Source organism: Pseudoalteromonas sp. SCSIO 43095 (genome assembly GCF_023650455.1).
GTDB classification, from domain to species: Bacteria; Pseudomonadota; Gammaproteobacteria; order Enterobacterales; family Alteromonadaceae; genus Pseudoalteromonas; species Pseudoalteromonas tetraodonis.
Map to the genome: position 1 here is coordinate 1 of NZ_CP087996.1, position 230,686 is coordinate 230,686.

Genomic DNA, 230,686 nt, shown 5'->3' on the forward strand with positions numbered 1-230,686 from the left:
GCACCAAACCAGTGCGGTAAAATAAATAACGCACTGTAATAATGCGTAAATAAAGTTTTGATTAACTTTAAAGCTGTTTTTATGTGAATGAATGGATTCCACACCGCCTTTTAAGCTGTTTGGCCTGTGGCAAAGATGAATAACCCTTATGGTTTAGTTGGAGCCTATTATGTTGAATAAACGCTTTTTTAAAACAAAAAATGAAGCAGAAGTAACCTTTGAATTTTCTCACCCAGATGCAAATGATGTCTGTTTACTTGGAGAATTTAATGATTGGCAGCCGGTGCCAATGAAGCACAACAAAAAGCGTGGCGTATTTAAATGCAAGCAACGTCTTCCCGTTGATAAAGAGTTTCATTTTCGCTATTTAATAAATGGTAAACAGTGGGATAACGATCATCAGGCTGATGGGTATATTGCTAATAATTTTGGTACAGAAAATAGTATAGTAAATACACAACGCATTAATTAAGGTCGCTGAATGGACGCACTATCGCAATTGTTTTATTTGCATGGTATTGGTTACGAATACACTAAGTATACGGGTGAACACGTTATATTTAGCGAAGACACCCGTAAATCTGCTTTGCACTGCTGTGGCGTTGACACACGTGATACGGCGCAAATAACCCAGTTAAATTATCAATTGGATGCGGCTACATGGTTAACACTCGTACCTGCTGTTAGCATAATAGATCAGGCTAGTAATGTGCTAAAGGTGCGTGTTAATGAAGCTGATACGCATCATAAAATTACATTAACTGTGGCAGCATTAAATATAAAGCTGCAATTTGAACACATTGCTCAGTATGCAGCATTAGGTGAGTACTTTGTAAATGGGTGTCGTTATATAGAAATAGCGCTACCACTGACGCATTTACCAACCGGCTATTATGATGCGTTATTAACGATGGGTGAGCAATCTGCTAAAACACAAATTTGGTCGACCCCTGAACAAGCCTACCAAATAGCGGATAAAAAACGCTTTGGCTTATCAATTCAGTTATATACATTAAAAAATAAAGCCGGACTCGGGATTGGCGATTTTAGTGATTTACTTGAGTTGGCAACCTTATGTGCAAAGCAAAATATGGACTATATTTTACTTAACCCATTGCACTTATTGTTTGCAGATAACCCTGAGTGCGCCAGCCCCTACAACCCAAACAATCGTGCCTTACTCAATCCGCTATATATCGCAATTAATTTATCGCCTGACAGCTTTAACAATCCGGATTTAACTGAGTTGTTATCTGCTAATACCTCAAGCAAATACAGCGACCAAAATGTAGCGTTTATTGATTATAGAACGGTTACTGAGAGCAAATATGCTGCTTTTAAGCTGCTTTTTAAGCATTTTCAACAACAGGGCAGTCAAACACGGCAAAACGAATTTAGTGCGTTTTGTAAACAGTACAGTGATGTACTTGCTATGTTAGAAACCACAGAGCCCACATTTGAATATTACCTCCAATGGCAAGCACACAGCCAACTCGCGCTATGCCAACAGCATTGTATTGAGCAAGGGATGGCGATTGGTTTAATTAATGATTTAGCGGTGGGCTGTGCTAGTGAGGGCACTGAATTTAAATACCAGCAGGGATTATTTAGTCAAGATGCAACCCTTGGCGCACCACCAGATCCTTGGGCACCTAATGGCCAAAATTGGGGGCTGCCAGCAATAAACCCGCAGCGCCTTGCTGACAATAACTATCAGTTTTATCGCTCACTCATACGCGCCAATATGGATGCAGCAGGCGGGTTACGAATCGACCATGTAATGGCGATTAGGCGTTTGTGGTGGTGTTTCATAAACAATAATACCCAAGATGGCTGTTATGTGTATTACCCATTTGAGCATTTATTAGCAATTTTAAAAATTGAATCTCATCTTAATCAGGCCATAGTAATAGGCGAAGATTTAGGGGTTGTTCCACCGGAGGTAAAAGAGGCACTGGTTGATAGTGGCATTTTCTCAAACAGCTTATTTTATTTTGAAAAACAACAAAATGATGAATTTGTAAATAGCGATGACCTTAGCGAGCAATGCCTGCTGATGATAGCCAATCATGATGTACCGCCATTTGTGGGCTGGTGGCAGCATAGCGATTTAAAAATTAAACAGCAGTATGGGCTGATTGATACTGATGAGTATCAGCAGTTAGTTCAGCAGCGAGAGCAAGAGCAGCACCGGCTATTACGCTTTTTAAATCCGCAAAACACTTCCTTGTCACTTAACACGGATGCTTTTGACGTTTATAGCGCTTTGGCTGTATGTTTAGCTAAATCGCCGTCTCGTTTACTTGCATTACAGCTTGATGATTTAGACAAGCAACACTACCCAGTCAATATTCCTGGCACCGACAAAGAGTATCCTAATTGGCGACGGGTACTGACACATACGTGCGACGATATTTTTAAAGATAATGCTGCTCTTTTGGCTGCAATACATTCAATAAGGAATGCGTAAATGGGCAGTACTAAAAATAAGGTATCAACGCAATTAGTTGATTATGACGCACAGGTAAACGCTTTAACTGCAGGGCGATTTAAAGACCCGTTTAGTTTTTTAGGCGCGCACAACATCCAAAGTGGCACTGAAATACGCGTGTATTTGCCAGCGGCATTACGCGTCGAACTGTTAATTGATGGTCAAGTTATTAGCGCGTTACGCTATAAACACAGTGATTTATTTATCGCTGAGTTATCAAGCATGCCTAGCAGTGTTTACCAATGCCAGGTTAGTTATGAAAATAGCGATGTTACATTTTACGATGAATACAGCTTCAGCAGTACATTGGATGAACAAGCTATGTACTTGTTTAACGAAGGTAGCCTTGAGCATGCTTATACTCACTTAGGTGCGCAATTTACTACACAACAAGGGGTAGATGGTGTTCGTTTTTGTGTGTGGGCGCCTAATGCCGCCAGTGTATCGGTTATTGGTGAGTTTAATTTTTGGCAAGCGAATCGCCATTTTATGCGATTTCATCCGGCCAGTGGGGTATGGGAATTATTTATCCCGGGTTTAAGTGCAGACATGTGCTACAAATTTGCTATTACTACGCTCAGTGGCGAGGTCTTAGATAAAGCCGATCCTTTTGCGTTTAAAATGCAGCAAGCACCGGGCGCTGCCAGTATATTACAGTACAAACCAGCGCCTATTTTGCTAAGTGAACAAGCGATTATAAATCGCCAAAAGCGTAATCATATTGATGCGGCTATCAGTATTTATGAAGTGCACTTAGGCTCTTGGCAACGCGCTGAGCATAACCGTTACTTAAGCTACACCGAGCTTGCAGATAAGCTTGTAGGCTACGTGATTGAAATGGGGTTCACGCATTTACAACTTATGCCGATAAGTGAATACCCGTTTGATGGCTCTTGGGGTTATCAGCCAGTAGGGCTGTTTGCACCTACGAGCCGCTTTGGTGATTACAACAGCTTTAAATACTTAGTTGAACAATGCCATAAAGCTAATATAGGCATATTACTTGATTGGGTCCCTGGGCACTTTCCAAGCGATCCGCATGGCTTACATTGCTTTGATGGCACCCATTTATACGAACACGCTGATATGCGCCAAGGGTTTCATCCTGATTGGAACACCTATATTTATAATTATGACCGCCCTGAAGTAAAAAGCTTTTTAATTTCTAATGCGATGTATTGGCTTAGCCAATTTGGCATAGACGGACTACGTGTGGATGCGGTGGCGTCGATGCTTTATCTTGATTACAGTCGTAAAGAAGGACAGTGGGTAGCTAATTGTTATGGCGGTCGAGAAAACTTAGGGGCTATAGAGTGCCTAAAACAAGTGAACTTACGCAGTTATAAAAATAACCCCGGCATTATGATGGTTGCCGAGGAGTCAACGGCTTGGCCTGGGGTCACGCAAAGTGTTGAACACAATGGCTTAGGTTTTGGTTATAAATGGAATATGGGCTGGATGAATGACAGCTTAGATTATATGCAGCAAGATCCGTTATTTAGAAAATATCACCATCATAAAATGACATTTTCTATGGTGTATGCATTTAGTGAAAATTATATTTTACCGCTCAGTCATGATGAAGTGGTGCATGGCAAGGGATCACTACTAAACAAAATGCCCGGTGACGATTGGCAGCAGTTTGCAAACTTACGTGCTTATTATGCGTTTATGTGGGCACATCCAGGCAAAAAATTACTGTTTATGGGCGCCGAAATAGCACAGCGTAAAGAGTGGGATCATGACCATTCACTAGACTGGCACTTGCTTGAGCATCAAAGTCATCAAGGTATTCAGCATACGGTTAAACGTCTTAATCAAGTGTATCAAGCGCATCCATCTTTATATGAGCTTGATAGCTGTGCAACGGGCTTTTCATGGATAGATAATAATAACAGCCAGCAGAGTATGTTTAGCTTTATTCGTTATGCTAAAAATGCTGACCACTTTATGGTTATTGTCGCTAACTTTACACCAACGGCTTATCAACACTACACCTTAGGTGTGCCAGCGAAGGGCATATATAAAGTGGTATTAAATACCGATGAGGTTTGCTTTTTTGGCTCAGGTTATCGTGTCACAGAGGATAAAAACCAGCTTATCCACTCAGTCGTTCAGCCAAGTCATGGGTTTGATCACAGTATTACAGTTAACATTGGTGGCTTAACCACACTTTACTTAGAAAAGGTGAATGATGAGTAATTGCTTTGAGGTTACTCAGGGTGCGCCTTTGCCACTGGGTTCGAGTGTACAAAACCAAGGCGTTAACTTTGCCTTGTATGCCCCTAATGCAAGCCAAGCTTTTGTGTGCTTATTTGATAAAAGCGGCCATACAGAAATATTAAAAATAGCCATGAATATTAATGAAGGCGGCGTATGGAGCATTCACATAGCCCCATTAAGCACCGGCGCATTGTATGGCTTTAGGGTTGATGGCGAATACAGCCCAGAAAAAGGCATGTTGTTTAATGAACATAAATTACTGATTGATCCGTATGCAAAAGACTTGTTTAACGAATTTACTTGGAGCGAACGACATTACGGGCAAATGCCCATTGGCACTAAAAGTGTGGTTAATAATGCGATAGATATGCCTAAATCAAAAGTGACTGCGTCGGTAGCTTATACACAAACAAAGCCACAGCATAGTTGGGCCAATACCGTTATTTATGAGTGCCATGTTAAAGGTGCCACCTGTCGCCATCCTGATATCCCTAAAGTACTACAAGGGACATTTTTAGGTTTGAGTCATCCCAGTTTTATTGATCATTTAAAAAGTTTAGGGGTAACAGCTATTGAACTTTTGCCTGTGCATGCTTTTATAAGTGAACAGTTTTTAACCGCTAAAGGACTGCAAAATTACTGGGGCTATAATAGTCTTAACTTTTTCACTCCTCATAAAGACTATTTGGTTAATGACGATATAAACGAATTTAAACAAATGGTGAGCGAGTTACACCGCGCCAATATTGAAGTTATTTTGGATGTGGTATACAACCACACCGCAGAGGGAGGAAATGATGGCCCTATTTTATCTCTGCGAGGGCTCGACAACCTAACATATTATCGCACCATTGAGGGGCAACCCAATGTTTATATTAATGATACAGGGTGTGGCAATACGTTAAATATCGATCACCCTAAAACCTTACAATTGGTACTCGACAGCTTACGTTACTGGGTTGAAGTTATGGGCGTTGATGGCTTTCGATTTGATTTAGCCACCATTTTAGCGCGTTCAAATACGGGCTTTAGTGCGTCTCACACCTTTTTACAAGCAATTGCCCAAGATCCTGTGTTAAATAAAGTTAAACTGATCAGTGAGCCGTGGGATATAGGCCCTGGTGGTTATCAGCTTGGTGCATTTCCTTCACCTTGGCGAGAGTGGAACGATCAATATCGTGATGTGATTAAACGCTTTTGGCAAAGTGAAAAAGGCATTATTAGTGATGTGGCAAAGCGTTTACATGGCTCGTTTGATATTTTTGAACACAGTAACCGAGGCCCGCTAAATAGCATTAACTTTATTACCAGCCATGATGGGTTTACGTTAGCCGACTTAGTCAGTTATGAGCAAAAACATAACCAGGCCAACGGTGAAAACAACCAAGATGGTCATAGCGCTAATTATTCGTTTAACTGCGGGGTTGAGGGATTTACCAGCGACTCAGAAGTAATGAGTTTGCGCTTACAACAGCAAAAAAACTTTCTACTCACCTTATTACTCTCCAAAGGCGTGCCAATGATAGCCGCTGGCAGTGAGATGGCGCACTCGCAAGGCGGTAATAATAACGCTTATTGTCAAAATAATCGCACCAGCTGGCTTGCTTGGAAAGACTCACAACTGAATCATTCATTGATTCAGTTTATTGATGATGCGCTAAAAATCAGGCGTGGTCACAGTGCATTTAAACACAGTGTGTTTTTGGATGATATTGATGAGCGCTTCACCGTTAAATGGTTTACCGAGCAAGGTAAAAAAATGGATGAAACACATTGGCATGAAGATACACGTCAATTTTTAATGTATAGCTTACTTGATAAGCAAAATAAGCATGCGTTATTAATTATTCTTAATGCTAGTAAACAGCCTGTGGTCTGCCAATTACCACAATCGCCCATTATCGCGCCATGGACGTTAGTGTTATCAAGTGTAAATAACGCATCATCTGTTATTCAAGAAGATGCAACCGTGAATATTTCAGCACAAAGTAGTTGGGTTTTTAGTGCCAATTTAGAAGGCGATGATTATGACTAAGCAAGACGAGCAAGTGTGTGTAGTAAAAGGCTGGCAAGCAGGCCCCAGTGATAGACGAAAGTACTTTAAGTGATGATTTAACACGGCACTTTTATTACACCTTAGGACGTGATGTGGTGGGCGAGTCACAGTTGTATTTGTATCATGCATTAGCACTGACGATCAGAGACCGATTAGTGGCACGCTGCAGGGAAACCAATCAACAAATAAAACAACAAAAACGTCGTAAAACAGCCTATTTATCGTTAGAGTTTTTAATGGGCAGAGCGCTGGGTAATGCGGTATTAAATCTAGATTTAGAATCACTAGTTACAAAGGCACTGCAAGCTTACTGTACTGAGCTTGAAAGTGTGGAACAAGCTGAGCATGATGCCGGTTTAGGCAATGGCGGCTTAGGGCGACTAGCGGCTTGCTTTTTAGATAGCTGTGCCAGTTTAGCGCTGCCAGTGGTCGGTTATGGTATTCGTTATGAATATGGCATGTTTAATCAGTCAATAAAAGAGGGTAATCAGGTTGAGCAACCAGATAACTGGTTACGAGAAGGTCATCCTTGGGAATTAAGCGCACCGGAGCAAGCTAAACGGGTTAAGTTTTTTGGTTATGTACAAAGCTACACCGATAAATTTGGCCGTGAGCATCGTCAATGGATCAGTTCTCAAGATGTATTAGCAGTGCCTTATGATGTACCTATTCCGGGCTATAAAAATAATATTGTTAATACCCTTAGACTTTGGAAGTCTGAAGCAACGGACGAATTTAACTTAACAGAATTTAATGCCGGAAGTTATTCTGAAGCGGTAGCACAAAAAAATCTCGCTGAGCAAATAACCATGGTGTTGTACCCTAACGACAGCAGTGAAAATGGTAAAGAGCTGAGATTACGTCAACAATACTTTTTATCATCGGCAAGTATTCAAGATGTACTTACACAATGGATTGAACAATACGGTAATGATTTTACTGAATTTGCTCAGCATCATGTGTTTCAGCTTAACGATACCCACCCAAGTATTGCGGTTGCCGAGCTGATGCGAATTTTAGTTGATGACCATGAACTGGATTGGGATCAGGCATGGAATATCACCACCAAAACCATGGCTTACACAAATCATACCTTACTACCAGAGGCTTTAGAGAAGTGGTCGGTATCGTTATTTGCTAAATTATTACCGCGTATTTTAGAGATTATTTATGAAATTAATGCCCGCTTTTTAGCCGAGGTGGCCATGCATTGGCCAGGTGATGTGCAAAAACAACGGGATTTATCATTAATTGAAGAAGGGGGCGAGCCGCAAATACGTATGGCTTTTTTAGCCATTGTCGGCAGCTATTCTGTTAATGGTGTGGCAGCACTACACACGCAGTTATTAACCGCGGGTTTGTTTAAAGATTTTTATGCGCTATGGCCTGATAAATTTAACAACAAAACCAATGGTGTTACTCCACGGCGCTGGCTTGCATACTGCAATCCGAGTTTAAGCCAGATCATTAGCGAAAAAATAGGTAAAGACTGGATAGGTGATTTTGCACAAATTAGCCAATTACGTCGTTACTACGATGACCCCCAGTTTCATATATATTGGCAACAAGCAAAACAACAAAACAAACAACGCTTAGTTGATTTAGTAAAACAAAGATGTGGCGTAGAGTTTGATATTAACATGCTGTTTGATGTGCAGGTAAAACGTATTCACGAATATAAACGTCAGTTACTTAACATTTTACACGTTATTCATTTATATGACCGCATACGCCGTGGCGACACACAAGGCATGGTGCCTCGCTGCGTTTTATTAGGTGGTAAAGCAGCACCGGGTTACATGATGGCTAAAAAAATCATTAAGCTGATTAATAATGTTGCTGAGGTGATCAATAAAGACCCACAGGTATCTGCTTTTCTAAGAGTCGCGTTTTTACCTAATTATAATGTAACCGCCATGGAAACCATTTGCCCTGCAACGGACTTATCGGAGCAAGTATCAACCGCGGGCAAAGAGGCCTCAGGTACCGGCAACATGAAGTTTATGATGAATGGCGCGCTAACAATAGGCACCCTAGATGGCGCTAATATTGAAATACGTGACGCTGTTGGGGCTGAGAACTTCTTCTTATTTGGCGCACAAGCTGAGCACATTGACGACATAAAAGCGCATTATAACCCCAGTGAAATAATTGCGAATAACCCTGATTTGAATAGTGTGATGCACTTACTCGAAAGTGGCCATTTCAATCTATTTGAACCTGGCTTATTTGACGATGTGATTAATGGCATTAAAAGTAACAACGATCCTTGGTTAACCGCCCATGACTTTGCCAGCTATATAGCTGCGCAACGTGATGTTGATAAAGCCTATGCAGATCAAACATACTGGACTCAAATGAGTATTTTAAATACTGCCGCCAGTGGCTCATTTTCTAGTGACAGAACAATTAGTCAATATTGTGATGATATATGGCATTTAACTCCACTTGATACCACACACCAAACAGTAAAAACAAATACTGACACTAACAGCTGACACTAAACGGAGAGAGTAATATGCCCAGTTATGCAAATCGTTATATAAGTAATTTAACCAGAGAAACCTACGCTTTAATTCTTGCCGGAGGTCGCGGTTCTCGCTTGCATGAGCTAACCGACTGGCGTGCTAAACCCGCCGTTTATTTTGGTGGTAAACATCGTATTATTGATTTTCCACTATCAAATTGCATTAACTCAGGTGTAAGACGTGTCGGAATTGCAACGCAGTATAAATCTCATTCGCTAATACGCCATGTAAATCGTGCATGGGGGCATTTTAAAAAGGAATTAGGTGAGTCAGTTGAAATATTACCTGCGTCACAGCGCCATGGTGAAGAATGGTATTGCGGTACTGCCGATGCGGTATTTCAAAATATGGATATTATTCGCCATGAATTACCTAAATATGTAATGATTTTGTCAGGCGATCATGTATATCGTATGGATTACGGCGGTTTGTTAGCAAAGCATGTCGAAAATGGTGCTGATATGACCGTATGCTGTTTAGAAGTCGCGGTTGAAGAAGCAGCGGGTACCTTTGGCGTAATGACCGTTGATCAACAAAACCGAGTGCGACGATTCGATGAAAAACCAGCTGAACCAAGCTCTGTACCTGGTAAACCTGGTACGTGTTTAGCGTCAATGGGTAATTACGTTTTCAATACTGAGTTTTTATTTGAGCAATTACAAAAAGATTCACAAACAGAAGGCTCAGGGCGTGATTTTGGTCATGACATTATTCCAGCCATTATTGAAGAACATAATGTGTTTGCTTATCCGTTTAGAGATCCCGCACAAGTAGGGCAACCTTATTGGCGCGATGTAGGGACCTTAGATTCATTTTGGGAAGCTAATATGGAACTGGTTATGCCTGAGCCTCAATTGGATTTGTACGACCCTACTTGGCCAATTTGGACATACCAAGAGCAGCTTCCTCCAGCTAAGTTTATTTTTGATGATGACGATCGCCGGGGTATGGCTGTTGATTCAACCGTATCCGGTGGCTGTATTATTTCAGGCTCATTAGTAAGAAAGTCATTACTGTTTTCGAATGTACATATTCGCTCATATTGTACTATTGAAGAGTCGGTGGTTTTACCCGGTGTTATAGTTAACCGTGGGTGTAAAATAAAACGTGCCATTATTGATAGAAGCTGTGAGATACCACCTGGACTAGAAATTGGTTATGATCGCCAATCTGACGAAGCCAATGGCTTTAGAGTATCTAAAAAGGGAATTGTTTTGGTAACCCGTGAGATGCTGACAAAGTTAAATCAATAATTAAAAGAGCAAGGCGAAAGCCTTGCAGCAAACTATAAGAGTAAATTAATGCATATATTAATGGTTGCTGCAGAGAATGATGCGTTACCTAATGCCAAAGTTGGTGGTGTTGCTGATGTTATTCGTGATTTACCAAAGGCGTTAGTGGCGCAGGGGCTGACGGTAGATGTGGTTATTCCTGATTATGGTTTTGAACTAGGTGAGCGCTGTTTTATTGGTGAAGTGAGTGTGGCATTTAAGTCACAGACCCACGTTTTATCTTTGTTTGAAATTCCACAGAATCAAAAAGGGGTGAGGCAAATAGTGATAAGTCATCCTCTTTTTAGTCAATCATTGAGTGTGTATTGTAACGACAACGATAATAGACCATTTGCTACCGATGCAACCAAGTTTGCACTGTTTAATGCCGCTATTTGTGAAGCGCTTTTACAAGGGGTATTAACACAACCCAACACGTTACATTTGCATGATTGGCATAGTGCCTGTGTGGCCGTGTTACTTAAATTTAATCCTCGTTATGGCAAGCTTGCTAAGCTGCGCTTGGTATATACGGTGCACAATTTAGCTTTGCAGGGAATTCGTCCTTTTAAAGGGGATGATTCAAGCTTAGAAGCATGGTTTCCCTCGTTAAGTTACGACGGGCAACGATTATGCGACCCTCGTTATCCGCATTGCTTTAACCCTATGCGCAGTGCCATTAATTTAGCCGACAAAGTACATGTGGTTTCACCGAGTTATAGCCAAGAAGTGCAAATAGCAAGTAATGACGCCCACGGATTCTTTGGTGGCGAAGGGCTTGAACGAGATTTACAGCAAGCGGCTGAGCAAGGCAAATTAATTGGCATACTCAACGGCTGTGATTACGCAATTCAAGACGAACATGAAGCAACTTATAGTAAGCTATTAGAGCAAATAGAATCGACTTTGTTTAGTTGGATGGCAAAAAGCGCGCAATTACACAGCAGCCACTACATCGCTCATCAGCGTGTTTTACAATTTATGGCGTGTGATAAGCAAGGGCCACTTGTAACAAGTGTAGGGCGGCTCACTGATCAAAAAGTATTGTTACTTTGCCAGCAACAAAGCAAAGACCTGACTATTGATTCAGTGTGTCAGATCATTAATCAATTTAAGGGGCGTTTACTTGTGCTTGGCTCTGGCGATAGTAAACTTGAACACCTTTTTACCTGCGCCATGGCACGTAATAACAACTTTTTGTTTTTAAAAGGCTATGGGCAAGGTGTTGGCGATTTAATGTATCAATTAGGTGATTTATTTTTAATGCCGAGTTCTTTTGAGCCCTGTGGAATTAGCCAGATGCTCGCAATGCGAGCCGGCCAACCTTGCTTAGTGCACAGTGTCGGAGGTTTAAAAGATACCGTAGAGCATAATGTCAGTGGATTTTGTTTTAACGGCGATACGCTAAGTACACAAGCTAATGCACTCTTGCAGAGTTTAACTGAGGCACTTAGCTTATATCAAACAAACCCTAAGCAATGGCAAGCAATAAAAAGGCGAGCTGCTGATGCACGATTTAGTTGGGATAGTGTGGTAACTGATTATATAACATACTTATATTAAAAAATTTTATAAAGTTCAGTGACATCCCCTCTTGTTTACGCTTTAATTACTTAGTCTGGTGGAAATAATATAAAGTAGGTAATGTGTCTGTATTTGTGGCAAGGCAAGCAATACTAAATCGGAATCAAAATGTAGTTGCTTATGAACTGCTATTTCGCGATAGTCCTGAAAATTGCTTTCCTGGTGTGTCTGATGGCCAAGCAACGGCGAGGCTTATCATGGAAAACCAGCTTAACCTAGGTACTCGTCACATTACCTCGGGTAAAAAAGCATTGATCAATATTGGCCCTGAGTCGTTAAAACTTGATTTGTGTGATTTTTTACCTTGTAAAGATGTGGTTATTGAATTACTTGAGACCATAGAGCCCACCGACGATACCTACGAGCTATGTCGTAAACTATTCCACAGTAACTACAAATTAGCCCTTGATGATTTTGTTTATAAGCCGCAGTGGGAGCGCTTTTTAAAGCTGGTCAACTTAATTAAATTTGATATTCGCCTTACTCCACTTGCTGAAATTCCGCTGGTGGTGAATAAGCTTAAAAAATACAAAAATATTAAACTACTAGCCGAAAAAATAGAAACCGTTGAAGAATATAAATTGGCCCGTAAAATGGGCTTTGATTATTTTCAAGGTTATTATTTTGCGCGCCCAGTGATGATAGAACAAAAAGATATGCACTATAATTACGGCCTAGTGATCGCCATTTACTCAGAAGTAATGAAGCCAGATCCTGATGTTAAAGTGATCACCGGTTTATTTGAGCTTGATGCGGCATTGGCCTACAAGTTACTGCGTTTATTAAATAGCGGTGTGTTTCCGCTACAAAGCCAAATTTCGTCGTTAAAACAAGCGTTAGTTTACCTCGGCCAAGCACGTTTAAAAAAGTTTGTTAACTTAATTGTCACTGCCCATACAGCTCGCTCTAAGCCTATAGAGCTCATGCAGATGTGCGTTATTCGCGCACGGTTTTGTGAATTAATAGCCGCAAAAGTTGCTAAGCAGGTTCAAGGTGAAGCATTTTTAACGGGGCTTTTTTCACTGCTCGATGCTATTTTAGACAAGCCAATGGACTTGTTGGTTGATAAACTGCCATTCCCAGATGAAATTAAAGCAGCACTAACCGGTGAAAAAAATAACTTATATTATATTCTTGAAACGGTCAAAGCCTACGAAACAGGAAGCTGGTGGGCGCTTGAGAAAGCGGTATTACTGATTAATTTAGACAGTGCTTTTTTACCAAAATTATACAAACAAGCGGTACAATGGGCCGATAGCTATAAAGATAATATTTAGGGAATTCATGCTTTGCGCAATTATAATATGGACTTTATAAGGGGCGTAGCCGTACTTGGTCTGGTATTTATTAACTGTTTTTCCTTTGCTATTTTCGAGCTTAATTATACGCCACTCACAACATCACCACCTAGCGATCAGTTTCTAAACATACTAAGCCTTATATTTGTTGAAGGGCGGTTTCGCACTTTATTCACTTTATTGTTTGGTGCGGGTCTTTGTATTCAGTATCAGCGACAGCAATGTATTGAGCCATTAAAAAAACGCCTATATTGGCTTATTGTGTTTGGCTTAATACATGGTTTTTTATTGTGGGCGGGCGACATTTTGTTTTTATATGGGGTGTCAGGTTTATTTATATTGCGCTATTTAGATTACACGGACGAAGAGCTTAAAAGCAAAGCGGCCTTTTTTACTTTTATTGCTTTACTTGCCACAGCAATGATTATGTTAGGGCTTAATGAGGAACCACTCTATAGGGATTCTCCCGAGTTTGACCAGATATATAATAGTTATTACCAAAGTATTGGTGCGCATTTTAGCCAAAATATAACAATGAGCATTTATATGTTGCTAACAGTGCCTATTTTATTACTGTGGGCAAGTGCTGGCTTTATGCTAATTGGTATTGTTGCCTACAAATGTAATGTGTTTAGTGATGGATTTAGCAGGTCGGGGCTAATTAAACTAGCTGTGTTAAGTGTGTTGCTGACTAGCTTACGATTAGTGTTAGAGTCATATGAACAAGGTATTGGTTATGCGTTACAAGAGCCTGTTAATGAACTTGCTGCCTTATGTGTTGCACTGCTTTATATTCATTTAATTGTTAAACTTTGCGACAACAGCGCCTACATAGGGGGGCTTATCCAACAAGTTGGACGTTTAGCGTTTACTTTATACATAAGCCAAACCATTATGCAGTTATTATTGTTTAAAGTGTTTTTTCCGCAGTGGGCGCTTAGTTTTAATCGACTCGATTATTGGCTGCTCGCCATTAGCTTAGTGATTGTACAGCTTATATTTACAGCTATTTATTACCGTTATTTTAAGCAAGGCCCGCTTGAATACCTATGGCGTAAATTAGCAAAAATTAACCGCGAAAAAATAGCTTGAGTAGTTTAAACTATGCGCCTTTATATTTAAGAAGATTTGCCAGATGACAGACTTGAAGCGTTTAAATAAATTTATTAGTGAAACCGGGTTTTGCTCTCGCCGCGAAGCCGATAAATATATTGAGCAAGGTCGTGTTACCGTTAATGGCGAATTACCAGAAATGGGTGTTAAAGTTGCCCAATCAGATGCAGTTTTGGTTGATGGTAAACCATTAAAAGCACCACCTAAACGTGTGTATATTGCTTATAATAAGCCTGTGGGCATTACCTGTACCACAGAGCGTAAAATTCAAAGTAATATTGTTAAAGCTGTTAATTATCCTGAACGTATATTTCCGATTGGTCGTTTAGACAGACCCTCAGAAGGGCTGATTTTTTTAACCAATGAAGGCGATATCGTTAATAAAATCTTACGAGCTGGCAATAACCACGAAAAAGAATATGTGGTTACTGTAGACAAACCACTTAATCGTCAGTTTGTAAATAAAATGGCGAACGGTATTCCTATTTTAGATACCGTGACTAAAAAGTGTAAAGTTACTCAGACCGGTGCGCAGCAATTTAGCATTATTTTAACCCAAGGTTTAAACCGTCAAATTCGCCGTATGTGTGAATACTTAGGTTACGAAGTGGTTACACTAAAACGTGTGCGTATTATGAACGTAACCCTCAAAGGATTGAAAGTAGGGCAGTGGCGACATTTAAGCGACGCTGAAATGGCGGTCATTAACGACTCAATTGCTGATTCAGGTAAAACGCAAGAACACTCACTTTATGATGATACTGAACAGCGCAATTACACTGAACAAGCTAAAAATAGTGGCGCTAAATCTGCTCATAAGCGTGACTTTCAGGGCGGGAAACTACGTCGTGAAAATAATGACGAGCAACAAAAGCACGCTAAAAAAAGTAGTCGAAATACGCCTTATCAAAAACGCTCTACTACCTATGTAGGTAAATCAAAGACTCACAAAGCAAATACTGCCACAGGAAATAAAACCCGCAGCAGTAGCACGTTAAGCTTAAAAAAGTAATTAAGCTTGTTTAACAAAGCAAATAAAAACGCAGCCTTAGCTGCGTTTTTTGTTAGCCTACTATTTTTTAGGGTAATCAATCCTAAATACCACAGTGTATAAAACCGGCACTACAATTAGCGTCAGTATGGTAGCAAACCCTAAGCCAAACATAATGGTGACCGCCATCGACTGAAAAAATACGTCGAATAATAACGGGATCATGCCAAGTATTGTTGTGATAGCGGCCATGGCTACAGGGCGCACACGGCTTACGCCTGAGTCAAACACTGCTTGATAGGGTGATTTACCTTCACTCAGTTCTAAGTTTATTTGATCAACCAGTACAATGCCGTTTTTAATTAGCATGCCGCTTAAGCTTAGTAAGCCTAGTAGCGCCATAAAGCTAAACGGCGCATTCATCACTAATAAGCCTGCACTAACACCAATAATAGCCAGCGGTACAGTTGCCCAAATAACCAAAGGTTTTTTCACTGAGTTAAACAGTAATACTGTTACTGCAAACATTGCTAAATAGCCCAGTGGTAACGAGCCAAAAATAGCCTTTTTCGCTTTGCTTGATGATTCGAACTCGCCGCCCCATTGCATTTCATAGCCACGGGGTAAATCAATTGCTTCAACCTCAGCGCGAACCCGAGCAAATAATTTTGCAGGCGTTTCATCACCCAATACATCATGATCTGCCATCACAGTAATGGTGCGTTTACGATCGCGACGCATAATTAAGCTGTCTTCCCACTCAACAATAAATTCATCAACCACTTGGGTAACCGGCACAAACACGCGTAAAACAGGGCTATAAATTTGTAAATCGTGAACACTGTCTACATTTAAGCGCTCGCTTGCCGGTGAACGGGCAATAATAGGCAATAATTGCGTACCATCACGATACACACCCACTTGCTTACCCGACAGGCTAGTTAACAGAACTTGGTCAAGGTCAAACTTGGTGATCCCCAAACGGCGCGCTTTTTGTTCATTAAATTGCGGACGAATCATTTTAGTGCGTGCACGCCAATCATCGCGAATGTTAAAGGCACCGTCGTCTTTGGCGATAATCTCTTTAGCCTGTGATGAAAGCTGTCTTAAAACAACCGGATCGGGGCCTGAGAACCGCGCCTCTATTTTAGCATCGGTTGACGGACCAATTTCCATTGGTTTTACTTTTAACTTTGCAGACAGTGGATGTTGCTGTGCGTAATCACGCACTTTTTGCATGACTTTTGCGACGGCTTCACGATTGGTGACACGAATAATTAACTGCCCATAAGCAGGGTAGGATTTTTCAGGCGCGTAGGTCAGCATAAAACGCGGCGCACCTTGGCCAACTGTACTGGTGATTTCTGTGACCAGTTCATTCTTTTGTAAATAAGCTTCTAGCTGCTTAATGCCCTCAAGGGTTGCGCGAATATCAGCGCCTTGATCTTGCCAGTAATCGACATAAAACATCGGGGTATTCGAGGCTGGAAAAAAAGATTGTTTTACCGAGCCAAACCCCACTACAGCGCTACATAAAAGGGCAACCATAAGGACTAAGGTTGTTTTTCTAAAGCGCATAGCTAAATTTAATGTCGCTTTATAACCATTGAATATGATGCCTTGATAAGGGTCTTCATGCTCTTGATTATGTTCGTGTTTAAATTCGGTTTCTTTAAACATTAAATGGGCAAAAAACGGGGTGAGGGTAATTGCGGTGATCCAGCTTAATAGCAATGAGATAAACAGCACCCAAAATAAGCTACCAGCAAATTCACCACTGGCATCTGAGCTTAAACCAATCGGTGCGAAAGCGGTTATGGCAATAACTGTTGCGCCAAGTAGTGGCCACTTAGTTTGATCGACAATATTAATTGCCGCTTTAAGCTTTGTTTGTCCGCGCTTGAGGTTGATGAGAATACCTTCGGTCACAACAATGGCATTATCGACCAGCATACCTAGTGCAATAATTAGCGCACCTAATGATATGCGTTGTAAGTCAATCGCAAACAGCTTCATAAATATAAAGGTGCCTAATACGGTCAGTAATAATATACCGCCGATTAAAACCCCACTTTTAAAGCCCATAAAAATAAGTAGTACTACAATAACTATTGCAATGGCCTCTATTAAACTAACAATAAAGCCATCTACCGACTGCTCTACTTCTTTAGGTTGGTTATACACTGAGCTAATATCAATACCATGCGGGCGTTGATACTCAAGAGATGCTAAGTGCTCATCTATGTGTTTACCCACATCAACAACATTAACCCCAGACATAAACGACACACCAATAAGCAGAGCATGTTGTTGATTGTAATGAATCACATTAGTCGGTACTTCAGCATATTCACGGTAAACCTTTGCAACATCGCCTAGATAAATGAGTTCGCTGGCACCAGGCTTTGAAATTAATAAGGTTTCAAGTTCTTTTACATCTTTAAATTCACCAGTAGGGTGCAAGCGAATAGACTCATCACCCACGCGAATACGTCCAGCGTTAGATACGGTGTTTTGTGATTGCAGTAAATCATAAATATGACTAGGCGCAATACCGAGTTGGGCAAGCTTTTGCGTCGATACCTCAACCATTACTTGTGGCTGCTGTTGGCCCGCAATTGTAACTTTGCTCACTCCTTTGACTAAAACAAGTTCACGTTTTAAATAATCAACATAGTCTTTTAATTCATCATACGAGTAGCCATCGCCCGTGACGGCAAACATAACGCCGTAAACATCGGCAAAATCATCAATCACATTACTGGGGTAAACACCACTTGGCAGCGACGGGCTAAGGTCGTTTATTTTACGACGCATTTCATCCCATATTTGTCTTAGCTCCTGTTTACGATAGGTGCTTTTCATTTCTACGGTAATTTGTGATTTACCATTGGATGAAATAGAGGTGACATAATCAACATAGGGGAGCTGTTGAATGGCATTTTCAATCGGAAATGTCACTTCTTCTTCGACTTGCTGTGGAGAGGCACCTGGATATAAAGTGATCACCATGGCTTTTTTTAAAGTGAATTCAGGATCTTCCAGCTGGCCTAAATCAAAATAAGATACACTGCCGCCAATTAACAGCAACAGCGTAAACATCCAGCTAATGACTTTTTTCTCAATAGATAGTTGCGCAAAGCCCATAATTATAAGCCTCGCTCTTTATTCCAAGGACGAACAGACATGCCTTCTTTTAAAGAGTGAACACCGGCAGAGACAATTTGTTGGCCTTCTTTTACGCCGCTAAGCACTTCGATAGTGTCGTGATGCAATTGGCCCACTTGTACTGCTTGTTTATGCACAGTGCCAGTTTGCTGATTAAAAACCCACACATAGGCATTATCGCTTAGGCTTTTATTAGGATCTGAAAATACCGACTCAATAGGTAAAATAGTGTAAGGGGTTTGTGAGCGTGTAACTTTGCTCAAATCTATCATCACTTGCCCAGACATACCCGCAAGCAAATTAAAATCTTCTGGCACCGGTAATGAAAACACCACTTTATAGGTGAGTGTTGCCGGATCGGCTTGGGTGTCCCATTCTTTTAGTGTGAGTTTGTATTGCTTGTCGTGATAGCCATCAAATTCAACCATAGGTTGGTATTGGGTATCTTTTTGAATGCGCGCCACGATTTTTTCAGGAACCTGTATTTCTACATCCATAAAATCGCGAGTTTCTAGGCGCAGAACATTTTGTTTTGCTTGAATACTCTCAAAGTTTTTTACAAACACTTTGGCTACTATGCCAGCAAAAGGAGCACGAAGTTCACTGTACTCTAAATTGGTTTCTGCAATTTTAAACGCTGACTCAGCGACTTGTTTATTGGCAACGGCTTGATCAAGCTCAGATTGACTGGTGATATTTTTATCAAATAGTTGTTTAATGCGTTTTAGCTGTGATTTTGCCAGTTCGTATCGTGCTTTACGTTCGTTATATTGTAATTGAAAATCCTCAGGATCTAACTTAGCCAATAGTTGTCCTTTTTCAACTTGTTCACCAGCTAATACAGGAAATTCAACCAACTCACCGTTGACCCTAAAAGCAAGATATGAGCCTTGGTTTGCAACCACTTCAGCGGGGAAGCTGCGAATGTTAGTTTGTGAATCATGACCAATGCTAAATAATTTAACCGGACGAATAGGCTCTTCTTTAGCTATTTTCTCGGGCTCTGAGCAGCCTATTAAACTTAGTAATGTCGCAGATAGTAAACATAAGCGAAACAGTGGCATGATATCTCCATGATAAAAAAAGGCTAAATAAGTGTGTGCAGCATACGCTGCAAACATATAAAATAAAATTCATTAAATTTTAGAAACTCAATAAGTTTTACTTATAATGTGCCGGGCTGACTATGAAACTTAATCAATTACAAATTTTAGATGCTATTGTGCAAAGTGCGAGCTTAAGTGGCGCTGCATTAAAGCTACATAAAACGCAGCCTGCATTGACACTAGCGATTAAAAACTTAGAGGCGAAATTAGGTTTTGATCTACTCGACCGTTCAAAATACCGATTACAACTCACCGAAAAAGGACGTATTTTTCATCGCGAGGCTAAACAGTTATTAGCCGCTAATGAGCAACTTACTCAGCTCGCAACAGAGCTGGCATTAGGCAATGAAGCGCAATATAGAGTCTGCTACGAGCAAATTTGTCATATGCAAAGTTATAACGAGATCATAAGTAATACTTTTAAGCATTTTTCTAGTACAGAATTTCGTTTAACCAGTGGTAAACGGTTTGTATCTTTAGAGCAAGTTAATACCGGCCAAGCCGAGCTTGGGATTGGCCCATGGTTTGATTTATTTCATGCCACCGGCGATTTAGAAAGCTTACCGATAGGCAAGCTTGATATAGGCATTGTTGGCGCAAAAGGGATTTTACCTAAGCAGCTTACCTACGATGAGTTACAACTTTACCCGTGTTTAGCGATGTTTGAAAGTGGCTTGAGCATAGACAGCGACAGGTTGTCTTATTCTAAAGGGGCTGCGGTGATGAAAATTGATGATATATCTACCCTAAAGTCGTTTTTATTGTCAGGTGCAGGATGGGCAATGATGAGCTTAGGCCACTGTAAAAAAGAAATTGCCGCGGGCTCATTACAGCAAATAATAGTAACAGACAGAGAGCATCAGTTTAGCGCGCAAATTCGTGTTTTTCGTCAACATGCTATGCACCATGGTCCTGTTGCCCGTAAAATTTGGCAGCAATTTGAATTACTCAGTCAGGAGTACTTAAACAATAATGGGCGTTAATAAAGAAACGGTAATTTATACTATTATTGCGAGTATACCCTCAGGGTGTGTTGCCAGTTATGGGCAAGTAGCGGCGCTTGCAGGGTATCCTAATAATGCAAGGCTAGTTGGCCGATTATTAAAAGAGATGCCTAAAGATTCGGCGATCCCTTGGCATCGAGTGGTTAATAGCCAAGGTAAAATATCGTTTCCCGAAGGAAGCGATAAATACCAAGAACAACGACAAAAACTGTTATTAGAAGGTGTTAATTTTAACAATAATAAAGTGAATATGCGCGAGTGTAGATGGGAGTGATATAACCACTCTCAGCATATAAGTGTACGCGTAGGTCGGATAAGCGAAGCGCCATCCGACAAAGTAAAATACCTTGCCAATAATTCTCAATATTTAATGTTGTCGAGTAGCCAGAGAGTGCCATGAGCGGATTTTAAAGGCGTGTATCTGAAAATCTGTTGGGTGGCGCCTTCGGCTTAACCAACCTACCTTTTAATGTAGGTTGGACAAGTGGCGGAGCCACGCCATCCGACAAAAATAATGAATTTACCAGAAACAGCCCAATTTACCCGTTAGCGATATAAATAACTGATTTGTACTGTAAGTTAAACCATCTATATTGACTGTCGGCTGAGTGCCATAAGCCGACTATCAGCCGTAACTCGTTTCTGCCCCAAAATGAGTTAACGTAAATCCTCTAATGGCAGCTTTGAGCGAAGCAGGCATTCAACGTGTTAATGAATAAATAATCAATTCTCGTTATGTAATATAATTAGCTTCTCGTTAAAATTTTCATAAACATTTAAGTTGCTAATTTTAAAGCTATTTTTTATGCGTATTCTCGTAATGTAATTTTACCCGTTCTCGAATAAGTAAATTCACGGTTATAGGAGAGTCTAAACAATTGTAATTCCTTTAGGCTATGTGTAAGTTATTAATATTTAAATTAATAAAAATCGTATTTTGATAATTCTAGAAATTGACACATTGAGTGTTAACGGGAATTCTCGGTAATACGCTGTTAGCTGAATGGTGAATTTATGGAGAATAATATGGACTTTTTTAGTAAAAGTGAGATAGAGAGTTCGCTAGAGCGTATTGATGAACTTCTATCATGCGGGATTTTTCATCCCAACAATTCCAGTCATGTGTTGATGCGAGCAGCATTTATTGAGATGTTAATTTCTTTACGAGATCTAATGTATAAAACGGAAAAGTTTTCTGATCGTATCGACTTTAAAGACGACGTGCTTATTGAGGGTAAAATTAAAGATGTTAGCGACTTAATCAAATATGTTCGTGATGCACTGTGCCACCCAGACTCAGATAACCACTATATAGAGAAAAACAACATAAAGTCCTCATTTAATGTTGCATTTGGTAAGTGTACCTTAATGAAAATGGATGATTTCGAGCAATCCTCAAAGTACGATGACGATGTATGTTTTTTCTTTGGCTCAAAAAGCATCTATTTAAAACGTCATATTATACGTGCACATCAAGAGGCTAAAGAAAAATTAACTCCATTACTGAAGTAGTTAGAATTCAGCTAACAAACAATTTAAGAGTGATTCAGCACGCTTGGCATTTTTGGTTTGGGTTTAGTGATTACGGTGGTCAAATCAAGTGTTGTAGTCGCGTGCTTCACACCTTAATTGGGCGTTAGCCCATAGAAATTAACTTAATACAGCCGACGTCTAAAACGTTTTTGTCCAGTGATGAATTATAAATATAACTCGCCTTAGCCCCTTTCTCATTTAGAGCGGAAGCTCATATACAGGTCATTAGTACTGCTTTACATTTTCTAATGTCGATTTCTGAGCAGAACAATCCAGAATGTATGCCAGTGGCAGACATTTGCATAGAATGGAGGTTATGCTAAGTACACTGCAAGCTGTGCAAGGTACGGCATGAGCGGCGCCATGATCGTTACATGATTTGATAAAAACGATGAAAACTCTTTATATGCTTCAGTAAAATTTCCCGAACCAAAATCAACTTTCATTCTAGTGACAATGCTGGATAACTCGTGCTTTTGCTGGCTTTCTATTTCAAGGCGTTCAATATCAAGATTTAATTTATGAAAAATAGCCGCGGCTTCTTCGGTTAGCATTTCGTTATTAATGACGGTATTGTTTTTTGTATCCTTTAACACAACAGCTTTTTTAAACCCTACCATTTTGTTCTCTCCGATGTAGTTGTCACTACCACCTTCAACATAAACAGCAACACTATCGTTAGTATTTTCATTCATAGGTATCACCTTCCTGTTTTGTTCAATCCAATAGAACGGGTTAGAGCACAAATCATACAACTCATGTATATTGCTTAACGAGCCAGCGTGGTTTTTATTTTGAGACGCTGAAAACAGATATAAAATCACAAAGAAGCGTATTCTACTGTACTTAAACATATCTTCTCCCGCCAAAATGCAACTGATTGCATTATGGCATTTTATCAAAGTAAGCTCAATAAACTCTGTTCTGCACTCCATTTGTTTAGTGTGTTAGTTAATTATTATAAATCAATAATTTATATCAAAAATGCATTTTTCAATATAATAACCCCATTGGAATGTTTTTAGCCACTTAAGGACTCTACTTTAGCCTTAAATTGAGTTGTAATTTTATGGCAGAGCCAGAGGAGTCATCTAGAGTAAGAAAGCCTTACTTATTTCAAGAAAACAATCTTACCGAACGCAGTCGTTCTATACATGGAGTTATCTGACGACACTGGATTAGAGTATAAAATCTAACTTGGTTCTGTCCAAAAACGAGTTTGAGCGACCGTCTGTTTATCGCTCAAACCAGACTAATCTAAATGGCTTAACCAGCCTAATAAACATAGTTACTGATCGAAATATAATGGCTAACACATCCAGCAATAACAAAAAGGTGCCAAATAGCATGGCTATATTGAGTGCTTTTAGCACTATAAAAAATAGTACCTACACTATAAAATAAGCCGCCAGCTAATAGCCAATAAAGTGCATTGATAGGCACGTTTAAATAAAGCGGATACACAATGGCTAATGCAAACCATCCCATTAATAAATAAGTAGCCAGTGATACTTTTTTATTGCCATTTTTAACCAATAGCTTATAAGCGATGCCTGCAAACGCTACTGTCCAAATAAAGGCTAAGGTAGCCCAAGACCAGAGCCCAGATAACGACAGCAACAAAAAGGGCGTGTAGGTGCCTGCAATCAGTAAATAGATGGCGCAATGATCACATTTTTTGTAAAACGCTCTCAATCTTGGGCGCACACTGGCGTGATAAAGTGTAGAGGACAAAAATAAAATTAGTAAGCTACTGCCGTATATCAGAGTACTGGCATAGCTTTTCACACTATTAGTTTGTTTAACTAAATCCCAAAAAACAAAAGCAGCAAATACAATGCCTAAGGCATGACTAATAACATTTAACAGCTCTTCTTTTTTAGAATAGGGAGCTTCAACAGACATAACAGATCCTACCACTTTCCGAATGATTTTTAGTGTACAGGTGTACGCTGAAACTTTCAAATACGAAATAAAGTCATTAATTTACTGAACATTAACAAACACACTATTATTTGGTTTTATTTTTAAATTCATTGGTCAAAATTACTAATCTAGATTTTGTGGATTTCTTTTAAATTTATTTATTTAATTTTAAAACAATGATTTATAAAGTTTTTCCATTATGGCATAGCCCTTGATTGTAACTAAGCGTACTTACCAATAAACAAACAAGGAATACTATTATGAAAACTTCAATCAACATGACAATCGCAAGCTTACTTGTATTAGGCTCAACTCAGGTTAACGCGACAGAAGTCGATTTAAATATTACAGATATGCTAACTAAAACAGTGTCTACTTATGTATCACAAGCAACCTATGAACTTGAACAGTCAGTAAAAGAAGCTGTTTCTTTTGATGCCCACGCTATTTTAGATGGTTTATTACAAACCAGCCCAGTTGTTGATAATAGTGGCATTGATGAAAAGCAACTTGTAGTAAAAACACAACAAAAGCAATAAAAATAGGGAATAAGTGATGAACAGCGAGTTCGAATTGTTAGCTCTGATGTTGGCGCCAGTGGCAAGTGTACTGAGTGTATATTACATCGCTTACATGATAAAAAATGTGGGAACGAGGTTTAATTAGCGAATGCACTTACACGGTAAAACAATCGATGTAACTAAAGCTGATCGACTTCAATAGAGCGCACGTAAATAAAGGCAGAGTGTTTGAAAGAAGTAGACTTTATGAAACGTGCGATTTTCCCATTACCTATTTTTATATTACCTGAAGGCTATACGCGATTACGTATATTTGAGCCTCGTTATTTGACGATGGTTAAAAACGCATTAAAAACAAACAGCGGTTTTGTACTTTGCACCTTCGAACACGACACACCATTTAATATAAGCGCCCAAGGGTGTTTAATGGATATTATTGATTTCGACCAAGACGAAAGCGGTATGCTGTTGATTGATGTTTTTGCATCAAAAAGTGTGCAACTAGATAACGTGTACCAAGACGAACAGGAGTTACGCTATGGTGAGGTCTCTGCGTGCAATACACCTTATTGGTACAATAGCAGTAATCATGACATTGGCGAACATCAACTACTTCAAGTGGCATTAGAAGAAGTATTCTCTAATAATCCACAGCTACAGTCTCTTTATAAACATACCCAGTTTAATCAACTTACTTGGGTTGTTGCCAGATGGCTTGAGCTTCTCCCTATTTCTATTGAGAAAAAACAACAACTTGCATTTGAAACTAATTTTGATAACTTGCTGAATTTCCTCCATACTGTGATTAATAATGAATTTGCCTAAAATAATTATGATCCGCTTATATTCTTAGCTCGTAGTGGTACTTACAAAAGCTATAACGGGACATTTTACTATGGTAAGTCAACAACAAATATTACGTTGTGAACCTAACACAGGTAAGTATACTGCCATGCCAGAAACGCCAAGTACGGAGCTCAGGGAAGCATTAGTTAATGTAGCCCAATCTCGCGATAAAAAATCTTTCGCGTACTTGTTTGAATATTTTGCACCAAAGATCAAGCGCTTTGGCATTAAGCAGTTTGGTGTAGAAGCCCAAGCAATGGAGTTGGTGCAAGAAACGCTCACTTCAGTGTGGCGAAAAGCGCATTTGTACAACAGCGACAAAGGCGCAGCCACTACGTGGGTTTATACGGTAATGCGTAATGCGTCCTTTGATATGCTTCGAAAGATGAAAAGCAACAAAGAAGAAAATATTAGCGAAGACATCTGGCCGTTATTGAATGAATCAGAAGATACACATCACGAATACAGTGACCACCTTGAAGATAAACAAATTAAGCGCTACCTAGATAAACTGCCACAAGCACAAAGAGAAGTGGTACGCGGTGTTTACTTTCAAGATATGTCGCAAGAGCAGCTTGCTCAACAATTAAACATTCCAGTAGGCACGGTAAAATCACGATTACGTTTAGCCTTGCAGAAATTACGTAATGAAATGGGAGATCAGCATGATTAAACATCACCCGAGTGAAACACTACTTACACAATACTGTGCAGCAACACTTCCCGCATCACTAAGCTTAGCCGTATCTATTCATGTAGACATGTGCCCAATATGCCAAGCTGAGGTTGAAAAACTCGAGGCAAGTAATGCAAAAGCAGTGTTTAGTGACAACATGAATGTTAATAACGATGAGCAAAGCGACGATATAGCGGACTCAGGGTTGCTTGAATTAATCACGTCAGACGATTCGATTGATGAAGTTTATGCTGTTGAACCTGTTACTATTGATGTGAATGACCATAATTACAGCTTACCAAGAGCATTAACACGTATTTCTTATAGCAAATTTACACAAGTAGGTAAGCTTGCTCGTTCACGTATAGCGCTTGACGATGGGCATTTGCGCTCGAGTTTATTGCACATAGACGCAGGCGGCGAAATTCCTGAGCATACACATACAGGTTTTGAAGTTACGTTACTTCTTGATGGCGAATTTACAGATGAAGAAGGCAGTTATGTACCAGGTGATTTTATTTGGCAAGATGGCCGTCATCAACATACTCCTTTAACAAAAGAGGGATGTTTGTGCTTTACTGTTGTTAGTAGTGCGCTACATTTTAATAAAGGACTTAGCAAGTTACTTAACCCAATTGGTGGCTTGATTTATTAAGAGAATCTATGCAAACAGATACAATAAAAATAGGTATTAGCGCCTGCTTAGCAGGCGAAAAGGTAAGATTTGACAGCGGCCACAAAAAATCTAACTTTTGTATGGAAGAGCTGGCAAAACATGTTGAATATAAAATGTATTGTCCTGAGGTTGCGGTTGGCTTACCAATACCCCGTCCAACAATTCGTCAAGTAAAAACAGGCGATACTATTAAAGTGTGTCGTCCGGATGGTACGGGAGATGTTGGCCCGCAGCTCACAGAGTACGGTAAAAAAATAGCTACAGAACAAGCGGGGCATCTAAGTGGATTCGTTTTTTGTGCTAAGAGCCCAAGCTGTGGCATGGAGCGGGTAAAAATCTACAATGAAGCAGGAACGGGTAACACCTCTGAGGGCGTTGGCTTCTTTGCTGAACAAATCATGAAACACAATCCTTTACTACCTTGCGAAGAAAATGGACGTTTAAATGACGTTCATTTACGCGAGAATTTTGTAATGCGTGTTTATACATTACATAACTGGCAACAGTTAGTGAAAGAGCCGGTTACTGTACATCGTTTGACCCAGTTCCATGCTCAATACAAATACTTGTTAATGGCTCATAATTATCAAGCGTATCGTGATTTAGGCAATCTACTTGGAACGTTTGTAGGTGACGATGTTAATGCTCTAGCCGACGAGTACATTTTAGGTTTAATGACCGCGCTTAAACGACCTGCTTCAAGAAAAAATAATTCTAACACGTTGATGCATTTGCAAGGTTACTTCAAAAAAGATTTATCAAAAATCGAAAAAGAAGAAATGCGAGATGCAATTGACGAGTATCGCCAAGGGTTGGTGCCGCTTTATGTACCACTAACCTTGCTTAAACATCATTTAAAGGTTCACCCGAATGAGTATTTAAGCAAGCAAATATACTTTAACCCTTATCCTAATGAACTTAAGCTACGTTACGGTTTGTAATGAATACACTATTTTGGTTTAGGCGCGATTTGCGCCTTTTTTCTAACGAAGCGCTTATTGAAGCGCTAAATAATGGTGCTAAACACGCCATTTTTTTTGTGTGCGAAAAACAATGGGCACAGCATAATACTGCCCCAATTCAAATTGACTTACTAAAACGCAGAGTCAGTTATATCCGTGAAAAATTAGCTGAGTATGGCATTAATTTACACGTGATAGAGGCTCCTTATTTCACAGACTGCCAAACTAAGCTTCTCGATTTTTGTCAGCAGTATGAGATTAAACACATAATAGCCAATAAAGAATATGAACTTAATGAGTTTAATAGAGATAAAGCGATTCAAGCGCAATGCGATCAACAGCAAATAACATTTACTTTATACGAGGGTGATATCATTGCACCTGTTGGCAGTGTACGCACACAAAACAACGAAATGTATAAAGTGTTTACGCCCTTTAAGCGGGCGTGGCTAAAACAGTATCAAGATACTCACTTTAGCTTGGTGCCGTGGCCATTATCTTCAAATCCTATTGAGATTGAATCGTGTGAATTACTCAGCAGTGATGACAGCTCAAAAAAATGGCCGGTTGATGACGACACTTTAGCTAATGTGGTCGATAATTTTATCCATGATAAATTAGCAAGTTATGATGATGTACGCGATATACCTAGTGTAAAAGGAACATCGGGTTTAAGCCCCTATTTAGCATTAGGGGTTGTTAGTAGTAAACAATTAATGGTTAATATACAACAACATTACCCCGATATACTGACCACCTCAAAAAGTAAAACGTTTACCTGGGTTAACGAGCTGATCTGGCGTGAATTTTATAAACATTTAATTGCTGAATTTCCAAAACTTTCACGCGGTGCCAATTTTAACGAAAAGTACGATAGTGTGAGTTGGCGTGACAGTGACGCTGAGTTTAAGCAATGGTGCGAAGGCCGTACAGGCTATCCACTTGTTGATGCCGCCATGCAACAGCTATTGCAAACAGGCTGGATGCATAATCGTTTAAGAATGGTGGTTGCGAGTTTTTTAACTAAGCACCTACTGATTGATTGGCGCAAAGGCGAGCAGTTTTTTATGCAGCATCTTATTGATGGCGATTTAGCCTCAAACAATGGTGGTTGGCAATGGGCTGCAAGTACCGGCTGTGACGCACAACCTTACTTTAGGGTATTCAACCCCATTACCCAAAGCGAACGCTTTGATCCAAATGGTGATTTTATCCGTAAATATCTGCCTGAATTACAAAAAGTGCCAGATAAACACATTCATTTCCCACATACTTACTTAGCAGCAACGGGACAAAGTGAACACTGTTACTGGCCAGCAATAGTTGATCATAAAGCGGCACGAGCGAGGGCTTTAGCTGCATTTAAGGTGTGATATGGATAACCAATTATCAGTCGATAAATTTGTAGAAATATATCAAAAGCTTGATAAAGATAACCTAGAGTTATTAACTGAAATTTACGCTCAAAACATTCACTTTATAGATCCGCTGCACGAGATTAATGGCCTTGAAGATTTAAGGCGTTATTTTTGTGGTTTATATAGTAATGTTAAGCATTGTCGATTTGACATAACCGACTCATTTACCAACGATAATAATGCATTTGTATACTGGACAATGCATTATTCTCACCCAAAACTTAACGCGGGCAATACAATTTCAGTGCAAGGGCACAGTAAACTAGTATTTGAAGGTGCGAAAATTATTAATCACCGCGATTACTTTAACGCTGGAGAGCTTTTGTATAAGCATATTCCATTACTGGGCAACATTATTAATTTTATTGATAAAAGGGCTGGTTAACTATGATTACCCTTATTACAGGTGCAACGTCGGGTATTGGTGAGCAACTTGCTATTAAGTATGCCGATCAGGGTGATACAGTGATCGCCTGCGGGCGTAATACGCAAAAGCTCGCTGAACTTGCCAAACATAACAACATAGAAACCTGCCAGTTTGATGCAACCAATTTGCAAGATATAAAAGCGGCAACGTTAGGGTACACTCAATTTGACCGCGTAATTCTTAACGCTGGCAACTGCGAGTATGTTGACGATGCACGTAATTTTGATAGCGCCTTATTTGAGCGTGTTATTAACGTTAATTTGTTATCAATGGGTTACTGCTTAGAGGCGCTTTTGCCAAAAATAGTCTCTGGCGGGCAATTAGTAATGGTTAGTTCAAGTGTTACTTATTTACCATTACCACGTTCAGAAGCCTACGGTGCATCAAAGGCTGGCGTTAGCTATTTAGCTAAAACCCTTGCGGTTGATTTAAACGATGTTGATGTAACACTAGTACACCCTGGTTTTGTAAAAACACCGCTTACAGACAAAAATGATTTTCCTATGCCGATGGCTGTTACAGCCGAAAAAGCGGCTGACTATATAATAAAAGGCGTTAACAAACGCCGCAAAGAAGTTCATTTCCCCTATCGTTTTACATTTATACTTAAAGCATTGCGAATATTGCCACTTTCGCTTTGGCTTAAAATTGCAAAAGGATTAACCCGTTGAAAAAAATAGCAATAATTGGGACTGGCGTATCAGGTTTAACCTGCGGACATTTACTGCACAAGCATTACGATGTCACATTATTTGAAAAAAATGATTATATTGGTGGTCACACCGCAACTGTAGATGTAGAGCACAGCGGTATTAATTACGCGATAGATACGGGGTTTATTGTATTTAATGATAGAACGTATCCTTATTTTGAAAAGTTGCTTAAACGCATTGGTGTGAAACGTAAACCGACCCAAATGAGTTTTAGTGTGCATAACGAGGCAACCGGCTTTGAATACAATGGGCATACATTTAGTAGTTTATTTGCTCAACGCAGAAATATAGTTAGACCTAAATTTTGGCGTTTATTGTATGACATCGTGCGTTTTAATAAGTTATGTAAGGCTTTGCACGCAAAAGGTCACTACACAGAGCAATCACTAGGTCAATTATTACAACAACATCGTTTTAATGATTTCTTTAAATATCACTACATTTTACCTATGGGTGCTGCCATTTGGTCTACTAGCATTAAAGAAATGGAAAATGTAGGGGTTGAGTTTTTTGTAAAGTTTTTCTTTAACCATGGTTTGCTAGACATTACCAATAGACCTCAATGGTACGTTATTCCCGGTGGCTCTCGTGAATACATTAAACCGTTGATAGCTGGTTTTGCTGATAAAATACAGTTAAACACTGACATTAAATCGGTAACCAGAGACGAGCAGGGAGCCACCATTACATTTGCTGATGGCCAGCAAGCCCTGTTTGATAAGGTTATTTTTGCGTGTCATTCAGATCAAGCGTTAGCGTTACTTGGTGATGCCTGCGAGCAAGAAAATAAGGTGTTGGGTGCTATTCCATACACTGAGAACTCGGTGGTATTGCATACCGATGTTTCACTATTACCAGATAGAAAAGCCGCATGGGCAAGTTGGAATTATTTGCTCAATAACAATACCGATAAAGCGGCGGTGGTTACTTATCAAATGAATATACTGCAAGGGATCAAATCAGATACACAGTTCTGCGTTACCTTGAACCACTTAGAAGGTATTAATCAGAGTAAAATTTTACGTGAATTTACCTATCATCATCCGGTATTTAATCAATTATCTATTGCCGCTCAACAGCAAAAGCATACCGTTGATGGACAAAATAACACGTACTTTTGCGGAGCGTATTGGTACAACGGTTTTCATGAGGATGGTGTGCGCAGTGCCGTCGATGTTGCAAAACAACTTGGAGTAGAGTTTGACTAATGCAGTGTATTTAGGCGATGTTAAACATCGCCGTTTTGCTGTTAAACATCACGCGTTTAACTACCCGCTTTATATGATGTGGGTTGATTTAAATAATACTCATGCGCTTAATGGCGTCCATAAGCAGCTTGGAACTTCAGGGTTTAAAGCATTGAAGTTTGAGCAATCTGATTATTTAAAAGGGTTACCCGATAGTCATCATCAGCCCATCATAGAGCGAGCTCATGCGCAGTTAGCCCAGTTAGGGGTAGATGAGAAATTTAGCCATGTGTACCTGCTAGGGCAATTACGCTGCTTGGGTATTTACTTTAGCCCCGTTAATTTTTATTTTTTTGGCCATGACGATAATCAATTTAGCTACATGGTGGCCGAGGTAAGTAATACCCCATGGAATGAGCGACATTACTACTTGGTTCCACTACAAAAAAAAGTGAACTTTAAGAAAGTTTTTTCCGTATCACCCTTTATGAATTTGGATATGAACTATCATTGGACTGTTCGACAAAAGAAAGACAATATACTGATACGTATAGAAAATAAGCGAGATGAAGAACTACTTTTTGATGCTTCGTTAAGGTTACAGCGCCAACCCTTGTGCAATAAACAAATGAGCAAGTTGTTGAAGCGCTTTCCTGCAATGACATGGTCTATTTTCAGAGGTATTTACTATCAGGCATTTAAATTGTTTGTTAAAAAAGTCCCTTTTTTAGGTCATTCAGGCAAACTTTAAATTTAATTTATGTTGTTTTATAAGTAATAACAATAATATAGGTAAGTATATGGAAAAGGTATCGAGCTTACGCGTTCAGGAACGCACCAGTTGGTTTACTAATTTTTATAAAAAGTTAGTGTTTAAAGCGTTCTCGTCAATTGATACAGGTCAAATAGTGCTTGTAGACAATAATCAGCAGTCTGTATTTGGCGATACGTCATCAGAGCTTAAAGTAACGGTAACCGTTAATGATACTGCTATGTATAAAGCATTTGCGCTGTCGGGAAGTATTGGCGCGGGAGAATCTTACATATTAGGGCAGTGGCAGTGTGATAACTTAACTCGCTTAATCGAAATTTTTGCAATTAACCAAGACCAACTAGACGCGTTTGAAAAGAAATTCGCTTTTTTTAGTAACCTTGCTCATCGTATAAACCACATTAAAAATAAAAATTCTCACTCGGGCTCTAAAAAGAATATTGTTGCACATTACGACTTAGGCAATGACTTATACGAGTCTTTTTTAAGCAAAGAAATGCTTTATTCAAGTGCCGTATACCCAAGTAAAAACGCCACCCTCGAGCAAGCACAGCAATACAAACTACAGCGTATTTGTGAACAAGTCGAGTTACAACAAGGCGACACCGTCATTGAAATTGGTACAGGTTGGGGAGCATTTGCAATTTACGCGGCTACTCACTACGAATGCCATGTAACAACCACTACCATCTCTGATGAGCAGCACGATTATGTAGCAAATAAAATTAAAGAGCTTGGGCTTGAAAACAAAATAACCTTGCTCAAACAAGATTACCGTTTACTAACCGGTAAATACGATAAGCTAGTATCAATTGAGATGATAGAAGCGGTTGGTCATGAGTACTTGCCTAGTTTTTTCACTCAGTGCGGTCAGCTATTAAAAGACGATGGTGCTATGCTTATTCAAGCAATTACAATTAGCGATCAGCGTTACCAACATTATTTAAAAAATTCTGACTTTATTCAGCAGTATATTTTCCCTGGTGGGTGTTTGCCTTCGCTCAACGAAATGAGTGAGCAAATAAAAAATCATACCGATATGAATATCCACACAGTTAACGATATTGGTGTTCACTACGCAAGAACCCTTGCTGATTGGCGAGATCGTTTCATTGCAAGTTGGCCAAACCTCGATAGTAATAAATTTGATGAGCGATTTTATCGTTTATGGCTATTTTATTTTGCTTATTGCGAGGGCGCATTTAGAACTCGCGCAACAAGCACAGTACATTTAATGGCACGCAAACCCCGTTTTACGAGTAGTAATGATGAGATTGCACTCGCTTATTAATTTTGTTCTGTTTCAAGTAGTGTGGTTTTTATGCCTACTGCTTGAACAGCACTCACTTATCTATTCAACTGTTATCATTGCATTAATGTTTTATTTGTCAGCGCAAAAAAAACAGGATGCTTTTTTGCTTCTAAAGTGCTTACCACTAGCCTTACTAAGTGAATTTATCGCGGTTAAGTTCGGTCTGATTGAATTTAAAGTAGCGCCATTTCCGCTTTGGTTAGTGTTTTTATGGGCTGCTTTATTGCTATGTATTAACACCTCAATGTCGTTTTTAACAACCCTTAAACCTTGGCAAGCGTTTATTGTATGTTTAGCGTTTGCACCAGGAAGTTACTGGGCGGGGGCGCGATTCGACGTGTTAGAACTCGGCTTGCCGCTATGGCAATTTTGGCCGTTATACGGTGCTTTATGGGCTGCAACGTTTAGCGTTATTTTATTTATTAACGGTAAAATTGGCGCGTTTATTAAGCAATAAAACAATTGTATTTACTGCTTGGAGCTGATTATGAAAACGCTTTTAAATTTAGTACTAATTTATGCCCTGTTTAACCATGCTGCTTATGCTGATACCCAGTTTAACAAAGTGGGCGAGGCACGTATGGAATACCTTTTTTGGGATGTTTATGATGCAACGCTTTTTACTCCCTCTGGATCTTATAGTCCCAAGCAAACGCCAGTTAAATTTACTTTAACTTACCTGCGAGACTTTGATGCTAAAGACATTGTAAAAGCCACTAAAGAGCAATGGCAACATTTAGGTAAATCACAATTATCAGCTCGCTATGCAGATAAATTATTAGCGATATGGCCAGACATTAAAAAGGGTGAATCGTTAACCTTACTGACCGATCAGCAAGGACACAGTATTTTCTTTCACAATGACAATGAAATAGGCCGCATAGAAGACACCACTTTTGCAGATGACTTTTTAGCTATTTGGCTAAGTGAGAACACCTCAGAACCATCGATTAGAAATCAACTTTTAGGGATTTAATATGATTAATCTAAAACGTATCAAAGTAACTTTGCTGCTGGTAGTAAGCTTCTTTATTGCAAGTTGTTCAGCGCCGAGTGTAGAGCACTACAAAGGCTCAGAGCCTAATTTCGATTTTAAGACTTTTTTTAGCGGCGACTTAAAAGCCTACGGTGTTGTACAAGACTTTAAAGGCGAATTAACCCGTAAGCTTGTTGTAGACTTGAGCGCTACGTGGGATGGCAACCAAGGCGTTATTGAGGAAGACTTCGTTTATGATGACGGCGAAACCCAAAAACGTATTTGGAAAATAACCTTAAACGACGACAACACGTTAACCGGTACTGCTTCTGATGTTTTAGGTACGGCCACAGGCAAAAGTGAAGGCAGTGTTTTTCATTGGAACTACAATGTGGAAATTCCTTATGATGGCAGCACTTTTGAGGTTAACTTTGACGATTGGATGTATTTAGTCACCAACACGCGCTTGATAAACCGCACATCTATTGTTAAGTTTGGCGTTGAGGTCGGGGAAGTGACCTTAGTAATTGAAAAAATATAGCGACTCATCACAGTGCATAGCTGCACTATATTTGTGCTTAAATTAAGTTTTTGTTAAACCAACTCGCTGTATTTTACAGTGAATTACTATAATTTTACTAATTTTTTAGTATTTAAGTTAAAAAACGTAATTTGCTGTTGCTAACTCTTCGAAAATGCATAAAGATAGGATTTGCGAAGGCAAAATAATAACGAATAGGAATCTAATAATGAACAAAGCTCAACTAGTTGAAAAAATCTCTACTGACGCAGAAATCTCTAAAGCAGCCGCTACACGTGCACTTGATGCATTCACAGGCGCTGTAACTTCTTCACTAAAAGAAGGCAACTCTGTTGCATTAGTTGGTTTTGGTACTTTTTCAGTTAAAGAACGTGCTGCTCGCACAGGTCGTAACCCACAAACAGGTGCAGAAATCCAAATTTCAGCAGCGACTATTCCAAGCTTTAAACCAGGTAAAGGTCTTAAAGACCAAGTAAACCTATAAGGTTTAGGTTTATAAAAATAATAAAAGGGCTATTAAGCCCTTTTTTTTGCCGTAAATTTAACGCTTATTTAGCTTTAAGCGCCTTATCTCCGCGACCAATGCCGACCGCGCCAGAGCGAACCACTTCTATAATGTCTGTTTCATGACGTAAGGTATCTAAAAACGACTCTATTTTATCGGTACTGCTTACCAATTGTAGGCTGTAACTTTGACGCCCCATATCTAAAATAGCGCCCTGAAATACATCTACAACCCGCGTTACAGCAGCTCGCGTAGCTTCATCTTGAGCAAATACTTTTACTAATAACAGTTCGCGCTCTATGTGGCTCATTTCGGTTAAATCAATCACCTTAAGTACATCGACCAGTTTATTTACCTGTTTGGTGATTTGCTCAACAATTCTATCATCGCCTTTAGTGGTGACAGTAATACGCGAGAGTGATTCATCATCAGTGGTTCCAACAGTTAAACTATCAATGTTGTAAGCTCGTTGAGAAAAAAGCCCCACTATACGTGATAACGCACCGGGTTCATTTTCTAATAATATAGATAATATACGACGCATTATGCCTTTACTCCTTTTCTTAACCACATTTCATCGATGCCACCGTGCTTAATTTGCATCGGATAAACATGTTCTTTTTCGTCTACTAAAATATCTAAAAACACTAATCTATCGGTTATCGACATGGCTTTGTCTATTGCTGGCTGTAATTCATCCAGTGTATTGACTCGTATTCCTACATGGCCGTAGCTTTGTACAAGTTTTACAAAGTCAGGAAGTGATTCCATATAGGAAGAGGAGTGTCTGCCGCCATAAATCATATCTTGCCATTGTCTAACCATACCTAGTGAACGGTTATTTAACGAGATCACTTTTACCGCTAAGTTGTATTGTAAACAGGTAGAAAGCTCTTGAATGTTCATTTGAATAGAGCCGTCGCCAGTCACACATAAAGACTCTTTATCAGGAAAGGCGAGCTTAACCCCCATTGCAGCCGGTAAACCAAAGCCCATGGTGCCTAAGCCGCCTGAGTTGATCCACTGACGAGGGTGCTTAAATGGATAATACTGCGCCGCAAACATTTGGTGTTGGCCCACATCTGAACTGACATAAGCATCACCATTAGTCGCTTTATAAATAGCCTCTATAACTGCTTGAGGTTTAATTTTATCGCCATCGGTATTGTAGTTTAAGCATTTTTGTTCGCGCCAACTGATCACCTGTCGCCACCAATCTTCTTGTGCACTGCGGTCTATTTTTATTGGGCTTTTATCTATAGCAGTTTGTAACTGTTCAAGTACCGTGGCTAAACAGCCAACAACCGGAATATGTGCTTTTATGGTTTTGGAAATTGAAGTCGGATCGACATCTACATGCACGATAGTGGCATTAGGGCAAAACTTTTGTACGTTATTGGTAACCCGATCATCGAATCGTGCGCCAAGGGCTAAAATAACATCAGCATTGGCCATGGCTTTATTTGCTTCTAATGTACCGTGCATACCCAACATACCAATAAAGTTAGGATGAATGCCTGATATACCGCCTAGTCCCATTAGGGTATTGGTAATAGGGGCATTAAGCGATTCGACTAAGTGGGTTAGTTGCTCTGATGTATTTGAAAGCACAATTCCGCCACCAGAATAAATAACCAGCTTTTTCGCTTCTAAAATAGCAGCAACGGCCTTACGAATTTGTTTAGAGTGACCCTTGGTATTAGGGTTGTAGGTTCTGAGTTCTGTTGCCGCTGGAAAGTTATAAGCAAAGGTTAGCTCAGGATTAAGCATGTCTTTAGGAAGTTCAACGACAACTGGGCCTGGGCGACCTGAGCTGGCAATATAAAAGGCTTTAGCAAGAATATTGGGAATTTCACTAGCGCTTCTACAATTAAAGCTATGCTTTACGATAGGGCGAGAGCAGCCAACAATATCCGTTTCTTGAAACGCGTCATCACCAATTAAGTTGGTTGGCACTTGACCTGATAACACCACCATCGGAATAGAATCCATATACGCAGTTGCTATGCCTGTTACACAGTTTGTTGCCCCTGGTCCAGAAGTGGCAAGTACAACACCGACTTCACCGGTTGCTCTTGCGTAACCATCGGCCATGTGTGTGGCGGCCTGTTCGTGACGGACTAAAATATGTTCAATATCATCTTGCTGAAATAGCGCATCATATAAGTCTAATACTGAGCCACCGGGGTAACCGAATATATACTTAACGTTTAACTCTTTTAATGACTTAACAACCAATTCAGAGCCATTATATTCTTGTTTACTCATCCTCATTCCTCTGTTGACTGATTTATGCAAAAAAAAAACCCCCGCGTAGTGCGAGGGTTTAAAAAAGCATGTTTCACCTTTTAATACATCCCCGCTGGGCTTATCACTAAGACCAGTACGAGTAAGACTAAAAGACGAAATTGTGTGTTCATAATGTGTTGCTCTTTAAAATAAAATGCTGTTTAAATTACAATTTTTGTATGTGGTTATTTTTAAGGCTTTTGCGCGCTCATGTCAACCCAAAACTAAAGTTTTTGGATTAAAAATTCATTTTTATATCTTTTTTAATCTTAAATTCTAATTGCTATGAAGTATTCTCACGTTAAAAGCAGAAATTATGCATTTTTAATTTTAAGGAGTAGGGAGCTTAAATACACATTAATTACATTAAAGTGATACAGGCGGTTTTGAGCAGGCATAAAAAAAGCCAACAGATGTTGGCTTTATAATTCAATTATACTTGTTACAGACGGTCGATTACTGACTGAGTGAAGTCAGTTGTACCATGGCTGCCGCCTAAATCGCGAGTAGTACGGTCGCCTGATTTAATTACATCAGCCACTGCGCTACGAATGCGCTCTGCCGTATCGCCCATATTTAAATGCTCTAGCATTTGAATAGACGCTAAAATAACTGACGTTGGATTTGCTAGGTTTTTACCTGCAATATCAGGTGCGCTACCGTGAACAGCTTCAAAGATAGCCGCATTTTCACCAATGTTAGCACCAGGCGCCATGCCTAAACCACCAACTAAACCAGCACATAAATCAGATAAAATATCGCCGAATAGGTTAGTCGTTACAATTACGTCAAACTCTTCCGGTGTCATTACTAGTTTCATACAGGTTGCATCAACAATCATTTCAGTTGATTCAATCTCAGGGTAACGTTCAGCCACTTCACGAGCAACTTTTAAGAACAAACCCGATGTTGATTTTAAAATATTTGCTTTATGAACAGCGGTTACTTTTTTACGGCCTTCGCGTACAGCTAACTCGTATGCAAAAGTAACGATTTTTTCAGCGCCTTCACGCGTGATAACAGACATTGCCTCAGCTTCGTTGCCATCAGCACTCACTACTTGACCTGCACCTGAGTACATACCTTGGGTATTTTCACGAACAGTAATAATATCAATGTCATCGTAACGTGCTTTAGTACCTGCGAACGACTTCACAGGACGAACATTAGCGTATAAACCAAACTGTTTACGAAGTGTTACATTGATTGATGTAAAGCCTTCGCCTACAGGGGTCGTTAATGGACCTTTTAAAGTGATTTTATTTTTAGCAATCGTGTCAATTGTCTCTTGTGGAAGCAATTCGCCCGTTTTTTCAAGCGCAGCGAGGCCAGCGTCAACAAATTCATAATCAAAATCGCATCCTGCGGCTTTTAGTATTTCAAGTGCTGAGTCGATAATGCTTGGGCCGATGCCGTCGCCTTTGATCACTGTTATGGTTTGTTTGGCCATGAACTTTTCCTTTAAAGATTTGGATACACACATAAATAAAAAATACTCACAGAGTTTAGACTACTTATATGACAGGGGTGCTAAATTTAAGCCGGCATTTATACCAATTTATTGAACATTTTGCCAGTTTATACTGCAAATACAGGGTATAAATTAAATTTATAGCGATAATAAGTCAGCTAAATACTATTGTGCAGACCTAATTGCTGCAGGGATTGATAAAAAATGGCCTCACTTTTCCAGCCATGGCGGGTGAGTTGTTGATTTAATATCTGCTGTTGCCATGCTGTTAATGGCTGGTTAGGTTTAAGTACGCGCTGGGCTACAACTTTTAAAGCTGCCCACAACTTAGCGCTATCATCGAGCTGCTTTTTAGGCAATGTTTCAGCTTTTAATAACGCTATTGCCCAGGGGTCGCTACTAAGTAATTCATTAAGCTCATTAGTTAAATGCGGGGTATCAACATTGTTTATGCCAAAAAAAGTGCATATTGGCGTATCTAAGGATTTATTCGGTGTTTGGTCTAGGGTGATTTTTCTAGAAACTTCTGGGCTGTAATTAATTAATAGATAATATAAATAGGCATATAGGCTCAAACTAATGCGTTCACTTTGCAAATTTTTATCGTGTTTTACTAACAGCTCTACAATGTTGACTAAACAACCCATGCGGGTACACAAAAATGTATGTAAAGGATGGGCAATACTATTTACCAACTGCTCGAAAACCATGCCTTGAATAATCGCAGGGGCCTTATCGTAACCCACCATAGACAAGCTATGCCTTAAATCTTTTGCCGGTTGCAGCTCTTTATTATACTGTTTTACTGCATGGCACACTGATTTTATAACATTAGGATAAGGGGTAAGTAATGTATTTAATGCTTTGTAATTGTACTCTTGTTGGTTTTTTATTCGTTTAACTAATTCGTACAAAGAGGACTGTGTATTGTCACTCTTATGAACAATATGCAGGTATTCACTGTCCCAAACTTTTAAAAACAAGCGATCGTCATTACACGGCCATGCCTTTGAGCCATCCTCTAATGATGCTTTTATTCGATACCAGGCCATTTTTGTATTGGCATTATTAACGATAATGTGACGGCCTGCCGAATCTGTAGCCAAATAAATCATTGTTTGGTCCGCATAAACCACTTGGCTACCTGGTACATATTGTCCAACGTGTGCCACTAAGTCTTTTAACAGTCTCTGTGCAAATGAGTTGGGGGTTCTTATGTACAAATCAGCTACTGCTTTGTAAAAACTAATATGCTGCTGTTTTGCGTTGCAGGTTACGTTAAGCGCCAAAATATTTGCCAAAGCAACCAATACACTGGCTCCGTCATAAAGCATGATTTTAGGCGTGTTTAATAATGCGTGTTTGTATTTGGCTAGTTTAGCTAAAATATGGGCAATTTGATGTGCTGGTTGTTGTGATGTCAATATCACTTTGGCTGCGAGTTTATGGCGTAACTGCCACATTTTAGTGTCGGTATTAGTAAATGTTTGCTGTTGGGCTAGTTTATTCAACTGATCAGCAACACAAAGGTGTTCCACCAATGAGGCACTGATATAAAGCTCTGTTAAGTGTTTATCGTAATTTTGGCTAGCACTTAATGCACAAGTTAAAACACATTGATTAACCACTACATTGGTTGCAAAGCTATAGTGTGTTTTATACAAATTGAGCTGAGCTTGTAACGCTGCTGGGTTTTGTTTATATAACGCTGCGTATTGCTCTGCAAGTTTACAAACAATCGGATAAAAAGTATGCCACTGGTTTTTATTATTATGTGAACTTAAAAGCAACTGTGTGCTTTCGAGTAGCTTGTTTAGGTTACCCGACAGTGGTGCTTCCATTAAATTGTTCCATCATTTTGTTCAAGGTATTTTTCATAAGCACTTGGGCCCCACATTATTAGTTGGCCGTTTTTAAATAATAACCCGGTACATTCATCCATGGTGGTAATGCCATCCGAGGTTTTATGTTGTGTACGATAAAATAAAACTTGCCACACCTGTTCACCATCACGCTTGGCGTAGGTTAAATCTGGGCTGCCTAAATATTCAAGCACAGCATTTAGCGTAAAAGTATCTTCTAAGCGCAGTTTTTCAATATAGCGTTTATTGAATGCTTCGCGGTCTTGCCAAATCATTGCTTGTGGATCGTCTTTATAAAACATAATAACCGACGTGGCTATTAATGCATATAAACCTAATCCCAATATCAAATACCTAAAAAACTTCTTAAACATTGCCTACCCAGACCAAGATAACTATTACTAGTATACGTATTGCGATCGTTCAGTGCCATTAACTTGCGACTAATTAAGCCTTAACTGCTTTAAACTAAAGCCTAAGTGGATATCAGTACGCAAACTCACCAGTTGTTTAGAAATCACAAACATATCCATATCATCAGCAAGCTTTTTTTGTAAGCGCGCACTTAATGATTCATCGCTTAATGCCTCTTCGAGAGTGTTGTACTGATTCACCAATTGTTGCGCCGATTTAACACCAATGCCTTTAACACCTGGAATGTCATTGGTTTTGTCTCCTGCCAGAGCCCAAAAGTCTATTAGTTTGTGTTGTGCTACGCCAAAACGTTCTTGGATATGCTGCTGTGTGAGCTGTTGCTTTTTAAAGTAATCATACACTTCAATTTGCTCATTTAAATGCGGTAAAAACCCTTTATCGGTAGAGACAATAGTGTTGTTTATCTGATTGTTGGCGGCTTTATGGGCTAATGTTGCAATAATATCATCGGCTTCATCGTTAGTCGGCTCAAATACCACAATGCCGGTTTCTTCAATGGCCGCTTTAAAATGTGGCAAGGCTTCTTTTAACGTTTGTGGCATCGGGGCGCGCGAATGTTTGTAATCTTTGTAAAAGTGATAGCGCCAACTTTTATCGCCATCAAATACAGCAATAGCATGGGTTGCATTAGTGGTTGTTATGAGTTTTTTGCAGGCATGTGCTACTCGAGCGCAGCATGCTTTTAACATATGTTCGTCGCTGTGATGCGTTTGGTTAGCATCAACAGCATAGATGCGTCTAATTAAATTAAGCGCATCAATAAGAAGTAAATGGGGATTCAATTATAAACTCACGCTTTTATTGTATAACAAGGAATATACTTACTGCCAGGGAGCTTCATTCTACCTTGTTCTACAAACGCTTGTAAAAGTGTGTCCATTGCTTTCATTAAATCAGGCTCGCCACTGAGGACATACGGGCCGTATTTTTTAATCGCATGTAAACCTTCTTCTTTTACATTTCCCGCCACTATTCCCGAAAACGCACGGCGTAAATTAGCTGCTAATTGTTGTTTGGGTTGATCAAGGTGCAAATCAAGCGACGCCATAGCCTCATGAGAGGGGTAAAAAGGTTGCTGAAAATCACTGTCTATTTTCAAGGTCCAGTTAAAGTAATATGCATCCCCTTGGCTTTTACGGTATTCGCGTACACCATTCATTGCCGACTTTAACTTTTGACTTACTAATTGAGGGTCATCAATAATTACTTCAAATTTATCTAGGGCTGCATCGCCTAAAGTCATTTGAATGAATTGACACAGCTCCTCAAAGTAAGCTTCACTTTGTTTTGGACCGGTAAGAATAACAGGTAAACATTGCTTTTCGTTTTCAGGGTGCAACAAAATGCCTAATAAATACAAAAGTTCTTCAGCTGTGCCTGCACCACCAGGAAAAATAATAATGGCATGAGCGGTGCGAACAAAGGCCTCAAGCCGCTTTTCAATATCGGGTAAAATAACCAGTTCATTCACAATCGGGTTAGGTGGCTCAGCTGCAATAATACTGGGCTCAGTTAAACCTAAATAACGGTTGTTAGTTATACGTTGTTTGGCATGACCAATAGTGGCGCCTTTCATCGGGCCTTTCATTGCACCAGGCCCACAGCCAGTACAAATATTTAACCCGCGCAAGCCTAATTCGTAACCTACTTGTTTAGTGTATTTATATTCTATTTCGTTAATAGAGTGGCCGCCCCAACATACAATCATGTTAGGTTCACTATTTACTCTAAGAGCGTCGGCATTTCTAAGCATGTCAAAAACCATGTGGGTAATGGCTTTAGTTTCTTTGAGATTTTTTTCATACTTTTGGCAAATAAATAAGATATCGCGAATAACCGAAAATATGTGCTCATGTATGCCGGTGACTATGTGCCCGTCAACGAAGGCCGTTTGCGGCGGGTTCTCTAATTCAATTTTAATACCGCGTTCACGGCTTACCAAACGAATATCAAAGTCTTTATGTTTTTCGTATATATCATTACTTACATCGGTATGGCTGCCTACATTAAGCACAGCTAAAACACAATTTCTGAATAACCTGTAGCGTTCGCTTGTTGATGACTGTTCTAGTAGGTCTACTTCTAGCTGCGATAATAAATCTAATACCCCTGTTGGGTTTAACTGTATTAGCATCGGCATTCTCCTTGAAACTTCTTGGGTAAATTTACTGCGTAATTATGCCTTGTACTCAAAAGTAGAAATGCATAACACTATTTACTAATGCATAGACGATCCCGGCCTGAATTTTTAGCATCGTATAAAGCTTGATCGGCTCTATCAAATGCTTTTAGAGGGGTATCTCCCTCTTTAAATTGGGTTGCGCCTATCGAAACAGTAATTTCAATTTGTTTGTCTTTAAATTTAAACGGTATCTTTTTAATAGACTGTTTTAATTTATTGAGGTGCGCTGTCGCGTTTTCAAGTGAAGTGCGTGGCATTAATAGCACAAACTCTTCGCCGCCATAGCGTGCAATAAAGTCTGATTGCCTAATCGACTTTTGCAACGCTTTGGCAATAACTTGTAAAGTAATATCGCCCGCAGTATGGCCAAATCGATCGTTGATTGATTTAAAATGGTCGACGTCTATAACAACTAGCGTTATGTCTGAGGGTTGTTCGTTAAATAAATTAATTTCGTAGTTGTAACGCTCATCAAATGCCGCCCGATTAGGCAGTTTTGTCAGGCTGTCGAGTAAGCTTTTAAATCGTTGCTCATTTAAACGTTTTTTATAGTTACTGACTTTGTTTTCTAAGCTATTAATTCTTTCATTTATTTGTGTAAAGCTGGCAACTAAAATTCTGCGATCTTTTTGTTCGAGTTGCTCTTTTTCTAAAATATCTGCACTGAGTGAGCGTAACTCGTTTTCAACTAGCTGCTTTAACGCTGTGATTGAGGTCGCATTTTTTGTTTGTGTATTTAGACTTTCTAGCTTTTCACCAATGCGTTTATTTATTAAGTCAAATTCAACATTCATCGATTGAGAGTGTTCACTGGTTGATACCAATGAGCGATGCAGCTCTTCAAGTGTTTGGTTTAATGAAGCTAAAAAGCTTTGCGCTGATTCACGCTCAACGTGAAAACTTTTAACAATTAAAGTAATCACATCTATTGCGGCATCAAGTAGCTGGTCAACGGCTTTATTTTTAGCAATGCGTTTTTTTATTAAATACAGTGATTCATTGGCTTCTTCTTCTAGTTCGAGCTCACTAACTAATTTAAACAGCTTTTCAGTGAGCACACTTAAATTGGGTGGTTTAAAGGTATTATTGCTTTTAGCAATTAAAGCTTGAAGATAAAAGGTGATCAATTGGTTTAATATTGGGATAAACCCATGCACCGATTGTATATCGTCAAGTTGGTTATCTAATAAATGACGCAGCGTTCTGCGGGTTTCGTCAGGCAGGCCTTTCGTTTGTTGTAACTGTTTTCCTGCATTCTGTACGCTGGTTAACAGGTCGCGTTGATGCGCTAGTTGAATCGCTTCCTGATTTTTTAGCAAGGCCAAAATATCATCTATCAAAGGAGAGAAGTCTTCAAAATCCATTCCTTTGTTTAATGCGCTACGGAACTTTGCTAGGCGGTTATCAAGCTCAATATCAAGTCCTTTACAGCTTAAAGATAACTTAGCTGCAAAGTTAGAAAGGGTGTCAACTTGATGTTTACGTGCGCTTTCTATTACTTTTCTACTGTCGATTGCTTGCTTTAGTTTTTGTTCCACCGTATTGGAGCTCCTAGACACCGACACACCATTATTTTAATACCTTTATTGTTTTAGTTTACAACAAAAACATATTAATAGTAGGTATGAGATCAAAAACTTAATGTTTTTAGGGTCTGTTTATCTTTCGAGGTTGATTTTGCAGCAGTGCGTTTGGTTTTTAGGCAAGGCAGAGCCTACGTAGTGTGGTTATTCCCCATAAATAGGCGATAACGCAGCATAAATGCCAAACGCGCGCTGCCCTTTGGGTTCTTCCTAGGTGCGATTAACTCTTTGTTGCTCGATTTTTACTTAGCCCACTAGGTTACAAATCTCGCGCCGCGATTAAATCGCACCTAGGTTGAACAAATTTTAATCCTGAAAGGTCAACAGACCCTAGCAACAAAATACGAACGATCTTAAATATAAGTGTATTTATCGCTTTTAATTCACTTTTAAAATGGGTCTTGTTAACCTTGGGCAACAATACGTTATATAAAAAGAGCCTTTATGAAAAAGCTACTTGCCTTATCAATTTTAGCTGCCTGTTCAGCACCGGTATTTGCCGACGTTAATTACGCTTTAAACATTTCTCAGCCAGAGCATCATTTAGGTGATGTGAACGTAGAATTTCCTAAAACGGCGCAGTCTTTCTTAGATGTGAAACTTCCAGCATGGCGCACTGGTCGTTATGAAATTTTAAATCTTGCCAATGGCGTTCGCTACTTTAAAGCCAGTGATGATGAAGGTAATGAATTAAAGTGGGAAAAGATTGATCACAGCACATGGCGTGTTCATTTAAATGAACCCACTGAAGTAAATATAGATTACCAAGTCTATGCCAATGAGCTAGGTAAACGTGCCCGCCATATAGACGACAGCCATGCCTTTATTGATGCATCAGGCTTTTTTATGTTTAGCGAATCATTTCGCCAAGAGCCAGTAACGGTTGAATTAAACGTCCCCAAAGCATGGCGCTCTGTGTCAGGCATGGAAAATTATAAAAATAAGCACAGCTTCAAAGCCAGTGATTACGATGTATTAGTTGATTCGCCAATCGAAACCGGTATTAACGAGCTACGCACATTTAAAGTTAATGGTCGTGAGTACGAACTGGTGGTATGGGGTGAGGGTAATTACGATATTGAACTGATGCTAACTGATTTGAAAAAGCTAGTGGCTACCGGCAATGTGATTTGGGACAGCTACCCGTATGAACGTTATGTATTTATGGTACACGCTACATCAGGCGCAGGCGGGGCAACTGAGCACTTAAACTCAACGATTATTCAGCGGCCACGCGACCGCTTTGCTAAACGTGAAGACTATTTAGGTTTTATAAGTACTGCAGCTCATGAGTTTATACATACTTGGAATGTAAAAGCGTACCGTCCAAAAGGGCTTGCACCCTATGACTACACTAATATTAATTACTCAAAATTGCTTTGGATAGCAGAGGGCTCTACCAGCTATTTTGAAGATCATTTACTAGTGCGTTCGGGTATTCAAACCACCGATGAATTTTTTAAAGTATTAAGCAAAACCATTAACCGCCACCTCACAACACCGGGGCGTGAAGTGCAAAGTGCCAGCGAAACCAGTTTTGATAAATGGATAAACCAAGGCGGCGATCACGCACGTAACTACAGCACTAATATTTACCTTGAAGGTTCATTATTGTCGATGGCGTTAGATATCGACCTACTTGAAAATAGCCAAGGTAAAATTAGCTATAAAGACGTACACAACGAACTTTATAAGCAGCATAAATTACCGGCAGGGTTTACTGAGCAAGACGTACTGGCTATTTTAAAACAACTATCAGGGCGTGATTATAGCGCGTGGTGGCAGGCAAATGTTGACTCACCAGCCAACCTTGATTTTGATGCACTGCTAGCAAAAGTAGGTTTAAGCTTTGAATTACCAGAAAAAGCCAAGGCCACACCAAGCTTAGATGCATTTACTAAAAATACTGGCGAGTTACTTACGCTTACCCATGTACGTCGCGATGGTGCAGCATGGCAAGGCGGCTTAACCACCGACGATAAACTCGTCGCTATTAATAAAAAGCATGTAGGTAAAGACTTAACAGCCAGCTTAGAAACCTTTAAAGTAGGCGATAAAGTCACTGTTGATTTTATTCGTCGTGATGCCTTAATGGCGACTGAGCTTGTGTTGTCTGAAGATTTCGACAAACCTAAAAAAGTGGTTGCGAATAAAAATGCCACTGATGAGCAAAAAGCATTATTTAAAGCATGGATGGGTGTTGCGCATCCAAACGATGCGAAAAAAGATTAATAAAACAACGCATCATCAACAGTTAAAAAGGAGCTTAGCTCCTTTTTTGTTTATTGGGCGCTATATTGTAACAATTTATCTCAGCGCAGTTGACCTTACTCATACTTAATGAGTAATCTGCAGGTTCAATAATAAAAGGGATTCTATAATGCGTTTAAAACCTCTTGTTGCCACTTTGGTAGCAACCTGTTCACTGGCACTCTCTTCTGCGGCCAATGCCGATGAAGGTATGTGGCAACCTCATCAGCTACCAGAGCTGGAATCAATCTTAAAAGCCAAAGGCCTTGAAATCAGTGTTGATTCAATTTCAAAATTAACCGAATTTCCAATGAATGCGGTTATTAGCTTAGGCGGTTGTACAGCCTCGTTTGTTTCGCCAAAGGGGTTAGTTGTTACTAACCATCACTGTATTTATGGCTCAGTGCAATATAATTCAACACCTGAAAACAACATACTTGAAAACGGCTTTTTAGCAAAAACACCGGCTGAAGATTTACCTGCTGCGCCAGGTTCGCGTGTGTACGTTACAGAAACAGTGACCAACGTGACTGATAAAGTAATTAGCGGCACTAACGAGCTAAGTGCAAAAGCACGCTACGATGCGTTAGAAAAAAATCAAAAAGCCCTCGTTGCACAGTGTGAAGCCGATGAAAGCTACCGTTGTAATGTATATTCGTTTCATGGTGGTTTAGAGTTTTACCTTATTAAATCGCTGGAAATTAAAGATGTACGGTTAGCGTATGCACCTGCTATGGGCGTAGGTAAATACGGTGGCGATATCGATAACTGGATGTGGCCGCGTCACACAGGCGATTTTGGTTTTTACCGCGCCTATGTAGGTAAAGACGGCAAACCAGCAGAGTACAGCGAAGACAACGTACCGTACGTGCCTGAGTCTTACTTAAGTGTAAGTGCTAAAGGCGTGCAAGAGGGTGATTTTGTCATGGTGACTGGCTATCCAGGACGAACCAATCGTTACCGTATTGCGGCAGAGGTCGATTATGTATTTAACGACAGTTACCCTAAAGCGCGTATGCACAATACTAAATACGTATCACTGATTGAAGAAAACTCAGAAGATGGCAGCAAAGCACGTATTGCTTACGAAAGCACCATAGCTGGTTATAACAACTACATTAAAAACTATGGTTCGATGATCGAAAGCTTTAAAAAAGGCACCATGTTTGAGCGTAAAAAGCAGTTTGAACAAGAACTTACAAACTGGATAAACAGCGATAGCGAGCGTAAACAGCGCTACGGTAATGTACTTAATGAGTTATCAGCACTTGTTGCACAATCGCAAGAGCACAGTGAGCGCGACCGTATGGTAGGCTATGTTCACCGTTCACAAATGATCAGCGCGGCACGTCGTTTATACCGTTTAGCTTATGAAAAACAAAAGCCAAATAGCGAGCGTGAATCGGGTTATCAAGAACGTGATTTACCGCGTATTAAATCGGGTTTAGAGCGTATGTCACGTCGCTTTGATGCAAACGTAGATAAAGCTATATTACTGCACTTTTTAGAGCAATATGCAGCATTACCTAAAGCAGAGCGTTTTAGTGAAATTGATAAAGCTTTTGCTTTAGAAAACGGTTTTGATAAAGCAAAACAAAGTGCATTACTTGATGAAATGTACGCTAAATCAACGCTTGATAACGAAATTGTACGTAATTCATTATTTGAGCAAACGCTTAGCCAATTAAACCAAAGCCAAGACCCATTCATGCAATATGCAAAAGCCATATTCACGGTAATGAAAGCTGAGGAAGATAAGTCAAAAGCCCTTGCAGGTAAGTTACAAGCCGCTCGCCCAGAGTTAATGAGTGCGATTATTGCCTTTAACAAAGCGCAAAACAAACCGGTTTACGCCGATGCAAATAGCACATTACGTGTAACTTACGGCACGGTAGGCGGGTATTCTCCGCAAGATGGTTTAGTGGCCACGCCGTTTACCTCACTTGAAGGGTTACTGGCTAAAAACACCGATGTTGACCCATTTAATGCGCCTAAAAAGCTGCAAGAGCAAATTAAAGCCAAGCTTTATGGTGATTACACAGGTGGCATGAATACCGTACCGGTTAACTTTTTATCAAACGTTGACACGACTGGCGGTAACTCAGGTTCACCAACACTTAATGGTAAAGCTGAGCTGGTAGGGTTACTGTTTGACGGTGTGTATGAAAGCATTATTGGTGATTGGGATTACAACCCAGAGCTAAATCGCTCAATCCATGTAGATTCACGCTACATGCTGTGGGTAATGGATAAAGTAGATAACGCACAAAACTTATTAGACGAAATGAAAATCGTAAAATAAGAAGCAGTTAAAATAACAAACAGGCGCTTACCTTAATCGGAAGCGCCTTTTTTGGTTTAAACATTTTCTGATTAATTTAACTTAGGATACGGGCTTCGGGCTAAGAGCTACGAGGTTCGGGTTGCGGGGGGGAGTTAATTTGTTTTTAGCAGTAAGTATCTTTAGTAGCAGCGATTTTATATCGCGTCAGAGTTAAGCCTAAATAAGTATTTACCATCGAGAACACAGAGTTAACAGAGAAATACTTAAAAGATATGAATCCATCTCTGTGCAGCGCAAAGCGCCTCGAGATTCTCTGTGGTGCAAAAATTGTTTTTATCAGTAAATGTCTTTCGTAGCAGCGGCTTTATATCGCGTCAGAGTTAAGCCTAAATAAGCATTTACCATCGAGAACACAGAGTTAACAGAGAAATACTTAAAAGATATCAATCCATCTCTGTGCAGCGCAAAGCGCCTAGGGATTCTCTATGGTGAAAAAACTGTTTTTAGCAGTAAATGTCTTTCGTAGCAGCGATTTTATATCGCGTCAGAGTTAAGCTTAAATAAGTATTTACCACCGAGGACACAGAGTTCACAGAGAAATACTTAAAAGATATGAATCCATCTCTGTGTAGCGCAAAGCGCCTCGGGATTCTCTGTGGTGAAAAAACTGTTTTTAGCGGTAAATGTCTTTCGTAGCAGCGATGTATTATTCTCATTACCAACCAGCACTATTTTATGTCTTATTTCTTTTACAATGCTATTAGTGATGTCAGTATTCCATTTTTGGGGAAATGCATTCCCTTTACGCGTAAATCTGGTAACTACTAGATAATCATCGATATCAGCAGTATGCCTAACTTGAATTAATTGCCGGTGCTTACTTTCATTTGTATATGCTGCAATATATTTAAAACCTTCGCTTTCTAATAATTTACTTATCATTTTTGCCAACTCGGAAAAGTCGCCATTTTTAGATAACTTTTCAGAGGTAGTATAAAGGTAGTGATTTTTCTTATCGCCTATAAGAATTAAATTAATTAAATGAGCAAGCATTTCACAGCAACAGTGTAAGCTTTGAATTATAAAATCTAAATTAATAAGACCTTTGAATCTAGCATGTGATATTCAATATTTACTTTTTCTTCAGCAACACCGAGTACTTGAACAATTAGAACATATTCATCTAGCTCCATGCTTTCGATAACACTTCTAACATTAGAATCAACTTGAGTAGCCGCAATATCAATTAATTTCAGTCTTTCTGGAATTGCAAAAATGCATTGCTCAATATTAAACAGCTTTTCCTCACAAGAAATTTTCGATTTACATAAACTCAATAACTCTTTATTTGACCATGATGCCATGAAAACTCCTAGCCAGTTAACGCCGCCTTAAGGTGCGACAAACATAGCGTGTCATACTGTGAGCGAAGCGAAACCGGCACGCGTTAGGAGTCACTCTTAAACGCTTTGTTAGCTGCGTTTCAAAACTGGTAATACTTCTGCCGTTTCAGTATCTAGCATTTCTAAAACACTTTCAAAGCCATGTATAGGCGACCAACCTAATTTCTCACGTGCGAACGATGAATCATATACGCGATCTAAGCTTTGAGGTAATTGCCAGCCTCTTTGTTTAAATGCTAGAGCGATTTCTGGGCACTTACGTTTGATAACCTCTCCAGCTTCAGTATATAGAGCTTCGCAATCAGAAAAATGAAAAGGTGTTGCACCTGAGATGATAAAGCGATTAAAACCGTTTAAACGTTTTTCCACTGCACATAAATGAGCATTTGCTACATCGCGAGCATCAATGCCACGAGTCAGACGAAATACTGCCATTAAATCCGCTGGCTCAGGAAAGCATCTCGACATTTGCAGCACAGTCACGGGAAGCTGAAACAGATTTGAAATTTCTTTTAGCTTAGTTTCAGCAGCAATTTTACTTTTATGATAAATCGACTTGGGTTGTGGAGTAACGTCCTCATCAACCCAACCTGTAATATTTTTAGGTGTCGAAGCATAACCGTACAACGCAGTTGTACTGGTAAAAATAAAGTGTTTAACACCTGCTTTTACACCAGCCAAAGCCAGTTTTTCAGTCGCGTCTACGTTGATAGATTGAAACTCTAAATCAGGTACTAAACCAACATGAGGAGCATGAAGAGCAGCTGTATGAACGATGACATCAATATTTTCAAGAACCCCACCAATCAGGGCACTGTCACGGATATCACCAATGTAATCGGCTGTTGAGCAAGGTGTTTTATCAATGCCAACTACGTCATGTGTACGCATTAATTTAATATAGATCGCACGCCCGACCCTACCCGCAGAGCCTGTTACCAAAATTCTCATTCCGACACCTTACTAATGATTAACCTCAAAGCAGCTAACGCCGCGTTAAGCAGTGAGCAACGCCGCCACAGAACTTAACCATACCACCGTAAACACAAAACCCAACGATGGAATGAAAAATGCCATGCGTTGGGAATCTGTCTTAAACGCTTTGTTATGCTGCTGTTACGAGAACCTCGATGCTAACTTTTTATACACCGCATCTTTATCTCGTTTTCCAATAGCCTACACATACACCACGATTTCGTCGTCAATGACTTCATAGGCTAAGCGATAACCTGCTGTACGTAATTTGATCTTATAAACTGAGTCATAACCACGAAGTTTAGACGAAGGAACGTGCGGGTTTTCTAGACGTTCTTTAAGTTTCTTTTTGAACTGACTTTGAATTGGTGGAGCTAATTTGCTCCACTCTTTTTGGGCAGCAGGTAGAAATTTAAGCTTATAAGTCATCGATATCTACTTCCACCGCTTCAGATAGTTCACCGCGACGGCTTTCGACTAGTTTAGCAAGCTCATAATCATCGAGCATATCCATTAAAAACTCATAAGTTTCTGCAGGTACTAGATAAGCTGCTGGCTTATTGTGGTTTAGGATAGCAATAGCAGAGCCATCTGCTTCGTTTAACAAAGCTGTTGGATTTTTCTTTAACTCAGAAATACTTGCTGAACAATCAGCTAAAACCTGTCTCATAACAACACCAATTAAGCATTTAAATAAGTGCTAATTTTAGATCTTATTTTCAGTCTTGGCTAGAAGTTTATGATCGCAGCATAACATTTAATAGTGCGCTCATCGCGCATATTTCTGCCAACGATACGCTCATTTTTATATATTTTTAACAAATTATCTAACATATTACTATCACTAAGTTTTTATTGTTATTAAGTGATAAAGAACAGATTAATATGCGCGCTTGGCCCATTTTCTTGAATATATGAGCAAACGGTAGTTTGAACGCTTTGTTAGATACAGTATTCAATCTATTTCCCTCAACATTCTTTAGTATATTTCATGTGCACTTTGTAACCATTAAATGCTACGTTAGGTGTAACTATATTGAAGGGATAAATTATGAAACTTGAGTCTTTAGCGTTGCACCATGGTTATGAATCTGAAGCCACCACTAAATCGGCGGCGGTGCCGATTTATAACACCTCTTCGTACACCTTTGATAATACCCAGCATGGCGCTGATTTATTTGATTTAAAAGTGCCGGGTAATATTTATACCCGCATTATGAACCCGACCAATGCGGTACTTGAACAACGTATTGCTGCGATGGAAGGCGGCATTGGTGCGCTGGCGGTGGCCTCGGGTATGGCGGCCATTACCTATGCGATTCAATGTTTATGTGAAGTGGGCACTAATATTGTAAGCACTAGCCAAGTATATGGCGGTACATATAACTTATTTGCTCATACGTTACCGCGCCAAGGTATTGAAGCTCGCATGATTAAAGCTGATGATTTTAGCGCCTTTGAAAACGCGATTGATGATAATACTCGCGCAGTATTTTGTGAGTCCATTGGTAACCCTGCAGGTAATATTGTCGATATTGAGCGTTTAGCTAACATTGCTCATAGTAAAGGGGTGCCGCTTATTGTTGATAATACCGTGGCTACCCCGTACTTATGTCGCCCATTTGAGCTAGGTGCTGATATAGTGGTTCATTCACTGACAAAGTATATAAACGGGCATGGTACTGCTATTGGCGGCATGATTGTCGACTCAGGAAAATTTGATTGGAAAACCAATGCCACACGCTTTGCAATGATGAACGAGCCCGATCCGTCGTATCATAATGTGGTTTATACCGAAGCTTTTGCTGAAGCGGCGTTTATTGGTCGTTGCCGCGTTGTACCACTTAGAAATACCGGTGCAGCACTTGCGCCTAAAAACGCATCTGACATTTTAATCGGCCTAGAAACCTTAGGCTTACGAATGGATCGCCACTGCGAAAACGCGCAAAAAATTGCTGAATACCTAGAGAGCCACCCTAAGGTGCTGTGGGTTAATTACGCGGGATTAAAATCAAGCCCCTATAACGAAATGAGCCAAAAAATTACCAATGGTAAGGCGTCAGGTATTTTAAGTTTTGGCATTGCCGGTGGCCTTGAAGCCGGTACGCGCTTTATTGATGCTCTAAACATGATTTTACGTTTGGTGAATATCGGCGATGCTAAATCGCTGGCGTGTCATCCAGCATCTACTACGCACCGCCAATTAAATGATGAAGAACTGGCCAATGCGGGCGTTAGCCGCGATTTAATTCGTTTATCGGTGGGTATTGAAAACATTGACGATATTATTGCCGATGTAAGCCAAGCGCTCGATAAAGCCTAAATCGTACGTTAAATACCTCAGATTTTTTTGAGGTATTTATTTTTGTAATCAAAAAGGAGTGCCGTTACATGAAGTTATTAATTTTTCTCGGTTCGGTTAGAAAAAGTACCCCACCTAAGCCTGCGCGTTTAGGGAAAAGAGTAGCAAAAGCATGTGAGCGTTGTTTGCTTGAGCTCTACTCTGAGCATGAAGTAGAGCTTATTGATCCGCTTGATTATGATTTAGACCCTATCTTTAAGCCGCATTTTGCTTACGCACAGGGCGATGCGCCAGAGTCGCTTAATGCCTTAGCGGCAAAAATTAAAACCAGCGATGGCTTTGTTATGGTGAGCCCTGAATATAATCATTCGATGAGTCCAGCACTCGCTAATTTGTTAAACCACTTTGGAAGTTCTTTATTTGGCTATAAACCCAGCGCGATTGTTACGTATTCTGCAGGGCAGTGGGGCGGCGTACGCGCTGCTGTTGGCATGCGCAGCTTTTTGAGTGAACTTGGCTGTTTGCCGGTATCAGCAATGATTCATGTACCAAAAGCACAGGATGTATTTATTGAAAGTGGTGAAGCAAACAATGCGGCAGAGCAAACATCGTGGGATAGCTATTTTTCGCGCACATTCAATCAATTAATTTGGTGGGCTGAAGGCGCAAGTAAACAACGTGAAGCGTTAGATCCAAAGCAATTAATTAAAGATTTTAAACGCGACCCATCACAACGTAATGCGCCTTAATAGTTATAAATTTAAGCTAGTCTTTTTTGGCGTCTTCACGAGGGGAAGCCAAAATAGCTTGCTTTTGCTCATCGGTTAAAATAATCCAGTCGAATATTTCGTCACTTGTGCGCCCGCACCCAGTACAGTAGCCATTCAGTCTATAACATACACCGATACAGTCTGTTTTTAAATAAGTGGATTGTTTACTGGGTGTTTGGCGCATACATTCTCTCGTTATTATTTAGTAGCGACGGGCTTTCCTACTTCTAACGAGGTAGACCAGGTTTTAATTTTTGATAAAGTTTTGCTGGTATAAACAGAAATAACCGGTGACTTTTCATCAAGTACAAAGGTGGTGCGCAGAGAGGTTTCCGACTCTTTTTGTGTTTCTAACCAGTTGCTATTTTTTGTTAAACATTGGCGCGTGAGCTCAACGGCTTGTTTATGCATGGCAACGGCTTGTTGCTGGTCTTTGTAGTTTTCTTGACAGCGATAGGTCACGGTTTGATTGTTAAAGCTGGTTACTTGGCAGTTATTGCCAAATACGTTGTACTTTGCGCTCCACACATCTAAATAAGGTGTTTTTACTTTGGTGTCTTTTAATGCTTCAAAGTGATTGTCATAGGCGGCAATTAGCCCATCCATTTTTTCGCAGGGGGTTAGGTTATCTAGTTTAGCTTTTTGCTCAGTGGTTAAACTGCTACAGCCAGATAAAATTAGGCCAGTTAATACCAGCGATATATAGGTTTTCATAATGCGCTATCCTTTTGTAATAGTTATTAAGAATACCTAAGGGAGGGAGTAAATGCTATTCGCAAGGTGTAATTTAAAGTGAATTTATGGTTTTAACATACTGAGTGCGCCACAAAATGGCGCACACAGTAACAGGCGGTTTTACTTATGACGCCCTTGTAGGCAAGCAACTGCATCGGTGAGCTCTAAGCCTTGGCGCTGTAATAACACAATTAAGTGATACAACAAGTCGGCCGATTCGTTAGTAAGCTCATTGTTGTCATGTTTCATTGCCGCAAGCGCCACTTCAACACCTTCTTCACCTACTTTTTGACAGCTACGGCTTAAGTCTTCAGCAAATAAAGACGCGGTGTAGCTTTTAGCTGGATCGTCATTTTTACGTGCAACAATTACATCTTCAAGTTGTGCTAGAAAGCTTAAACTTGGTTTTGCAGCATCGCCAAAACAGCTTTGCGTGCCTAAATGGCACGTTGGCCCTTCTGGGTTTGCCAATACTAAAATTGAATCGTAGTCGCAATCTGTATGCACAGATACCACGTTTAAGTAGTTTTCTGATGACTCGCCTTTGGTCCATAAACGCGATTTAGAACGCGAATAAAAAGTCACCTTATTACTTTCAAGCGTAACAGCAAGCGCTTCGCTATTCATAAAACCTTGCATTAAAATAACGCCAGAGCGTGCATCTTGAACAATGGCAGGGATCATCTCGCTTTTAGCGAAATCAACTTGAGTTAGGTTTTCTTGCGTTACTAGCATAATCTGGCTGCCACTTGGTTATCTATTAAAAATTGTTTTAGTTCGCCAATATTAATCACGTTTTTATGAAAAACGCTGGCTGCGAGTGCACCATCTACTTTGCTTTGTTTAAATACATCAACAAAATCTTGCATTGTGCCTGCGCCCCCTGAGGCGATTAAAGGAATGTCGCATAGCTCGCGTATTTTGCTTAGTTGCTCGTTGTCGTAACCATTACGAACGCCATCTTGGTTCATACAGTTTAAAACAATTTCGCCAGCGCCTAAGTCTTGTACCCGCTGAACCCACTCTTGAGTTTTATAACGAGTACGGCTTGAGGCATTAGGATCGCCTGTAAGCTGATACACTAAGTATTCACCGGTTGTTTCATCGTAAAAGCTATCAATACCGACAACCACACACTGCTTGCCAAACTCATCGTGTAACTCTTTTATAAGCTCAGGACGGGCAATGGCAGGGCTATTAATACTGATTTTGTCAGCGCCGCGTTCAAGTACGCGCGCTGCATCGGCTACCGATTTAATGCCACCCGCTACACAAAAGGGAATATCGATATGGCGGGCAATATTTTCTACCCAATTTACATCGAGTAATCGTTTTTCAACGCTTGCACTGATCTCGTAAAATACCAGTTCGTCGGCACCGGCTTCACTGTAGGCTTTAGCAAGTGTTAAAACATCGCCGACTATTTCATGACCCTTAAATCTAACGCCTTTAACGACTTGGCCGTCTTTTACGTCTAAACAAGGAATTATGCGTTTTGATAACATGAGAATGCCTCGTTTTTAAAATTTTTATTTGAAATAAAGCTGTTTTTACATTTATTGTTTGTATGACTAAATAGAAGACACATAGACTGCACTTGATATGTTATTTATTTGATAAATTTGAATAGTTAATTTAATGAATGAATCTTAATGCATTACTATGCAATGAATTCTTAACCCCACTATATAATAAAACTCCAACTATGTTAATCGCTAAAGCTAGAACTTAAAGCGATAATTAATGCCTTAAAAAAGTATTCGCTTCAAAGCTTATTTTAAATTTATAAAATACTAAATTTAAAATGTTTATTTGGAAAAACGATAACAGTTTCTGCCTGATTTTTTAGCTTCATAAAGGGCTTGGTCTGCCTGGGTTTTAAGCTTAATACTGGTTTGAGTTTCTGAAGTGCTGGTTGCAATACCAATGCTTATACCTAAGCTGCATTGCTGATCAAAAATAGTAAAGGGGGTGTTAATACTTTTGATAATTCGCTCTGCAATATCCGCTATTGCTTTTTTATCGTTTAACTGAGGAAGAATTGCTGCAAATTCATCTCCCCCAATGCGCGCAATAATATCTTGTTGTCGCAAACAACTTTTGATACGAATCGCCACCTCTTTAAGTACTTCATCACCTGCACCATGGCCTAATTCATCATTGATGGGTTTAAAGTAATCTAAATCAAGGTACATAAGTACTAAAGGGCAGGAAAGCTGCGTTGCTTTTATGATTTCTAAATCAAGCTGCTCCAAAAATATACGGCGGTTATAAAGCCCTGTTAAACTGTCCAAATAAGCATAGTTTTCTACTTTGGCTTGATATTTTCTTCTTTTAATTGTGTTGATGGCAAAAGTATAAATAACAAATATCATTAACGTCATAATACCAAGATAAAGAGCGATAATAAGTTTCTTTAAGCTACTAAACTCACTCTCTATTTTAGCCAGCGGGACTTTATTTATTAATGTCCATTCGGGTCTGTTTATTAGGCTATTAGCGATAGCATTTGGGAGCAACATGTCGTTTAATAAAGTTAAGTGCTCATAAATATAAACATTGTTTTCATTTTTAATAATTCCATTCGCTTGGGTTTGCATGCTTTGCCATATGTGTGGCTGTTGATCTTTAAAACGATGTTGCGGTTTGTTAGCAAACATAAATGACCATTGCTTATTGGTATCTCCAAATAACCAATAGCTGTCTTTATTAAGCAGCATAATATTGCCTGATGAATTTTTTGAGATATTGTCTAATTGGCCAAGTAAATGAGCCCCTTCAAGGTTGACGATAAGTAGCCCTATTTTAGTTCCTTTGGGTCCCATTAACACAGAAGCTAAACGTATCATTGGTTTAAAAGGGTGTTCTATCTCACCGTTTTCAAAGTTTAAATCTAATGGGGAAATAAAAATAGCTGACGGGTTCATTTTTATAGCCTGTTTAAAATAGTAACGATGGCTTTTTTCTTGTAGCTGCTCTGCTGAGACTATAGCAACATTGTGCTTGTCTCTATGCACCCTTAATAGTTCCTTACCTGTTAGATCAAGAATTCGAATTTGTGTATAAAAGTTTTTAATAGAAATAAAGTTAGCATAGTCTTGCTCTAGCTGAGCTCTATTGACCGAACTCAAAATGTCATGATCTTTAAAATGATGATTGTTTCTTAAAATCAGCAAGTCACGAGAGGCATGATTAAGTTGTTGTAAAAAAGCTTTTTTTGCTTGTTTTAATTCATTTTTTTCATGTTGTATAACATTATTAATACGCGTTTGTAATTGGCTTTGGTAAAACATATATAAGGCGATATATAACAACGCCGCAGAGCAAAAGTAGGCCAATGAACTAGTCAGTTTTGTCGTGTTTTTTTGTGTGTTATGTGATTGGTTTAATGAAAAAGCATATTTAATTACAAATAAATAAATAAGCGAGACACTTAAGCTACTTAAAATTAAGCCGTCAATGAGTATGATTTGCCATTGTTTTAACATCAGAGCATCAAAATTAAAGGCAAACATTATGATTGCTTCAACAGTGAACACAATCATAGCTATTTTTATAATAAGGAACTCAGTTCTGAGCTTTTGGTGAGTTACAAAGTCATTATCGCGAAATAAGTAAAGGGTAGTGACAATCGCTACTAACGCAATAAGGCTGGAATCTAATATTACTGAAAGCCAAACACCGGTAAACTGGGTAACAAATGAGGCTAAAAAAAGCATAATAACAGCTTCACTAAACGCTAAAGATAAAAAGAGGATCAGTAAGCGTTTTATTGGCATGAAAGTATCCGTGGAATAAGTGTTATTATTGAATTTCAAAACGAAAACATTTTGTAACTATATAATAATTATAAAGAATGAGAATTACTATAAAGTTTATTAAATTAACTGTAGTTTTGACTAAAGTATAATAAGGATCCGGTCAAAGGCGAGCATTGTTTAACCGAATCCTACAATTTAGAGCTTAATTACTCGTTTACTGATTTTGTTTAACATTCATAAAAATAGCATATAGCACGGGTATCACGATTAAAGTCAGCAGGGTAGCAAACAGTAATCCAAATACTAAAACCACAGACATTGATTGGAAAAATGCATCAAAATACAAGGGAATAACCCCTAATACAGTGGTCAGTGTGCCCATCATTACCGGTCTTACCCGACTATTTGCCGAGTCGATAATGGCATTATATGCAGCTTTACCTTGTCGAATTTCCATGTCCATTTGATCTACTAATACAATAGCATTTTTAATTAACAAACCAGAGAGCGATAGCAATCCTAATATGCCCATAAACTCTAGTGGGATTTGTGTGGTTACCAGTCCAAAAACAACACCAATTAAGGCTAATGGCACGACAAGCCAAATAATAATTGGTTGTTTTAAAGCATTAAATAACACAATAACAATCAGCACCATGGCTAAAAAGCCCATTGGAATAGTTGAGGCCAGCATTTCGTTAGACTCTTTCGATTGTCCGTATTCGCCATCCCATTCAAGTCGATACCCTTGAGGTAGGTCAATGGCTTCTATTTTAGGCCTTACCCGATTAAATAACTCTGAGGCCAGTTCACCCGGCAGTGGATCCGCTTGAGCTTTTATGGTCCATTCGCGGTCTTCGCGTTTTAAAATAGCATCGCGCCAGACGGTTTTAAAACCATTGGTTACTTGCGCAAGGGGCAGTGTTTCACCGGTTATATTGCTTTGCACTTGAATATTGCCAATATCGTTTATATCGACACGTTCAGGTTGTGGCGCTCTAACAATAATAGGAATAAGCTCTTCACCTTCACGATACTGCCCAACAATTTGCCCCGAAAAATTTTGCTGTAAGGCTTCAGCAACTGCTTTACGCGTTACACCGGCGCGTTGTGCATTAATCGCAGAGTACTGTGGTTCAATAACACTAATGCGTTGTCGCCATGTATCTTTAATTGATAGAGCGCCGCCATCATCAATTAATATTCCTTTTGCTTGTGCAGCTAGCTCTCTTAATACATGTGGGTCTGGGCCTTTAAATGTGGCTTCTATTTTAGAGCCCCCACCAGGGCCCATCACAAAGCGCCATGCTTTGCCTTGAGCATCGACAAAGTTATCGTCAATGTAATTTTGTACGGTAGGTAAAAGTTGATCTAGCTTTTTGTAGTCATCGACTTTAGCTAAAATTTGCCCGTAAGAACTGTTTGGTGACTCACTACCATAAATAAGCATGTAGCGAAGCCCGCCGCCGCCAATAAGCGTTTGTATACCTTCAACGCCATTTTGTTGCTTAACAAATTCCTCTAACTTGAGCATATCTTTTTTGGTTTTTTCAATATCGGTACCTTGCGGTAGCCAAAAATCAACCACCATTTGCGGTGTGGTAGAAGCTGGGAAAAAACCTGATTTTACAAATTGAAATCCCCACATAGACACACTAAAAGTGGCAACCACAATGGCAATACTAAGCCAGCGGTGATGCAGTGCTGACACCACTACCGATTGATAAAGTGCCATGAGTTTATTTGGTTTTGCTGAGCCTGAGGTGTCGTTATCTTGCTCTTTAAACAAGCAATAGCAAAATAAGGGAGTTAGGGTAATGGCAAATAACCAGCTGTATAATAAGGAGATTAAAATAACCCAAAATAAATGACCGGTAAATTCAGCGGTATCACCTGGAGCAAGACCAATAGGCGCAAACGCAACAATGCCTACCAAAGTACCCCCCAGTAGTGGCCATTTAGTTTGCTTGACGACTTCGCTAGCAATTTCTAACTTTTTACGGCCTTTTTGTGTACCAACTAAAATCCCTTCGGTCACAACTATGGCGTTATCAACCATCATTCCTAACGCGATAATCAGCGCACCAAGAGAAATTCGATGCATGGGTATGCCGCTCAAATCCATGGTAGCAAGGGTCGCAAAAATAGTTAGCAGTAATACGGCGCCAATAATAATTCCTGAGCGCAAACCCATAAATAGCAGCAGGGTAACCATTACGATCACCAGTGCGACTAAAACATTCACTACAAAGTTGTCGACTGAATCTTGTACTACTTTACCTTGGTGGTAAAACTCATGAACTGTGATACCCAGCGGTCTGAGGTTCTCAGTTTGTTTTACTTTGTCATCAACGCGGTCAAATACTTTAACCACATTAGCACCCAATACACTAGCAACCCCAAGTGAAATTGCAGGTTTAGAGTTATAGCGGACTAATTTTGTTGCAGGGCTTTGAAAGCCACGGTATACATTGGCAATATCTTTAAGATAAATTGTTTTACCTTCACCGCTGGCACTAACCAATAGATTTTTAATGGTATCAACGGAGTTTATTTCTCCGGTAGGGTCGATAAAAATACGTTGATCGCCAATTTGAGTGTTACCAGCGCTCAATACAGCGTTTTGCTCATCTAAAATGCCGTAAATATTATTAATAGACACGCCTAAAGAGGCTAACTCTTCACGAGCTATTTCTACAAATATGCCTTCTTGCTGCACGCCTGTCATAGCAACTTTGGCTACACCCTCTACTTGTAAAATGTCACTTTGCAAATCTTTAGCGTAGGCATGTAACTCGTCGGGTGAGTATCCTTCGGCGGTTATTAAATAGCTCAAGCCATACACATCACCAAAATCGTCATAAACTTGAGGCGTGCCAGTACCTGGCGGTAATGTTGGACGTGTGTCATTTATTTTGTTTCTGAGCTTAGTCCAAATAACTTGCAACTCAGATTTAGTCGGAGAAAATTCTGATTTAATCTCTACTTTAATTTCAGATAAACCTGTAGATGAGGTGGACGATATAGTATCAACTTCTTGTAGTTCTTGAATTGCACGTTCAAGCGGCTCAGTTACCTCTTTTGCTACTTCTAGCGGGCTTGCACCTGAGTACGAGACAAACACTTGCGCGGTGCGAATTATAAATTCGGGGTCTTCAAACCGCGCCATATTTTTATAGGATGAAAAACCAAACCCTAGAGTTAAAATTATGAGTATGGTGCTAATTAATTTATTATTGATTGTCCATTTTGCTAAATCCATTACCGCGCTCCTATGCTTTAGTCCAAGGACGTACTTTCATACCCTCAGTTACATAGTTTGCACCTGCACCAACAATTACATCGCCAGCACTTAAACCGTCAGTGACGATGAGTTGTTCTCCAATGCCATTTTCAATAGTAACGGGAGTTTTAGAAGCTTGCATAGTTTGAGCGTCAACTGTCCATACAAAGTGTTCACCATATTGTTCAAAAATAGCAAAGGTTGGCACTAATAAACGAGTTGTATTTGAGCTGCTTTCACGGGTTATTTTTAGACTGGCATTCATGCCAGGCAATACATTAAGGTTATTTGGTACAGCAAATGCAAATCGGACTTCATAAGTTTGACTCGCAGAGTCAGCTTCTAAATTGGCACGTCTAAATGTTGCTGGAATGGGGGGAGTCGATACATCTTGTAAAATAACTGACGCTACATTGTTTTGCTTAGAGTCAACCGTGGCCACAATTGAAGCGGGAATATTCACCACCGCTTCCATTTCGCCTTTACCAAATAAAGTAACAACATGTTGACCCGCGCTTATGTTCTCAAGCTGCTTTACTGGCACCTCAGCAACAATGGCATCGTAAGGCGCTATAATTTTACTGTCGGATAGTGCTTTTTGCGCTGAGTCATACTGTGATTCGGCTACTTCTTTTTTAGATTTTAGTTGCTCTATATCTCGTTGCGAAATAACCCCATCTTTAGCGAGCTTTAAACCACGTTGATAATCATTGTCGGCGGTTTCAAACTGAATTTTGCTCGACTTAACCTCATTAATAAAGTTTCGTTGTTCCAATACGGCTATTACATCGCCTTTTTTTACATTTTGTGCGGCAATAACATTAAGCGTTTCTAGCTTTCCGCTAACTTGAAAAGCAAGCTTTGAGCTATTTATAGTGTCGATAGTGGCGGGGTAGGTGAGCGTTTTTGATTGCGACTCATCACCTATGGTTATTAGTTTAACCGCACGTGGTTCGTTTTGTTTTTGTGTAGTGACTTCGCTTTCTGAGCAACCGGCTAATAAAAGCAAAAACGTAATACTAATTAAATTAAATTTAGTAAAACATGGTGTTTTGATCATTTGGCTTACCTTAAATAAAAAGTGCGTTGTTAATTGTTGGCATTTTTAAGCAATTAAAAATTACAAAATAGCCAATTGAGTTTGTTTTCAAATTTACCTGAAATGCAATTTATAAAGTAGTAACTACTGACTACTTGAATAGAAGCAGCCGTTAGTTAATGAGTAAAAAATAACATTTTAATTTCAAGAGTTTATTATTACTTGTACAGTTTTGTATTAATTTGTTTGATTGTGTAGAAAGCACCAAAATTACAATTTAGTACTTGCTCATATAGGCCTAAGTATAATTAACAATCAGTTTTTTAAAAGTGAGGAATCTTCGCAAGTTTTAACGCTCCGGCCATACCTTGTCTTTTGCGTACTTTTTGAATCTTTGAAAATTCCTTTTTAATGTTTAGGTGCGGAGCTGGAATAGGGTATGGCACATTATGAAAAGCACAGTCTTGTTCAAATTGGTGTTTATCATACTCTCCCCAGCTACAAAACAGGTAGTTATCCTAATTGCCTAGCCACTTTTGGAAAGCGCCAATTGCTTCAGGGTAATAAGGTGCATGATCAACATCGTGTTGAGTGATACTTGTTAAGTTCGTACATAAGTCGGTTAGTTTAGGGTGTCGTTGCGGTTGAATAAACGTGTTGAACTCATCTAGCTTCAACTCTGATTTAAATAGCTAAGCTGATTCCAGCTCATAACACTGCTGTTTAAGCCAACGACCTAATTTCATAATATCAGGTTGCCTAGCTCGTGTTTCCTTATAGACAAAATAGAATTTATCTCCGGTAATAAGCTCGTGCATAGGTATGCGCACAAGACTTTGCTGGCGATCCTGATCATCCATCATGTAATTACTAATGAGGGTAATTCCCAAATTATATCGAGCCGCTTCAGCGGCAAGTAAGACATGACTAAATTGATTAATTTTGACGTCTTTAGGTAATTCAAATTTACCACTCATACACCAACGTAACCAGTCGTCACCAAGACTTTCATTTGTATCTGAGTATTGTACTGATAATAACGGGTGTTGCCATAATGAATCAGGTAGAGGCTTATTTCTTAACTGCTGCCAAAGCTTTTTTCCACACACTGGATAAAGTTTTTCAGTAAACATGAATTGATTGACAAAGTTACGTTCCGGTGGATTCATTGTAATAAAACAATCCGTAAATTGGTCATTATAATCCGGTTGATCCCCGACCATATTTAAAGTTATTTCTATTTCTGGGTGCTGATTTCTAAAATCTTCTAACTTCGGTATCAACCAGTTCACCGCAACAGAGCTATATAAAGCCAAACGAAGATTGCCTGATTCCCCGTGACGTATCATTTGACTGGCATTTGATAGATTTCCTAATGAGTTAGTCACTTCTTCAAAGTAACGTTCCCCGACCTTAGTCAAGGAAAAAGAACGCCCTTGTCGGTTAAACAGAGTTTCACCCAAATAGTCTTCGAGTAATCGAACTTGGTGACTAACCGCACTTTGAGTCACATTGAGGTGCTCAGCAGCTTTGGAAAAGCTATTAAGTCGCGCAACAGCTTCAAAGCATTGCAGGGCACGTAAAGGAGGCAACTTCATTATAAATTTAGCTCATACTAAAAAAATTTTAAACATTATACATCATATAAGGTATGGAATACGCTAATCATATAACCGTTTTACAAACGTAACTCTATTAATTCAGTTCCATTGACATTTTCTAGAATGTAGCAGGAGTAATGAAATGCCCAAAATAACTGTCGGACTCGCGATGACATTACTTATCATCGGAAATATAATTGGTGTTTTTTCTGATGCTTTGATAAAAACTCTGCCAGCAGATACTGCCATATACCAATTTGTATTATTTCGTCAATTGACCGCAGTGCTGATTTTACTTCCATTTTGTCTATTCAGTAATAAACAAAGCCTCTTCGCTGGCCTCAAATGGCACTTTATACGTGGCCACATTTGGTTATTAGGGGCAATATTTATGGTATTCGCTCTCGGCGCTCTGCCGTTAGCTACCGTAAATGCTATTTTCTATACAGCGCCTTTGCTTATGCTGCCGTTAGCCATGATATTGTTTCAGGAAAAGCTGACTAGCCACTCAATTGCTGCTGCTGTTTTGGGCTTTATCGGCGTACTTATCGTGGTTAAACCAACACAAATTAATTGGGCAGCGATTGCCGCCCTTGTCGTCGCATTGACTATGGCTGTAAATAATTTATTGGTTCGTAAATTACCTCAGCATCATAATGTGTTCCAAACTTTAATGCTCACCAACCTAGTAGGTATCCCAGCCGCACTTGGGTTGGCGTTATGGGAAGGCAAACCTTGGGACTGGACTCCAATGTTAACGGCAACAGGCTCCAACACTTTTATCCTAATTTATGCTGGTATATGTGTATTGGTATATAGAGCAATCGAAGCCAGTAAAATTTCCAGTGCCGAATACACTGGCTTATTAGGTGCTGTAGTTGTAGGGGTGCTGTGGTTCAATGAAATACCGGACCTGAGCTTGGCTATAGGATCTTCTTTAATTATTATTCCGCTGATTTGGTTAGCCAAGGTAGAAGCAAAGATAAAGCAAACAAGTAAAATACTATAAATGATAAAGTTAATCTAACTTTCCAACGTGACCGCGTTTGGGAGCGAGCGTTTAACTGTCATAGGATACATATAGGCGACACTTGTTATTTATAATAGTCAATTGGAGATGTATAGGCTACATTTTTTATATTATTAATCTAATGGGGTGGATAGGGCTTACTACTTGACTATAGCTATAAGCCCTTAAAATGATTGGGTTTTTATGATTTTTTAGTTTTTATTATTTCTTATAAATATCTGGTATCATACAAGCAAGGAATTATGCGTTTTGATAACATGCTAACGCCTCCTCAACATTAAAGGCACCATCGAGTAATGATTTACCTAAAATAACACCACCAACGCCCAGCTTTTTCAGCTTTGCAATATCATCCAGTGAGCTTACACCGCCTGACGCTTGAACTTTAATTTCGCTGTTGTGGTTTGTTAAGTCTTCATAAAGTGCAAACGAAGGGCCGGTCATGGTGCCGTCTTTACTGATGTCAGTACACAGAAAATCAACCACGCCAAGTGCCACGTAAAAATCAACCAGTTCGAACAAGCCAAACTCAGATTCACTTAACCAACCATGTGTTGCTGGTGCCCAGCTGTTGTCAGTTTTATTAACATCTAGTGCGATAACAAAGTGTTCACTGCCAAATTTTTCAATCCAAGCTTGTACTTGCTCACGTTTTTCAACGGCCATTGAGCCAATCACGACTTGGTTAGCACCGGCTTTTAGCCAATCGCTCACATCTTGCTCAGAGCGAATACCGCCACCGACTTGATAAGGTACATTTAGCGCTTTGGTTGCAGCTTGAATATGCTGCCACTGTTTTTTATTTGGATCGCGCGCGCCTTCTAAATCAACCAGGTGCAGCTTACCTGCGCCGCTATTTGCGTACTCTTGTAGGCGGGCGCCAAGCTCAAAAGGGTAAAATTGTGCTGTATCATACTTACCTTGGTATAAGCGCACAATTTGGTTTTGTAATACATCGAGTGCTGGAATAATCACGTTTATTTCTCTTATGTTTTGCTGCGCTTACAGCTGCCAATCTAAAAAGTTTTGTAAAAGTCGGGTGCCTATTTTGGCGCTTCGCTCTGGGTGGAACTGCATGCCTGCGTAGTTATCTTTAGCAACTATCGCTGAAAAAGCTTGTCCGTATTCACCGCTAACTAGGGTGGCATCGTTCACTGTGTGAGCAAAACTATGCACAAAGTACACTTGATCTTGCGCCGATAACCCTTTGGTAAGGGCATGTTCTTTTAGCACGCTTAGGTCATTCCACCCCATATGTGGTGAGGTTAATGTGCCCACTTCTAAGTGCTTAACAACACCCGGAATTTTGCCAAGGCAATCAACATCGCCTTCTTCTGTGCTGTCACAAAGTAATTGCATGCCTAAACAAATGCCCATCAGCGGGCGCTGATATTCATCAATTGCTTGCTGCCAACCAGCGTCTTTTAAGCGTTTCATCGCAACAGAAGCATGGCCTACACCGGGTAAAATAGCACGTTCGAAGCCTTTTAGTTGCTCAGGTGAGGTGATCACCTCAGGCGTTTTGCCTAAGCGCTCAAAGGCAAAACGAACTGAGTTAATGTTGGCACAACCGGTATTAATTATGGCAATCATAAACACCCCTTAGAGCTGGCTGTTTGTTGACTGATATCTTGTGCAATTGCCATACGCAGAGCACGAGAAAATGCTTTAAATAAGCCCTCTACTTGGTGATGACAATTACCGTCACTTACCGACAAAATAAGACTAATTGCAGCGTTATCACTTAAGCTTTTGAAAAAATGCTCAACCATTTGTACGTCTAAATCACCCACTTTTTCACGGCTAAAGTTGGCGTTTAATACAAATGATGCTCGACCCGATAAATCAATTTGTGCCTCAGCTTTACATTCATCCATAGGGAGTGCAAAACCATAACGAGCTATTTGTGATTTTGTGCCCAGCGCTTGTTTAAGAGCAACCCCTAAGGCAATACCAATGTCTTCAACTAGGTGATGCTCGTCTATGTGTAAATCGCCTTTGGCTTTAATATTTAAGCCAATATTGGCGTGAGTGCGAATTTGGTCCAGCATGTGGTCGAAAAAGCCAAGGCCAGTGCTAATTTCGCCATTTTTTGTTTGGTCTAAATTAACTTGCACATCGATTTGTGTTTCTTTGGTGTTGCGAGTGACACGGCCTTCACGGTTTGCCGTGGTCAGCTTAGTAACAATGGCATCCCAACTGCCGTCATACAAAATGCCTTCACAACATAAGTTTTGCGCAAGGCCAATATCTGTTTGGCGATCGCCAATCACAAAAGAGCGTGCTAAATCGACTTTACCCGAGCGCATAAGCTCAGTAAGTAAGCCAGTTTTTGGCTTACGGCAATCGCAGTTTTGTTCATCAAAGTGAGGGCAGATCAGAACTTCATCAAATTTAATCCCTTGGCTGTTGAGTATGTCCATCATTTTGTCTTGGGCTATGTTAAAATCCGCAGTTGGGAAACTGTCAGTGCCTAAACCATCTTGATTAGATACCATAACTAGGCGATAACCAGCGGCTTGTAGTTGTAATAATGCCGGAATAACACCAGGTAAAAAAGCCAACTTTTCAAGGCTATCTACCTGTTTGTCGGTGATTGGCTCTTCAATAATGGTGCCGTCACGGTCTATAAATAAATAGGGATTACTCATGATACTTCCTGTTGTGATAGGGCTGTTGGGGTGGTTAAACCATCGAGCCAAATTTTTACTTGTTCTAATTCTTGATCGCTACCAATTGAAATGCGTAGCCAGTCGTCTTCACCGTATAAGGTAAATGCCCGCATGACTAAGCCTTGTTCAAGGGCAACTTTAAAGCTGTTTTTATCGGCCAATTTTAAGGTAACAAAGTTGCCTTCACCAGTGAGAATTTTTAATACAGCAGGGGAGGCGTTTAACCACTCTATTAGCTTTAATTTTAAGCTGCTTAAAATGCTCACCTGGCGACGCATAGAGGTAATGGCATCAGGGGCAATGGCTTGCGCTGCAATACTCGCTACCACGCTCGATACCGGATACGGTGCAATGACTTTACGAATGGGCGCAAGTATACTGGCTTGAGCGAGGGTAAACCCGGTTCGCAGGCCTGCCAACGCAAACGCTTTTGACAGTGTACGTAGCACTACAATATTACTAAACTCGTTTATAAGTTGTGTTGCACTTTGCTCTGGGCAAAACTCTATATAGGCTTCATCAACAATCACCAATGCTTTACCTGCAAGCGCAGTGGCAATGGCTTTTACTTTATCTAGCGGCGTTAAACTACCTGTTGGGTTATTTGGATTACAAATAAACACCAGTTTTGAGCTACCGACCGCAGTGACAATATCATCAACATTGGCTGTTAATAATAACTCTTGAGTAATCGCGTTAATAGCCACATTGTGCGTATCAGCAGTGACTTTATACATACCGTAGGTAGGCAAAAACAGCGCAATACTATCTTTAGCTGGCTGGCAATACGTGCGTACTAAAAGTTCAATGCCTTCATCTGCACCTCGCGTCATAAGGACATTGTCGCTTTTAAGCTCGGTGTAAGCTGCATAGCGATCAATAACCAATTGTGGCTGTGGATCGGGATAGCGATTTAAATCTTCAATACTCAGCTCAAGGTTTTTAGCATACGGACTTTCGTTGGCATTGAGCCACGTTGTGCCTGTTAACTTTTCACTTTTAGCCGAGCTGTAAGCAGCAAGCGCTGCAATATTATCAGGTAATAAGCCAGGTGCTTGGGCGCTCTCATTGCTCATTTTTTATTGCCTCTAAACGAATTGAAACCGCATTAGCGTGGGCATCAAGGCCTTCGGCATCTGCCAGTGGTAAAATAGCTTTTGAAAGCTCAGTTAAGCCACTTTTACTAATAGTTTGTACTGTGTATGTGCGGAAAAAATCAAGCAAGTTTAAGCTTGAGTATGTCGCGCTATAACCGTAAGTAGGTAATACGTGGTTAGTACCCGATGCATAATCGCCAGCCGATTCTGGTGTGTAGTCGCCAACAAATACTGAACCTGCATTTTTAACCGAATCAAGGTACGGGCTTGCATCTGCCAGTTGTAAAATTAAGTGCTCTGGCCCATATTGCGCTGATACATCAAATGCTTGCGCTATTGAATCCACTAAAATAAGTGACGAATTGGCCAGCGCTTGTTCAGCGGTGTCTTTTCGGCTTAAGTTAGCTAATTGACGAGTAAGCGCGTCTTGTGTTTGTTTAATAATAGTTTCGCTGTTACACAATAAAATAACTTGCGAGTCGGCGCCATGCTCTGCTTGTGAGAGTAAATCGGCCGCAATAAACTCTGGATTTGCTCGTTCATCTGCTATCACTAATACTTCAGATGGCCCTGCTGGCATATCAATCGCCATTCCTGGAATTGTTTGTGCAACTAACTGCTTTGCCATAGTCACAAAGCTATTACCTGGGCCAAAAATTTTATTCACTTTAGGTACTGATTCAGTGCCGTAGGCCATTGCAGCAATCGCGCCTGCACCACCGCTTTCAATAATAGTGGTGATACCACATAATTTAGCGGCATATAAAATAGCCGGGTTAATTGCTTTATCACCTTGTACTGGGGTGGTTAAGACCACGGTTTTTGCACCGCTTAACTGCGCCAATACACCTTGCATAATAACCGATGACGGAAGAGGGGCACTCCCTCCTGGTACATAAATACCGACTGCTTCGATGGCTTGATATTTTAGTTCACAGTCAACACCGGGTTGAGTCGATAACTTAATATCTTTTGGCAGTTGCGCTTGATGAAAACATTTCACATTAGCATAAGCGGTATCAATTGCATATTTAAGCTCTGGGCTTAGCATTTTCTCAGCGGCATTAATTTCATCAAGTGGTACACGTAAACGCGGCTTGGCTCTATTATCGAACTCTTTTGCTAATGCAAGTAGAGCGGCATCGCCTTGCGCATTAACTTTTGCCAAAATAGTCTGGCAAATGCTTTCTACTTTTTCACTTGCTGATACAGCAGGGCGCATAAGCGCCGCTGCTTGAACTTGTGATGATTCCTCATTCCAACGAAGCATTGTTGTTACTCCATCATTTTTTCAATTGGCATAACTAAAATAGAATTGGCACCAAGGGCCTTAAGTTGTTCCATGGTTTCCCAAAATAGGGTTTCACTGCTCACCATGTGTAGGGCAACATATTCATCATTACCCGCAAGAGCCAATAATGTAGGTTGGCCAGCGCCAGGTAAAATCTCACAAATTTCATCAAGCTTGTCTTTTGGTGCGTGTAACATAATGTATTTGCTTTCTTTAGCTTGCTTTACACCACGTAAACGCGGCATTAGTTTATTGATGAGCGCTAATTTTTCAGGATCTTGTAGTTGAGTGTTTTGGATTAAACAAGCATTTGACTCTAAAATGGTATCACCCTGCATTAAGCCATTTGCTTCAAGTGTTGCGCCAGTAGAGACTAAATCACAAATCGCATCGGCAAGTCCTGCTCGTGGTGCTACTTCCACTGAACCGGTTAACATTACTGTACTGGCGTTGATGCCTTCGCGTTTTAGGTATTGACTTAAAATTTCTGGGTAAGTGGTTGCTATGCGTTTGCCTTCAAACCAGCTTTTGTCTTGTTTACCAAGTTCTTGTGGCCATGCAAGTGCTAAACGACAGTAGCCAAAGTCAAGTTTAGCAAGCTTTGTTACTTCACTCGGTACACCTTGGCGTTCTCTTTCTGCTTGTACTTCAACTAGTACGTTTTCGCCAACAATACCTAAATCACATACACCATCCATAACTAAGCCTGGAATATCGTCATCGCGCACACGCAAAACGTCGATAGGCATGTTGGTTGAGTGTGCTATTAGGCGCTGCTCACGAAGATTGAGTTTTACACCCAGTTGTTTAAGCAGATCTTGACAATCTTTAGATAGGCGGCCGCCTTTTTGAATGGCGATACGAAGACGATTACTATTATTCATTACTCATTTTCCTTTAATTTAAAAACTAAAAACCCCGAGGGAAACCTCAGGGCGAAAATGAATCTTGGTATGTTGATTCGCCAGAGGTTTCCTTTTAGGAACAACCTCTCAGCGAAAGACCTGACAGGTTATTCCGATGAATGATGGTGGTGATGTACAACTGTCAGTGAATTAAGCATTTTTATATCCTGTTTAGCTATTCGTTACTATGTTAACGCTTAGCTGCTGTTTGTTTAATAAATTTCGCATTTATAAAAACACATTCACTAACATCATGGCAAGAAAAATATTCTTTAATTAAAGAATATCTTATAACTGCCGATAATAATTAGAGTATTGCTTTATTTATCAACAGTTTTATAGTGATTAAATTACGTTCAATTCAATGGAGGCAAGCATGGATATAATGATCCCTTATTTAGGGCCTATTACGCGTTTAACGCTTGAATCTAAAGGGGCTTTTCATGTTGCTGGGGTTCAACAAAGTGCCAGTGCCAAAAAAGTCGAGTTAGAAGAGCGTAAAAAAAGAGAAGTAGAAAAGCAACATAAGCTGGCGTTTGACGAAAATAAATCGCGCAATAAAACCGCTGAAGAAGATGACGACAAACCCCATTTAGATACATGGGTTTAGTACAAGTGATTAGCGATGCCGTTATTGCCTCAAGTTTAAATCGCCCTCAATAAAAGCAAATTTGTTTAAACATAGCAAATAGTGGTGCATGGCTATGAACTGCGTGTTTTTAAAGCTACTCCCTACCCATTTAAAATAGATTACCCCTCTTTTAAAGCTCAACAGGTAAAGTATTTTCCTTTGTAACTACATACTCATTGAGCAGTCGATTAGTGATTAACAATAAAGCGTGTGATTTTAAAATCTAATGCTTTTTGCTGGCTGTCTTATGTAAATATATGTATACGAAATGTTATCTCTGGCCTTCACTAGTTAAAGCAGTGTTCTTTAAGTTATTGTAAATTAAATTTTATTTTCGTTGTTTAAGTTTGCGGCCTACTGCGACCCTTAAGCGGGTACAAAATGTGGCGATTAATACAAATATATTAAAAACTTAAACTTTAACGGAGCGTAAACGTGAATTTATCTAAAATCACAATAGCAACTTTTGCTGCTTTAACTTTGTTCAAGCAACAAATGCAGTAGCTGCGAATAAGAAATACCTAAATCAACAACCGACAATTAATAATAGGGTGCAATCAAACTCTGCTTCCTTGTTATCAGTAAGTCCAAATCAGTTGATTGGGTTGAGTGTAGGGAACGAATTAGTTGTATTAAAAGAATTTACTAGCAATAACGGAGAAGTAACCCACCGCTATCAACAAACGTATCAGGGCATTCCTGTCATTGGTGATACGGTCAGCTTAATATTTAATATTGGGATGCTTAAAAAAGACCACGGTGCAGCTGTATATAACATTGAGGAAGATTTATCTGATGTATCGGCTAAATTGACAAAAAAAGATGCGATTTTAAAAGGGTCTAAAACGGGTATAGCTGCAAAATCAGTAGGCTTAAAAAAACATAATGAGCAATCCAGACTTGCTATCTGGGTTGACGATCAAAATAAGGCGCATTTAGTTTATGAAGTGTCTTATGTTACTTATGGCAAGTCACCATCAAGGCCATACCTGATCATTGATGCTAATACCGGTGAGGTCTTGCTTAGTTACGATAACCTGCAACATGCCCTGGGGGTAATCTAAAAACAGGCAAGTATTTATATGGAACTGATTTTGACAGCCTAGATGTTAGTCAATCAGGTAATACTTGTAGCATGAATAACGCAAATGTTCGCACTATTAATTTAAATGGCGGAACAAGTGGCTCTTCTGCGTATCCATTTACATGTCCTATTGGCTAGTCGCAAAGGATATTTTTAAAGGTAATGGTGCCCTGCGTTACATGAATAACCCTACCCAAGATGGTCGTTCCATAGATAACCAAAGTAACTATTATTCAGGTATGGACGTGCATTATAGTTCAGGTGTTTATAACAAGGCATTTTATAATTTAGCAACCACGCCGGGTTGGGATACACAAAAAGCCTTTATCGTAATGGCACGTGCTAACCAACTATATTGGAGTGCGGGTGTAGGCTGGGATTTAGCCGGTAACGGTGTGATGGATGCAGCCTGTGATTTAAATTATGACCCTAATGATGTTAAAGCCGCTTTGGCTGCGGTAGGCGTTAATTCAAATCTTAGCTCAGGTAGTGAATGTGCTACACCACCAATGCTCAAAACCAATTTTTAGCTCAGCTGATAGACACCTATTTACCACAAATTAGTTATGGCTTTGAACAATGTGGTTATGGTTGCTCCGATCATGCTTCTTGGTATCAACAAGGGTTTGCGACCTCAATGCCATTTGAATCAAAAATGAATGACATTAACCCACTGATACATACACAAAACGACAGTAATTTTGACGCTGATCATGCAATTAAATTTGCTAACTTAGCCGTTAGCTTTGTTGCTGAATTGGCAAAAAATGCCGGTGATGTCACTCCGCCAAATAATAATGAGTTAGTCAATGGTGAACCAATTTCTGGTATCAATGCCACTGCTAAAGAGCAGCTTATCTATACATTGAATGTACCAAAAGGAGCGCAAAACTTAAGCTTTGAAACCTCAGGTGATAATGGCGATGCCGATTTATACATTAAATATAATTAGGTGCCCACGTTAACTGATTACGACTGTAAAAGTACCTCTGCCACAAGTAATGAGCGTTTAATGAGCGTTGCGACATTTCAACCAGCAATGAAGGCACTTACTATGTCATGGTTGAGGCATACAGCGCAATTAATAATGTTTATCTGACGGGCAGTTTTGAGCCCGCAGGCGCTTTAGAGCCTATCAATCGCGTAGAAGATAACATTAGCGTAAATACAGGTGATTGGCAGCGTTTTGAACAACGTTTAGCCGCGGGTTATGCCTCCCTAAACGTTGCTATTTCAGGCGGAAGCGGCGATGCTGATTTGTATTTAAATTTCGGTGCGCATCTTCAAATACACAATTTGTGTGTAGGCCATATAAACGGCAACACAGAAAGTTGCACTGTTTCTGCAACCCAGGCAGGTATATGGCATATAGATGTTAAAGGCTATCATAATGCAAGTGGCATTAGGTTAACTATAAATGCACAATAATTAACAGGGACATAAGCCCCTTTAAAGGCCAAATTCTCACGCTATTTGGCTTGCCCTTCATCAATAGCTTACGTAGAATCCCGCTATTATTTTTTATAAAGTGATTGGTATTATCAAACAGCTGTTTAGTGCAACCGGGCCTTTGGCTTTATCAATAGATGGATACTCACCACGCCAACCTCAAATTGATATGGCTGTGGCTGTTGAGGATGCATTAAAAACAAGTTCCCAGCTTGTTGTTGAGGCCGGTACTGGCACAGGTAAAACCTTTGCTTATTTAGCGCCAGCCCTCAAATCTAAAGGCAAAACAATAATTTCAACCGGTTCTAAAGCACTGCAAGAACAGCTGTTTCATCGTGATTTACCGGTGTTAGTAAAAGCCTTAGGCGCGGCTAAAAAAACGGCATTGTTAAAAGGGCGTGCCAATTATTTATGCACTTATCGGCTTACCCAACATGTTGCACACGTCCCCACAGACGACCCTGATGTAATGCACCAACTTGCTATGGTTGCTAAATTTGCCAGTGAAACGCATACCGGCGATTTAGCCGACTGTATTGGTATTGAAGAAGATGCCAAAGTGTTGCCGTATGTCAGCTCTACTGCAGATAACTGTTTAGGTAAAGAGTGCCCTGACTTTCAAGAGTGCTATATTCGTAAAGCGCGTTTAAAAGCAGGGGATGCCGACGTTGTCGTAATTAATCATCATCTATTTTTTGCCGACATGGCGGTTAAAGAGTCTGGCTTTGCAGAGCTAATGCCCAACGCAGATGCCTATATATTTGATGAAGCCCACCAGTTAAGTGAAATTGCCAGCGACTATTTTGGCGAAACCATGAGTACTAAAAAGCTGGTGGATTTAATTAATGATTTACGCGCTATTTACCGCGCTGAAATTCCAGACATGCTGCAATTAGGAAAAAGTTTGAATAAACTGGAAACCAGTGTCGCCGATTTAAGATTGCAGTTTGGTGTAGACGGTAGCCGCGGGGATTGGCGTGAAAAGCTCAGTAATAAGCTTATTTGCTCTGCATTACACCGCGTTATTAGTGATTTAGAATTTGTGTACCAGGTTTTAAAACATTGCTTAGAACGAAGTGATAAAATTGAACACCCATTTGAGCGGGTGTTGGCATTTAAAGGCCAGTTAGAGCGCGTATTTGATACCGCCCAAACAGGCTTTAGTTATTGGTACGAAACCACGCGGCGCTATTTAACCATTAATATAACGCCACTGAATGTATCGGCTAAATTTGCTTTGATGATGAAAGAGTCTGGCGCAGGGTTTGTGTTTACCTCGGCCACGTTATCGGTCGACAACGAACTCACTCATTTTAATGCCAGCCTTGGGTTAAAACCAAAGCAAAGTATGATGGTAGACAGTCCGTTTGATTATGAAAATCAGGCGCTTTTGTGCTTGCCGCGCTATTTACCTGAAACGCACGCCGATAATATGCCGCATGCGATTGTAAAGTTAACTCTCGAACTCATAAAATCAGCAAAAGGGCGTTGTTTTGTGCTATTTACTAGTTACCGAATGATGCATTTGGTGGCTGAGGGCTTAACCACACAAATGGACTATCCGGTTTACATGCAAGGGCAAATGTCTAAACGCATTATATTAGAAAAATTTACCCGTCATGGTAATGCCGTGTTACTCGGCACAGCGTCCTTTTGGGAAGGGGTTGATGTAAGAGGCAGTACTTTAAGCTGTGTTATTATCGACAAACTGCCGTTTGCAGCGCCCGATGATCCGCTTTTGCAAGCTAGAATGCAGGATTGCCAAATGCAAGGAAAAGATCCCTTTGCGCATATTCAGTTACCACAAGCGGTTATTGCCTTAAAGCAGGGCGTAGGTCGCTTAATTCGTGATAACAAAGATAAAGGTGTGTTAGTAATTTGCGATAATCGTTTAGTTACACGCCAATATGGACAAGTATTTTTAAAGAGTTTACCGCCAATGCGCCGTACACGTAGCTTAGAAGATGCAAATACATTTTTAAAACATATTAATTGAGTACAAAAATGATCAAAAGTAACATTCTCGCCCTAGACGCTTCTACAGAGGCTTTATCGCTTGTTTTGCATTATCAAGGTAAAACGTTTCATCATTTTGAAGAGTGTCCGCAGCAGCATAGTCAAAAAATTCTGCCACTTATTGATGAGCTGCTTAATAAAGCCAATTGTAAATTAAAAGATTTAGATGTTATTGGCTTTGGCCAAGGTCCAGGTAGCTTTACGGGTGTGCGTATTAGCGTAGCCATAGCACAAGGGCTTGGGTATTCAACGAATTTACCGCTAGTGGGGGTTTCTACCTTAGCGGTTATGGCGCAACAAGCGTTTGAACAATTTGGCGATAAAGTGGTTTATTCAAGCATTGATGCGCGTATGGGGGAAATATACTTTGCTCAATACCAAGTTAATAATAATTTGATGACACTTCAAGGTGAAGAACGTGTTTTTAAGCCTGAACTGCTTGATGCTTCATTGATAGACACAAACAAAACAGCAACCGGCGTGGGGACTGGATTTAAAAGTTATCCCGATGCATTAACTACATTTACAAATGTGAGTGTACACCCTGAAATTACGCTACCCGATGCACAATACATGTTAGCGTTAGTGGATGCACAGTACCTTGCAGGTAATGGCGTAAAAGCCAGCGATGCTCAGCCTAAGTATGTGCGTGACACAGTGACCTGGAAAAAATTACCAGGCCGCGAATAACGCTAAGTTGTATTGTTTGCATATTGAACTATTTTAAATCATAATTTAAGCATGTTGTTGGTTGGAGAAGCGTAATGTCGCTGCCTATAAGCTCTGGTTTTTTTACTGGTGATATCCCTGCTAAGGTGCGTTCTACTGCTGTTGTTACGGCAAAGCCCGAACGACTATCAGAGCAGCCAATACCACAGAAAACCAATACAGACTATGTTAAGAGTAGCCCCGAAGGGCTTGAACTCGCAAAAGAGTTTGTAAAAGCGAACACCAAAGAGGCCCAATATAGCCAAACTATTTACGATCAACCGAGTGCGCAAGTTAGTAAGGCAATTTCTACTTACACTGAGTTTGCTAATTTAGAGCGAAGAGCTGAAGTTCAAAGCTTAATTGGTGTTGATATATATGCTTAATTATAAAATTAATAGCCAAATAAAAAGCCCGAATAGATTATTCGGGCTTTTTATTTTTATACCAGTGATTACTGTTTTATGTAACTAATCAGTTTTTTAGCTATGTCAGTATTGTTTTGTGAACCAATAAAGTCATCGCTATTTTTACCATAGGCAAATACTTGCACATCAGAAGCGGTATGTCCGCCCGTTGTCCAACCAGTGAAACTTAAATCATTGATAATGCTTTTAACCGCTAAATTAAGGGTTTTTTCACCCATGGCTTTAGCTTGCTTAAGTTTAATTTCGTTTTCAGTTGTAAACTCAATACGGGTATTGGCTTGCCATACCGTTTTAAGGTTATCTGATCCCATTAATAATTTGGTTAATGTACCCGCAGTGGCTTTAACACCTTTGATGATGTCGGTTCCCCATTTGTATTGGCCATGCGCGCCAATGGTTAAACCGCCTGTAGAGTGATCAGCCGTGATCACTAAAATAGTGTCTGGGTTGTTATCTACATAGGCTTTTGCCGTTTCGATTGATTTTGCAAAGTCGTCCATTTCAGCCATTGCGCAAGCAATATCATTTGCGTGACCACACCAGTCAATTTGGCTGCCTTCAATCATCACAAAAAAGCCTTTATCGTTTTGCCCATCAAGCAAATCAAACGCTTTAGAGGTTAACTGTTTTAATCTCGTAGGGTTTTCATCTAGCGCAAAAGGTAATCCCTTAGGTGCGTATAAACCAATAGCAGGGATTTGTGTAATTTGACCTAAGTTTTTAATATCGTCACCGTATTGATAACCTGCTTTTTTAAATTCGTCGACTAAGTTTCTGTCATCACGAATAAAATATTGAGTTCCACCGCCTAACATTAAATCAACCGGTAATTTACCAGCAATTTTATTGTCAATGTAGTCGTTTGCGATGTCATCATAATTTCTTCTTGATTCATTATGCGCGGCAAAGCTTGCAGGTGTTGCATGGTTAATTTGTGAAGTAGCCACTAACGCTGTTGTCATTCCTTGCTCTTTTGCAATTTCTAGCATGGTCTTAACCGGTTTTTTAGCCGTATCGACAGCGATTGCGCCATTATAACTTTTATGACCGCTGCTAAGTGCAGTTGCACCTGCTGCGCTGTCTGTTACATAAGTATGGTCATCAGGATAAGTGTGCGCCATGCCTTTTAACATAGTGTCGAAAACGGTTGTTTCTATTTCTTTTGTTGTAGGGTCATCTTTGTAATAACGATAAGCGGTAGTGAAAGCGGGACCCATGCCATCACCAATCATATAAATAACATTTTTAGGCGCTGTTTGAGCGAATGCTCCTGTTGTACATAAAAGCGCTAATAAGCCGAACTGTTTTTTCATTGTACGTACCCTTTAAGTGTACTTATTTTAATAGCGACTATTATTGTATACCGATAGCAAGATAAATAAATGAATATGTTATGAAATCTCGAAATTTAAGTGTGTGTTCTATTAGTTCAGTTCTATTATTTGTGTATTAACTCTTGTATGTTATGGCCATAACCAAATAAAAAAGTTGAGGTTTGCGTTGCAACCATTTTCGGTAAAAGCTAATGACTTAGATATACACGGTATTAAATTTGGAGACGGTGAAGACGTCGTTATCGCTCTGCATGGCTGGCTAGATAATTGTGCTAGCTTCGTGCCTATGCTGAGTCGTGCTGCACCTTCGCAAACATGGTATTGCATTGACTTTCCAGGGCATGGACTGTCATCTTGGCGAAGCCCTCAAGCACATTACTACTTTATTGATTATGTGGATGATGTGTATGCATTAATCACAGCGCTTAAGTTAAAGAAGGTACACTTGGTTGGTCATTCTATGGGGGCTATGGTAGCAGGGCTGTTTGCTAGTTGTTTTAGTGAGTACGTAAAATCGGTTTCTTTTATTGAAGGTATAGGCTGTGTTACCACCGATAGCGATGAAGTGTGTTCTCAACTAAGAAATGCCATACTAAACCGAGCAAGGTTTAGTACAAAAAAATCACGGGTATACACTTCAAAACAACAAATTTATCAAGCGCGTGCAAAAACAACTGATTTAAATGATGAACTAATCGCGTTGTTGATGGACAGAAACATAAAACAAATGCACAGTGGGTTTGAGTTAACGACTGATCCTAAGCTTAAAAATCACTCAGGTTTTCGATTTGATGAATCGCAATGTATTGGTGCAATAAAAGAATTAATTGCACCATGTCAATTAATATTAGGTGATAAAGGTTATCCATTTGTAAAACAAAATCTAGACAAGTATAGTAAATATTACAATAACTTGAGTGTAATAGATGTGCCTGGTGGGCATCATTGCCATATGCAAAGTAGTGGACTATGTTTTGAACACATTCACGCATTTATGGTGCAAAGTAGTGCATGTTAATTGTATATTACCGATAAATGTGGGATTATCTCTAGATTAGAGTATTTGCTCAATTGTGAAAGTGCCTTACTTAGATTAAGGTTAATAAAAATATAATTATAAACAGGGGCTAAGAGTGGAAAAAATCTGGCTTAAGCGCTACCCAGAAGGTATGCCTGAAACAATCGATCCTGAGCACTACAACTCGTTACTCGAAGTGTTTGAAAAAAGTTTTAATGATTACAAAGATTTACCTGCATTTACTAATATGGGTAAAACATTGTCATATAACGAAATTGACGCGGCAACAAAACGTGTTGCGGCTTATATTCAAAACGATTTAGGGTTAAAAAAGGGCGATAAAGTCGCTGTTATGATGCCTAACTTGTTGCAAACCCCAATTGCTATATTAGGTATTTTACGCGCAGGGTGTGTGGTGGTTAACGTTAATCCGCTATATACCGTTCGTGAGCTAGAGCACCAATTAAAAGATTCTGAAACATCAGCAATATTTATTCTTGCTAACTTTGCTGTCACGCTTGAAAAAGCACTGCCTAATACTGACGTTAAACACATTGTGGTTACGCAGGTTGGTGACATGATGGGCGGACTCAAAAAGCATTTAGTCAATTTTGTTGTTAAGCATTTCAAAAAAATGGTACCAAGCTATACGTTGCCTAACACGATTAACTTTTGTGATTTATTAAAAGCTGATCTGAATGGCTATAAGCGCCCAGAGGTTAACTTAAGCGATTTAGCATTTTTACAATACACCGGTGGTACAACCGGCGTATCTAAAGGGGCAATGTTGAGCCACGGTAATATGGTGGGTAACCTTGAGCAAGTATCTGGTTGTTTAGATAACGTGCTTGAGCGTGGTAGAGAAGTGGTTATTACCGCGCTACCGCTCTATCATATATTTGCATTAACAGCGAACTGTTTAACATTTATGAAATACGGCGGCTTAAACGTTTTAATTACTAATCCACGTGATATGCCTGGATTTGTAAAAGAGCTTAGTCAGCATAAATTTACTGCTATCACAGGGGTGAACACTTTATTTAATGGCTTATTAAATACCCCTGGTTTCTCTGAGCTTGATTTTAGTCACCTTAAAATGTCATTAGGCGGCGGCATGGCAGTACAACGCCCTGTTGCAGAAAAATGGCAAAAGGTCACTAACAGCAAACTAATGGAAGGCTATGGCCTGACAGAATGTTCTCCTTTAGTCACAATTAGCCCGTATGATTTAGAAGCTTATAATGGCTCTATCGGTCTACCTGCGCCAAGTACTGACATTAAATTAATGCTCGATAACGGTGAAGAAGCTGCTAAAGGTGAGCCGGGTGAACTGTGGGTAAAAGGTCCGCAAGTGATGCTTGGTTATTATAATCGCCCTGATGCAACGGCTGAATGTTTAAAAGATGGCTGGTTTGCAACTGGTGATATTGCCACTTACGATGACGAAGGTTTTTTCTACATTGTTGATCGTAAAAAAGACATGATTATTGTTTCAGGCTTTAATGTTTTCCCAAATGAAATAGAAGAAGTGGTTGCCATGCACGAAGGCGTCCTTGAAGTGGCTGCGGTTGGTATCCCTCATGACATTAGTGGTGAACAAGTTAAAGTTTTTGTTGTGAAAAAAGACCCTTCTTTAACTGAAAAAGATATAATAAAACATTGTCGTGATAATTTAACTAATTACAAGGTTCCTAAACTCGTTGAGTTTAAGGATGAGTTACCCAAAACTAACGTGGGTAAAATTCTCAGAAGAGCCTTAAAAGATTAGCAACTATAAAAAAGCCGACATCAGTCGGCTTTTTTATTGTAGGAGACTCAGTGCACTACCAATTGATCCAAACCCAAAATGAGCTTAATACGTTTGTAGAACAAATTAAAAACAAACCCATTCTTGCTATTGATACCGAGTTTATGCGCCGCCGTACTTTGTATCCAGAAGTTGCACTTATTCAAGTTTATGATGGCGAACATTTAGCGCTTATTGACCCGCTTGCCGAGCTTTCCTTGTTTGATTTTTGGCAAATACTTAAAGATCCTAAAGTGCTAAAAGTACTCCATTCACCCTCAGAAGATATTGAAGTTTTTCAAAAGTACGCAGGGTTTGTTCCTTATCCTTTATTCGATACCCAGTTTGCACTTCAGCTATTAGGTGAGGGAAACTGTATGGGCTTTGCCTTAATGGTGAAAACATTATTGAATATTGAGATTGATAAAAGCGAATCGCGCACTAATTGGTTACAACGCCCCCTTACTCAAAAGCAACTTGAATACGCTGCTGCTGATACGTATCACCTGCTGCCATGTTTTGAGTTAATTATAGATAGCATTAAAGCCGCTGATTTATTTGATATTGTGATCAATGAAAGTGAATTAGTTGCCAATAAACGTGCTTTTCAAATTCCGGATGAGCTACTTTACAAAGAAATTAAAAATGCATGGCAACTTAAGCCGCATGAACTAGCGGTACTTAAAGAGTTAGCAGTATGGCGTCGAAATAAAGCCATTCGTAAAAATCTAGCGCTTAATTTTGTACTTAAAGAGCACAATATGACCGAAATTGCCAAACGAGGCCCTTCAAGTTTAAATGCTCTGAGACAAATTCCTGGGGTAGAACCCATTGAAGTGAATCGTTCTGGGGTTGAAATTTTAAAGTGTATTGAGCAGGCCAAAGCCATTCCAGCTGAGCAACACCCACAAGTATTAAAGCGGTTAATTGATTTTCCTACCTATAAAAAAGTAGCGAAGGAGATCAAACAAAAAATTACTAAAGTTGCTAAAGAGCATAACATTCCAGAAGACGTTATGGCCTCTAAAAAGCAAATAAATCAGCTAATTAGTTGGAATTGGAAGTTAACTGCTCAGCAAAAAGAAAAACACATAAAGCCAGATTTACTCAGTTCATGGCGCTATGACTTTGTTAAAGACGCTCTTAAAGAGTGGGATAATTAAAGTCATAAAGGCGAGTTACAAACAAATAAAAAGGGCGCTTAGCGCCCTTGTTTGTTATTTCTTTTCTTCGTCAGGTAATGTGACATTGAGCTCGAGTACCGCTAAATCGTCTTCATTTTGATCAAACTGAACTTGAACCGCATCGGCGCCTACATTAACGTACTTACGAATCACATCAAGAATATCTTGCTTTAATTGTGGCAAGTAATCTGGTGTTCCACGCTGAGAACGCTCGTGCGCGACAATGATCTGCAATCGCTCTTTTGCTAATGACGCACTGTTTTTCTTTTCTGAGCGGAAGTAGTCAAGTAAAGACACATTAACCTCCAAATATCCGTTTGAATAAACCCTTTTTCTCTACATCTAAAAATCTAAATTCAACCGTTTCGCCTAATAAACGACTGATCGCATCAGCATAAGCTTGACCTGCGTCTGATTCGCTATCAAGAATTACCGGCTGTCCAGAGTTTGATGCACTAAGTACTGCTTGAGATTCAGGAATGACACCTAGTAAGTCTATGGCTAGGATGTCCTGGATATCTTCAACAGATAGCATTTCACCTTTTGATACACGATCTGGATTATAGCGTGTTATTAGCAAATGCTCTTTAATGTTTTCTAATCCTTCTTCGGCACGTTTCGATTTACTGTGTAAAATGCCTAGAATACGATCCGAATCTCGTACTGACGAGACTTCAGGGTTGGTTGTAACTATCGCTTCATCAGCGAAGTACATCGCCATCATAGCTCCGGCTTCAATACCTGCAGGAGAATCACAAACAATATAGTCAAAGTCTTCTTTTAACTCGTTCAATACGCGTTCAACACCATCACGGGTGAGTGCGTCTTTATCGCGAGTTTGTGAAGCAGGAAGTAAAAATAACTTTTCTACACGTTTGTCTTTTATGAGTGCTTGATTAAGGTTAGCTTCGCCATTGATCACATTAACAAAGTCATACACTACGCGACGTTCACAACCCATGATGAGGTCTAAATTACGTAAGCCGATATCAAAATCGATGATAACAGTTTTGTAGCCTTTTAATGCTAAGCCTGTACCAATTGCTGCGCTTGATGTTGTTTTACCAACACCCCCTTTACCCGAGGTAACGACAATTATTTTTGCCATGAGATTTATCCTTTAACCAAAGCTGAAATTTCTAAAGATTCATTTTTTTGTTGTATTTGAACTGCGTTACCCCAGTGTTCACCTTGCAGTGAGTCACTGATCCAGTAATTACCATTGATTGAAACGAGTTCTGCTTCTAATTTATTACAAAATATGTATGCGTTTTCGAGCCCTTTTGCACCGGCAATTGCACGCCCTCGTAGGGTTCCGTAAATATGTACATTGCCATCGGCAATAACTTCTGCGCCATGGCTTACCGCGCCTAACACCACCAAGTCGCGGTCTTTGGCGTAAACTTGTTGGCCTGAGCGCACCGCACCATTAATAATTTGCGCTGGTAAATACACGGTTTTTTCTACAACCGAAGTATTTGGCTCTACTCTTGCGGGTTCGCTCCTAACGTCTTGAGAATAGTTTAAAACAGACAACCCTGCGGCTTTTGCCTGTTTATGCTGTTCATCCGAACCATTACATACACCCACGGCATTAAAGCTCATGCGTTCAATAAGCGATTTTAAGTGAACAAAGTCGATTGCGCTGTTTTTTACTTCAATTAAATTGACGACGATAGGGGCACCCTCAAAGAATTTTGGGGCTTGGGCAATTTTTACATACAGTTGTTCTGCTAAAAGGTTAATATCAGTACTATAAAGATGCAAAACTGATAACGTAAAGAGGTTGCCTTTTAGCTCAAAAATTTGGTCCGACATAGATGCTCAACTGGATTGTCTAGTTAGCATGTAACTTTATATAAACCTAGGCTGAACAAGGCTTTTATTACAGTTTCCACACTAATTTTTATAACTTATTATTATTGCCATGTTATAGTGTGTAGCACTGTTAAGCAAGATTTTATAGGGCCATAATGCTAACTGCGGTATATAAAAGTAAGAAAAAAGCAGATACTTTCTTATTTATTGAAAAAAGAGACGATTTTAGTAAAGTTCCGGAACCTTTAATGACCATGTTTGGTCAACCTCAGTACGTGATGATCATTAACTTAGCGAAGCGAACTCAATTAGGCGTAGCGGATTTAGACACTTTAAAACAGTCGCTTAGCGACCAAGGCTATTATTTACAAATTCCGCCACCTGAGGAAAACTTGCTAAGTCAATTAAGAAAACAAAATGGAGTAGATAGTGATTAAAAAATTAGCGGTTGTATTGTGTGGTGTGTGTTTAAGCTCATCGGTAATGGCAAAAACACAAGCTGAGTTTCAACAATATCTTACTAATTTAAAGCAAGAGGCAATTGCAAAAGGCTACGATACTCAGTTAATTGAGCAAGCATTTGCCACTGCATCTTATAAAGAAAAAGTCATTTCAGCAGACAAAAACCAGCCAGAAGTAAAAGAAACGCTGGAAACGTATTTACCAAAACGAGTACCGCAATGGAAAATAGATCGTGCGCGTAAATTGTATAAAGAAAACCAAGAAGTCTTAGAAAAAGTAGCAAAAGACTTTGGTGTTCAAGCGCGTTTTATTGTGGCTATTTGGGGTTTAGAAAGCAATTTTGGCGCTATTCAAGGCGGCCACAATGTTATTTCATCCTTAGTAACTTTAGCATTTGATGGACGTCGTGAAGCGTTATACAAACGCCAATTGTGGGCAGCACTGGATATATTAAAGTCGGGTCATATCACGCTTGATAAATTTAAAGGCTCTTGGGCGGGTGCTATGGGTCAAACCCAATTTATGCCAACCTCATTTAATGCCTACGCCGTTGATTACAACAACGATGGCCGCAAAGATATTTGGACAACCAAAGAAGACGCGTTTGCTTCAATTGCTAATTACTTAAAGCAAGAGGGTTGGAATGATAATTTAACCTGGGGTCGCCAGGTACAATTGCCCGCTGACTTTGATAAGCAGTATATATTAAAGCGCGGTACTAAAACCCGAAAGCAATGGCTAGAGTATTGGGATAAATCAGAGCGCTCTTTAGCAGATTGGCAAGCATTAGGTGTTCGTCGTGTTGATGGCAGTGATTTACCTACGGTTGCTGTAGATGCAGCATTAGTCATGCCGGATGATATAAATGGACGCATGTATTTAGCATACGATAACTACAAAGTATTTATGCACTGGAATCGTTCATACTACTTTGCTACCAGCGTAGGTTATTTGTCAGATAGAATTGCTTACCCAAAAATTTAAGCTCAACCGAATAACTAAAAAGCCGCTCATTGCGGCTTTTTTTAATGGTTATTGCTCTTTTTTGAATATTTTATCTTTGAGGTCAATGACTTTGCCAATGCCTGAACCTAGCTTCATTAGTTTGTTGAGCTGCTCTGGGGTTAAGCGTTGTAACTCTGACGACCATTTAGTCACTGTTTCAAGTAAGTTATGAATTTCGCCCATTTGTTTTTGTGCATAAATTTCATCGTCGTTACTTGCTTCATCTAATAAGTTATCTCTAAGTAAGCTAAGCGTAGGTTCTACTTCACGCTTTTTACGTTCTTCAAACACGCGATTAGCCATATCCCAAATATCGCCTGCAGGTGCATAGTATTCTTTTCTATCTCCTGGGATATGCATTACCTTGATCAGCTGCCAAGATTGTAATTCTTTAATTCCCATACTTACGTTACCGCGTGAAATACTCAGTGCATCTGCGATTTGGTTTGCCGTCATTGGATCTTTGGTAATAATAAGTAATCCGCACATTTGGCCGATTGTACGATTAAATCCCCAGCGGCTGCCCATCTCGCCACAATGCATTACAAAGGCAAAGTTTTTTTCTGATAATGTCATTGTTACAAGTTTCAAAAATAAATGAAAGCTATGCTAGCACGCTGGTTAAGTATGGCAAGCGTTTAGCTTGGATAAAAAACCACGTTTTACGACTAATGATTGATATAGATTAATATTAAAGCATCTATAGTAGGTTATGTTGCGGGTATGTAACATGACATTGTTGTTTAACGTCTTTGTTAAATAGCATAAATTTTTTATAAACGATGGAATGACTATGAAAGCAGCAATAAATACAGAATATAAAGGCAAGTTGGCGATCACCGATTTACCAATCCCAGAGGTAGGTCCTAACGATGTGCTGGTTAAAATAGCCGCTTGTGGTGTATGTCACACCGATTTACATGCGTGTCATGGTGATTGGCCGGTAAAACCAAAAATGCCATTGGTACCAGGTCACGAAGGCGTGGGTGTAATAGAAAAACTAGGCAGTAATATTAAACATTTAGAAGTGGGCGACCGAGTGGGTGTACCTTGGTTGTATAGCGCCTGTGGCCATTGTGAATTTTGTTTAGATGGACGTGAAACCCTGTGTTTATCGCAACATAATACCGGTTACTCAATTGATGGTGGTTATGCAGAATATTGTTTAGCACATGGTGATTACATCATCAAAATACCGGAAGGATTAGGCTTTGCTGAAGCTGCACCGTTATTCTGTGCCGGCGTAACAACGTATAAAGCATTAAAAGTATCAGATGCAAAACCGGGTCAATGGGTTGCCATTGTTGGTGTGGGCGGTTTAGGTCACTTAGCGGTGCAATATGCAAAAGCAATGGGCTTTAATGTTATTGCTGTAGATACAGGTGAAGAAAAAATGGCCTTAGCTAAAGAGTTAGGCGCCGATATTACGCTTGATTTTAAAGAAGTGGTGCCTAGTGAGGCTATTTTTGAGCAAGTAGGTGGCGCACATGCTGTTGTTTGTACCGCAGTATCAAAACCTGGGTTTGAACAAGCGTATAAAAGTGTTCGCCGTGGGGGCAAATGCGTATTAGTTGGCTTACCGCCAGAAGATATGCCATTGCCAATTTTTGATACTGTGTTAAATGGTGTTTCAGTAGTAGGTTCTATTGTAGGTACGCGTAAAGACCTGCAAGAATGCCTTGAATTTGCCGCACAAGGTAAAGTAAAAGCTATCATTGAAGAGAAAAAACTCGAAGATATTAATGAAATTTTCGATGATATGCTCAAAGGAGAAATTAACGGTCGTATAGTTGTTACAATCTAACTATACCAAAATATAGTGCGCACAAACCAACCTGGCTTGTGCGCATTGTGTTAAAGCGTATAACTAAAGCTTAACTTTGCATTTCTTTCCTCACCTGGCATACCGCCTAAAAACATGGCTTTAGAATAGTATTTTTTATTAAACAGGTTATTAATGTTTAATTGCATTTGCCAGTTGTCTGCTTTATAGCTAACTGCAGCATCATACACGGTATAAGCAGGGACGTAGCCGTTATCAATACCGAACGAACTTGAGTTAGTACTGCGCTTATCAACAAACGAGAAGCCTGCGCTTAAATCTATTGCGTAAGGTAATTCAAATAATGCAGCTGAGTAAGTTACCCATGAGCTAGCAGTTACATAAGGCACGCCTTTTTGGCGAGTATCAAAGCTTGTGCTGTTTGGGTTAGTCTTATCGCGAGCATCTTGATAAACCCCGTTGATGTTAACTTTCCATTGATCGTTCAAATACGCATTTAAGTCAATTTCTACGCCTTTGGTTTGTTCTTCACCATCAAAGAAGCTCTCCACTACGTTTGGTGCAGACACGCCTGCTTCATAAAGTGGGTTGGCATATTCTAAATTAGTACGTGCACTTTCAAATACTACAATTGAAGCCAGTAATTGGTCATCAAACGCTTTAAAACGAAATCCTAAATCGTTACTAACAGATTCTGAGTCTTCTCTATCGGCTTCATTACCAGCAACAGATCCAAGTACACTGTAGGCAGTACGACCTTTTGAGTGATTTAAAAATAAAGCCATGTCAGTGCTTAATTGATAAGTAGCTCCTAAATTGTACGTTAAACCGCTATCTGAAGTGTTTGCCTCTGGCGTTGGGTTTGCGCGGCTTTGACTATAACGTGGGTCAACACCAAAATGCTCGTAACTTTGTTTTATACGGTTATGAGCAATCCCAATACGGGTGGTGATTTTATCGTTAATGTAGGCAACATGCTGAAGGCCTAAACCCCATGCTTGTACTTTTTTATTATAATCGCTGGTTTTAAGCGGATCGTAATCATTAAATTTACCTGTAGGCCAATTTGGCTGACGCATATCAAAAATATACGGCAGTGCGCCTTGATAAATTACCTCACCGGCTTTGTTTTTAATGACCTTATCGGCATCGTAAATAGAATATTGTTTAAAACGAATATCACGATCTTCATAGTTAGCGTTAACCAGTAATTCGTTTTCTATGTTACCGAGCATAAAGTCATAACGTAAATCTAAAAAGTACTGCCATGATTTTTCATCCGCTTCTACTTGGCGGTACTCTTGGCGTCTGGCTGCAAAAGGGTATAACACGTCATCAACAACTAGCGGTGCGCGTGGGTCTTGGTTGATCACGCCGTTACGTTTCCAGTAAACGTAGTTGTAAGCACCTGTTTGGCGGGCAAAACTTGAGGTGTAATTACGGTACTGTAGTTGTTGATTAACAAATAAATCATCACTAATGTAATAATTATGGGCTAATTTAAAACGCAGCTCTTCACCTTCGTTATCCTTTGCCATCGGTGATATTATGCCATTGGTGCCAAAGTTAAAGGGCGTTAAACCATCATTGCTTGCCAAAGAGTTAGCTAGTTCATTTCGTTGTGCTTCACTCAATTGTAAGCCACTTGCTGTAGGGTCATTCACTAATTCGGCGCCTGATACTTCACCTGCAGTTAAACCATTGACCGATTCACTGTTAAAAATACGAATAGGGTGGCCGATAGAATCCACAGCAATGGCGTCCTTGATATAGGCTCCGGATAACACAAACGTATGTTGATCATTTAGAACATATTTTAAAGACGAATAAATTTCATCACGTTGTTCTTTTAAATCACGAAAGCCATCGCTAGAGGCGGTTTTTGCCATGACTCGATAAGCTAAGTCGTCTGTTATTGCATTGGTGCTATCGAGCGCCAGTGAATAACTATCCCACTGACCAATATCCATTTCTAAGGTATGTTGCTCGTTAAACTGCGGCTTTTTTTCAATAAGATTGATCACCCCACCAGCACTGCCCATGCCGTATAAACCAGTTGCTGGGCCTTTTAATACTTCAATTGATTCAACATTAGTTAAAGAGCGCGTTGGGTTAAATGTATTGCCTAATCCTGCGCCACCGTACATGCCATCATACGTATAATTAGCACCTAAACCACGAATTACTAAATTATCACCAATGCCATAGTTGTTACCGGCTTGCGTTAAACCACTTACATTACGGATCACATCTTGTAAACTATCAATACCTTGCGATGCAATAAGCGCTTTATCAACAATGACCACGGGTGCAGGGGTTTCCATTAGTGACATATCAGATTTAGTAGCCAAACCTGAGCTCATTACCACTCGGTTTTGTTGCTCGTAAACACTGATACGTTCAATATCGGAATTAACTTGTGACTCGTTTGCCAATGCCAAGTGCGCGTTTAAGCACGCGAGTGTGAGTAGTGAGTATTGAAACCTTTTCATAGAGTGATAACCATTCGCATTTGTTAATTTGCGTGAATGATAATGGTTATCATTTTAAAATAAAATAAAAAGTTCAAACTTTTTTACTTTAATGGGTGTGTTTGCTTGATAGTTATACAATGTGATTTAAAAACAATCACATTTAAAAATATTAACGGGGTATTGCAGTCGCTAGTTGGCTTTACCAAGAGAGAATCTAAAAAAGTATTGATGATTAAATGGGCAGTTTAGCTACATTAGCTAAAAAATTGTTAAGGTTGAGCTAAGCTCAACCTTATAAAGATGTTTTGGGTTTACTGCTTGTAAACGACACCGGCTTTCATTACAAAAGGAATACCCTCTAGTGTAGAAATATTTTTAAGTGGGTTAGCACTCACCGCTATAATATCAGCAGCAAAACCAGTTTTAATTTGCCCCAATTGTGAATCTGCCTTTAGTAATTTAGCACTATTAATTGTCGCGGCTTGAATAGCTTGCAATTCACTCATACCAAATTCAACCATTCGCGAGAACTGTTTCGCATTATCACCATGTGGATAAATAGCCGCATCTGTACCAAATACCATGTTAACCCCAGCTTCAACGGCGCGTTTAAAGCTGTCTCTTTGCTTTTTAGAAACAAGACGTTCTTTATTTAGGTTCTCTTCATCTACCCCATTTTGCTCACCAAAGCTCAGTGTATACTCGGTATTGTAAATATCCATAGAGAGCCAAGTACCGTGCTTTATAGCAAGCTCAATTGCTTCATCGTCTAAAAAGCTAGCATGCTCTACGCTGTCTACACCGGCTTTAATGGCTGTTTTAATGCCGTTAGTGCCGTGTGCGTGAGCCGCAACAGGCAATTCTCGCATGTGCGCTTCATCCACAATGGCTTTCATTTCTTCAAATGCGTATTGTTGTATGCCCACCTTTGTGCCTTTAGAAAATACCCCACCAGTTGCACATAATTTAATTGCATTAGCGCCATATTTAATATTTTCACGTACTTTAATGCGAACAGCCCATGGGCCATCAGCAACCCCCGAGGCGGTATACTTCATTTCTGGAGGCAAACGATTATTGTCACAGTGTCCGCCAGTAATCCCCAAAGAAGGGCCTGCAGCCCAGATGCGAGGGCCAATAATATCACCTGCATTAATGCCGTCGCGAACCGCAATAACACTAAAGCCTTCTGCACCTAAGTTACGCACTGTGGTAAAGCCGGCTTCTAATGTTTTTTTAGCAAAGTAACTGGCTTTAATAGCCATACGCGGTACTGATTGGCCTATACGTTCACTGCGCGAAACGGTTGGATCGCTGGTTAAATGCACATGCATATCCATCAACCCCGGCATTAAGGTGAGTTCAGGTAGGTTAATCAGTTCATCATTACTGGTAAGCGTTGGCTTTTTATTAAATTGAATTTGGCTTATTACACCCTCGTCAATCGCGATTAACGGATTAGCTTTTAGCTCTCCAGTTTTTACATCAAGCAAAGCTTTGGCCGATATATAGGTGGTTGCCAGTGTACTTGCGCTTGTTAAGCTCAGTAATGCGATTGATGTAGTTAGTAAATGTTTTTTTATTTTGATCATTTTAATTATTTAATTATTTAAATTTACCTGAATGTAGCAATCATTAGCTATTGAGTAAATTATCTAGCGACGAATCCCACTCACCGTAATTACTTTATTTAAGCCATTTAAAACCGCATAATTAGCGGGTAAAAACTAACAAGGATCTTTATGAAAGTTATTAAAATGGCACTGGTTGCCAGTAGCGTTATGTTTGCCTTAAGTGGTTGTATGAGCACCTGCTCACAATTAAACACAAATCAGCCGGTCGCGCCTGTAATAAGCGAGTTATCAGCCGAGCAACAGTTAGATGTGCTCGTTGCCCAGTACTACGATGAGTCATTAACCTTTAATCCCTTAAGCGCCACTTATAACGGTCGCCATGAATTCGATGATCAATTCTTGCCGGTGATATCGCAGGCTAATCGTGATAAAAAAACTGCTTTTTATAAAAAATATCAACAACGTTTAACGCTAATCGATGAATCACAATTAACAGGGCAGGCGCTACTTAACTTTGAAGTATTATCGCGAGATTTAGCCCTAAAGCTTGAGGGCATGCAATATAAAGATTATTTGTTACCGATTAACCAAATGTCGGGAGCACATAATACCTTTGCTGGATTTGGTTCAGGGCAAAGTGCACAGCCCTTTAATACTGTTGCCGACTATGAGCAATTTATTAAACGTGCTGATGGTTTTGTGAAATGGTTAGCCAGTGTTGAACAATCAATGGCGCAAGGTGTTAAACAAGGTGTAGTATTGCCTATGCCGTTGGCTAAAAAATTATTGCCTCAGTTTAAAGTGCACATAGTAACTAACGCAGAAGATTCATTATTTTATTCACCAATAAAGGCCATGCCCGACTCATTTTCTAATGCACAAAAACAGCAACTCACTGAGCAGTATAAAACGCTTATTTTAGATAAATTAGTGCCCGCTTATCAGCGTATGAGTGAGTTTTTACTCAACGATTATATTCCTCATGCTCGCGATTCTGTTGGTTATGCTGATTTACCTAATGGTAAAGCGTGGTACGAATATCAAATCAAGAAAAACACCACGTTGAGTTTATCAGCAGATGAAATTCATGACATTGGCTTAAGTGAAGTGGCTCGAATTTTAAGTGAAATGAAAACGGTTAAAAATACCGTGGGATTTAAAGGTGATTTAGCATCGTTTTTTGATCATTTACGTGACTCAGATGAGTTTTATTATAAAACAGCCGATGAGTTAATTGCCGCCTATGAAGATATTAAACTAAAAATAGATGCGCGCTTACCGCGCTTGTTTAATATTGAGCCTAAAGCCCCTTACATTGTTAAAGCAGTAGAAGCGTATCGTGCCCAATCGGCAGCGGGGGCATCTTATGCAGGGCCTGCACCAGATGGTTCTCGTCCGGGTATCTTTTACATTAATGCTTACAACTTAAAAGCGCAGCCTAAATTTTTACTTGAAACGCTGTCTATTCATGAAGCAGCACCTGGTCATCACTTTCAAATTGCACTGCAACAAGAAGTAGAAAGCCTGCCCGATTTTCGTAAATTTGGCGGCTACACTGTGTTTGCTGAGGGCTGGGCATTATACGCAGAGAGTCTTGGCAAAGAGCTTGGTTTATTTACCGACCCGTATATGTGGTACGGGCGTCTTAACGATGAGCAGCTAAGAGCTATGCGTTTAGTGCTTGATACAGGTTTTCATGCCAAAGGGTGGACACGTCAACAAGGCATTGACTACATGTTAGCTAACTCTTCAATGGCAAAAAGCGATGTTATTGCTGAGGTTGAGCGTTATATTGCATGGCCTGGGCAAGCATTATCGTACAAATTGGGTGAGTTTAAAATTAAAGAGCTTAGAGACTACGCCCACCAGCAGTTAGGCGAGCAATTTGATATTAAAGCCTTTCATACGCAAATATTAATAGATGGCGCATTGCCTATGCCTATCTTAGAGCAAAAAATTAAACGTTGGGTTAAATCTCAGCAATAACATAATCGCGCAAAGTCATTATTTAAACAGGGATTGGCTTTGCGCGCTTTGCTGCAATACGTTAGAATGCGCGCTCTTAAAAGGCGCGAGAACACCATGTTTGATCAACAATTAACAAAAACCCAATTCTGGCTTAGCAAAAGTCTCAATGAAATGAACCAGCAAGAATGGGAAGCCATTTGTGACGGATGCGGAAAGTGTTGTTTAAACACCTTTATTGACAGCGAAGACGAAGATGACTTTACCGCCACTGATCAGCTAAGAGAAGGTGAGCAACTTATATTTACCAATATTGTTTGCCAATACCTTGATAACGCAACCTGTGGTTGTAGTGAATACGAAAACCGCCAAACCTTAGTGCCTTCTTGCGTTAAGCTTACCAAAGAAAACCTCAAAGACATTTTCTTTATGCCGCAAAGCTGCAGCTATCGCCGACTTCACGAAGGACGTGGATTAGCAACGTGGCATCCGTTACTTAATAACGGCGATAAAACTAAAATGCACGAGCTAAACATTTCTGTTAAAGATAAAACCGTAAAAGACTGTGACGTAAAGCTAGAAGATTTTGATTTGTATATAGCCGAGTGGCCAACCAAGGATTGCAATTAATGAGTAAATTACAAGCAAGTATTGGTTTAATTAATCCTAAAAGCCCGACCAACGTGGGGGGCGTATTACGCGCCGCAGGCTGTTATGACGCACAGCAGGTTTTTTTTACTGGTAACCGTTATCTAAACGCACAAAAATTTCATACCGATACTAAAAATGTAGTGCAACGTATTCCATTAACCGCCACTGATAACTTAGCATCATGTAAGCCTGAAGGCGCTAAAGTGGTGGTCATAGAGCTAATAGAAGGGGCGACTCCCTTGCCTGAATTTACCCATCCTGAAAACGCATTTTATGTGTTTGGTCCAGAGGATGGTTCAGTGCCAAAAGACGTTTTAAAATGGTGTGATGATGTGGTTTATATTCCAACCATAGGCTGTATGAATTTAGCAGCAACCTGTAATGTTGTTCTTTATGACCGGCTCGCCAAGCTTGGCGGTATTCAAAGTAGTGATGAAACCATTATCACTTCACGCGATACCAATAATAAAATGAAATGGCAAAAACAACCTTAAACATATTTGCTGTTTAAGGTTTATCCCTTGCTAAATGTAAAATAAAGTAACTAGTTAACTTGAAAAATAAGCAATTCGTATTTTTAAACACTATAAACGTAAAACTATGTAATTATATTAAAAAGTTATAATTATAAGAGCTTATTATTTATGTTGTTCTTGCACCATGTGATTAGGTGTTACTTGGTTGTTACATTGATATATACTCAGTGTCTGCACCAGCAAACCTGCAAAATTAGATCCCCTCGTTGCTAATACTGGTCAACCATTATCTAGCGTGGCTCAATCAACCGATGTTATTTTCTATGATCTTAAGTTAGCCGTTTTTCTAGAAGAAAAGCAGATAGCCGGCATAAGGAAAACAGTATTTCGGGTCATTAAAGAAACTCAGCAAATTGAACTAAAACTCGACAGTCGCTTTAGTATAAACACAGTAACAGTGGCTGATAAGAAAGCTGACTTTATCCATTCTCGTGGTGTGGTTACGATTAACTTATATGAGAAAAAGTACCCTGGAGAAGTGGTTGAAGTTGCCATTAACTATTCAGGCAAGCAACATATTGCGCTTAATCCTCCATGGAGTGGTGGTTTTGTATTTAGTGAAACAAACGATGGTAAACCTTGGATAGCGACAGCAGTACAGGGTGAGGGCTGTGATTTATTTTGGCCTTGTAAAGATCACTTTAGTGACAAAGCCGATAGTATGCGAATACGGGTAACGGTACCGACTGGATTGCATGTTGCCAGTAACGGGGTACTAAAAAATGTAACTGTATTACAAAAAACAAGACTACCGAGTTTGATTGGTTTTTATCTGAGCCTGCGAGTGATTACAACATTGCGCTGAATATTGGCCCATTTGAGCGCATTCAACAGTAATATACCAGTATAAATGGTACTGACATTCCTGTGGAATTTTGGGTGTTACCTGAAAATAGGCAAAAAGCCAGTAATTTGCTCAGCAACGATGTTTATCAACAAATGGCATTTTTTGAATCTGTGTTAGGTCCATATCCTTGGGGGCAACAAAAACTTGGCTTTGTAGAAACGCCTCATTTAGGCATGGAACATCAAACGATAAATGCTTATGGCAAAGGGTATACTCGCGACCCTAGTGGTTATGATTGGCTTATTCAGCATGAATTAGCGCATGAGTGGTTTGGTAATTTAATGACTTATGAGCAATTGAATGATGCGTGGTTACATGAAGGTTTTGGCTTTTACATGCAACCGTCTTACAGTTTATATACCTTTGGTGAGGCTGCTTATAACCATGCAATGTATAAAGCCTATTTAGGGATAAAAAACTGCCAACCTATTGTTAATAAAGGTGAATTAAGCTCAAAAGAAGCTTTTAACTCAGATATTTATGGTAAAGGAGGCTGGACATTACACACTTTGCGTTGGTTAATTGGTGATGAGTTATTTTGGCAAGCAACACGCGAGTTAATCTACGGGAGTAGCGACACGCAAAGCCTCAGTTACCCAATTCAATCGCGATATCGCAACACGCAGCAGTTTATTGATATTGTTAATCACATTACAAAAAAAGACTATAACTGGCTATTTGATGTGTATTTAAAACAAGCTGCATTGCCCACACTAACCATAGAACGTCAAAATAACGTGGCCAATTTATATTGGAGCAAAAGTGAAAAAGATGCGACACCTTTTAAAGTGCCAATACCCATTTCAATCAATGGCCAGCTTCAAGTTTACACACCGATTGAAGGAGTCATTACTACCAAAGCTAAACCTGTTGATCATATTACTGTAGATCCACAGATGAAAGTGCTTAGGCAATTACCGATCACAAGCCAGTGCCAACAAGATGAATAATTTAGATAAAGCGTTACTATGGGGATAAAATTTATCCCCATAGTGCTTTTAAACACTTATTTATCTAGCTCTGCTAGTCTAAAAATTAAACGCACTGTGGCAAAGTCATCCTTGAAAGAACTAGTTATTTATTATTATTTTTGTTCTTTAATTTCATTGAAATCATATTTGCTAAGACATTCAGTTAAAAATTTGTTAAAAAAGACACTGATAATAATGAATAATACTAAAGGTACTTATGTTTAGCTCGCTTAAATTCACCTCCAAAATCACCATTGCTGCATCATTAGTGTTAGTTTTAGTGTTAGGTGTTTTCACCATAAATAATTATTTTTCAATGCGGCATCAAACTCAAGAGCAGTTATCGCTGGTACTAGAGCAAAACTCTGAGTCTGTCTCTAAAAATATTGCAAGCTGGCTAAATAATAAATTAGCGATTGTGATCTCTATCGCAAAAACATACCAAGATGACGATGCCAAGTCTTTAACGCTTTCGCAATTAAATACCGCTGAGCTTGCGGGAGATTTTAAAAATACCTATATAGGTAAATCATCGGGTACATTTATTTTAAATGATCAAAGTGTTGTACTCCCCAGCGATTTTGATGCGACAAGTCGCCCTTGGTATAAATTAGTAGAAAATAAAACAACAACGGCTTTTACAACGCCTTATATTGATGTAACGACCAACGAACTGACAATTTCTGCCGTTGCCCCTATTAATAGTAATGGCCAATTTAAAGGGGTTGCGGGGGCAGATATTGATATGCAAACCATCGCTGACATTATTGGAGATATTGATTTTTTAGGACTCGGTTATGGTTTTTTACTTGATAATAAAGGGCAAATATTAAGTCATCCTGATAGTAAATTAAATTCAAAAACAGTCGCTGACTTAATTGGTAAAAATGCACCGTTAGCAAGAGAATTCACCGAGTATCAAGTAGCAGGTGAAACCTCGCTGGTATCCTTTACTAAAATTCGTGGTATTGAAAACGTTGATTGGTATCTAGGTGTAGTGGTCAATAAAGATAAAGCGTATTCAAGTGTTTCTTCGTTTGGGCAAAAGGCAATTGTATTTTTAATTATTGGTATTTTAGTAATTGTTGCGTCACTTGAATTTTTACTGCGTTATTTGATGCGCCCTATGTATCGTCTCAATGATGCCATTAGAGACATAGCGCAGGGTGAGGGCGATTTAACCTGTCGGTTAAGCGTTGAAAACGATGACGAATTTGGTCAATTGAGCAATTCGTTTAATATTTTTATAGAAAAAATCCAAAATTCAATAATTCAGGTTAAATCTTCAACGCAGTTACTGGAAACGGCAGTTGCTAAATTGGTTACGCAGACAGACTCAACATTAACTAAGTATGACGACCAAAGTGAGCGCACCAACAGTGTGGCGTCGGCAATTAATCAGTTTTCAGCTACCTCAACAGAAATTTCAACCAGTGCCAACAATGCCTCGACGCTTGCCAAAGATGCAGATCAATACTGTGCTAAGAATCAACAGACCCTCATAAACAACGTTTCAAGTATTCATCAACTGTCACAAAATATAGAGCAAGCGCAAGAAACCATAAATAGTTTAGACTCGCATACCGCTAATATAGGAAATGTACTGGCAGTAATAAAAGGGGTGAGTGAGCAAACCAATTTGCTGGCTTTAAATGCGGCGATAGAAGCGGCTCGTGCTGGTGAAGCGGGAAGAGGATTTGCGGTTGTTGCCGATGAAGTAAGGCAACTAGCAAAGCGTACTCAGCAATCAACCCAAGAAATAGAAAACACCGTCATTGAATTACAAAAAGGTTCAAGCTCTGCCGTTGAGCTTATGAAAACCAGTTTAGAAGAAAGTGAAAAAAGTGTTCAGCAAGCGGATGCGGTTGGCGAAGTAATGAAACAAATAATCAGCGCGATAAAGCAAATAACCGACGCCAATCATAGTGTCGCTAATGCTACGGATGAGCAAAATCAAGTGGTTAAGTCATTACATAGCGATATTCACGTTATCAGCGACTTATCGACTCAAGGCCAATCAAACCTAAATCTTACTTTGGAAGAGTGTACCAAACTTAAACATCAATTTAGTGACTTAGAGCGCATGGTTAAAAAATTCAAAGTATGATCAGTAAAACAAAAATAAATAAGCCAAGCTAGCTCGATTTAATCACTATTGACAGCATTTATAGCTTTGATAAACAACGCCAAGTATTTTCGTTATTTACCATGATAGCGATTGCCTTGGTGTTAATTACCTATTTAGTAATTGCCAATCATCACGAGTATGCACCAATCCTTACTAATGCGTTAATTGTGGTTAACGTAAGGATTGTAGTGTGTATTATTTATTTTATGAAAACAAAGCAGATTGATGCAATCGCCCTCATCACATTAGTGATTGTATTTGTGATGTGCTTAGCTTTGGTATACACCGGCGGTAAAGAAAACACTGCTTTATATTGGCTAATGTTTTATCCCGTTGCTGTATTTGCCATACTGGGTGTGAAGTTTGGCGCATAGTTAAGCAGTGCCATGTTATTGAGCGTATTGTTATGTTGTATGGCCCTGATATGGGGCAAGTTATTTACGGTCAGGTAGAAAAGACCCGTTTTGTTGCTGCATTTTCGCTGGTGTTAGTGTTTTCGTTTATAGGTGAATATTTTCGTCACCGCAGTCATCTAGCAATTGCTGATATCACCTTAGAGCAAAAACAGCATGCTCATACCGATCAGCTTACCGGAGCGCCTAATCGTCGCTTTATTACCTCACATTTTTTAAAGCTCGCTGCTTCAAGGCCTGATTGAAATACAATCCTACCTGTAAACTTAATCCCACTATTGTCATCCCTGAATTGTAAAATAGGTCAATAAGGCTAATTTATTACCATTGTCATAAAAGCGACTTTTTTACGCAACACGCTTGTCATTTTTAATCTATACACTTTCGCTCATTGAAACTATCTCGTTTTAAATTGTTTTTTTTATAAACGAGCTAAAGCGATTAATAAACACTAGCAAATCCGCTAATTAACGAGCAAAGGTGTATACGATGAAAGGCGTTAAACCATTAATTTTAGCTGGTATTGTAGCCGCAAGTGCAGCAGTCCACGCCAATGATTTAAACATGGTAATTGATAAAAGCAGCGAAATTAATAATTTAGCTGCACAATCACAAACAAAAATAGACAAGATTGCAGATTCAATGCAAGGGCGTTTACAGCAATTTAAAACCCTAAATAAAGAAATAGATGGCCTAGCCGTTTATAACGCACAGCTTACCAAACAATTAAATAATCAAATAGAAGAGATGGAATCGCTTAATTTATCGATGGATCAAGTATCGATAATTGAACGCCAAATAACCCCTTTAATGCTTCGTATGATCACTGGGCTTGAACAGTTTGTAGCCTTAGATGTGCCGTTTTTAAAGCAAGAGCGTAAACAGCGTCTTGAATCATTAAATGCAATGATGGAACGCGCTGATATTTCATCAAGTGAAAAATTTCGTCGTGTCTTAGAAGCTTATCAAGTTGAGGTTGACTACGGACGCACTATTGAAGCGTATACCGCATTGCTTGATGTGGATAATAAAGAACGTGAAGTCGACTTTCTGCGCATTGGACGTTTAGAGCTAATTTACCTTACCCGCGACGGTAAACAAGCAGGTAGTTGGGATCAAAAATCACAGTCTTTTGTTGCACTGCCTGATTCAACCATTAGCCAAATTAATAAAGGGCTTCGCATTGCTCGCAAACAACTAGCCCCAGATATGTTAACACTGCCAATTCATGCTGCAGAATAAGAGGTTTACCATGAAATTATTAACGAAAATGACAAAAATGGCCGTGTTTGCAGCCAGCTTAGGTTTTTCAGGTGCGATGTGTGCCGCTGAACCAATGAATTTGGATGCTCTATTAAAAACGTTAGAGCAGGGTAAATCAGCGCAATCAGAACAAAATAAACAACGCGAACAAGAATTTGCAGCACGTCAAAATGAACAAGTGCAAATGCTTAAAAACACCCAAGCTAAACGAAATCAGATGCTTAGCGAGTCAGAGCGTTTAGAAACGCAGTTTGAAGAAAACGAAATTAAATTGGCTAACCTGACCGATACTTTATCAAAGCGTATGGGTTCATTAAAAGAGCTATTTGGTGTGCTGCAACAAGTTGCTGGCGATTCTAGCAATAAGTTTGCAACCTCGGTGGTATCGGCTCAGTTACCTGGGCGTAGTACTTTTATGGACGAATTGGCGCAAAAAATGGGTTCTACCTCAAAGCTTGCGTCTATTGAAGATATCGAAAAGGTTTGGTTTGAGCTACAACGCGAAATGACCGAACAAGGAAAAGTAAGCCGCTTCAATACTGATGTAATTGTTGACGGTGGCAATAAAGTACAAAAAGAAGTGGTACGTGTGGGTGCATTTAACCTTATTAGTGACGGTCAGTACCTAGAGTATACGCCTTCTACCAATACCATTAGCCAGCTTACTCGCCAACCAAGTAGCCGCTTTACTGCGACTGCGGCTGATTTGCAGCAAGCAAACACCGGTGTGGTGCCGTTTGCGCTTGACCCAACTGGTGGTTCAATTTTAGGTTTGTTAGTACAAGCCCCTGATACCAGTGAGCAAGTTCATCAAGGTGGTGCTGTTGGTTACGTTATTTTAGGCGTTGGCTTATTAGCGTTATTAATTGCGTTAGAGCGTTTTGTATCGCTCCTGCTGATGGGTGGAAAAATTCGTCGTCAATTAAAAGACGATACAGCTCGTGATGACAACCCGCTAGGGCGCGTCATGAAAGTGAAAGATCAATACCCAAATGTGGCGTACGACACGCTTGAACTTAAGTTAAGCGAAGCCATTTTACGCGAAATGCCAAAAATCACCCGTAATTTAACGCTTATTAAAATTATCTCTGTGGTAGCGCCACTGCTGGGCTTACTCGGTACGGTAACCGGGATGATCAATACCTTCCAAGCTATCACTTTATTCGGTACTGGCGACCCTAAACTAATGGCAGGTGGTATTTCACAAGCACTAGTGACTACCGTGCTAGGCCTTGTGGTTGCTATCCCTACGGTGTTTTTATACACCTTATTGAATACCCGATCGAAAGGTTTACTACTTATTTTACAAGAACAAAGTGCAGGTATTATTGCCGAGCGAAGCGAGAAAGGAGCCTAAACCATGGTGCTATTGATTGATTCAATCAATGCTATCCGTGATTTTCTCGACACGGGTGGCCAAGTGCTTTTGGTCATTGCCGTGTTAATTTTCGCGATGTGGTTATTGATACTCGAGCGATTTATGTACTTCTTTAATGGCTATCGTTACTACAAAAAAGACGTTAAAAATACGTGGAAAACGCGCAGTGAACGCAACAGCTGGAACGCAGAGCAAATACGCCAGGCCATGGTGTCACGCGCCAGTATGCGATTAAACGCAAACTTACCGCTGATTAATGTAATGGTAGCGCTGTGTCCACTATTAGGATTGCTTGGCACAGTTACAGGCATGATTGAAGTCTTCGATGTAATGGCTATTACAGGTACAGGCAGCGCACGCTCTATGGCATCGGGAGTGTCAAAAGCAACCATACCGACAATGGCAGGAATGGTCGGTGCGTTATCTGGGGTGTTTGCCTCAACCTATTTACAGCGTAAAGCAAAGCGTGAAGTTGAATTGTTGCAAGACACTATGGTGTTGGACCACTAAATAATTATTGAAAAGCGGTGAACATAATCACCGCTTGTTCTAGGAGAAGTAAAATGAGAGCCCCATTAGGTAATTTATTCCAAGAAGATGAAGCAGAAGAAATAAACATGACTCCTATGCTGGATGTTGTATTTATTATGCTTATTTTCTTCATTGTTACAGCCTCGTTTGTAAAAGAAGCCGGTATTGATGTAAACCGCCCAGAAGCGGCAACTGCAGTTAAAAAAGAGCGCGCCAATATACTAGTGGCCATTTCAGATCAAGGCGAAATTTGGATCAATAAACGTCAAGTTGATGTACGCGCTGTACAAGCCAACATTGAGCGCTTAAAGGCGGAAAATCCACAAGGTAGTGTGGTTATTCAAGCCGATAAAAAAGCCACCACAGAAACCTTGATAAAAGTGATGGATGCCTCGCGTGCAGCGGGTGTATTTGATGTTTCAATAGCGGCTCAAGAAGGGTAACGAGTGATGCGTTATGTACTTGCGTTAATTATAGCGGGTGTGGTGACCTTTATGCTGTTTTTAGGTATGCAGGCATTGATCACCGGTGGCGAGGGCGCCATGACGGAGCCTGCAAAAGGGAATGTGTTGGATTTTGTCCGTTTGAAAAAAGAAGAAACGGTACAAAAAAAGGAGCGTAAACCACAAAAGCCACCAACACCTAAAGAGCCACCACCGCCAATGGAATCGCCACAAATGCAAAGTAGCGATAACAACGCTGCTAGCAACAACTTTGATTTTGCTGCCAATGTTGATGCTGATGTAAATCTAGCGGGTGGATTAGCGTTAGAAACCAGTGACGGTGAGTATTTACCCATAGTAAAAGTGGCACCGGTATACCCAAGACGTGCGTTATCGCGTGGTATTGAAGGCTATGTCATTGTTGAATTTACAGTGACCAAGCAAGGCACAGTGAAAGAGCCACAAGTTATTAAAGCCGAGCCAGAGTCACTGTTTGACAGAGCAGCGATGGATGCAGCCCTTAAATTTAAATATAAACCGCGCGTGGTTAATGGTGAAGCCGTTGAAGTAGCCGGTGTGCAAAATAAAATTTCTTTCCAAATTAATGGTTAATTCTGTTAAGTAAGCAAAGAGTGAACGTGAGGCAATTATGAAATTAAAACTAACAACCAAGCTATTAAAGCTGAGTATATTGTGCACTGTTGCAATCAGTGCCAGTGTTGTTACACCAAGTGCATTAAGTGTACTTCCGGGTGTAAATTTGACGACAGTACAGGCCGCTGAACAGCAAAAAACAACACGAGTACCCGCACTGCGTGAAAAAGTATACAGCCAATTAGCTCGCGCCCAAAAACTTGCGGGTGATGGCGACAGTAAAGCGGGCTTGGCTGCGCTTGACAGCATACAAGCGCGCTCATCAAGTATGAACTCTTATGAAATTGCGATGATGCATAACTTTTACGGGTTTATTTATTACAATGAAAACGACCTTGTAAAAGCGATTGCTTCATTTGAAAAAGTGATTGGCGAAGATGGCATTCCAGAAACGCTTCGTTTGAGCACGACATTTAGCCTTGCTCAGCTTGCTATGGCTAACAGTGACTATAAAAAGGCGATTGCATTTTTAGATAAATGGGATGCCATTAATACTAAGCCTAAAACCGACGCCTATTATTTATTAAGAGCGCAAACCTACTATCAATTAAAAGACTATGAGCAAGGCCTGAGTTACATTACCCAAGCCATTAACTTAAGTGATAGCGAAGGCAAAGTACCAAAAGAAAACTGGCTGGTACTGCAACGTGCTATGTATTACTCACTTAACCAAACGGATAAAGTAGTCAGCGTACTTGAGCGTATGGTAAAGCTATACAACAAACCTGAGTATTGGGTGCAATTAGCCGGTATGTACGGCGAAACTGGGCAAGAAAAACAGCAGCTTAGTGTTTTAGAAGCGGCTTACCAGCAAGGATTTTTAACCTCTAAATCTGACCTAAGACAGCTTGCACAGGTATATTTATATAATCAGCTTGCTTACAAAGCCGCCAGTGTAATGAGTAAGGCAATAGAGCAGGGCATTGCTGAACCAACAGCTAAAAATTATGCCTTTGTAGCCGAGGCCATGGTACAAGCTAAAGAAGATGCTAAGTCGATTAGTTACTTTACCAAAGCTGCAGAGCGCTCAGAGCATGGTAAATACGATCAGCGCTTGGCTGAAGTGTATGTAAATACAGAGCAGTATGACGAAGCTGCCGATGCAGCGCGAATGGCACTGGATAAAGGCGGCCTTGATTTTGAATCAAATGCGTTTGTTGCTTTGGGAATGGCACAATACAATTTACAAAATTTTGATGCGTCTATTCTTGCGTTTGAACAAGCTGAAAAGCACAAAAAATCGCAACGTTTAGCCCAGCAATGGATCAAATATGTAAAACGCGAAAAAGTGCATGCGCAAACATTAAAAACAGCACTGCTTTAATTTTTATAGTGTGATTATTAGCTCTTAATTGACGCACTAAAAACCATTTCATAATTGCACTACTCAAACCACACTAACATTCGGTTAGTGTGGTTTTTTTACTTGCCTTTTGAAAGCAACCAATTGATTTTTAATTAATTAACATTGTCATTTTATGTTTATTAAAGTGTAACTTCATTGTCATATCACTCCCGTATTGTACTTCGTATTCGATAACTCAAGTGACCTTAATGCATGAGTATCGTGCCTTAAAGTGACTTAAGTTATTACTTAAAGCGCTAACACAATAATTAAATACTTTTACGGAGTGAACAATGAAATTATCTGGCTTATTCAAAATCAGCTTAGTGACTACAGCAATAACACTGGCTGGTTGTGGTGGTGGAGATATTAACGTTACACCTACGACAGTTGATAATAGTGTAGACAATTCAGTGACTAACCCTGGTGGTGATAATGGTGGCGATACAATAAGTTGCGCCACATACACATTAGATGGAGCTACATTTACAGGTGAAGCAGAAGGCGTAAACTGTTTATACAGCCAAGCATTTGCAAGTAATGCAAAAGAAATTACTAGCTCTTTTGTTATCCCTGCGCTAGACGATGGCGGTGCCCATGTATTTGAAGGTGCTTTATTTATAGGTGACGATGTAGACACTTCTACAGGCGCTACTATTGATGTTAATGGCCCAACATTGTCTATTGAAGCAGGCGCTACCATTGCGTTTACCAAGCCTGAGAGTTTTATTCGTATTGCACGCGGTGCAAATATTGAAGCAATTGGTGAAGTAGATAAGCCAATTATTTTCACAAGTATTAAAGAGGTTGATGGTGATGATTCAACAACCGCTCAAATTGGGGATTGGGGTGGTGTTCAGGTAAATGGACGTGGCCATTCTATTCGTTGTACAGCGACTGCTGCGGCACAAGACATGTGTAATCACTCAGCTGAAGGTATTGTTTCGTATTATGGTGGTAATGACCCGCAAGATAGTAGCGGTATATTAAAGCATATTGTTATTAAGTATGCAGGATTTGGCGTTGAAGGTGATGAGCTAAATGGTTTAACACTAAATGCTGTTGGCTCAGGCACAACAATTGATTATGTTCATGTGCATAATGGTTTTGATGATGGTATAGAGCTCTTTGGTGGTAGCGTTAATCTTAAACATATTGTTGTTACTGATACTGGTGATGACGGTATTGACTGGGATGAGGGTTGGAAAGGTTACGGACAGTACATTCTTGTACGTTCAAATGAATATGGAAATCATGGATTTGAAACAGATGGCGCAAAAGTAGATCCATTATCTGCAGACGCACAAGATTTAGTAACGACTGTTTCTAACCCAACTATTGCTAATGCAACCGTTGTTACTACTGGTGATCAAGGTGCTGAAGGGCGTCGTACTGGTGCCGGTATGGAAATGAAAGAATGGGGTAAAGCGCAATTAGCTAATATGTTGTTTGTAAACTCATCATCTGTAGATGGTGCTGGCTGTTTTGATTTATATAATGAAAAAGATAAATCAGGAGATGCTGGTGTGCATGCCAATGCAAACAACGGTGATATCGCATTTATGAGTTCAATATTTGCGTGTGGCAAGAATTTTGAAGACGTAAATACTCCTTTAACTGGCGCATTAGCAAGCTTTGATATAAATACCTGGTTTACTGGTGGCGAAAATAACCAGCTGATTGGTTTTGCTGATTTTGCAAATGTACTTGGTGCTGATGGTGTTTCAACAGCAGCAACTATTACTGATTCACAAGGTACTGCGGTATCTACAACGGCTAAAGACATGAGTGAAGTTGACTCTTTCTTTACTAACGCAGGCTACATTGGTGCACTTAAAGAAGGTGAATCAAGTGAGTGGGCTGATTTTGTAGCCGCATCTTTACAACGCGCTAGTAATTAATCTAGACCGGCTCTAATTATAAGGCGCTCTTGCGCCTTTTTTAAGGGAATTTTAGGTTTAGAGGATATAAATATGAAACATCAAAAGCAGTTTAAAACTAATCTAATAACGTTATCTCTGCTCTCCCTTTTTTCTTCATTTAATTCTTTTGCTGAACAGGCACAAGAAATAATAAATGAAGAAGCGATAGAAGAAGTTGTTGCAACAGGTACGCGCCTTAAAGGCAGTGCTAGTGCCGTAATTGATGAACGTAAAAACCAGGCATTTGTCGCTGATATAATGAGTTCAGAGCAAATATCTAGAACAGGTGATAGCGATGCCGCTTCAGCACTTCGTCGTGTTACAGGCTTATCATTAGTTAACGATAAGTTTATTTATGTACGCGGGTTAGGCGAGCGTTACTCAAGCGTGCGTTTAAATGGCGCAGTTGTTCCAAGCCCAGATCTGACCCGAAATGTAATTCCACTTGATATCTTCCCATCAAGTATTATTGAATCTTTAGCTGTTCAAAAAGCCTATTCGCCTAATATGCCTGCGGCTTTTGGTGGTGGTGACGTTAATATCAGGACGAAAAGCATTCCAAGTGATACTTTATTTAAAGTTGAGATTGGTGCTAGCTATAAAGATACAAACGATGAAGGCTATACATACAATGGTGGCAGTGATGACTGGTTAGGTAAAGATGATGGTACACGCGCATTACCTGGAGCCGTTAAAACGGCGCTAAATACCTATATCAATGGCTTGTCTGATATCTCATATAGAAATATAAGAGACGTCGAGTCAAGACGTCAGGGGGCGGATATTGGTCAAGCAGCTGCAATAGACTTAAATAAAAGTTTATCAAAAGCACTACCAAGAGATTTTGGCTTAGAAAAAGAAAGCTTAAACCCTGATGCAGGCATTAAAGCTGTGTATGGTGACCGATTTGATAACTTATTTGGCTTAGATGGCTCTTTTGGTTTCTTAGCGTCAGTTGCTTATGAAAATGAGTGGTCTAATGCAGAGAAGTTTAGCGCTGTACTTTCTTCTGTTGACGCATCTGAATCTGAATGTTCAAAAGATAACTTTACTTGTTACTCTGCTACAGAGAAAGAAGTATCAACCAAGCATAATATAAAATTAAATAGCTCTGTAAATTTAGGTTATAAAATTGGCGGCCATGATTTAACAGCCACCTATATGATGCTACGAGATACTGAAGATGAAGCTGCTGTTGCGCTTTACCAAGAGCCTTCAAAGTCATTAAGCATTGATGCTGGGCAATTACAGCGAAGCCACTTAACCTCTTTTGAGGAACGGGAACTTGAAATACTTCAACTTCGTGGAATGCATAATTTAGAGTGGAGTTTTCTTGAGGGTGTTGGTGTAGATTGGCAGTATACTGATTCAACAGCGACGACGAGTATACCTGGCGAGCTTGAAGTAACGGTGCGTGATGAGTACGCCGATGGCGAATATCAACGTACTTTTTATAATGGTAGTTTAGGTGGTAACCCTTACTTGTATCGATTTGTTGAGCTAGAAGACGATGTAGAAAACTGGGGCGTAAATGTTAACAAAGTTTTTTACTTTGATAACGCCGAAGTTGAAATTGCGGGCGGCGGCTATTTTGTTGAAAAAACGCGTGATTACCGTACAGACTTTTTCAACTATCGCTTTAGCCAAACACAGTCTTTAGATTTAGCACAAAGTGAAGAAGAGGCGCTGTCAATTGGTAGTTTCTTTGCAAATGATGCAGTGATCGATTCAACGGATGTCGAGTTATTGTTTCAAGAACCGACAGCCGATGATTACTTAGCAGCGCAAATGATTGATGCTTATTATGGCTCTTTTGATATCACTTTTGCTCAAGATTGGCGTTTAAGTGGTGGTGTGCGTTACGAGGACTTCCGCCAAGTTGCCCTTGCTTTTTCTCGCTCAGCATTTGATCCTGCTTTATTGGCAGATAAATTAAGTGCTGATGCGATAAAACAAGCAAGTGTGATGGAAGATGAGTATTTTACTTCATTATCTATGACTTATAGTCAGCAGTCGTACCAAGTTCGTTTTGGTTATGGCAGCACGGTTGTACGCCCTGATTTGCGAGAGCTAAGCCCTGTTCAATTCCAAGATCCGCTAACCGGTTATCGAACGCTTGGTAACCCATTCTTAGAATCTAGCTACTTAGATAACTTTGATGCACGTATCGAGTTTTATATGGACAATGGTGATAACTACTCAGTTGGCGCATTCTATAAAGATATTGATAACCCAATCGAAGCACTATTAACAGAAAGTGACGGCCGTTTTACTCTTCAGTTTGACAATGCAGATACAGCCTATGTTTACGGTATTGAGGCTGAATGGTTAACGGAGTTGCACAGTGATTTATTAGGAGGTGCTTTTTTTACTTCTGGTAATTTAACGGTTAGTGATTCAGAAGTTGAAATTGCAGAAGAACAGCGCGCCGATCTTACGAATCTAAAGCGACGTATGACTGGCCACTCAAAGTATGTTGCCAACTTACAATTGAATTACGATTCGCATGATGGCATGCATCAAGCTTCAGTTATTTATAATGTATTTGGTGACCGTATTTTAGCTGCGGGTGTTAACAACTTTGATGACGCTTACGAACAACCTTTAAACTCGTTAGACATGGTTTATAGTTACTACCCAACGTTTAATACCACATTAACACTTAAAGTGAAAAATATGTTGGGACAAAACTTTGAAGTAGAACAAAATGATGTGCTAATTCGTTCTCAAGAAACGCCTAGAGAACTGAGCGTCAGCTTTAGCTACGAGTTTTAAGTAAAAGCCCAAGGATAGGATTTATAACAACGCCTAACTACTTATTAGCCCTGTATTTTGTACAGGGCTTTTTTATGTGTATGAAAAATATTTGAGTTACAGTTTATTGACTAGTTTTAGTGTGCTGGTGGTGTTAGCTTAAGGCTGTAAAAATTAAATCTCACGCAATGAATTTTTAATTTTTAATGTATAGGCTCCTTTTATGAATCAAACAGTGGAACAAACAATGAAAAAAGTAGGATTAGTCGGATGGCGCGGCATGGTAGGCTCGGTGTTACTCGAGCGAATGGAACAACAACATGATTTTGCACATATCGACACCACCTTTTTCACCACCTCACAAGCAGGTCAGCTTGGCCCTGAGTTAGCGGGTGCAGCTAAACCGCTTTTAGATGCCAGCGATATTTCTGAGCTTGCAAAAATGGACATTATTGTTACCTGTCAGGGTGGCGATTATACCAATGCGGTGTATCCAAAATTACGTGAATCAGGTTGGGATGGCTATTGGATAGATGCAGCCTCTGCACTGCGTATGAGTGACGACAGTATTATCGTACTTGACCCCGTTAACAAAGATGTCATTGAACAAGGGCTAGAGCAAGGCGTTAAAACCTTTGTAGGTGGTAACTGCACAGTTTCACTTATGCTACTAGCGCTGGGTGGTTTATTTGAGCAAGACCTAATCGAATGGGTAAGCCCAATGACCTACCAAGCAGCATCGGGCGCCGGTGCACGCAATATGAAAGAACTCATAGCTCAAATGGGGGCTATTCATGCAAGTGTTTCACAGCAACTAGATAACCCAAGTTCAGCTATTTTAGAAATTGATAAAATAGTCAGCGAAAAAATGGCATCAAGCGATTTGCCACAAGACCAGTTTGGTGTGCCACTGGCGGGTAGCTTAATCCCATGGATTGATGTGCCTATGCCAAACGGTCAATCAAAAGAAGAGTGGAAAGCGCAAGTTGAAGCCAACAAAATCTTAGGCTCATCTAAACAACCTGTGCCTATTGATGGTTTATGTGTACGCATTGGTGCAATGCGTTGTCATAGCCAAGCGATGACCATTAAATTACGTGAAGACATTAGCGTAGAAAAAATAGAAGAAATTTTAGCCTCGCACAATGAGTGGGTTAAAGTTATTCCTAATCAGCGCGATATTACCAGTACCGACTTAACTCCAGTTAAAGTAACCGGCACGCTGAGTATTCCTGTTGGCCGTATTCGTAAACTCGCTATGGGGCCAAAATACATTAGCGCCTTTACCGTGGGCGATCAGCTTTTATGGGGTGCAGCGGAGCCACTTCGCCGGATGTTACGAATTATTGTAGACGGTGAGTAATTTTCTAGCCCATCAAGTTAAAGGGTTAGCTAATTGCTAACCTTTTTATTGCCTCTTCGAAACATTCTCATATTATTTCTTGCTCAACCCCTTTAGCCACACTATATTCTTAAGAGTGTTTTTAGAGGTTAACTTCATGAATATATCAAAAAATTAAAGCTCTCCTTTGCATCTGCAATTGCCTTGCGGTTATTAATTATAGCTGCTTTAGTTATTTCCCAAACACAGCTTGATAAATTGCGCACTATGTCATCTATGGTATTTAAAGACATGGAACGCAGTATAGAAACCACTAATAAAACTGTCGAGCTTGCGCATTCGGCGCAGCAACAATTTAGTGAGATCACGGCATCTATCGTTCATATTAGCGATTTAAATACGCAAATAGCCACCGCTGCTGAAGAGCAACAACATGTAGCTGAAGATATAAACCGCAATGTTACTGAAATTAAAAATGCGGCTGATGAGGTGAGTGATATTGCCGTGAGCACCAGTGAAAACGGCAACGAAATGAATCGCCTTTCGTCAATTTTAACGGGGTTGGTGGGTAAATTTAAAGTGTAAGGGCAAGCAAATGCATGCCCTTTTTATCCCTGCTACCTATTTTTAAGTAGCTCTTTTAATTCTGCTAGTTGTGCTTTTAATTCGTTTACTTGGCCTTGGGTTGCAGGGAGTGAGTCTATATCGGCTTGCTCTTCTCGTGCATTGCGATGCTCTTCACTCATCACTTCTAAAATAGCGCCAACCATCATATTTAAAAACACAAATGCAGTTAAAAAGATAAAGGTTAGGTAAAAAATCCAACTTAATTTGTACACGGCCATGGTTTCGTACATGACGTCAGTCCAATCTTCAAAGGTGGCTATTCTAAACAGGGTGAGCATAGAAATAGACACATCGCCCCAAAGTACCGGATTTATATCAGCAAACAACATACTGCCAGTGGCGGCATAAATATAAAATATAACGAACATGAGTAGTGCTATGTAGCCCATTTGAGGTATTGCTTTTATTAGCGAATTTACTAATAAGCGCAGTTCTGGGATCATTGAGACTAATCGTAACACGCGGAAAATACGCAGCAGTCGAGCAATAAAAATAGTAGAGCCTGCCGCGGGGTATAAACTTCCGATCACGATAATGAAGTCAAAAATGTTCCAACCTTTGGAAAAAAAGTTCTTGATACCTTTGCTGGCAATATAGCGAATAATCAGTTCAATTAAGAAAAACACCGTTATGCCTATATCCATCCAATGTAGAACGAGTTCAGCGGTTGGGTGCAATGAATAAGTATGTGCGCCCACGGTCAATGCAGAAACAACAATAACTGCAATAACAAATGATTGAAATAGTTTACTTTTATCGATACGCTGGAACAGCTCTTGTAACTGCGACAACATCATAACGTGCCCTTAACGGTTATAAATACAAAACCAGTGCAATATACAGCAAAAATAACGAAAATCAGTAGTTTTCCCGTTAAAATAGTAGGAATTTTGAATGTTAAATAATAAGTTAAAATATATATTTTCGTTATCCGCATTATTAGTGTTAGCGGGATGTAGCAGCGATAGCCGCTACCATGAAATTCAATCAGCGCGGTTGAGGGAATGCAGCTACATGGCAGATAAGGAATACCATGAGTGTGTTAAACAGCAGCAAGACAGTTACAAAGAATTTAAAGAACAACAAGCTCGCGAGCAGCAATAAACGATGACCAAAACCCAAAAGCAGCTAGATAAACGTATTCGTCAGCAATTAACGCTCGCTTGTGAGCAAATAAAAGATACTGTGGAGGACTTTAGCTTTCTTACCCATTCAGCAGACTTAAACAATTTACCTTCTAAGTTTAAAGTAAGTTGTTATTTTATTGATGATATTGCACTAGAGCAGGCTAAACAAAAAAATCAGTTTGATTACATTGAGCAGCTTATTTGTAATGCGTTAGCCAGCTTGAACATACACATTAAAGCCAATGCCATTTCATTTTCTAAGCAGCCATAATGTGTACGATGGGTTTTGTTTATTTTTCACATTAGCTTGAATTAGGCATTTATAGAGCCTTTAAAAGCTTTAATATGGAGTGATTTTATTAAGCAGGCTATAATCCCCAAAAATAGCAAAAGAGATTATATATGGCTGTTCCAACACGTTCACAAATAACACCCGGCACTGAGGTTAATATTGTGCTTAAACAAGATCAACGCAGTGGTACTTTAACCAATGGTATAGTGTCGCGTTTATTAACTAAGTCACCTAATCATCCGCACGGTATTAAAGTACAGTTAGAAGATGGTCAAGTAGGTCGGGTAAAAGAGATCATTGCATGAGCGATTTAACCTTAACTGATTTTTGGCGATTGGTAACGGTAAATGACAGAACCGCAGAGCCTGAGTCTGTATGCCAATCCCTTAAGGCTGCATTGAGTGATTTATCCGACGAGCAGCTAATTGAATTTGATAAACAGTTTAGTATTTGTATGCGCCAAAGTTATACTTGGGATTTATTTGGTGCGGCGTTTGTAATGGCTGGTTGTAATGATGAATATGGTTTTTCTGAATTTCGTTGTTGGCTCATTTCTCGGGGGGAAGCGGTATTTAAAGCCGCACTAGAAAACCCAGATAGTCTAGCTCAGTGCACACCACTTTATTTTTTAAACGAGCAACCTTACCCGTACTTAGATGAGTATGACCTAATTGCAGGTTTGTTATATGAAGAACGTAATGACGATGAGTTACCGTTTATCCCATCAGGGCTTGAGCAACCTAAAGGTAAGCGCTTTAAAGACAAGCCTAAGTTTTTAAAACAAAATTACCCGCAATTATTTGCTAAGTATTGGCAGTAATCGCCCACTTTTGACTATGAATGCATTACTTTGGGTTAGGGGTAATGCATTTTACGTTGCTTAGATTTTGATCCAGCTTGCGCTATTATTCACATCCTCTTATTTCACTAACTAAACTGTTTTAAAATGTAATCGTATTTGCTGTGAGCTACGTATTTTTAAATACAGTTTAAAGACGTGTTTATGGTATAACGACTTCACATCTTTTATAGTAAATCTCTGTTATAGTTAGAAATAGCTAAGCATAGTCACAGTGCTTGATCATATTTGATACACGAGGATAGAGCCTATAATGAAATTTTTCACCCTGGTTTTACTTATCATAAGCCTTTTTAGCTGTTATGCAGTGGCAGGCCCAAGTAATAAAACTCGCTTTATTCCGCTGTTACAAACTAAGCTGGGTAATTACGAAGTGACCTCCAGTAATTCTGGGTTATGTACTAATAGCCGATTACAATTTAATAACCCTGAAGATCCTGGGCAAGGTTTTAGCTTAGGCAAAGAGATTTTGTTTAACTCCTTACACAATGGTACTCGTACCATTGAAAAACCAAATTATTGTTTTATTACCAGCTCGCTAAAATATAAAACAGATGGCCTAGAAAATAGCTTACGTATGAGCCGCTGTGATAATCCTATCCATGAAGGAACGATCAAACAAAGCATTACTTTTTTAACCAGCAATACGCTTAAATACACATTGGACAATCCAAGTGTAGAATGTGAATTTATTAAAGTTGCCGACTAACACTGTATTTTTGGAATATCACGCCAACGAGTCGTGTATTGCGGCGATAAAAAAGCCCTGTTCATATGCCAATGATCATTTAATTGGCTGCTCGCCACGCTAAGCATTCCTTTACCGTATCTATGATTAATAGCATCTAAACAGTTCATTAACTGCGGGTTATCGGTTTGCTTATCAAATAAATGATGTTGTTGAAACTGCTGTGGGCTGAGCTCTAATGCGCCCACACCACATTTATAAAATCGAATTCCCGGTTGATATATTTGCTCAAAACTCTTTGATACCGCATTGGCCATAACGCGGGTATCGTTAGTGGGCGGATCAAATTGATACATAACTGACTTTTTATAAAAGGCGTGTTCATGTGATGAGCTGGCAGCAAAAATATAAATACGATGAGTTAGCGACTGTTGAGCTCTTAATTTTTGTGCAACTACACTAGCATGATTTATTAGGGCGGTTTTAACTGCATCGGGGTCGCAAAGTCGCTGACCAAAACTACGTGTTGAAAAAATAGCTTGTTTATCTTGGCGTACATCATCCCAGTTTAAACAGGTAATGCCGTTGAGCTCGTTAATTGTGCGCTCAAGCACCACACTAAATTGGCGACGAATAGTTTTTGGGCTTTGCTCAGCCAGTTGCCACGCGGTATGAATGTCCATGAGAGCCAGCTTTTTAGCTAAACGTTTGCCCACCCCCCAAACATCTTGGCATTGCATTCGTTGTAAAATAGTGCGGCGACTTACTTCATCGTCAATCACTGCAACACCATTAAAGCCAGTTAGTTTTTTAGCTGCATGGTTAGCGGCTTTGGCTAAGGTCGGTGTTGGGCCAAAGCCAACCCCAACAGGGAGTTTGGTTTCGCGCCATACAGTACGCCTAATTAGTTGCCCGTATGCTTGCCAATCGTTAATTAAAGGTTGATAACCATTAAAGTGTAAAAACGATTCATCGATACTGTAAACATGCTGGGTGTCACAAAAGCGGCCAATTACACTCATCATCCGGTCGCTTAAATTAGCGTACAGTTCATAGTTACTAGAGCGTACAACCACATTGTTTTGTTCTAGTAACTGCTTAACTTTAAAGTAAGGGCCAAATTTAGGAATATTAAGCTTACGCGCAATTGGGCAGACCGCACACACACAGCCGTCGTTATTGGTAAGCACCACTACCGGCTTTGAGCGAATGGCGGGATCAAATACCTTTTCAGCACTGGCGTAAAAAGCAACGGCATCAACTAAGGCATACATGAAAGTAACTCAGGGCTTTGGTGATGCAGCCTAATAGAGCGAGTTACCACACCTTCAAGCTGAAACTCATCTGACTCAGTTAATTGCACCGGCTTATAAGCAGAAGAGGCTGATAGCAAGCGTGCATTGGTCTTATCAAGCAGCTTACACACAAATAAACCATTTAAGTTAGCCACAATAACATCGCCATCTTTTGGTATTTCAGCCCGGTCAACCAACAGTAAGTCGCCCTCAAAAATACCAATTTCTTGCATAGAGCACCCAGACGCTATCCCAATAAACGTGGCATCAGGGTGCTTTATTAATAACTCATCAAGTGAAACGCCAAGCTCTGTATATTGTGCTGCAGGTGACTCAAATCCGCATACACCGGCCTCTATATAAATGGGAATAACAAACATAACACAACCTAAAACGAATATACTGTATAAGTGTACAGTATATTCGTTTTATATAAGTTATGCCAAGTAATGGATCTGCGATCAATCCATATTTTTGATCATTTGCTGAGCTGTATCTAAGAAGTCATTGATTTGCTGTGGGTTTAAGTTTTTACACATTTGCGCATTTACATACTGCTCAGCGTTTAATAATTTGTTGTAAAGCGTGCACCCTTGTGCGGTAAACGACAGAATAAAACAACGCTTGTCATGCTCACTGGCATTTTTATGAATTAAGTTTAGCGCGAGCAGTTCTTTCACTAATCGTGCTATTTGGGCTTTGTCGCGTTGGGTTTGATTCACAATATCGTTAGCAGTGCACTGAGGTGTCGCTGCAATAATATGCAGACAACGCACATGCATCGCGTTTAATCCAAGCTCACCAGCATTAATGGCTTCGCGTATGGTAACGCGATAACTTTGCATTAAAGCAAATAATGTATTGGCCAATGAAGAGTTCATAATAAATCCATAATAGTTGACAAAGTCAATTAAGTCACTATAGTTGATTTTATCAACCAATGGGGCGTTGTGCAATTCATCATTTTAGTGAGGTAAATTTACATGGGTAAAAAAGTACGCAAAGCAACCGTATTAAGCACAAAGCAAATAACCCCACATTTACAACGCATTATTGTCGGCTCATATGAGTTTAACGACCTGAGTGAGCAATACATTGGTAACTACGTTAAGGTGCTTATTCCACAAAATGGCCGCGTTGACTTTAATATTAAAACTACGTGTATGCGTTCATACACTATAAGGCATGTTGATGAGCACACTGGTGCACTTACCCTCGACTTTGTGATAAATATGCACCAAGGCCCAGCCACTAATTGGGCTAAAGAAGCAAAAGTAGGCGATGAAGTGGGTATAGCAGGGCCAGGCCCTAAAAAGTTGGATAACTATGATCATTCATATTACCTATTACTTGGCGATTTAACTTCGGTTAATGCAATTAAAGGCTACGTGCAACAATTGACTATAAACGCAAAAATTGACGCGATTATTCATGCACCAACAAAAGATGATGTGATTAGCTTAGACTCCTCGCGTGATATAACTTGGTTAATAACAAATAACCCCGATACAGATATGATAAACGCATTAAAATCGCTACCACTTAGTGAGCAACAACCTATTGTATTTATGGCACTTGAAGCCGGATTAGTCCGTAAAGCAAAAACCATATTAACTGATGAATTAGATATACCGCGCAGTCAAATTGTTGCATCGGGCTATTGGAAAAAAGGGCTTGATTCAGAGGCGTATAAACTAAAGCGTCAACACGCTGCTGCTAAAAATAGCTAACTTAATTGTTGTTCAGTCACATTGCTATTTAGCTTTTAAAAGGCAAGGCGCCTTGAATTGACTGTAATGTCCCCCCATCTCTTACCGTAGACTCATTATTTATGGTTAACGCGCCATAAATCGCTATTTAATTTGGAGGTGCTACTTTGTTATCAACCATTCCTTTTTCGTTATTAGAACTGGCGCCTATGCCTAAAGGTGCCACTGTGAGTGACACCTTAAATAAAAGTACAGCCTATGCGCAAAAAGCTGAGGAACTCGGTTTTAATCGTTTTTGGTTAGCCGAGCATCATAATATGCCTGGGATTGTTTGTGCGGCTACTTCAATTTTGGTGGGGCACATAGCCGGTCACACAAAAAAAATACGCGTAGGGTCGGGTGGAATTATGTTACCTAATCATGCTCCTTTAGTTGTTGCTGAGCAATTTGGCACCTTAGAAAGTTTATACCCAGGTCGAATTGATTTAGGGTTAGGGCGCGCCCCAGGTAGCGATCCTGTGACAAGTCGTGCATTAAATAACGATATCAGCCGTGCTGAAAACTTTCCTAATGAAGTGAGCGAGTTACAAACATTATTGGGCCCTTATGAGGGAACTAAGCGCGTGCGAGCAATACCTGGTGAAAACACCAATGTTCCCATTTGGCTTTTAGGTTCAAGTTTATTTAGTGCGCAGTTAGCTGCACAAAAAGGATTACCCTATGTATTTGCGGGGCACTTTGCACCGCGTTTTGTGCATGATGCAGTAGCCTTGTATAAACGAGAATTTAAACCATCAAGTGTATTAGCTAAGCCTTATGTCATGTTGGCATTACCTTTAGTGGCTGCCGATACAGATGAAGAAGCACAGTACTTATCAACTACATCTAAGCAGCGAGTGTTATCGTTAATTAGAGGCGACGAGTTGTGGTTAAAACCTCCAGTAGAAACAATGGAAGGTTTGTGGAGCGAACAAGAGCGCGCTCATGTTGAGAGCTTTTTAGGGTTAAGTGTTACCGGTGGGCCAGCCAGTATTAAACACAAGTTAGAAATGATCGTAAATCAATTAGGGGTCGATGAGCTTATATTCACCAATGACTTATTTGATAATGAAAAACGCCATAAGGCGCTTGAAATTTTAATGCAAATAAAACACGGATAAGCAATTGGTTAAGCAAGCGTACACTCAACGCTTGTTATGCTATTAAACAGATTAAAGTTGATTACGTCGGGGCCATTTTACATTATTTTAAAAAGTGGCAATGAAAAAGCTTGTTCTGTTTTTTCAATAGAACTGATTTAAACAATCAATTTTAATTATGAATATTGAGCGATTATTATAAGGGTATGCAACACAATTCAGCTAAATAAATAGGAAGGTAAAGCGTGAAATCTCAAAACAGTACGACACCCCATTCATGCAACGATTCAGTGCAGCCAAAAGTAGCGCTGATAGCAGAAGGTGGCGGACAACGAGGGATATTTACCGCGGGTGTACTCGATGCTTGGTTGGAGCAAGAGTATGATCCATTTGACTTGTTTATTGGCACATCTGCAGGCTCTCAAAACTTAACGAGCTATTTGGCACGTCAAAAAGGCTATGCTAAACGCCTGATCAGAGGCCTTTCGCGTCATAAACGTTTTTTTCAATTAGGTCGCGGCCTAATGGGCAAACATATTGTTGACCTAGATTGGTACTTTGATAAAACTACCGAAGTGAACAGAGCGCTTGATTTTAAAACCGCAAAAGCCAGTTTAGGTGACCGTGAGCTATTAATTACCGCAACTAATGCCCGTGATCGCAAACCTTATTTTTTATCCCCAACAGGGGAAGGCCAACAATGGCGAGAACTATTAAAAGCGTCAAGTGCACTGCCATTTTTATATAAGCAAGGTGTAAAATTGACGCCGTGGTTAAATGCATTAGCCGCAAATGAATTAGGTAAAACCGAGATACAGTCAGAGTCTGATTTTTACTTAGACGGTGGCCTTGCCGCACCGCTTCCTGTACGCGAAGCCTATAATCGTGGCGCACGCAAAATTGTGGTTATACGCACCGTTGATGAAGCTTTTCAGGCTCAATCAGCATGGATAAGTAAATTAAAATCATTTGTTGAAGTATCTGGCTATTGCCCAAAAACAATAGATTACTTATTACAACATGAGCAAGCCTACGAAGATGAGTTAGCATTTATTGCTAACCCACCAAAAGATGTAGAAATAATCCAAATTTTTGCAAATCAAAAGCTTTATAGTAAGTTATTAGGCAGCTCAAATGATGACTTACGATTTGACTATAAACTTGGTTTAGCAGCAGGCCATAACTACTTAAAAAACCATCACCCAGCTCAAGATGATTATAAACACAGCTACATAGCGTAGCTGTATATTAACGCTTAAACTTAAATTACCACTTAAGTTTAAGCGTTGGTAAAATACCTCGGAAAATTAAAACTATGCTTTTTTTAAACTTATCGATGGCTTTTTATTGCTAATCGTCGCCCCTAATAAAATAAGTACTAAAGCTATAAATACTGACCAACTAAAGGGAGCCTGCGAGGCGAGTATTAAAATAAAGGTAGAGAGCACCGGCGTTAAAAAACTCAATGAGGCTAATAGCGATCGGTTACCGAACTTTAAACCATGATCCCATAAATAAAATGCACCACCCACTGGGCCTAATCCCAATAAAATAGCACCTAGCCATTGTGAGACAGACAATCTAATAACGGTTGTTTCAAAATAAAAATGTGCAAAAAGGGCAAGCACTGCCACAATAAGTGAAAGCCAGCCTATGTCATCTACATGGCTATCAAATTGCGACATTAAATAAGAATAACTAGACCACAGTACCGCGCAGCAACCTGCAAAAAAATACCCTAAGTAATACTCACTATTGATAGATAATCCACTGCCATCGGTAATTAAACTAAGCGTACCTAAAAACCCCAATAATCCGCCCAATATTGCTTTAAATTTAGACCCTGGGGTAGCCACAAATACACCCAGTAATAATGGCCAAAGATACACTATTAAACTTACCTCAATTAAAGGGCCGTATTTTAAAGCCATAAAATAACAAAAGTGAAAACCAAATAAGCCAGTAACACCTATTATAAGTTGTTTTTTAGAAAGCTTAGGAGGGGTTAATAATGGCTGTTTTGAAGCAAAACGTTTTACTAATAAAATAATAAAAGAGAGTGCAAAGCACATAAAAAGTAACTGAAAAGCCGGGAGTGCTTTGGATAAATTACCCAGTAAAGCTAAAAGCCCCCACGAAAATATTGCTAAAAAACCTATGTATGTTGCCATTAATTACCCTCCGTAAATACTATTTACTAAGTGTATCAGTTGAGGCTTTTAAAAATGTGCTAAAAAGACGGTGCTATTGTTTGTTATGACGCAATTTAACCTAAGTTATGCTTAAGCTTGATTTATTATCTCGTGTTTAGATTATCTACATTACTGCTTTGCAAATGCTTTAGGTGGCTGCCCAAAGTATAAATTAAACCGGCGGCTAAACGCAGAGGCATCGTTATAACCAATGCGCTCGCCTACTAAAGCAATCGGTAAGTCTGAATGGGTTAAAAGGGCGCGAGCCTGCTGCATTCGCAACATAGTTAAATATTGCAGTGCACTCATAGTGGTACTTTTTTTAAATACAGTTTTAAATTGCGTAACGCTTAAACAGGCTATATCAGCCAGCTCTTTTAACGTGTAGGGGTACGCTAAATTTTGCTTAACAATGGTTATTACATTATCTATTCGCTTATCAATATTACTGTGGCTACTTTGCTCACAAAGTAATAAGTAAAATAAATCAAAGGTTGAACTAGTAAGCTTGTCGTCGTTAACAAAAAGCAATTGCTGCTCTATAAATTGTAAGTAACTTAATAAACGGCTATCTATTGAGATTTTAGGGCATAAAAGATGAATAAGGTTTTGAGGTAGCGCGTCTAAATCTGCCACAATAAAACGCGCGGATTCATCGGCCGTAAAGGCATGCACCACGTTTTTCTCTATAATGATACAACTACCCGTACTAACCGTTGTTTTAAAGTCATTATTTAATGTTATGTGTATTTCACCGTATAGGGGTAACACGAGTTGATGGTAATTATGCTGGTGGCGCTTTATATCTTGCGAATAATACCGAATAGAAAGCTTATTCATTGCGTACTCCAATATCTAATACATAAACCGAGTATTGCCTAAAATACTTTTAGTAAAACATAGCGTTAATAAACCCTAAGTAGATGATAATAATATACTGGTTTCGCTATTTAAAATGCCTTCTATTTCGCGTACTTGCCTGAGTATGCCATCAAACTCACCTAAATTTGCCGCCTGTATTTCAGCCACTAAATCCCAAGCGCCATTGGTGGTATGTAACTTTGTTAGCTCGGGTATACCGCGCATGGCTTTAATTACCTGCGATGTAGATTTACCAACCACTTCCACCATCATTATTGCTCTTACCGCTTCGGTTTCTATGTGTTCGTGTACACGCACCGTAAAGCCTAATATAGCACCCGATGAAACCAAACGGTCTAAGCGGTTTTGTACCGTCCCGCGCGACACTTTTAAAACATCAGCTAAAGCAGAAATAGAAGCACGGCCATCTTTTCTTAATTCAGCTATTAACGCGTTATCTAATGAGTCGTAAATATAAGGGGTCATAAAAAGTCTCGCTATTTTTCGATACAAATTACTAAATTTGCACATTAAAGCATAGCAAAATGATAAAAAATAATATCATTTGTATAAAATATTGGCATTTTAACTGGCATCTGTAGTCGATAAACTTATTTCAATTAGTTCATATTTTTATTACAGAGGTATACATGAGTCACTTTATCGTACAGCCAAAACAAGGTGTTCCATTTGTTAGCGTACAGGCAATGGCTAAACTTATAAATAAAGTAGGCATAGAAAATGTGCTATTAGAGCTCACCCAAAAATTAAAGCAAGACTTTGCTCGCTGGCACGAATTTGATAAATCACCACGTTATGCAGCGCACTCTCCTGATGGCGTAATAGAGCTTATGCCCGTAAGCGATGGCAAAATGTTTAGCTGTAAATATGTAAATGGCCACCCAAAAAACACCTTTAAGGAGCTTCAAACCGTCGCGGCCTTTGGTATTTTATCGGATGTTGATAGTGGCTATCCGGTTATGATCAGTGAAATGTGTTTACTGACTGCACTACGTACCGCAGCTACATCAGCATTGGTGGCTAAATACTTGGCACCTAAAAATTCAACAACGCTGACATTAATTGGTAATGGTGCACAGTCTGAGTTTCAGGCACTCGCTTTTAAAGCCGTATTAGGTATTACTCACATTCGCTTATACGATATTGATAAAAATGCCTCACAAAAAGCCTACAACAATTTAATTGACTATGGCTTAAATGTAACTCTATGCAATAGCGCAGAAGAAGCCGTGCAAGGCGCGCACATTATTACCACCTGCACAGCCGATAAAAAAAATGCCACTATTTTAACCAGCGATATGATCCCCCAGGGCGTGCATTTAAATGCCATTGGTGGCGATTGCCCTGGTAAAACAGAGCTTGATTCACAATTATTAGCGCGCGCAAATGTGTTTGTAGAGTACGAACCGCAAACCAGAATAGAGGGCGAAATACAGCAAATGAGCGATACCTTTGCCGTAACAGAGTTTCATAAAGTAATTAATAAACAAGCACCTGGGCGTACAAGTAACAACGAGCTTACTATTTTTGATGGGGTAGGTTTTGCAAGCGAAGACTTTACCGCGCTGGTGTATATTAAAGACGCGCTGGTGGCTGCTGGTGAGTTTGAACTACTTGATTTAATTACACAACAAGCCGATCCCCGTAATCTATTTTCGGTACTAAATACGGCTGATACACCTAGCATAACCAAGCAAGAGCAAGTGGCATGAGTTATATAAAGCAAGCACCAAGCGCTGTGGTTATGGTGCGACCGCATCACTTTACATCTAACCCACAAACTATGTTAGACAACACGTTTCAAAGCACCTGTAACTCAAAAAATCAGGGGCAGCTCGCTTTTGACGAAGTTACTAATGCGGTTAAATTATTACAAAACGAAGGCGTCACTGTTCATTTATTTGAAGATGAGCATACACACACGCCGGACTCAGTGTTTCCTAATAACTGGTTTTCAACACATCAAAGTGGTGAGCTAGTTGTTTATCCAATGTATGCAGAAAACAGAAGATTAGAATATCGAAAAGATATTATTGATTTTTTGACTAATCACTATAAAGTGTCATCTCTGACTGATTATTCATTTTTAGTGAAAGAAAATGCATTTTTAGAAGGCACCGGGTCGCTTGTTATTGATCACCCACATAAGCTTGCTTATGCAGTAGAATCTAAGCGCACTACAAAAACTGTGGTAGATACAGTGTGTGAAAAACTTAAGCTCAAACCTGTTGTATTTAATGCTTATGACGAACAAGGCACTGCGATTTATCATACTAATGTATTAATGTGTGTAGCAACAGAGTTTGCCATGATCAGCCTAGATATGGTGCCAATAAGTCAGCATAAACAATTAACTAGCCATTTTTTACAAAGCCATTTAGAAGTTATCAACTTAACAAATGAGCAAATAAATAGCTTTTGCGGCAACGCAATAGAGCTACAAGGTACAAATGGCCGTATTTTAGCACTCTCACAAACGGCGTTTAATGCACTTACAACCGAACAAAAAGCAGCAATACAACAAACAGCTAAACTTGTTTCGTTACCTATACCAACCATAGAGTCGGCGGGAGGTTCGGTTAGATGCATGATTGCTGGCATACACCTGAAAAGTAAATAACCTACCACTAAGTCTACATATTTAAGGCAGCTAAGCTGCCTTAATCTATGGCTAACATGCATAATAAAATGCCTCACACTCTAAAAAGTTTGAGTAAAAACATAATAAATATAAAAGGATTAGCCCATGTTCGATACCGTTGTAAAAAGTGTAAATGGCCTACTATGGGGAGACGGTCAAATACTGATTTACATACTACTGTTTGCAGGTATATGGTTTTCGGTACGGTTAAAAGCAATTCAACTAATAAAATTTAAACACATGTTTAGCCTTTTAAAAGGCAGTAGCAAGTGTAAAAAAAACGACATTTCATCATTTCAGGCATTATGTACCGGGCTATGTGCACGAGTAGGTACAGGTAATTTAGCTGGGGTAGCCGTTGCCATATCACTAGGCGGAAGCGGCGCCATATTTTGGATGTGGGTTATTGCCATACTTGGCATGGCAACCGGCTTTGCCGAAAGTGTATTAGGACAGGTGTATAAAGTACGCGATAGTAGTGGCGAGTTTAGAGGCGGCCCCGCATATTATATTCAGCAAGGTTTAGGCAGCCGTGCCTTTGCCATTGTGTTTGCCGCGTGTTTATTTTTAGGTTACGGCTTTACCTTTAGCGCCATGCAAACCAACACCATTACAGACGCACTTAACTATGCATTTGAAGTACCTACCTTTTACTCTGGTTTAGTTATTACTGTATTAGCAGGCTCAATTATACTTGGCGGCTTTAAAGCAATAGCTCGCTTTGCTGAACGTGTAGTGCCATTAATGGGCATATTATTTGTTGCCGCCGCCGTAATTATAACGCTTATAAATTTACCGCAAGTACCTGCCATGCTCAAAGATGTGTTTTTATCAGCGTTTGGCCTGCAAGAAGCCGGCGCAGGTGCAATGGGCGCAGCCATTAAAAATGGTATTCAACGTGGTTTATACTCTAACGAAGCCGGCGCGGGGAGTGTGCCCCATGCTGCAGCAAGCGCAAGCCCGATTCCTAATCACCCAGTAACACAAGGCTATATACAAATGCTTGGTGTATTTTTTGACACCATTGTACTTTGTAGCTGTACAGCCGTTGTTATTTTATTAGCAGATATAGATATTAGCGGCGAAATGGAAGGCATACGTTTAACGCAAAGCGCCATGACCGCACACTTAGCACAAGGCGGCGTATATTTTGTTGCGGCAGCCATTACCTTATTTGCTTTTACCTCGGTGGTGGCCAACTACGCTTACGCCGAAAGTAACCTGCATTTATTTAAGCTCGACAACAAAGTAGGGCGCACAATTTATACATTACTTTATTTATCAATGATGCTTTGGGGCGCATCGGCATCATTAAAAGAAGTCTGGGACTTAGCCGATATTGCATTAGGGTTAATGACAGTGGTTAACGTAATCGCTATTATATTGCTCACGCCAACTATTTTGTCTGTTACTAACGACTACCACACACAAAGAGACAAAGGCATAGAGCCAGAGTTTAAGGTAAAAAACGTAAAAGTGCAGGGCGAATGTGAAGACGGAATTTGGGATTAAAATTAAAGTTTAAAAGTTTTATATTGCATAAGTATTCACTTTTAAGTTTAGCGTTAACAACATTAAGCTGCGACTCTACAGGTAATATTTTTAGATGATCGACATTTATGCAGGTAAAACTGCAGCAAAAATAATAAACGAACAAGGGTTTAAACCTGAGCTTTTTACCTCGTTTTTAGGGGCAAGTGGTGGCCCTAAATGGTTTACCTTATTTGGTTTAGATAAATATATATTTGGCGAATTTTTTAAACACCGTACTCAACCGCTTAATTTAATTGGATCATCGGCAGGGGCTTTTCGTTCTGCGTGTTTTGCACAAAACGAGCCTGTTGCTGCCATTGAGCGTTTAGCAAAATCGTATTCGCAAACGCGGTATTCTAGTAATAAACCAACACCCGCTGAAATTACACTAAAAGCTCGCTCATTATTAGATGATGTATTTGGGGAGCACGGCGTAACCGAAATTTTAAATAATCCTATTTTTAAAGCGCATTTTATAGTGGCAAAATCGAATGGCTTTATTGCTAGTGAAAATAAATTAATTCAACTTTTAGGTTTATCAAAAAGTTACATGCTTAATCGGGTTAACCGAAAATTATTAGGCTCGCAGTACGAGCGATTTATTTTTGGTGCGCCAAACAGCAATTTATCAATAACCGACAGTTATAATTTTAAAACGCAAAACATACCACTTAGCCAAACAAATTTAAAAGATGCCTTATTAGCATCGGGCTCTATACCACTAGTAATGCAAGGCATAAAAAATATTGCCGGTTCGCCACCAGGAATTTACCGCGATGGCGGCATTATTGATTACCACTTTGATTTAAAAATTAATAACCCAGGCTTAATTTTGTATCCGCATTTTAATTCAGATCCAAAAGCAGGGTGGTTTGATAAAAATTTAAAACGTAAAGTGGCGCCACAAAATTACGATAACGTGGTGATGATCTCCCCATCAAAAGAATTTATAGCCGGCTTACCTTACGGAAAAATCCCAGACAGAAACGACTTTACTGATCTTGATGCAGACACACGTATTAAATATTGGAATACCGTTTTTAGTGAAACTGAAAAATTGGCTGAAGCATTTGATAGTAATTTGAAAAAGGAGAAATATAATGCATAAAAGGTTAAAGCTAGATAACGGTATCACGGTTGACATAGATAAGGCTCCAGATATATGTCCTATTTGTAATCAAGCACAATTACCGGTTAATATTTTTGCAAAACTAACTGGCGATGTTGAAAATAGCAAAACGAAGTTAGAGCTTGCTATGGAATGTATGAACCTTAACTGCGCACGATTATATATTAGTCGTTATAGTAAAACTCGTAGTATATACAATCATAATTTCAAATTTGAAAAATCAATACCAGAGACTTTCAATGTTCCTAATATTCCTCAGGAAATAATAAATATCTCAGAATCATTTGAAAAAATATTTACTCAAGCAAGTGAAGCTGAATCAAGACAATTAGATGAATTAGCTGGTATTGGTTATAGAAAAGCACTTGAATATTTAATTAAAGACTATTGCATTAGTATAAAACCTGAAAAGGAGGAAGATATCAAATCAAATCAATTAAGTCGTGTTATAAATAACTATGTAACAGATGAAAATCTAAAAAATTGTGCAAATAGAGCTGTATGGCTTGGTAATGATGAAACTCATTATATTAGAAAATGGGAAACCACGACCTTAAAGATTTAAAAATCTTAATTCAATTAACATGTGCGTGGATAGAAACCTCAATTTTAACAAAGAAGTATAATATTGAAATGGATCGTAATTGAGTAAGGGTTGATGATAGTCCATAAAAGGAAATTAAAAAATGGTATGCTTTATATATCTAGTTATTTAACAACCTATAATTTAGGTTATGTTAAATTAAATGATAAATAAGAAAGCGAGCGTAATTATACAAACTAGCCCGCTTTTAGGAGAGTCATTAAGTGTTAATTTAGTTCAGAATCTACCCAAAATTTAGTACCTTTTAAAACGGCTTGCAGTGCAAGGCCGCTTTCGGTTAAAGAGTAAACAGTTACTTGGTCAGCAATAGCTTCGGCAACTAAAGCGCCACCTTTATCTTGGTATTTTGCAGCAGCATCGGCATTACCACCAAACGCCCAACCATGTTTAATAAATCTATTTAACGCTGCTTGATCGTGAAAAACCATCACAATATTGAAATCTTTAACACCTAAACCTAAGCCTAAACCAGCTTCACCCATATTCATATAGGTAGATTTTCCGGTTAGGTTATTTTTTACTACACCGTACCCACCACCAAAACTGGCTAAAATAACATTTACATTGGCATTATCAAAAACAGCATATCCGGCAGAGTTGGCGATTTGGGTTTTAACATCTGGTTTTTTTTCGTATAGAGCAGTTAGTGTATTCGATTTCATACTTTGTACTAAAGCACGTTTTTCTCCAGGGGAAGCACTGCCTGTAGTAGCACAACCTGTTAGTAATACACTTATTGTAAGTAGGCCTAACACTATAAATTTTTTCATAAAACTTTCCTTGATAAGATTCATACCAAAACACAACAATGTTTAAATAAATACACTTTTACTATGTCCAATACTAGACAGTATCGGACTTTAAGGTTAACCTATAAGTCTATTATTTTCTTATATATTTTACTATTATGCTTGTTGCTCTGGTCGATACATTTAAACAACTACGTTATCAAATAGCTCATCTTGAAGATAATACACTCTCATCAGAATATCCAGAACTAGCCTCTTTTATACAGCAAGTCAGCTTGACTGTAACTGAATCAAAGGCTGATCTTAATTTTTTATACCAGTTTTTATATGTTTATGGCCGAAAATCTGAGGCAACCTATAGCCGTTTTCGTAATGAGTTGGAACGGTTTTATTTATGGTCATGGCTTATAGCTGAAAAATCTGTATTTGAACTTAAGCGTGAAGATATTGAAGCCTATATTGATTTTATGGTTGAACCGGATAAAAAATGGGCATCTACATCTGTTCAATGGCGTTATAAAGATGAGCAAGGAATTCGTCGGTTAAATCAAAATTGGCGCCCTTTCATGTTAAAAGAATCTATTGCGAGTCAGCAAACATTATCGGCCATGTTTACTGCCCTCAATGTATTTTATAAATTCGCTATTTTAGAAGAAAAAACCTTTGCTAACTTTGTACCTGTTGTTAAAAAAAATAGTCCCTACTTGGTTGTGCAATCGCAAATACAAATCCCCGATACATTAAGTGATATTCAATGGGAATATGTATTTGGCGTTACCCGAGATATATGCGAAAAAAAACCAGAGTATGAAAGAAACTTATTTACCCTCGCCTGTTTAAAAGGACTCTACCTTCGTATTTCAGAATTATCAGAGCGACCACAATGGTCACCTGTTATGTCTCATTTTTGGCAAGATAATGATGGCTTTTGGTTTTTACGAATAATGGGTAAGGGTAATAAATTACGAGATGTAACTTTAAGTGATGATTTTCTTGAGTATTTAAAACGTTATCGGTTATACCGTGGTTTACCTGCCCTGCCCCGGGTTGACGAATCCGACCCGTTAGTTCATAAAATTCGTGGCCAAGGTGGTATGACCGTAAGACAAATTCGCAGATTAGTACAACAAAGTTTCGATATTGCGCAACAATCTTTACTTGATGATGGATTTAAAGATGACGCGGAACAATTAGAAGCGGCCACTGCGCATTGGTTACGCCATACGGGGGCAACGCATGACGCACAAACTCGCCCTTTGAAACATTTATCTGAAGATTTAGGCCACGCAAAAATTGCTACAACCGATCAAATTTATATTCAAACAAATATTAAAGAACGGGCAAAATCTGGAATAAAAAGGAAAATTTAATGGAATACTTAGTTATTGCTTTTATTGGTGCATTATTTTTAATTTATTCTATAACACTACGCCAATTAGAAAAAACAGAAATTACCGGGCCGATGTTTTTTGTTATAGGGGGGATACTGCTAGCATTGATAGCTCCGAACGAAAGTGAAAATTTTAAAAATGGCTTACGGTATTTACTACCCTTTATAGAATTAACGCTCAGTATCTTTTTATTTACCGATGCAGCAAAGTCAAAATTAGGAGTATTAAGGCATAGTTTTCAATATCCAAGTTTACTTTTATTTGTTGCCTTACCATTAACTCTATTACTCGGGGTTGCTACCGCGTTATTTTTATTTGCTGAGCTTTCATTAATTCAAGCAGCAATTATCGCAATTATATTAACCCCAACCGATGCGGCTTTAAGTAAGGGATTATTAAGCAATACAAAAGTACCTGAAAAAATTCGTGAAGGAATAAATACCGAAAGTGGTTTGAATGATGGTTTATGTGTTCCTATTTTTTTAATCTTTATATTACTGGCAAAAAATCCTGAATCTGCAATTACAGCAACGCAAGCGTTAAGTGTGTTTGGCAGAGAACTTGGTTTAGCCTTATTAATAGCCTTTACAAGTATTGCTGTTTTTATTCCGTGTTTAAACTTTGCAATGAAGCGTCATTACTTTGCGCAAAACACGAGTCCTTTTTTATTATTAGGTTTTGCTATGGCGGTGTTTTCGATTACGCAATATTTTCATGGCAGTGGATTTATTGCGGTGTTTGTTGCGGGTTTATTATTTGATAAATACGCGAGTACTAAAATAAACAAAGAGCTGATTGAAGACTCAGAGCATATAGCTGACTTTACTTCTTTAATGATCTGGTGTTTGTTTGGATTTGTATGTGCTTATTTAGTTTTACCTAAATTAAATTTAGCAATAATAACGTATGCATTATTAAGTACGACTTTAATTAGAATAATACCGGTTATGCTGTCATTGCAATTTACAGCACTAACAATTAAAGAGCGTTTTACATTTGCTTGGTTTGGACCAAGAGGATTGGCCTCAATTGTTTTTACCTTAATGGTAATAGACACACAAATAGAAAATAAATTTCAAATTGCGACCATTGCCATGACAACAATTTTATTTAGTGTATTTATTCACGGTATTAGTACAAAACCCATTGCAGACAGTTTTTCTAAAAAAACTAAATAAATATAAACAAAAACAAAAAGGCGTAACTTAATAATAAGTTGCGCCTTTTTATTTTTCAGTTTACTTAGTTAAATTATTAACTAAGTACATTTGCCAGTAACTCTATTGGATGCTTGGGTTTAAACTTTTCAAAACGTTTAACTTGGCTACGACATGAGAATCCCGTTGATAAAAGTTGCTCAGGTTTATTTTTATCAACAATAGGTTTCCAACTCATTTCGTAAAGCGATCGAGAGTTATCTTGGTTTTGTGCTTCGTGGCCATACGTACCTGCCATTCCACAACAACCCGTATTTGTAGTGTTTAATGTTAAACCAAGTTCATCAAAAATAGTTTTCCAAACACTTGCCGCTCTTGGTAAAGCGGTTGTTTCAGTGCAGTGGCTCAATAATGTAAATTCAGTATTTAAATTTTGTTTAGCCGTTAACTGTTTAAACGATTGTGTTTCTAGCCATTCATGGGCAAGTAGCACATGAAAATCACCACGGTTATTTTCTAAAATTGTATTATATTCATCGCGATAACACATCACTAAAGAAGCATCTAAACCTACTAATGGCGCATTGATTTCGTTAAGTTGATTTAGAAATTCTGCAGCATTTTTAGCTGTCACTTTAAACTCATGTAAAAAACCTTTTACATGTTGGGGCTTACCATTGGGTTTAAATGGTAACAACATGGGTTTTTTTCCAAGCTGTGTGATCAGTGTAATAAAGCTCTCAACCAATTCAGCTTCGTAAAAGCTGGTGAATGGGTCTTGAACAATGAGTACATACTCATTTTGCTCATTGGCGCTTAACTTTTTAAGTATATCTAAATCGAATTTTTGCGCTTTGTTTACACGTTTACCGAGTGCCGGAATACTTAGCTGCGGGGTATCAACATAACCGACCGTTTTTTTAATGATGCTACTAACCAATGATGTTTTTACAATTGGGTTAATAATCCGAGCAAACTTTGCCATTAACGGTGCGCTATTTTCGATATTACCCACTAAATAATCTTTGAGTGGGCGCGCATAATAACTATGGTAATAATTTAAAAAACGAGATCGAAATGTTGGTACATCTACCTTTATTGGGCAAGCGGTAGTACACGCTTTACATGCTAAACATTCGTCCATTGATGCTTTTACTTCGTGAGAAAAATCGTAAACGCCTTTGTTTTTGTTACGGCTATGAACAAAACGCTCCCACCAGGTGATAACTTCGCCTTTGTTAAGTTCTTTTTCTACTTCAAGCAAATTAACATCTTTTGACTCTTGAAGTCGTAACCATTCACGCATTAAACCCGCGCGACCTTTAGGTGAATTACGGCGATCGCCGGTCACTTTATAAGATGGGCACATTGGCGAGTTTTCATCATAATTAAAACACAAGCCGTTACCATTACAGGTCATTGCATTATTAAAACTGGTTTTAACATCGATTGAAATTTGCTTATCGAAGTAAGAACGTTTCTGCCCATCTACACTCACAAGTGAGTCTTTACTTTCAATAGGTGTACATATTTTACCGGGGTTTATTTTGTTGTTTGGGTCAAACACAGATTTTATTTTGCGTAATTGAGTAAATAAATGCTCACCAAAAAATTCAGGGCCGTATTCACTTCGGTAGCCTTTACCATGCTCGCCCCACATTAATCCACCGTATTTAGCGGTGAGTTTTACTACCTCATCTGAGATTGTGCGTAGTAATTTTTCTTGTTCTGGATCGCACATATCAAGCGCGGGTCTAACATGTAATACACCGGCATCAACATGGCCAAACATACCATATTGTAAATTATGGCTATCAAGTAGCGCTCTAAATTCAACAATGTAATCGGCTAAATTTTCAGGCGGTACGGCAGTATCCTCGGCAAACGCGAGGGGTTTTTGGCTTCCTTTTACATTACCGAGTAAACCCACTGATTTTTTACGCATTGCATAAATTTTTAGTATATCGCTTTTATCGCTGGTTAACTGATAGCCAATAACCCCATTAGTTTGGTTTTCAACGCACTCATCTAATAATTTACATAAAGTGTCTACTTTGTCTTTTATGTCTTGTGGTGATACTGCATTAAACTCAACCATGTTGAGTCCTTGCATATCTTTATTTGGTACATCGGTTATTAAGTTCGATACTGAATGCCAAATAATGTCTTCGCGCGCAAGATTCAAAACTTTGCTGTCAACGGTTTCAACTGAGGTAGCTCGGGCATCAACCAGAAATGGTGAATGGCGAAGTGCAGAATCAAAACTGTCATATTTTATATTGATGAGTGTTTTAAATTCAGCAATGGGTGTTAGGTTTAATTTTGCTTCAGTGACTATACCTAATGAGCCTTCAGAGCCTGTAATTAGTCGACTCATGTCAAAAGTTTGTAAGTCTTCACTTAGCACATGTTCTAAATCATACCCAGTTAAGAAGCGATTTAATCGTGGGAATTTGGCTAATATAGCGTCGCGTTCATTAATTGAAATATCTAAAACTGTTTTGTATATTTGCCCAATTAATGTGTCTTGATCGGCAATTATTTTTGCTTTTTCTATATCTATTGGGCTGGTAGACATTGCTGTGCCGTCGACTAAATACGTGGTTAACCCTAAAACATGGTCGCTGGTTTTGCCATAAACTAATGACCCTTGGCCAGATGCATCTGTACTGATCATTCCGCCAATAGTGGCGCGGTTACTAGTAGATAAATCGGGTGAAAAGAAAAATCCATACGGTTTTAAAAAGTCGTTAAGTTGATCTTTTATCACGCCCGTTTGAACTCGTACCCAACCCTCTTCTACATTTATTTCGAGGATTTCACGCATGTAACGTGATAAATCAACCACAATACCTGGGGTTAAAGACTGTCCGTTTGTGCCTGTGCCGCCACCGCGAGGACCAAAAGTTAACGACAAAAACGGGTCATGAGATGCCGTTTGTAAGGCAATTTGTATGTCTTTTTCGCTTTTTGGAAAAATAACACCTTGCGGAAGCTGCTGGTAAATACTGTTATCGGTTGATGCAGTCAGTCTGGTTGCATAACTGGCGTCTGTATCTCCAGTAAACCCTTGATTTTTTATGGTATTTAAGTAATTTGCAACCAGCTCGGTCGCGGCATCTTGTTGTGTGATCGTTGCTATCATGGCGGCGCTATTTAATGCATTTGTGTAATTATATCATGGTGATGGCTAATAGAAATTGAAGATTTTACAGTTTTTAACACTCTTTTTATCGAAATTTGAGCAGCTGTAATTATAATCAAGTTAAACGCCTACTATGAGGTTTATATGAAAAAACCACTTATACAGATCAGCGTGACACTGTTTATTTTATTAGGACTACTATTTGCCGTAGTACCAGGGCCTTCGTTAATATTTTTTATTGCAGGTTTACTGTGCTTTTATATGTATTACCCAAAAGCGAGGGGTTATTTAGCGTGGTGTCAAAAAGCACTTACTCGATCATGTGCTTATATTAGATAAAAAATTAGTAAAACACACATTTTATAAGCCATAAAAAATGCCAGCAGATGCTGGCATTTTTTAACAAGGTAATTTATTTAGCAAGTTTGTCTGCTAAATATAACCATGTTTCTAGTACTGTATCTGGGTTAAGCGAGACAGAATCAATGCCCTGCTCTACTAACCATGCAGCAAAATCTTCATGATCTGAAGGACCTTGACCACAAATACCTACGTACTTACCTTTTTCTTTTGCTGTTTTAATAGCCATCGAAAGAAGCTTTTTGATTGCAGGGTCCCGCTCATCAAATAAGTGCGCAATTAAACCTGAATCACGGTCAAGACCAAGCGTTAACTGAGTTAAATCATTAGAGCCAATAGAGAAACCATCGAAGTATTCTAAAAATTCTTCAGCCATTAATGCATTTGACGGAAGCTCACACATCATAATTACTTTAAGACCATTTTCACCACGTTTAAGGCCCTGCTCTTCAAGTAATTCAATCACACGTTTACCTTCTTCAAGGGTACGTACGAATGGGATCATGATTTCAATGTTAGTCATATCCATGGTATTTCTAACACGTTTTATTGCTTCACACTCAAGGGCAAAACAATCACGGAAATCTTCAGAGATATAACGCGCAGCGCCACGGAAACCAATCATTGGGTTTTCTTCTTCTGGCTCGTATTGCTGGCCGCCCACCAAGTTAGCGTATTCGTTTGATTTAAAATCAGACATACGAACAATTACACGCTCTGGAGCAAACGCACAACCTAGGGTAGAAATACCTTCAACAAGTTTGCCAATATAGAATTCAACTGGTGATTCGTAACCGGCAATCATGTCAGTGATTTCTGCTTTTAATGCATCAGTTTGTGCATCAAAATTTAATAATGCTTTAGGGTGAACACCAATCATACGGTTGATGATAAACTCAACGCGGGCAAGGCCAACACCGGAATGTGGTAAACGTGCAAAATCGAATGCGCGATCTGGGTTACCTACGTTCATCATTACTTTCATTGGAAGTTCAGGCATTTCGTCTACACGTGAAGTTAAAACTTCAAAGTCTAAAATACCTTCGTAGATGAAACCTGTATCGCCTTCGGCACATGATACCGTAACTTCTTGCCCTGCTTTAATTAAATCTGTGGCATTACCACAACCAACAACGGCTGGAATACCTAACTCACGGGCAATGATTGCAGCATGGCAAGTACGGCCACCACGATTTGTAACAATCGCTGCTGCACGTTTCATGATAGGTTCCCAATCTGGGTCGGTCATATCGGTAACTAAAATGTCACCTACTTGTACTTGGTCCATCTCTTTGATTGAATCAAGTACGCGCACAACACCGGTACCTATTTTGTGACCAATTGCACGGCCTTCAACAACAACATTGCTGCTGCCATTAAGTTGGAAGCGTTCCATTACGTTAGTGTCTTCGTTTGAACGAACTGTTTCTGGACGCGCCTGAACTATATATAGTTTGCCATCGTTACCATCTTTTGCCCATTCAATGTCCATTGGACGGCCGTAATGTTTTTCAATGATTACAGCTTGTTTGGCAAGGTTTTGCACTTCTTCATCTGTAATCGAGAATTTGTTTGAAAGTGCTGGATCTACATCAACAATTTCTACTTGTTTGCCGTGAGCTTTGTCTTGAGAGTAAATCATTTGAATGGCTTTAGAGCCAATATTACGACGAACTACTGATGGCTTGTTTTTAAGCAGCGTTGGTTTGTGAACATAAAATTCATCAGGGTTTACCGCACCCTGTACAACCATTTCACCCAAACCATAGCTTGATGTAATAAATACAACATCTTCAAAACCAGATTCAGTATCAATACTAAACATAACGCCTGATGCTGATTTATCTGAGCGAACCATGCGTTGAATACCTGCTGATAAGGCAACACCACGGTGATCGTAGCCTTGGTGAACACGATAAGAAATTGCACGGTCGTTAAATAATGAAGCAAATACGTGTTTGATGGCTGTCATTACAGAATCAATACCAACAACGTTTAAAAACGTTTCTTGTTGGCCTGCAAAAGAGGCATCTGGCATATCTTCAGCGGTTGCTGATGAACGAACAGCGAATGAAACATCTGCAGTTGTGTCGCCATGTAGCTGGCTGTATGCATCGCGGATTGCTTTATCGAGACTAGGTTGGAATGGGGTATCGATAATCCACTGGCGGATATCGGCGCCGACTTTGGCGAGCGTGTTTACATCATCAACATCGAGTGTATCTAAGATGTCATGAATTTTTGCGTTGAGTCCTGATTGTTCTAAAAACTCGTTAAAAGCGTCTGAGGTAGTAGCAAAACCACCTGGGACTTGCACACCTGCGTTAGCTAAGTTTGAAATCATTTCACCAAGTGAGGCATTTTTACCACCAACTCGAGGAACATCTTGCATACCAAGCTCTTGATACCAGAGAACGTATTCTTGCACGGATCTTTCTCCAAAAAACAAATTGTAGTACTAACTGTGAGAGTTAAGAAAGAAAACCTTTCATAAAGGTCGCCCCCATTCTACACTGGCAAACGTCCTCACGTAAACCGTGATACACTTATTTTAAAATTAAATGTAATAAAAAAGAGGCTTTATGAGAACTGCGTTTTATATTTCAGATGGCACGGCAATCACATCTGAAGTGTTTGGTCATGCGACCTTATCTTTATTTCCTGTCGAATTTAATCATAAAACAATTCCTTTTGTAGAAACCGAAGAAAAAGCGCATGAAATCAAAGCGCTTATTAACGCCACATCGTCAAAGCAAGGCGAGAAGCCTCTAGTGTTTTTTACTTTTGTGAACCATAAACTATCTGAAATTATTCGCTCTGCAGATGCTGTCTCGTATGACTTTTTAACAACGTATAGCGAAAAAATTGAAAGCGAATTAAAAGTAGCCCCAGTACCCAAAGTACATAGAACCCATTCAATACACGAAAAAAGTTATGACTTTAGAATTGATGCAGTTAACTATGCTTTAATGAATGATGACGGCGGCAATATTAAAAATTTTGCTGAGGCTGATATTATTTTGGTTGGCGTTAGTCGAAGTGGTAAAACACCTACAAGCCTCTATTTAGCCCTACAATACGGTATTAAAGCGGCTAACTATCCAATTACAGAAGACGATTTAGAAAGCGAAGGGTTACCCAAGTGCCTAGTGCCTTATAAACATAAATTGTTTGGTTTAACTATAGACCCTGAGAGGTTGGCTGCAATCAGAGATAGGCGTATGGCAAATTCAAAATATGCATCAATTAGGCAGTGTCGTATTGAAGTACGCGAAGTAGAAATGCTTTATAAAAAGCATAAAATCGCATATTTAAATTCTACCCACCATTCGGTTGAAGAGATCTCAGCTAAAATTATTTCTGATACGGGTCTTGAGCGTCGTAAGTACTAACAAACTAACATATGATTTAAGCATGTAATTACACTCAACACACAAAAAAGCCGCTAAATAATAGTAATGCGGATCGTTTAAGTTAATTGAACGATCTTTGAGAGGCTTCATAATAGGCTACAACAAAAGTTGTGGCCTATTTTTATGTCTGAATTTATTAAAGAATTACACCTTACTACTGAGTTTAGCCAAGATCGTGATATTGATTCGTTTACTAAGCATATTCCCCTTGAGTGGATTGAAGCAGCCGTTACTCAAACAGGGAGAGCCTCTGTGCGTAAACGACGTTTCCCCGCCGAGCAAGCTGCTTGGCTTGTATTAGGGATTGGTTTATTAAGAAACCGCTCAATATCTGAAGTCTGTGACAAACTAGAGCTCGCTTTTCCTGACGCTAAAGGAGAACTTCCTCCATTGGCGACGAGCAGTATTATAAAAGGGAAAGAAAAGCTAGGCGCAGCGCCTATGAAACACCTTTTTAAACATACAGCAACGCAGTGGGAGCAGTCGCAAACTTTTGATGACGTGTGTGGTTTAAAGCTGCTCAGCATTGACGGTACACAATTTAAAACTCAAGATACACCGAGTAACCGTCACTTTGGCTATGCTAAATCGACAACAAACTTCCCCTCAGTACTTGCTGTGACCTTGATGTCGACAAGAACGCATTTAATATCCGATGCAGCGTTTGGCCCCATTACTCAAAGTGAAATTCATTATGCTCAACAGCTTGTTGGCTCAGCACCTGACTATTCATTGACGCTATTTGATAGAGGTTTCTTTTCGGCTGAACTATTTACGAGCTGGCAAGGTGTTAGCGAAAATCATCATTGGCTTACACCCATCAAAAGCAAAATGCGCTATGAAATAACGGAGTCATTTAGCGATTACGACCACTTAATAACAATGCCTATTTCACCACAAGCTAAGAAGTCAGCCCTTTACCTAGGTGATACATGGCAAGCAAGGCTTATTCAAATTCCGACACCTAAAGGGGAAATAAAAGGGTTCATCACCTCATGCGTCTGTCCAGAAAAGTACCCGCTGAAAGCGCTACTCGATGTGTATTGGCAACGATGGGAAATAGAGCGAGGCTATGGTGAGCTCAAGCAATATCAACTCTCAAATAAACCAGCATTACGGAGCCTGAAACAGGAAGGTATTTATCAAGAGCTCTGGGGTATTCTTACATCATATAATATCGTGAGACTAGAAATGGCAGAGATGGCTAAAGCCCATAAAGTTGAGCCATTACGCATCAGTTTTATTAACGCATTATACCTCATACAAGACGAGTTTTTATGGTGTTCAGGTCGAAGCCCAGGGACAATCCCTAAAAAGCTAAAAGAACTACGTGAAAACGGTAAACGGCTAATATTACCGGAAAAAAGAAAGCGAAAAGCTTATCCGCGAGCGGTGCTGGCAAAGACACAAAAATATCCGGTTAGATATAAACGAAAAAACACCACTCGTTCTTAAACGAGTGGTGTTACTAAATAAAAGCGGCTTTTGGTATTTATGAGCGGGTATTATTTACGCGCATCTTTTAGTAAATCAGCTACTAAAAAGCCAAGCTCTAATACTTGATCAGCATTTAAGCGTGGGTCACATTGTGTTTTGTAGCGCTGAGCAAGGTCATCATCAGATAAACCGTATGCACCGCCAGTACACTCTGTTACATGTTGGCCGGTCATTTCTAAATGAACACCGCCTGCGTATGAGCCTTCAGCTTTGTGAACAGCGAAGAACTGACTAATTTCACGCATAATGTTATCAAAGCTACGCGTTTTGTAACCTGAGCTGGCTTTTTCAGTATTGCCATGCATTGGATCTGAACTCCAAATAACTTTGCGACCCTCTTGCTGTACTTTACGCACCAGCGCTGGTAGCTTCTCTGGCAATACATCTGCCCCCATTCGTGTAATGAGCGTTAATCGGCCTGGGATATTATCTGGGTTAAGCGCATCGATTAAACGGATAAGCTCGTCTGGATCCATACCTGGTCCAACTTTAACACCAATTGGGTTTTTAATACCTTTAAAAAATTCAATATGGGCATGGTCTAGCTGGCGAGTACGTTCACCAATCCAAACAAAGTGTGCTGAACAATCGTACCAGTCACCTGATAAATGGTCTCTACGTGTTAATGCTTCTTCGTAGCCTAGTAATAACGCTTCGTGTGAGGTGTATAAATCAGTTTCTTTTAAGCTTGGCGCTATAGTTGAATTAATACCACACACTTCCATAAATTCTAACGCGTCTTGAATTTTGTCTGCAAGTTGTTGGTATTTTGCTTTTTGTGGATTAGCAGCAACAAAGCCCATGTTCCAACGGTTAACTTGATGTAAGTCGGCAAGTCCACCTTGTGCAAAAGCGCGTAGCAAATTTAGCGTTGCCGCACTGTGATGATATGCAGTCATTAAACGTTGAGGGTCTGGAATACGTGCTTCTTCAGTAAACTCAAAGTTATTTACTATATCACCACGGTAAGATGGTAACGAAACGCCGTCTATTGTTTCTAAGTCGGCTGAACGTGGCTTAGCGTATTGACCTGCCATACGTGCAATTTTAACAACTGGGCACTTTCCACCATAGGTTAATACTACAGCCATTTGTAAGATGGTTTTAAATGTATCGCGAATATTAGCGGCATTAAAGTCGCTAAACGATTCTGCACAATCTCCACCTTGAAGTAAAAAGGCACGGCCTTCGCATACGTCTTCAAGTTGTTTAAATAAACTTCTTGTTTCTTCGGCAAATACTAAAGGCGGTGCACTTTTCAGCTGACTTTCTACCGACTTTAATACGTTTTGATCTGGGTACAGTGGTTGCTGCAGTATTGGCAGTTCTCTCCAACTATTTGGGTTCCACGATTGCATGCTCATTCCTCATTCCTATTACCTGATGCATTGAAATTAACGTATGCAGAGGGCTTTGTTCAAGGACTAAATCGACTATTTACCAATTATTTAGTTATTAGTTAAATTTTTATAAGATTTAAGAGCCTATTTTGAGTTACTTCTAATGAGCAAGTTTATAAAGTAAAAACAAATAAACATTTAAAAACAACAATCTAAGTAAATAGAGTGTGCATTATAATGGCTTGAGTAGAAGCTTAACAGCTAAGCGATGGTGATACAGATAGCTACAGGAACACATCATACTTAATTTGTACTTATGTAATCTTAACTTTACGGAAGGTTTAAAAAAGAATGCTGCTCAATTATGCGCTTTTAAATATTTATGCTAGTGCTGCATACAAAGCCCAGTACCTTAACTCACCCCTTCTATTATTTCCTTTAAAGTATATGAAGCAAAAATACTTTGAAAAACCATAAAGAACACATCATACTTTATTTAAATTTTTAAAAGTCTTAACAAAAGAATTTTATTTGAGAAAAATCTATCAAAAGAAAAGGTTGTTTGCGAAAATAGTGACTCAGTAAGATGTGTTCTAAGTAGGTAGCTAATGGTTACAAAGGTGCAAATAAGAAGTCAGTTTGATTTACTCAATGAATTAACACTTAGCTTAATTGATGAGCTTAAAGAGGTTGGCTTCGCTAAAGCAGAGTATTTTCAATTACCTGAGATTAGTAGTACTGAAGAAAATATAATCCCTGAGTCTATAAGCGTTTCAAAAATAACTGGGGAATTGGCGCATAAGGCAATTTTAAATGCTTTTTCAGATATGTATAAAAAGCCAGGGCTAAGCAGCCGAGTATTAAAGCGACACCCTGGTTTGCTAGTAATAAAAGAGACGAATAAACAAGCCATTATTGATCGCATAGCACAGGTAAATAGTGCAAAAGCAGCTTTTAAAAATTGTATTTTAGCAATAGATAATAACGACGCGCGATTTGAAGCTGTGCATAATGCAATGCCAAATTTAATAACACTTGCGGCGTATCGTAAAATTCATAGTGAAATTGAATCCCCTTTTTCTGTTCGCTTTACTTGGATGCATAAACACGCAACCAAAACACTTACAAAAAAAATGGCGCTTGAAATGTTAGAAAAATCGGCAGGCTATAAAAACCCGCGAATGATTGATCAGCAAAAATGGCAGTCACTGGTTGCACAAGAACAGGTTCGAGTAGCCAGTTTGGGTGAAAAAGAAAAATTGCGAATTAGGCGCCCTACTCGAGTTAGTCCTCAAGTTAATGTGAGGTACACTGCACAAAATCGCTATCATGTTAGTGCTGCTTTACCTTTTATACTAATTAACCCACAACCCGACGTAAAATTTGGCGAACTACCGAGTTACCAAAAGCCCTTATCACATCCACGAAAACGAGAGTATGACTTTCTGGTAGACCGTTTATATTTAGAACAAGTAACAAAATAATTATGTTAAAAAGGCCACATAATGTGGCCTTTAATACAACGGACTGGTAAAAATTAATATAATTATTTTTCTACAATTTCTTCCAACTTATCTTCATCAATTAATACTGCATTTTCAACAATGCGTTTACCACCTTGTATTTCTATACGCTTGTTGTGTTTATTTAATGCCAGTATCTCATCACAAAATTGATCAGATGGATGCATTTCATAGGTGTAATCTACAATATTACCTGTTTTATCATCTTTTACATTAGTTATGCTGTACTCAGATATTGCCCCTTTTTCAATTAAATCTTTCATCGTGGTGGTCATGTCACGACGCAGTGCTTTTAATTTATTTTCGGTAATATCATCCGTTGAATAAATAGAGCCATATTTTTCCATAATAGATAACAGTCTAAAATGATACGTTTTTCCTGGGGCAGCATAACGCCATAAGTGATATAAACGTAACATCATCCAACGCGATAACCCGCGCTTTAATTCTTGAGCACTATTAAAATAATAGCCTTTATATTCAAGGTTATCGATCATGTTATGAACAAACGCATTTAAACACGCCACACATTTAACATTTCCGCCTTGGCCTTTTTTACCGCTAAAGTGTAAAGACGATAAAAAGTTCATGTTTGACTCGTAAAACGAATCATCAATATCAGAATTTTTAGTGTCAGTGGCAGAATATTTAAATGAAAGTTTTGAACCTTGCAATGCTTCAAGCGATTCTTTAATTTGCGGATATGGCATAGACTGACCAACCGCTTTGAGTTCTTGTGCTAATTCGTTCATAGAAAACACAACAGCATATTGAATACCGGATTTAAAATTAATTTTTACTATTTTACCTTTTGAAGCAAGGCGAATTAGTGCACGCTCAACTTTTTCTTCTCTGTCTGATGGCCAAACTAGGTATTCTACGTCTTCACCATCTTTACGAGTACTTACCACAGCCGGTGTTATTTTAATTTCACCATCGTATAAAATACCGTCTACTTTCTCAGATATCTTACGTGTAATAATGGTTTTTTTAGGGGCTTCTTCAAGTGGCAGCTTTTTATGTCCTGAGCGAACAAAGCGTCCCCACAGATCATAATGATTAAATGTGTTAGAGTAAGCGCGTAACCCATGGGCTGCATTTTCTATCGAAATTCGCACATCTTTGTTATCTGTAAATAGTGCTAAACTTTCGTTATCAATTGCACTTTCCACCCCGTGAATTTGGCCTCTAAGTGTATCAGGCAAGTTATCTACCGAGATGTTGACCTTTCGGCTCATGGTTTTTATTTCCGTTTTTATTGTGGCAACTAATAACAACACATAAAGCCACAAAAGTTAAATGTTTAAGTTAGTATAAAAGTGATCTGATTTCAAATAAAATGCTCAGATCAGTATTTTACTAAGAAAAAGTTAATACAAAAGATTTCAGATCACATTTTTACTAACAATGCTTTTATAAAACGATTTTTTACTAACTGAATAATAAATTTGTCCATTGCAAAGTGATTTTTTTGAAATTTAGCACGACAAATTACTGCAAAAATGAGAGGCCTGTGGATAAGCTTAGTTCGAGTTAGCATAGATCTGATCTGTACTTACTATAGATCAGATCTATACTAATTTAAGCCCGTATTATCTCTGATGGTGGGTGCATAACTTTATAATTTACTTAGTAAAAACATGATCTATACCATCTACTTTGTGAGTAACTCAGTGCTTAACCTGTGCGTAACTCAGCTACTAAATATTTGCTTAGTATAAAGGTGATCTGCCAGTAAATAAGGATCTGATCTTAACCACGTATAATACTGATCCACTTTCTTAAACATTATTCATATAAATCATAAAGTTAAATGCGTATTTTAAGCCCTTAGCCTTTAATACCTTATATACTTAACCATACTTAAACTTCTTTATTTATACTAAGCAATATTAAAGGCGTAAAATTATTTTATATGTCATGTATTTAAAATGTATGTCGTCTTAAATAGTTGTTTACAGCTAATTGAATGGACATTATACTAAACGCCTAACTTTGAGGAATAAAGTATGTCTATCAATAATAATGCGCTAGATACCTACCGACTTTTGAAAGCAACCGCAGAAGTTGCTGAAAAATCACTAGAAGGACGTATCCAACATTACCGCGCCCATCTTAAATCTGAAGAAAAAGAATTAAGAACTTACACCCAAAAAGCAGCAGCTGATTTACTTGGCTGTAATAATCGTACCTTAAAAAGACGTCATGACAATGGTGACTTTGACGATTTAAATATAAAACGCGGTGCGAACGGTCATTACGCATATACGTTGGTTAATATTTTTGCTATGGCCGATACAATGGATATAAAGCCTGATCACCGTGCACCGACAGACAAACTCCAAGTTATTGTTATTAATTCTTTAAAAGGTGGTTGTGGTAAAACAACTAGCATGGTTAATATTGCTGCTGCACTTGCCACTACCAACATAAAACGTTATCGCATCGGTATTATTGATTTAGATCCTCAGGGGTCATCATCAAGCTTTTTCCCATCCTCTGAGCCCGATCCAATTACTGTCGGTGATTTGATGCGTGATTGCATTGATCTTGAAGAAGGTGAAACCTGGCCTGAATTTGTGTCAAATTCTTTTTTACCAACTCATATTCCTAATATTCGTGTTTTGCCCTCTGGTATGGACGATTTTTATTTTGAACACGAAACCGCAACTTTGCTTAAAGATACCTCAAACTATGAGCAAACGCGCCATTACCATAAGTTACTAGAGCGCGTTATTGAACCAGTAAAAGATGAGTTTGATATTTTATTAATTGATACAGCGCCTACTCTTAATTTTATGTTTTATAATGCATTAATGGCCTCCACAGCCATGCTTATTCCGGTTCACCCTGAAGCGGTAGACTTTGATGCTAATAATAAATATTTAAAACGTTTAGGTGAGATTTACCATACTGTTGCAGCCCTTGGCCACGATGGTTGGGATTTCATGCAATTTTTGGTTACTAATTATGTAAAAGGTAACCACTCACAACGTGACATAGTTAAAGATGTTCGTAGTGCTTTTGGTCGCCAAGTCATGAGCTACCCTATTAATCACAGTTCAGCAATTACTGCGAGTTCATCCTCGTTTAATACCATTTTTGATCAAAAAGCGTCTGATAGTTTAGCGAGTAGAGAGTCATTAATGCGCGCACAAGAAAATATCAAAGATGTAGTTGATGAACTCGAAATGCTAATTCGTTCTAATTGGCAATCCACTCAATCTAAATTAAATACGCCTAAGTAAGGATGTTGACTAAAAATGGCTAAAAAACGTAAAAATGACACCCGCTTAGATCCCTTTGCAACCGCTGTTGGCAGTAGCAGCTTAGATGCCCTTTTAGAGCAAGCCAATGCAGGCGACGTTATCCGTATGCCTGCACCCAGTGATCCTAATCGGGAAATAACGCTTGTTTGTAAAGTGATTGCTCACAACGAAATTGAAAAATCGACCCAAGTTTATGGTAAAAATCGTCGCGTACAAGCGCTTTTAAACGAAAAGTCAGTCGCAGATATTCTTCCTGCTATTAAAGAAGATGGCCGTAATCAGCACCCTGCCCTATTATGGGAGCAAGGTGATACAAGCCTTGTATTAGCTGGCTCTAGACGTCGTAAAGCCTGTATTTTAGGTGGCGCAGACTACCTCGTATTGAGTTCTAGTGACTTTAGCGAGCAAGATGCCAAAGTACTTGCGGTTTCATCAGATCAATACATTGCCCCTAGTCTTTGGGAGTTGGGTCAAGCGTATCAACAAACTAGAAACGATCTTATTCAACAAGGCAAAAAAGGCTCGTACCGTGAAATTGCTGTTATTGAAGGGGTATCGCATACAGCGATTGCTGATGCGATAAAAGCGTATGAGCAAATATCTGCAGATGTTATAGCCCTTTACCCAACAGCTAATCATGTTGGTAGAGAAGTTGCTAAAAAGTTGATTAACGCAAAGGAGCGCGATGAGGAAGCATTTAACGAGTTAGTTGTTGCACTTGCCAGCAATGATGAAATTAACGCCTTAGAAGCCGACGACAAGCGCGCTATGCTAATTACTAAATACCTAACTGCAGAGCCTAAAACAGCATCAAAACGTGAAGCGGTTTTAGAAAATGACTTTATTAGTGTGCAACGCAACCTTAAAAGTGGTGACGTTTCAATTAAAATAAATAATAAAGTGATGACAGACAAGCGCTTAGAGCAACTTACTAAGTTATTAAGTGCCTTTAATTAGTTAGTAATATCGTGATCTGTAAAAGGGGTTGGGTTAGTTAAATCATGATCCAACCCCCTTTGTTAGTTGGTAAAAATCTGATCTTTAGTGGCATATAAAGGCTAAAAACATGGCTTAAACCATCAAGGATCATATTTTTACTAACTAAACACTTCCTTTTAATGCCATTTTTTGCTTGTTAGTAAAAACCTGATCTAAGCCTAACTAAATCTCCTGCCAAAGTTAATTAATTGTTTTTCTTTTGTAATTTAAGTGTGCTTTTTTAGTGAGCAAAATTAAACAATGATCGCCAATTCGCTATAAACCAATTTTTTACTAACCAATCAGATCCAACCAGTTTATTTTAAAAATAATATTGCTTTAGCTCAGCGCTGATAAGGCATATACTGGGAAAATTATTTTTAAATTTTAATACTTTGAGTGACATGTCTGCTAACTTATCAAAAAATGATTTAATGGCTATTTTTGAAGAAATTAAAAATGAGCAGGCTACCCAGTTTCCTCTTTCTGAGCGATTCATAAAAAAATTATTTAAACCCGCGGTGTTGGCCAAAGGAAAATCGTACTATAAAAACGGCCAAATCAGTTGGTTAGAACATAATGCAGATTTTTCTGTGGTTGACTCCACGGTGCAAGGTGATAAAGGATTCGCGTTTAACCAACGTATTGAGATCAGTAAATTACCAACTGGTTATTCGGTCGATACTCATTGTACCTGTAATGTTAAAACTAAATGCCGCCATTTGGCCGCTATTTTGTTAAAGCTTAAAATTGAGCATTCTGGTGAGTACGGTGAAGATTATTTTATTAATGATTGGTTTAGTGAACTAAGCGCACTTAAAAACACCGACCAAGCTCAACCCTCGCAAGTATTACTGTTTGTATTAGACATAGAAAACAACAAAGTATTTTTAACCCCTAAAATTGCCAACTACGATAAAAATAATAATTATGCACTTGGGCGAAATTTAACTGAGCAACAGCTTAATAGTTTTGTAACCCCTAGCGATTTGCTCGAAAGTGATTTTAGATTATATAGCTGGATCCGATCGCAAAATGCGGTCGGTAATATTGAGCTTAAAGGGCAATGGGGATTTAATGCCCTGCAGCAATTACTTGCCACAGACCGATTATTTTTACAACGCTCTCGAGTACCTATTAAAGCGCAACCTGGTTTACCTCTTAACTTTGTTTGGGAAAAACAAAAAGAGGTAACCCAGTTAAAAATTCACTTGGATCAAATTCCTAATTGGGCGTTAATTAAAACAACGCCGCCCATCTACTTAGATTTAGATAAATATAAATTAGGCCGTATTCGTACGCCCCTCAGTGCTGATGAAATTGCGCACTTACAAACTATACCGGCGCTGCACGATACAAACTTTGACCGAATTTATAAGCAGCTTGCTGATAACTTTGGAGTAGGTGTTATTCCCCACCCTACTAATACACCAAGCACGCCTGTTAAGTCGTTGAGTAATGCCATACTTAAAGTCAGCATGTCGGGCTCAGTAATGGCTATTTCGTTATCGTTTAAGTATAAAAATAAAAACTATTTAGCGGGCACAGCGCCTGCAAAGTTAATTAATAGCGCCTTCGAAAACACCGTTACCAATGAGTTAGTCAACTTAGGCTTCGATTTTTGTAAAGGGGGTTTACACAGCGAGTTTATTTTTAGTCAGGAATCGGCTATTCACTTACATTGGCTAGTTCACGAGGTACTGCCCAGCTTTAAACAACGCGGTTGGCAAGTATCAATGAGCAAAGTTAATGTTGCTGATACTAAAAGCCAAATCTCATTGCATGTAAACAGAGCTGCAAATCATCAAATGCATAGTAAAGTAATGCTAAACGATACCAAAGTAGCCACCCTATTAAATGTAAATAATAAACTTTATGAATCGTTAAACCGTCAAAGTGAATTATTTTATTACTACCCTGTTGGCCGTCAATTTGGGGTTATTGATAAAGCAGCGTTTAATTTATTAATTGAATTTAAAATGCGATTTGAATTTATTAAAACCCGTGACGAATTTAACATTCCGCTTTCATACTTACCTGAATTAGTTCAGCACACAGCTATTGATGTAGAGCTACATGACCCGTCATTAGAGCGTTACCTTGAAGAACTAAATAACGATGCACTGCTATCACCGAACACTGCCATTCATGGCTTACACGATTCTGTAGTATTAAGAGAGTATCAGCAAGAAGGCGTGGCTTGGCTTAACTTTTTAAAGCGTAATCAGTTAGGTGGGATTTTAGCGGATGATATGGGCTTGGGTAAAACGTTACAAGTGATTGCCTACTTAGCAAGCTCATACAATACACCGCAAGCAGGGCCTACGCTTATTGTGTGCCCTACAAGTTTAGTGAGTAATTGGCAAAACGAAATTACCAAGTTCGCAAAAAGCTTAAAAGTGACCACTATTTTTGGTGCACACCGAAATGATTCGTTGCAGCATTTGGCACAAGCGCAGTGTATTTTAACCACGTATCCGCTATTAAAACGTGACATTGCTTATTACTCACCGCTGTATTTTGAAAACATTATTCTTGATGAAGCCCAGTATATTAAAAACGATACCGCACAAGTTTCGCGGCTGGTAAAACGTTTAAATGCCGACTTTAAGCTTTGTTTAAGTGGCACCCCAATTGAAAACAATTTATTTGAATTAAAGTCATTGCTCGACTTTGCAATGCCCTCGCTTTTAGGTTCACAGGCGCACTTTAAGCAGCATTTTCAAGGCCCTATTGAACGCGAAAGCAATATTGAACGTGCAGAGCAACTAAAAGCGTTAATTATGCCGTTTATTTTGCGCCGTACTAAAGCCCAAGTGGCTCAAGAGCTGCCGCAAAAAACCGAACTTATAAAAGAGTTTGAGTTTGAACCTAAACAAAAAGACATGTACCAAGGTATAACCCGTGCGCTTGAAGAGAAACTCATTGATTTATTTGCCGAGCAAGGCGTACAAAAAAGTAAACTCGCTTTTTTAGAAGCTTTATTAAAGTTACGCCAAATTTGTTGTCATCCTAAACTCATTGAACCTGAAACTGAGGCAGCCAGTGCTAAATTAGAATGGTTATCGAGCCACTTACCTTTAATGCTTAGCCTTGGCCGTAAAGTGATTATATTTAGCCAGTTTACCTCTGCCCTTGATTTAATTGCCGAGCGTTTAAATGAGCTAAATATTAATTTTAGTATGCTAACTGGGCAAACGCGTCATCGCGATAAAGTAATAGACGAATTTACCAGTGGTAACACTTCCGTGTTTTTAATTAGCTTAAAAGCCGGTGGTACAGGGCTTAATTTAACCCAAGCCGACACCGTTATTCATTTTGATCCATGGTGGAACCCAGCCGTTGAAAAACAAGCCACCGATCGTGCTTATCGAATTGGACAAACAAACCCAGTGTTTGTTTATAAACTAATTATGGCTAACTCTATTGAACAAAAAGTATTTCAAATGCAGCAAGATAAGCAAGCGCTTGTAGATGCATTATTTACCGAAAAATCAATGAGTTTTACCCAGTTTGACGAACAACAAATGCTGTCTTTAATTAAAAGCTAAAATAATTTTAAAAAATCATGACGAGTTTTTGAACTTATTTAAATTGTGGGCGTCTATTAATATGCTTGGTTAAATTGCAGTTTCTCCAAGCTTTCATGTTGATATCCCATATAGTAGTTACTAGACATAGTAATGATTAAGCCAGCCAGTAATGCGCTGGCTTTTTTTTTGCTTTTAAAAATATTTATTTTTTTATTTAATTTATTTTGAACTAATCACAAATGGCTGTGTCTATTATTATGCTTGTAGTTGATGTGTTGTTATACAAGTTTCATGTTGATTTCCCTGTTTGATTACTAATTTAGTAATATTGAGCCAGCTTTATTAGCTGGCTTTTTTTATGCCTCAAATTCAACTTTTTTAAAATTATTTTGAACTAATTTAAATGCAGCGCGTCTACTATAATGCTTGTAGTTGATATGTTGTTTTACAAGTTTCATGTTGATTTCCCTGTTTGATTACTAATTTAGTAATATTGAGCCAGCTTTACTAGCTGGCTTTTTTATGCGCTTAATTTAGTGTTTTACCCTACTGCTAAAGAGCGTAATTCGTTATGATGGCATGTCACTAAATTTTAAAAGTTTATTCTATGTTTACTTCGTTTTTATCCCATTTAGATTGGTTAAGTGTTGCTACTGGCGCTTTAGCCGGTATGGCTATTTTCAGCGTTGTATCAGTCCAGTTAAGCAAAAAAATAAAGCGCCAAGTGAGTGAGCAGCAGCAACAGTTATTGTTATTACAAAGTCAGTATGAGCATACGCAAAATCAATATGCCTCTTTAGTGGAAGAGCACGACTTGTTAGGGCTTACTCATCAAGAGCAACGTGATCAGGCGCAACATTTTAAAACGCGATTAACTGAGCAAGAAAAACAAAGCCAACTTTATAATCAATATTGGCGTAAAGCCGAAGCCGAGCTAACCGCCCTGCGCGAGCAATACAATCTGCGCGATGTCGAGCTTAATAATATACGCACTACCCTTGAGCAAAAGCAGCAACATTTCAGCGAGCAACTGGCTCACATAGAGCAAAGTAAAGAAACGCTTAAAAAAGAATTCGAAAATTTAGCCAATCAAATCTTAGAAGAAAAATCGCAAAAATTTAAAACCCTCAATCAAGAAAGCATAGAGCAGTTACTCAAGCCGGTTCAAGGTGAGCTAAAAGGCTTTAGAGATAAAATGGAATCTATTCACGTTGAAGACTTAAAACAACGTGCAGCACTTAAAACCGAGCTATTACATTTACAAGCCAAAAGCCAAGCCATTACCGAGCAGGCTGACAAGCTAAGCAATGCCTTACAAGGGCAAAAGAAAACCCAAGGTAATTGGGGCGAACTCATGCTTGAAAACGTGCTTGATAGCGCAGGACTTCGAGCTGGCACAGACTATAAACGCGAAGTGTCGTTTAATACCGAAGATGGTCGTCTTCGTCCTGATGTGGTGGTGTATTTACCCCAAGGTCGGCACTTAGTGATTGATGCAAAAACATCGTTAAATGCCTATACCCGCTACGTAAATGCCGAAACAGAGCTGGAATCTCAACAAGCGATTAAAGAGCATGTAAATGCCGTAACTGCCCGTATAAATGAGTTGGCCAGTAAATCGTATGACCGTTTACCAGGGATAAACTCGCCTGAGGTAGTTATTATGTTTGTACCGATTGAATCCGCCTTTGTAGAAGCACTTAAATACCAAAGCGACATTTACCAGCAAGCAATCGAAAAAAACATTTTGGTTGCAACTCCTACTACCCTGCTAACCAGTTTAAATATTGTTAAGCAGTTATGGCGCTTTGAAGAGCAAACTAAATATTCAAAAGAGCTGGCTAATCGTGCTGAGCGTTTTTACAGTAAGCTCAACGGCTTTTTAACCAGTATGGAAGGGGTGGGTAAACAGCTCGATAAAGCCAAAGAAACCTACGATAAAGCATTTTCTCAGTTATACCGTGGTAAAGGTAACTTAATTAAACAAGCCTCAGAATTTAAAGAGCTGGGTGTATCGGTGCAAAAAGAGTTACCTCAAGAAAGCGTTGAACGCGCTCACTTAGAGCTTGATGAATAAACACCACATATAATATTTTCGCACGGAGGTTGTGCGTTTATGTGGCTAGTTATTTACTAACTGCGCAGGCACTATAATAATATCTGTCCTTTAGGATTAACCACATGCAACGCCCAACCGTTTTTTTCATTTCACATGGTGGCGGCCCAATGCCATTACTAGGTGATGCCAACCATGCAGAAATGCGAGCCTGCTTAGAACAAGTTGCCGCTACAATCCCAAAGCCTTCTGCTATTTTAATGGTCAGCGCGCATTGGGAAGCTCAACCAATTAGTATAACGGCGCACTCTTCACCACCGCTTATTTACGATTACTACGGTTTTCCTAAGCAGGCGTACCAATTAACTTACCCTTGTGCTGGCCAGCCGCAACTTGCTAATTTAGTACAGCAAGCGCTCGCAACACATAATATTGACTCAAAACTCGATCCACAGCGTGGTTTTGATCACGGTATGTTTGTACCGTTAAAAATTATGTATCCAGAGGCCGATATTCCCTGTGTGCAAATATCCTTGCACCCAGGCCTTGATCCGCTGTTGCATGTTAAAATTGGTAAAGCGTTGCAAAGTATTGATTACGATAACTTATTAATTATAGGCTCAGGCTTTACCTTCCATAATATGCGCGCTTTTGGTGTTACCCAATCAAACGATGTTAACCAGCAAAATCAGGCATTTGAAAATTGGTTGGTAAGCACAATCGCAGATCAAACATTAACCGAGCAACAGCGTGAACAGCAATTATTAGCATGGCAGCAAGCTCCAGCTGCACGCTTTAATCACCCCAGAGAGGAGCACTTGTTACCGCTTCATGTATGCTATGGCGCTGCTATGTGTGCAAGCACTGAGGTATTTGAATTAAATATTGCCAATAAGCGAGCCAGTATGTATTTGTGGCAATAATAAAAAACACGCCAGACTTTGCTAGGCGTGTTTTTTGGTTCTACTGTATTTATTATAGTGGTTAAGCGTAAGCAATTACCATTTCATTTCGCCTTTATGAACTTTAGCGCCCATGCTAAGAGCCATAGGCAATACAGTCTCTGGGTATGAGTTGATCATTTTATCTATCAGCAGCTTACTGCTATCACTACTTTGCTTAGCGTGTGCAAAATCCTTTAAATACTGGATTGAAAAATCAATATTTGCAGCATCTAATTAGGTGCCTGCTTTCATATGCCAAGAGATCATTACGTCAGGGTTGAGTGCTTTCATTTCATTAAGTTGCTTTGCCCATGCATTTTGCTCTGCCTGAGTTTGTTCATCGGCCATCCATAAATGAACATTAGCGTATACAGCCACATTCCCTAAAATAGCTTTATTATCAGGGATCCATAAATAAGGACGATGATTATGCTCACCCTCTGTGCCACGAATTTCAATACTGTGACCTTCTATTTTTAAGCTATTACCATTAAATACCTTAGGTACGACGGGGTTTTTTGGTACGTTTTCACCCATTTTTGGTGTCCAACAAGCAAGTTTACTTTGAAGCTTTACTGGTATTTTTTGATGCACTGCCGGTGTGGTTATAACCTCTGCCTCAGGAAAAAACTGTTGTAACACCTCAGCGCCAAAATAGTAATCAGGGTCGGCCTGGCTAATAAAAATAGTTTTTAGTTGTTTGCCAGAATCAATTACTTTGGCGGCAATGCGCAGTGCATCGGCTTTGGTAAATCCTGTATCAATTAAAATTGCAACGGTACGGCCATAAACCAGCGTGGCATTAACATGAAAGCTATTGCTGTCAGCGTTATACACATCAAGGGTTAATGCGGTTTCGTCTGCAATGGCGATATTGCTGATTAAAGCATGCGTAGGTTCATGGTATTCTCATCATTGGTTGCTAATGCGAGCATAATAAAGGTTTGATATGTTCAGAAAAACAACCAATAATTAGCATCATTGTTTCATGAGTCGTGTAAATACTATGGATAAACTCACCGCAGCGCAGGTTTTTGTTGATGTTGCCTACTCAGGCAGTTTTACTGCCACTGCCGAACGGCTTGAAATGTCACGCCCTATGGTTACTCGTCGTATTGAGTCGGCAGAGGCATGGCTCAATACTCGTTTGCTACACCGAACTACCCGCAAAATTACACTTACCACCGCTGGCGAGGCCTGTTTACCCGAAATAGAGCAATGGTTAGCACAGGCTAACCGTTTAGTTGAACAAACTAAAAGCCAGCAACAGTTGTCAGGTAAAATACGAGTAGTGACCAGTATGTCGTTAGGTTTTGCACAATTAGCCCCTATATTTACACGCTTTATGAAACGTCACCCTAACGTGCAAATAGACATAGATCTTGAAGACTCAACCACAGATCTAATAGAGCAACGTGTTGATTTGGCTATACGTATTGCAGCCAATCCTGATCCTTCGTTAATAGGTAAACCTATTGCCGAGTGTGAATCTATATCAGTGGGTGGCCTCAGCTGATTACCTTACAGATTATCCGCCAATAACGACACCACAACAGTTAAGCACTCATCAGTGTTTAGGCTATAAAAACTTTGACCGATATATTTGGCATTTACACAACGGGGATGAATTTCAATCGGTTGATGTTAAATGTAATTTAAGTGCAAACGAGGCCACCACATTACTTCATGCAGCCATAGCCGGTGGTGGTATTTCAGTGCAGCCTACGTATTTAGCAAATCAATATTTACTGGATGGTCGCTTGCAGCGTGTATTAGCGCCATGGACATTAAACCCAATGAAAATTTATGTGCTTTACCCTTCTCGTCAGCATATATCGACAACAGTAAGAGCGCTAATCGACACGCTCAGTGAAGAATTTAAAAATCCAGCATGGTAATTAATTATAAAAGTTTGGGTTTAAACCATGGCTTTGTGCGTTAAGCATGCTGATATTGTGTAGGTTATTTTGTTACAGTAAATGTAATAAGCGCCTTAATCTATAAAGGTCAGCAGACCAAAGGAACAATAACAATGAATCTGATCAAAACATCGGGCTTGGCACTGGCCATTGTTGCGGGCTTAGGCTTGCAAGCATGTTCAAGTACCAGCATAACAACCAACAATAATGCAGCGATGAGTACCGTGAATAATCCATTAAGCCTAGCGCAAATTTATAAAGATAAAGAATTTAAAACCCAGCGAAGCACTTACTTTAAGTGGCTAGACGATGGTACCGGCTACACTGTGCTTGAAGAGCGCGAAAGCGAAAAAGAAAAAGCAGACGATAACAACACCGATGACGACAAAGAGCACGGCGTAAAAGGCAACGACATTGTATTTTACAATGCTGACGGGACAGGCCGTAAAGTACTGGTTGAGTTTGAAAAGCTACTGCCAGAGGGCGCAGACGAGCCATTTGCAATCGAAAGCTATCAGTGGTCAAAAGACGGTAAATGGCTGATGGTATTTACCAACAGCGAGCAAGTTTGGCGTTCGCGTAGCAGAGGCGACTTTTGGTTACTTAACCTTGAGACAAACCAATTACAGCAATTAGGTGGTAAAGACGTTGAGCCAACTAAGTTAATGTTTGCTAAGTTCTCGCCAGATAGCTCAAAAGTGGCTTACGTGCGCGATAACAATATTTATGTGCAAGCGGTTGGTAGTAACGATGTAACCGCGCTCACAACCGATGGTAACGCCACCATTGTTAACGGTAATTTTGATTGGGTATACGAAGAAGAGTTTACTATTGCCGATGGTTTTCGTTGGAGCCCCGACAACAAATCAATCGCCTATTGGCAGCTTGATACTAGTGACGTTAAATTTTTCACTATGATCAACAACACCGATGAGCTCTACCCTACCCTTAAAGAATTCCCTTACCCTAAAGCGGGTGAAACCAACTCTGCTGTTCGTGTTGGTGTTGTGAGTATTGCCGACAAACAAACCCGTTGGGCTGAGCTTGAAGGCGATAACCGCGACCGTTATATTCCGCGTATTAGTTGGGCAGGCACTGGTAATGAATTAATGATTCAAGACTTAAACCGCCCACAAAGCCATAACAAAGTGTGGTTGTTTGATTGGCAAAAGCAGCAACTGACTAAAATTTTAGAAGACAAAGACGATGCGTTTATAGAATGGTTTTATAAAGCCAACTGGTCAAAAGACGGCGAGTTTTTTATTTGGCATAGCGAACGCGACGGTTGGCGTCATCTTTACCGTGTATCGCGCGATGGCAAAACTATTATCGACCTAACCCCAGGCGATTACGACATTATTGATATGCTTACCATCAATGAAGATAAAAACGTGATGTATTTTATTGCCTCGCCAAATGATCCTGGTCAGCGTTATTTATACAGCACACCGCTTGATGGCAGCAGCAAACCGGTACGGGTAACACCTGCTGAGTATGAAGGTTCAAACAGCTACTACATGTCAAAAGATGCCTCATGGGCAATGCATACTTACTCAAAATTTGGTACGCCACCGACTAAAGAGATCATTAAAGTGAGCGATCATAGTAATGTAAAAACCTTAGTTGAGAATACAAAGCTTAAACAAAAGCTTGCTGAGCAAAGCTTACCAAAGCATGAGTTCTTTAAAGTAAAAGCGCAAGATGGCACCGAGCTTGACGGCTATATTATGTTCCCAGAGAACATGGATAAAAGTAAAAAATATCCAATTGTGTTTTACGTATACGGCGAACCATGGGGCTCTACCGTGCAAGACCGCTGGGAAGGCAACAGTTACTTATATAAATCACTGTTAACGCAAAAAGGCTTTATTGTGGCATCGATTGATAACCGTGGTACACGTGCACCAAAAGGCCGCGATTGGCGTAAATCAATTTATAAAAAAATTGGCTCAATTACCGTGCAAGACCAAGTAGACGCCCTAGATGCTATGGCTAAACGTTGGGATGTAATAGACACAGACCGTGTTGGTGTGTGGGGGCATTCAGGGGGCGGTAGTTCAACCCTTAACTTACTGTTCCGCCACGGTGATAAATTTAAAGTGGGCATTGCCTCAGCACCGGTGCCAGACATTCGTTTATACGACACCATTTATCAAGAACGTTATGCGGGTAACCCAAACACCGATCCTGAGAGTTACGATAACACCTCGCCGATCACCTTTGCTAAAAACCTAACTGGTAAGCTACTGCTTATTCACGGTACGGGCGATGATAACGTGCACTACCAAGGCTCAGAACGCTTAATTGATGAGCTTGTAAAGCATAACAAGCAGTTTGAGTTTTTCTCATACCCTAACCGCTCACACAGCTTACGCGAAGGCAAAGGCACCACCTTGCATTACCATACTATGATGGCTGACTTTTTTGAAAAGCACTTACTAAACAAGTAATCGCTTTAAAAAATAAAATACTAAAGCCGCACACTAATTAATAGGGTGCGGATTTTTTAATCAAAATGGTGTGAGGGGTTTACAGCTGAGGTCAAAGGTTAAAGGAACAAGGTCAAAAATTTTAGTTACGGTAAGTTTGGTATAGTCCAACAAAACCCAACAAGGAAATACTGCTCAATAGGTAATAAGTGAATCGTTTAATGTTAAACACAGCTTGGTACGAGAATAGAAATAAAAAGAGTAGCATCCATGCTACTGCAAGTGCGATATTAATAAAAACTAAGAGCTTGGTTGCGAAGGTTGATACTTATTAACGAGAATTTGCTGCAAACTTTTTAGTGCCCGCTTTATCGCTTGCAGCATACTTCTTCCTTTTGTATTTACATTAATACTGGGTAGCCCAGGCAAAAGAATATTAATTTTGCATTGCTGCAAAGTGCCGTGGCGCTCACTCGAAAGATCATTTATTTGAATCTCAACTTTACGAATATTTAAAGCATGTTTTGCCAATTGGCTTTTTATCAACTTCAAAAGCGACATCTTTTCACTTGCGTTAATTATCTTGTTTTTAACTGTAAGTTTTAGCTTCATGCAATTACACCTTTTAATAGTAACTATGTTGCAGGCATGACTGTAATCTACTAACTTAGTGGCAAAGGAAAAAGCTGATTATTTCTTACTTTAAAACAGGTATTTTCGAATGATTACCAACATTAACTACAATCACTTATATTATTTTTGGCAGGTAAGTAAGCATGGAAGTATTGCAGCGGCGAGTAAAATACTTAATTTAACGCCGCAAACGGTCAGCTCACAAATTACTAACTTAGAGCAACGATTAGGAAAACCACTGTTTGTTCGCCAAGGGCGAGGCCTACAGTTAACTGAATTTGGCCATGTAACTCAGCAATACACCAATGATATGTTTGCTATTGCTCACGAATGGCTAGAAACTACGCAAGGTGATACCACGCAATACTCACGAACACTAAAGGTGGGTATTTCAGACGTGTTGCCTAAATCACTGGTGTCGAAGTGGCTAGCGCCTTTAATTAATAACGACCGTATTACCAACTTGCACTGTATTGACGGCCAACAAGATGAACTGCTTGCACAAATGGCGATTCATAAGCTCGATTTAGTGTTAGCTGATAAACCACTCGATACTACTTTGCCATTTAAGGCGTTTTGCCATGAAATAGGTAAAAGCCAAATCGCTCTTTTTGGTAACGAAACATGGCATTCGCAGTTACATAAGCAGTTTCCGCAGTCTTTAAATAACAAGCCCTTAGTGCTCCCCGCAAAAGAAAGCCCTGTCGCGCGGGCTATTTATTATTGGCTGCAAGAGCAAGACATTGAAATGACAATAGCTGGCCATGTTGACGACAGCGCATTAATGAAGTCACTCGGTGAGCAAGGGTTTGGGATATTCCCTGCGCCTATTTTGGTAAGAGCCGAAGTAGAGCGCCATTACGGCGTAAATTACATAGGTACAATTGATAATGTTTATCAGCATTATTATGCCTTTACGCCCGACAGGCTCATTAAAGACAGTATTTATGACGAATTTATAAAGCACGCGCAAATGACGTAGATTTTAGTTAATCACCTTAAGATGTTAAAGGTTAAAGGGTTCGGACTCTAACGCTCAACACCGACGCGGGGTGAACCCGCTGCTACTAGTCGCTAATATTCTAGGTAGCAGCGGCTTTATACCGCGTCTTTTTAAGGCTCATATAAATGCTCTTATCGAGTAAACATATTGATTGCCATTATTATTAATAAGCCGGCAAATATTTTTTTAATGGTTGAAACCGGTAAGTAATGCGTGGCTTTAGCACCGAGTGGCGCAGTAAACCATGAGGTGCATACAATACCCAATAAAGCGGGCAAATACACAAAGCCTGCAAATCCTTGTTTTAGGCTAAATAACTGGCTGCCTGAGCTGATATAACCCATTGAACCAAACAGCGCTATCACAATGCCTGAGGCCGAGGCGCAGCCAATGGCTTTTTTCATATCAACAGAAAAAAACGTTAGTAGCGGCACTAATACTGCCCCGCCGCCAATGCCAATCATGGCAGACAAGCCACCGGTTATGGTCGTATAAACACTCAGTAGCCCTTTGTTTGGTAACGGGCGCGCTATTGCGGAATCACTCTTACCTGAAAAAATCATTTTAAGTGCAATTAGCACTACGCTTACAGCAAACACCAAACGCACTACATGCTCAGGTAACAGCGCAGCCATAAAGCCACTAATAAGCGCGCCAAAGGCAACGCCTGCCATAACCCAAGGTGCAATATCCCAGGGTACATTGCCATTTTTATGATGCGCAATAGCCGACGAGGTCGAAGTAAATAAAATAGAGGTCAGCGAGGTCGCAATGGCAACCACCACCACTTGTTCAGGTGGCAAAGCATTAAAGTGCAGTAATATCATGCTGAGTATGGGTACAATAACCAGCCCGCCCCCTATTCCTAATAAGCCTGCTAAAAAACCAACACCACTGCCAAGTATGGCGCAGTAAATAATTAACACTATTAAATCACTCATTCCTTTTGTCTCTTCTTATGTTAGGGGTTGTTATGCTCTGTGGCGGTGAGTTGCGTGTAAAAAACGTTTAATAAAACAGCTAAGCTCACCAAGGTTTATTCGAGTATATCAACAACCGTTTATGCAAATGCCACTTTAAGTGCCTATAAGCATTGAATAATACTCACGTTTTGTATGAATAAATCACAACACCCGTAAAAACATCTAGAAATCTAGACTTCTAAAGCGGGTTTTGTCGCAGAGGGGGCGTCTACTAGCCTAATTTATTCATGCAACTTAGTAAGAGAGTGAATCTGGCTCATGTTTTACCTGAAATAATACCGTTTTTCTTCATGCTACATACCGCGTATAAATTTATTAACTCTGCAAAGCACCATTACAGTTATCCCGTTAGTTTGGTTTTAACAGCAAGTAATGTGTCATTGATAAAAGCAGTAACAACTCAGATTGAAAGGATACGGCTATGAGCACTGATCTTACATTTACGATTAAAAGCACTAACTTGGATGAAAACTATCATCCATCAAATAACACACGTATTACGACCAATTTCGCTAATTTAGCAAGGGGTGAAAGCCGCCAACAAAACCTGCGTAATACTCTAAAAATGATCAACAATCGTTTTAATGCACTGGCAAGTTGGGATAACCCAGAAGGGGATCGTTACGCGGTTGAGATCAAGATCATTTCGGTTGATTTAAACATTGCAGGCAGTGGCCAAGCATTTCCGTCAATTGAGGTATTAAAAACCAATATTATTGACCACCAAACTAACGAGCGAATAGAAGGCATAGTGGGTAATAACTTTTCATCGTATGTGCGCGACTACGATTTTAGTGTGTTATTGCTTGAGCATAACAAAAGCAAACCGCAATTTAGTATTCCCGATAACTTTGGTGACTTACACGGCAAGTTGTTTAAATGCTTTGTAAACTCAGATACCTATAAACAGCATTTTAAAAAGCCACCAGTTATTTGCTTAAGCGTGTCTGATAACAAAACCTATCAGCAAACCGAAAATCTACACCCCATTTTAGGCGTAGAGTATCAGCCTAATGAGTCGTCGTTAACAGAGCAATATTTTAAAAAAATGGGCTTACAAGTGCGCTACTTTATGCCACCAAACAGCGCTGCACCGTTAGCCTTTTACTTTTTTGGTGACCTACTTAACGACTACAGCAACCTTGAGCTAATTAGCACTATTAGCACCATGGAAACGTTTCAAAAAATTTATCGTCCAGAAATTTATAACGCTAATGCCGCTGCAGGCAGCCGTTATAAACCAAATTTAAAAAATGACGATCATTCGTTAACGCAAATTGTGTATGACCGCGCAGAGCGAGGTCAATTAGCGGTTGAGCAAGGCAAATTTACCGAGCAGCATTTTATTAAGCCTTATCAGTCAGTGCTGCAGCAGTTCTCAGCAAGTATCGCTTAATCACACAACAAAATTAAAGGCAGCATTTATTATGAAAAAACTATTACCTACTTCATCAGCTGGCAGCTTGCCAAAACCGTCATGGCTTGCCGAACCCGAAACCTTATGGTCGCCATGGAAATTACAAGGCAATGAGCTGGTTGATGGCAAACACGACGCCTTGCGTATTTCCCTACACGAGCAACAAACCGCAGGTGTAGATATAGTCAGCGACGGCGAACAAACCCGTCAACACTTTGTAACCACCTTTATTGAACATTTAAATGGCGTTGATTTTGAAAACCGTCAAACAGTTAAAATTCGCGACCGTTACGACGCCAGCGTACCCACAGTGGTTGGCCCTGTGTCTCGCACTAAATCGGTATTTGTTGAAGACGCCAAGTTTTTACGCCAGCAAACCAGCCAACCAATTAAATGGGCACTGCCAGGGCCCATGACTATGATCGACACCCTGTATGACGATCACTATAAAAGCCGTGAAAAACTGGCATGGGAATTTGCTAAAATACTTAACCAAGAAGCCAAAGAGCTAGAAGCCGCAGGGGTTGATATAATTCAATTTGATGAACCCGCTTTTAACGTGTTTTTTGACGAAGTAAACGACTGGGGCATAGCCTGCCTAGAGCGAGCCATAGAAGGGTTAAAATGCGAAACCGCCGTGCATATTTGCTACGGCTACGGCATTAAAGCCAACACCGATTGGAAGAAAACCCTTGGCACCGAGTGGCGACAATACGAAGAAGTATTCCCTAAGCTGCAAAAATCGAATATTGATATTATTTCGCTCGAATGTCAAAACTCACATGTACCCATAGAGCTACTCGAACTGGTGCGCGGTAAAAAAATAATGGTGGGCGCAATCGATGTAGCCACCAATACTATAGAAACACCCGAAGAGGTGGCCAAAACCCTACGCGAAGCGCTTAAATACGTTGATGCCGACAAACTCTACCCCTGCACCAACTGCGGTATGGCACCCCTACCCCGCGACATCGCAAACGGTAAACTTAACGCCCTAAGCAAAGGCGCAGAGCTAGTACGTAACGAACTGTTAGCAGCGAATGTCGCTTAATTCTTAGTTAAAGCAGCTGTAAAAAGCCACGCCTTAACACATGTTGATGTGTGGCTTTTTTAATCAAAATGTCATGGGGGTTTACAGTTAAAGTGCAAGGTCAAAGGTGAAAGGGAAAAGGTTTAAGTTCGTTGAATATTGGTTGGGTGAGTGCAGCAAACCTAGCGTAATTAACCTCAGAACTGCATAAGAATTAAAGCCGAGTCACTTTTATACTCGGCTTTTTAGTCTGAAAAGTATAGGCAATTAATCCAGCCATTAAATTAACCATAAATGAGATGCCGCTGCGGTGCCTTGTGTGGTCTATTTGAGCCATATTTTTCAGCTGGTCGAACACTGTTTCAATGATGAAACGCGTTGATAACATCGCTCTATCCCAAGATGATATTGGCTGACGTTTCATATTACTTCTTTGACCTGTAATAAAATCAATACCTTGCTCAGCAAGTTCCGCTTTTAAGTTTGCAGATACATAACCTTTATCAGCGTATAAACTACCTGTAACCTTATCGACCATATCTAACCAGCTGTCACTTTTACAGCTAATAAACCCCCCTTCATCATTCATGATGAGATGAAGTTTAAAGCCATAAAACCAGCCCATTGTTCCTTTGCCTCGTTTGGCTTCTCCTGCAAAAACGTGATGGCGAGGAATACGCATGTTGTGACACACCTTGAGAGAAGTGGAATCGATAAATGCAATGCCTGTTGGTTTATCAAAGCGCTGCTTCAGATAGCTACACAGAGCAGGTAACGTGGCCTGAAGTAACTTCAACATACGTGTATAACTGACTAAATCAGGAAAATAATGTCGCCAATACTGACAAACAAATTTGGTGTAGTAAGTTTTAAAATCGCGATAACCTGATTGATGAAAAGCAATTAATATAGTCATCACTTCGCTAGAGGATAGTCGAGATGGCTTAATGCTTTGCTTTTCACCTGATTCTATTAGGTGTTTAAGCCATTGAGGTTCAAACAATAAACAAAAATCATCGACACCTAGGTAAATTGCATCTAAGTTATTCATGCCCTTGCCTCGGTAATCTTATGTTTCTTGGTCGAAAGATCTGATCACCGCAAGGGCATTTAGTTCCATTTCTTATGTGCAGCTCAGGTTATTTACGCTTCTTGTCGTGGGTTTAACCTGAATAACGACGTGTTAGTAAGTAAAACTGAGCAAACCAAAGCGTTTACTCATTTTATAAGCCAAGTTGGTGAATGGATAAATACCGACTACGCGCTGGATAAAAAAGAACAAGCACGGTTATTACTCGATTCATTAAGTAGCGCCATTGATCGAGCTCATAGTTTAGCCCTTGCTACTACTTTACATATCAACAATTGCCATCGTCAGCTGCACACCGTTATTTGTGAACACTTAAATCTTGATGCGCCATTTACTGAAAAAAACCAGCGTTTAGCCTGTTGCCGCTATTATTTAGCCTGTTATAGCAAATGCCAAACCTGCCCTAAAAAAGACATTAATACCAATGAACCAACGTCTTAAAACGATTGATCTTGTGCGTGGTGCGAGCGTTTTCATTATGATTATTGTGCATACCTTATGGATGTATGCCTCCACAACGCTTCAAAGTGAAAGCGCATTTGGTACGGTTGTACATATACTTGGCAAAGGCACCGCCTCGTTTTTGGTGGCAATGGGGCTATTTATGGCGCTTTCGCGCAGGCAAACACCCTTGCTATTAATTAAGCGTGGCATACAGCTTTTACTGCTTGCTTATTTAATGAATGCGGCCAAGTCCTGGCTGCCTATTGAAGTATTTAATACTATGCCTGAGGCGTTTATAAATGCGTATGGCTGGCAAAGTCCGCTCAGTACTGGGCAGTTACAATTTATGGTGTTAACAGGTGATATTTTACAACTGGCTGGAGTTAGCTTATTGCTGTTTGGTGTACTTAATATTGCCCGTTGGAAAACAACATGGATTGCGGTTTTAGCCATTGCAATTGCAGTTTTGAGCCAGTTTGTAAGGGGGCAGCAATTTACGCTTTCACCTTATATTAGTGATTTGTTTTTCGCTAATAACTATCAGGTGTATTTTCCGGTTTTTCCCTGGATAAGTGCGATATTAACGGGGTATGTACTTGGTCGTTTATACCTTAGTAATCGACAAAATGCCGATTACTTATATAAAGTATGTGCACAACTCGGTGCTGCTTTACTTGTTATTGGCGGCATATGGTTAGCCATTGATTTTAAAGGACAGTTTGGCAACTTTTTCCATTTAAATGGCGGCGGTATTAGCTATTTAATTGGCTTAAATTTATGTGCACTAGCGGCTATACAGTTTATTTTTGCTGATAAATATAATGGCCCTATTACACGTGCTCTTTTATATGCCAGTAAACATGTAACCGCGCTTTATGTTATTCAATGGGTACTTATTTGCTGGTTTATGGGGGCGCTTGGTTATCATACTCTCAGCCTTTGGCCGACACTTTGTATGATGGTACTGATGACTTTACTTACTTTTGCTGTGCACAAGGTTTATTTTAAAAGCAAACAGAGCCTCACAGACATTACGCAAAAAACCAAACGTACAGCTTAAGCTGTAAAGGGGCTTTACGGGCGCTGATTTGGGTGCCCTAGCCTGATTTTATTGCGTCAATAACGCAATGCATACGCTTTGCTAACGGCCTATTTCGGTGATGGCACACATAAATATTTTCGCTAATTGGTTTGGTTAAATGATGCGTTTTAATAAGCGCAGGTTTATTAAAAGCACTTACTGCGTGTGCGGGTAAAACCGTAAAACCCAGCCCTAAACTTACCGGCTCCAGTATTAAACTTATTTGGTTAGAAAACCCCGTTTGCTTAATTTGATCAACATGTTCAAATTCACTGTAGTTTTCGCTAAGTAAAAGCTGCGCATGATGTTTTGCATCGGGGTGGCCAATAAAGCCAAGCTCACATAAAACCTCCCACGTTGGGTTTTCTATATGTGCGGGCGTTACTAATAATAGGGATTCTTTACCAATTTTGTGGCTGGTAACTTCACTAAGGGTAGGCGCTTGAGTTAAAAAGCCAATATCGGCACTATGATTGGCCACCGCTTGTTCAACATTGGTATTTGGAGCAAAGCGGTAATCTATAATTAGCTTCTTGTGCTCTACTTGCAGTGCTAATAGTTGATTGTAAAACTTTAGCCCGCAACTGCCTGGCGACTGTATTTTTACTAAACCGCTGTAAGGTGAATCATCTTTTAATTGCTGCTCTAAAAACTGCCATTCTTTGAGTAACTGACTACCCTGCTGATATAAATTTTGACCCTGAACGGTAAGGGTAAATTGTTTACCGTGGCGCTCAAGCAAGGCGCAATCTACTTGCTGCTCTAACTTTTTTATATGTTGGCTTACGCCTGACTGGGTCATATAAAGGCGCTCGGCGGTTTGGGTAAAATGGTTTACCTCAACTAAAGTACAAAACGTGTTTAACCATGTCGGATTTATCATTACAAAATATACTTAAAATGATGATTAATGATAATTTTACTTAATGTTGGTCAGTTCGTAAACTAATTCCATCAACTAAACATAGTTAAGTAGGAGTATTTATTATGAGTCATACATATCCACGTAGTTTTTCGCACATTGGTATTTCAGTTCCCGATGTTGAAAAAGCCGTAGAGTTTTACACTAAGGTGATGGGCTGGTACACCATAATGGAGCCTACTGTGATCACTGAAGACAACAGCCCAATTGGCGAAATGTGTACCGATGTATTTGGTCCAAATTGGGAAAAATTCAAAATAGCGCATCTTTCAACAGGCGACCGAATTGGTGTAGAAATTTTTGAATTTAAAGACCAAGAAAACCCTAAAGACAACTTTGAATACTGGAAAACCGGTATCTTCCATTTCTGTGTACAAGACCCAGATGTAGAAGGCTTAGCGGATCGTATTGTTGCTGCAGGTGGTAAAAAACGTATGCCAGAGCCACGTTACTACTACCCTGGCGAAAAGCCGTACCGCATGATCTACATGGAAGACCCGTTTGGTAACATCCTTGAGATTTACAGCCACAGCTACGAGCTTATTTACAGCGCAGGCGCATACTAAAAGCACATAGCTTAAAGTATTTAGTAAAAACAAAGGCCGCAGTATTTATTACTGCGGCTTTTTGTGCCTAAAAAGAATACATTGCCTAGGTGAATTAGTGCTGATAACGTGATAAAACAAAACTACTTATAACTCCATGTTTTAAATTAAGGACAATAATGAACATTTCATTGGAAGATGTCACCTCTGCTAATTACGAAGAGGTATGCGATTTAGACGTTACCAAAGCGCAACAAGATTACGTAGCGAGTAATATGTGGTCGTTAGTTGAGTCTCATTATAATGTTGGGCATACCTGTAAAGCGAATTAACCTGAACTCTGGATAATAAATCTATCTCAAGCAGCTATTTTCAGCGCTAACTTCGTTGAATTTACTTGCAATAGGCTAGCTATTGACGCGTAATTTCGCCTTATTTTCACTGAAAATCTCTGGCTAGAGAGAATAAGCATAAATATCAATTTTGACTCAATACGTTAGTAAATCCCTTAACCAGAGTTCAGGTTATTTAGCAAAAATAATAAGCCTGTAGGCTTTTTTATGTGGGTGCAAGAAACCCCTACAAAAGTTTCTATTTGGCGTTTTATGGTAGATGAACATCATCAAAATAAAGGTATTGGCCGCCAAGCATTATTCATGGCAATTGCAGAGATTAAAACGACTTCTAAGCTTGAACAAATCGAGATTTGTTATAACCCGCAAAACCCTGTTGCTAAGGATTTTTATTCTAGTTTTGGGTTTGAAGAAGTTGGCCTAGATGAAGACGATATGTTAGCCATTATTAATATAAAAAGTTAACCCAATTTTGTTTAGCGCGTTGCTTATTGCCATAAAAATTAGTGCTTAGTAAGGTGTGGAGGATGTTGCAGTGCTAATTTTTTTAGCTGTGTAATACATGAAAGCGCTAAATCATGATATTCATCGTCACTATACAATATCTCGTTTAGCAGATTAATAGATTGTATGAGTGCATTGTGCGCAGCACTTTGTTCGCCTAAAAAGTGAAGTGTGGAATAAAGGCGCTCTGTAAGTGAGGTAATTTGTACTACTTGCTGTTTGTTTGCACAATTATACATTTGAGCTAACAAGGACGCACTTTCAAGTGCACACCCCAAGTACGGCAATGCTTGTGCAAATTGGTATCGTTTAAACAGCGCTTCGCCACTTAGCTGCGCATTTTGAATATCTATAATTGCTTGTTCTGGTTGACATAAAACATGTTGTTTGTGTCGAGCACATAAAAAAGGTAATGCCATGGTACGTTCCATATCTGTTTATTTTTTAAGACTGTAAAACAGAAACCCCAAAACATCAAATGATAATTGTTTTTATTTGCATTTGTAGGTTTGGTGCAGTTTGTTGTGTATACTAACTTCATTGTTTTGATTCTTATTTTTATAAAAACCGATATGAAAAACCCATTTTTAGCACTTGTTTTACTTAGTGGATTATCAGGCTGCAGTACAAACACAGTATCAGTATCTCAAAATTCATCCTTGTATAATTACGGGCTTTATAATGCAAAGGGCCAGCGAGTTAATTCAATATTGTCAGAATCTACGCTTTTGAATGCCGATGTTGTTTTAGTCGGTGAATGGCATACACACCCCGGTGTGCACTTATTTCAGGCTGAGCTGTTTCAGCAATTAAGCACGCAAAATAAGCCTATTGCCTTATCGCTTGAGCAATTTAGCCGCGCTGATCAGCAAACACTAAGCCTTTACCTTGAGAGTAAAATTGGCGAACAATACTTAATTGATAACACTAAGGCTTGGGCTAATTATAAGAGCGATTATCGTGCGTTAGTGGAATTGGCGAAGATGCAAAATAGCGATGTAATAGCTGCAAATGCGCCTAAGCATATTGTTACCTGTATTGGTCGCCAAGGTATTAATTATATTAATAAGCTTGACGCACAACAGCGTAGTTTTATTGCAAAAGAGATAGATATTTCTCCAAGCCTTTATAAAGAACGCTTTATGCAATCCATGCATCATGGAACGGCGAGTAAAAACGAAAAACTTTACGCCGCGCAAGTTACCTGGGATGAAACCATGGCTGAGTCTATCGTTAACCATATTAGTGAAAATAAGGGCACACAGGTTATACATTTAGCCGGTGACTTTCATGTGAGAAATGGTGAAGGCATAGCGCGGGTAATTAAGCGAATTGCCCCAGAGCTTAATGTTGTATGGGTTTCGCCAGTATCAAAAGTACAATCTGAGCAAAGTGGTTATCAATTAGAAGTTAACGCTTTGCCTGCTCGCTATGTGCAAAAAGCACATCAACAAGCTGCATTTAAAGCTTTAGCCAAACGAGGGGAGAAAACACAGTGCCAATAATAGGTTGGCACTGTGTTTGTGTAATACACTTTTTAATATTTACTTAAGCGTAAATGTGCCTTTCATCATGGCGTAATGGCCAGGAAAAGAGCAAAAGAAAGTGTAATCGGTTCCGGCGGTTAAGCCGCTGGTTTTAAAAGTAACTTCGGTTTTTTTACCGCCGCCAATAATGTCTGTAGCACCAATCACGCGACTATCATTAGGCTTTATGTAGTGGTTGCTAAGCCCTGCAGCGTTGCCATCTGTGATAATACCTTGCATGTTTTGCTCAGTAGATAGCACCCAGTTATGGCCCATTACATTAGCAGGTAATTTACCGGTGTGACTAAGCTTTACAGTCACTTGCTTACAGCTTTTAGGGGCGCTTAGTGTTTTAGTTGAAAACTGCATCATATCGTTTGCATCTATATTTAGTGTGCATTCGTCTGCATATGCAGTATTGGCACTCAGTAGCAGTGTAGTGCTGAGTAAGGCTATTAATTTTTTCATACTGTCTCCGCTAGTTGGTTTGAGCTGTTTCGTGCTTGATTTGTTAGGGCTACAAGTGCTTTTCGCACGGCTAATGGGCTATCGCACTCGTTCGCAAAATTAATAAAGTAATTACGCTTGTGGCTTTGTATATAAAAGCCTGTGGGTAGTAGGCCGCTCATTATTGGGGTGTTATCGGCTACGTTATAGTGCTGCATTAATATGAGCGACATAGCATCTTGATGATCTTCATTCATATGAGTGATCATGCTTTGCTGCTGGCTTTCATCCCACTTTTTAGGCTGAGCTTGCCACTCGTTTTGCTCAAGCCAAAATATTTTTCCAAAACCGCCAATATAACGCACCCGCACTACATCTAATTGCCAAAGCTGAAAATCATGCGCATTGCGATAGCTTGCAGCCTCAGGGTACAAAGCTATATATTTATCAAGTAGCACTTCGCTTTGCTCTTTTGCCACAATAGAGCCATCACCTACAAGTGTTACTCGCCCATGTTCGTTTTGATCGCCATAATCGGCGGCATCAAAAATAGTCAGACTCATGCGTGAGTCCTGTTTTAGGTTTTTGGTGTGCTGAGCTATGTCACTAATAAAAAAGTAGATGCGGCCTTGTTCGTCACACATATAAGGTGTAACAGAGCCAAACGGATAGCCGCGTAAATTATTTGAAATGGTCGACATTACGCCGGCATGGGTTTTAAAAACGAGCGTGCGTGCGTCGTTTAATGCTTGTTCTCTCATGAAAACTCCTGACGTTGAGAAAAAACCATGGGCGCATCGTTATAAGGATGAGGGTTAACGTGCAATTTCATGGCGTACATTTGTTGTAAGTTTTGTGCTGTTAAAACGGTATTTATAGACCCGCTTTGCAGCACTTTTTGGTTGTGTAATAAGATAGCGTTGGTTGCATAAAGGCTTGCTAAATTAAGATCGTGTATAGCAATAATGGCGCTGTTTCCTTGCTCTACAAAGGTTCTAACACAGCTAAGTAAGGTATGTTGATGACGCATATCTAGCGCTGATGTTGGCTCATCGAGTAACATTAATTTAGGCTCAGTTTGCGCAGTAAAAGCATCTAGTTGGGCTAATGTGCGCGCCATATGAACACGCTGTTGTTCGCCGCCCGAAAGCGCACTCATTCGACGTGTTAGGTAATGGGTTAAATCCATAAGTGAGGCATATTTTTGAACTTTATTGGCTTGTGTTTTAAGAGACTCTGTATAGGGATAGCGACCCATAGCAATGAGTTCAAATACACTAAAATCAAAGCCAACATGGTTACTTTGCATCATTACAGCGCGCTTGCTAGCTAATTGCTCTTTAGAAAATGAATGCAAAGGCTTGGTATTAAATAGTATATCTCCTTCAAAGGGATGCATGCCTGCCAAAGTATGCAGTAAGGTTGATTTACCTGCACCATTTTCGCCTATCAGAGCGACAAGTTGTCCTGCTTGGATATTGCCGCTAATACCCTCTAAAACACGATGCGTGTTAAAGCCTATATTGAGGTTGTTAAACGTGATCATGACCAATCTCGCTTATTTTTAATGATCAAATATATAAACAGGGGAGCCCCAAGTAACGCCGTTATAATGCCTATCGGCAGCTCCGCAGGCATAACAACCAAGCGTGCTAACCAATCTGAAAGTAGCAACACTATGACACCTAAAAGCATACAAAGTGGCAGCATATTCCGTAAGTGTGGGCCAACCATGAGGCGTGCGATGTGAGGGACAACTAAACCAACAAAGCCAATTAAACCTGTTAGCGCAACCACCGCACCTACGCCCAATGCAACTAATATAATGACGTATAATTTAAGCTTGCTGGTATCCACTCCTAAGTATTGGGCTTGTGATTCACCGATAAGAAGTAGATTCATTGGCTCTTTTAATCGCCATAGCCCGATAAGACTCAGTAATAGCAAAGGACTCGCCTGTTTTATATTATCCCAGCTTGCACCGCCTAATGAGCCCATGGTCCAATAGTTAATTAACCGCAGTGCGCTGTCATCGGCATAAAAACTTAATAATCCAATAACAGCGAATGCCAATGCATTAATGGCGACACCGACTAATATAAGTGTATTTATATTAATTTGTTTTTGTTGTTTTGAGACTAAATATACCAGCGATGTTACTGATAGTGCGCCCAAAAATGAGGCATAAGGTAAGTAGTGTTGGGCGTTAAAATTAAATTGTGCACTAAGAGCAATAAAAGCAACCGCGACCATTGCAGCGCCTGCGCTTATACCAATAATAGAAGGATCAGCAAGCGGGTTACGACACAGCGCTTGAGTTGCAGCTCCTGTTTGTGCAAGTACTAAACCCACCATCACTGCAAGGACAAAACGAGGCAGGCGTATTTGTGTAACCACATTGATTTGTAGCGCATCAAATTGACTAAAATGTTCAGGAGCTAGCCATGCAATCGCTAAACGCCAATCCCACCCTGCCGCTCCATAGCCTATGCTAAGTAATGCTAAAGCAAAAATGCAGCCATAACTTAATAGCATCCACTTATGCGGATTACTCAGTGTTATGGCGTTAAAACGATTCAAAGTTAACGTGCTCATAAGCGTGTTTTATACTCATGCAATGCTTGAATCGCAGTTGCAATACGCGGCGATATGCCCAGTGAAAGTAAGCTGTCCATGACCAGTAATTGACACTCTTGCGCTGCTTTTAATAAGCGAAGTGTAGGCTGTTTACAAAAGGCTTGTTTACCACCAAGGCTTTGCACAACATGCGCTGGCGCTACTAAAAAATCGGGCTGATTTACAGCCAGTACTTCACTGTTAATTGCTTTAAAGCCTGTATGCGTAGCAGCTATATTGGTAATGCCCGCATAGTTAAACAGTAAGTTGGGCACCGTTTCTTGTCCTGCTGCGACGAGCCCACGCTCATTAGCTGAAAGTAAAAACAAAGCGTTGTGAGTCTGTGTTTTTACTTTATTAGGTAACGATTTTTTTATTTTAGTAATTAGGTTTTGAGCTTTTAGGTTTGCATCTAAATCACTACCAAGGTGCTTAATTAGTTCAAGTAGTTCATTTACAGAAGTCGGCTTTTTATAGTGAATAACCTTCACTCCGGTCGCTTCTATTTGCTTGAGCGCCTGCTCTCTTCCTGCACCTTCAAGTGCAAGTAACGCAGTTGGATGCATTGAAAGCACTCCCTCAGCGGCTAGGTCTCGATAGTAACCTACCTGTGGCAATTGTGTTGCTTGTTGCGGATACATACTCGATTGGTCAACCGCTACTAAACTATTTTGTTTTTCTAGTGCGTAGATTATTTCAGTTAATGTGCCGCCAGCACTGATCACACGCTCTTTAGCGAGTGCTGATTGAGTGGCTAAAGCCAGAAAAAAAATGAGGTACTTCATAACAAACTCCGATTTTATTTTTTAGTATTATAACCACTTTAATCTAAATGAAAATGATTATCATAATTAATTGATCTTATTTTGGGTTAGTTGTAACATTTAAAAGTAAATAATAACTATTATCATTTGGAGTGGAGATGAATCCCTTTTCTTTTAAATTTACAGCATTAGCCTCTTTGTTAATTAGCTCTGGTAGCGCACTGGCCGAAAATATTATTGACGATCATATTGTGGTTAGTGGCTCTCGCTTTGAACAAAAGCTAGAAGATGTGGCTGGCTCAGTAACGGTGATTACCGAACAAGATATTGAGCGTCAACTAGCTGTAGATTTACAAACGATGTTTAAATATGATCCAAGTATCTCAAGTACTGGCAGTGGCGCAGGCGCGCAAACATTAACTGTACGGGGTGTTGGTGGCAATAGAGTTGTTTTTATTAAAGATGGAAGACGCACAAACGATGGCTACGCTGGCGGCGGCGGTTATTTAGTGGGTCGAAACTACTTTGATGTTGCTGGTGTTAAACAAGTTGAAGTTGCAAAAGGGGCGGCATCATCGCTATATGGTTCTGATGCACTAGGGGGAATTGTAGTAATAACAACTAAAGATCCAAGTGATTATTTAGTGGATCAACAAAGCTTGGTAAAAGTAGCGTTAGGCTACCAAGGCCAAAGCAATCAGGTTGCTGCTGATATTACAGCAGCAAAAGATTTAGGTGACTTTGCTATTAGCGCTGTTTATAGCCATCGCGATAGTGAAGAAGTACAAAATTACGTTGAAAATTTACCAGGTTACGATGCCCGCTCGGACGCTTTACTACTTAAAGTTGAGCAAAAATTTGATGAAAAACGAACCCTTAAGTACACCTTAGATTACTTTAACCAAACGACAGAGCAAGTAATCACTCCATCCATTCAAGAAACCGAAGACGAAGATACAAATATCTCATTTGCACTCGATTATGATTCAAATATGGCAACAGCCATATTTGATAAATGGTATGGGCAACTATCCTATAGTCGTTACGAGCAACAAAGTGACCAAATAAGCGCGGCTAGAAATTACATTGATTATAATGACTACGGGTTTGAGCAAGATATTTTAGGCCTAAAAGCGGTATTTAATAAGGAAATTAAAGGAGAAAATACCAAGCATGAATTTGTTTATGGAATCGATATTGATTTATATGATACAACACGACCACGCTTAAAAACCCGTGTATTAAATGATGGTACTGTTGATTTTACGAATGAAAAACAAAAAGCATTTCCTGGCGCCGATACTTCTTTAGTTGGTGTATATATGCAAGACAGTATTAAATTTAATGAGACTGATTGGTCGTTAGTTGCGGGTATTCGTTACGATTATTATGCACTTGAAGCTAAAAAAGATGCGCTATACGCTGACACCGAGCTTGATGATATTACCGAATCTGCATTTTCACCAAAGCTGGGTGTGATTTATCAGGTAGACGATAATTTATCTTGGTATGGGCAATATGTTCGAGGCTTTAAAATACCGCCACACGACCAAGCCTATCAAAGCCATGGTGTTGAGCCATTTTATCAAATATTACCAAACGCAGATTTAGACCCTGAAAGCAGTGACTCATTTGAGATCGGATTAAGATACGCAAGTAGCGATATTAGTGTAAATCTAAGTACCTTTTATGCTGCCTATGATGACTTTATCGAAACGGCAATTGCGGGTGTTGAACCAACTTATATTCCTAATGTAAATAAAACATTTTACCAATATCAAAATATTAGCGAAACCCAGATCAGCGGTGTAGAAGCTGGTATTGCTATGTATGTTACCGACGATATTTTATTAGAGGCCAATGTTGCTTACGTAGATGGTGAAAACAAAGACTCTGACCAGCCACTCACTAGTATTAGCCCGTTAAATGGTTCTATATTGGTAAGCACTGAGTTTGGCAATGTTAATTGGACCGCTGCTTGGCGTTTAGCTAAGGCGCAGTCTGATGTAGTACTTGATACTAATGGTAATAAAACAACACAAGGTAACGGCTATGGTGTTGTTGATTTATATGCAAATTATCAGTGGCAAGCATGGCAAATGAATGTAGGTTTACTTAACCTACTCGATAAAGAGTACGTACCGTTTGAACTTATTGCTGGTCAATCCAAAGGCACTGATTTTAGCCAATATAGCCAACCAGGACGTAATGTTTCGGCTCGGATAAGCTATCAGTTTTAATTAATATTAAAAGTTGTGTATATACCAATCAGTATAAATATCTGAATAATTTAACGGATTGAATTTTTCTATGTCTAAGCTGATTGGTATATAAAGCACTAAAAACACTGCGTATTGCGCTATAGTGTAAAGGGGGTTTACGCCCCGTGGTCTTTGTACTGCTCATATCTTTCAATAACACTATTCATACATTTTCAAAAGAGTGCGCTTAAATCAATATTGGTTTACTAAAGGCACTTAAGGCATGCGTATTCAACACCAGAAACCTAAGCTAATTATAAAAAGGAGGTATTAGCTCGAACAGGTTACGTCACTCATATCGAAAGTATGCGTTAAACCAGCAGGATCTTTATTAATTACTATTAGGTTATTCTTTTCAATGTAAAAAGTGTATTCGCGCATCCAATTGAGTTTAGCAATTTGTTTTAGCTCATAACGGCCAAATGCTAGCGGGCAATTTAAATACGCATAATGGTAGGCTTTCCCCATCGCGCCAGGGTCTGCGGTGTAAATATAAATAGTACGATCAGTAAACGTGCTTTGTTTATGAATATAATCAGGGGTTGATAATGAAGAACCATTGAATAAAATCCCTAAACACAAAAAAGGAATTTGTATTACACCGACTAATGTAAGAATGATAAAGAACAACCACTGAGCGATTTTATTTTTAATTATGCTTTTAATTTTTTCAGATTTGGCGAGTAGTAATATTAAACCTGTAATTACCAACACCAATTTTATATAAAGTAAATTATGGCTTAATGTATCCATAAGCCTTGGAGAGTGCCAATTCAAACCCCAAAGCGCTCCACCATGCATACTCTCCAGAAAGGGTAACAATAAACATGCCGTAATAAGAAAGATAATTAACGAGACATTATTGCTGCTTTTATCCATTGATTTTTGTCCTTTAATCTAACCGGAGTCGCTGTATTTTTAGTGTAATATTTATAACATAATTTAAAATGCAGCGTACCTAAAATGTTATAAACAAGATAGCTACCTAAAAAAGTAAAAGTATCTTTAAAGATGGTAAGCAGCTACTTATTATCCAAAAAAAGCGCCTTAACCACTACATTAAGACGCTTTGGATGAAAAACTATAAATAACTAGACGTTAAAAATGCTGGTTGTATAGTCACCTTCAACGCGGTTAAAATTATCACTACCTAAGCTAAGTTTTAGCTCACCCTGTTGCTCAAATTGAGGTTTTTTGGTCACGATATTAACTGTACCGCCGGGCTCTGAGCGGCCATAAAGTGCGGAGCCTGGACCTTTTAATACTTCAATGTACTCAGTTTGATACATCACGAGGGCCGCTGAATCCGCGCCCACCGCTAAAACCATTAATTAAGTAACCCGATGGCATGTTTTCGTTACCCAATAATCCACGAATCGAAAAGCTATCCCATAACGCGCCACTGTTATTTTTACGTGAAATACTGGCAGAAAAATCCAGCGCATCTTGTAATTGAGTTATTCCTTTTTGATCAAGTACCGCGTTATCGAGGGTTTCGATTGATTGTGGCATTTGCTTTTGAGGAATATCGCCTCGGTAAGCTTGTTTATATGTAACCGCAATTTTCTCTATTGGTTGACTTTGGGCAATGCTTTGTGCGCTTGCACTTAAGCAGGCTAAGTAAATTAATAAGTACTTCATAAAATGCTTTTGGTAATGTTATATTATAACTTAAACTATAGCATGTGTTACTTTATAACAAAATGTTTTTTGCGCTCTATGTATGCGTCTAATTTTTACACTAGCGACTATGCAGCTATCACGTTAAGATGGGTAAAAATAACACAATAAGAACAATATAATGTTAACAAAAACAAATGCATTAATTTACTTTTTAGCGTTTAGTAGTGGCTTTAGTATTATGGGAATAGAGCTATTAGGTGGGCGCATTTTAGCGCCTTACTTTGGCAGTAGTGTACATATCTGGGGCAGTATTATTACTGTATTTATGCTTAGCTTATCATTTGGGTATTTACTGGGGGGTAAGCTGTCTATTCGTCATCCTTCGTTGACCAAATATGGGTTAATCTTTTTAGTTGCCAGTATTATGGTACTACCCATTGCTTTGTATGCTGAGCCAATTATGGCATTTATTTTTTCGCATATTGAAGACAGTCGCTATGGCTCGTTACTCGCCTCAACCACGTTATTTTTTATACCCACCATTATTTTAGGCATGATCTCGCCCTACTCCGTACGTTTGCTGGTTACAAACAGTGAGCGCAGCGGCCAAGTGGCAGGTGGCCTTTATTTTGTAAGTACCTTAGGCAGCGCACTGGGCACCATTATTACCTCTTTTTATATGGTATTGGCGTTTGATGTTAACGCGATTATTTTAGGTTTTGCTGGTGTATTAGGCACGCTTGGGCTAATTGCCATTACCTTTGACAAACTTAAAGTACGAGAGGCCGTTTATGCTTAAGTTTAAATCCCTGTTTGTTTGTATTACGGCGCTACTGTTTTCATCATACAGTGCAGCTAATGTTGTGCATAAAGAGCGCTCCTTGTATCGAAATCTACTTGTTGAAGAAACTGGCGATTTACGCTGTTTAAAGTTTGATGAAAAAACCCGACAAAGCAGCCAAAGTTGCATGTACATTAGCGACCCTAAAAAACTCGTGTTTAACTACACTAAGCTGGCTTTTTCTAGTTTGTTACTGATTGATAACCCTAAAAAAGTGCTCATTATTGGTTTAGGTGGCGGTACGCTTTCTAATATGATTCATGAGCTATACCCAAAGGCACACATTGAAAATGTAGAAATAGATCCTGCGGTAATTAAAGTGGCGCGCGATTATTTTAACTTTATAGAAACTGATAACGTAACTGCTAAAGTGCAAGATGGGCGTATTTTTATTAAACGTGCGGCGCTTAAAAAACAGCAATTTGATTGGATTATTTTGGATGCGTTTAATGGCGACTACATTCCTGAGCACTTACTCACAAAAGAGTTTTTTGAAGAGATAAAAAGCGTATTAGCTGAAGGCGGAATTGTTGCTGCTAACACGTTTTCATCAAGTAAACTCTATGAACATGAGTCGGCAACCTATCATGCGGTATTTGGCGATTTTATTAATGTAACAGCCAATAATAACAGTAATCGTATTATTTTGGCTGGTTATAGCAATATCCCTACAGAGCAACAAATAGCACAGCGGGTGACGCAGCTAGCTCCGTTACTTGCTCCTTATGGAGTAGATATAAAGGCAATTAGCCAGCGTATGTTTTTCACTAAAGATGGTAAAGATTGGCCAAGTGGTACTAAGGTGCTAACCGATCAATACTCTCCAGCTAATTTACTTAATTTTTGATTGCTATTACATGGTCACTTATATCCGGTGGCCATTACTTATTAAAAAGATAATATTTTAAGGAAGCGATAATGCACATTCACTTTATTATTCATGAACATTTTGAAGCGCCAGGCGCTTATGAAGCTTGGGCTAAAATGAATGGTCATACGCTGTCTTATACCCGTATTTATTTAGCTGAACACTTACCACAACATGCTGATGATATAGACTTTTTAATTGTAATGGGTGGGCCACAATCGCCCGCTATATAGCTTGCAGAATGCGCCTATTTTGATAGCAAAAAAGAACAAGCCTTTATTGCCAGCATGATCACGGCAAACAAAATAGAGTTGGGCGTTTGTTTGGGGTCGCAATTAATTGGTGAAGCGTTAGGCGCGGCTTATCAACCTAGTCCAGAAAAGGAAATTGGTAAGTTTGCGACTACCCTCACTGATGCAGGTTTGAATCATCCGTTATTCAGCCATTTTGGCAGTGAGCTTAATGTGGGGCATTGGCATAACGATATGCCAGGCTGACTACTACAGCCAGTATTATTGCCAATAGCGAAGGTTGTCCAAGGCAAATAGTCGCTTATAGCGATTTAGTCTTTGGTTTTCAATGCTACATGGAATTGACCACCGAGGTGGTTACCCTCCTCATTGCCAACGATGATTTAACCAATGTACCGCTTTGTTGAACAGCCCGAAAAGCTCTTAAGTCATGACTATAGTGAAATGAACAATAAGCTTTATACTTTCTTAGAAAAGCTTGCTGCGCACTTATTTATCAAAATAATACTTATTTAACCTGAACTCTGGATAATAAATCTATCTCAAGCAGCTATTTACAGCGCTAACTACGTTGAATTTACTTGCAATAGGCGAGCTATTGACGCGTAATTTCGCCTTGTTTTCACTGGAAATCTCTGGCTAGAGAAAATAAACATAAATATCAATTTTGATTCAATACGTTAGTAAATCTCTTAACCAAAGTTCAGGTTATTTACGTGAAGTTAAAATGCCAAATATTTACTTAGCCTGCTAACTAATGCTAAAATTTGCCGTATATTCACAAGTAAGAGTTCCTATGAGTAGCACTATTCCTTTTCATGAAACACTCGATTTAACCTTATGCGGCAATATGGGCCGAGTGCACCGCTTATGTCGAGAAGCGGTGACACTGGCGGTTGAGCCGCTAGGTTTAACTCAGTCACGCTGGACGGCAATGATCCACTTATATCATTTACCCTTAGGAGCAACGCAGCAAGCGCTGGCGACTAGTTTAGGTATTGAAATGCCCTCATTAACGCGCACCATTAAGCAATTAGAGCAGCAAAATCTGGTTATTCGACAAGTTGATGAACACGATAAACGTAGTAAAAAATTGTACTTTACCGATGAGGGTATAAAGTTATTAGAACATTTAAAAGAGCTAACAAGCGATATTAAACAGCGTTTATATGCCGGTTTAAGTACTGAGCAACTTGATGGTATGGCGCACAGTTTAGTGCAAATGGAAGAAAACGCGCGGCGTTGTATTGCAAGCTTATCTGGAGATAAATAAGTATGACACCTGATCAAAAATTTGCCCGCTACGTTAAAGTTTCGCTTGTTGGTTTTATTGTTGTCTTTTTTTATTATATTGTTGCCGATGTATGGTTGCCGGTTACGCCACAGGCACGGGTTTATCATCCGGTTGTGCAAATATCACCGCAAATAAATGGCCGTGTTACCGATGTTTTGGTCAGTAATAACCAAGCGGTTAAAGCGGGTGATGTATTATTTGAGATAGATAAAAACACCTATCAGCTGGCACTTGAACAAGCACAGCTCGCGCTTGATGATGCCAAACTACAAAATAAACGCCTTGATACCAATGTAAAAGCGTTGGAGGCACAAATAAGTGCAGCTAACGCTAAATTGCATGAGCAGCAGCTATTAAAAAAGCGTGGCGAAACACTTTACAAACAAAACTCTATTTCGGAGCAAGAGCTTGAAAGCATTCGTGCTAACTTTGCAGCAAGTCAATCTAATTTAGCTGCCTTTGAAGCACAGCTTGCTGAAGCTGTTTTAGCGCGTGGCGACTCGGGGCAAAATAATTTAGCGCTGCGCCATGCGGCCAATCAGTTAGCGCAAGCCGAGCTTAACTTATCCTATACACAAGTGCGTGCTTTAAGCGATGGTGTAGTGGCTAATTTACAGTTACTTGAGGGTTCCTATGCGGTTGCGGGTAAGCCATTACTTGCTATTGTGGCAAAAAAAGCAGATTTAGTGGCTGATTTTCGTGAAAAGTCACTATTAAATATGCAGCCTGGGAGTTTAGCAAAAGTAGTGTTTGATAGCCGACCTGGTGAAGTATTCGACGCTAAAATTGAAACTTTTGAGGCCGGTGTCAGTGACGGGCAACTTAGTGCGAATGGATTACTTAGCACCACCGAAACCAGCAACCGCTGGGTTCGTGACGCTCAGCGCCAGCGTATTCATTTAGTGCTACCAAATAACACTCAGCTTATAAATAATATGCCCAGTGGTGCGCGTGCTACCGTGCAGTTACTCCCACAATCGGCAATAGGCCAATGGTTGGGGTCAGTACAGATCCGCTTTATTAGTTGGTTACATTACATTTATTAGTGGGGCGAGTAATGACACAACATGTTAGCCAAGCTCCACAACTCGATTCAAATGGCTTACGCCAAGCGCTTCGGATTGCCGGTGGTTGCACTATTGGTTTTACTTTATGTAAGTTAATGAATTGGCCAAATGGGATATTTTTTACAGTTTACCCTATGTTATTACTGGGTTTAGTGCCAAGTATTAACAAAGGTGTGATCCGTCAATTTGTTGCCAGTGCTGCCTACAGTGCGTTTATTGTGCTTGTTCTGCAGGGCTTATTTTCACACTTACCGGTGTTAATGACGCTCATTATTTTTGCTAGTTTTTGCGTGTTATTTTATTTAATGAGTAGTGGCGGCGCGTTTTTATTTGGTGCGTTAGGTGCGGTGAGCTTATCGATTCAGTTGCACTTTGCCAGCCATGTTGATCAAGCAAGCAGCATTTACCCGCTTATTTTAAGTAATGGTATGGCTATTTTTATTACTATTATTATTGCGCTCTTGATGCATGGTTTGTTTCCTGATGTGACAGCGCGGCCCATGCGCGCTGTGCCACACAAGGACAAAGAAAGTATTCGTCACGAGGTGTTGCTATGCGCTAGCGTTGCGACTTTATCATTCGTAGTTTTTCAGGTACTTGATTTACAAGATTCAATTTCGGCGCAAGCGGCGTCTATTTTAATTTTGTTTTCGTTGTGTTTTAAGGCAGCGGGCACCGCAAGTTGGCAACGTATTATTGGTACACTGATAGGCTGTAATGCTGCTTTGGTTTCGCAGTTGTTTTTGTATAATCATACCGACGTTTTGCTTTTTCCGGTGGCTATATTATGGATTTTGTCTTTTATATTCAGTCGTTTTCATATTTTAGGTGGTGGTCCACCGGGTGTTGGGTTTGGGGTATTAACCACGTTTGGCATTTTATTTGGTCAGTCGTTAGGGCCCAGGGCAAGATTTAATATACAGTGCTTTGTATCGATTTAGCTCGGTGGCGGTTGCGGTTACGGTAAGCTTAAGCGCAGTGTATGTAGTGCATCGAATCCTCAACCGATTTAGCGTCACCCGCCATCATACTTATGATTAAATTAAAGGCTGCATTCGCAGCCTTTTTTATACTAGCCTATTGCAAGTAAATTCAACGCAGTTAGCGCTGGAAATAGCTGCTTGAGGTAGATTTATTATCCAGAGTTCAGATTACTTAAGTTATAGCTTGATATTACCGCGTAGGGCTTTAGTTTGGCCGTGTTTGGTTTTTTTATCCATGCGTTTACGCTGTGAGTTACGGCTAGGTTTAGTGGCACGGCGTGCTTTATTAACCTTAGTGGCGCTTAAAATTAAATCTTTTAGCCGTTTTAGCGCATCTTCTCTGTTGAGCTCTTGGGTGCGATGGCTTTGCGCTTTAATAACCAATACCCCTTCTTTGGTGATCCTTGAATCTTTCAAAGCAAGTAATCGTTCTTTATAAAAGTCAGGTAATTTAGAGCGATTAATATCAAAGCGTAAATGTATAGCACTGGCTACTTTATTAACATTTTGCCCGCCTGCGCCTTGCGAGCGAATAGCGCTGAGCTCTACTTCCCATTCATCAATGGTTACGCTGTTTGAAATAGTTAACATAGTGCCCCGCTCTTTTTGCAAAAATGCATTATATCATCAGTACATTGCGTTGTGGTGAATCAACTTAAACTCACACCTGAGTAAATAATAATTTATAAATTTACGCTTTGTATTGGCAATAGCCGTTAATTAGTTTTTAATTAACGCTACTTTACTATTAGGAAATGCTTAATGAAAAAATTACTGTTATCAATCAGCTTGTTAGCGATGAGCTTCTCAAGCTTTGCACAAGACATTAACGAAGGTCAATTACAAAGCTACATTAAGGCATTACCTGCAGTTACAAGTTGGGCAAGCAATCAAGAGTCGTTAAAAGGCTCAGATTTAGCGAATATGCTGGGCGCATCGGCAGATCAAACGATCACTGAGCAAAGCTCGTTAGCCAACAGCGCACTTAGCATGATCAAACAGCAAGACTTATATAAAAGCTTTGCCAACGTAACTAGCCAATATGGTTTTACGCCTGAACAATTAATTGCTGTAGGATCGGAAGTTTCAATGGCTTACATTGAAAACCTAAAATCAGGTTTATCAGATGAGCATAAAGAAACCGCCAATAAATTAATGGGTGGCTTACAAAGTATGCAAAGTAGTAAAGACAAAGGCGTTAGTTCATTAATGGGAACGTTTGGCAAGGCATCAAGCGCAGCCCAATCGGCAGAGCCTGTAGTCAGTGAAAATAACCTAGCACTTGTGAGCGAATACATGCCACAACTTAAAAAGCTGTTTTCAATGTTGTAAAAGTTATTGTTTATAGAGGTGGCATTGGCCACCTTTTTTATACTTACTTTTCCAGTCTCATGTATTTTAAGTTTAAATAATGGCTTCAGTTTTGATGCTGTAAACCCCCTTTACGGCTATGATTAAGGTGTTATTTCGCTAGCGCTAAAAAAATAAAAAGTAATAAATAAACCCTAATTTTACTTACGCTAAGGCTGCGTTTTGTTTGGTGCTGAAGTTATACCAATCGACTTAAATATTTAACCATTTTAGCGAGCTAAATAAAGCGCTAACTGCGTTATAATTTTTTTCAAGTAGAACAACCACATGTCAAAATTTATGCCTTGTTATCACTCCATTTATTTGTCGCTATCAATGGTCAGTAACTTAACACAATTGCTATTAAGTTAGTTGCTACTAACAAGTTGTTGTTTTATACAGATCAGCCATTTATCAACTTAAGTAGTAAATGACGGTATATTTGCTTTCAGCTAGCTTATTTTTGTTTGTTTATTAGCCTTTTTTAATTTTTATACAGTTGAGTTAGTAAAAAATCGGTTTATTTTAACAATTTTGAAAAGTAGTTAGTAAAATCGTGATCCTTTCGGTGTTTTTAAATAAAGTTATTATAAATTAGGTGGTTAGGCTTTAGTATTACAAAGCTAAAATAGTAGTAATCCCAAAGGGAGCGTATGTTAATAGCAAATAATGGGACTAAAGCATCGCTATATAGCCGTTTGCAGCGGTTATAACTGTTTGTTCAGGTGCCTTATTTCAGATCACTATTTAACTAACAGTATTAAAAGAGCCTATTTTATTCAAATGCAAATAAGAACTACTATCTTTTGTATTTGTTGGCGTTATAATATCACCATCTTTTTTTAGCTATGTTTAAAAGGAATTTGCAGTTTATGCAGGCCTCCAACCGTCTTTTAGACTTTCCCAAACCCGTTTTTTCTATGTTATGGCAATTTATGCAACGCTTTAGCTATGAATTAGCGGTTTTATCGCGTTTTTTTATTGCCATTGTTGGCGGGTATTTTTTTACAGCCGTTAGTGTGTCGCTATTAAGTGTAGTAGTGCCTGTGCCTAAAGTTGACGCGGTTTTGCTTAGTGTGTCTGCGAGTATTTTAATTTATGCCCTGGTGTTTATTTATAGCTTTTATATTCATTCATTAAAAACTGTTTGGATCAGTATTTTACTAAGTATTGCAGCGCAACTTGTCGTGTTGTCGCTATTGAAGGGATGGTTATGAAAGGGAGTTTTTTTCGTTCAATGACGTGGTTACATACATGGGTGGGTTTGCTCGTGTGTTGGTTACTGTATTTAATATTTTTTGCAGGCACTATTAGTTTTTTTAGAGATGAAGTGAGCTTATGGAATCAGCCAAGTGTCCATAATATTGAGCAGCAGGCAGATCGTATTGGCGCGCAAAAACAACAAATCGTGTCAGGTGTTGAGTATTTAAATGCGCAAGCACCTAATGCGCCTAATTGGCGTATAACGCTTCCTGAGGAGCGTATACCTTATTTAACGTATGGTTATGCAAAACCAAAAGAGCCTGGACAGCGCAGAGCCTCTTTTGAAAATACCCGTTTAGATCCAAATAATATGCAGCCTTTAGCACCCTTTGTAGATACTCGAGGAGGGAATTTCTTTTATCGCCTGCATTTTGATTTGCATTATATTGATGTAAAAACGGCACGTTGGATTGTCTGTTTTGCTAGTTTATTTATGCTCATTGCATTGATATCTGGCATCGTTATTCACAAACGTATTTTTAAAGATATGTTTGTTTTTAGAGCTAATAAAGGCAGCCGTAGTTGGTTAGATGTGCATAATTTAAGTTCGGTATTTGCCTTACCTTTTCATTTAATGATTACTTATACGGGCATTATTACCCTGATATTTATGATTTTCCCCTACCCCGCGCAAACCGTTTATGAGGATGGAATACGAGGCTTTTTTAATGATGTTTCGCCAAGTAGTCCTGCAACAGAGGCGTTGCAAGGCACTGCGCCGTTAGTGCCTATCAATACTGTTTTGGATCAGGTTTATACTAAGTGGCCAGAGGCTGATATAACTCGGGTGATTATAAATAAGCCTAATAAGGCCGCTGCGACTATTATGGTTTTGGTCAGTCCTGGAAAAACATTAAGGGATCAAGCACCGCGATTGATATTTAGTGGAGCGAGTGGTGAGCTTGTTGCTCAAACTGATGATGAACTTACCGGCAGTAAAGCGCTGTATGAGTCACTAAATTCAATGCACACTGGGCGTTTAGCAGAGCCATTATTACGTGTTTTGTACTTTTTAGGCGGCATTGCTGGCTGCATAATGATAGCCACGGGCTGTATTATGTGGGCAAAGCGCATTCGAGAGCGAATGAAAAAAAATGCCCGGCCATCATGGGGTTTAAAACTCGTCGAAGCGCTTAATTTAGGAACTTTAATGGGATTGCCCTTGGCAACGTCTGCGTTCTTTTTAGCAAACCGATTAATCAGCACACGCGCAATGGAGCGCGCGGATAAAGAGATACTTGCCTTCTTTTTAACTTGGCTGTGTGTACTTATTATCGCTTTTGTAAAGCGTGACAAGCTGCAGTGGTGTGTTATGGCGGCCATAAACAGCATTGCTTGTTTTAGTGTGCCAGTGGTTAATGCGCTAACAACACAAGGGAATATAATCAGTTATTTACGTAATGAGCAGTGGGCTTTATTTATGTTTGATAGTCTCTTTTTGTTATTTGGTTTGTTGTTTTTGTTACAAACCGAAAAATTACGTACTGCACTGCAAGCTAAAAAACCTAGCCCGATAAACACTCAGGAGCAAAAAGTATGATGGCATTGCTCCCTTTTAGTTTATGTTTGGTGGCTTTTAACTGCTTTGCACTGGCTAAGTTTAATCATTTTAAGGATGTTTTTAACAAGCGCCCTACTGATCAGCAGCGTTTAATTTTATTAAGTGTTGCTTGGATCAGTATTTTACTAAGTTTACTACTTTGTGTTAGCGAATTACACGGCTATGGCGCTCTACAGTTTTGCGGGTTTATGTCGTTAAGTGCTTTAATTATAATGATTTTTTATAGTTTTTTAGTCAATCTAACTAAGCTTTTTAACTTGCTTGTATTATTGATATTGGCCACGAGTACGTTATTTTTTGTTTAAATGGGCTTTAGTTAGTAAAAACCTGATCCCAAAGAATAGGCTAAATTGAGGTAAAAAAATGGCAAGCCATCAGGCTTGCCAATTAAAAAGGGGGATTGTCATTATGTCTTGTGCTTGCCTTTCCTTTTGCAAGTGGGGCTAATATAGCCCCTCTTTATTTAGTTTACCTTACAGTAAGGTGAACGTTTTATTATAACCTAGGGGGTGTAAACCCCCTTTACAGCGATTTTTGATTTACCCATATAATCTCATCAGTTGCAAAACCAAGCGCTTTTACTTGGTTTAAAAAGTGCTGCTTGAGCTCTTTACTCACTGTAGGTGTTCTCGATAAAAACCATAAGTAATCTTTGCTATAACTTGTAATAAACGCATATTGATAATCAGGTTGGTCGAGCTCAAAAATAATATAGGCACCATAAAACGGGCCAAAAAATGACACTTTAAAATGCCCTGTATCGGCGTTTTCTACAAATTTAGCTAAGCCTTCAGCTTCGTCCCATTTTTGTTCTTTACTAATAAACCCTTTGTTTAATACCTTTACCGTTCCATCATCGTTAATTGAATAAGTGGCTGTTACTTGCTCCATTCCTTGTTCAAAAGAGTGGTCTAATCGTGCTATTTCATACCACTTGCCTTGGTATTTCTCTAAATCAAAGTTTTTAACAGGAGTTATTCCTTCGGGGGCGCTGGTACAGGCACTGAGTAAAAACACGGTGGTAATAAATAATGCGGTTTTAAAAGCGAGTTTCATGTTGTTTCCTTTTCTTTAGAAATTGCTATAGGATCGTCTTAATACTAAAGCAATTTAAAGAACTTAGCATGAAAATTTGGGTTGATGCTGACGCTTGTCCGGTGGTAATAAAAGAAATTTTATTTAGAGCCGCAGAGCGTACGCAAACAGAAACTATACTGGTTGCAAATCATGCCATGCGAATCCCACCGTCAAAATTTATTAGCCGACTACAAGTGTCATCGGGCTTTGATGTGGCTGATGATGAAATAGTAAAACGAATAGAAAAAGGCGATTTAGTGATCACTGGAGATATTCCGCTGGCAAGTGAAGTGATTGATAATGGCGGCCAAGCACTTAATCCGCGCGGTGAGCTTTACACCACTGAAAACATTCGTTCATTACTAAATGTACGCGATTTTATGGATACTATGCGCTCAAGTGGTGTAGAAATGAGTGGTGGGCCGCCTCCATTAAGCCAAAGTGACAGACAAAACTTTGCTAATAATCTTGATCGTATTTTAGCGCAAAATAAGAGCAGTTAAAGTGAGCAGCCAGTTAATAGGGTTAGGTGATAATTCATTCAGTGTTGCTGTGTATGTAGCAAAAGCGCCCCCTATGCCTTACTTTGAAACACTTGCGCAGCTAGAGCCTGTAGTTAATGGGCAAATAAATAGCATAAACCAGCACTGTGGCAATGGCTGGCGAAAAGTCTTTAATGTGTACGCCAAGGTGTTATTTGCGCTGCCAAGCGAGTATTACGCTTTTGCTAAACAAGCCGTGAGTTGGCAAGCATATCGCGATGAGCTGTTGTTACAGCAACATAGCGGTACTGCATTACTATTTAGTGCGCCGGTGCTTACTGAGCATAAAAATCAATTGCACATTATTGCAGGAAGAACTCACGCTAAAAACTTGATACAACAAGGTAAGTTAAACGCCCAACTTGATTGGCTTGATGATGAGTTTGCTATAGATAAAAGCCAGAATATTATTGTATGCCCCTATTTTGATTATAGGCAGCTGAGTAATATTAAAATTGCCCGTTTGAGTGAATTAGTGGCTCAGTTGCGAATAATCTAAGCCACTTTCGTTTTTTAGGTAAGTGTTACGCTCAGTGTGTTAGCGCTATCAACTAGCATGAGCGAGCCCAAAATAAATAGGATGCAGGCCGATGCACGGCCAAATTTTAGTGAGAGCGCCGGATTATTGCTGAGGATTTTTCTGGCACTTACCCCTATTAACCAATATACCAGCGCACAGCCAACTAAATGAATAATGCTAAGTACCAGCAATTGTTCAGTAATAGAAAATGACAGTGTTGGTAAAACAAACTGCGGCAATAAGGCTAAAAATAACAGCATCACTTTGGGATTCAAGCCACTAATTATAAAGCCCTTTCTCATCCACTTTAGGGGCGTGTCTGAGGTGTGTTCTTGGCCATCGTTATAGGCTGCAGGCATTGGAGGAAATCGGTACAGTGATACGGCAATCCAAATGATATACAAAGCACCAAATAAGGTTAACAGCTTTATAAACATGGCATGCGATGCTAATAACGCGCCTAAACCTACCACCACTATTAAACTGGCCATTAAATGCCCAAGTATTAATCCTGACACCGCAGGAATGATTTTATCACCCGCTATACCTGCACTGATTGTATAAGCCCAATCGGCACCGGGGGTAAGTACAAACAAGATTGATACCAGCCAAAAAGAAAAAATAATATTAATATCCATACGTATCCATGCGCTAAAACCCAAAATAAGTGAGCTGCTATTTTATTTCTTTCTGATGAGTAAAAGTTACTGTATTTTACTGACATAAGCGTTCATTTTAGGAAATAATCAACTATGGATACCATAGATAGGAAAATTCTTGCTGAGTTGCAAGTTGATGGCAGGCTCACCCTTTCTGAATTGGCTGATCGTGTTGGGCTAAGCGTGTCACCTTGTCATCGTCGTGTAAAAGAGCTTGAGAAAAGCAAAGCAATTGTTGGCTACAGAACAGAAATATCACCGGAGAAGGTTGGTTTAAACTTTTCTGCGTTAGTATTTATTACTATTAAAGAAGGTGATAAAGCGTCGTTAAGCAAATTAGAGCAAGCAGTCGATGCTATCCCTCAGATCACCAATGCACAACGCTTATTTGGCACCCCTGATTACTTATTACACGTCGTTACTAAAGATTTAGCCGCGTTTCAGCAACTCTACGATGACAAGCTATCAGCCTTACCGGGTGTACAACGTTTAACCTCAACCATTGTGATGAAAGATATTGTAAGAGCGCGTAACTTGCACTTTTAACAGGTTATGTTTTACACGAACTTTAAAAAGTTAAGCCGATGACGCTGCAAAGCCTATGGCAGCGGGCTTTGCCTAAATAGGTAAAAATAAAGTGTAAATAAAGCTTGTTATAAAGTGTATTGCTGTTATTCTGCTTGCCATCGGGTTGATAGAAAGCCCTGTTTATTTGTAAGTACCTCGTTGTTATTAGTAATAATCCTTCGCGATATCCTCAAGTTAAATGTTTGTTTTCTTCCTGTTAAACGCCTATTTTAAGGCAAATTTTTTATTATTTTTTTAGGATATTATTATGTCTAATACAACTACTGGTACAGTAAAATTTTTCAATGAAGCAAAAGGTTTTGGTTTTATTGAGCAAGAATCTGGCGCAGACGTTTTCGCACATTTCAGTGCTATCTCTGGCGACGGTTTCAAAACATTAGCCGAAGGCCAAAAAGTACAGTTTACTGTAACGCAAGGTCAAAAAGGCCCGCAAGCTGAAAACATCGTTTGCATCTAAATAGTTTTAATTGATGGGTTAGTGTTAACCCATCAATACTTATAAGTTTGAAAGAAGTTTTGTTTTATTTGTTAGTACCCCGTTGTTTTAGTAATAATCCTACGCGATATCCTCAAGTTAACTATTTTTTCGGCTCAATCGCCTCTTTTCAGGCACACTTTAATTAATTTTTAGGATACATATTATGTCTAATACAACTACTGGTTCAGTAAAATGGTTTAACGAAGCAAAAGGTTTTGGTTTTATCGAGCAAGAATCTGGCGCAGACGTTTTCGCACATTTCAGTGCTATCTCTGGCGACGGTTTCAAAACATTAGCCGAAGGCCAAAAAGTACAGTTTACTGTAACGCAAGGTCAAAAAGGCCCGCAAGCTGAAAACATCGTTTGCATCTAAATATAGAGGGAGTGGGCTTTAAAGCGCACTCACCCCGCTTAAACTCGTGTTAAGCAATAAAGCTAATATCATTATGATATTAGCTTTTTTTGACAAAAATTTATACAACGTAACCGCTAAAGCCAAGTGCTTTAAAATAAAGCTTTGGAATACCAAATCCACATTCATTCAGTAGTTCACTAAAGCGCATACGATCTAGGGGGTAAAACTCTCTTTCGAGGTTATGCCCCATTTGAGTTTTGCCTGCTTCAGTTAGGCCTAATTGAGCACAGGTGTTTAATTGTGACTCACGTTCAAATGTTGTTTCTGGGCGCATTAAATCAGCAATATAAAGATTCGCTCCTTTTTTAAGGTTAGCTTTAATGCTTTTAAGAATTTGTTTTTTGTCGCCGTTATCTTCTACAAAATGCATCACCAGTAAACATAATACGGCGTCTGCTTTCGCTTTTACTTTATCAACTGGGCTACATTCAATAGTGACACGGCTATCAATACCTTGCTCTGCAAAGCGTTGTTTTGCAATATCGAGCATATCACTGGAGATGTCTTGGGCAGTAAACTGCCATTTAGGATTCATTTTTGCTAATGCTAATACTTCCTTACCTGTGCCGGCACCAATCACTAAAATGTGTGCATCGTCGCTTAACGTGGTTTGCAGCTGTGCATTGGTTAGTTGATGAAGTAGCTCATAGCCTGGGACTAAACGGGTAATGCGGTTATCATATTCTTGTGCTTCTTCGCCTGTGAAAGTGGGCATGCTGTCTCCTTAAATTACGTTTATGGTGGAGTATCCACCCGGTTTTTTAGCGACATGAATTTGCGTAGCAACGCGTTCGCTCATTTCACTTACATGTGAAATTACACCGACCTTTCTACCTTGCGCTTGCAATGAATCTAGCGCGTCCATGGCAATACTGAGTGTTTCACTATCTAGTGTTCCAAAGCCCTCGTCAACAAATAACGAGTTAATTTGCACTTTGTTCGAAGATAGTGAGGCAAGTCCCAGTGCTAATGCCAACGACACTAAAAACGATTCACCGCCAGATAGCGTATTGACCGATCGTTGTTCATCGGCCATATCGCGGTCGATAATGGCTATATCAAGTGACTCAGCAATTGCAGTGAGCTCATAACGCTTGTTAAGGGTTTTTAAATGGCTATTAGCATAATGCAGCAATATTTTGAGTGTTTGTGTTTGCGCTAAATTGCGCATTGTTTTGCCTGTGGCATCGCCTAGTACTTTATTAAGTAAATGCCATTGGTCGACTTGTTGCTTGAGCTGGCTCAGTTCAGCTTGTTTACCCTCAAGCGCTTTTGCATTTTGGTTGTGCTGCTCAATCGCGGTATTGATGGTGAGTAAGCTATTTTGCAATTGTGTTTGCTGGGTATCTAAGTGGGTTTGTTGCTCAATTAGCTGTGCTTCGCTTTGCGTTGGCTGATTATTTTGTTGATGCTGTTCATTAGCTTGTTGCTGTTGTTTTAACGCGGCACTGGCATCAACGACTGCTTGCGATAGTTGCTCGCCTTGCTTTAACTGAGTTTTAATATCGTCGTTGCTGATAGTTAGTAAAAATGTGACTTGTTCATGACTGATATCGCCATGAAGGATGTTAAATTCTTTAAACCAGTCGTTGTAACGCGTTTCAAGCATCACTAACTCTTGGTGGTTATCTGCCAGACGATGCTCAAGGTTTTTAAGCGTGATGGCGTGTTCATCGCGCTGTTTTACGGCACTGTCGTGTGCTTGTTGGCTGGCACTTAATTGGTTTTGGCAGTGCTCTAGCTGTGCTGACAGTTTAGCTTGGTAGTCATCGGCGCTAATAGTTTGGTTATCAAATAAGGCTAAGCGCTGTTGCTGCGTATTATTGTGCTGTTGCTGTGTTTGAGTTAATTCTTCATTGAGCGTGTTAACTCGCTGCTCTGCTTTGGTTATAAGCGGTGTTAGTTGTTGTAACTGTACATTGGCGCTGTCGAATTGTTTTTGACTTTGCTCAAGCTGTGCTTGGATTTGCTGATATTGTTCTACCTGCTGAGCTAAATCGCTAAGCGGTAACGATCCTGCTTGCAATGCGTGCCAAAAATCACTGTGTTCAAAATGTAAATTGAGCTCTTTTATAAGCGCTTCGCTTTGAGTTGCTAGTTCATCGCATTTGTTATTAAGCTGAGATTGCTGATTGCTCAGCTCAACATGCTGTGTATTTAAATGTTGCTGTGTCGCTTGTTCTTTTTTAACTGTGCTTTGCAGCTGGTTAACAGTTTCTTGCAAATTACTGAGCTGTTTTTGCGCCGAAAAATACTCTGTTTTTTGTGCACTTAATTGCTTATAAGTTTCATCAAGCTGCTCAACTGTTAATTCATTAAGCTCGGTTTTAGCCGCTTGCATGGTATTTTTAATTTCCAGCATTTTGGCTTGTGCATCACTAATGGCTTGGCTGTACTGAGCATGCTCTGCCACCAAAACCGCGTGTTGTGTTTGGTGTTGATGAAGCTGTGTTTGAGCATTTTGGTGTTGTTGCTTTTCGTTATTATATGCATTTTCAAAGTCGGTTATTAGGTTTGTAAAAGGTTGGCTTTGATTGCTCGCGAACGGGTGCTCTGTAGCCCCACAAACGGCACACGACTCATTTGGAACCAGTTGTGCGCGTAAATGCTCAACATGCTCACTGGCACGAAGCCGCGCTTGATTGAGTGCTTGCTCTGCGTGTTTAAGTGCCTGCTCTTTGCTGGTTAAATGCGTAAGCAGCGTAGTTTTAGTGTGTTCACTGTGGCTGAGCTTTTCTGCCACATCACGTTGCTGTTGCACCGTGTGTTTTAATTCTTGGTTAAACTGCTTATAGTGTGTGCGCTGATCTTTTAAATAATCAATGTTTTTAAGCTTACTGTCGCATTGTTCAATATTAAATTGAGCGTGCTGCTGGTTTAGCTTATTTAGGCTTTGCTGCTGCGTTGTAAGCGTTTGCTCTGCTTGTTCGAGTTGTTTATTTTGCTCGCTAAGTTTCGCTGTGAGTATTGTTTGTTGCTCTGCATGAGACTGGGCTTGCTGCTGGGTTGTTTTTAGTTGTGTCTGAGTATTAAAAAACTGCTTAAAGCTATGATGAAAATAGCTCCAATCAGTTGCCAATGGCTTTAATTGACTCTGCTCGTTTAACCAGTGCTGATGCCCTGCGATTTGCGTTGTGGCTTGCTCTGCACTTATTTTGTTTTGTTGTAGCTGCTGTTGTAAATCGCTTAATTGTTGCTGCTCTTTGGTACTTTGTTGAGTCAGACTTTTTATAGTTTGGTTATATATTGCTAATTGGCTGTCGAGCACTCGCGCTTTTGCAATCAGAGGCTCTGCTGTTAGCTTTTGTTGTTTTGCTGTATCTAATTCGTTTTGCTGTTTTTTAACGTTATTGGCTTGCTCGGTGATCAGCGCGTTGTGATCAAGCTCGTTTAATTGTTTTATTTGTGTATTTAACTGGCTATTTTGCGCTGTTAAGCGTTTACAGCGCTGGCGGTTATCTTTAATTTCAAGCGCACTTTGCGCTTGTTTTGCTTGCTCAGTTTGCGCTTTAACAGCATTGAGTGCGGCATGTGCTTGTTGCTCGCTTTGCTGAGCATTTTTTAATGCCAGCTCCAAGCTATGTGCTTGCTTATACCAATTAACGCCTTGCTCTGTCGTTGCTAAAGTTGTTTTAGTGTGTTCAATTTGTTGTTTTAAATCAGCCAGTGTTTGTTGTTTTTCACTCAGCTCATCGTCAGACAATAACGTATAACTGGCTAAACTTGCCGTTAGTAATTCAAATTTATCTTTAATAGCTTTGTTGCGCTCAAATATACGCTGCCCTATTCGACTAAATTTATCGGTGCCAGTCAGGCACTCTAAAAGCTGCGCGCGCTCATCGCCAGTGGCTTTTAAAAAGGCGGCAAACTCATGTTGTGCTAGTAACACCGCACGCGAGAACTGCTCAAAGGTTAAACCTATTTTATTTTCTATGGCTTTTAAGGTGCCACTTTTGTCAGCAATTAAGGTTTCATCGGGTAGGCTATGTAAAGTATGTTCGGCCACTTTAAGTTTGCCGGTTACTTTTTTATGTGTACGTTGAATACTATAACGTGCTCTGTAAAGTTGTTGGTCTTGGCCACTAAAATCTACTTCGGCGTACCCTTCCCATTTGCCACGGCGCAATAAATTGCGGGCATCGTTAAGCTTGATGTTATCGCCATTAAAATCAATTAAGTTACCTTTATCGCCTTTCAAACGCGCAGTTTTTGTATAAAGCGCTAAGCAGATAGCATCGAGTACGGTGCTTTTACCTGCGCCGGTGTCACCTGTAATGGCAAAGAGGCCTGCGTCTTTGAGTGGCGAGGCTAAAAAGTCGATTTCGGCATCGGCAATGGAGGCTAAATTATGAATACGAACAGCCGTTATTTTCATAGCAGTTGATCCTGTTCAAGTTCTTCAATTACCTCGGTTAACAGTGCTTTTAATTCATTTGGCACGGTTGCTGCGGCCATATCTTTATCATTATTAAATGCTTGTTCGAGTAAGCTAATTGGGTTGAGCATTTCAACAAAGCTTAAATCTTCAAATACCGTTTCTGAGGAATTACTCATTTGCTGGTCACGAACTCGCTCTATGCCACAAAAATTAACTTGTTTTCCTTTAAGTGCTTGCTCAATTTGTTCTCGAAAGGTGGTATCGATATCACTTGATTTAAGTTTTACTCGTAAGTAGGGAGCCATGTCGTATTGCTCTGTATCGAGTGCTTTTATTTGCTCACACAGCTGCGCTAAAGGTACACATTCTCCTTCAGGAAGTACAATTACTTCAGCTAAACGCGGAATGTAAAGGGGGTTTACAGTGGTGTTTAACGGTTGGTTTTTTTGCGCGCTAAATTCAACCACATTTACTAGATGGGTATACTTTCTCTCTGAAAACGACATTGGAATAGGCGTGCCGCTGTAACGTATTTGCTCATTTTTAGCTACTAGTTGGGCTTTATGTAAATGGCCTAGTGCGACGTAATTGGCATGTTTACCAAATACCGACGCTGAAATAGCTTCTTCACCGCCAATGACCAAATTACGTTCAGAGTCATTGGAAATATTACCGCCTTTTGCATGCAAATGACCCATAACAATTAAAGGCGTATTTTCAGCGTTAAGTGTTAGCGCATGTTCAAGAGCAAGTTCATAGGCTTTTGCAACGCCTTGTGCGTAACTAGGGCCATCTTTGGTTTGGCTAAGCGTGCTTATGTCACTGGTGCGTAAAAAAGGCATAGCAAGTACCACAGCGCGTTTATCATCGTTATTAATCGTTATCACAACGTCACTGGGTTTAGCAGGATCAAACCGCCCTACCACATAAGTATCAAACTGGGCTAATAAGGGCTGTGCAGCCAAAATACGATTAGCGGAGTCATGATTACCCGCAATAATAACAACGTGTAATTGTGGGCACTGGGCTTTGGCGTTTTTTATAAATTGATAGAGTTGGTTTTCGGCGCTAGCACTGGGGGTGGCGGTATGATAAATATCGCCTGCAACAAGCAATAAATCGATTTGTTGGCTAACGAGGGTGGTTAATAACCAAGAGAAAAAAGCATGATGTTCATGACGGCGATCATGTTCATAAAATTGCTGACCTAAGTGCCAGTCTGAAGTGTGAAGAACTTTCATTTTGCGCTCTTAAAAAACCATAAGAGCGCCAATATACCCAAGGCAATTAAAGATGCAAGTATCGCTTTAGGTTAAAGTATACCAAGCAATAAAAATAAGGGGCAAAGCAGCAAGGGCTATTGTTAAAGGCCACTTTAATGCCTTCGCTTTTTTGGCCTGTAATACTGCTAGTGCGTTTGTTTCATTACAAGCAGCCACTTTATCAATATACAGGTAGCCTGAGTTAATATACTGCTTACAATTTTGCACGTCTGCAGGTATTGCAATTAGTTTTTGCTGCTTTTTTAGGACATAAAAATCCATAAACTCACCACACTTAATACGACTAGTTAGAACAAAAAATATTTGAGAGAAACACTAAAAAAGTACCCTCAAATTAAAAAAGTGGGCGATTCTAATTACAAACCATAGTAAAGATCAACCTAAAACTGCGTTTTTTAGTATTTTTAATGAAAATAGCTGTGTTTTTTCATTTTATCTCTACTTTTAGTGATACTCAGCCTATTTTGTAAACCCCCTTTACAGCTTAGTTTTTTATGTAAATTGCTAAACAATTTAGTTAAATGTTGTTGTGTAAAACCGTGTTTTTTATATTTGCATAAAGGTGTGGAATATCACCCTATAAAAGTAGGGTTTTATCGCTATTTTATTGAAGCTTAGCTGTAAATTTGTCACAGTAGCGTCACTAAAATCGATCAGGATTAACAATGAAGAAAAATTTATTTACATTGAGTGCATTTGTATTGCCTTTGGCAATGGCGAGCTCTGTGATGGCCTCATCTGTTGAACAGACTAAAGGCAGTTATGTTGATAAGTTTCGTCAACTAGATGAAGCTTTACCTACGCCTAATGTTTACCGCAGTGCAGCAGGTGCCCCTGCTGAAAATTATTGGCAGCAACGCGTTGATTACGATATTGATGTAAAGCTTGATGAGCAAAAGCGTCGCTTAACGGGGAGTCAAACAATTGAATATAAAAATAACTCACCCCATACGCTTAAATATTTATGGCTTCAACTTGACCAAAACATTTTTAAAAATGACTCGATTGCAGAAACCACGCAAACTTTTAAAAGTACCCTACAAAACGAGCCTGATGCTAAGCCTGCTAAATTAAGTTTAGGTGATTTACGTCGTCAGCAGTTTATGAACGACAACGAGCTGGGTTACACCATTAGCAATGTTAAAGATGAAGATGGTAAAGCGCTGCGTGTAACGGTTGTTGATACTCTAATGCGTATAGATTTAAACACGCCACTTAAACCAGGTAAAGATGTTGAGTTTAGTATGGACTTTGCGTTTAACCTCGTTGAAGAAGACGCGGTAGGCGCACGTGCAGGTTACGAGCATTTTGAAGAAGACGGTAACGATATTTTCTTAGTTGCACAGTGGTTTCCTCGCTTAGCGGCTTACACCGATTACGAAGCATGGACAAACAAACCGTTTTTAGGCAGTGGTGAGTTCACTTTAGAGTTTGGTGACTACGATGTTGAAATTACGGTTCCTGCGGATCATATTGTATCAGCAACTGGTAAGCTTGATAACCCAAGCTCGGTATTGACCAGCACTCAGCGCAAGCGTTTAAAAGAAGCTGAAACAGCAAAACGCCCTGTGTTTGTTGTTACCGAAGAAGAAGCGCTCGAAAACGAAAAAGCCGGTACAGACAAAACAAAAACATGGCATTTTAAAGCAGAAAATGTTCGTGACTTTGCTTGGGCATCATCACGTAAATTTATGTGGGATGCTAAAGGTTACCAGCAAGGTGGTGATGAACAGCCACTCGTTATGGCGATGTCGTTCTTCCCTAAAGAAGGTGGCGACTTATGGAAGAAATACTCAACTGAAGCGGTTGTACACACGATGGAAGTGTATTCACAGTATTCATTTGATTACCCATACCCAACTGCGCAGTCAGTTAATGGCCCTGTAGGGGGGATGGAATACCCAATGATCACCTTTAATGGTCCACGTACAGATTTACAAGACGATGGTACACGCACTTACTCTCAAGCAGAAAAGCGCTTTTTAATTGGGGTTGTTATCCACGAGGTGGGGCATATTTACTTCCCAATGATTGTAAACTCAGATGAGCGCCAATGGACTTGGATGGATGAAGGTTTAAATAGCTTTTTAGACGGTGTGGCTGGGCGTGAATGGGATCCAACCATTCCTTGGGGTGTTGAACCACGTGACATTGTGGCGTACATGAAGTCAGAGACTCAAGTGCCTATCATGACGCAATCAGACAGTGTGCTTCGTTTAGGCCCTAACGCCTATACTAAACCAGCTGCGGCATTAAATATTTTACGTGAAGTGATTTTAGGGCGTGAATTATTTGATTTTGCGTTTAAAGAATATGCTCAGCGCTGGAAATATAAGCGCCCTACTCCGGCTGATTTTTTCCGTACTATGGAAGAAGCGTCAGGTGTTGATTTAGATTGGTTCTGGCGTGGTTGGTTCTACACCACAGACCATGTTGATATCTCGCTTGATAAAGTATATCAATTACGGTTAGACACAAAAAACCCTGATATCGACTTTAAACGTTTACGTGATATTGAAGCAAATAAGCCAAGTTCATTATTTGTTGAGCGTAATCGCGCTGAAGGTAAAAAAACCTGGGTTGAGAAAAACCCAGATGTAACCGATTTTTATGACGAAAACGATCGCTTTACGGTTACCAATAAAGAGCGTAATTCATACAATAAATTTTTAAAAGGCTTAAAACCGTGGGAGCGTAAAACCCTCGATCGCGCGCTAGAAGAAGACAAAAACTACTACGTGATGGAGTTTTCAAACCTCGGTGGCTTAGTGATGCCAATTCTTTTAGAGCTAACGTATGAAGATGGCACTAAAGAGGAACGTTATATTCCTGCAGAAATTTGGCGTCGTAATCACAAAAACGTACAAAAGCTGATTATTACCGACAAAAACAAACCGCTTACCTCAGTAACGGTTGATCCAGGCTGGGAAACAGCGGATGTTGATGTAGAAAATAACCACTACCCACGCCGTATTATTCCTTCGCGTATTGAAGTCTACAAACGTGAAAAGAGCAAGGCAAAAGTAAGCCGTGACATTATGCAAGATATCAAAACAGAGCTGAAAAAAGACGAGCCAAAAGACGAAAAAAATAACGACGAGGATCAATAATAATGCGCTTTTTGCTTATTATTGTTTGTTTTTTAATTGCTGCGCCAAGTATGGCGCATCAATTAAAATCATCCGTTACAACGGTGTTATTTAATCAGCGTACGCACAATATTGAATTGATGCATCGTTTTTATTTACATGATACAGAGCATGCTGTTAGTAACTTGTTTAAAAGCAAAGTGGATATTATGAGTAACAAGCGTGACCAAAAACGCTTTGCCAAGTATGTTGAATCTCATGTTGCCTTACAAACCTTGAGCGGTGAGCCCCTCCCCCTTAATTATGTAGGTGCACAAGTGGATGGTAAGTTTTTTTGGGTGTACCAAGAAGCTGCTATTCCCGATAAAATTGAGGGCATTAGAATGAGTCATGGTGCACTGCGTGATTTGTGGCCTGCACAAGTGAATATGGTGAACGTTGAAGGGCGAGGAAAGATCAAAACCTTAAACTTTAGCCAAGACGATACCTGGCTTGAAGCGAAATTTGAGCCGAAATAACCACTATTATTGCGCACCTTTAGAGGGTGCGCACTTTCCTTTATAGCTGATCGAGTTAATTAATTGCATCGTAAAGTCTTTACTATACCAGTTATACAAACCCAAACTATTATGTTATCAAACTAACTATAATTAAATTTCAATGGACTGAGCTGTTTTTATATGTTTATTGATATACTTTTTATTAAAGGTTTAGATAACCTAAGCCAAACCTAGCATACTGAGCTAATTATTTAGCGCAAGGAATGAAATGAAAACGCAAATTGAGGCAATCAAAGGTGTTATTTTTGATTTAGACGGAACTTTAGTATCTTCAGAATTAAACTTTTCATTGATAAAAGCCCAAGTAGGTTGCCCTGCAGAGCAAGACTTACTCGATTACATAGAACAACTACCTTCCCCCTATATGCGTGAAGAAGCAATGAATATAGTGCATCAGCATGAGTTGTTAGATGCACAATCGGCTAAGCTTCTACCTGGCGTTTTAGAGGCTGTTAAAGCGCTACAAGCTAAAAACATACCTATGGCCATTGTTACACGTAATTTTGATAAAGCGGCCACACTAAAGTTGCAACACAACCCATTGCCAATAGAAATGGTACTCACTCGAACTGAAGCTCCGGCCAAACCCGATCCGAGTGCTTTATTAATGATTGCAAGGCAGTGGTCCATGCCCGTTGATAATGTTATTTACGTTGGTGATTATTTATATGACATACAAGCTGCTCATAATGCAAAAATGCGAGCCTGTTTATATGCTCCTGATGCAACCCTAACCCCTGCCTATGCCGAGCAAGCCGATTTTGTCATTCATGCGTTTGATGAATTGGTAACATTAATTGACAATTATGCTGAAAAAGTGAGGGTCTGTTGACCTTTCAAGGTTGAATTTGCAGCAGTCTGTTTGGTATTTAGGCAAGGCAGAGCCTATCTATACCCAAATTACCTTAATCTGCGAGTTTCAGTTGGAATTAAAAGCTATTTTGACAAGGCATTGATTGAAAATAATGGTTATTCCCTTGTTAAAATCAATAACGCAGTATAAATAGCTTTTAAACCAACCCGTAGGGCGTTTCACAGAAACTTACTCCCTTCGTTGTTCCTTTTTAAAAGGGACGACCATTATTGCAAAGGGAACGCCTTGATATTAAGTCCCCGTGAAACGCTGAATTCTGTATATTAAGGCAATTTGGGTATAATGTGGTTATTCCCCATAAATAGGCGATAACGCAGCATCAATGCCAAACAGGCGTTGCCCGGAGGGTTCTGCCTAGGGGCAATTAACTCTTTGTTGCCTACATGGATGTAGGTAAGGGGCGTGAGCAGGACGCGGAAGCTTTGCTCGGTTTTGACTTATTCTTACATGGATGTAAGTCAGTAGAATAACGCAGGAGCAGTTATCGAGCCCACTAGGTTACAAATCTTGCGCCGCGATTAAATTGTCCCTAGTTTGAACAAATATCAATCCGCAAAGGTTAACAGACCCTGATTATGTTAAATTGAGCTTCGTTTTTATTTATTTAATGACAGTGGGTATTATTTAAATTAATCCCCCGCTGCTTTTGCACAGCATAACATGTTGAACCACTAGCCCAATACGCTTTGAATTGGTAAAATATCAAAAACAGAACGTATTCAATAGAGGCACAAGATGGGCAGAGCATTTGAAGTCCGCAAAAATTCGATGGCAAAAACAGCCAATGCGAAAACTAAAGTAAATTCAAAGTACGGTAAAGAAATTTACGTTGCAGCCAAAAGTGGTGAACCTGATCCCGATGTAAATCAAACATTGCGCCGCTTAATTGAAAAAGCCAAAAAAGACCAAGTTCCTGCGCACGTAATCGAAAAAGCAATTGAAAAAGCAGCCGGTGGGGCAGGGGAAGATTACTCTTCAGCCCGTTACGAGGGTTACGGCCCTGGTAATTGTATGGTGATTGTTGACTGTTTAACCGATAACCCAAACCGCACAATTAAAGATGTACGTTTACCGTTTACTAAAACAGATTCAAAAATAGGTACACCTGGGTGTGTTGCACATATGTTTGATCACCTTGCTGTTTTAGGATTTGCAGGCGACGACGACGAAGTTGTGTTAGAAGCCCTGATGATGGCTGACGTTGATGTAATCGATGTAGAAGCCGAAGATGGCAAGGTATCGGTATTTGCACCGCATACTGAGTACTTTAAAGCTAAAAAGGCATTAGAAGAAGCATTTGAAGGCATTAACTTTGAAGTTGATGAAATTACCTTTGTGCCACAAGTACATGTTGAAATTACAGATGAAGAAGTCATTGCCAACTTTGATAAATTTATCAATATGCTTGAAGATTGCGATGACGTACAAAATGTTTATCATAACGCGACTATTAAAAATTAATTCGTAGCTAGTGAATAGTGATTATTCACTAGCGTTATAAAAAAATCAGCTTATTGATTTTTTATTTTTAGGTTAAGTTTTAAGTTAGTGCTGTGCTTTATATTTCAAGCGGTAGCTGTGTAGTAGCGGCTCTGTGTAACCGCTCGGTTGACTAACCCCTTCAAATACCAGTGCTAAAGCAGCTTGATACGCAATACTTTTAGCTAATGTCTGCTCAGTAGTTGCCATGGGAATGTAAAGGCTGTCATGTTCATTTTGGCCATCAACAACCTTAGCCATTTTTGCCATCACTTTTTGTACTTGCTCTTTGCTACATACACCATGATGTAGCCAGTTGGCGATATGTTGGCTTGAAATACGTAAAGTGGCTCTGTCTTCCATTAAACCAATATGATTAATGTCAGGCACTTTAGAGCAGCCTATTCCTTGGTCAATCCAACGTACTACGTACCCTAAAATACCTTGCGCGTTGTTTTCAAGCTCGCTTTGAATATCTTCTTTTGATAGCGTTTCAGGGTTTGGCATGAGCGGCGGTGTAAGTAAGCTCTCTAGGCTTGCTATTTGACGCGTGGCAATGCTTTGCTGCAGGCTAAATACATTAACATCATGATAATGCATTGCGTGTAATGTGGCGGCAGTAGGGGAGGGCACCCAAGCGGTATTTGCGCCAGATTGAGGGTGCGCTATTTTTTGCTCCATCATCATCGCCATTTTATCTGGCATTGCCCACATACCTTTACCAATTTGCGCTTTATGGCTTAAGCCACAGGCTAGGCCAATATCAACGTTGCGATCTTCGTAAGCGCTGATCCAAGGCTGTGCTTTAATAGCCGCTTTCGGCAGCACAACACCCGCTTGCATTGAGGTATGAATTTCATCGCCAGTGCGGTCTAAAAAGCCAGTGTTAATAAACACAACACGCTCTTTTGCTGCATGAATACAGGCTTTTAAGTTGGCTGATGTACGACGTTCTTCATCCATAATACCCATTTTAAGGGTGTTTTTAGGCAAACTCAGTGCCTCTTCAACCATACCAAATAAAGTATTAGCAAAGGCGACTTCATCAGGGCCATGCATTTTCGGTTTTACAATATTAATACTTTGCGCGGTTGAATTTTTAATCGTGTTTTTAGTGTTTAAATCGTGCAAAGCAGCTGTTGCGGTGAACATGGCATCCATAATGCCTTCAAACACATCATTGCCGCTTACATCCGTAATGGCTGGATTTGTCATTAAATGTCCCACGTTACGCACAAACATCATACTGCGCCCTTTGAGGGTCAGTTTTTGGCCATCAAGTCCTGTATATTGTCGGTCAGCTTGTAACGTGCGGTCGACCATTTTGTCGCCTTTTCTAAACGTTTCAACCAAGTTGCCTTGCATTAAACCAAGCCAGTTTTTGTAAACTTGTACTTTATCTTCTGCATCCACTGCGGCAACCGAGTCTTCACAATCCATAATGGTTGTTAGTGCGGCTTCTAGCACCACATCTTTTAGCCCTGCTTTATCTGCTTGACCAATAGGATGGTGATGGTCTATTTGCAGCTCAATATGCAATCCATTGTTTTTAAGTAAAATAACACTCGGGTTTTGTGCTTCACCTTGATAGCCAATCAGTTGCTCAGGGCTTTTAAGTGTGGTGTGTGAACTGTCGCGCAGGGTAATAGCAAGGGCGCCGTCAACAATAGAATAGTTAGTACTTTCAATATGCGAGCCATTTTCAAGCGGTAATGCTTTGTCTAAAAACTGCCTTGCGTAAGCCATTACTTTAAAGCCACGAACAGGGTTGTATTGGCTGCCTTTTTCGGCGCCGTCGTCTTCGCTCAAAACATCGGTTCCATATAAAGCATCGTATAACGACCCCCAACGTGCATTAGCAGCATTAAGCGCAAAGCGTGCATTACTAACCGGCACCACTAGCTGTGGCCCTGCAATCAACGCTATTTCTGGCTCTACATTTTGAGTTTCAATACTAAAGTTTTCAGGCTCATCAACTAGGTAGCCAATATCTTTTAAAAACGCTTGATACTGAGCTTGGTCAGCATTTTTATTTGCAAGGTGGTAGTCATCAATTTGCTTTTGTAGCTGTTCACGCTTAGCCAGTAGTGATTTGTTCAATGGTGTAAGTGTTTGCACTATGTGGGCAAAGCTTTTCCAAAACTGGTGTTCATCAAGATGGGTACCAGGTAATAATTGTTTTTTAACAAATTCAGCAAGTTGCTTATCAACGCTGAGTCCTGAATGGGTGAGAGTGTGGCTCATAATTAATATCCTTAAACGGTCCGACAGTGTGCAATTTTTTATATGCGTACACCTACCATATCGCAAAAAAGTGGCTTTGAATGCTTTTTAGTCATTCACTATATGTATAGCCGCAATAAAAACTATAAATTTACTAAATCTAAAAAATAAGCCTAATGTTTAATTAAGCGCTACAGAGCTAACGTGATGTAGTCACTCTCTCAACAATAGATATTAATACCCGTTCGAAGGACTTTATTATGACAACATATCAAGGCGAAACAGATACACTAGCAACATTATGCCAATCACAAGGCAGTGCATGGAAAACAATTAATCCTGAATACGCAACACGTATGCGTTTACAAAATCGTTTTCGCTCTGGTGTTGATATTGCACAATTTACAGCAGACATAATGCGTGAAGACATGGCTGCATACGATAAAGACACAAGCCAGTACACACAGTCTTTAGGTTGTTGGCATGGTTTTACTGCGCAACAAATGATGATGGCAATCAAGCGTCATCAAAAAACAACTAAACGCAGTTACGTATACCTAAGTGGTTGGATGGTTGCAGCGCTTCGCTCTGAGTTTGGTCCACTTCCAGATCAAAGTATGCACGAGAAAACATCAGTACCTGCACTTATCGAAGAAATCTACACCTTCTTAAAGCAAGCGGATGCACGTGAACTTGACCATTTATTTAACGAGCTAGACGATGCAAAAGCAAACGGCGGCGACGTTCAAGCAGTGCTTAATAAAATTGATAACTTTGAAACGCATGTTGTGCCAATCATTGCTGATATTGACGCCGGTTTTGGTAACGAAGAAGCGACTTACCTACTTGCTAAAAAGATGATTGAAGCGGGTGCATGTGCTATTCAAATCGAAAACCAAGTATCAGACGCTAAGCAATGTGGTCACCAAGCAGGTAAAGTGACCGTTCCTCATGAAGACTTTTTAGCTAAAATTAATGCAGTACGTTACGCGTTTTTAGAGCTAGGTATTGATAACGGTATTATCGTTGCGCGTACCGATTCACTAGGTGCAAGCCTTACGCAAAAAGTACCGGTTTCAAAAAAACCAGGTGACTTAGCAAGCCAATACAATGCATTTTTAGAAACAACCCCAGTAAACAGTGTTGATGACTTGAATGAAGGCGAAACAGCAATGAAGCTTAATGGCCAACTTTGTAAGCCTACACGCCTAGACAATGGTTTATACCAGTTCCGCGAAGGCACTGAAAAAGACCGTGTAGTACTAGATTGTGTAACTAGCCTACAGTCAGGCGCTGATTTACTGTGGATTGAAACAGAAAAACCACACGTAAAACAAATTGCAGAGCTGGTAAATCGCGTTAAAGAACAAGTTCCAGATGCTAAATTAGTATACAACAACTCACCGTCGTTCAACTGGACGCTTAAGTTCCGTGAGCAAGTATACCAAGAGTGGCAAGAAGCAGGTCGTGACCTTAGCGCTTACCCAAGTATTGATGATAACAAAGCGCTTATGGCTCCAGAAATGGATTCAACAGAGCTTGCTGCAGCTGCAGACTTACTGGTACAAAACTTCCAACGCGATGGTGCACGTGAAGCAGGTATTTTCCACCACCTAATCACGTTACCAACGTACCACACAGCAGCATTAAGCACAGATATTCTATCTGAAGGTTACTTTGGTGACTTAGGTATGCTGGCTTATGTACGTGACGTACAGCGTCAAGAAATCCGTCGTGAGCAAGCGTCTGTTAAACACCAAGACCTTGCAGGCTCAAACATTGGTGATACACACAAAGAGTACTTCTCAGGTGAGAATGCACTTAAAGCCGGTGGTGAAGCTAACACCATGAACCAATTTTAATTCAACTAGATAGTGTTACTTAAGGGCCGCAAGGCCCTTTTTTTATGCCTGCATAAAGGCAAAATTTAATAGATCAGTATTTTACTAGCTAGTTATTCAGGGATGCAATGCAGGTTAAGAGTGTAAATAAATTTAAAGGATGTTTATGCTTGGCTGGAGGGCTTGATAGTCTGGTTACGCTTTAACATGTATAAGCACAATAAATTAACTGTTTTTGCCGTATATAGATCAGAGTTTAACTAACATTGTGAAAGCAGATCACGATTTAACTAGCTAGTTAAAATACAGATCAGGTTTTAACTAACCATGATAAAAACAGCCATTCTCTTCATCATTAGGGGTAGATTTGCCTTTCTAATCCTCAATTTGAGCATCTAAACGCTTAATTTAAAGATTTTTAACTAGGGTTTAGAAAGTAATAAACCGATTTTTTACTAACTGTCGCTACTTATAAAACATTTTTTTACTAACTGAGGGCTTATAAACAGTGACTCAAACCGAATTTTTACTAACTCAAAGGGGTTGAGTTAGTATAAACCGAATTTTTACCAACTCAGTTTGAAGTTAAGTCCGATATTTAGCTAAAGTATGTAAGGGATTACTCACATTATTGCTGTAAAGGGGGTTTACACTTGTGAGCTTCGAGCTTCGAGCTTCGAGCTTCGAGCTTATATAGCTCGTCACTCATAACTCTGCGTTTTATTTCGAATGCTTATCAAACCACCATTGAATATATGCCACTTTGGTCATTAAGTTAGATGGACGGGCAGTAATACCATGTGAGGCGTTTGGAATACGCACCATCGCGGTATCAACCCCCTGCAATTTTAAGGCTTGATAAAACTGCTCTGTTTCTGAAATAGGCGTACGGTAGTCTGCCTCACCCGTGAGTAACATGGTTGGGGTTTTAACATTGCCAACATAACTGATGGGTGAGCGTTTCATGTAATGCTCAATATGATCCCAAGGTTTGCCCGGAAACCAATAATCGGCAAAGAAAGGATAGAATTCGGCAGTGAGTACAAAGCTGATCCAATTAATTACTGGTTTAGCAACCACTGCTGCAGCAAAACGCTCTGTATGACCTACAATCCATGCGGTTAATACACCGCCGCCAGAGCCACCGGTTACAAATAGTTTAGATTCATCAATAAACCCTTTGGCAACGAGTGCATCAACACCCGTCATTAAATCATCGTAGTCATTGCTTGGGTAATTATGATGAATGGTTTGCGCAAACTCTTTACCGTATGAATCACTACCACGTGGGTTCATGTATAAAACCACGTTCCCTTTAGCGGCAAATAGTTGTACTTCGGCACTAAAGTGCGGGCCATAATTAGCGACAGGGCCACCATGAATTTCAAGCACTAGTGGGTATTTTTTTGATTTATCAAAACCCGGTGGGTAAGCAACCCAGCCTTGTATTGGCAGCTCATCGTGGCTTGATTTAAGCCATAATTCTTCAACCTCAGCGAGTTGCTTGGTTGCGAGTGCATCAGAATTTAAATCAGTTAAGCGCTGCGCTTTACCACGCTTTATTGTGGCTACATCAGCAGGACGCTGGGTATCGGCCAATGTAAATGCAACATGACCATTTTCACTAATATCGAAATCGCCACCGGAATAAGGGCGGCCAAACGCAACACTGCCTATTTTATCGGTAATCACTTTGCGTTTGCCACTTCGAGGTTGATAAGCTAGCGCAGTTTGCCCTTCATCGGCATAGCTAAAATAAAGCCCTTTTGAGTTCGCGCTCCACTTAATTTGGCCAACACTTCTATCAAAATCGGTGGTTAGGCTTTGAGTATTCCCTGTTTTTAAATCGCGAATATAGAGTTGGGTGTTTTCGTAATTAGTACGCTTGTCGTCATACCCTGTATAGGCAAGGTATTTGCCATCGGGTGACACTTTAGGTTGTTGATCAGGCCCATTACGCTCAGTTAGAGGGAAAATGGCTAGCGAGTCTAAATCGAGTTGATAGAGCTCAGTGTTAGTGGGCTTCAATTCATTATTTTCATTGCGATTAGCAGAAAAATACAAAGTTTTACCGTCTTTACTAAAGCTGACTTCCCCACCATTATTAAAATTATCGTTGGTGAGTTGTTGAGCATTACCGCCATTGGCATCAAGTGTAAATAATTGACTAAACCCTTTTTCAGTATAACCCCCTCCATCAGCACGATAATAAACATCGTCAATATATTTAGCAGGCTCTGCCCACGTGGCACCTTTTGGTTTTCCAGTTAAGCTGACAGGCGCAGACGTCGCCATTGGAACAAACATACTAAATACCAGCTGGTTTGAATCAGGAGTCCAAGTTAGTGAGCTTGGATTGCTAGTTAAATTACTAACCTTAGCGATAGCCCCTGTTTTTAACCATTTAATATATATTTGGTTGCTACCATCTCGGTTTGATATGAAAGCAAGTCGCTGTCCGTCAGGAGAGACTACTGGCGAGTAATCCATATATACACCAGAAGTTAATGGTTGTAGTTGCCCTGTGCTGTAATCAACAGACCAAATATTGCCTACTTTACGGTCGGTTTTAATATCCATGCGGTTGCGGACAAAATACACGGTTTTACCGTCTTCTGTTATGTCTATTTGGTTGGCATATTCAAGATTGAAGATATCTTGAAGTTGTAATGTATCGGTATTGGCAACAGCTAATTGACTGCTGCCCAGTATAAGACTCATAGCTAAAAACGTTTTCATTATTTATCCCTGTTTTAAATCACAGCTCTATTTAGAGGGTAGGAGAGGGATAATTAACAGTCAGATGCGACGAAGCCAGTATTTAAAACTACCAATGAATGAAAGTGATAAAAGAAAGTAAAAGCTGTAAAGGGGGTTTACAGCTTAGAGGAAGTTATACGCTTGCGCTGCAAAGTGCCTTAATATCTTCAATAAGCGCAACACCTTGGGCGTTATCACCGTGCACACAAATACTATCGGCGTTAAGTTTTAACGATTTTCCTGACTGGGTAGTCACACTGTTACTAGTTAAAAGCTGTTTAACTTGTGCCAATAATGCTGCTTTATCATGCACACTGCCTGCTATATTTCTTGCTACTAGGTGCCCTTGATCTGTATATAGCCTGTCTGCGAACGCTTCTAAAACAAGCGTTAGTCCAAGATGACGTGCCATTGTATGGTGGTGTTTAGCATTGGCCGTGGCCAGTATCATTAATTTTAGGTCAGCAGGGTAACTGGCAACCGCGCCCATCACAGCACTAAGTAGTGGCTGGTGTTTCATCATGTCGTTGTAAAGCGCACCGTGGGGTTTAACATAGCTAAGGGTTAATCCTTGTACCTTTGCCATGCCATCAAGAGCAGCTATTTGGTAGTGTAAACACTGAGTGAGCTCAGCCACACTCAGGTTCATTGAGCGTCTGCCAAATCCTTGTTTATCGGGGTAGCTTGGGTGAGCGCCAATCATAACATTATGCTGTTTAGCGAGCTTAAGAGTATTGGCCATAACGCTAGGATCGCCCGCATGAAAACCACAGGCAATGTTTGCCATATCAATATGCGGCATTACTTGATCATCAAGCCCCATTTTCCACGCGCCAAAGCTTTCACCTAAATCACAATTGAGTTTCATATTAGTGGCTCTTTGATTGTTTAATAGTTACCGGTAAGCTGCCTTTAGCAGGGGCTTGACCGAGTAATACTTTAGCAAGTGCTGTAAATGCAGGCCCAGATACTTGCTCGTTTTTGTCTACGTCAATATTATAAGCATATGAAGCTAATACTGCATCGGCAGAGTCGCCAAACTGCGCAATATCATAAGGAGCTCGCAAACTAATAAACACGGTGGGTATTTGTTGCTTGTTAGCCATTTTAAGTAATGATTCAAGTGCTTTAGGTTGCTCTGCGTTATTGAGGGCAAAGTCTGGGTTATCGGCTAAATCATCCATCCCGCCAATTTCCACTGCGCTTTGATTAGGCGTGGCATTCCCGGCAATAATAATATCAGCTTGGTTTATATTACGCTGAGCATCAACAGGGTCAAAACCTTGTAAACTGCTACAGCTATAAACTAATGCGTGTGAGCTGAGCGTCATTATGGCTTGTTGTATGGCCATGCATTTACGCGTATCGGGCATAATAATATGAATGTGTTGGCCAGCATAAAGCTTAAGTGGCAAGGTGTTGTTGTTATTTTTTATTTGGGTGATCGCCGCTAATGCCAGTGACGCTTCTAATTCGCGATGTGCTTTTTTACCAATAATGTGCTTGGCATTGGCTAATGCTTTGATGGGAACAGGCGAAGCGTTTAATTTAAATTTACTTTTAAGTGAGATAATACGCTGTGCTGAATGCGCAATTTCCTGTGCGTTTAGTTGCTCTGATTTAACCGCACTGGCTAATGACTCAATGAGAGCATCGAGCTTTTTAATGTCATCTGGCGTTCTAATCTCTATTGGCATCAGCGCAATATCAACCCCAGCGGCAAAGGTGTTTATAATTGCTTGAGTTGGACTAAAAAAGTGACTAATACCTGCCATATCAAGTGCATCGGTTACCACCACACCTTGATAGTTAAGTTCTTTACGTAGAATATCGGTCATGATTTTACGCGACATTGTCGCGGGCTTGATCATTTGTTTGCCATCAACATTAGTCAAGGTACTGCTATCGAGCTCTGGATACTGAATATGCGCAGTCATTATCATGCCCGGACTGTGCTGCTCAATAATGTGTTTAAAGGGCGCTAAATCTTGTGCGTAAATCACCTCTTTTGAATGCATCACTTTAGGCAAGCCGGTATGACTATCTACATTGGTGTCGCCATGCCCAGGAAAATGCTTTAGTGCGCTAATAATGCCATTTTTTTCAAATTCAATAACTTGTGCTGCACCCATTGCCGCAACTTCATCGGGGTTTTCACTAAAAGAGCGGACATTAATGACAGGATTGTCTGGGTTCATGTTTACATCAACGGTTGGCGCGTAATTTACATTAATCCCCAATGCTGAAAGCTCCGTGGCGAGAACATTCGCGGTTTGAGTTGCGAAATAAGTGCCATGCTCAGGGTAGGTGGCGCCAATTGACATATTACCGGTAAATGAAGTGGCCACATCACGTGGCAGTCGTGCTACGCGTCCACCTTCTTGGTCAATTGAAATAAAAAGCGGTAAGCCTGATTTAGACTGAGACGCAGCTTGTTGCAGTTGCTGATTAAGGCTAATTATTTGTTCAATACTTTGGGTGTTTTCAGAAAATAAAATAACCCCGCCAATATCATAACGGCTAATCGCTTTGGCTAGTGTATCTGGTAACTCGGTTAATGCTGTTCTGCAGCGCTCACTGCTGCCTTGGTGACAAAAATAGCGTAAATCGAGCATAAGTTTTTGCCCAAGTTGCTGTTCAAGCGACAGCGCAGAATCGGCAAAAGAAGATTTTATTGGCATGAAACATCCGATTAAAAAAAGAGAAGACGACAACAGGTACTTATTTAGCAACACACACCTCAAGGCTAAATAAAAATAAAGTGCATGCAGCTTAACTATTATTGAGCTTAACTGCAAAACCCGACATATATAATAAATGTCATTTTATTATTCCAAAAATAACAAAAATTAGGCTACTTAGTTTAATTTCTGTATTATATTTAGGATATATGTAGTACATAGCAGTCGTTTTTATTTGCTTAGGATGATAATAAGTTGCGTTTTCGATCACCATTTACTTTTAAACTTAGGCAATTAATTCTATTGTTAGCTATCACTGCTACAGCCGCTATTTTGTTCAGTGGTTTATACATTAGTTACCAAGTACAAAAAGAACGGGTAATAGAAGATACTCTCAAAAGTAACCATGTATTTGCTAGTAAGCTTGCCTCGGCGACCGATCACTTTTTAGCAGCTGCGATGCAGCAACTTGAGTTTTCAGCCAAAATTATTGCTAAAGATATTACCAATACTGCGTTACTCCAAGCTGAAACCAACCGCCTTTTAAACCAAACACATAGCTTTAATTCGGTAGCAATCAACATGCAAGGTGTCGTTAAAGCGGCCTCACCTGTTTCATTAAATATTATTAATAAAACCGTTAATTCAACTCATTCTAAACAAGCCTTTAAACTACAGCGTCCATTAGTTAGTCGTCCTTATGTATCGCTTGCGAATAACTTAATTGTTGTACTTTCTTATCCTTTATTTGACGAGATGGGTAACTACTATGGCTATATTGGCGGTAGCTTTTATTTAGAGCAACAGAGCATTTTAAACGCCTTATTAAAACAGCATAGTTACGATGGCGGGGCATACTTTTATGTGGTGGCTGATAATAAAACCTTACTTTATCATCCTGAGACTGAGCGGATTGGCGAACAAGTCATTAATAACCCAGTAATAGAGCGTGTTTTGCAAAGCGAAGATGGATACGCCCGGGTTTTAAATAGCCAAGGCGTGTCTATGCTTGCTGGATATTCGCCCGTTAAACTTGCTAATTGGGGCGTAGTTGCCCAGCGTAGTGAGGTGGCAACACTTGCCACGTTAGATACTTTTCAAGGGCTGGTGCTTAAGCGAATGCTACCAATTGTATTAATTACTTTTGTATTGATTGGTGTGTTAGCGCATTTTATTGCTAAGCCCCTTAGGTTACTAGCTGACAGTGCAAATTTATCGACTGATCAAAAAAACGTAGCGAATCTTAAAAGTATTAAATCTTGGTACTTTGAAAGTCAGCAACTTAAAGCAGCCATGTTAGAGGGAATTAATATACTGCAGTCGCAAATGGGTCAATTACGCCAAGATGCACTCACCGATCCGCTAACTGGTGCGCATAATCGGCGAGGTTTGTATTTATTGTTAGATAAATTAATTCAAGAACAGATCCCCTTTGCGGTTCTAGAAATAGATATCGACTTTTTTAAACGGGTTAATGACACTTTTGGCCATGATGTGGGCGATGAGGTACTAAAAACTTTAACGTGTGTGATCAAGCAGGTATCTCGCAAAGATGATATTGTTGCGCGAACTGGTGGGGAGGAATTCTTACTTATATTACCGAACGAAAATAGCGATAGTGCGTTTGTTATTGCTGAGCGGTTACGTAATGAAGTGGCGAATACACCGATGGCCAAAGTTGGTTGTATAAATGTCTCCATCGGCATTGCTACATGGCCGCAGCACAGTGATGATATTGATCAAGTATACAAATGTGCTGACAAAGCGCTCTATCATGCAAAAGAAACGGGCCGTAATAAAACCGTTATTGCCAGTCTAAATTAAATTTTTTAAAAAATTAATTTACCTTAAGTTTTATTTAAGTTTCGCCTATTAAATTCTACCTATAGATTTAATACAGGCGATGCTTTTATGCAACTAGCTCAACAACAACAGTCATCATCAGCACTTTTTCAGTCGTTCACACAGTGTGTGAGCGCCAGAGAATGTGATGAACATCGTCAGCGCCTTGAAGATACAGTAAAACAAGGCTTTTTAGCTGCGTACAATGCCAGCCTAACTTCATTTATGCCATTACTCTGTCAGTATAAAACTCAGCAAGGGCATTGCACATTAGGGCTTAGAAACGCCACTTCTCCTTTATTTATTGAACAATATTTAGCAGCGCCCATTGAGCAGTTTTTACCAATGGGCACACAGCGCAGTAAAGTGTTTGAGTTAGGCAATCTCTATTCAACACACAGAAAAGCCACGTTATCGCATTTTATTATTGTTAATGAAGCTTTAAGAGCTATTGGTGCTACTAATTTGGTTTTTTGTGCCACCAAACAGGTACGCGCTTTATTGCGTTTATTAGGGGTAACGTGTAATGAAATTGCATTGGCTAACAGCAGTGTTGTTGAGCAACCAAAAAGCTGGGGAAGCTACTACGCTAACCAGCCTACAGTATGCATTGTTAATTTAGAGCAAGCACATCTACAAGTACTTAATACGCCAATGCTACTTGATATTAAACAACAAAATGCAAATGGCATTACTGCATTAATCAATGCGCTGGAGACGGTATAAGTATGTTAAATAGCTTAAATGACTTAGCGACTCAGCCGGCGGTTGTCGCGCATTTTGCGAACCAAACACAACAGTTAACAGGCACTGAGCTGCTTCAAGAAATAAATAAAGTAGCGGAAATTTTTGCAAATTCAGATGCTAATGCAATTGCATTTCAACTTGATAATACACCTGCTTGGTTGGTACTTGATGCTGCGACCAGCGTTGCCAATAAAGTGGCTATACCGATTGCCCATTTTTTTAGTCAGCAGCAAACACAGTATGTGCTAGCGCAATGCGGTGCGCAGTTTTTTATTAGTGATATGCCTCGTCATTCGCTTGGTAAGCATTCATTGTCGGTAACATTATTTGAGCATTATACCCTTTATATTTATCAGCTCGATGCGATTGAGCCCGTGGACTATTTTACTGGTACGCAAAAAATTACATTTACTTCAGGTTCTACTGGTGAGCCAAAAGGGGTGTGCTTATCAACACAAAGCCAGATGCAGGTAGCTCAGTCATTATGTGAGCAAATAAACATTAGTAACCCCGTGCATTTATGCTTACTTCCGCTGCCAGTACTATTGGAAAATATAGCGGGTGTGTATGCGCCTTTGTTAAGTGGCGGTTGTGTACATTTAATGCCGCTAAACGAATTAGGTTTTGTTGGCTCAGGGTTAAAAAATCCTGAGAAACTTATTAGCGCAATTGACAGTGTAAAACCTAACACCCTTATTTTAGTGCCTGAGTTATTAACGTGTTTAATTGCGTTTGCAAAGCAAGGTTGGCAGCCGCCAAAGTCATTACAGTTTATTGCAGTTGGCGGAGCGCTCGTGAGTGATGCTTTAATTGCTACCGCCAGAGAGCTTAATTTACCTGTTTATCAGGGGTATGGATTATCAGAGGCGGCATCTGTCGTAAGTTTAAATACGCCCAAAAATGATGATTTAAAGAGTGCCGGTACTGTACTGCCGCACATACAAATTAAAATCGAAAAAGGCCAGTTGTACATAAAGGGTGAGCTATTTTTAGGGTATTTAAATCAAGCGCCGCATAACCCAAATAACTGGTATGCAACAGGCGATTTAGTGACCCAGCATGGCAATAAGCTCTTCATAAAAGGGCGACTTAAAAACCTGATTATTACCAGCATGGGCCGTAATGTGAGTGCTGAATGGCCTGAGTCATTAATATTGAGTCAAAGCGCGATTATACAAGCCGTTGTTTTTGGTGAAGGCAAACCTTTTTTAACCGCGATTATTTATGCAATCCCTGAGTTGAGTGAGCAACAACTCAGTGAGCATATGAAATTTATAAATCAACAGTTACCCGATTATGCACAAGTTAAAAAGTGGCATCGGTTAGCTCAGCCTTTAAGTGTTCAGCAAGGGTTACTAACGACCAATAATCGTCCTAAACGACAGGCTATTAGCCAGCAATTTGACCTTATTTTTGAACAATTTTACCGACTTGGATAGGTGTTCCATGACTGATTTTTTTAATACATTAAAAGCACAAACTCAAAACGAGCGTGAGTACTTATTAGCTGCGCCAATTATACAGCGCGTTTTTAAAGGCCAAGCATCACTTGAAGAGTATGCGTCATTTTTAGCGCAAGCCTACCATCATGTAAAACACACTGTGCCATTAATGATGTCGTTAGGTGCCCGTTTGACCGACGAACAAGAATGGTTACGTGAAGCCGTAGCCGAATACATTGAAGAGGAAATTGGCCATCAAGAATGGGTGCTTAACGATATTGCCGCGTGTGGTTTTGATAAAGAAAGCGTGCGCCATAGTAAGCCACAATTTGCTACCGAAATGATGGTCTCGTATGCCTATGACAGTATCGCTCGTAAAAATCCATTAAGCTTTTTTGGCATGGTTCATGTACTCGAAGGGACTTCAATTGCACTGGCTGATGGCGCAGCTTCAAATATTGCTGATGCTGTTGGTTTACCTAAAAAAGCATTTAGCTATTTAACCTCTCATGGTGCGCTTGATATAGAGCACGTAAAGTTTTTTGAAAACTTGATGAACAAAATTACTAATGAGGCCGATCAGCAAGCTATTTTACATGGCGCAAAATGTTTTTATCGTTTGTACGGTGATATTTTTCGCGCTTTAGATGACGAGCCGTTCTTTAAAGCATCAGCACAAGAGCAACACGCATGAATACCGGCTTATGTGTGTTAACAGGAGCCGCTGGGGGAATTGGCCAAGCGATTGCCAAAACATTGCACGCACAAGGTTGGCAATTACTATTAGTAGGGCGTAATGGCGATGCGCTAAATGCGCTAAGTAGCCAGTGCCCAGGTAGTATGACTTTTGTGGGAGATTTAACCGTTGCAGAAAACATGCTGGCATTGGCAATTAAAGCCAAAAAATTGGGCGGTGCTAAATTACTCATAAACAATGCAGGCATTAATGTTATGCAAAGCTTAAGTAGTTGTAGTAGTGAACAAATTGATAATCTACTGAGCACTAATTTAGCCGTCCCGATGAAACTATGCCAACTGTTTTTAGAGCAGCTGCAAGCGAATAGAGGCACCATAGTTAATGTTGGGTCGTCTTTTGGCAGCATAGGTTACCCATATCAAACACTTTATTGTGCCAGTAAATTTGGTTTGCGTGGTTTTAGCGAAGCGTTATCACGAGAGCTTTCAGACACTGGCGTTAGAGTTACTTATTTGGCACCTAGAGCAACTGATACCGACATTAATGATGCTCAAACGCGGGCAATGAACAAAGCGCTTGGTAATCAAATGGACTCTCCGCAGTTGGTGGCTGATGAGTTAGTTGCGTTATTAAACTCAAATAAAACCAGACGATTTATTGGTTTTCCTGAGAAGCTTTTTGCACGTATCAATGGTGTTTTCCCACGTATTGTAGATAACGCAATTGCTAAACAACTCCCTAAAATAAAAAGCTTTTTAGGTTAATAGAGGATTTATTATGAAAAAATTTACTTTAGCAGCTTATTTAAGCATTGTTAGTGTATTTTCATCGCCGGTATTTGCAGATGAACAAAGCGACTTACTCGCTATTCAACAGCAGTGGGCGGTCGCTAATTATGAGCTTAAAGATGACGCACAAATCAAAGCCTTTACTCAACTGAGTGAGCAAAGTGCTCAATTTATTGAAAACTATCCTAATTCAGCAAATAGCTATACATGGAACGGCATTGTGCTGGCAAGTTTTGCGGGTGCAAAAGGCGGCTTAGGGGCGTTGGGTTATGCCAAAGATGCAAAGGCATCATTAGAGCAAGCCCTTAAAATAGACGACAGTGCTTTAGGTGGCTCAGCGTATGCTAGCCTTGCAACCTTATACAGTAAAGTACCAGGGTGGCCAATTGGCTTTGGTGATGATGACACCGCCGATAAGTTTTTTAAGCAAGCACTCGCTTTTAATCAAAAGGGCATTGATACTAATTACTTGTATGGTGAGTTTTTATACGACGAACGTGAATATAAGCAAGCCAAAGCCCATTTGTTAGTTGCACAAGCGGCCGGTATTCGTGATACTCGCGCTAAAGCGGACAAATATCGTCAGCAAGCAATTAGCCAATTATTAGCTAAAGTTGATAAAAAACTAAAGAGATAATAAAAAAACAATGCATTTATTATTAGTTGAAGATGATCATCTTGTGGCGCAAGGGCTTTGCCGCTCATTGCGCCAAGAAGGCTACAGTGTAGAACACAGCGCAACGGTTAAGCATGCGTTGCAATGTTTAGGCAGTGGCGAAATAGAGTTGGTTATACTTGACCTAGGCTTACCTGATAGTGATGGTTCGCAAATTTTAAAGCACATAAAAGCACAAAAAAAAGTCATTCCGGTGGTGATACTAACCGCTCGCAGTAGCATAGATGACAAAGTGCAAGGGCTTGATATGGGGGCTGATGATTATTTAGCTAAGCCATTTGAACCAGCCGAATTATTTGCTCGTTTGCGCGTAGCGAGCCGACGTGTAAATCAAGCTCAGTCGAGCTTATTACAATGTGGTGATGTTACTATGGATACGTCAGCGCACAGTGTCACACTTAACGATGAGCTACTTTCTCTACCGCGAAAAGAGTACATGCTGCTAAAAGCGTTACTGGAAAACCAAGGTCGCGTACAATCTAAGCAGCAGTTAGAAAATAAACTCTATCAATGGGGTGAAGAGGTTGGCTCTAACACCATTGAGGTGCATATTCATCACCTACGAAAAAAATTCCCCAGCGATTTTATTAAAACTCTCCGTGGTATTGGCTATGTCGTGGGAAAGAGATAGCTCACGTGATTAAAACGTCCCTAGATTGCACAAACTTGAATTTACAAAGGTAACCATGCGCTATGTCAATTCGTAAGCGTTTAACACTTATCTTACTGTCAATGATGGTGTTAACTTGCTTTTTAGCTTTAGTCAAAGGCTATCAAAAAAGTATGAGCCATGGTGAGCAATTACTCGATAGTGAGCTAAAAGTGGTGGCTGGAGTCTTGATGCAACAGCCTCTATCTATAAACGCTATGGCGCCAAAAATGCAAGAAAGCGCCCAGTTACTGTATCAAATTTGGCAAAGTGGTGAGCTACTTAGCGGTTCTGACGAATTAAATCTTGATTTGAGCCAGTATCAAGCGGGTTTTCAAACGCTTAATATTGCAGGGCAGCGAATGCGGGTATTCGTTTTTGCTACTTCTTTACGCACCGTTATTGTTGCCGAGCCGATTACTAAGCGGTTTGAGCTTGCCGAGGCGGTGATTTTATCAGCCATGTTACCCATGTTATGGGCGGTTCCTTTGCTTGCGCTATTTATTAGCTTTTTTGTTAAATATGCACTGGCACCGTTAACCCGTTTATCAAAACAGTTAGCTCTGCGCCAAGCAAATGATTTCACAGCGATCAATTGGCAGGTGACGGATGAAGAAATAAAACCAGTGATCAGCCGCTTAAACGACTTATTTAAACGCGTAGAAACGGCCTATTTACGAGAACGTTTTTTTGCCTCAGATGCCGCCCATGAATTACGTACCCCCCTGAGCAGTTTAAAAATTAATGTGCATAATTTGGCCGCCCAACAAGGCGATAATCAAGAATTACAAGCCATGACTCAAGGTATTAATCGACTCACCAATATAGTGGAGCAAATGCTAATACTAGGGCGTACTCAGCCAGAGCAGTGGCAAAAGCAGTTTAAAGAACAGTCATTATTAGCGATCACGCAAGAAGTAGTTAGCCAACTATATGAAAAAATAGAGGTTAAAAATCACACTATTAGCCTTGAGGGAGATGACTTTACTATTAACGGTGATGAGTTTACCTTAGTGACGTTAATTTCAAACCTACTGAGTAATGCTATAAAGTACGCGCCTGCAAACGGACAAATAAAAATTACCCTAAAGCAGATGCACAGGCAGCGTATTTGGCAAATAGAAGACAGCGGTCCAGGTATGACTGACGATCAAAAACAACGGATATTTAACCGTTTTTATCGCGTTGGCGGCGACCAACATCCTTCGGGTGAACAAGGTGCGGGCTTAGGCATGGCAATAGTCCAGCACATTATTGCTATTTATAGCGCTGAAATTAATTTAACAGACAGCGATTTGGGCGGCTTAAAAGTACAGGTAGTTTTTGCAGGAGCTAAATGTGATTAAACGACTTATTCACCCCTATTTATATTGTTGCGTATTTTTATCATTTAACGCCGCCAGTAAAGACTATCTTATTGTACTTAAAGATCATTTGTTTTATCCCGCAGAAATCGTGGTGCCAGCCAATAAAAAGGTACGCTTGTTAATCGAAAATCAAGATAGTACGCCTGAAGAATTCGACAGTTTCGATCTCAACCGAGAGAAAGTACTTTACCCTAATCGCAAAAGCGTTATTTATATTGGGCCGTTAACTCCTGGGCGTTATGAATTTTTTGGCGAGTTTTCACCCAATACGGCGCGTGGTGCTGTAATAGCGACCGAAAAGGAGGGTTCTGATGCTAATAACTAGCCTTGTGATGAGCCTCAATCAGTTATTGCCGGTGGCCATTTTACTTATTTTACTCCAAGTGATTGCCAGGCAAAGTTTAGTGAAGGTACTGGGGATGCTTGTTTTAGGTGTGGGGCTATCATTTTTATTTGTAAAAAGTGCTCCGCTAATCAGTCCCTTGTTCGACTATCAGGGTTTAGAATATACCCAAATTGCTTTATGTGTTTTAGTGTTTATCAGTGCGCTGTACTACGCCATTAAACAAGCAACGCCTGCATTTATGATTGCGATTATCAGCGTAATGACTCTTTATTTAAGTCATTACATTATTTACCTGATTGGCTTTTGGCAAAACAACGAAGCAGCACAAAGCTTATTTATTGGCACTTTTTTAGGCTTAGGGATATGCAGTAGCTTTAGTGTGTTGTTGTATTTTTTATTGGGTGCAATCAAACAGCGCTTTGGGCTTATTCCTTTATTGGTATTGTTAGCGTTAAACAGTGCGGCAAAACTGGTTGTGGCACTTGATTTGGCGAGCCAAATTGATTTGATAGCAACAACGGCAACCGTATGGGATTTACGTGCTATTTTAACTGAAAACTCAGAGTTTGGACGGGTTTTGCGCGCACTTATCGGTTATGAGGCTACGCCTAATTTAACCAGTGTTTTAAGTTATGTGCTGAGCAGCGTGTTATTTTTATCTGCTTGTTATTTTATTCCTAAATCAATAACTAAGGAACAATCATGAAAGCAATAAACCTATTTGCAGCCACTGTATTAATTGGTTTTTGTTTATTAATACCTAAGCTGGCTTATGCTGATGGCATAGTGGTTGATAAAGTTTATCATCCGTATGTTTTGCCGTTTGAGCGCGAGCTAGAGTGGCGGCTTGTATCACATCAAACCGACAGTGGTAATATTTTAGCGCAGCGCGTTGGCTTAGGCGGCGCAGTTAACGACACCATGGCATTGGAAGGCTATTTAGTGGGCGAGCGCGATGATAATGGTGACTTTGGCTTGCAAGCGTATGAGTTAGAACTTCGTTGGCAGTTAATAGAGCAGGGCAGGCTATGGGCTGATTGGGGCGCGTTATTTGAATTTGAAAAACAGCATGACGCCGACGCATACGAAGCAACCACCGGTTTTGTGATTGAAAAAGAGTTTGGTCGTGCAAGTCTCACTATGAATGCATTTTTAGTGTACGAGTGGGGCCAAGATATACAAAATGAGTGGGAAAGCGAATTTAGAGCGCAATATCGCTACCGCTATTTGTCTGCTTTTCAGCCCGCGGTTGAGGTTTATCTTGGCGAAGACTTTGTCGGTATTGGCCCCGGATTTATAGGGTTACATCGCTTTGATGGGCAAAAACAATTAAAGTGGGAAGCCGGTTTTATTACTGAAATCAGCCAGTCAGAGAAAAATCATAGCTTTAGAATGGCACTAGAATTTGAATTTTAAGCTCTTTAAACAAGTACTTAATTTATAAAGCGGGCTGCTTAAGCTATTTTATAAATTAAATCGCATTAAGGGTTGACTTGAGTCTGTAACTCTATATAGTAGTGCGCAGCTAGAAAGAAAGCATGATAATTTATAAATCTCCATTTCGTTGTTGTATAAGTAATACTTGTAGTACCGTCCTGAAGTTTTTAAGTACCATCTCATTTTTTGCTACACCGCCCATTAGGGCACAATTTAATTTTTATATCAGGAATAATACTATGTCTAACATCGTATCAGGTACAGTTAAGTGGTTCAACGAGTCTAAAGGTTTTGGTTTCATCGAGCAAGAAAATGGTCCAGACGTTTTCGCACATTTCTCAGCAATCAAAAGCGAAGGTTTCAAAACTTTAGCTGAAGGCCAACGTGTAGAGTTCACTCTTTCACAAGGTCAAAAAGGTCCTCAAGCTGATAACATCACAGCTCTATAATTTTACTTTTAAGTAAAATGAAAAAAAGCGCTTAAGGCGCTTTTTTTGTGTCTAAAATTTAAGATATCTCCCCACCATCTGTAAATTTATACCAATTCGCTTAATTAAGCGGTCTATTTTGAGGCAGGAAAAACGGGTTGATAGCTAGGCAAAAAATTCGCTATTTAGTTATTCTAAATGAGAATTTTTTAACACAGATAGCGACACGTTTAGCCCCGCAAAATGATTGAGTATTATTGCGGATTGGTTATACCAATTCGCTTAATTAAGCGGTCTATTTTGAGGCAGGAAAAACGGGTTGATAGCTAGGCAAACAATTCGCTATTTAGTTGTTCTAAATGAGAATTTTTTAACACAGATAGCGACACGTTTAGCCCCGCAAAATGATTGAGTATTATTGCGGATTGGTATTATTAACGATAGTCATTCTCAAATCACCTGCTATTTTTAACATTATAAAAGTGCTATAAACTAATAGTTTTTTCATGCTTTCTACGCTAAGGTTATTACTTAAATTATAGGGGGTGTTTATTTTTAAATTTACATTATTAGCGTTAGGGTTGCTATTTAGCCATAATATTCAGGCTAATGCGCCTAAATTGGTTATTTATACCGAAAGCTTTGCCCCTTACAATTTTCAAAATGAAGCTGGGCAGCTAGCGGGTATTAATCATGACATAGTGAAAGACGCTTGTGATCGTGCCGCACTAGAGTGCGAATTTATTATGTTACCTTGGAAGCGTGCTTACCAGTTAGTGCAAAATAACCCACACTCAGCCATCATTTCTCTAGCAAAAACGCAAGAACGTATTCCTCTTTTTGAATGGGTGGGACCTTTGGTATCGAGCCAAACCTACTTTTTTAAATTAAAAACCAGCGACCATATTGTGATGAATGATATATCACAAGCTAAAAACTACTCGTTGGGCATAGTGCGAGGCGACATTTATGAAATGCTGGTGCGTCGACTTGGGTTTGTTACCGATAAAAACTTACTACTGTTTAGTGAAGCTGACTCATTTATGCGATTGTTTTTTAAAAAACGCATCGATTTAATTATTGGCTCTGACTTTACTATTGATCATCAAACTGAGCCATTTGGGTACTCTAGGGATGACGTGGTGAAGCTCAAGCAAATTAATGTGGATGAGCTTAAAGGCAACTATATTGGCTTTAATAAAGCCGCTTCACCTGTGGTAGTAAAACGCTTTAATCAAGCACTTGAGCAGCTTAAGGCTGAGTCTGGATATAAAGCTTACATTAAACGTTATGTAAAAAATTAAGCGTTTAGACCATAAGCATAGAAAAGCTCAAAAAGCTCCCGCTTAATAATGCCTATATTGCCTCTTCACAGCCTTCATTCTTGTTAACTTCGCTACCTTTTATACTCTCAAGTGCCTTGTAAAGGGCTAATAAGTAAATGCTCCTACAGCTACACAGTTGTTCATATTTTTTAGTAATACCAATTCGCTTAATCAAGTGGTCTATTTTGAGGCTGGAAAAACGAGTTGATAGCTAGGCAAAAAATTCGCTATTTAGTTGTTCTAAATGAGAATTTTTTAACACAGGTAGCGACACGTTTAGCCCCGCAAAATGATTAAGTATTATTGCGGATTGGTATAAGTGCAATGATGGCTTTTTAATGGCGTAAAGAGTGCGTGAATGAAAGCTTTGCTAGGGAATTTTTAGGTATGAATTGCTGAGGATTTAGAAAGTAGAGGCTATAAAAACGATAAAAGGGCCTTGCGGCCCTTGGTGAAGTATCGTTCAAGTCAGATAGTGCTTTAACCCCTTAAAGCGCTATCCTATTGTTTTGCAACAGTTGGATCGTCTCATTAAGTTTCTAAGCTAGCGAGAGGAAAAACCCAGCAATTGCTGCGCTCATAAGGTTAGCCATAGATCCTGCTAACACTGCTCTGAGCCCTAAGCGTGCGATATCCTTTCGCCGACTAGGCGCCATACCGCCTAATCCACCTAGTAAAATGGCTATCGATGATAAGTTAGCAAAGCCACACAAGGCAAAGGTAACAATTGCTTGTGTATGCGCACTTAACGTATCGCGATAATTTATAAAGTCTAAGTAAGCAACAAACTCATTTACTACTAACTTTTGACCAATAAAGCTGCCGGCTAAAATTGCCTCATTCCACGGTACACCGAGTAACCATGCAACAGGGGCAAACAAGTAGCCTAAAATTTCTTGTAGCGTTAATGTAGGGTAATCAAACAACTCACCAATACCGCCTAATAAACCGTTTAATAACGCAATCAGTGCAACAAATGCTAAAAGCATGGCACCTACGTTTAATGCTAAGTGCATACCGTTTGCTGCGCCTGATGCTGCTGCGTCAATAACATTAACCGGTTTGTCGTCGCCTAAATCTATATCGGCTAAATCATCTTTAGGTGTTTCTGTCTCTGGCACTATCATTTTTGCCATTAAGAAACCACCCGGTGCTGCCATAAAGCTAGCTGCAATTAAATATTTAAGGTCTACACCAATAATTACGTAACCAGCCATTACAGAGCCTGCTACGGTTGCCAAACCACCTACCATTACGGCAAATAACTCAGATTTGGTCATGGTTGCAATAAACGGTTTAACAATGAGTGGCGCTTCAGTTTGGCCAACAAAAATATTTGCGGTGGCTGAAAGCGACTCGGTGCGAGAGGTTTTCAATAATTTTTGTAAACCACCGCCTAAAATTTTAATTACCCAATCCATAATGCCAAGGTGGTAAAGCACAGCAACAAGTGCTGAGAAAAACACAATCACTGGCAATACTTGAATGGCAAAAATAAACCCAAGTGTATCTTGCGATGCTAATGGGCCAAATAAAAAGCCAATTCCATCGTTGGCATACCCAATAACCGATGAAACGGCGCGAGACATACTCGCTAATACATTTTTGCCTGCTTCAAAAAACAGTACAAAACCGCCGATAATGACTTGCATTAAAAATGCGATACCCACGGTTCTTAGTTTTATTGCTTTGCGATCAGTTGAGGCCGCAAAAGCGATGCCTAGTAGCACTAGCATGCCTACTAAGCTCATAAATGTTGTCATACAAACGTTTCCCGTTGTTATTCTTGTAAAATGTACTTTATTTTACTTTTTATAATATCAATCGCAACGCGATTCATACCGCCTCGAGTCACAACTAAGTCAGCGTTATGCTTTGAAGGCTCAATAAATTGATAAAACATCGGTCTAACAGTTGCTTGATATTGCTCAACAACAGATTGTAATGTTCTGCCTCTTTGTTCCATGTCGCGTTGCATTCGGCGCATTAAACAAATATCCAATGGCGTATCTATAAACACCTTGATATCAAATTCTTTATTAAGCGCTTTATCGCTCAGTAATAAAATACCTTCTACAATGAGTATTTTAGCCGAAGCCACACGGCGCGTTTTATCGCTGCGTGTATGTTGGGCATAATCATAAGTTGGTACTTCAACAGAGTGGCCATTACGAAGTTGTGTTAAATGCTCAAGCATTAGTTCGTGTTCAAATGCATCAGGATGGTCGTAATTCGTTTGCGTACGATGTGCCATCGGCAAATGCGATTGATCCTTGTAATAAGCATCTTCTTCAATAATGGCGATAGCGCCTGGTTCAAGCTCATTTACCAATTCATTGTAAATAGTTTGGCTAAATAGAGATTTGCCGGACGCCGATGCGCCTGCAATAGCTATAATAGTTCGTGTCACTAAAGTTCTCACCCACACAGAAGGATATATTGTTGGTAGATCACAATAGCAAAAAAGACACGATTAATCTCTTTTGCTTCGCTTAAGAGTGCAAATTTATAATGTTTAGGTTTTATGAAACAGGACTTATGTCCTGTACGGAAAATTCGAAGAGCAGATAAAGTAACCACCTAGAACAGATGTGAGGTCACAATGGCAAGAGCAATTATCTTAATGGCGGATAGTTTAGGAATTGGCGCAGCACCCGATGCAGATAAATTTGGTGATGTTGGTGCTAATACATTCGCACATTTACTCAAGGCATATTATGACGAGACTGGCAGTAAGCTTTCGCTTCCTAACCTTTCAAAATTAGGGTTAGTGGATGCATGTGAAGCCGCTGGTAAAGAACCCTGTTTAGTTGCTGAGCGACATAAACCACAAGGTGCATGGGGTTACGCAAAAGAGCTTTCAAGCGGTAAAGACACGCCATCGGGTCATTGGGAAATGGCAGGCGTGCCAGTGTTATTTGATTGGGGTTACTTCCCTAAAACACAGCCGAGTTTCCCACAAGAATTTGTAGACGAGTTTATTGCTCGCACAGGTATTCCGGGCATTTTAGGCAATTGCCATGCCTCAGGTACCACGATTTTAGAGCAGCTAGGTGAAGAGCACGTAAAAACAGGTAAACCAATCTGTTACACCTCGGCTGACAGTGTGTTTCAAATAGCCGCGCATGAAGAATCATTCGGCCTAGAGAAGCTTTATCAAGTTTGCGAAATCGCACGGGCGCTGCTTGATGAAATGAATATAGGGCGAGTGATTGCGCGGCCATTTTTGGGTTCTAATAATCAAGATTTTGCCAGAACAGGTAATCGTCGTGATTATTCAGTATTACCGCCATCGCCAACATTGCTTGATGTACTTGCAAAAGACGGTGGCGAAGTTATCAGTATTGGTAAAATTTCAGATATTTATGCGCATCAAGGCATTACCCAAAAGCATAAAGCGCCAGGGTTGATGAACTTGCTAGAAAAAACCAGCGAAGTGGTGGCGACTGCGCCGGATCACAGTTTGATTTTTACCAATTTAGTTGATTTTGATGAAAAGTTTGGTCACCGCCGAAATCCTATTGGCTATGCGAAAGCGCTCAAAGAGTTTGATGATTACTTGCCCACTATTTTAGCGCAATTAAAGTCGGATGATTTATTAATGATCACCGCCGATCATGGCTGTGACCCGACCTTTCCAGGGTCTGAGCACACCCGTGAATATGTGCCGGTTATTGCCTATCAGCCAGGGATGAAAAATACCCCGCTGGGCGAACGCAATAGCTTTGCCGATATTGGCCAAACGCTTGCACAATGGTTTAACCTTGAAGCGTTAGAATATGGTGATGGCTTTATTGATAAGCTGAACACAGTTAAGTAACTTAAAAATACGCTCGCTATTTTTAAAGTAATAGGGCTTTTAGCCAAACAAAAGGAAAACAATCGATGAGTACTCCGCATATCAGTGCAAACGTAGGTGATTTTGCCGAAACAGTATTAATGCCAGGCGATCCGCTACGCGCACAATATATTGCTGAAAACTTTTTAGATGATGCAGTGCAAGTAACCGGCGTACGTAACATGTACGGTTTTACTGGAACTTACAAAGGTAAGCCAGTGAGCATTATGGGTTCTGGCATGGGCATTCCTTCAATGTCAATTTATGCTCGTGAGCTTATTGTCAGTTTTGGCGTTAAAAATATTATTCGTATAGGTACCTGTGGTGGTATCGGAAGCGATATTAAAATTCGCGACGTGATTTTTGCACAAGGTGCAAGCACAGATTCAAACGTAAATCGTGCCCGCGTTCGTGGTACTGACTTTGCTGCAATAGCTAACTTTGAATTACTTTTAAACGGCGTAAATGCAGCTAAAGATTTAGGTATCGATGCAAAAGTAGGTAACGTATTTACTACCGATACTTTTTATCAAGCAGACGACACGTTTTATAAAGATCTAGACAAACTAGGTGTACTCGCTGTTGATATGGAAACAGCTGGCTTATACGGCGTAGCAGCAGAATACGGCGCAAAAGCAATGGCATTATTTACCGTTAGTGATCATGTAATCACCGGCGAAGCAACGCCTGCAGATGAGCGTCAAACCACGTTCAACGAAATGGTTAAAATTGCCCTAGAGTCAATTTAATTAACTATTTAAATAACCTGAACTTTGGTTAAGAGATTTACTATCCAGAGTTCAGGTTAAATACAACAGTTCCTTGGTAACGTATTCACTAAGTTTTGGAGACACGCCCAAAGTGAAGTGAGACTAAACCCGCAAAGCCGCATTTTATGCGGCTTTTTTTATGCCTGAATTTAGGTGCCAGCACCGAGCACCGAGCTTCGGGCTTCGAGCTACGGGCTTTATGTTCATAGGTTTCAGGTTCTAGGTTAAAGGTTAAAGGTTAAAGGTTAAAGGTTAAAGGTTAAAGGTTAAAGGTTAAAGGTTAAAGGTTAAAGGTTAAAGGTTAAAGGTTAAAGGTTAAAGGTTTTAGCAGTAGCTCGCAGCTCGATACTCGAAATCCGTAGCCTTCTCTTTGTTCAAACAGTTTTAGTGAATTTTGCACAAAGAGGGCGAAGAGACGCTGCGCTGAAAGAGGAAATAAAAAAGCCAAATATTATTCTGTAGCAGCGATTTTATATCGCGTCAGATTTAGGTCATTAAGCATAGAGACGCGGGGTAAACCCGCTGCTACCAGTTTATGTTTTAATTTATTTATTCACCACAGAGGAAAAAGAGGCGCTGCGCTGAAAGAGGAAATAAAAAAGCCAAATATTATTCTGTAGCAGCAATTTTATATCGCGTCAGGTTAAAAATTATGGAGTAAATAAACGCGGGGTAAACCCGCTGCTACCAGTTTGATGTCTACACAAGCTCGCAGCTCGTCACTCGAAGCTCGTCACTCGAAGCTCGCTGCCTTCTCATTTATTTCCCTGTCAGTATTTATAACTTAATGCTAATGTTAAAGTTAT

At 39.7% G+C, this 230,686-nt stretch carries 203 protein-coding genes and 9 pseudogenes; 135 read left to right on the forward strand and 77 right to left on the reverse strand.

The genetic code is table 11. From position 1 onward, the window contains the following. The first annotated feature begins 169 nt into the window (after window positions 1–169). The 10 genes and pseudogenes from LOC50_RS14385 to rluF all read left to right on the forward strand — a co-directional run bounded on the left by LOC50_RS14385 (window position 170) and on the right by rluF (window position 15,576). Window positions 170–472, forward strand: coding sequence for an isoamylase early set domain-containing protein (locus tag LOC50_RS14385; protein ID WP_250654041.1), 303 nt, complete (start codon window positions 170–172; stop codon window positions 470–472). Window positions 473–481: 9 nt separating this feature from the next. After that, window positions 482–2,470 (forward strand): 4-alpha-glucanotransferase, encoded by a 1,989-nt coding sequence (malQ, locus tag LOC50_RS14390; RefSeq protein WP_250654042.1) that lies wholly within the window; start codon window positions 482–484, stop codon window positions 2,468–2,470. Further along, window positions 2,471–4,693, forward strand: a complete 2,223-nt coding sequence (gene glgB, locus LOC50_RS14395; protein ID WP_250654043.1) for a 1,4-alpha-glucan branching protein GlgB — start codon at window positions 2,471–2,473, stop codon at window positions 4,691–4,693. Then, complete coding sequence (gene glgX / locus LOC50_RS14400) at window positions 4,686–6,749, forward strand: glycogen debranching protein GlgX (protein ID WP_250654177.1); 2,064 nt, start codon at window positions 4,686–4,688, stop codon at window positions 6,747–6,749. Before glgB ends, glgX begins: the two co-directional genes overlap by 8 nt. Next, window positions 6,742–9,268: pseudogene (locus tag LOC50_RS14405) on the forward strand (glycogen/starch/alpha-glucan phosphorylase). The gene glgX and the pseudogene LOC50_RS14405 overlap by 8 nt, the downstream one beginning before the upstream one ends. A gap of 20 nt (window positions 9,269–9,288) precedes the next feature. Then, a complete protein-coding gene (gene glgC, locus LOC50_RS14410) occupies window positions 9,289–10,551 on the forward strand; it encodes a glucose-1-phosphate adenylyltransferase (RefSeq protein WP_248533746.1) in 1,263 nt (420 codons plus the stop codon). Window positions 10,552–10,599: 48 nt separating this feature from the next. Continuing rightward, window positions 10,600–12,132 (forward strand): glycogen synthase, encoded by a 1,533-nt coding sequence (locus LOC50_RS14415; protein ID WP_069438936.1) that lies wholly within the window; start codon window positions 10,600–10,602, stop codon window positions 12,130–12,132. Between the two features lie 83 nt (window positions 12,133–12,215). Beyond that, window positions 12,216–13,430, forward strand: a complete 1,215-nt coding sequence (locus LOC50_RS14420; RefSeq protein WP_250654044.1) for an EAL and HDOD domain-containing protein — start codon at window positions 12,216–12,218, stop codon at window positions 13,428–13,430. 12 nt (window positions 13,431–13,442) lie between these two features. Then, window positions 13,443–14,543 (forward strand): DUF418 domain-containing protein, encoded by a 1,101-nt coding sequence (locus tag LOC50_RS14425; RefSeq protein WP_502934586.1) that lies wholly within the window; start codon window positions 13,443–13,445, stop codon window positions 14,541–14,543. A gap of 43 nt (window positions 14,544–14,586) precedes the next feature. Beyond that, window positions 14,587–15,576: a 23S rRNA pseudouridine(2604) synthase RluF gene (gene rluF, locus LOC50_RS14430; protein WP_250654045.1), complete on the forward strand. Its 990-nt coding sequence runs from the start codon at window positions 14,587–14,589 to the stop codon at window positions 15,574–15,576. 60 nt (window positions 15,577–15,636) lie between these two features. On the opposite strand, the gene LOC50_RS14435 is transcribed toward rluF, so the two are convergent. Both LOC50_RS14435 and LOC50_RS14440 read right to left on the reverse strand, forming a co-directional pair. Next, entirely contained in the window at window positions 15,637–18,702 is a 3,066-nt protein-coding gene (locus tag LOC50_RS14435) for an efflux RND transporter permease subunit (protein WP_250654046.1), read from the reverse strand. A gap of 2 nt (window positions 18,703–18,704) precedes the next feature. After that, on the reverse strand, window positions 18,705–19,787 hold the full coding sequence (locus tag LOC50_RS14440) for an efflux RND transporter periplasmic adaptor subunit (RefSeq protein WP_250654047.1): 1,083 nt from the start codon (window positions 19,785–19,787) through the stop codon (window positions 18,705–18,707). A gap of 122 nt (window positions 19,788–19,909) precedes the next feature. Here LOC50_RS14440 and LOC50_RS14445 point away from each other — a divergent pair, with 122 nt between their 5' ends. From LOC50_RS14445 to LOC50_RS14455, 3 genes are all read left to right on the forward strand, one after another. After that, the gene (locus tag LOC50_RS14445; protein WP_250654048.1) at window positions 19,910–20,812 is read left to right on the forward strand and encodes a LysR family transcriptional regulator; all 903 of its coding nucleotides are present in this window, start codon (window positions 19,910–19,912) and stop codon (window positions 20,810–20,812) included. Then, window positions 20,802–21,107, forward strand: a complete 306-nt coding sequence (locus LOC50_RS14450) for an MGMT family protein (RefSeq protein WP_250654049.1) — start codon at window positions 20,802–20,804, stop codon at window positions 21,105–21,107. The genes LOC50_RS14445 and LOC50_RS14450 overlap by 11 nt, the downstream gene beginning before the upstream one ends. Window positions 21,108–22,006: 899 nt before the next feature. Continuing rightward, entirely contained in the window at window positions 22,007–22,345 is a 339-nt protein-coding gene (locus LOC50_RS14455; RefSeq protein ID WP_250654050.1) for a hypothetical protein, read from the forward strand. A 335-nt stretch (window positions 22,346–22,680) separates the two neighbouring features. Here LOC50_RS14455 and LOC50_RS14460 read toward each other — a convergent pair whose 3' ends face one another. Together LOC50_RS14460 and trhA are read right to left on the reverse strand one after the other, a co-directional pair. Then, window positions 22,681–23,061: a hypothetical protein gene (locus LOC50_RS14460; protein ID WP_250654051.1), complete on the reverse strand. Its 381-nt coding sequence runs from the start codon at window positions 23,059–23,061 to the stop codon at window positions 22,681–22,683. A 580-nt stretch (window positions 23,062–23,641) separates the two neighbouring features. Further along, window positions 23,642–24,271 (reverse strand): PAQR family membrane homeostasis protein TrhA, encoded by a 630-nt coding sequence (gene trhA / locus LOC50_RS14465; RefSeq protein ID WP_250654052.1) that lies wholly within the window; start codon window positions 24,269–24,271, stop codon window positions 23,642–23,644. 281 nt (window positions 24,272–24,552) lie between these two features. On the opposite strand from trhA, the gene LOC50_RS14470 reads away from it, so the two are divergent. From LOC50_RS14470 to LOC50_RS14540, 15 genes are all read left to right on the forward strand, one after another. Further along, entirely contained in the window at window positions 24,553–24,831 is a 279-nt protein-coding gene (locus LOC50_RS14470) for a hypothetical protein (RefSeq protein WP_036983975.1), read from the forward strand. A 210-nt stretch (window positions 24,832–25,041) separates the two neighbouring features. Then, window positions 25,042–25,638, forward strand: coding sequence for an LON peptidase substrate-binding domain-containing protein (locus tag LOC50_RS14475; protein ID WP_051498263.1), 597 nt, complete (start codon window positions 25,042–25,044; stop codon window positions 25,636–25,638). A 70-nt stretch (window positions 25,639–25,708) separates the two neighbouring features. After that, a complete protein-coding gene (locus LOC50_RS14480) occupies window positions 25,709–26,332 on the forward strand; it encodes a sigma-70 family RNA polymerase sigma factor (RefSeq protein WP_036983976.1) in 624 nt (207 codons plus the stop codon). Further along, on the forward strand, window positions 26,325–26,990 hold the full coding sequence (locus LOC50_RS14485; protein WP_036983977.1) for a ChrR family anti-sigma-E factor: 666 nt from the start codon (window positions 26,325–26,327) through the stop codon (window positions 26,988–26,990). The genes LOC50_RS14480 and LOC50_RS14485 overlap by 8 nt, the downstream gene beginning before the upstream one ends. Before the next feature lie 8 nt (window positions 26,991–26,998). After that, complete coding sequence (locus LOC50_RS14490) at window positions 26,999–27,952, forward strand: YbgA family protein (protein ID WP_036983978.1); 954 nt, start codon at window positions 26,999–27,001, stop codon at window positions 27,950–27,952. After that, on the forward strand, window positions 27,952–29,346 hold the full coding sequence (gene phrB / locus LOC50_RS14495; RefSeq protein WP_069439704.1) for a deoxyribodipyrimidine photo-lyase: 1,395 nt from the start codon (window positions 27,952–27,954) through the stop codon (window positions 29,344–29,346). The genes LOC50_RS14490 and phrB overlap by 1 nt, the downstream gene beginning before the upstream one ends. 1 nt (window position 29,347) lies before the next feature. Next, a complete protein-coding gene (locus LOC50_RS14500; RefSeq protein WP_069439705.1) occupies window positions 29,348–29,776 on the forward strand; it encodes a nuclear transport factor 2 family protein in 429 nt (142 codons plus the stop codon). A gap of 2 nt (window positions 29,777–29,778) precedes the next feature. After that, the gene (locus LOC50_RS14505) at window positions 29,779–30,489 is read left to right on the forward strand and encodes an SDR family NAD(P)-dependent oxidoreductase (protein WP_250654053.1); all 711 of its coding nucleotides are present in this window, start codon (window positions 29,779–29,781) and stop codon (window positions 30,487–30,489) included. After that, on the forward strand, window positions 30,486–31,739 hold the full coding sequence (locus tag LOC50_RS14510; protein WP_250654054.1) for an NAD(P)/FAD-dependent oxidoreductase: 1,254 nt from the start codon (window positions 30,486–30,488) through the stop codon (window positions 31,737–31,739). Before LOC50_RS14505 ends, LOC50_RS14510 begins: the two co-directional genes overlap by 4 nt. After that, window positions 31,732–32,469, forward strand: a complete 738-nt coding sequence (locus LOC50_RS14515) for a DUF1365 domain-containing protein (RefSeq protein ID WP_036983984.1) — start codon at window positions 31,732–31,734, stop codon at window positions 32,467–32,469. Before LOC50_RS14510 ends, LOC50_RS14515 begins: the two co-directional genes overlap by 8 nt. 49 nt (window positions 32,470–32,518) lie before the next feature. Next, window positions 32,519–33,781: an SAM-dependent methyltransferase gene (locus LOC50_RS14520; RefSeq protein WP_250654055.1), complete on the forward strand. Its 1,263-nt coding sequence runs from the start codon at window positions 32,519–32,521 to the stop codon at window positions 33,779–33,781. After that, the gene (locus LOC50_RS14525; protein WP_138627510.1) at window positions 33,759–34,259 is read left to right on the forward strand and encodes a DUF2878 domain-containing protein; all 501 of its coding nucleotides are present in this window, start codon (window positions 33,759–33,761) and stop codon (window positions 34,257–34,259) included. The genes LOC50_RS14520 and LOC50_RS14525 overlap by 23 nt, the downstream gene beginning before the upstream one ends. A gap of 30 nt (window positions 34,260–34,289) precedes the next feature. Further along, window positions 34,290–34,778: a chalcone isomerase family protein gene (locus LOC50_RS14530; protein WP_013463263.1), complete on the forward strand. Its 489-nt coding sequence runs from the start codon at window positions 34,290–34,292 to the stop codon at window positions 34,776–34,778. Between the two features lies 1 nt (window position 34,779). Continuing rightward, window positions 34,780–35,319 (forward strand): DUF3833 domain-containing protein, encoded by a 540-nt coding sequence (locus tag LOC50_RS14535; RefSeq protein ID WP_013463264.1) that lies wholly within the window; start codon window positions 34,780–34,782, stop codon window positions 35,317–35,319. A 208-nt stretch (window positions 35,320–35,527) separates the two neighbouring features. After that, entirely contained in the window at window positions 35,528–35,803 is a 276-nt protein-coding gene (locus LOC50_RS14540) for an HU family DNA-binding protein (protein ID WP_008112559.1), read from the forward strand. Window positions 35,804–35,867: 64 nt separating this feature from the next. On the opposite strand, the gene ilvN is transcribed toward LOC50_RS14540, so the two are convergent. The 8 genes from ilvN to LOC50_RS14580 all read right to left on the reverse strand — a co-directional run bounded on the left by ilvN (window position 35,868) and on the right by LOC50_RS14580 (window position 45,601). Next, the gene (ilvN, locus tag LOC50_RS14545; protein ID WP_013463265.1) at window positions 35,868–36,368 is read right to left on the reverse strand and encodes an acetolactate synthase small subunit; all 501 of its coding nucleotides are present in this window, start codon (window positions 36,366–36,368) and stop codon (window positions 35,868–35,870) included. After that, complete coding sequence (locus LOC50_RS14550; protein ID WP_069439709.1) at window positions 36,368–38,092, reverse strand: acetolactate synthase 3 large subunit; 1,725 nt, start codon at window positions 38,090–38,092, stop codon at window positions 36,368–36,370. The genes ilvN and LOC50_RS14550 overlap by 1 nt, the downstream gene beginning before the upstream one ends. A gap of 463 nt (window positions 38,093–38,555) precedes the next feature. Further along, window positions 38,556–39,563, reverse strand: a complete 1,008-nt coding sequence (locus LOC50_RS14555) for an isocitrate dehydrogenase (RefSeq protein ID WP_036983988.1) — start codon at window positions 39,561–39,563, stop codon at window positions 38,556–38,558. 179 nt (window positions 39,564–39,742) lie between these two features. Continuing rightward, a complete protein-coding gene (locus LOC50_RS14560) occupies window positions 39,743–41,425 on the reverse strand; it encodes a hypothetical protein (protein ID WP_250654056.1) in 1,683 nt (560 codons plus the stop codon). Continuing rightward, complete coding sequence (locus tag LOC50_RS14565) at window positions 41,425–41,820, reverse strand: DUF3192 domain-containing protein (RefSeq protein ID WP_069439711.1); 396 nt, start codon at window positions 41,818–41,820, stop codon at window positions 41,425–41,427. The genes LOC50_RS14560 and LOC50_RS14565 overlap by 1 nt, the downstream gene beginning before the upstream one ends. Window positions 41,821–41,889: 69 nt before the next feature. Then, window positions 41,890–42,663, reverse strand: a complete 774-nt coding sequence (xni, locus tag LOC50_RS14570) for a flap endonuclease Xni (protein WP_013463270.1) — start codon at window positions 42,661–42,663, stop codon at window positions 41,890–41,892. 8 nt (window positions 42,664–42,671) lie between these two features. Beyond that, the gene (ppnN, locus tag LOC50_RS14575; RefSeq protein ID WP_248474358.1) at window positions 42,672–44,015 is read right to left on the reverse strand and encodes a nucleotide 5'-monophosphate nucleosidase PpnN; all 1,344 of its coding nucleotides are present in this window, start codon (window positions 44,013–44,015) and stop codon (window positions 42,672–42,674) included. A gap of 77 nt (window positions 44,016–44,092) precedes the next feature. Then, complete coding sequence (locus LOC50_RS14580; RefSeq protein WP_250654057.1) at window positions 44,093–45,601, reverse strand: GGDEF domain-containing protein; 1,509 nt, start codon at window positions 45,599–45,601, stop codon at window positions 44,093–44,095. 489 nt (window positions 45,602–46,090) lie between these two features. Here LOC50_RS14580 and LOC50_RS14585 point away from each other — a divergent pair, with 489 nt between their 5' ends. Beyond that, complete coding sequence (locus LOC50_RS14585) at window positions 46,091–47,878, forward strand: M61 family metallopeptidase (protein ID WP_250654058.1); 1,788 nt, start codon at window positions 46,091–46,093, stop codon at window positions 47,876–47,878. A 148-nt stretch (window positions 47,879–48,026) separates the two neighbouring features. Then, entirely contained in the window at window positions 48,027–50,198 is a 2,172-nt protein-coding gene (locus LOC50_RS14590; protein ID WP_250654059.1) for a S46 family peptidase, read from the forward strand. Between the two features lie 585 nt (window positions 50,199–50,783). Here LOC50_RS14590 and LOC50_RS14595 read toward each other — a convergent pair. The 5 genes from LOC50_RS14595 to LOC50_RS14615 form a co-directional block, all read right to left on the reverse strand. Further along, window positions 50,784–51,233, reverse strand: coding sequence for a hypothetical protein (locus LOC50_RS14595; RefSeq protein WP_250654060.1), 450 nt, complete (start codon window positions 51,231–51,233; stop codon window positions 50,784–50,786). A gap of 35 nt (window positions 51,234–51,268) precedes the next feature. After that, window positions 51,269–51,544 (reverse strand): hypothetical protein, encoded by a 276-nt coding sequence (locus LOC50_RS14600; protein ID WP_250654061.1) that lies wholly within the window; start codon window positions 51,542–51,544, stop codon window positions 51,269–51,271. A 108-nt stretch (window positions 51,545–51,652) separates the two neighbouring features. Continuing rightward, entirely contained in the window at window positions 51,653–52,534 is an 882-nt protein-coding gene (locus LOC50_RS14605) for an NAD-dependent epimerase/dehydratase family protein (RefSeq protein WP_250654062.1), read from the reverse strand. A gap of 225 nt (window positions 52,535–52,759) precedes the next feature. Next, entirely contained in the window at window positions 52,760–52,987 is a 228-nt protein-coding gene (locus tag LOC50_RS14610; RefSeq protein ID WP_250654063.1) for a type II toxin-antitoxin system RelE family toxin, read from the reverse strand. Continuing rightward, window positions 52,977–53,228, reverse strand: a complete 252-nt coding sequence (locus LOC50_RS14615; protein ID WP_017038856.1) for a type II toxin-antitoxin system Phd/YefM family antitoxin — start codon at window positions 53,226–53,228, stop codon at window positions 52,977–52,979. Before LOC50_RS14615 ends, LOC50_RS14610 begins: the two co-directional genes overlap by 11 nt. 381 nt (window positions 53,229–53,609) lie before the next feature. Here LOC50_RS14615 and LOC50_RS14620 point away from each other — a divergent pair, with 381 nt between their 5' ends. Then, window positions 53,610–54,881, forward strand: a complete 1,272-nt coding sequence (locus LOC50_RS14620; protein WP_250654064.1) for an O-acetylhomoserine aminocarboxypropyltransferase/cysteine synthase family protein — start codon at window positions 53,610–53,612, stop codon at window positions 54,879–54,881. Between the two features lie 68 nt (window positions 54,882–54,949). Beyond that, a complete protein-coding gene (locus LOC50_RS14625) occupies window positions 54,950–55,609 on the forward strand; it encodes an NADPH-dependent FMN reductase (protein ID WP_250654065.1) in 660 nt (219 codons plus the stop codon). Window positions 55,610–55,625: 16 nt separating this feature from the next. On the opposite strand, the gene LOC50_RS14630 is transcribed toward LOC50_RS14625, so the two are convergent. The 9 genes from LOC50_RS14630 to LOC50_RS14665 form a co-directional block, all read right to left on the reverse strand. Next, window positions 55,626–55,814, reverse strand: a complete 189-nt coding sequence (locus LOC50_RS14630; protein ID WP_250654066.1) for a DUF1289 domain-containing protein — start codon at window positions 55,812–55,814, stop codon at window positions 55,626–55,628. 14 nt (window positions 55,815–55,828) lie between these two features. Further along, a complete protein-coding gene (locus LOC50_RS14635) occupies window positions 55,829–56,344 on the reverse strand; it encodes a hypothetical protein (RefSeq protein ID WP_036984001.1) in 516 nt (171 codons plus the stop codon). Window positions 56,345–56,485: 141 nt separating this feature from the next. Next, window positions 56,486–57,100 (reverse strand): bifunctional phosphoribosyl-AMP cyclohydrolase/phosphoribosyl-ATP diphosphatase HisIE, encoded by a 615-nt coding sequence (gene hisIE, locus LOC50_RS14640; RefSeq protein ID WP_013463284.1) that lies wholly within the window; start codon window positions 57,098–57,100, stop codon window positions 56,486–56,488. Then, the gene (gene hisF, locus LOC50_RS14645) at window positions 57,094–57,870 is read right to left on the reverse strand and encodes an imidazole glycerol phosphate synthase subunit HisF (RefSeq protein WP_250654067.1); all 777 of its coding nucleotides are present in this window, start codon (window positions 57,868–57,870) and stop codon (window positions 57,094–57,096) included. The genes hisIE and hisF overlap by 7 nt, the downstream gene beginning before the upstream one ends. Window positions 57,871–58,173: 303 nt before the next feature. Further along, window positions 58,174–60,144, reverse strand: coding sequence for a diguanylate cyclase domain-containing protein (locus LOC50_RS14650; protein ID WP_250654068.1), 1,971 nt, complete (start codon window positions 60,142–60,144; stop codon window positions 58,174–58,176). 196 nt (window positions 60,145–60,340) lie between these two features. Further along, window positions 60,341–63,388 (reverse strand): efflux RND transporter permease subunit, encoded by a 3,048-nt coding sequence (locus LOC50_RS14655; RefSeq protein WP_069439724.1) that lies wholly within the window; start codon window positions 63,386–63,388, stop codon window positions 60,341–60,343. A 10-nt stretch (window positions 63,389–63,398) separates the two neighbouring features. Beyond that, the gene (locus tag LOC50_RS14660; RefSeq protein WP_250654069.1) at window positions 63,399–64,469 is read right to left on the reverse strand and encodes an efflux RND transporter periplasmic adaptor subunit; all 1,071 of its coding nucleotides are present in this window, start codon (window positions 64,467–64,469) and stop codon (window positions 63,399–63,401) included. 497 nt (window positions 64,470–64,966) lie between these two features. Next, window positions 64,967–65,125: an exonuclease domain-containing protein gene (locus LOC50_RS17520; RefSeq protein WP_083238693.1), complete on the reverse strand. Its 159-nt coding sequence runs from the start codon at window positions 65,123–65,125 to the stop codon at window positions 64,967–64,969. Window positions 65,126–65,140: 15 nt separating this feature from the next. Further along, window positions 65,141–66,046, reverse strand: coding sequence for a LysR substrate-binding domain-containing protein (locus LOC50_RS14665; protein ID WP_005492610.1), 906 nt, complete (start codon window positions 66,044–66,046; stop codon window positions 65,141–65,143). A gap of 145 nt (window positions 66,047–66,191) precedes the next feature. Here LOC50_RS14665 and LOC50_RS14670 point away from each other — a divergent pair, with 145 nt between their 5' ends. Continuing rightward, window positions 66,192–67,058: a DMT family transporter gene (locus LOC50_RS14670; protein WP_250654070.1), complete on the forward strand. Its 867-nt coding sequence runs from the start codon at window positions 66,192–66,194 to the stop codon at window positions 67,056–67,058. Window positions 67,059–67,319: 261 nt separating this feature from the next. Here the strand turns inward: LOC50_RS14670 and LOC50_RS14675 are convergent, their stop codons facing one another. From LOC50_RS14675 to hisG, 6 genes are read right to left on the reverse strand one after another with little or no spacing between them, the layout of a single operon-like run. Then, a complete protein-coding gene (locus LOC50_RS14675; protein ID WP_250654071.1) occupies window positions 67,320–68,054 on the reverse strand; it encodes a 1-(5-phosphoribosyl)-5-[(5-phosphoribosylamino)methylideneamino] imidazole-4-carboxamide isomerase in 735 nt (244 codons plus the stop codon). Between the two features lie 27 nt (window positions 68,055–68,081). Further along, window positions 68,082–68,672, reverse strand: a complete 591-nt coding sequence (gene hisH / locus LOC50_RS14680) for an imidazole glycerol phosphate synthase subunit HisH (RefSeq protein ID WP_250654072.1) — start codon at window positions 68,670–68,672, stop codon at window positions 68,082–68,084. Then, on the reverse strand, window positions 68,669–69,730 hold the full coding sequence (gene hisB, locus LOC50_RS14685) for a bifunctional histidinol-phosphatase/imidazoleglycerol-phosphate dehydratase HisB (protein WP_250654073.1): 1,062 nt from the start codon (window positions 69,728–69,730) through the stop codon (window positions 68,669–68,671). Before hisB ends, hisH begins: the two co-directional genes overlap by 4 nt. Beyond that, the gene (gene hisC, locus LOC50_RS14690; protein ID WP_250654074.1) at window positions 69,727–70,827 is read right to left on the reverse strand and encodes a histidinol-phosphate transaminase; all 1,101 of its coding nucleotides are present in this window, start codon (window positions 70,825–70,827) and stop codon (window positions 69,727–69,729) included. The genes hisB and hisC overlap by 4 nt, the downstream gene beginning before the upstream one ends. Beyond that, window positions 70,817–72,118: a histidinol dehydrogenase gene (hisD, locus tag LOC50_RS14695; protein ID WP_250654075.1), complete on the reverse strand. Its 1,302-nt coding sequence runs from the start codon at window positions 72,116–72,118 to the stop codon at window positions 70,817–70,819. The genes hisC and hisD overlap by 11 nt, the downstream gene beginning before the upstream one ends. Before the next feature lie 5 nt (window positions 72,119–72,123). After that, window positions 72,124–73,023, reverse strand: a complete 900-nt coding sequence (gene hisG, locus LOC50_RS14700) for an ATP phosphoribosyltransferase (RefSeq protein WP_076920229.1) — start codon at window positions 73,021–73,023, stop codon at window positions 72,124–72,126. A gap of 397 nt (window positions 73,024–73,420) precedes the next feature. Here hisG and LOC50_RS14705 point away from each other — a divergent pair, with 397 nt between their 5' ends. From LOC50_RS14705 to LOC50_RS14735, 7 genes and pseudogenes are all read left to right on the forward strand, one after another. Next, window positions 73,421–73,654 (forward strand): hypothetical protein, encoded by a 234-nt coding sequence (locus LOC50_RS14705; RefSeq protein WP_250654076.1) that lies wholly within the window; start codon window positions 73,421–73,423, stop codon window positions 73,652–73,654. Between the two features lie 456 nt (window positions 73,655–74,110). Beyond that, window positions 74,111–75,268 (forward strand): annotated as a pseudogene (locus tag LOC50_RS14710) (M4 family metallopeptidase); the annotation flags it as partial. Then, complete coding sequence (locus LOC50_RS14715; RefSeq protein ID WP_250654077.1) at window positions 75,253–75,711, forward strand: zinc-binding metallopeptidase family protein; 459 nt, start codon at window positions 75,253–75,255, stop codon at window positions 75,709–75,711. The pseudogene LOC50_RS14710 and the gene LOC50_RS14715, both read left to right, overlap by 16 nt. A gap of 107 nt (window positions 75,712–75,818) precedes the next feature. Then, entirely contained in the window at window positions 75,819–76,187 is a 369-nt protein-coding gene (locus LOC50_RS14720; protein WP_250654078.1) for a PPC domain-containing protein, read from the forward strand. A gap of 100 nt (window positions 76,188–76,287) precedes the next feature. Next, window positions 76,288–78,204 carry a DNA repair helicase YoaA gene (gene yoaA / locus LOC50_RS14725; protein WP_250654079.1) on the forward strand — a complete coding sequence of 639 codons (1,917 nt, stop codon included), beginning with the start codon at window positions 76,288–76,290 and terminating at the stop codon, window positions 78,202–78,204. An 8-nt stretch (window positions 78,205–78,212) separates the two neighbouring features. Further along, window positions 78,213–78,914 (forward strand): tRNA (adenosine(37)-N6)-threonylcarbamoyltransferase complex dimerization subunit type 1 TsaB, encoded by a 702-nt coding sequence (gene tsaB / locus LOC50_RS14730; RefSeq protein WP_250654080.1) that lies wholly within the window; start codon window positions 78,213–78,215, stop codon window positions 78,912–78,914. Window positions 78,915–78,988: 74 nt separating this feature from the next. Further along, entirely contained in the window at window positions 78,989–79,318 is a 330-nt protein-coding gene (locus tag LOC50_RS14735) for a hypothetical protein (RefSeq protein ID WP_013463304.1), read from the forward strand. Between the two features lie 68 nt (window positions 79,319–79,386). Here LOC50_RS14735 and LOC50_RS14740 read toward each other — a convergent pair whose 3' ends face one another. Continuing rightward, the gene (locus tag LOC50_RS14740; protein WP_076923228.1) at window positions 79,387–80,673 is read right to left on the reverse strand and encodes an alkaline phosphatase; all 1,287 of its coding nucleotides are present in this window, start codon (window positions 80,671–80,673) and stop codon (window positions 79,387–79,389) included. Window positions 80,674–80,860: 187 nt separating this feature from the next. Between LOC50_RS14740 and LOC50_RS14745 the strand changes: the two genes are divergently transcribed. The 3 genes from LOC50_RS14745 (at window position 80,861) to rnd (ending at window position 84,661) form a co-directional block, all read left to right on the forward strand. After that, window positions 80,861–81,712 (forward strand): alpha/beta hydrolase, encoded by an 852-nt coding sequence (locus LOC50_RS14745; RefSeq protein WP_250654081.1) that lies wholly within the window; start codon window positions 80,861–80,863, stop codon window positions 81,710–81,712. A 115-nt stretch (window positions 81,713–81,827) separates the two neighbouring features. Continuing rightward, window positions 81,828–83,480 carry a long-chain-fatty-acid--CoA ligase FadD gene (gene fadD, locus LOC50_RS14750; RefSeq protein WP_036984013.1) on the forward strand — a complete coding sequence of 551 codons (1,653 nt, stop codon included), beginning with the start codon at window positions 81,828–81,830 and terminating at the stop codon, window positions 83,478–83,480. Window positions 83,481–83,530: 50 nt separating this feature from the next. Beyond that, entirely contained in the window at window positions 83,531–84,661 is a 1,131-nt protein-coding gene (gene rnd, locus LOC50_RS14755) for a ribonuclease D (RefSeq protein WP_013463308.1), read from the forward strand. 54 nt (window positions 84,662–84,715) lie between these two features. On the opposite strand, the gene minE is transcribed toward rnd, so the two are convergent. The 3 genes from minE to minC are packed head-to-tail and all read right to left on the reverse strand — an operon-like array spanning window position 84,716 to window position 86,500. Continuing rightward, entirely contained in the window at window positions 84,716–84,979 is a 264-nt protein-coding gene (gene minE, locus LOC50_RS14760; RefSeq protein ID WP_008111532.1) for a cell division topological specificity factor MinE, read from the reverse strand. A 1-nt stretch (window position 84,980) separates the two neighbouring features. Continuing rightward, complete coding sequence (gene minD, locus LOC50_RS14765) at window positions 84,981–85,790, reverse strand: septum site-determining protein MinD (RefSeq protein ID WP_013463309.1); 810 nt, start codon at window positions 85,788–85,790, stop codon at window positions 84,981–84,983. 5 nt (window positions 85,791–85,795) lie between these two features. Continuing rightward, window positions 85,796–86,500 carry a septum site-determining protein MinC gene (gene minC / locus LOC50_RS14770; RefSeq protein WP_069439736.1) on the reverse strand — a complete coding sequence of 235 codons (705 nt, stop codon included), beginning with the start codon at window positions 86,498–86,500 and terminating at the stop codon, window positions 85,796–85,798. Between the two features lie 155 nt (window positions 86,501–86,655). Here minC and LOC50_RS14775 point away from each other — a divergent pair, with 155 nt between their 5' ends. After that, window positions 86,656–86,937: a YcgL domain-containing protein gene (locus tag LOC50_RS14775; RefSeq protein WP_036984015.1), complete on the forward strand. Its 282-nt coding sequence runs from the start codon at window positions 86,656–86,658 to the stop codon at window positions 86,935–86,937. Then, a complete protein-coding gene (locus LOC50_RS14780; RefSeq protein ID WP_016900168.1) occupies window positions 86,930–87,946 on the forward strand; it encodes a lytic murein transglycosylase in 1,017 nt (338 codons plus the stop codon). Before LOC50_RS14775 ends, LOC50_RS14780 begins: the two co-directional genes overlap by 8 nt. A gap of 48 nt (window positions 87,947–87,994) precedes the next feature. Here LOC50_RS14780 and LOC50_RS14785 read toward each other — a convergent pair whose 3' ends face one another. Continuing rightward, window positions 87,995–88,543 carry a GbsR/MarR family transcriptional regulator gene (locus LOC50_RS14785; RefSeq protein WP_013463314.1) on the reverse strand — a complete coding sequence of 183 codons (549 nt, stop codon included), beginning with the start codon at window positions 88,541–88,543 and terminating at the stop codon, window positions 87,995–87,997. 217 nt (window positions 88,544–88,760) lie between these two features. Between LOC50_RS14785 and adhP the strand changes: the two genes are divergently transcribed. Beyond that, the gene (gene adhP / locus LOC50_RS14790) at window positions 88,761–89,771 is read left to right on the forward strand and encodes an alcohol dehydrogenase AdhP (RefSeq protein ID WP_036984016.1); all 1,011 of its coding nucleotides are present in this window, start codon (window positions 88,761–88,763) and stop codon (window positions 89,769–89,771) included. Between the two features lie 50 nt (window positions 89,772–89,821). Here adhP and LOC50_RS14795 read toward each other — a convergent pair whose 3' ends face one another. Both LOC50_RS14795 and LOC50_RS14800 read right to left on the reverse strand, forming a co-directional pair. Beyond that, window positions 89,822–92,242 carry a TonB-dependent receptor gene (locus LOC50_RS14795; RefSeq protein WP_250654082.1) on the reverse strand — a complete coding sequence of 807 codons (2,421 nt, stop codon included), beginning with the start codon at window positions 92,240–92,242 and terminating at the stop codon, window positions 89,822–89,824. A gap of 293 nt (window positions 92,243–92,535) precedes the next feature. After that, on the reverse strand, window positions 92,536–93,807 hold the full coding sequence (locus LOC50_RS14800; protein ID WP_175416146.1) for a Xaa-Pro dipeptidase: 1,272 nt from the start codon (window positions 93,805–93,807) through the stop codon (window positions 92,536–92,538). A gap of 159 nt (window positions 93,808–93,966) precedes the next feature. On the opposite strand from LOC50_RS14800, the gene LOC50_RS14805 reads away from it, so the two are divergent. The 18 genes from LOC50_RS14805 to LOC50_RS17395 all read left to right on the forward strand — a co-directional run bounded on the left by LOC50_RS14805 (window position 93,967) and on the right by LOC50_RS17395 (window position 113,526). Next, window positions 93,967–95,784, forward strand: a complete 1,818-nt coding sequence (locus tag LOC50_RS14805; protein WP_250654083.1) for a DUF885 domain-containing protein — start codon at window positions 93,967–93,969, stop codon at window positions 95,782–95,784. Window positions 95,785–95,880: 96 nt separating this feature from the next. Beyond that, on the forward strand, window positions 95,881–96,393 hold the full coding sequence (locus LOC50_RS14810; RefSeq protein ID WP_250654084.1) for a YcgN family cysteine cluster protein: 513 nt from the start codon (window positions 95,881–95,883) through the stop codon (window positions 96,391–96,393). Next, window positions 96,393–96,908, forward strand: a complete 516-nt coding sequence (locus LOC50_RS14815) for an RNA methyltransferase (protein WP_036984020.1) — start codon at window positions 96,393–96,395, stop codon at window positions 96,906–96,908. The genes LOC50_RS14810 and LOC50_RS14815 overlap by 1 nt, the downstream gene beginning before the upstream one ends. A 277-nt stretch (window positions 96,909–97,185) precedes the next feature. Then, window positions 97,186–97,755 carry a gluzincin family metallopeptidase gene (locus LOC50_RS14820; RefSeq protein ID WP_250654085.1) on the forward strand — a complete coding sequence of 190 codons (570 nt, stop codon included), beginning with the start codon at window positions 97,186–97,188 and terminating at the stop codon, window positions 97,753–97,755. A 62-nt stretch (window positions 97,756–97,817) separates the two neighbouring features. Then, window positions 97,818–98,747: a M1 family aminopeptidase gene (locus LOC50_RS14825; protein WP_250654086.1), complete on the forward strand. Its 930-nt coding sequence runs from the start codon at window positions 97,818–97,820 to the stop codon at window positions 98,745–98,747. A 238-nt stretch (window positions 98,748–98,985) separates the two neighbouring features. Further along, on the forward strand, window positions 98,986–100,875 hold the full coding sequence (locus tag LOC50_RS14830; RefSeq protein ID WP_248532305.1) for a methyl-accepting chemotaxis protein: 1,890 nt from the start codon (window positions 98,986–98,988) through the stop codon (window positions 100,873–100,875). A gap of 101 nt (window positions 100,876–100,976) precedes the next feature. Further along, a complete protein-coding gene (locus LOC50_RS17590) occupies window positions 100,977–101,270 on the forward strand; it encodes a hypothetical protein (protein ID WP_250654087.1) in 294 nt (97 codons plus the stop codon). A gap of 32 nt (window positions 101,271–101,302) precedes the next feature. Further along, a complete protein-coding gene (locus LOC50_RS17595; RefSeq protein WP_250654088.1) occupies window positions 101,303–101,554 on the forward strand; it encodes a hypothetical protein in 252 nt (83 codons plus the stop codon). Between the two features lie 244 nt (window positions 101,555–101,798). Beyond that, window positions 101,799–102,551 (forward strand): DUF3450 domain-containing protein, encoded by a 753-nt coding sequence (locus tag LOC50_RS14845; RefSeq protein WP_214551898.1) that lies wholly within the window; start codon window positions 101,799–101,801, stop codon window positions 102,549–102,551. 10 nt (window positions 102,552–102,561) lie between these two features. Beyond that, window positions 102,562–103,929: a MotA/TolQ/ExbB proton channel family protein gene (locus LOC50_RS14850; protein WP_138570563.1), complete on the forward strand. Its 1,368-nt coding sequence runs from the start codon at window positions 102,562–102,564 to the stop codon at window positions 103,927–103,929. Window positions 103,930–103,932: 3 nt separating this feature from the next. Beyond that, entirely contained in the window at window positions 103,933–104,460 is a 528-nt protein-coding gene (locus LOC50_RS14855) for a MotA/TolQ/ExbB proton channel family protein (RefSeq protein ID WP_036984024.1), read from the forward strand. Between the two features lie 53 nt (window positions 104,461–104,513). Continuing rightward, window positions 104,514–104,924, forward strand: a complete 411-nt coding sequence (locus tag LOC50_RS14860; protein WP_036984025.1) for an ExbD/TolR family protein — start codon at window positions 104,514–104,516, stop codon at window positions 104,922–104,924. A 6-nt stretch (window positions 104,925–104,930) separates the two neighbouring features. After that, window positions 104,931–105,536 (forward strand): energy transducer TonB, encoded by a 606-nt coding sequence (locus LOC50_RS14865; protein ID WP_008111498.1) that lies wholly within the window; start codon window positions 104,931–104,933, stop codon window positions 105,534–105,536. Between the two features lie 37 nt (window positions 105,537–105,573). Then, on the forward strand, window positions 105,574–106,902 hold the full coding sequence (locus LOC50_RS14870) for a tetratricopeptide repeat protein (RefSeq protein ID WP_250654089.1): 1,329 nt from the start codon (window positions 105,574–105,576) through the stop codon (window positions 106,900–106,902). A gap of 314 nt (window positions 106,903–107,216) precedes the next feature. Then, a complete protein-coding gene (locus LOC50_RS14875; RefSeq protein ID WP_250654090.1) occupies window positions 107,217–108,824 on the forward strand; it encodes a beta-helix domain-containing protein in 1,608 nt (535 codons plus the stop codon). Window positions 108,825–108,896: 72 nt separating this feature from the next. Continuing rightward, the gene (locus LOC50_RS14880; RefSeq protein ID WP_250654091.1) at window positions 108,897–111,620 is read left to right on the forward strand and encodes a TonB-dependent receptor domain-containing protein; all 2,724 of its coding nucleotides are present in this window, start codon (window positions 108,897–108,899) and stop codon (window positions 111,618–111,620) included. Between the two features lie 202 nt (window positions 111,621–111,822). After that, complete coding sequence (gene asd, locus LOC50_RS14885; protein WP_069439748.1) at window positions 111,823–112,962, forward strand: aspartate-semialdehyde dehydrogenase; 1,140 nt, start codon at window positions 111,823–111,825, stop codon at window positions 112,960–112,962. Between the two features lie 183 nt (window positions 112,963–113,145). Continuing rightward, window positions 113,146–113,526, forward strand: a complete 381-nt coding sequence (locus LOC50_RS17395; protein ID WP_282447390.1) for a methyl-accepting chemotaxis protein — start codon at window positions 113,146–113,148, stop codon at window positions 113,524–113,526. A 32-nt stretch (window positions 113,527–113,558) separates the two neighbouring features. On the opposite strand, the gene LOC50_RS14895 is transcribed toward LOC50_RS17395, so the two are convergent. Then, on the reverse strand, window positions 113,559–114,362 hold the full coding sequence (locus LOC50_RS14895; RefSeq protein WP_171034682.1) for an ion transporter: 804 nt from the start codon (window positions 114,360–114,362) through the stop codon (window positions 113,559–113,561). A 100-nt stretch (window positions 114,363–114,462) separates the two neighbouring features. Here LOC50_RS14895 and LOC50_RS14900 point away from each other — a divergent pair, with 100 nt between their 5' ends. The 5 genes from LOC50_RS14900 (at window position 114,463) to LOC50_RS14920 (ending at window position 116,555) form a co-directional block, all read left to right on the forward strand. Further along, on the forward strand, window positions 114,463–114,672 hold the full coding sequence (locus tag LOC50_RS14900) for a hypothetical protein (RefSeq protein ID WP_250654092.1): 210 nt from the start codon (window positions 114,463–114,465) through the stop codon (window positions 114,670–114,672). A gap of 3 nt (window positions 114,673–114,675) precedes the next feature. Next, complete coding sequence (locus tag LOC50_RS14905; RefSeq protein WP_024601009.1) at window positions 114,676–114,966, forward strand: hypothetical protein; 291 nt, start codon at window positions 114,676–114,678, stop codon at window positions 114,964–114,966. 131 nt (window positions 114,967–115,097) lie between these two features. Next, window positions 115,098–115,292 (forward strand): YwbE family protein, encoded by a 195-nt coding sequence (locus LOC50_RS14910; RefSeq protein WP_008468098.1) that lies wholly within the window; start codon window positions 115,098–115,100, stop codon window positions 115,290–115,292. Further along, the gene (locus tag LOC50_RS14915; RefSeq protein WP_024601008.1) at window positions 115,289–115,807 is read left to right on the forward strand and encodes a DUF4240 domain-containing protein; all 519 of its coding nucleotides are present in this window, start codon (window positions 115,289–115,291) and stop codon (window positions 115,805–115,807) included. Before LOC50_RS14910 ends, LOC50_RS14915 begins: the two co-directional genes overlap by 4 nt. A gap of 292 nt (window positions 115,808–116,099) precedes the next feature. Beyond that, a complete protein-coding gene (locus LOC50_RS14920) occupies window positions 116,100–116,555 on the forward strand; it encodes a hypothetical protein (protein ID WP_036984033.1) in 456 nt (151 codons plus the stop codon). Here the strand turns inward: LOC50_RS14920 and LOC50_RS14925 are convergent. From LOC50_RS14925 to LOC50_RS14935, 3 genes are all read right to left on the reverse strand, one after another. Continuing rightward, the gene (locus tag LOC50_RS14925) at window positions 116,552–117,808 is read right to left on the reverse strand and encodes a Y-family DNA polymerase (protein WP_248532296.1); all 1,257 of its coding nucleotides are present in this window, start codon (window positions 117,806–117,808) and stop codon (window positions 116,552–116,554) included. The genes LOC50_RS14920 and LOC50_RS14925 overlap by 4 nt on opposite strands. Continuing rightward, window positions 117,796–118,209, reverse strand: a complete 414-nt coding sequence (locus tag LOC50_RS14930) for a LexA family protein (RefSeq protein WP_250654093.1) — start codon at window positions 118,207–118,209, stop codon at window positions 117,796–117,798. The genes LOC50_RS14925 and LOC50_RS14930 overlap by 13 nt, the downstream gene beginning before the upstream one ends. Before the next feature lie 81 nt (window positions 118,210–118,290). Continuing rightward, the gene (locus tag LOC50_RS14935; RefSeq protein WP_036984035.1) at window positions 118,291–118,710 is read right to left on the reverse strand and encodes a MarR family winged helix-turn-helix transcriptional regulator; all 420 of its coding nucleotides are present in this window, start codon (window positions 118,708–118,710) and stop codon (window positions 118,291–118,293) included. A gap of 102 nt (window positions 118,711–118,812) precedes the next feature. On the opposite strand from LOC50_RS14935, the gene LOC50_RS14940 reads away from it, so the two are divergent. The 3 genes from LOC50_RS14940 to LOC50_RS14950 all read left to right on the forward strand — a co-directional run bounded on the left by LOC50_RS14940 (window position 118,813) and on the right by LOC50_RS14950 (window position 121,918). Next, a complete protein-coding gene (locus LOC50_RS14940; RefSeq protein ID WP_250654094.1) occupies window positions 118,813–119,559 on the forward strand; it encodes a siderophore-interacting protein in 747 nt (248 codons plus the stop codon). A gap of 146 nt (window positions 119,560–119,705) precedes the next feature. Next, complete coding sequence (locus LOC50_RS14945; RefSeq protein ID WP_036984037.1) at window positions 119,706–120,698, forward strand: LLM class flavin-dependent oxidoreductase; 993 nt, start codon at window positions 119,706–119,708, stop codon at window positions 120,696–120,698. A 224-nt stretch (window positions 120,699–120,922) separates the two neighbouring features. Continuing rightward, a complete protein-coding gene (locus LOC50_RS14950; RefSeq protein WP_069439753.1) occupies window positions 120,923–121,918 on the forward strand; it encodes a patatin-like phospholipase family protein in 996 nt (331 codons plus the stop codon). A 72-nt stretch (window positions 121,919–121,990) separates the two neighbouring features. On the opposite strand, the gene LOC50_RS14955 is transcribed toward LOC50_RS14950, so the two are convergent. From LOC50_RS14955 to LOC50_RS14965, 3 genes are all read right to left on the reverse strand, one after another. After that, window positions 121,991–122,848: a DMT family transporter gene (locus tag LOC50_RS14955; protein WP_250654095.1), complete on the reverse strand. Its 858-nt coding sequence runs from the start codon at window positions 122,846–122,848 to the stop codon at window positions 121,991–121,993. 150 nt (window positions 122,849–122,998) lie between these two features. Next, the gene (locus tag LOC50_RS14960) at window positions 122,999–123,709 is read right to left on the reverse strand and encodes an AraC family transcriptional regulator (RefSeq protein WP_069439755.1); all 711 of its coding nucleotides are present in this window, start codon (window positions 123,707–123,709) and stop codon (window positions 122,999–123,001) included. Between the two features lie 75 nt (window positions 123,710–123,784). Then, entirely contained in the window at window positions 123,785–124,216 is a 432-nt protein-coding gene (locus tag LOC50_RS14965) for an Lrp/AsnC family transcriptional regulator (protein ID WP_069439756.1), read from the reverse strand. A gap of 164 nt (window positions 124,217–124,380) precedes the next feature. Here LOC50_RS14965 and ocd point away from each other — a divergent pair, with 164 nt between their 5' ends. The 5 genes from ocd (at window position 124,381) to LOC50_RS14990 (ending at window position 129,619) form a co-directional block, all read left to right on the forward strand. Further along, window positions 124,381–125,463, forward strand: a complete 1,083-nt coding sequence (gene ocd / locus LOC50_RS14970; protein ID WP_248474654.1) for an ornithine cyclodeaminase — start codon at window positions 124,381–124,383, stop codon at window positions 125,461–125,463. Beyond that, window positions 125,460–126,371 carry a citrulline utilization hydrolase CtlX gene (gene ctlX / locus LOC50_RS14975; protein WP_069439758.1) on the forward strand — a complete coding sequence of 304 codons (912 nt, stop codon included), beginning with the start codon at window positions 125,460–125,462 and terminating at the stop codon, window positions 126,369–126,371. Before ocd ends, ctlX begins: the two co-directional genes overlap by 4 nt. A gap of 126 nt (window positions 126,372–126,497) precedes the next feature. Then, window positions 126,498–127,904, forward strand: coding sequence for an alanine/glycine:cation symporter family protein (locus LOC50_RS14980; protein WP_248474652.1), 1,407 nt, complete (start codon window positions 126,498–126,500; stop codon window positions 127,902–127,904). A 94-nt stretch (window positions 127,905–127,998) separates the two neighbouring features. Then, window positions 127,999–129,033, forward strand: a complete 1,035-nt coding sequence (locus tag LOC50_RS14985; RefSeq protein WP_138561534.1) for a patatin-like phospholipase family protein — start codon at window positions 127,999–128,001, stop codon at window positions 129,031–129,033. Further along, window positions 129,026–129,619 (forward strand): hypothetical protein, encoded by a 594-nt coding sequence (locus tag LOC50_RS14990; protein ID WP_250654096.1) that lies wholly within the window; start codon window positions 129,026–129,028, stop codon window positions 129,617–129,619. The genes LOC50_RS14985 and LOC50_RS14990 overlap by 8 nt, the downstream gene beginning before the upstream one ends. Before the next feature lie 245 nt (window positions 129,620–129,864). On the opposite strand, the gene LOC50_RS14995 is transcribed toward LOC50_RS14990, so the two are convergent. Further along, window positions 129,865–130,428 (reverse strand): lipid-binding SYLF domain-containing protein, encoded by a 564-nt coding sequence (locus LOC50_RS14995; protein WP_036984047.1) that lies wholly within the window; start codon window positions 130,426–130,428, stop codon window positions 129,865–129,867. 137 nt (window positions 130,429–130,565) lie between these two features. On the opposite strand from LOC50_RS14995, the gene LOC50_RS15000 reads away from it, so the two are divergent. Together LOC50_RS15000 and LOC50_RS15005 are read left to right on the forward strand one after the other, a co-directional pair. Continuing rightward, entirely contained in the window at window positions 130,566–131,777 is a 1,212-nt protein-coding gene (locus tag LOC50_RS15000) for a tyrosine-type recombinase/integrase (protein ID WP_036984048.1), read from the forward strand. Next, window positions 131,777–132,976: a cation:proton antiporter gene (locus LOC50_RS15005; protein ID WP_250654097.1), complete on the forward strand. Its 1,200-nt coding sequence runs from the start codon at window positions 131,777–131,779 to the stop codon at window positions 132,974–132,976. The genes LOC50_RS15000 and LOC50_RS15005 overlap by 1 nt, the downstream gene beginning before the upstream one ends. A gap of 76 nt (window positions 132,977–133,052) precedes the next feature. Here LOC50_RS15005 and ydiJ read toward each other — a convergent pair whose 3' ends face one another. Next, window positions 133,053–136,100 (reverse strand): D-2-hydroxyglutarate dehydrogenase YdiJ, encoded by a 3,048-nt coding sequence (gene ydiJ, locus LOC50_RS15010; protein WP_250654098.1) that lies wholly within the window; start codon window positions 136,098–136,100, stop codon window positions 133,053–133,055. Between the two features lie 144 nt (window positions 136,101–136,244). Between ydiJ and LOC50_RS15015 the strand changes: the two are divergent. Then, window positions 136,245–136,473, forward strand: a pseudogene (locus LOC50_RS15015) (hypothetical protein). 39 nt (window positions 136,474–136,512) lie between these two features. On the opposite strand, the gene ppsA reads toward LOC50_RS15015, so the two are convergent. Further along, window positions 136,513–138,888, reverse strand: coding sequence for a phosphoenolpyruvate synthase (gene ppsA / locus LOC50_RS15020; protein ID WP_036984052.1), 2,376 nt, complete (start codon window positions 138,886–138,888; stop codon window positions 136,513–136,515). A 154-nt stretch (window positions 138,889–139,042) separates the two neighbouring features. Between ppsA and ppsR the strand changes: the two genes are divergently transcribed. Both ppsR and LOC50_RS15030 read left to right on the forward strand, forming a co-directional pair. Then, window positions 139,043–139,852 (forward strand): posphoenolpyruvate synthetase regulatory kinase/phosphorylase PpsR, encoded by an 810-nt coding sequence (ppsR, locus tag LOC50_RS15025; RefSeq protein WP_036984053.1) that lies wholly within the window; start codon window positions 139,043–139,045, stop codon window positions 139,850–139,852. 144 nt (window positions 139,853–139,996) lie between these two features. Beyond that, window positions 139,997–141,328 carry an IS4 family transposase gene (locus tag LOC50_RS15030; RefSeq protein ID WP_250654099.1) on the forward strand — a complete coding sequence of 444 codons (1,332 nt, stop codon included), beginning with the start codon at window positions 139,997–139,999 and terminating at the stop codon, window positions 141,326–141,328. A 50-nt stretch (window positions 141,329–141,378) separates the two neighbouring features. Here the strand turns inward: LOC50_RS15030 and LOC50_RS15035 are convergent, their stop codons facing one another. Then, a complete protein-coding gene (locus LOC50_RS15035; RefSeq protein ID WP_250654179.1) occupies window positions 141,379–142,728 on the reverse strand; it encodes a class II 3-deoxy-7-phosphoheptulonate synthase in 1,350 nt (449 codons plus the stop codon). A 590-nt stretch (window positions 142,729–143,318) separates the two neighbouring features. Here LOC50_RS15035 and LOC50_RS15040 point away from each other — a divergent pair. Continuing rightward, window positions 143,319–144,194 (forward strand): DNA replication terminus site-binding protein, encoded by an 876-nt coding sequence (locus LOC50_RS15040; protein ID WP_036983555.1) that lies wholly within the window; start codon window positions 143,319–143,321, stop codon window positions 144,192–144,194. 62 nt (window positions 144,195–144,256) lie between these two features. Here LOC50_RS15040 and LOC50_RS15045 read toward each other — a convergent pair whose 3' ends face one another. Next, on the reverse strand, window positions 144,257–145,471 hold the full coding sequence (locus LOC50_RS15045; protein WP_013463357.1) for a hypothetical protein: 1,215 nt from the start codon (window positions 145,469–145,471) through the stop codon (window positions 144,257–144,259). A 771-nt stretch (window positions 145,472–146,242) separates the two neighbouring features. On the opposite strand from LOC50_RS15045, the gene LOC50_RS15050 reads away from it, so the two are divergent. The 5 genes from LOC50_RS15050 to LOC50_RS15070 all read left to right on the forward strand — a co-directional run bounded on the left by LOC50_RS15050 (window position 146,243) and on the right by LOC50_RS15070 (window position 154,992). Next, window positions 146,243–147,481, forward strand: a complete 1,239-nt coding sequence (locus LOC50_RS15050; protein ID WP_036983556.1) for an AAA family ATPase — start codon at window positions 146,243–146,245, stop codon at window positions 147,479–147,481. 15 nt (window positions 147,482–147,496) lie between these two features. Beyond that, complete coding sequence (locus LOC50_RS15055) at window positions 147,497–148,459, forward strand: transcriptional regulator (RefSeq protein WP_036983557.1); 963 nt, start codon at window positions 147,497–147,499, stop codon at window positions 148,457–148,459. A 425-nt stretch (window positions 148,460–148,884) separates the two neighbouring features. Then, window positions 148,885–152,031: a DEAD/DEAH box helicase gene (locus LOC50_RS15060; RefSeq protein WP_069439149.1), complete on the forward strand. Its 3,147-nt coding sequence runs from the start codon at window positions 148,885–148,887 to the stop codon at window positions 152,029–152,031. A 589-nt stretch (window positions 152,032–152,620) separates the two neighbouring features. Beyond that, window positions 152,621–154,090, forward strand: coding sequence for a DNA recombination protein RmuC (locus tag LOC50_RS15065; protein ID WP_250654100.1), 1,470 nt, complete (start codon window positions 152,621–152,623; stop codon window positions 154,088–154,090). Between the two features lie 104 nt (window positions 154,091–154,194). After that, entirely contained in the window at window positions 154,195–154,992 is a 798-nt protein-coding gene (locus LOC50_RS15070) for a DODA-type extradiol aromatic ring-opening family dioxygenase (protein WP_250654101.1), read from the forward strand. Window positions 154,993–155,247: 255 nt separating this feature from the next. Here LOC50_RS15070 and LOC50_RS15075 read toward each other — a convergent pair whose 3' ends face one another. Next, window positions 155,248–155,850 (reverse strand): MBL fold metallo-hydrolase, encoded by a 603-nt coding sequence (locus tag LOC50_RS15075; RefSeq protein ID WP_250654102.1) that lies wholly within the window; start codon window positions 155,848–155,850, stop codon window positions 155,248–155,250. Between the two features lie 169 nt (window positions 155,851–156,019). Between LOC50_RS15075 and LOC50_RS17530 the strand changes: the two are divergent. Beyond that, window positions 156,020–156,911 (forward strand): annotated as a pseudogene (locus LOC50_RS17530) (LysR family transcriptional regulator). A gap of 134 nt (window positions 156,912–157,045) precedes the next feature. Further along, complete coding sequence (locus LOC50_RS15090) at window positions 157,046–159,382, forward strand: S9 family peptidase (RefSeq protein ID WP_250654104.1); 2,337 nt, start codon at window positions 157,046–157,048, stop codon at window positions 159,380–159,382. Between the two features lie 279 nt (window positions 159,383–159,661). On the opposite strand, the gene LOC50_RS15095 is transcribed toward LOC50_RS15090, so the two are convergent. Beyond that, window positions 159,662–159,973, reverse strand: a complete 312-nt coding sequence (locus LOC50_RS15095) for a hypothetical protein (protein WP_036983562.1) — start codon at window positions 159,971–159,973, stop codon at window positions 159,662–159,664. 109 nt (window positions 159,974–160,082) lie between these two features. Between LOC50_RS15095 and nhaR the strand changes: the two genes are divergently transcribed. Next, entirely contained in the window at window positions 160,083–160,976 is an 894-nt protein-coding gene (nhaR, locus tag LOC50_RS15100; protein WP_138627309.1) for a transcriptional activator NhaR, read from the forward strand. Between the two features lie 152 nt (window positions 160,977–161,128). Here nhaR and LOC50_RS15105 read toward each other — a convergent pair whose 3' ends face one another. Next, window positions 161,129–161,938 (reverse strand): sulfite exporter TauE/SafE family protein, encoded by an 810-nt coding sequence (locus tag LOC50_RS15105; protein WP_250654105.1) that lies wholly within the window; start codon window positions 161,936–161,938, stop codon window positions 161,129–161,131. 463 nt (window positions 161,939–162,401) lie between these two features. On the opposite strand from LOC50_RS15105, the gene LOC50_RS15110 reads away from it, so the two are divergent. Next, window positions 162,402–163,376, forward strand: coding sequence for a DUF1852 domain-containing protein (locus LOC50_RS15110; protein ID WP_250654106.1), 975 nt, complete (start codon window positions 162,402–162,404; stop codon window positions 163,374–163,376). Window positions 163,377–163,407: 31 nt separating this feature from the next. Next, the gene (locus tag LOC50_RS15115; protein WP_250654107.1) at window positions 163,408–164,448 is read left to right on the forward strand and encodes a methionine synthase; all 1,041 of its coding nucleotides are present in this window, start codon (window positions 163,408–163,410) and stop codon (window positions 164,446–164,448) included. A 193-nt stretch (window positions 164,449–164,641) separates the two neighbouring features. Here LOC50_RS15115 and LOC50_RS15120 read toward each other — a convergent pair whose 3' ends face one another. Continuing rightward, window positions 164,642–165,478, reverse strand: a complete 837-nt coding sequence (locus LOC50_RS15120; protein WP_250654108.1) for an IS982 family transposase — start codon at window positions 165,476–165,478, stop codon at window positions 164,642–164,644. 129 nt (window positions 165,479–165,607) lie between these two features. Between LOC50_RS15120 and LOC50_RS15125 the strand changes: the two genes are divergently transcribed. Then, complete coding sequence (locus LOC50_RS15125) at window positions 165,608–165,958, forward strand: hypothetical protein (RefSeq protein WP_250654109.1); 351 nt, start codon at window positions 165,608–165,610, stop codon at window positions 165,956–165,958. After that, window positions 165,942–167,021 (forward strand): heparan-alpha-glucosaminide N-acetyltransferase domain-containing protein, encoded by a 1,080-nt coding sequence (locus tag LOC50_RS15130; protein ID WP_250654110.1) that lies wholly within the window; start codon window positions 165,942–165,944, stop codon window positions 167,019–167,021. The genes LOC50_RS15125 and LOC50_RS15130 overlap by 17 nt, the downstream gene beginning before the upstream one ends. Window positions 167,022–167,058: 37 nt before the next feature. Here the strand turns inward: LOC50_RS15130 and LOC50_RS15135 are convergent, their stop codons facing one another. Then, complete coding sequence (locus tag LOC50_RS15135; RefSeq protein ID WP_250654111.1) at window positions 167,059–167,925, reverse strand: LysR family transcriptional regulator; 867 nt, start codon at window positions 167,923–167,925, stop codon at window positions 167,059–167,061. Window positions 167,926–168,029: 104 nt separating this feature from the next. On the opposite strand from LOC50_RS15135, the gene LOC50_RS15140 reads away from it, so the two are divergent. The 3 genes and pseudogenes from LOC50_RS15140 to LOC50_RS15150 all read left to right on the forward strand — a co-directional run. Continuing rightward, window positions 168,030–168,530, forward strand: coding sequence for a lactoylglutathione lyase family protein (locus tag LOC50_RS15140; RefSeq protein ID WP_008130525.1), 501 nt, complete (start codon window positions 168,030–168,032; stop codon window positions 168,528–168,530). A 158-nt stretch (window positions 168,531–168,688) separates the two neighbouring features. Then, window positions 168,689–168,841, forward strand: a complete 153-nt coding sequence (locus LOC50_RS15145) for a hypothetical protein (RefSeq protein WP_502934587.1) — start codon at window positions 168,689–168,691, stop codon at window positions 168,839–168,841. A 204-nt stretch (window positions 168,842–169,045) separates the two neighbouring features. Further along, window positions 169,046–169,327 (forward strand): annotated as a pseudogene (locus tag LOC50_RS15150) (GNAT family N-acetyltransferase); the annotation flags it as partial. Window positions 169,328–169,365: 38 nt separating this feature from the next. On the opposite strand, the gene LOC50_RS15155 reads toward LOC50_RS15150, so the two are convergent. Further along, window positions 169,366–169,785: a hypothetical protein gene (locus LOC50_RS15155; RefSeq protein WP_214551874.1), complete on the reverse strand. Its 420-nt coding sequence runs from the start codon at window positions 169,783–169,785 to the stop codon at window positions 169,366–169,368. 153 nt (window positions 169,786–169,938) lie between these two features. On the opposite strand from LOC50_RS15155, the gene LOC50_RS15160 reads away from it, so the two are divergent. Next, window positions 169,939–170,871: a ChaN family lipoprotein gene (locus LOC50_RS15160; RefSeq protein WP_250654112.1), complete on the forward strand. Its 933-nt coding sequence runs from the start codon at window positions 169,939–169,941 to the stop codon at window positions 170,869–170,871. 39 nt (window positions 170,872–170,910) lie between these two features. Here LOC50_RS15160 and azu read toward each other — a convergent pair whose 3' ends face one another. Genes azu through LOC50_RS15185 form a run of 5 tightly spaced genes read right to left on the reverse strand, consistent with a single transcriptional unit; the run spans window position 170,911 to window position 174,740 of the window. Then, window positions 170,911–171,360 (reverse strand): azurin, encoded by a 450-nt coding sequence (azu, locus tag LOC50_RS15165; RefSeq protein WP_036983571.1) that lies wholly within the window; start codon window positions 171,358–171,360, stop codon window positions 170,911–170,913. Continuing rightward, the gene (locus LOC50_RS15170) at window positions 171,357–172,100 is read right to left on the reverse strand and encodes a HugZ family pyridoxamine 5'-phosphate oxidase (protein WP_090495265.1); all 744 of its coding nucleotides are present in this window, start codon (window positions 172,098–172,100) and stop codon (window positions 171,357–171,359) included. Before LOC50_RS15170 ends, azu begins: the two co-directional genes overlap by 4 nt. Then, window positions 172,097–172,885 carry a heme ABC transporter ATP-binding protein gene (locus LOC50_RS15175; RefSeq protein WP_058155591.1) on the reverse strand — a complete coding sequence of 263 codons (789 nt, stop codon included), beginning with the start codon at window positions 172,883–172,885 and terminating at the stop codon, window positions 172,097–172,099. Before LOC50_RS15175 ends, LOC50_RS15170 begins: the two co-directional genes overlap by 4 nt. After that, complete coding sequence (locus tag LOC50_RS15180) at window positions 172,882–173,934, reverse strand: FecCD family ABC transporter permease (RefSeq protein WP_024602445.1); 1,053 nt, start codon at window positions 173,932–173,934, stop codon at window positions 172,882–172,884. Before LOC50_RS15180 ends, LOC50_RS15175 begins: the two co-directional genes overlap by 4 nt. Next, the gene (locus tag LOC50_RS15185; RefSeq protein WP_069439032.1) at window positions 173,931–174,740 is read right to left on the reverse strand and encodes a heme/hemin ABC transporter substrate-binding protein; all 810 of its coding nucleotides are present in this window, start codon (window positions 174,738–174,740) and stop codon (window positions 173,931–173,933) included. Before LOC50_RS15185 ends, LOC50_RS15180 begins: the two co-directional genes overlap by 4 nt. A gap of 137 nt (window positions 174,741–174,877) precedes the next feature. Here LOC50_RS15185 and LOC50_RS15190 point away from each other — a divergent pair, with 137 nt between their 5' ends. After that, a complete protein-coding gene (locus LOC50_RS15190; protein WP_250654113.1) occupies window positions 174,878–176,959 on the forward strand; it encodes a TonB-dependent hemoglobin/transferrin/lactoferrin family receptor in 2,082 nt (693 codons plus the stop codon). A gap of 291 nt (window positions 176,960–177,250) precedes the next feature. Here the strand turns inward: LOC50_RS15190 and LOC50_RS15195 are convergent, their stop codons facing one another. Both LOC50_RS15195 and LOC50_RS15200 read right to left on the reverse strand, forming a co-directional pair. Next, window positions 177,251–177,757 (reverse strand): hypothetical protein, encoded by a 507-nt coding sequence (locus LOC50_RS15195; protein WP_250654114.1) that lies wholly within the window; start codon window positions 177,755–177,757, stop codon window positions 177,251–177,253. Window positions 177,758–178,083: 326 nt separating this feature from the next. Next, a pseudogene (locus LOC50_RS15200) lies at window positions 178,084–178,621 on the reverse strand (TonB-dependent receptor plug domain-containing protein); the annotation flags it as partial. Between the two features lie 160 nt (window positions 178,622–178,781). Between LOC50_RS15200 and LOC50_RS15205 the strand changes: the two are divergent. The 6 genes and pseudogenes from LOC50_RS15205 (at window position 178,782) to LOC50_RS15235 (ending at window position 183,965) form a co-directional block, all read left to right on the forward strand. Beyond that, complete coding sequence (locus LOC50_RS15205) at window positions 178,782–179,402, forward strand: fused MFS/spermidine synthase (RefSeq protein ID WP_036983580.1); 621 nt, start codon at window positions 178,782–178,784, stop codon at window positions 179,400–179,402. Then, window positions 179,395–180,291: a spermidine synthase gene (locus LOC50_RS15210; protein WP_036983581.1), complete on the forward strand. Its 897-nt coding sequence runs from the start codon at window positions 179,395–179,397 to the stop codon at window positions 180,289–180,291. Before LOC50_RS15205 ends, LOC50_RS15210 begins: the two co-directional genes overlap by 8 nt. A 71-nt stretch (window positions 180,292–180,362) precedes the next feature. Next, window positions 180,363–181,079 (forward strand): annotated as a pseudogene (locus tag LOC50_RS17535) (glutamine amidotransferase-related protein). Window positions 181,080–181,359: 280 nt separating this feature from the next. Further along, the gene (locus tag LOC50_RS15225) at window positions 181,360–181,836 is read left to right on the forward strand and encodes a MarR family winged helix-turn-helix transcriptional regulator (protein WP_069439037.1); all 477 of its coding nucleotides are present in this window, start codon (window positions 181,360–181,362) and stop codon (window positions 181,834–181,836) included. Between the two features lie 2 nt (window positions 181,837–181,838). Next, complete coding sequence (locus LOC50_RS15230) at window positions 181,839–182,903, forward strand: HlyD family secretion protein (RefSeq protein ID WP_036983582.1); 1,065 nt, start codon at window positions 181,839–181,841, stop codon at window positions 182,901–182,903. Between the two features lie 11 nt (window positions 182,904–182,914). Beyond that, window positions 182,915–183,965: pseudogene (locus tag LOC50_RS15235) on the forward strand (DUF2955 domain-containing protein). 119 nt (window positions 183,966–184,084) lie between these two features. Here the strand turns inward: LOC50_RS15235 and arfB are convergent. Next, window positions 184,085–184,498 carry an alternative ribosome rescue aminoacyl-tRNA hydrolase ArfB gene (gene arfB / locus LOC50_RS15240; RefSeq protein ID WP_033103213.1) on the reverse strand — a complete coding sequence of 138 codons (414 nt, stop codon included), beginning with the start codon at window positions 184,496–184,498 and terminating at the stop codon, window positions 184,085–184,087. A 171-nt stretch (window positions 184,499–184,669) separates the two neighbouring features. On the opposite strand from arfB, the gene LOC50_RS15245 reads away from it, so the two are divergent. The 4 genes and pseudogenes from LOC50_RS15245 to LOC50_RS15260 all read left to right on the forward strand — a co-directional run bounded on the left by LOC50_RS15245 (window position 184,670) and on the right by LOC50_RS15260 (window position 188,397). Beyond that, a complete protein-coding gene (locus LOC50_RS15245) occupies window positions 184,670–185,239 on the forward strand; it encodes a short-chain dehydrogenase (RefSeq protein ID WP_069439038.1) in 570 nt (189 codons plus the stop codon). Window positions 185,240–186,129: 890 nt separating this feature from the next. After that, complete coding sequence (locus tag LOC50_RS15250; RefSeq protein ID WP_069439039.1) at window positions 186,130–186,474, forward strand: hypothetical protein; 345 nt, start codon at window positions 186,130–186,132, stop codon at window positions 186,472–186,474. Next, a complete protein-coding gene (locus LOC50_RS15255; protein WP_069439040.1) occupies window positions 186,471–188,060 on the forward strand; it encodes a PepSY-associated TM helix domain-containing protein in 1,590 nt (529 codons plus the stop codon). Before LOC50_RS15250 ends, LOC50_RS15255 begins: the two co-directional genes overlap by 4 nt. Next, a pseudogene (locus LOC50_RS15260) lies at window positions 188,057–188,397 on the forward strand (DUF3325 domain-containing protein). The gene LOC50_RS15255 and the pseudogene LOC50_RS15260 overlap by 4 nt, the downstream one beginning before the upstream one ends. Window positions 188,398–188,603: 206 nt before the next feature. Here the strand turns inward: LOC50_RS15260 and LOC50_RS15265 are convergent. Then, entirely contained in the window at window positions 188,604–189,137 is a 534-nt protein-coding gene (locus LOC50_RS15265; protein WP_036983590.1) for a lipocalin family protein, read from the reverse strand. A 68-nt stretch (window positions 189,138–189,205) separates the two neighbouring features. Between LOC50_RS15265 and LOC50_RS15270 the strand changes: the two genes are divergently transcribed. Together LOC50_RS15270 and LOC50_RS15275 are read left to right on the forward strand one after the other, a co-directional pair. Further along, on the forward strand, window positions 189,206–189,661 hold the full coding sequence (locus LOC50_RS15270) for a YaiI/YqxD family protein (protein WP_008110780.1): 456 nt from the start codon (window positions 189,206–189,208) through the stop codon (window positions 189,659–189,661). 1 nt (window position 189,662) lies between these two features. Continuing rightward, on the forward strand, window positions 189,663–190,199 hold the full coding sequence (locus LOC50_RS15275) for a DUF6942 family protein (RefSeq protein WP_069439042.1): 537 nt from the start codon (window positions 189,663–189,665) through the stop codon (window positions 190,197–190,199). 14 nt (window positions 190,200–190,213) lie between these two features. Here the strand turns inward: LOC50_RS15275 and LOC50_RS15280 are convergent, their stop codons facing one another. Continuing rightward, the gene (locus LOC50_RS15280) at window positions 190,214–190,858 is read right to left on the reverse strand and encodes a LysE family translocator (protein WP_036983592.1); all 645 of its coding nucleotides are present in this window, start codon (window positions 190,856–190,858) and stop codon (window positions 190,214–190,216) included. Between the two features lie 114 nt (window positions 190,859–190,972). Here LOC50_RS15280 and LOC50_RS15285 point away from each other — a divergent pair, with 114 nt between their 5' ends. The 3 genes from LOC50_RS15285 (at window position 190,973) to LOC50_RS15295 (ending at window position 192,318) form a co-directional block, all read left to right on the forward strand. Next, window positions 190,973–191,425, forward strand: a complete 453-nt coding sequence (locus LOC50_RS15285) for an Lrp/AsnC family transcriptional regulator (RefSeq protein WP_013462814.1) — start codon at window positions 190,973–190,975, stop codon at window positions 191,423–191,425. Between the two features lie 289 nt (window positions 191,426–191,714). Next, window positions 191,715–191,924: a cold-shock protein gene (locus LOC50_RS15290; protein ID WP_008463923.1), complete on the forward strand. Its 210-nt coding sequence runs from the start codon at window positions 191,715–191,717 to the stop codon at window positions 191,922–191,924. A gap of 184 nt (window positions 191,925–192,108) precedes the next feature. Continuing rightward, window positions 192,109–192,318 carry a cold-shock protein gene (locus LOC50_RS15295; RefSeq protein ID WP_036983594.1) on the forward strand — a complete coding sequence of 70 codons (210 nt, stop codon included), beginning with the start codon at window positions 192,109–192,111 and terminating at the stop codon, window positions 192,316–192,318. 100 nt (window positions 192,319–192,418) lie between these two features. Here LOC50_RS15295 and LOC50_RS15300 read toward each other — a convergent pair whose 3' ends face one another. The 4 genes from LOC50_RS15300 to LOC50_RS15315 all read right to left on the reverse strand — a co-directional run bounded on the left by LOC50_RS15300 (window position 192,419) and on the right by LOC50_RS15315 (window position 198,282). Then, on the reverse strand, window positions 192,419–193,075 hold the full coding sequence (locus LOC50_RS15300; protein WP_036983596.1) for a class I SAM-dependent methyltransferase: 657 nt from the start codon (window positions 193,073–193,075) through the stop codon (window positions 192,419–192,421). Window positions 193,076–193,084: 9 nt separating this feature from the next. Next, window positions 193,085–196,735 carry an AAA family ATPase gene (locus tag LOC50_RS15305; RefSeq protein ID WP_069439044.1) on the reverse strand — a complete coding sequence of 1,217 codons (3,651 nt, stop codon included), beginning with the start codon at window positions 196,733–196,735 and terminating at the stop codon, window positions 193,085–193,087. Continuing rightward, entirely contained in the window at window positions 196,732–197,979 is a 1,248-nt protein-coding gene (locus LOC50_RS15310; protein WP_069439045.1) for an exonuclease SbcCD subunit D, read from the reverse strand. The genes LOC50_RS15305 and LOC50_RS15310 overlap by 4 nt, the downstream gene beginning before the upstream one ends. 66 nt (window positions 197,980–198,045) lie before the next feature. Continuing rightward, the gene (locus LOC50_RS15315; RefSeq protein WP_069439046.1) at window positions 198,046–198,282 is read right to left on the reverse strand and encodes a hypothetical protein; all 237 of its coding nucleotides are present in this window, start codon (window positions 198,280–198,282) and stop codon (window positions 198,046–198,048) included. A gap of 404 nt (window positions 198,283–198,686) precedes the next feature. On the opposite strand from LOC50_RS15315, the gene LOC50_RS15320 reads away from it, so the two are divergent. The 4 genes from LOC50_RS15320 (at window position 198,687) to LOC50_RS15335 (ending at window position 204,005) form a co-directional block, all read left to right on the forward strand. Continuing rightward, window positions 198,687–201,131 carry a M1 family metallopeptidase gene (locus LOC50_RS15320; RefSeq protein ID WP_250654117.1) on the forward strand — a complete coding sequence of 815 codons (2,445 nt, stop codon included), beginning with the start codon at window positions 198,687–198,689 and terminating at the stop codon, window positions 201,129–201,131. A gap of 2 nt (window positions 201,132–201,133) precedes the next feature. After that, the gene (locus LOC50_RS15325) at window positions 201,134–201,628 is read left to right on the forward strand and encodes a DUF6702 family protein (protein ID WP_250654118.1); all 495 of its coding nucleotides are present in this window, start codon (window positions 201,134–201,136) and stop codon (window positions 201,626–201,628) included. Between the two features lie 250 nt (window positions 201,629–201,878). Beyond that, window positions 201,879–202,502 (forward strand): HAD family hydrolase, encoded by a 624-nt coding sequence (locus LOC50_RS15330; RefSeq protein WP_036983602.1) that lies wholly within the window; start codon window positions 201,879–201,881, stop codon window positions 202,500–202,502. 777 nt (window positions 202,503–203,279) lie between these two features. Beyond that, window positions 203,280–204,005 (forward strand): YebC/PmpR family DNA-binding transcriptional regulator, encoded by a 726-nt coding sequence (locus LOC50_RS15335; protein ID WP_250654119.1) that lies wholly within the window; start codon window positions 203,280–203,282, stop codon window positions 204,003–204,005. Between the two features lie 84 nt (window positions 204,006–204,089). Here LOC50_RS15335 and LOC50_RS15340 read toward each other — a convergent pair whose 3' ends face one another. Then, window positions 204,090–206,267 carry a malate synthase G gene (locus LOC50_RS15340; RefSeq protein WP_250654120.1) on the reverse strand — a complete coding sequence of 726 codons (2,178 nt, stop codon included), beginning with the start codon at window positions 206,265–206,267 and terminating at the stop codon, window positions 204,090–204,092. A gap of 239 nt (window positions 206,268–206,506) precedes the next feature. Between LOC50_RS15340 and LOC50_RS15345 the strand changes: the two genes are divergently transcribed. Beyond that, the gene (locus tag LOC50_RS15345) at window positions 206,507–208,108 is read left to right on the forward strand and encodes an isocitrate lyase (protein WP_036983605.1); all 1,602 of its coding nucleotides are present in this window, start codon (window positions 206,507–206,509) and stop codon (window positions 208,106–208,108) included. Between the two features lie 699 nt (window positions 208,109–208,807). Here LOC50_RS15345 and LOC50_RS15350 read toward each other — a convergent pair. From LOC50_RS15350 to LOC50_RS15360, 3 genes are all read right to left on the reverse strand, one after another. Continuing rightward, complete coding sequence (locus LOC50_RS15350; RefSeq protein WP_250654121.1) at window positions 208,808–210,826, reverse strand: S9 family peptidase; 2,019 nt, start codon at window positions 210,824–210,826, stop codon at window positions 208,808–208,810. A 154-nt stretch (window positions 210,827–210,980) separates the two neighbouring features. Continuing rightward, a complete protein-coding gene (locus LOC50_RS15355) occupies window positions 210,981–211,715 on the reverse strand; it encodes a 5-oxoprolinase subunit PxpA (protein WP_250654122.1) in 735 nt (244 codons plus the stop codon). 1 nt (window position 211,716) lies between these two features. After that, complete coding sequence (locus LOC50_RS15360) at window positions 211,717–213,528, reverse strand: glycoside hydrolase family 3 protein (RefSeq protein ID WP_250654123.1); 1,812 nt, start codon at window positions 213,526–213,528, stop codon at window positions 211,717–211,719. A 303-nt stretch (window positions 213,529–213,831) separates the two neighbouring features. Between LOC50_RS15360 and LOC50_RS15365 the strand changes: the two genes are divergently transcribed. From LOC50_RS15365 to LOC50_RS15425, 13 genes are all read left to right on the forward strand, one after another. After that, window positions 213,832–215,352, forward strand: a complete 1,521-nt coding sequence (locus LOC50_RS15365; protein WP_250654124.1) for a sensor domain-containing diguanylate cyclase — start codon at window positions 213,832–213,834, stop codon at window positions 215,350–215,352. An 87-nt stretch (window positions 215,353–215,439) separates the two neighbouring features. Then, the gene (locus tag LOC50_RS15370) at window positions 215,440–216,096 is read left to right on the forward strand and encodes a thermostable hemolysin (RefSeq protein WP_250654125.1); all 657 of its coding nucleotides are present in this window, start codon (window positions 215,440–215,442) and stop codon (window positions 216,094–216,096) included. Window positions 216,097–216,098: 2 nt separating this feature from the next. After that, entirely contained in the window at window positions 216,099–217,556 is a 1,458-nt protein-coding gene (locus LOC50_RS15375; RefSeq protein WP_250654126.1) for an AMP-binding protein, read from the forward strand. 7 nt (window positions 217,557–217,563) lie between these two features. Continuing rightward, entirely contained in the window at window positions 217,564–218,253 is a 690-nt protein-coding gene (locus tag LOC50_RS15380) for an iron-containing redox enzyme family protein (RefSeq protein WP_016900001.1), read from the forward strand. Beyond that, window positions 218,250–219,020 (forward strand): SDR family oxidoreductase, encoded by a 771-nt coding sequence (locus tag LOC50_RS15385; RefSeq protein ID WP_250654127.1) that lies wholly within the window; start codon window positions 218,250–218,252, stop codon window positions 219,018–219,020. The genes LOC50_RS15380 and LOC50_RS15385 overlap by 4 nt, the downstream gene beginning before the upstream one ends. 13 nt (window positions 219,021–219,033) lie before the next feature. Next, window positions 219,034–219,681 carry a hypothetical protein gene (locus LOC50_RS15390; RefSeq protein WP_013462837.1) on the forward strand — a complete coding sequence of 216 codons (648 nt, stop codon included), beginning with the start codon at window positions 219,034–219,036 and terminating at the stop codon, window positions 219,679–219,681. 10 nt (window positions 219,682–219,691) lie between these two features. Then, a complete protein-coding gene (locus tag LOC50_RS15395; protein ID WP_250654128.1) occupies window positions 219,692–220,351 on the forward strand; it encodes a response regulator in 660 nt (219 codons plus the stop codon). 62 nt (window positions 220,352–220,413) lie between these two features. After that, window positions 220,414–221,715 (forward strand): ATP-binding protein, encoded by a 1,302-nt coding sequence (locus LOC50_RS15400; RefSeq protein WP_248474828.1) that lies wholly within the window; start codon window positions 220,414–220,416, stop codon window positions 221,713–221,715. Next, a complete protein-coding gene (locus tag LOC50_RS15405) occupies window positions 221,708–222,061 on the forward strand; it encodes a cupredoxin domain-containing protein (protein ID WP_028834667.1) in 354 nt (117 codons plus the stop codon). Before LOC50_RS15400 ends, LOC50_RS15405 begins: the two co-directional genes overlap by 8 nt. Then, window positions 222,048–222,788: an FTR1 family protein gene (locus LOC50_RS15410; RefSeq protein WP_250654129.1), complete on the forward strand. Its 741-nt coding sequence runs from the start codon at window positions 222,048–222,050 to the stop codon at window positions 222,786–222,788. Before LOC50_RS15405 ends, LOC50_RS15410 begins: the two co-directional genes overlap by 14 nt. Next, a complete protein-coding gene (locus LOC50_RS15415; protein WP_138627151.1) occupies window positions 222,785–223,498 on the forward strand; it encodes a hypothetical protein in 714 nt (237 codons plus the stop codon). Before LOC50_RS15410 ends, LOC50_RS15415 begins: the two co-directional genes overlap by 4 nt. A 260-nt stretch (window positions 223,499–223,758) precedes the next feature. Continuing rightward, window positions 223,759–223,968: a cold-shock protein gene (locus LOC50_RS15420; protein ID WP_008467029.1), complete on the forward strand. Its 210-nt coding sequence runs from the start codon at window positions 223,759–223,761 to the stop codon at window positions 223,966–223,968. Between the two features lie 524 nt (window positions 223,969–224,492). Further along, on the forward strand, window positions 224,493–225,251 hold the full coding sequence (locus LOC50_RS15425) for a substrate-binding periplasmic protein (protein WP_250654130.1): 759 nt from the start codon (window positions 224,493–224,495) through the stop codon (window positions 225,249–225,251). Window positions 225,252–225,811: 560 nt separating this feature from the next. Here LOC50_RS15425 and LOC50_RS15430 read toward each other — a convergent pair. Together LOC50_RS15430 and udk are read right to left on the reverse strand one after the other, a co-directional pair. Continuing rightward, the gene (locus LOC50_RS15430; protein WP_069439060.1) at window positions 225,812–227,035 is read right to left on the reverse strand and encodes a NupC/NupG family nucleoside CNT transporter; all 1,224 of its coding nucleotides are present in this window, start codon (window positions 227,033–227,035) and stop codon (window positions 225,812–225,814) included. 17 nt (window positions 227,036–227,052) lie between these two features. Next, window positions 227,053–227,682 (reverse strand): uridine kinase, encoded by a 630-nt coding sequence (gene udk / locus LOC50_RS15435; RefSeq protein ID WP_008110733.1) that lies wholly within the window; start codon window positions 227,680–227,682, stop codon window positions 227,053–227,055. 192 nt (window positions 227,683–227,874) lie between these two features. On the opposite strand from udk, the gene LOC50_RS15440 reads away from it, so the two are divergent. Together LOC50_RS15440 and deoD are read left to right on the forward strand one after the other, a co-directional pair. Continuing rightward, a complete protein-coding gene (locus LOC50_RS15440) occupies window positions 227,875–229,092 on the forward strand; it encodes a phosphopentomutase (RefSeq protein ID WP_250654131.1) in 1,218 nt (405 codons plus the stop codon). Window positions 229,093–229,157: 65 nt separating this feature from the next. After that, entirely contained in the window at window positions 229,158–229,859 is a 702-nt protein-coding gene (gene deoD, locus LOC50_RS15445; RefSeq protein WP_036955453.1) for a purine-nucleoside phosphorylase, read from the forward strand. Window positions 229,860–230,686: the final 827 nt, after the last annotated feature.

Bases quoted from the DNA above. Each gene is read 5' to 3' on its own strand.
- LOC50_RS14385 (WP_250654041.1), top strand. From the start codon at position 170: ATGTTGAATAAACGCTTTTTTAAAACAAAAAATGAAGCAGAAGTAACC.
- malQ (WP_250654042.1), top strand. From the start codon at position 482: ATGGACGCACTATCGCAATTGTTTTATTTGCATGGTATTGGTTACGAA.
- glgB (WP_250654043.1), top strand. From the start codon at position 2,471: ATGGGCAGTACTAAAAATAAGGTATCAACGCAATTAGTTGATTATGAC.
- glgX (WP_250654177.1), top strand. From the start codon at position 4,686: ATGAGTAATTGCTTTGAGGTTACTCAGGGTGCGCCTTTGCCACTGGGT.
- glgC (WP_248533746.1), top strand. From the start codon at position 9,289: ATGCCCAGTTATGCAAATCGTTATATAAGTAATTTAACCAGAGAAACC.
- LOC50_RS14415 (WP_069438936.1), top strand. From the start codon at position 10,600: ATGCATATATTAATGGTTGCTGCAGAGAATGATGCGTTACCTAATGCC.
- rluF (WP_250654045.1), top strand. From the start codon at position 14,587: ATGACAGACTTGAAGCGTTTAAATAAATTTATTAGTGAAACCGGGTTT.
- LOC50_RS14435 (WP_250654046.1), bottom strand. From the start codon at position 18,702: ATGGGCTTTGCGCAACTATCTATTGAGAAAAAAGTCATTAGCTGGATG.
- LOC50_RS14440 (WP_250654047.1), bottom strand. From the start codon at position 19,787: ATGCCACTGTTTCGCTTATGTTTACTATCTGCGACATTACTAAGTTTA.
- LOC50_RS14445 (WP_250654048.1), top strand. From the start codon at position 19,910: ATGAAACTTAATCAATTACAAATTTTAGATGCTATTGTGCAAAGTGCG.
- LOC50_RS14450 (WP_250654049.1), top strand. From the start codon at position 20,802: ATGGGCGTTAATAAAGAAACGGTAATTTATACTATTATTGCGAGTATA.
- LOC50_RS14455 (WP_250654050.1), top strand. From the start codon at position 22,007: ATGTATAAAACGGAAAAGTTTTCTGATCGTATCGACTTTAAAGACGAC.
- LOC50_RS14460 (WP_250654051.1), bottom strand. From the start codon at position 23,061: ATGAATGAAAATACTAACGATAGTGTTGCTGTTTATGTTGAAGGTGGT.
- trhA (WP_250654052.1), bottom strand. From the start codon at position 24,271: ATGTCTGTTGAAGCTCCCTATTCTAAAAAAGAAGAGCTGTTAAATGTT.
- LOC50_RS14470 (WP_036983975.1), top strand. From the start codon at position 24,553: ATGAAAACTTCAATCAACATGACAATCGCAAGCTTACTTGTATTAGGC.
- LOC50_RS14480 (WP_036983976.1), top strand. From the start codon at position 25,709: ATGGTAAGTCAACAACAAATATTACGTTGTGAACCTAACACAGGTAAG.
- LOC50_RS14485 (WP_036983977.1), top strand. From the start codon at position 26,325: ATGATTAAACATCACCCGAGTGAAACACTACTTACACAATACTGTGCA.
- LOC50_RS14490 (WP_036983978.1), top strand. From the start codon at position 26,999: ATGCAAACAGATACAATAAAAATAGGTATTAGCGCCTGCTTAGCAGGC.
- phrB (WP_069439704.1), top strand. From the start codon at position 27,952: ATGAATACACTATTTTGGTTTAGGCGCGATTTGCGCCTTTTTTCTAAC.
- LOC50_RS14500 (WP_069439705.1), top strand. From the start codon at position 29,348: ATGGATAACCAATTATCAGTCGATAAATTTGTAGAAATATATCAAAAG.
- LOC50_RS14505 (WP_250654053.1), top strand. From the start codon at position 29,779: ATGATTACCCTTATTACAGGTGCAACGTCGGGTATTGGTGAGCAACTT.
- LOC50_RS14520 (WP_250654055.1), top strand. From the start codon at position 32,519: ATGGAAAAGGTATCGAGCTTACGCGTTCAGGAACGCACCAGTTGGTTT.
- LOC50_RS14525 (WP_138627510.1), top strand. From the start codon at position 33,759: ATGAGATTGCACTCGCTTATTAATTTTGTTCTGTTTCAAGTAGTGTGG.
- LOC50_RS14530 (WP_013463263.1), top strand. From the start codon at position 34,290: ATGAAAACGCTTTTAAATTTAGTACTAATTTATGCCCTGTTTAACCAT.
- LOC50_RS14535 (WP_013463264.1), top strand. From the start codon at position 34,780: ATGATTAATCTAAAACGTATCAAAGTAACTTTGCTGCTGGTAGTAAGC.
- LOC50_RS14540 (WP_008112559.1), top strand. From the start codon at position 35,528: ATGAACAAAGCTCAACTAGTTGAAAAAATCTCTACTGACGCAGAAATC.
- ilvN (WP_013463265.1), bottom strand. From the start codon at position 36,368: ATGCGTCGTATATTATCTATATTATTAGAAAATGAACCCGGTGCGTTA.
- LOC50_RS14550 (WP_069439709.1), bottom strand. From the start codon at position 38,092: ATGAGTAAACAAGAATATAATGGCTCTGAATTGGTTGTTAAGTCATTA.
- LOC50_RS14555 (WP_036983988.1), bottom strand. From the start codon at position 39,563: ATGGCCAAACAAACCATAACAGTGATCAAAGGCGACGGCATCGGCCCA.
- LOC50_RS14560 (WP_250654056.1), bottom strand. From the start codon at position 41,425: ATGGAAGCACCACTGTCGGGTAACCTAAACAAGCTACTCGAAAGCACA.
- LOC50_RS14565 (WP_069439711.1), bottom strand. From the start codon at position 41,820: ATGTTTAAGAAGTTTTTTAGGTATTTGATATTGGGATTAGGTTTATAT.
- ppnN (WP_248474358.1), bottom strand. From the start codon at position 44,015: ATGCTAATACAGTTAAACCCAACAGGGGTATTAGATTTATTATCGCAG.
- LOC50_RS14585 (WP_250654058.1), top strand. From the start codon at position 46,091: ATGAAAAAGCTACTTGCCTTATCAATTTTAGCTGCCTGTTCAGCACCG.
- LOC50_RS14590 (WP_250654059.1), top strand. From the start codon at position 48,027: ATGCGTTTAAAACCTCTTGTTGCCACTTTGGTAGCAACCTGTTCACTG.
- LOC50_RS14595 (WP_250654060.1), bottom strand. From the start codon at position 51,233: ATGCTTGCTCATTTAATTAATTTAATTCTTATAGGCGATAAGAAAAAT.
- LOC50_RS14600 (WP_250654061.1), bottom strand. From the start codon at position 51,544: ATGGCATCATGGTCAAATAAAGAGTTATTGAGTTTATGTAAATCGAAA.
- LOC50_RS14605 (WP_250654062.1), bottom strand. From the start codon at position 52,534: ATGAGAATTTTGGTAACAGGCTCTGCGGGTAGGGTCGGGCGTGCGATC.
- LOC50_RS14610 (WP_250654063.1), bottom strand. From the start codon at position 52,987: ATGACTTATAAGCTTAAATTTCTACCTGCTGCCCAAAAAGAGTGGAGC.
- LOC50_RS14615 (WP_017038856.1), bottom strand. From the start codon at position 53,228: ATGAGACAGGTTTTAGCTGATTGTTCAGCAAGTATTTCTGAGTTAAAG.
- LOC50_RS14620 (WP_250654064.1), top strand. From the start codon at position 53,610: ATGAAACTTGAGTCTTTAGCGTTGCACCATGGTTATGAATCTGAAGCC.
- LOC50_RS14625 (WP_250654065.1), top strand. From the start codon at position 54,950: ATGAAGTTATTAATTTTTCTCGGTTCGGTTAGAAAAAGTACCCCACCT.
- LOC50_RS14630 (WP_250654066.1), bottom strand. From the start codon at position 55,814: ATGCGCCAAACACCCAGTAAACAATCCACTTATTTAAAAACAGACTGT.
- LOC50_RS14635 (WP_036984001.1), bottom strand. From the start codon at position 56,344: ATGAAAACCTATATATCGCTGGTATTAACTGGCCTAATTTTATCTGGC.
- hisIE (WP_013463284.1), bottom strand. From the start codon at position 57,100: ATGCTAGTAACGCAAGAAAACCTAACTCAAGTTGATTTCGCTAAAAGC.
- hisF (WP_250654067.1), bottom strand. From the start codon at position 57,870: ATGTTATCAAAACGCATAATTCCTTGTTTAGACGTAAAAGACGGCCAA.
- LOC50_RS14650 (WP_250654068.1), bottom strand. From the start codon at position 60,144: ATGCCAATAAAACGCTTACTGATCCTCTTTTTATCTTTAGCGTTTAGT.
- LOC50_RS14655 (WP_069439724.1), bottom strand. From the start codon at position 63,388: ATGGATTTAGCAAAATGGACAATCAATAATAAATTAATTAGCACCATA.
- LOC50_RS14660 (WP_250654069.1), bottom strand. From the start codon at position 64,469: ATGATCAAAACACCATGTTTTACTAAATTTAATTTAATTAGTATTACG.
- LOC50_RS14665 (WP_005492610.1), bottom strand. From the start codon at position 66,046: ATGAAGTTGCCTCCTTTACGTGCCCTGCAATGCTTTGAAGCTGTTGCG.
- LOC50_RS14670 (WP_250654070.1), top strand. From the start codon at position 66,192: ATGCCCAAAATAACTGTCGGACTCGCGATGACATTACTTATCATCGGA.
- hisH (WP_250654072.1), bottom strand. From the start codon at position 68,672: ATGATTGCCATAATTAATACCGGTTGTGCCAACATTAACTCAGTTCGT.
- hisB (WP_250654073.1), bottom strand. From the start codon at position 69,730: ATGAGTAATCCCTATTTATTTATAGACCGTGACGGCACCATTATTGAA.
- hisC (WP_250654074.1), bottom strand. From the start codon at position 70,827: ATGAGCAATGAGAGCGCCCAAGCACCTGGCTTATTACCTGATAATATT.
- hisD (WP_250654075.1), bottom strand. From the start codon at position 72,118: ATGCTTCGTTGGAATGAGGAATCATCACAAGTTCAAGCAGCGGCGCTT.
- hisG (WP_076920229.1), bottom strand. From the start codon at position 73,023: ATGAATAATAGTAATCGTCTTCGTATCGCCATTCAAAAAGGCGGCCGC.
- LOC50_RS14705 (WP_250654076.1), top strand. From the start codon at position 73,421: ATGGATATAATGATCCCTTATTTAGGGCCTATTACGCGTTTAACGCTT.
- LOC50_RS14715 (WP_250654077.1), top strand. From the start codon at position 75,253: ATGTGCTACACCACCAATGCTCAAAACCAATTTTTAGCTCAGCTGATA.
- LOC50_RS14720 (WP_250654078.1), top strand. From the start codon at position 75,819: ATGGTTGAGGCATACAGCGCAATTAATAATGTTTATCTGACGGGCAGT.
- tsaB (WP_250654080.1), top strand. From the start codon at position 78,213: ATGATCAAAAGTAACATTCTCGCCCTAGACGCTTCTACAGAGGCTTTA.
- LOC50_RS14735 (WP_013463304.1), top strand. From the start codon at position 78,989: ATGTCGCTGCCTATAAGCTCTGGTTTTTTTACTGGTGATATCCCTGCT.
- LOC50_RS14740 (WP_076923228.1), bottom strand. From the start codon at position 80,673: ATGAAAAAACAGTTCGGCTTATTAGCGCTTTTATGTACAACAGGAGCA.
- minD (WP_013463309.1), bottom strand. From the start codon at position 85,790: ATGGCAAAAATAATTGTCGTTACCTCGGGTAAAGGGGGTGTTGGTAAA.
- minC (WP_069439736.1), bottom strand. From the start codon at position 86,500: ATGTCGGACCAAATTTTTGAGCTAAAAGGCAACCTCTTTACGTTATCA.
- LOC50_RS14775 (WP_036984015.1), top strand. From the start codon at position 86,656: ATGCTAACTGCGGTATATAAAAGTAAGAAAAAAGCAGATACTTTCTTA.
- LOC50_RS14785 (WP_013463314.1), bottom strand. From the start codon at position 88,543: ATGACATTATCAGAAAAAAACTTTGCCTTTGTAATGCATTGTGGCGAG.
- adhP (WP_036984016.1), top strand. From the start codon at position 88,761: ATGAAAGCAGCAATAAATACAGAATATAAAGGCAAGTTGGCGATCACC.
- LOC50_RS14795 (WP_250654082.1), bottom strand. From the start codon at position 92,242: ATGAAAAGGTTTCAATACTCACTACTCACACTCGCGTGCTTAAACGCG.
- LOC50_RS14805 (WP_250654083.1), top strand. From the start codon at position 93,967: ATGAAAGTTATTAAAATGGCACTGGTTGCCAGTAGCGTTATGTTTGCC.
- LOC50_RS14810 (WP_250654084.1), top strand. From the start codon at position 95,881: ATGTTTGATCAACAATTAACAAAAACCCAATTCTGGCTTAGCAAAAGT.
- LOC50_RS14815 (WP_036984020.1), top strand. From the start codon at position 96,393: ATGAGTAAATTACAAGCAAGTATTGGTTTAATTAATCCTAAAAGCCCG.
- LOC50_RS14830 (WP_248532305.1), top strand. From the start codon at position 98,986: ATGTTTAGCTCGCTTAAATTCACCTCCAAAATCACCATTGCTGCATCA.
- LOC50_RS17590 (WP_250654087.1), top strand. From the start codon at position 100,977: ATGATAGCGATTGCCTTGGTGTTAATTACCTATTTAGTAATTGCCAAT.
- LOC50_RS17595 (WP_250654088.1), top strand. From the start codon at position 101,303: ATGTTGTATGGCCCTGATATGGGGCAAGTTATTTACGGTCAGGTAGAA.
- LOC50_RS14845 (WP_214551898.1), top strand. From the start codon at position 101,799: ATGAAAGGCGTTAAACCATTAATTTTAGCTGGTATTGTAGCCGCAAGT.
- LOC50_RS14850 (WP_138570563.1), top strand. From the start codon at position 102,562: ATGAAATTATTAACGAAAATGACAAAAATGGCCGTGTTTGCAGCCAGC.
- LOC50_RS14855 (WP_036984024.1), top strand. From the start codon at position 103,933: ATGGTGCTATTGATTGATTCAATCAATGCTATCCGTGATTTTCTCGAC.
- LOC50_RS14860 (WP_036984025.1), top strand. From the start codon at position 104,514: ATGAGAGCCCCATTAGGTAATTTATTCCAAGAAGATGAAGCAGAAGAA.
- LOC50_RS14865 (WP_008111498.1), top strand. From the start codon at position 104,931: ATGCGTTATGTACTTGCGTTAATTATAGCGGGTGTGGTGACCTTTATG.
- LOC50_RS14870 (WP_250654089.1), top strand. From the start codon at position 105,574: ATGAAATTAAAACTAACAACCAAGCTATTAAAGCTGAGTATATTGTGC.
- LOC50_RS14875 (WP_250654090.1), top strand. From the start codon at position 107,217: ATGAAATTATCTGGCTTATTCAAAATCAGCTTAGTGACTACAGCAATA.
- LOC50_RS14880 (WP_250654091.1), top strand. From the start codon at position 108,897: ATGAAACATCAAAAGCAGTTTAAAACTAATCTAATAACGTTATCTCTG.
- asd (WP_069439748.1), top strand. From the start codon at position 111,823: ATGAATCAAACAGTGGAACAAACAATGAAAAAAGTAGGATTAGTCGGA.
- LOC50_RS14895 (WP_171034682.1), bottom strand. From the start codon at position 114,362: ATGTTGTCGCAGTTACAAGAGCTGTTCCAGCGTATCGATAAAAGTAAA.
- LOC50_RS14900 (WP_250654092.1), top strand. From the start codon at position 114,463: ATGTTAAATAATAAGTTAAAATATATATTTTCGTTATCCGCATTATTA.
- LOC50_RS14905 (WP_024601009.1), top strand. From the start codon at position 114,676: ATGACCAAAACCCAAAAGCAGCTAGATAAACGTATTCGTCAGCAATTA.
- LOC50_RS14910 (WP_008468098.1), top strand. From the start codon at position 115,098: ATGGCTGTTCCAACACGTTCACAAATAACACCCGGCACTGAGGTTAAT.
- LOC50_RS14915 (WP_024601008.1), top strand. From the start codon at position 115,289: ATGAGCGATTTAACCTTAACTGATTTTTGGCGATTGGTAACGGTAAAT.
- LOC50_RS14920 (WP_036984033.1), top strand. From the start codon at position 116,100: ATGAAATTTTTCACCCTGGTTTTACTTATCATAAGCCTTTTTAGCTGT.
- LOC50_RS14925 (WP_248532296.1), bottom strand. From the start codon at position 117,808: ATGTATGCCTTAGTTGATGCCGTTGCTTTTTACGCCAGTGCTGAAAAG.
- LOC50_RS14930 (WP_250654093.1), bottom strand. From the start codon at position 118,209: ATGTTTGTTATTCCCATTTATATAGAGGCCGGTGTATGCGGATTTGAG.
- LOC50_RS14935 (WP_036984035.1), bottom strand. From the start codon at position 118,710: ATGAACTCTTCATTGGCCAATACATTATTTGCTTTAATGCAAAGTTAT.
- LOC50_RS14940 (WP_250654094.1), top strand. From the start codon at position 118,813: ATGGGTAAAAAAGTACGCAAAGCAACCGTATTAAGCACAAAGCAAATA.
- LOC50_RS14955 (WP_250654095.1), bottom strand. From the start codon at position 122,848: ATGGCAACATACATAGGTTTTTTAGCAATATTTTCGTGGGGGCTTTTA.
- LOC50_RS14960 (WP_069439755.1), bottom strand. From the start codon at position 123,709: ATGAATAAGCTTTCTATTCGGTATTATTCGCAAGATATAAAGCGCCAC.
- LOC50_RS14965 (WP_069439756.1), bottom strand. From the start codon at position 124,216: ATGACCCCTTATATTTACGACTCATTAGATAACGCGTTAATAGCTGAA.
- ocd (WP_248474654.1), top strand. From the start codon at position 124,381: ATGAGTCACTTTATCGTACAGCCAAAACAAGGTGTTCCATTTGTTAGC.
- ctlX (WP_069439758.1), top strand. From the start codon at position 125,460: ATGAGTTATATAAAGCAAGCACCAAGCGCTGTGGTTATGGTGCGACCG.
- LOC50_RS14980 (WP_248474652.1), top strand. From the start codon at position 126,498: ATGTTCGATACCGTTGTAAAAAGTGTAAATGGCCTACTATGGGGAGAC.
- LOC50_RS14985 (WP_138561534.1), top strand. From the start codon at position 127,999: ATGATCGACATTTATGCAGGTAAAACTGCAGCAAAAATAATAAACGAA.
- LOC50_RS14990 (WP_250654096.1), top strand. From the start codon at position 129,026: ATGCATAAAAGGTTAAAGCTAGATAACGGTATCACGGTTGACATAGAT.
- LOC50_RS14995 (WP_036984047.1), bottom strand. From the start codon at position 130,428: ATGAAAAAATTTATAGTGTTAGGCCTACTTACAATAAGTGTATTACTA.
- LOC50_RS15000 (WP_036984048.1), top strand. From the start codon at position 130,566: ATGCTTGTTGCTCTGGTCGATACATTTAAACAACTACGTTATCAAATA.
- LOC50_RS15005 (WP_250654097.1), top strand. From the start codon at position 131,777: ATGGAATACTTAGTTATTGCTTTTATTGGTGCATTATTTTTAATTTAT.
- ydiJ (WP_250654098.1), bottom strand. From the start codon at position 136,100: ATGATAGCAACGATCACACAACAAGATGCCGCGACCGAGCTGGTTGCA.
- ppsR (WP_036984053.1), top strand. From the start codon at position 139,043: ATGAGAACTGCGTTTTATATTTCAGATGGCACGGCAATCACATCTGAA.
- LOC50_RS15030 (WP_250654099.1), top strand. From the start codon at position 139,997: ATGTCTGAATTTATTAAAGAATTACACCTTACTACTGAGTTTAGCCAA.
- LOC50_RS15035 (WP_250654179.1), bottom strand. From the start codon at position 142,728: ATGCAATCGTGGAACCCAAATAGTTGGAGAGAACTGCCAATACTGCAG.
- LOC50_RS15040 (WP_036983555.1), top strand. From the start codon at position 143,319: ATGGTTACAAAGGTGCAAATAAGAAGTCAGTTTGATTTACTCAATGAA.
- LOC50_RS15045 (WP_013463357.1), bottom strand. From the start codon at position 145,471: ATGAGCCGAAAGGTCAACATCTCGGTAGATAACTTGCCTGATACACTT.
- LOC50_RS15050 (WP_036983556.1), top strand. From the start codon at position 146,243: ATGTCTATCAATAATAATGCGCTAGATACCTACCGACTTTTGAAAGCA.
- LOC50_RS15055 (WP_036983557.1), top strand. From the start codon at position 147,497: ATGGCTAAAAAACGTAAAAATGACACCCGCTTAGATCCCTTTGCAACC.
- LOC50_RS15060 (WP_069439149.1), top strand. From the start codon at position 148,885: ATGTCTGCTAACTTATCAAAAAATGATTTAATGGCTATTTTTGAAGAA.
- LOC50_RS15065 (WP_250654100.1), top strand. From the start codon at position 152,621: ATGTTTACTTCGTTTTTATCCCATTTAGATTGGTTAAGTGTTGCTACT.
- LOC50_RS15070 (WP_250654101.1), top strand. From the start codon at position 154,195: ATGCAACGCCCAACCGTTTTTTTCATTTCACATGGTGGCGGCCCAATG.
- LOC50_RS15090 (WP_250654104.1), top strand. From the start codon at position 157,046: ATGAATCTGATCAAAACATCGGGCTTGGCACTGGCCATTGTTGCGGGC.
- LOC50_RS15095 (WP_036983562.1), bottom strand. From the start codon at position 159,973: ATGAAGCTAAAACTTACAGTTAAAAACAAGATAATTAACGCAAGTGAA.
- nhaR (WP_138627309.1), top strand. From the start codon at position 160,083: ATGATTACCAACATTAACTACAATCACTTATATTATTTTTGGCAGGTA.
- LOC50_RS15105 (WP_250654105.1), bottom strand. From the start codon at position 161,938: ATGAGTGATTTAATAGTGTTAATTATTTACTGCGCCATACTTGGCAGT.
- LOC50_RS15110 (WP_250654106.1), top strand. From the start codon at position 162,402: ATGAGCACTGATCTTACATTTACGATTAAAAGCACTAACTTGGATGAA.
- LOC50_RS15115 (WP_250654107.1), top strand. From the start codon at position 163,408: ATGAAAAAACTATTACCTACTTCATCAGCTGGCAGCTTGCCAAAACCG.
- LOC50_RS15120 (WP_250654108.1), bottom strand. From the start codon at position 165,478: ATGAATAACTTAGATGCAATTTACCTAGGTGTCGATGATTTTTGTTTA.
- LOC50_RS15130 (WP_250654110.1), top strand. From the start codon at position 165,942: ATGAACCAACGTCTTAAAACGATTGATCTTGTGCGTGGTGCGAGCGTT.
- LOC50_RS15135 (WP_250654111.1), bottom strand. From the start codon at position 167,925: ATGATAAATCCGACATGGTTAAACACGTTTTGTACTTTAGTTGAGGTA.
- LOC50_RS15140 (WP_008130525.1), top strand. From the start codon at position 168,030: ATGAGTCATACATATCCACGTAGTTTTTCGCACATTGGTATTTCAGTT.
- LOC50_RS15145 (WP_502934587.1), top strand. From the start codon at position 168,689: ATGAACATTTCATTGGAAGATGTCACCTCTGCTAATTACGAAGAGGTA.
- LOC50_RS15155 (WP_214551874.1), bottom strand. From the start codon at position 169,785: ATGGCATTACCTTTTTTATGTGCTCGACACAAACAACATGTTTTATGT.
- LOC50_RS15160 (WP_250654112.1), top strand. From the start codon at position 169,939: ATGAAAAACCCATTTTTAGCACTTGTTTTACTTAGTGGATTATCAGGC.
- azu (WP_036983571.1), bottom strand. From the start codon at position 171,360: ATGAAAAAATTAATAGCCTTACTCAGCACTACACTGCTACTGAGTGCC.
- LOC50_RS15170 (WP_090495265.1), bottom strand. From the start codon at position 172,100: ATGAGAGAACAAGCATTAAACGACGCACGCACGCTCGTTTTTAAAACC.
- LOC50_RS15175 (WP_058155591.1), bottom strand. From the start codon at position 172,885: ATGATCACGTTTAACAACCTCAATATAGGCTTTAACACGCATCGTGTT.
- LOC50_RS15180 (WP_024602445.1), bottom strand. From the start codon at position 173,934: ATGAGCACGTTAACTTTGAATCGTTTTAACGCCATAACACTGAGTAAT.
- LOC50_RS15185 (WP_069439032.1), bottom strand. From the start codon at position 174,740: ATGAAGTACCTCATTTTTTTTCTGGCTTTAGCCACTCAATCAGCACTC.
- LOC50_RS15190 (WP_250654113.1), top strand. From the start codon at position 174,878: ATGAATCCCTTTTCTTTTAAATTTACAGCATTAGCCTCTTTGTTAATT.
- LOC50_RS15205 (WP_036983580.1), top strand. From the start codon at position 178,782: ATGTTAACAAAAACAAATGCATTAATTTACTTTTTAGCGTTTAGTAGT.
- LOC50_RS15210 (WP_036983581.1), top strand. From the start codon at position 179,395: ATGCTTAAGTTTAAATCCCTGTTTGTTTGTATTACGGCGCTACTGTTT.
- LOC50_RS15225 (WP_069439037.1), top strand. From the start codon at position 181,360: ATGAGTAGCACTATTCCTTTTCATGAAACACTCGATTTAACCTTATGC.
- LOC50_RS15230 (WP_036983582.1), top strand. From the start codon at position 181,839: ATGACACCTGATCAAAAATTTGCCCGCTACGTTAAAGTTTCGCTTGTT.
- arfB (WP_033103213.1), bottom strand. From the start codon at position 184,498: ATGTTAACTATTTCAAACAGCGTAACCATTGATGAATGGGAAGTAGAG.
- LOC50_RS15245 (WP_069439038.1), top strand. From the start codon at position 184,670: ATGAAAAAATTACTGTTATCAATCAGCTTGTTAGCGATGAGCTTCTCA.
- LOC50_RS15250 (WP_069439039.1), top strand. From the start codon at position 186,130: ATGCAGGCCTCCAACCGTCTTTTAGACTTTCCCAAACCCGTTTTTTCT.
- LOC50_RS15255 (WP_069439040.1), top strand. From the start codon at position 186,471: ATGAAAGGGAGTTTTTTTCGTTCAATGACGTGGTTACATACATGGGTG.
- LOC50_RS15265 (WP_036983590.1), bottom strand. From the start codon at position 189,137: ATGAAACTCGCTTTTAAAACCGCATTATTTATTACCACCGTGTTTTTA.
- LOC50_RS15270 (WP_008110780.1), top strand. From the start codon at position 189,206: ATGAAAATTTGGGTTGATGCTGACGCTTGTCCGGTGGTAATAAAAGAA.
- LOC50_RS15280 (WP_036983592.1), bottom strand. From the start codon at position 190,858: ATGGATATTAATATTATTTTTTCTTTTTGGCTGGTATCAATCTTGTTT.
- LOC50_RS15285 (WP_013462814.1), top strand. From the start codon at position 190,973: ATGGATACCATAGATAGGAAAATTCTTGCTGAGTTGCAAGTTGATGGC.
- LOC50_RS15290 (WP_008463923.1), top strand. From the start codon at position 191,715: ATGTCTAATACAACTACTGGTACAGTAAAATTTTTCAATGAAGCAAAA.
- LOC50_RS15295 (WP_036983594.1), top strand. From the start codon at position 192,109: ATGTCTAATACAACTACTGGTTCAGTAAAATGGTTTAACGAAGCAAAA.
- LOC50_RS15300 (WP_036983596.1), bottom strand. From the start codon at position 193,075: ATGCCCACTTTCACAGGCGAAGAAGCACAAGAATATGATAACCGCATT.
- LOC50_RS15305 (WP_069439044.1), bottom strand. From the start codon at position 196,735: ATGAAAATAACGGCTGTTCGTATTCATAATTTAGCCTCCATTGCCGAT.
- LOC50_RS15310 (WP_069439045.1), bottom strand. From the start codon at position 197,979: ATGAAAGTTCTTCACACTTCAGACTGGCACTTAGGTCAGCAATTTTAT.
- LOC50_RS15315 (WP_069439046.1), bottom strand. From the start codon at position 198,282: ATGGATTTTTATGTCCTAAAAAAGCAGCAAAAACTAATTGCAATACCT.
- LOC50_RS15320 (WP_250654117.1), top strand. From the start codon at position 198,687: ATGAAGAAAAATTTATTTACATTGAGTGCATTTGTATTGCCTTTGGCA.
- LOC50_RS15325 (WP_250654118.1), top strand. From the start codon at position 201,134: ATGCGCTTTTTGCTTATTATTGTTTGTTTTTTAATTGCTGCGCCAAGT.
- LOC50_RS15330 (WP_036983602.1), top strand. From the start codon at position 201,879: ATGAAAACGCAAATTGAGGCAATCAAAGGTGTTATTTTTGATTTAGAC.
- LOC50_RS15335 (WP_250654119.1), top strand. From the start codon at position 203,280: ATGGGCAGAGCATTTGAAGTCCGCAAAAATTCGATGGCAAAAACAGCC.
- LOC50_RS15340 (WP_250654120.1), bottom strand. From the start codon at position 206,267: ATGAGCCACACTCTCACCCATTCAGGACTCAGCGTTGATAAGCAACTT.
- LOC50_RS15345 (WP_036983605.1), top strand. From the start codon at position 206,507: ATGACAACATATCAAGGCGAAACAGATACACTAGCAACATTATGCCAA.
- LOC50_RS15350 (WP_250654121.1), bottom strand. From the start codon at position 210,826: ATGAAAACGTTTTTAGCTATGAGTCTTATACTGGGCAGCAGTCAATTA.
- LOC50_RS15355 (WP_250654122.1), bottom strand. From the start codon at position 211,715: ATGAAACTCAATTGTGATTTAGGTGAAAGCTTTGGCGCGTGGAAAATG.
- LOC50_RS15360 (WP_250654123.1), bottom strand. From the start codon at position 213,528: ATGCCAATAAAATCTTCTTTTGCCGATTCTGCGCTGTCGCTTGAACAG.
- LOC50_RS15370 (WP_250654125.1), top strand. From the start codon at position 215,440: ATGCAACTAGCTCAACAACAACAGTCATCATCAGCACTTTTTCAGTCG.
- LOC50_RS15375 (WP_250654126.1), top strand. From the start codon at position 216,099: ATGTTAAATAGCTTAAATGACTTAGCGACTCAGCCGGCGGTTGTCGCG.
- LOC50_RS15380 (WP_016900001.1), top strand. From the start codon at position 217,564: ATGACTGATTTTTTTAATACATTAAAAGCACAAACTCAAAACGAGCGT.
- LOC50_RS15385 (WP_250654127.1), top strand. From the start codon at position 218,250: ATGAATACCGGCTTATGTGTGTTAACAGGAGCCGCTGGGGGAATTGGC.
- LOC50_RS15390 (WP_013462837.1), top strand. From the start codon at position 219,034: ATGAAAAAATTTACTTTAGCAGCTTATTTAAGCATTGTTAGTGTATTT.
- LOC50_RS15395 (WP_250654128.1), top strand. From the start codon at position 219,692: ATGCATTTATTATTAGTTGAAGATGATCATCTTGTGGCGCAAGGGCTT.
- LOC50_RS15400 (WP_248474828.1), top strand. From the start codon at position 220,414: ATGTCAATTCGTAAGCGTTTAACACTTATCTTACTGTCAATGATGGTG.
- LOC50_RS15410 (WP_250654129.1), top strand. From the start codon at position 222,048: ATGCTAATAACTAGCCTTGTGATGAGCCTCAATCAGTTATTGCCGGTG.
- LOC50_RS15415 (WP_138627151.1), top strand. From the start codon at position 222,785: ATGAAAGCAATAAACCTATTTGCAGCCACTGTATTAATTGGTTTTTGT.
- LOC50_RS15420 (WP_008467029.1), top strand. From the start codon at position 223,759: ATGTCTAACATCGTATCAGGTACAGTTAAGTGGTTCAACGAGTCTAAA.
- LOC50_RS15430 (WP_069439060.1), bottom strand. From the start codon at position 227,035: ATGACAACATTTATGAGCTTAGTAGGCATGCTAGTGCTACTAGGCATC.
- LOC50_RS15440 (WP_250654131.1), top strand. From the start codon at position 227,875: ATGGCAAGAGCAATTATCTTAATGGCGGATAGTTTAGGAATTGGCGCA.
- deoD (WP_036955453.1), top strand. From the start codon at position 229,158: ATGAGTACTCCGCATATCAGTGCAAACGTAGGTGATTTTGCCGAAACA.